Here is a 230217-nt window from a genome sequence, read left to right on the forward strand (position 1 = left end):
CATGAACCGTAAAACCCGCATTCAACCGATCGAAGCCGAGCCGGAAGTCGACGAAAACGGCTACGATCGCCCGAGCAAATCCCAGCTCAAGCGCGACATGCACGCGCTGCAGGAACTGGGCGAGGCGCTGATCGCGCTGCCGAAAGACGCGCTCAAGCGCATGCCCATGCCTGAGAAGCTGAACGACGCCGTGCGCGAAGCGCGTCGTATCACCGATCACGAAGGCAAGCGCCGTCAGGTGCAATACGTCGGGCGCGTCATGCGCACGCTGCTCGAAGACGAAGTCGCCGCGCTGCGCACCGCGCTCGACACGCATCGCGGCGTGAACAAGGCGGAGACCGCGCGCCTGCATTGGATCGAACGCTCGCGCGACAAGCTGCTCGCAAGCGACGCCGCGCTGACCGATTTCATCCGCGAGCATCCGGGCGTGGACGCGCAGGAAGGCCGCACGCTGATCCGCAATACGCGCAAGGAGCGCGAGCTGCAAAAGCCGCCGCGCTATTACCGCGAATTGTTCCAGTGGATCAAGAACGCAGCGGGCGTGAAACAGGAAGACGAGAGCGACAGCGACGAGGAAAACCGTGACGACGACGAAGCGTAATCATCCGGACGAGTTGCTCGTCGGACTGGTTTCGATCAGCGATCGCGCCTCGCAAGGCGTGTACGAGGACAAAGGCGTGCCGTCGCTCGAAGCATGGCTCGGAGAAGCGCTGAGCTCACCCTGGCGCGCGCAAACGCGGCTGATTCACGACGATGCCGCCACCATCTCGGCCACGCTCATCGAACTGGTCGACACACACGGTTGCGATCTCGTGCTGACCACGGGCGGCACCGGTCCCTCGCGCCGCGACGTGACGCCGGAAGCGACGCTCGCCGTCGCCACCAAGCCGATGCCAGGCTTTGGCGAACAGATGCGCCAAATTAGCCTGAACTTCGTGCCGACCGCCATTCTCTCACGTCAGGTTGCCGTGATTCGTGAGACGGAGGATCACGCCGCGCTCATCATCAATTTGCCGGGACAGCCGAAGTCGATCAGGGAAACGCTCGAAGGCCTGAAGGACGCCGACGGCAAGACGCGCGTGCCGGGCATCTTCGCGGCAGTGCCGTATTGCATCGATCTGATCGGCGGGCCTTACATCGAAACGAAGCCGGAAGCGGTTGCCGCGTTCCGGCCCAAAAGCGCCATTCGAAAGTCAGGCGCTTCCAAACCTCAAGCCTGAGCCGACGATGCCGACGCCGCGGGAATCAGGAAGTGCTCGCGGTAGTACTTGAGTTCGTCGATGGACTCGTGGATATCGGCGAGCGCCGTGTGCATCGCGCGCTTCTGAAAGCCCTTGTAGATGGCTGGCTGCCAGCGGCGGCACAGTTCCTTGAGCGTGCTCACGTCCAGATTGCGATAGTGAAAGAACGTCTCCAGTTCCGGCATCCAGCGCGCCATGAAGCGGCGGTCCTGGCAAATGGAATTGCCGCACATCGGCGACTTGCCGGGCGGCACGTACTGACCGAGGAATTCACGAGTCTGACGGGTGGCTTCCGCTTCATCCACCGTCGATGCCTTCACGCGTTCCGTCAGCCCCGAGCGGCCATGCGTATTGCGATTCCACTCGTCCATGCGGCCAAGTGCTTCTTCCGACTGATGGATCGCAAACACCGGCCCCTCCACCAGCTTGTCGAGCGTCGAATTCGTCACGACCACCGCGATCTCGATGATGCGATCATTGTCGGGATCGAGCCCGGTCATCTCCATGTCGAGCCACACGAGATTCATGTCGCTGCGCGCGAGGACGGGTTCGGGTTGGTCGAGAGAATCGGTCATGGAAAGTACCTGGAAGAGGTTCGAGTAACGCTGATGTTAGTGTCTTGAGGCGCATGAAGCCCAGTTGCCGCGCGGGCTTTTCGGCAACCACGCGTTGTGGCAACGCGAGCACGGCCTAGAACCTATAATTCTCGCATAGTTCAATCGGAAGCCCTGCATGGCCAACCTCACACTCGCTTTTTCGACGATCTTCGTCGTCGCCCTCGTTGCGATGGTTTCAACGAAGCTCTGGCTGGCCTCGCGCCAGATTCGCTACGTCGCGGCGCATCGCAACGGCGTGCCGCCGCAGTTCACCGGCACGATCCCGTTGACGGCGCACCAGCGCGCGGCGGACTACACCGTCGAGCGCACGCGCCTCACGATGATCGAAGTCGTCACCAGCGCCATCGTGCTGGTCGCGCTGACCTTGCTCGGTGGCTTGCAGGCACTCGATATCGCCATTACGGAGTCGCTCGGGCGCGGCTATCTCGGACAGATCGCGCTGGTCGCGGCGGTCATCGCAATTACGAGTCTCATCGACCTGCCGTTCGACTATATCCGCCATTTCGTGATCGAGGAAAAGTTCGGCTTCAATCGTATGTCGAAGAAACTGTTTTTTCTCGATCTCGTGAAGGGCACGGTGCTGGGCGCGATCATCGGTGCGCCGCTTCTGCTGCTCGTGCTCTGGATGATGGATCGCGCCGGCAGCTACTGGTGGCTCTACACGTGGATCGTCTGGGTTGCGTTCCAGTTGCTCGCGATGATCATCTATCCCACTTTCATCGCGCCGCTTTTCAACAAGTTCGAGCCGCTCAAGGATGAGGCGCTGCGGGCTCGTATTGAGAATCTGATGTCGCGCACCGGCTTTGCGGCAAAGGGCTTGTTCGTCATGGACGGCAGCCGCCGTTCCGCGCACGGCAACGCGTATTTCACGGGCTTCGGCGCGGCGAAGCGCATCGTCTTCTTCGATACCCTGCTTGCGCGCCTTTCCGGCAGCGAGATCGAAGCCGTGCTCGCGCACGAACTCGGCCACTTCAAGCGCCGTCACGTGCTCAAGCTGTTGGTCGTGATGTTCGCCATCAGCCTCGCCATGCTCGCGCTCCTCGGCTGGCTCGTGCAGACCGTGTGGTTCTACGAAGGCCTCGGCGTGCATCCGTCGCTCGTCGGCGGCAACAACGGACTTGCGCTCGTCCTGTTCATGCTCGTGCTGCCGGTGTTCATGTTCTTCATCACGCCGCTCGGCAGCCTGAGCTCGCGCAAACACGAATTCGAAGCCGATGCCTTCGCGGCCAGCCAGACCGATCCGAAGGATCTCGTCAACGCGCTCGTCAAACTGTACGAAGACAACGCGTCCACGCTCACGCCCGATCCGCTCTACACCGCGTTTTATTACTCGCATCCGCCCGCTTCGCAGCGCATCGACCGCTTGATGCAACACACCGCATGACGGCGCGTGGCGTGTCATCGGGCCGCGGCGCGCGTCAGGGCGGCGCGGCTTCCGCGGAGGCCCGACTGGAAGGCACCGTGATCGCCGCGCATGGCCGGCACTATCTCGTCGCGCCGCACGACGGCGGCGCGAAGCTGCAATGCTTCCCGCGCGGCAAAAAGAGCGAAGTCGCCGTCGGCGATCGCGTGATCTACGAGCAGTCTTCGGCGGATCAGGGCGTGATCGTCGAAATTGGCGAGCGGCGCAACCTGCTTTACCGGTCCGATCAGTTCAAGTCGAAGCTCTTCGCGGCGAACCTCGATCAACTGCTGATCGTGCTCGCCACCGAGCCGCATTTCAGCGAAGACCTGCTCGGGCGCGCGCTGATCGCCGCCGAGGCGCACGGGCTCGAAGCGCTCATCGTGCTCAACAAGATCGACGTGGAAAGCGCGTTGCCCCTGGCGCGCGAGCGACTTGCGCCCTATCGCGCGCTGGGCTACACGGTGATCGAACTGTCCGCGAAGATGGCACCCGGCGAAGTGCATCCGCAACTGGATGAGCGCCTGAAAGATCGCTCGACGATCTTGCTCGGCCAGTCGGGCATGGGCAAATCGACGCTCGTGAATCTGCTCATCCCCGACGCCGACGCCGCCACGCGCGAGATTTCGTCGGCGCTCAACAGCGGCCGGCATACCACCACCTTCACGCGTCTCTACGAATTGCCAGGCGGCGGCTCGCTCATCGATTCACCTGGCTTTCAGGAGTTCGGCCTGCATCACTTGTCCGAAGGTCAACTGGAACGCGCCTTCGCTGACTTCCGGCCGTATCTAGGGCATTGCCGCTTCTACAACTGCCATCATCTGCAGGAGCCGGGCTGCGCTGTACTCGAAGCGGTCGAAGCCGGCAAAATTCGGCCGGCGCGGCATGCGCTTTATGCGCAGCTCGTCCACGAAGCAAGCCAGATCGTTCGATGAAACGGCTCACGCGCGCACCGAACCTCATCACGGCGCAACACTGGATGAACGTGCTCGCGACCGCAGGCGTGCCTTGCGAGCTACACAATCGGTATTTGAATGGCGCGCTGGGTGACATTCCGGCGGATCAATGTGCGCCGGAAATCTGGATCGTCGATGAACGCGACGAAGCGCTGGCCACTCGCCTTCTGGAGCGTGCAAAGCGCGGACCGGAAGCGAATGCCCGGCCCTGGCGATGCCGTCAGTGCGGCGAATGGCTCGAAGCGCAGTTCACCGTGTGCTGGCAGTGCCAGACGGACCGCGATCCGCTGGACGATTGACGCCTTGCTATGCCAGCCAGACGGCAATGGTCAGCATGAGCAGGATCAACATCCACAAGATCACCGCGCGCCACACCAAGCCAACCGCCGATTGGAGCGTGCGTGGCGTGCAGTCGTCGCCGACGGGCAGCGGGCTTGCATCGCCCACGGCGAGCGCCTCGACGCTCAGCGGTTCGGCGAGCGGTCCTGCGAGACGCGCGCCCAACGCGCCGCTGCCGGCCGCGAGCAACACGCCTTCGTTCGGGTCCGGCCACTGACGCGCGTGATTGCGCCACGCGTAGATCGCATCCTCGAAATTGCCGACGATTGCGAAGCCGAGCGCGGTGAGCCGCGTAGGAATCCAGTCGATCACGAAAAACGCACGCTGCGCGAACGATGAGAACGCTGCGGTCCGCTCGGGATTCGGCTCCGTCCACGCACGCGCCAGATACTCGGCGATCCGATAAAACACCGCGCCAGCCGGCCCGATGGGAATCAGAAACCAGAAGAACACGCCGAACACATGCCGATGCGACGCGATTACCGCGTGCACGAGCGTGTGGCGCACGATCTCGCTTACCGGCATGTCGACGGTATCGAGACCGGTCCACTCCGTGAGCACCTCGCGGGCGCGCGGCACGTCGTCGTTATTGAGCGCGAGATGGATATCGGTGAAATAGTGGCTGAACTGACGAAAGCCGAGCGTGAAGTACACGATCACCACGTTCCAGAAAAACGCCAGAACGAAGTTGATCCGATACAACACGTAATAGATGAGCCCGACCACGAGCGTCCACGGCAACACCACCACCAGCCACGCAACGATGCCGTGCTTTTCCTTGCCCGCGTCGAAGCCATGGGCGGTGCTTTCCGCATGATACTGAAGCAACGCCGAGATCGGATTGTGCGGCGATAACGCACGCACCTGCTCGAGGATAAGAGCCAGCAATACAGAGAAAAAAGTCATGCGGTGCGCCGAAACGGTCGGAGTAGTTCGAGTTTCGCGTAACGATAGCACAGCGTTCGATGCGTTCAGACGCGCTGACCAATCGCAAGGTCGCGTAACGTCGCACGTTGACGCGTCAGGCGGCGAGGAAGCGGTAGAAATTGCGCAACATGCCAGCCGTTGCACCCCAGATGAAATACGGAGCCGTCTTTTCATCGGGTTTGTAAGGCATGGCAAAAAAACGACGCTCGCCACCTTCCCATTGGAAAACGCGCACTTCGTGGTTTGCCGAGTCCATCAGAAACGCGAGCGGCACTTCGAAGATATCGGCGACTTCGCTCGTATCGGCTTTGAGCGCGAACGGCGGATAGACCAATGCAACGACAGGCGTCACGCGAAATCCGGTGCCTGTCAGATAGTCCGGCAGCGCGCCGACCACTTCGCAATGCTCCGCGCCCAGGCCGACTTCCTCGCGTGCTTCGCGTAGCGCGGTGGCGGCGGCATCGGCGTCCTCGGGTTCCTGACGGCCGCCGGGAAAGCTGATTTGTCCCGCGTGGTCGGAAAGATGGTCGGCCCGCTGAGTCAGGAGCACGGTCAGACCGCCTTCACGCACGACGAGCGGCACGAGAACAGAAGCCACGCGCGGATCGCCGCCGATGGCCTTGATGCGCTGTTCGGGCGCTTCCTGCGTCCATTCGAGCGTCTGTGCGAAACGCGCTCGCAGTCCTTCGGGCGTAAGGCGCGCGGGTGGTATGGCGGGAAGCGCGGCGCCCGTCGAGAGGACGGGCATTCGTTCAGGTTCGAGAATGCGGGGAGTCGAAGTCTTGCCGGTGGACACGGGTCGAAAGCCAGGATGTCGAAGATTCAATTTGAACACACCAAAGAAAAAAGCACCCGCGAGGGTGCTTTTTCAGTACGGCGCCTGGACGCTGAGTCTTTACTCTGCAGCGGCTGCGGCGGTACGGTCCTTCGTGAACAGCTTTTCCTTGATACGTGCCGACTTGCCCGAGCGCTCGCGCAGGTAGTACAGCTTCGCACGACGGACGTCGCCGCGACGCTTCACGACGATGCTCGCCAGCAGCGGCGAGTAGGTCTGGAACGTACGCTCAACGCCTTCGCCCGAGGAAATCTTGCGGACGATGAAGTTCGAGTTCAGGCCACGATTACGCTTGGCGATCACGACGCCTTCGTAAGCCTGCACGCGCTTGCGCGTACCTTCGACGACGTTCACGTTGACGATGACCGTGTCGCCCGGACCGAAGTCGGGGATCGATTTTTCGCCCAAAACGCGCGCGATCTCTTCGTTCTCGAGTTGCTCAATCAGATTCATTACTGACTCCTTGTGCCATCTTGCCGGAGTTGTGTGCCTAGATTTCGCTTGCGCGATTTCGTTGATAAGGCCCCGGTAGAGGATGGGTTCACTTCTGGCGCCGAGGTTGAATTCAGCGCCCCCATTTACCCCGCTCGTTGGCTCGAAGTCTATTCGGACTTCGACGCCGTCTTCGCGAGATCTGCGAGCCATGCCTCGTCGGCACGGCTCAACATCCTGCTTTTGCGCGCCCGGTGAATCAGATCGGGCCGCTTCGTGAATGTGTTGCGTAATGCTTCGCGCCTGCGCCAGGCGTCGATTTCCTTGTGATGGCCGCCGAGCAGCACATCGGGAACGCGCGCGCCTTCGTATTCTTCCGGACGCGTGTAATGCGGACAATCCAGAAGTACGTCGACGAAACTGTCCTGCACCGCCGATTGCGCGTCATTCAGCACGCCGGGCAACTGGCGCACGACGGCGTCCATCAACGCCATGGCGGGCAATTCGCCGCCTGACAGCACGAAGTCGCCGAGGCTTATTTCTTCGTCTACTTCACGATCGATCAGACGCTGGTCGATTGCTTCGTAACGACCGCACAACAGCACGAGGCCCGGCTCGGCGGCCATGCGCATCACGCGTTCGTGATCGAGCTTGGCGCCTTGCGGCGACATCATCACGACGCGCGTCGTCGCGATGCTTTGCTCGCGCTGCGCGGCTTTCGCTGCCGCGATCGCGTCTTCTAGCGGACGTGCCAGCATGACCATGCCGGGGCCGCCGCCGTACGGGCGATCGTCGACGGTGCGGTAATTGTCCGTGGTGAAGTCGCGCGGATTCCACGTACGCAAACCGAACCGCTCCTGCTTCACCGCCCGGCTGGTAATGCCCCACTCGGTCAGCGCGCGGAACATTTCGGGAAAGAGCGTTACGACATCGAACTGCATCGCTCTCTCCGTAACTTGCCGATGACGAGCACCGGGTTAATAGTCGGCGTCCCAGTCGACGATGATGCGTTTCGCCGCCCGATTTACCGTCTTCACATACACACCGACGAACGGAATGAGCCGCTCTTCGGTGACGGACTTGCCATCCTTGTCGTTACTCGGATACTCGATCCGCAGAATGGAATGCGCGCCGTTGTCGATCATGTCGGCGACACGGCCAAGCGCCACGCCCGCTTCGTTTTCGACATCGAGGCCGATCAGATCGACCCAGTAGAACTCGTCTTCGTCGTCGAGCTTCGGGAAGTCGCTGCGAGCGATGTAGACCGCGTGACCCTTCAGCAACAATGCGGCGTCGCGATCGTCACAGCCTGACAGGCGCGCGACGATGGTATCCGCGTGCACTTTAGACTGAACACAACGCGCGGACTTGAACTCGCGGCCTTTGACGAGCCACCAGTTCTTCGCGCCAAGCAGCGCGTCGCCGCCCAGCTTGCTGTTGGCGTGCGGAACGATCTTGATCCAGCCCTTCAGACCGTAGGCATCGGCGATAAAACCGATTTCCACCGCGTCTTCCGGAAGACCATCTACCGACTCGACCGCCGCCGATGCTTCCTGCGACCTGCCTTCGCCCGAAGCGTCCGCCGTCACGCGACGCGCGCCGGGTTTCCGGACGAACGCGCCAAACGTGCTGGCATTTTCTTCTTGCTTCGGCTTCGGCCGACTGACATTGCCAGCGACGTTGCCGGATTCGGAATCACGCGCGGGCATCAGCAGACCTTGAAGCGGAATACCTTGAACGACTGAACTTCAGTCGACAAACTAACCAGCACTTAAGCAGCCGGTTGAGCTTGCTGAGCTTGCTTGACCAGACGCTCGACGGTCGGCGACAGTTGCGCGCCAACGCCTTGCCAGTAGGTCAGACGATCTTGAGCGATTCGCAGCGATTCGCCCTTGGTCGCGACCGGGTTGTAGAAACCAACGCGCTCGATGAAGCGGCCGTCACGGCGGCTACGCGAATCGGTTGCGACGATGTTGTAAAACGGGCGCTTCTTCGAGCCGCCACGAGCCAAGCGGATGATGACCATGCTGAAATCCTTGAAAACCGGGGTTCGGAACTACCAGAACACGCGATTATAGCGGAAACCGACGCTCCAACAAACACTTAACGTGATTATTGCGCGCAGTTCGGGTTTGGAACGCTTAAAACGGCGCGCCACAAGGACAAAAGCCCCGCAGCGGCCAGTGCGGCATTGTGCCAGTGTGTGACCGCCGAAGCGAGCAGCGTAAGATGTCGGATTCTCGCCTGGCGCAATCAGAGCAATCCGCGATAAGACGGCGCGCGCGCCACTATTTTCACCACCGATACCACCGCTTTCGCTGATGACTTCTTCGTCCGTCGCTACCGAGACCGGCCCGAAACCGGCCGGCAACCAGAATTGCCCGTATTTCCGCTCGAAGACGCTCACGGCGGCGCTCGCGTTTTTCTTTGGCAGTATTGGACTGCACCGTTTCTATCTGTATGGAATGCGCGACAAATGGGGCTGGGCGCATATCGTCGGCATCGTGTTGGGCGCGGTGGGTTATCTGTTGCTCGCGGCGACGGAGCGGACTTCGATTCTGGGCTGGGTGCTGGCGTTTCCCGGCGCGGTATCGCTGCTGGCGGCGTTTCTTTCCGCGATCGTCTATGGTCTTCGACCCGACGCCAAGTGGGACGCGCAATTCAACGCGCATACCAACCGGCAAAGCGATTCGGGCTGGACGGTCATCTTCATCGTCATTTTTTCATTGCTGTTCGGCGCGTTCTTGCTGATGACCGGCCTCGCGCTGACGTTCCAGACTTATTTCGAAAGCCAGGTGGAAGCTGCGAAGACACTGTCGCAGTAGGCGATAGACGACGAGTGCAGGCGTTAGAACAAGTCGAGCTGGCCTTTGTCTGGCACCGGTTTGACGAACGCGGGTGGCTTGAAGTCCGACATGTCGAGAATGCCGCGCTGCCGGGCGTTCAATCCCAGACGCTTGGTTGCTTGTTGAAAGCGCTGCTTCAGCATGTCCGCCCATAATCCTTCGCCCTTCATGCGTTTGGCAAAGTCCGCGTCGTAGTCCTTGCCGCCGCGCATGTCGCGTACGCGGCTCATCACGCGGTCGGCGCGATCGGGAAAATGCGCCGCGAGCCAATCCTTGAAAAGCGGCGCCACTTCCCATGGCAGGCGCAACACGATGTAGCTGGCGGTCTTCGCGCCCGCTTCCGCACACGCTTCGAGCACCCGCTCCAGATCCGGCTCCGTGACGAACGGAATAACCGGCGCGATACTCACGCCCACCGGAATGCCCGCCTCGGCGAGCGTGCGGATCGTGCGCAGACGCCGCGCGGGGGTGGCCGCGCGCGGTTCGAGCGTGCGGGCGATGTCTGCATCGAGCGTAGTCACGGTGATGGCCGCCATGACCTGCCCGCGCTCCGCCATGGGCGCCAGCAAATCGATATCGCGTTCGATCAGCGACGACTTCGTGATCGCCGCGAACGGATGACCGCAATCGTGCAGCACCTGAATGACGCTGCGCGTGATCTTGAGATCGCGCTCGACGGGCTGATAGGCGTCCGTATTCACGCCGAGCGCAATGGATTCCGGCTCGTACTTCGGCTTTCCGATCTCGCGCCTGAGAAGTTCGGCGGCGTTGACCTTGGCGTAAATGCGGCTTTCGAAATCGAGTCCCGGCGACAGGCCAAGATAACTATGCGTCGGACGCGCGAAGCAGTAGATACAGCCGTGTTCGCACCCGCGATACGGATTGAGCGACACGCTAAACGGTATGTCGGGCGAATTGTTGTGCGTCAGAATGCTCTTTGCGCGTTCTTCGAACACCTGTGTGCGAAGCGGCGGCGCGCCCTCGTCGTCACCGTCCGTTTCGTGTAGCCAGCCGTCGTCCACGCGTTCGCGCGCGTCTTTCTCGTAGCGTCCCTGCATGTTCGTCACCGCGCCGCGCCCTTTCAGCGGCGCGGGCGGCGCGACAGGAAATTCACGGTCGGGTGTCGGCATTACGATGAGCGCAGCAGAAAATGTACTGTACAAATATACAGTATCGACACGTCATCGCAAGCAGAAAATCACACGTCCACCGGGATCATCAGCGTTTCCTTGATTTCCTCCATTACCACATAACTTTTCGACTGCACCGCGCCCGGCAGTTGCAGAAGGATGTCGCCAAGAAGCTTGCGGTAGTCGGCCATTTCGCCGATCCGCGCCTTGATCAGATAGTCGAAATCGCCGGAAACGAGGTGGCATTCGAGCACTTCCGGAATGCGCTGCACCTCGCGGCGAAACTGCTCGAACATATTGCCGCTCTTGTGATCCAGCGTGATCTCGACGAACACTAGCAGCGCCGCGCCGAGTTGAGCCGGATTAACACGCGCGTAATAGCCCGTGATCACGGCGTCCCGTTCCATGCGCTTCACCCTTTCGATACAAGGCGTGACGGACAGCCCGACGCGCTCCGCAAGGTCCTTCATCGCGATGCGGCCATCCGCTTGAAGAATGTTCAGGATCTTGTGATCGAGCTTATCGAGCGCGCGCACCGGATTTCGCTGTGTTCTCATGCGTTTTTTCCTGAAAATCCGCCAAATACATTAACTAAAACTATATCGACATCAATAGTATAGGCGATAACACTACACAAACTTCCGTCCGCGGCTCAGTTCCACTTCTTGCGCGCAAACGGGCAGTTTCATCGAATCCTGATGGAGAACTCATGCGTATCGTTATTCTCGGAAGCGGCGTCGTCGGCGTAACCAGTGCTTACTATCTGGCGCGGGCGGGTCACGAAGTCACGGTCATCGACCGCGAAGCCGGCCCCGCGCTCGAAACGAGTTTCGCCAACGCCGGGCAAATTTCGCCGGGCTACGCGTCGCCGTGGGCCGCGCCGGGCGTGCCGCTCAAGGCCGTCAAATGGATGTTCGAGAAGCACGCGCCGCTTGCCATCCGTCTCGATGGCACGATGACTCAGCTTCAATGGATGTGGCAAATGCTGCGTAACTGCACGCAAGATCGCTACATGGTCAACAAGGGCCGCATGGTGCGCCTCGCCGAATACAGCCGCGATTGCCTGCAAGCCTTGCGCGCGGATACAGACATTCACTACGAAGGCCGCACCGGCGGCACGCTGCAACTCTTCCGCACGCAGGCGCAACTGGACGGCGCGGCGAAGGACATCGCGGTGTTGAAAGACGCGAACGTTCCGTTCGAATTGCTCTCATTGGCCGAACTCGCGAAGGCAGAACCGGCGCTGGCAGCGGTATCGCACAAACTGACGGGCGGCTTGCGCCTGCCGAACGACGAAACCGGCGATTGCCAGATGTTCACCACGCGCCTCGCCGCCATGGCCGAAGCGTTGGGCGTCAAGTTCCGCTACAACACGCCAATCGACGCACTTGCCATGAGCCAGGGCCGGATTGCCGGCGTGCAATGCGGCAAGGAACTGGTGACAGGTGACTCCTACGTCGTCGCGCTCGGTTCATATTCGCCTAAGTTGCTCGGCGATCTCGTCAAGATTCCGGTTTATCCGCTCAAGGGTTATTCGCTCACCGCGCCCATTGTCGATGCGGCCCGCGCGCCTGTTTCGACCGTGCTCGACGAGACGTACAAGATCGCGATCACGCGTTTCGACGACCGCATTCGCGTGGGCGGCATGGCGGAGATCGTCGGCTACGACAAGTCGTTGAAGCAGGCGCGCCGCGAGACGCTGGAAATGTGCGTGAACGACCTGTTCCCCGGCGGTGGCGATACGGCCAGCGCCAAGTTCTGGACTGGCCTGCGCCCGATGACGCCGGACGGCACGCCGATCGTTGGCCGCACGCCGGTGCCGAATCTGTATCTGAATACCGGACACGGCACGCTCGGCTGGACGATGTCGTGCGGCTCCGGCCAGTTGCTCGCCGACCTGATGTCCGGCAAGCAACCCGCGATTCGGGCCGACGATTTGTCGGTGCATCGTTATATGGGCGAAGTCGGTGTGAAGACGCGTCCCGCTTATGCTTGAGAAGGCGATCACGCACGAAGAAAACCCCACGTTGCGAACGACGTGGGGTTTTTTCATGCGCGGGCGTCGGCTCGCGTTCGATGAGCTTCGGCGCTCACATCAAAACTGATCCTCGCTCAACGCGAGCACGCCTTCGCTCCCATTCGCGCTGACAATCGATGCCTCGATGCCCGGCGCCTGCGACAGAATGTGTTCCGCGTAAAACTGAGCCGTCGCGATTTTCGCCGAATAAAAGCGCTCGTCCTCGCCGCGCTTTTTTTGCGCGGTGAGCATCGCGCGCGCCATCTGCCAGCCGCACAGCACGATTCCCGCGAGCCGCAAATACGGCACGCTGCCCGCGAACACCGCGTTCGGATCGCTCCTGAACTTCGCGACGATAAACTCGACCGAGCGCGCGAGCGACAAGCTCCCCGCGCTCAAGTGCCGATGCATCGACATGAACGCCTGGCCCTCCGTATCCGCAAGAGCAGCGATGGTCTGATCGATCTGCGCGAGCAACGCCTGCGCCGTCGCGCCGCCGTCGCGCACTGTCTTGCGGCCGATCAGGTCGTTGGCCTGAATGGCCGTCGTGCCTTCGTAAATCGGCAGAATGCGTGCATCGCGATAATGCTGCGCGGCGCCCGTTTCCTCGATGAATCCCATGCCGCCATGCACCTGCACGCCGAGGCTCGCCACGTCCACCGACATCTCCGTGCTGAATCCCTTGATGATCGGCACGAGATATTCGTAGATCGACTGATGGCTCTTGCGCGTTTTTTCATCGGGATGACCATGCGCGAGATCGCGGTGCGACGCGGCGACATACGCCAGCGCGCGGGCGCCTTCGGTATAAGCGCGCATGGTGAAGAGCATGCGGCGCACGTCGGGATGATGAATGATGGTCACTGGCTCTTTCGATGAGCCATCGACCGGACGGCTTTGCACGCGGTCCTTCGCATACGCGACCGCCTGCTGATACGCCCGCTCCGCAACCGCGATGCCCTGCATGCCAACGGCAAAACGCGCGGCGTTCATCATGATGAACATGTATTCGAGCCCGCGATTCTCTTCGCCGATCAGATGCCCGACCGCGCCGCCGTGATCGCCGAATTGCAGCACGGCCGTGGGACTCGCCTTGATGCCGAGCTTGTGCTCGATCGACACGCAATGCACGTCGTTGCGCGCGCCGGTCGAGCCGTCCTCGTTGACGAGGAACTTCGGCACGATGAATAGCGAGATGCCCTTCACGCCTTCGGGCGCGTCAGGCGTGCGCGCCAATACGAGATGGACGATGTTCTTCGCCATGTCGTGCTCGCCGTAGGTGATGAAAATCTTCGTGCCGAACAGCTTGAAGGAACCGTCGCCCTGCGGCTCGGCGCGCGTGCGTACCAGCGCGAGATCGGAGCCGGCTTGCGGCTCGGTGAGGTTCATCGTGCCGGTCCATTCTCCGGAAATGAACTTCGGCAGATAGCGGGCTTTTTGTGCGTCGTTGCCTGCGGTGAGCAGCGCTTCGATTGCGCCATCGGTCAGCAAGGGACACAGCGCGAACGAAAGGCTCGCGGAGTTGAGCATCTCGATGCACGGCGTGGCGATGAGCTTCGGCAGGTTCTGTCCGCCGAACTCCTCGGGATGCACGACGCCTTGCCAGCCGCCCTCGCCGAATTGACAGAACGCTTCCTTGAAACCGGGCGTGGTCGTGACTTCGCCATTTGCCCACGCGCTCGGATTGCGGTCGCCTTCGACGTTGAGCGGCGCGACGACCTCGCCGCAAAAGCGCGCGGCTTCATCGACGACGGCTTGCGCGGTATCGAAGCTGCCGTCTTCGTGACCTGGCAACGCGGCGATGCCGTCGATACCGGCCAGTTCCTTGATGACGAACAGCATGTCCTTGACGGGGGCGTGATAGCTCATCGTTCTTGTCTCCTCATTCATCCGATACAAAAAGGGCGCAACGAATGTCGCGCCCTTTCGGTTCTAAGTCGGCGAGCGACGCGTGCTCAGCCGATTTCCTTCACCAGTTCCGGCACGAGCGAAAAGAGGTCGCCGACGACGCCGTAATCCGCGACGCTGAAAATAGGCGCTTCCGGATCTTTGTTGATGGCGACGATGACCTTGCTGTCCTTCATCCCGGCCAGATGCTGAATGGCGCCCGAAATACCAACGGCCACGTACAACTGCGGCGCGACGATCTTGCCCGTCTGACCCACTTGATAGTCGTTCGGCACATAACCGGCATCGACCGCCGCGCGCGATGCGCCCATTGCCGCGCCAAGCTTGTCGGCCAACGGTTCGAGCACCTTCGTGTAGTTCTCGCCGCTGCCGAGACCACGTCCACCCGACACGATGATCGAAGCCGAAGTCAGTTCCGGCCGATCCAGCTTCGTGACTTCGCGGCTGACGAATGACGAGATGCCAGCGTCGGCTGCCGCTTCGATCTTCTCGATCGATGCACTGCCGCCTTCCGCCGCCACCGGATCGAAGCCCGTTGCACGCACCGTGATGACCTTGATCGGATCGCTCGATTGCACCGTCGCGATAGCGTTGCCCGCGTAGATTGGACGCTCGAAGGTATCGGCGCTGTCGACGGCGGTGATGTCGCTGATCTGTGCGACGTCCAGATGCGCCGCGATACGCGGCGCGATGTTCTGCCATAGGCGGTCGCGGGCGCAAGGATGTGCGAATAGTCCTTTGCGATATTCAGCACCGTGCCCTCGACGTTCTCGGCCAGACCTTCGGCGAGTTGAGGCGCATCCGCAAGCAGCACTTTAGATACGCCTGCGATCTTGGCTGCCGCATCGGCCGCGCCCTGCGCGTTCGCACCCGCGACCAGCACATGGATATCGCCACCGATTTTTGCCGCCGCCGCTACCGTGTTCAACGTCGCGGCCTTGATGGACGCGTTGTCGTGTTCCGCAATTACCAGAATCGTCATCAGATCACCTTCGCTTCGTTCTGCAACTTCCCGACCAGCGTCTTGACATCGGGCACCACCACACCCGCCGAACGCTTAGGCGGCTCGACGACCTTCAGCGTCTTCAGTCGCGGCGCGACATCCACGCCGAGGTCGGCCGGCTTCACGACCGTCAGCGGCTTCTTCTTTGCCTTCATGATGTTGGGCAGCGTCACATAACGCGGCTCGTTCAGGCGCAGGTCGGTGGTGATGACAGCGGGCAGCTTCAACGACAGCGTTTCCGCGCCGCCGTCGACTTCGCGCGACACGGTGGCTTTGCCGTCAGCCACGACGACCTTCGATGCAAACGTCGCTTGCGGCAAGCCTGCCAGCGCGGCGAGCATCTGGCCGGTCTGATTCGAGTCGTCGTCGATTGCTTGTTTGCCGAGGATGACGAGTTCGGGCTTTTCTTGATCGACCAACGCCTTGAGCAGTTTGGCGACGGCAAGCGGCTGCAACTCATCCGCGGACTCGACGAGAATGGCGCGATCCGCGCCGATTGCAAGCGCCGTGCGCAGCGTTTCCTGGCATTGCGTGACGCCGCACGACACGGCGATCACTTCGGTTGCCACGCCCGCTTCCTTCAAACGCACCGCCTCTTCCACGGCGATCTCGTCGAACGGGTTCATGGACATCTTCACGTTGGCGATATCGACACCCGTGTTGTCCGACTTCACCCGGACCTTCACGTTGTAGTCGACCACGCGCTTGACTGGCACCAGAATTTTCATCCACACGCTCCAAAAGGGTCTCTCCGCGCTGGCGGAGGAAGCTTGTTCTTCCGATTCCTTGCGGATTCGGCGATCGATTGAGTCAACCCAGCCTCACATTATACGAGCGCTGCGTGTGCGCTTCCCCCGCCGAAACGGGTGGGCGAGGCGACGCACGATCGGCATACGCCGAATAATATCGAACGACCGTTCTATTAACTATCCCAAAAAACCCGCAGTCCGCTTTTCGCTGGATTACCAGGCGGCAATCACCGCGCCCGAGTATTTGCCGGCGATGAACTGCTTCACTTCCGGCGAGTGATACGCGGCCACCAGCTTCGCGACCCAAGGCTTGTCCTTGTCCACCGCGCGAATGGCGATGATGTTGGCGTACGGACCATGCGGATCTTCGATCGCGATGGCATCCGCGTTCGGCTTGAGACCCGCTTCCATCGCGAAGTTCGTGTTGATCGCGGCGGCGTCCACGTCGGCGAGCGAGCGCGGAATCTGCGCGGCATCGAGTTCGACGATCTTCAGCTTCTTCGGATTTTCGATGATATCGATAGGCGTCGCCTTCAATCCGGCATCGGCGCGTAGCTTGAGCAAGCCTTGCTTTTGCAGCAGCAGCAATGCGCGGCCGCCGTTGGTAGGATCGTTCGGAACCGCAACGCGCGCGCCGTTCTGCAACTCGCCAAGCGACTTGATCTTCTTCGAGTAGATGCCCATGGGGAACGTCACCGTGTCGGCGACCTTGATGAGCTTGTAGCCGCGATCCTTCACCTGTGCATCGAGATACGGCAAGTGCTGATAGCTGTTCGCGTCGAGGTCGCCCGCGGACAACGCGGCGTTCGGCTGCACATAGTCCGAGAACTCGATGACCGTGATCTTCAGGCCGTTCTTCGCCGCGACCTGCTTCACGACATCCATGATCTGCGCGTGCGGCCCGCCCGTCACACCGACCTTGATCGCGTCTTCGGCATGCGCGACGCCGCTGACCAGCATGACCGCGGACAACGCGGCGGCGAACTTCAGAATGAATCGACGTTGCATGAACTGACCTTTCGTTATGAGGTTGATGCGAACTTCACTTGTGACTGAGACGGCGCACGAGCCAGTCGCCGAACGACTGCACGAGCTGCACGAACACGATGAGGATGATGACCACCGTGAGCATCACTTCGGGCAAGAAGCGCTGATAACCGTAGCGGATGCCGAGGTCGCCCAGCCCGCCGCCGCCGATTGCACCGGCCATCGCCGAATAACCGACAAGCGAAACAAACGTGATGGTCAGCCCCGCCACCACGCCCGGCAACGATTCCGGCAGCAGCACCTTGAAGACGATCTGCCGCGTGGTCGCGCCCATGGCCTGAGCGGCTTCGATGAGCCCGCGATCCACCTCGCGCAACGCGGTTTCGACGAGCCGCGCGATGAACGGCGCGGCCGCGATGGTCAGCGGCACGACAGCCGCCGCCGTACCGATGGACGAGCCCACGACGAGCCGCGTAAAGGGAATGACCGCGACGAGCAGAATGATGAACGGCGTCGAGCGCACGGCATTGACGATGCCGCCGAGCACTCGATTCACGGCGAGATTGGGCAGCACGCCGTCGCGATCCGTCAGATACAGGAGCACGCCGAGCGGAAGCCCAAGCGCCGCGCCGATCAGCCCGGAGATGCCGACCATGATCAGCGTCTCCCAGAACGACTGCACGAACATGTCGAACATTTCACTCAACATGGGAAAGCTCCTCCACCACGACGCCTTGCGAGCGCAAATAAGTAATCGCCTCGGCGACCTTCACCGGCTGACCGCCCGCGAGCACCGCGAGCGAGCCGAACGCCTGGCCCTGAATCTCGTCGATCTGGCCATGCAGGATATTGAAGTCGAGCTCATAGCGGCGGATGGTCTCGGAGAGAATGGGCTGATCGACGCCCGAGCCCGTGAACGCGAGCCGCAGCAAATGGCCGCTGCCAGTCTTGAGACGTTCGGCCACGCGCACCTTGAGCGCGGGCGGCAACTCGTGCGCGATGACATCGCCGATCAGCGCGCGCGTGACTTCGTGATGCGGTTGCATGAAGACATCGACCACCTTGCCCTCTTCGACCACGCGCCCGGCATCGAGCACGGCGACGCGATCGCACACTTGCTTGATGACGTCCATCTGATGCGTGATGAGCACGATCGTGAGCCCGAGCTCGCGATTGATTTTGCGCAGCAGGTCGAGAATGGAACGCGTGGTTTCGGGATCGAGCGCGGAGGTGGCTTCATCGGAAAGCAGCACTTTCGGCTTGCTCGCGAGCGCGCGCGCGATGCCCACGCGCTGCTTCTGCCCGCCGCTGATCTGCGCGGGATATTTGTCCTTCTGCGTGGTGAGGCCGACGAGTTCGAGCAGCGGCAACACCACGGCCTCGATCTCCGCGCGCTTGTTGCCCGCGAGTTCGAGCGGCAGCGCGACGTTGTCGAACACCGTGCGCGACGACAGCAGGTTGAAATGCTGAAAGATCATGCCGATGTCACGGCGCGCGGCGCGCAAGTCGTGCTTGCCGAGCGTCATGAGATCGCGGCCATCGACCACGACGCTGCCTTCGCTCGGTCGCGTCAGCAGGTTGATGGTGCGCACCAGCGTGCTCTTACCCGCGCCGCTGCGCCCGATGATGCCGAACACTTCGCCGGCGGGAATCGTCAGATTGACGTTGTGTAGCGCTTCGACCCAGCCTCGTGGGCTCGCGAAACGCTGTGAGAGATTGCGGATTTCGATCATTCGACCAGGACGTGATTCATGCGTGGTCCGGAAAATACAAACGGCGGGAGGCTTTCGCGGGCACTGTAGCGCCCGCGCAGCCAGCCGCCGCTCGTTCTAACTTCGTTGCTGTTCAGCCGCAGGATTTTACCGGAGCATCAACATTCTGTTTAATAATGAATTTCGATGATTTAATTACTGAATCGAATTTGCTTGATGCCTGGCCGCAGCCGATCACTTCGAAGCTCACCGCATGCCAACCAACGTCTACTCCACCAGCACCGTCACCACACGCCAGGGCGTCGAACTCTTCCTGCACCGCTGGCAGCCGAAGCCCCCACTGGAGCCGACAGCGCGCATCGCGCTCGTGCATGGCCTTGCCGAACACGCCGGCCGATACGACGCGCTGGCGCTAGCGCTCAACGCGGCGGGCATCGAACTGTTCGCAATCGATCTGCGGGGTCACGGCAAGTCGTCGGGCGAGCGTGCGTGGGTGCGCGTCTTCACCGACTATCTGCTCGATGCCGAAGTGCTTCTCGAAGCCTGCGCCACGACACCGCCCGCCGACACGCCGCTCTTTCTGATGGGCCACAGCATGGGCGGCGCGATTGCCGCGCTCCATGCCGCCGAACGCGAGAGCGAGAAGAAGTTGGCTGGATTGATTTTGTCGAGCCCGGCATTGCGCATTGGCAGCGGCACGCCGCGTTGGAAGACGACGCTCAACCGCATCGTCGGCACGCTGATGCCGCGCTGGCCCGCGTTCTCGATCGATCCCGCGCTGCTCTCGCGCGCGCCCGGCGTCGTCGAGGCGAACCGGCGCGATCCGCTCGTGCATCACGGTCCGGTTCCTGCTCGCACGGGCGCGCAGATTCTCGCGGCGATGGAGCGCATCGCGGCAAAGCGCGATCTCATCAAGTTGCCGCTTCTGGTGTTTCATGGCACGGCGGATGTCATCTGCGATCCGGCCGGCAGCCGTGAATTCGAAGCCAACGCGGGCTCGACCGACAGCACGCTCGAAATGGTCGACGGCAGCTATCACGAGACGCTCAACGACCTGGACCGCGATCGCGTGATTCGCGCGCTCATCGACTGGACGCTCGTGCGCGCCGACTATGCGCGCACGCATCCGTGACAGGCTAGATTTCGGCCAGCGCTCGCAGATGCGCGACGACGCTGCGCCCGAGCGCCGAGAGGTTGTAGCCGCCTTCGAGACAACTGACGATGCGCCCTTGTGCATGACGCTCGGCCACCGCGCGAATCTTTTCGGTGATCCACGCGTAATCGTCCTCGACGAGTCCCATGTTGCCGAGATCGTCTTCGCGGTGGGCATCGAAGCCCGCCGAGACGAACAGCATCTGCGGCTTGAATTCCTCAAGGCGCGGCAGCCACATCAGGTCGACCACTTCGCGTACTGCCATGCCCTTGGTGCGCGCGGGCAGCGGCACGTTGACCATGTTCGACGCGTGATTGTCCGCGCCCGTGAACGGATAGAACGGATGCTGGAAGAAGCTGCACATCATGACGCGCGAGTCGCCCGTGAACGCAGCTTCGGTGCCGTTGCCGTGATGCACGTCGAAATCGATCACGGCGACGCGCTGCAGACCGTGCACTTCGAGCGCGTGCCGCGCCGCAATGGCCACGTTATTGAAGAGACAAAAGCCCATCGCGCGCGCGGGCTCGGCATGATGACCCGGCGGACGCACGCTGCAAAACGCGTTTTCGTATCGGCCTCCGATGACGGCATCGGTCGCCGCGATCGCCGCGCCCGCCGCACGCAAGGCCGCGCGATACGACTGCGGACACATCGACGTATCCGGGTCGAGTTCGCTTCTGCCATGCTCGGGTGTGCGGCTCTTGATGTAATCGATATGCGACTGCGTGTGCACGCGCGCTAGGTCGGCTTCCCCGGCGAGCGGTGCTTCCTCGCGCTCGACGAGCATGTCGATGCGGCTTGCGATCAGTTGATCTTCAATCGCCTGCAAACGCGCCGGGCATTCGGGATGCCACTCGCCGTTGTCATGCTTGAGGCAGTCGGGGTGGGAGTAAAAGCCGGTGGCCATGATGTCTCGCAGTGCCGTCGGGGTCGGCTCTCGTCTCGTGTTTTTTCGTCATACGCGTATCCCGCACCGCGCATTTGACGTTAAGTTACCACACCGTTCGAAACGGCCGCCTTCTCGCTCTCCACGGCAGTCCGGGCTCCATGCGTCGGTTATACTGCCCCGAGCCGAAGGCAGCCTTGCATGCGTGCACGGCATGTCGCCGGCCGCTGCGTTCCGTTGAGAAACGTTGCGGATCGTTGCACCGTTCAGCAGGCGTCTGACCGTTCGAACATCCGGCTACGCCCCTTATCGCACAACCACGCAGACTATGACTTTTCAGTTCGCCCCGTTCGTCTCTCCTGTCTCGCTCAAGCGCGCCCTTCTCGCCTCGTTCGTTTGCGCGATCGCCACGTTTGGCGGCAACAGCGCGTGGGCGCAGTCGCAGCAACCGCAAACCGCAACGCCGCAAGGACAGGATTTCGAGGAAGAGATCGTTCCGCAGCGCTACGCGAATAACCCGAATGTCGATGCGTTCATCAACGACATGGTCGCGCGCTACGATTTCGACTCCGCCGCGCTGCACGACCTCTTCAATCACGTCAGTTATTCGGCGACGGCAGTCAAGCTAGTGCTGCCTTCGCCCACGCCGTCCGCCAAGAACTGGCGCGCGTATCAGGCGCGCTTCATCGAGCCGGTGCGCATCAACGCAGGCGTGAAATTCTGGCGCGCGAATCAGGCGACGCTGCAGCGCGCCTCCGAGCAGTTCGGAGTGCCGCCGGAAGTGATCGTCGGGATCATCGGCGTGGAGACGATCTACGGCAAATACATGGGCAACTTCCGCGCGCTCGACGCGCTGACCACGCTCACGTTCGACTACCCCAATGTGCCGAATCGCGTGGACCGTCAGGCGACCTTCCGCAAGAATCTCGAAGACCTGCTGGTCTGGACGCGCGACGCGCAAATCGACCCGACCACCGTGCTCGGCTCGTACACGGGCGCGATCGGCATTCCGCAGTTTCTGCCAAGCAGCATCGTGCAATACGCGGTGGATTACGACGGCAACAGCCGTATCGATCTGCGCACGAGTCCGGCGGATGCCATCGGCAGTGTCGCGAATTATCTGAAGCAGAACGGTTGGGAACCCGGGCGACCGGTGGTGTGGAAAATCGCGGGCGATGTCGGCAGTCAGGGTATCGCGGAAGCGGCCGCGAACGGTCAGCCGGAGCCGCGCTGGTCGCTCGCGCAACTGACGAAAGCGGGCATGATAATCGACCAGCCGGGCCTTAATGTCGATGCCGAAGCCGGCACGCCGCTTACGGTCGTCGATTTGCCCACACCGGGCCGCGCCACCGAATACACGCTCGGGCTCAGGAACTTCTATGCATTGACGCGCTATAACCGCAGCTTCTTTTATGCGCTCGCGGTGTATCAGCTTGGCGAGGCCGTGAAGGCGCGCATGGCAACAGGCGCGCAGTAAGGGCTTCTTTGGCACCAAGCAAAAACCCCGGCGCGCCGGGGTTTTTTCATTGCGGCCGCGGAAGGACTCACGCGGGAAACACGCCTGTAGACAAATAGCGGTCGCCGCGATCGCACACCACGAACACGATGGTCGCGTTCTCGACCTGACGCGCCACGCGCAGCGCGACTTCGCACGCGCCGCCCGACGAAATGCCCGCGAAGATGCCTTCGACCGATGCCAGCCGGCGCGCCATCGCTTCCGACGCTGCCTGACTCACGTTCTCGACGCGATCCACGCGGCTACGATCGAAAATTTTCGGCAGATACGCTTCCGGCCATTTGCGAATGCCCGGAATGCGCGAGCCTTCCTCCGGCTGCGCACCGACGATCTCGATCTGCTCGTTCTTCTCTTTTAGAAACTGCGACACGCCCATGATCGTGCCCGTGGTGCCCATCGACGAGACGAAGTGCGTAATGCGTCCTTCCGTCTGCTTCCACAGTTCCGGCCCGGTGGTTTCGTAGTGCGCGAGCGGATTGTCCGGATTGGCGAATTGATCGAGGATGATGCCGCGGCCATCGCGCTGCATCTGGTCGGCCAAATCGCGTGCGTATTCCATGCCGCCCGTGACCGGCGTGAGGATGATCTGCGCGCCATACGCGCCCATGCTCTGCCGGCGCTCGATGGACAAGTCCTCCGGCATGATCAGCACCATCTTGTAGCCGCGCACTGCCGCAGCCATGGCAAGCGCGATACCGGTGTTGCCGCTCGTCGATTCGATCAGCGTGTCGCCCGGCTTGATGCGGCCGCGTTCCTCAGCTTTCTTGATCATCGACAGTGCCGGACGGTCTTTCACCGATCCCGCCGGGTTATTGCCTTCCAGCTTGCCGAGAACGACGTTGTTGCGGCTGCGGATTTCATCGTCCACGACGCGGACGAGTTGCACGAGCGGCGTGTTGCCGATCGTGTCTTCGATAGTCATGTAAGCCATAAGCGGACCGGATTCATATCCCGCCGAAAAGGTCACACCGCGTGCGATCTTCGTGGGGATTTGGTATGGGAATCCGTCGATTGTAGCCCAGCGGTCCTTTCCATGTTCTTCACCCCTCTTGCACGGATGGAATGCCGGGCGCATCGGCGTTCATGCAAAAACCCCGCGACGAGACAGACCGCGGGGAGCCCAAACCATCCGAGGCTGAAGGAGCTTTTTTGATGCGAGGAAAGAGCCGCCGGCTATTTCTTGACGACCACGGGCTTCGCCGCCGTCGATGCCGAGACCGGCGTCGCGTTCACGGAATTGGGCGCTGCCGCTTTCGGTGCCGCGCCGATGCTCAGTCCTTCGGCCTCCAGGCGCGATACGGTCTTGCCGCCCATGCCCTTCACGCGCGAGCCGAGATCGGACGCGTCCTTGAAGGGGCCGTGCGCCTGACGTTCATCGAGGATGGCTTTCGCCTTGGCCGGGCCGATGCCCTTGATGCCGCGCAGGGCGTCGGCGTTGGCGGTGTTGACATCGACCGCCGCGAGCGCGGAACCGATGGAAAAGGTGAGCGCGAGCGCGACGATCGTTGAGAATGCTTGCTTAAACATGACTGAGTCTCCAGAAGAACCGGCCGGCGAACAGTGCCGACCGCGAGACCCAGTGTAGAGAGACTTCGATTGCCTTTATAGCTGGCCGAATAGCCAACGCACGTAGCGATCGACACCCTCTTGCACCGTCAGAAACGGCGCGTCGTAACCGGCCGCGCGCAGATGCGACTGGTCCGCCTGCGTGAAGCATTGATACTTGCCGCGCAGCGCATCCGGGAACGGCACGTATTCGATCAAGCCGCGCTGCACGAGCTCCGCCAGCGAGAGCGCGGCCTCGCCATTCAGTGCGCGCAACGAGTTGACGACCGTCGAGGCGATGTCGTTGAACGGCTGCGCGCGGCCCGTGCCGAGATTGAAGATGCCCGACTTCTCCGGATGATCGAGAAAGTACAGATTCACCTTGACCACGTCTTCGACGGAGACGAAATCGCGCGTCTGCTCGCCTGCGGCATAACCGTTGTATTCGCCGAAGAGCTTGACCTTGCCTTCCGAGCGGAACTGATTGAAATTGTGGAACGCCACGGACGCCATGCGCCCCTTATGCGTTTCGCGCTGACCGTAGACGTTGAAGTAGCGAAAGCCGACGATCTGGCTGCCCGCCTTCGGCAACACCTGACGCACGATCTGGTCGAACAGCAGCTTCGAATAACCGTAGACGTTGAGCGGCTTTTCGTATTCGCGCTCTTCGACGAAGCGGCTCGAACCGCCATACGTCGCAGCCGAGGACGCGTAGAGAAACTGCGCGCCCTGTGCGAGACAGATATCCATCACGTCGCGGCTGTAACGGAAGTTGTTCTCCATCATGTAGCGGCCGTCGGTTTCCATCGTGTCCGAACAGGCGCCTTCATGGAACACCGCGCGCACCTGACCGAAGTCGCCGCGCCTGAAGCGCTCGACGAATTCGGTCTTGTCGAGGTAATCGTCTATCTCGCAATCGACGAGATTCTTGAACTTGTCGGCACGCGTGAGGTTGTCCACTGCGATCACGCGATGCTCGCCGCGCTCGTTGAGCGCCTTGACGATATTGCTGCCGATGAAGCCAGCCGCTCCGGTAACGATGATGGTCATGATGGCGTTGCCCGAGTTGCCCGAAGAGTCAGGCGAAGAGTTCGTTGTAATCGACGGTCGCGGTGCCGAGCTTGCCAACCACGATACCCGCCGCGCGGTTCGCATAAGCCACGGAATCGACGAGCGGCACACCCGCGCCGAGCATGGTCGCGACGGTCGCGATGACGGTGTCGCCCGCGCCCGAGACATCATACACTTCGCGTGCTTCGGCCGAAGTGTGCAGCACCTGGTTCTCGGTGAAGAGTGTCATGCCCTCTTCCGAACGCGTGAGCAAGAGCGCGCTCAGGTCGAGTTCCGCGCGCAGCTTGCTCACGCGCTCGTGCAAATCTTCTTCCGACTTCCACTGCCCGATCACCTCGCGCAACTCCGCGCGATTCGGCGTGATGAGTGTCGCGCCGCGATAGCGGTCCCAGTCGTCGCCTTTTGGGTCGACCAGCACCGGCTTGCCTGCTTGCCGCGCTTCGCTGATCATCTGCGTGACGTGCGTGAGCCCGCCCTTCGCATAGTCCGACATGAGGATGACGTCGTGCTGCGGCAGCAGTTCCGCGAAGCGCGCGAGGCACGCGGCCAGCACTTCGTGATTCGGCGTGTTTTCGAAATCGACACGCAGCAGTTGCTGCTGCCGCGACAGCACGCGCAGCTTGATGGTCGTCAGCAGTTCGGGATCGCGTTCGAGATGGCCCGCGACCCGGCTCTCGCCCAGCAATTCGACGATGCGCTCGCCCGGTTCGTCATGCCCGACCACACACAAGAGGCCAGCCTGCGCGCCGAGCGCCGCCGCATTGCGCGCGACGTTGGCTGCGCCGCCCAAGCGGTCTTCCTTGCGCTGCACGTGCACGACAGGCACGGGCGCTTCCGGCGAGATGCGATTCACGTCGCCGAACCAGTAGCGGTCGAGCATCACGTCGCCCACTACGAGCACGCGCGCCGCAGAAATGCGCGCGCGCGGCACCACCGGAATGTCGGCGGAATCAGCTGCGCTTGCCGTTACTGTCGAGAGCGACATGAGGACGTCCTATTGCGTAGTAATCGATGCCCATCTCGGACATCGCTTCCGGTTCATACAGATTGCGGCCGTCGAAGATCACCGGCATTTTCAACGCGCTCTTCAGATGCGCGAAGTCCGGGCTCTTGAACTCCTTCCATTCGGTCACGATGACGAGCGCATCCGCATCCGTCAGCGCTTCCTGCTGCGAGCGCACGAAGTGCAGACGCTTGATGTCGTCGGGCCGCTCGGCCAGATCGAGCGCGAGTACGCGTTCGGCTTCCTGCAATGCGACGGGATCGTAAGCGCGCACGGTCGCGCCGCGCGCGAGCAGCGCCTCGACAATGCGCCGGCTCGACGCCTCGCGCATGTCGTCGGTATTGGGCTTGAACGCGAGCCCCCACACGGCGAACGTGCGCCCGCGCAGATCCTCGCCCATGCGCCTGACGATCTTGTTGACGAGCACTTCCTTTTGCGCGTCGTTGACTTCCTCGACCGCTTCGAGAATGCGCAGCCGATGGCCGTTTTCACGCGCGGTCTGAACGAGCGCCTGCACATCCTTCGGGAAACACGAGCCGCCGTAGCCGCAGCCCGCATACAAAAAGTGATAGCCGATGCGCGGGTCCGAACCGATCCCGCGTCGCACCGCTTCGATATCCGCGCCGACCATGTCCGCGAGATTCGACAGGTCGTTCATGAAAGAGATGCGCGTGGCCAGCATGGCGTTGGCCGCGTACTTGGTGAACTCGGCGGAATGCACGTCCATGTAAAGCGTGCGCTCGTGATTTCGGTTGAACGGCGCGTAGAGCCGCTTCATCTTCTCGCGCGCGAGCTTGCCGTTCTCGTCGTCGTCGATCCCGATCACGATGCGATCCGGCCGCATGAAGTCGTCCACGGCGGCGCCTTCCTTGAGGAACTCCGGATTCGACACGACCGAGAAGCCGTGTTCGTCCGAACCTTCCAGTCCGCGCGCCTTTAGTTCGGTTTCGACCACGTTGCTGACCTGCAGCGCCGTGCCGACTGGCACCGTGGATTTATCGACGATCACCTTGAAGCCGTTCGAATAGCGGCCGATATTGCGCGCCGCCGCGAGCACGTATTGCAAGTCGGCGGAACCATCCTCGTCGGGCGGCGTGCCGACCGCGATGAACTGGATCTCGCCATGCTCGACGCTTGCCTGCACGTCGGTGGAGAACTGAATACGACCCGCCGCGCGCGTGCGCCGGAGCATTTCCTGCAAGCCCGGCTCGTGGATCGGCACGCCGCCGTTGTTGAGAATATCGATCTTGCGCGGATCGACATCCACGCAAAACACGTCATTGCCGATTTCGGCGAGACACGCGCCGGTAACCAGACCGACGTAACCCGTGCCGACGATGGTGATTTTCATACGCTTTTAACTGATTCCTGAAATGCCGGTGGCGGAGACGACGCCTCGCGCTCTCGAGCGCGTCCGCCCTCAGGCGGAACTGGTGATCGGCTCCACGCGGCGCGGCGCGTAGGTTTCCCAGCCGCTGCAGCCGGGGCATTGCCAATAGAATAGACGCGCGCGGAAGCCGCAGGTCTGACATGTATAGCGCGGCAGATTCTTCGTGCGCTGTTTGACGAGCGTGCGCATGAGTTCGAGCTCGCCGCGGCGCGGCTCCTCGGCGGTCGCTTCCTGCGCTTCGAGCAGACGCGTCATGCCCGCGAGGTTCGGCGCGCTTTCCATTTGCTTCCTCGCAAGCGCGTGCGCCGCGTCGAGTCCGCGCAACTCCTGAACATGCTTGTACGCGACATCGAGCAAATCGTTCGATGGATAACGGCTCGCGTAATCGATCAACAAATCGACGCCCTCTTCCTTGCGGCCAAGCGTGCTGTACGCCTTCATCAGCTTTTCGGCGACGAGCGGCAGATACGCTTCGTTCTGCGCCTCCACGCGCTTCCAGCTTTCGATGGCCGTTTCGACATTGCCGGCGGCGGCTTCTACATCGCCCGAGAGAATGGTCGCGCGCACGTTATCCGGATTCGACGCCAGCGCGAGCTTCAACTCGTCGCGCGCGCCTTCCGGATTCTTGCGCTGCAAAGCCTCCTGCGCAAGCTCGCAGTGGAAATGCGCGATCTCCATATGCAGCGACGGCGCGCCCATCTTTTCGATGCGCTCGGCGGTCGCGATCGACTTCGGCCAATCTTTTTCTATTTCGTAGATGGTCAGAAGCGCACGTTGCGCGCCAAGCGAGTATTCGCCGGCTTCGAGCGAGCGGAAAGTTTCCTCGGCGCGATCGAGCAGCCCAGCCTTCAGAAAGTCCTGACCGAGTTCATAGAGCGCGTGATCGCGCTCGGCCACGGGAAGATCGGCACGGCTCAAGAGGTTCTGATGCACGCGGATCGCGCGATCGGTTTCGCCGCGCCGCCGAAACAGGTTGCCGAGCGCAAAGTGCAGTTCGATGGTTTCGGGATCGAGCTTGGCCACCTCGATGAACGCGTCGATCGCCTTGTCGTGTTGCTCGTTGAGCAGGAAATTCAGGCCGCGAAAATACGAGCGCGGCAGGTTCGCATTTTCGGATAGCAGCGTTTTCAGGTCATAGCGGGACGCCATCCAGCCGAGAGCGAAGGCAACGGGAATGACGAGCAGCCACCAGAAGTCTAGATCCATGCGCTTTTGTCGAAGAGTCGGTTAGGTGTCTGCTTTTTAACAACCCTCACGGCGCTCGCCGGGACAGTTGCGAATGATTTCTTTAGATGAGTGGCGGCATGGGCGGCTCTTCCTTCACCACCGGCGTCTCGCGTGCGACACGCAACTCGCGCTTGAGGCGCCCGTTTTCCATGCGCAAACGCAGCATCTTCGGCACAGCCGAAACCAGTCCCGCCAGCAAGCCCACGAGGAAGAATGCAAGGCCGATCAGGATCAACGGCGCTTGCCATTGAAATCCTCCGGGCGCGTTCAGCGTGACGGGGTCGCGATTCGCGAGCGCCAGCACGAGCAGAAGCACGAATACCAGGACACGGATCAGCCAGACGATGAATTTCATGTACGGTTTTCCAGGAGCGGTCGCGCGTGTCAGTGGTTGGCATGATGCCAAGCCCGCGCGGATGATAACCAGGTCAAAGTGACCGGTATTGTAATGGATGCCTTCGCGCGCCAGCACCTGCGGCGCGCCGACCCTCAATTGGAACGCATCGGGCGCGAAAGGGCTATCACCAATCGTTGAAATTGATCAGCAGGCGATGGTCGAGCAAATGCCGCACCCGTAACGTGCCGCTTTAAGGCCGCGCAAGTTCGGCCGGCAATAAAAAAAGCACCCCGCAGGGTGCTTTTCTGGTCGATTGCCTCGTGGCCGGACGCCGCGAACCTGAGATCAAGTTGATCACGGGGACGATGGGCGCCGATCAGAGATCGTCCGCATCGTCGTCATTCGACTCTTTCAGCGGCTCACCCGCACGACCATCCACGCGTTCACGCAACTCCTTGCCCGGCTTGAAGTGCGGCACGAATTTCTCCGGTACCAGCACTTTCTCACCCGACTTTGGATTGCGCCCGACGCGCGACGGACGGCGATTGAGCCCGAAGCTGCCGAAGCCGCGAATCTCGATACGATGGCCGTTGGCCAAAGCCTCCGACATCGCATCGAGCATCGTCTTCACCGCGAAATCCGCATCCTTGAGGACAAGTTGCGGAAATCGCGACGCCAACTGGGCGACCAATTCCGATTTGGTCATACTGCAGCAGTACCGTTAAGGCTTAGCTGTTCTGGCCGTCAAGCTTGGCCTTGAGCAGCGCGCCGAGGTTGGTCGTGCCGGTGGCGGCGGCGTTCGAGTCCGAAGTCTGCAGACCACGAATGGCTTCCTGCTGTTCGGCCGAATCCTTCGCCTTGATCGACAGGTTGATGCCACGCGACTTGCGATCGATGTTGATGATCATCGCGTTGACCTTGTCGCCTTCCTTCAGCACGTTGCGAGCATCTTCCACGCGATCTTGCGCGATTTCCGAAGCACGCAAATAACCTTCGACGTCCGCCGTCAGGGTGATAACCGCACCCTTCGCGTCCACCGACTTCACCGTACCGTCGACGATAGCGCCCTTGTCGTTGATCGCGACGAAGTTGTTGAACGGATCGCCTTCGAGCTGCTTGATGCCGAGCGAAATACGTTCCTTGTCCACGTCGATGCCCAGAACCACGGCTTCGACTTCGTCGCCCTTCTTGTACTTGCGCACGGCTTCTTCGCCGGTTTCGCTCCACGACAAGTCGGAGAGGTGAACCAGGCCGTCGATGCCGCCCGGCAGACCGATGAACACGCCGAAGTCGGTGATCGACTTGATGGCGCCGCTGATCTTGTCGCCCTTCTTGAAGTTGCGGCTGAAGTCATCCCACGGATTCGGCTTGCATTGCTTCATGCCGAGCGAGATACGGCGGCGGTCTTCGTCGATTTCCAGAACCATGACTTCGACTTCGTCGCCCAGCTGCACGACCTTCGACGGTGCAACGTTCTTGTTCGTCCAGTCCATTTCCGACACGTGAACCAGGCCTTCGATGCCCGATTCCACTTCGACGAATGCGCCGTAGTCGGTGATGTTGGTGACCTTGCCGAACAGGCGCGTGCCCGACGGGTAACGGCGCGAGATGCCTTCCCACGGATCGTCGCCCAGTTGCTTGATGCCGAGCGAAACGCGGTTCTTCTCTTGGTCGAACTTGAGGATCTTGGCGGTGACTTCCTGGCCAACCGACAGAACTTCGCTCGGGTGACGCACACGACGCCATGCGATGTCGGTGATGTGCAGCAGGCCGTCGATACCGCCGAGGTCAACGAACGCGCCGTAGTCGGTGATGTTCTTGACCACGCCTTCCACGATCGCGCCTTCCTTCAGCGTTTCGAGCAGCTTTGCGCGCTCTTCGCCTTGCGTCGCTTCGATGACAGCGCGGCGCGACAGCACGACGTTGTTACGCTTGCGGTCGAGCTTAATGACGCGGAATTCGAGCGTCTTGCCTTCGTACGGCGTCGTGTCCTTGACCGGACGCGTGTCGACCAGCGAACCCGGCAGGAATGCGCGGATGCCGTTGACCATCACGGTCATGCCGCCCTTGACCTTGCCCGTGATCGTGCCGGTCACGAGTTCGTTGTTGTCGAGGGCCTTTTCCAGCGACAGCCACGAAGCCAGACGCTTCGCCTTGTCGCGCGACAGGATGGTGTCGCCATAGCCGTTTTCCAGCGCGTCGATTGCGACGGAAACGAAGTCGCCCGCCTGCACTTCAACCTCGCCCGCGTCGTTCAGGAATTCTTCGAGCGGAATGTAGGCTTCGGACTTGAGACCAGCGTTCACGACCACGAAGTTGTGGTCGACGCGCACGACTTCGGCAGAAATCACTTCGCCGGCGCGCATGTCCTGCTTGGTCAGCGACTCTTCGAACAGAGCCGCGAAAGATTCGGTATTCGGGGTAGAGGTTTGCAGGTCGGACATAAAAATCGATATTTGCACGGCTTTTGCGCGATGGCCTTTGAAGTTTCCGAAGAGCCGGAATATGGCCGGGTAAATGCGCGAGGCGATGCGGGGTTAAGGGGTTGAAACACGCTCCGCCACATGGAAGAGCACCTTGCGTCTACAGCTGACTACTGTTCTTCACAACTCGCTAAAAACGAACCGCTATACACGAACCGCTATACACGAACCGCGCTGTACCAACCGATGATTTGTTCCACCGTCTGATCGACCGACAAACCGGAGGTGTCCAGCGTCTTCGCGTCCGCCGCGGCTTTGAGCGGTGCGGTGGCCCGGTTGGAGTCCCGGGCGTCGCGCTCACGCAAATCTCGCAGCAAGTCATCCATATTAGCAGAAAAACCTTTTTGCATCAATTGCTTATGCCGGCGCGCCGCGCGTGCTTCGACGCTTGCGGTCAGAAACACTTTCAACGTGGCATCGGGAAAGATGACGGTGCCCATGTCGCGGCCATCGGCGACCAAGCCCGGACGCTTGCGGAACGCGCGCTGCCGCGCGACGAGCGCCTGCCGCACTTGCGGATGCACGGCGATCGCCGACGCGCGGTTGCCGACTTCCTCGGCGCGAATCTCGCTCGATACATCCACGCCGTCGAGCTGCGCGCAGCCCTCGCGGAAGGTGATGTGAAGCGCACCGATGAGCTTTGCGAGCGCGGCTGCGTCGTCCGTGTCGATGTCGTAGCTCAGGCTTGCCAACGCCGTCAGCCGATAAAGCGCGCCGCTGTCGAGCAGGTGGAAGCCGAGCGTGGCCGCGACGAGCGCCGCGACCGTGCCCTTGCCCGAAGCGGTCGGCCCGTCGATGGTGATTACTGGTGTAGGGTCGAATGGACGGGTCGGTTTCATTGCTCTCGGCCTTTCTGGCCCGTTATTACTGCTTTCGTTGAAGTCGAAATGGTCGCGTTTCATGTTGCGGCGTTCGTTGGCGTTTGAGTCTTGGGCGTCTCTTTCAGGCGTGGGCGAGCGTCGCGAAGCGATCGAAATAATCGGGGAACGTCTTGTTCACGCACTTCGGATCGTTGATGCGAACCGGCACGCCGCCCAGACTCACGAGCGAAAAACACATGGCCATGCGGTGATCGTCGTAAGTATCGATCGCGGCGTTCGGCGTGAGTTCGGCGGGTGGCGTGACGACCAGATAATCCGCGCCCTCTTCCACCGTCGCGCCGACCTTGCGCAACTCGGTTGCCATCGCGGCGATGCGGTCCGTTTCCTTCACGCGCCAGCTAGCGATATTGCGCAGCGTGGTCGTGCCGTTGGCAAAGAGCGCGGCGACGGCAATGGTCATCGCCGCGTCGGGAATCAGGTTGAAGTCCATGTCGATGGGCGCGAGTTTGCCGTCGTCGGACTCGACGCCGCGCACTTCGATCCAGTCTTCGCCCATCATCACGTTCGCGCCCATGCGATTGAGCGCGTCGGCGAAACCGACATCGCCCTGGATGCTCGCCCGGCCCACGCCTTCCACGCGCACCGGACCGCCGCCGATCGCGCCCGCCGCCAGGAAATACGACGCGGACGATGCATCGCCTTCAACCATGATCGCGCCTGGCGACCGGTAGCCCGCGCCGGCCGGCACGGTAAAGCGCGCCCAGCCGTCGCGCTCGACCTGCACGCCGAAACGCTCCATCAGCCGGATGGTGATGTCGATGTACGGCTTCGAAATCAGCTCGCCTTCGACTTCGATGGTCACCGGCGCGTCACGCCCCTCGATCACCGGAAGGCTCATCAGAAGCGCGGTCAGAAACTGACTCGATACATCGCCGCGTACGCGGATGGGTTTGTCGATGGCGATTTTCGCCGCATGAATCTTGAGCGGCGGGAAGCCGTCGTTGAGCTCGTAGTCGATTTTCGCGCCGATCTGACGCAAGCCATCGACCAGATCGCCGATTGGCCGTTCGTGCATGCGCGGCACGCCATGCACGCGATATTCGCCGCCGTTGACCGCGAGCGCCGCCGTGAGCGGCCGCACCGCCGTGCCCGCGTTGCCGAGAAACAGCTCCGCCTTCTTCGACGGAAACGCGCCGCCCGTGCCGTTCACGATGACGCGTTCGCCGTCGTTTAGAAGCGTAACGCCGAGCGTTTGCAGCGCGGCGAGCATCACGCGTGTGTCGTCGGAATCGAGCAGATTCGTGATCTGCGTTTCGCCGCTCGCGAGCGCGGCGAGCAAAAGCACGCGGTTCGAGATGCTCTTCGAGCCGGGCAGCCGCACCGTGCCGGACGCGCGGGAGAAGGGTCCGAGATCGAGATGTTCCATGGTCTTTCCTTATTTCGCGGCGGGATCGCCGGACGTCTTGATGCTGCCGCGTTCCTGCCATTCTTTTCTGGCGACACGCGAACGCGCGAACGCCGCTTCGAGCGCCGCGCCGTCCGACGCATCGATGGCCGCGCGAAACCGTGCGAGCACGGCGGCGTAATCGTCGAGTTCGGCGAGCAGCGCGGCGCGATTCGCCACGCAGATGTCGCGCCACATTTCCGGACTCGATGCCGCGATGCGCGTGAAATCGCGAAATCCGCCCGCGGCGAACGAAAATTTAAGCTCGGCGTCGGGCGCTTCCAAAATCTGCTCGACGAGCGCGAACGAGAGCACGTGCGGCAGATGGCTCACCGACGCGAACACGCGATCATGCTGCGTCTCGCTCATGCGATGCACCGCCGCGCCGGTCGCGCGCCACATCGCGGCGATGCGGTCGACATCGGCCGGCGCGTTTTCGGCGAGCGGACAAAGCACGACGTTGCGATCCACGTAAAGGTCGGGCAAGGCGGCATCGACGCCGCTCGATTCGCGCCCGGCGATCGGATGCCCGGGCACGAACTGCGCGAGCTTTACGCCGAGCGCCGCGCGCGCCGCCGCGACGACGTCGCTCTTGGTGCTGCCTGCGTCCGTGACGATGGTCCGCGCTTCGAGCAAGGGCGCGATGCGCGCGAGCAGCGGTTCGGTCTGCGCGACGGGCGCCGCGATCAAGACGAGATCCGCGCCGTGCAACGCGCGTGCGAGCGCCGCGTCGTCGTCGAGCGCGACGGCTTCGTCGATCACGCCGAGTTCGAGCGCGCGTTCGACCGAGCGCAGCGAGCGTCCGACGCCGACCACGCGGCCTTCGATTCCCGCGCGCTCGCGCAACGCGCGCGCAAGCGATCCGCCGATCAGGCCGACGCCGAAAATAACCAGTTTATTGAAAGAGAATGCGTCCACGGAACATCGATAAGTGCGCGCCGTTCGACGCTGGAAAAATCGGCCGCTGCCCGAATCGAGCGGCGGCCCGCGAAAACTCGGGTCAACGCGCGCGCGGATAGGACCCGAGAATCTTCAGAAACGCGGCCTTGCGCCCGAGTTCATCGAGCGCGGCGGCGACGAACGCATCGTCGCGATGCCCTTCGATATCGATATAGAAGTAATACTCCCACGTGCCGGCGCGCGCGGGCCGCGATTCGAAGCGCGTCATGGAAACGCCGTGCTTTGCGAGCGGCTCCAGGAGCTTGAACATTGCGCCCGATTCATTGGTCACCGTCACGATGAGCGACGTTTGATCGTGACCGCTCGGCCCCGTCGGTTCGCGACCGATGATCACGAAGCGCGTGCGGTTGTGCGGGTCGTCCTGAATCTGCGAATAAACGACGCCCAAGCCGTAATGCGTGGCCGCGCGGTCGCCAGCGATGGCCGCGACGGCCGGGTCGCCCACCGCGATACGCGCCGCTTCCGCGTTGCTCGACACCGCCTGCCGTTCGAGCTGCGGCGCGTTCGCGGTCAGCCAGTGCTGGCACTGCGCGAGCGCTTGCGGATGCGCATAGACGCGCTTCACGCCTTCGAGCGTGCCAGACGCGGTCAAAAGATTGTGGTGAATCGGCAGCGCGAGTTCACCGCCAATCAAGAGCGACGTTTCCAGCAGCAAGTCCAGCGTGCGCGACACCGCGCCTTCCGCCGAATTCTCGACCGGCACGACGCCATATTGCGCGGCGCCCGCTTCGACCGAGCGAAACACTTCGTCGATGGACGGACACGCGAGGCCCTCGATCGAATGACCGAAGTATTCGAACATCGCCTGTTCGCTATACGTGCCGACCGGGCCCAGGAACGCTGAACGGATAGTCTGTTCGAGCGCGCGGCTCGCGGCCATGATCTCGCGCCAGATCGCGGCGATGTGCGCGTCGGCGAGCGGGCCGTCGCTCATTTCCTGCAGACGCGCGATGACTTGCAGTTCGCGCTCCGGCCGAAACACGGGCGCGTTGAAATGCTTCTTCACTTCGCCGACTTCGAGCGCGACGGAAGCGCGCTGATTCAAAAGCGCGATGAGTTGCGCGTCGAGCGCGTCGATGCGTTCACGCAGCGGTTTGAGTCTTGAATTGAGATCGTCGTCCATGCGGTGCTTGGGGCAGATGCAGTTAAAGGAGCGATGAGGCTTACGCGCTGGTCCGCTCGAATTCCTTCATGTACTCGACGAGCGCTTTCACGCCCTCGACCGGCACCGCGTTGTAGATCGATGCCCGCATGCCGCCGACGGACTTGTGGCCCTTCAGTTGCAACAGACCGCGCGCCTTGGCGCCGGTCAGGAAATCGGTATTGCGCGATTCGTCGGCGAGGAAGAACGGCACGTTCATGCGCGAGCGCGCGTTCCGGTCGACCTTGTTGACGTAGAAATCGCTGGAATCGATGGTGTCGTAAAGCAGCATCGCCTTTTCGAGATTGCGCGCTTCCATGGCTTCCAGGCCGCCCTGTTTCTTCAGCCACTTGAAGACGAGGCCAGCGACGTAGATCGCGTAAGTGGGCGGCGTGTTGTACATCGAATTGTTCTCCGCGACGATCTTCCACTCGAACGCGGACGGGCAGATAGACAGCGCGCGGTCGAGCAGATCCTCGCGCACGATCACGACCGTGACGCCCGCCATGCCGATGTTCTTCTGCGCGCCGCCGAAGAGCACGCCGTACTTGGCGACGTCCATAGGACGCGAAAGAATGTGCGACGACGCGTCCGCCACGAGCGGAACGTCGCCGAGATCGGGAATTTCGAAGGCCTCGACGCCGTCAATGGTTTCGTTCGTGCACAGATGCACGTAAGCGGGATCGTCCGAAAGCTGCCACTCGCTCAACGCAGGCACGCGCGTGAAGCCCTGCTCGGTCTTGCCAGTCGCCGCGAGATGCGGCGTGCAGTACTTCTGCGCTTCCTTGAGCGACTTGGTCGACCATGAACCGGTGACGACGAAATCGGCGGTCTTCTTCGTGCCGAGCATGTTCATCGGCACGATGGCGTTTTCGCCAATGCCACCGCCCTGCAGAAACAATATGCGATGCGACGCCGGCACCTTCAGCAATTCCCGCAGATCGGTCAGCGCCGCTTCATGGATCGACGTGAACTCCGCGCCGCGGTGACTCATCTCCATCACGCTCATGCCGCTGCCTTGCCAATCGAGCATTTCATCGGCGGCTTGCTTCAACACTTCTTCTGGCAAGGCGGCCGGGCCGGCGGAGAAATTGAACACGCGCATCTGGAGATCCCGATTTGTCTCGTTCGACAGACGCGGAGCCTGAAACGATGAGCCGAAAAGCTCGTTGTCCGCGCCTAAAAAAGAAATGGCTGCTTGCGCTTACGCGCAAACAGCCATTATCGCACTGTCCTGAAAACCCGCCAATGCGCGAGCCTTCCGGACTATGCCACCGTGCTTACTTGCCCGGCTTGACGCTTGCCACTTCCTGGTCGGCTTGCGTGCGCGTTGCCTTGATGGCTTGCGGCATGTACTTCTGCATCAAACCATTGACCACGTCGCGACCAACCTGGTCTTGAACCTGAATGAACTTGCGGCCCGTCGTGCTCTTGTAGAACGAGGTCAGGTCCTTGATTTCATCGGTCGTGTAGTACTTCGCGTATGCGTCGTACTGAGCTTTCATCGCGTCTTGACGGAAGCTGTCAGTTGCGAACACCTGCCCTGCCGAGTCAACCAGCTTCGGCACTGCGTTCTTTTGCAGCGTCGGAACGGCAGCTTGCTTCTGCTTGTCGTTCAGCGACTTGTTTTCCGACAGCGCGTCCGACAGGATTGCCGGGACGAGTTGCTTCGACTGCATTTGCGCGCTGTTGCCGATCGCGCCGACCAGCTTCTGCGCGTCGATCGCGTCGAGCAGGTCCTTGATCGCGGCTTGCTTGGCCGGATCAACCGGGGCTGCTGCGGCCGGTGCCGGAGCTGCCGCCTGGTTCGGCGCCTGGTTCTGAAGCGACTGAGCCATCGCGAAAGTCGGCACGAAAGCGGCCAGCAACATCCACTGCTTGAAACGTCCTTGCATCATTACTCCCTGTAAAAAATATCCAGTTCTGCACCGGCGACGAGCCTTCAGATTTTCGACGCTGGCTTCGCACATAACGAAGCACAGCGCCGACAAAAGGCCCGAGTCGCGCAGCTTAACCAATTCAGGCTTTCAAAAGCGAATACGAGAAGCTTGCGTCACAAAAAATATCAGGCGTCTTCGCCGTTTTCATCATTTTCTGAGTCGCCCGGCGCGGCGGCGGAGCCGTTCGTGCCGGTGTCGCCTTCGTCGAGTGCTTCAGCTTCTGCTTCCACTTCGGCTTCCGCCTCCGCGATATGCTGCAGTCCCGACAACTTGGTGCCCTCGTCAAGGCTGATGAGTGTAACACCTTGAGTTGCACGCCCCATTTCGCGGATTTCGGACACGCGCGTGCGGATGAGCACGCCCGATGTCGTGATCAGCATGATCTCGCTTTCAGGCTCGACGAGCGTCGCGGCGACCACGCGGCCGTTGCGCTCGGAAGTCTGGATCGCGATCATGCCCTTCGTGCCGCGGCCATGGCGTGTGTATTCGTTGATCGGCGTGCGCTTGCCGTAACCGTTTTCCGTCGCGGTGAGCACCGACTGGATTTCGTCGCCGGCCACGAGCATGGCGATGACCTGCTGACCGTCTTCCAGTTGCATGCCACGCACGCCGCGCGCTTCGCGGCCCATGGCGCGCACGTCGTTCTCGTCGAAACGTACCGCCTTGCCTGAATCGGAGAACAGCATGACGTCATGCGCGCCGTCGGTAATGGCCGCGCCGATGAGAAAGTCGCCGTCATCCAGACCGACCGCGATGATGCCCTTCTTGAGCGGACGGCTGAACGCTTCGAGCGGCGTCTTCTTGACGGTGCCGAGCGAAGTGGCCATGAAGACGAACTTGTCGGCCGAGAAGTCCTTAATCGGCAGCACGACGTTGATCTTCTCGCCTTCCTGCAGCGGGAACATGTTGACGATTGGCCGGCCGCGCGAGTTGCGCGAGCCTTGCGGCACTTCGTAGACCTTGATCCAGTACACGCGACCGCGGTTCGAGAAGCACAGCATGTGATCGTGCGTGTTCGCGATGAAAAGCGTGTCGATCCAGTCGTCTTCCTTCATTTGCGTGGCCTGCTTGCCGCGCCCGCCACGCTTTTGCGCGCGGTACTCGGAAAGCGGCTGCGACTTCACGTAGCCGGTATGCGACATGGTCACGACCATTTCCTGCGGCGTGATCAGGTCTTCGGTGTTCAGCTCGGTTGCATTCAACTCGATACGCGAACGACGCTCGTCACCGAACTCGGCGCGTACCTGGCCCAGTTCTTCGACGATGATCTGACGGATACGCTCCGGCCGCGCGAGGATGTCGAGCAAGTCGGCGATCTGCGCCATCACGTCGCGATATTCGGCGACGATCTTGTCTTGTTCGAGACCCGTCAGGCGTTGCAGGCGCATCTGCAGAATTTCCTGCGCCTGAACGTCCGACAGCTTGTAAAGCCCATCTTCCTGCAGCCCGTAAGCCGGATTCAGTCCTTCCGGACGATACGCAATACGCCCGCCCGTCGCCTCGGTCTCCGTGCGCGTGAGCATTTCGCGCACGAGCGACGAATCCCACGGACGGTTCATCAACTCTTGCTTCGCCACAGGCGGAGTCGGCGCGGCCTTGATGATCGCGATGAATTCGTCGATATTCGCGAGCGCCACCGCGAGGCCTTCGAGCACGTGTCCGCGATCGCGCGCCTTGCGCAGTTCGTAGACCGTGCGCCGCGTGAGCACTTCCCGCCGATGCGACAGGAAGCATTCCAGCATTTCCTTCAGGTTCAGCAGCTTGGGCTGGCCGTCGACGAGCGCGACCAGATTCATGCCGAAAGTGTCCTGAAGCTGCGTCTGCTTATACAGATTGTTCAGAATGACTTCCGGCACTTCTCCGCGCTTGAGTTCGATCACGACACGCATGCCGCTCTTGTCGGACTCGTCGCGAATGTCGGAGATGCCCTCGATCTTTTTCTCGTTGACGAGTTCGGCGATGCGCTCGAGCAGCGTGCGCTTGTTCACCTGATACGGAATCTCGTCGACGATGATGGCCATGCGCTGGCCGCGGTCGATCTCTTCGAAGTGCGTGGTCGCACGCATGACGACGCGACCGCGCCCCGTGCGATAACCGTCGCGCACGCCCGCGACGCCGTAGATGATGCCGGCCGTCGGGAAGTCCGGCGCCGGCACGATCTCGATGAGTTCGTCGACCGTCGCCTCAGGCGTGTTGAGCAGATGCAGACAGGCGTCGACGATTTCGCGCAAATTGTGCGGCGGAATGTTCGTTGCCATGCCGACCGCGATACCGGCTGAGCCGTTGATCAGCAGATTCGGGATGCGCGCCGGAAGTACGAGCGGTTCGCTTTCGCTGCCGTCGTAGTTCGGGCCAAAGTCGACGGTTTCCTTGTCGATGTCGGCCAGCAGTTCGTGACCGATCTTCGCCATGCGGATTTCGGTGTAACGCATGGCGGCGGCGTTGTCGCCGTCGACCGAACCGAAGTTGCCCTGGCCGTCCACCAGCATGTAGCGCAGCGAAAACGGCTGAGCCATGCGAACGATCGTCTCGTACACCGATGCGTCGCCGTGCGGATGGTACTTACCAATCACGTCGCCGACGATACGCGCCGACTTTTTATACGCGCGATTCCAGTCGTTGTTCAGCTCGTGCATGGAATAAAGCGCGCGACGGTGTACGGGCTTCAGTCCATCGCGGACATCGGGAAGCGCTCGCCCGACGATCACGCTCATCGCGTAATCGAGATATGAGCGGCGCATTTCCTCCTCTAGGGAGATTGGCAGAGTCTCTTTGGCGAATTGATCCATTATCCGTGTCTTGAACTGTGCAGCAGCGACACAGCAGCGCGATCCGACGATTCGAAAACATTACCTCGAGTTTCGCCCTCGCCCGCCGGCCGCGCGACCCGCGCCGGCCAGGCGCGTAAGCCATACGCTGCGGCGCTGCGAACGCAGCGCATCCAAAGATTCTAACATGCGCGACATCCGCGTCCGGAGGCTCGGCGTATACATAGTGTATGGGACGCTCAACCGCCGTTCCCGATCTTGAGGAATGAGGGATAGATGCACTTGTTCCAATTACTTACAAAAACCAGGGAACGTTTCACTGATTTCGTCACTTAGGCGGGCTATGATGCCGCCTCGTCGTTTTGCTAAAGCAGTACAAACCCGACGATAAAGATACGCAGATATTGGCTCGCGGGCACATAAAGTGCGCACGTTTCGCGCCTTCCGCGGCCAAGACCGGCTCCTGTCCCTTTCTTGTTGCGCATGCACCACATAAGGTTGCGGGCGCAGAGGGTGCGGGGATATTTTTATCGTTGCAAGGGAACGATATGGCAAAATGCCAACGCACAAAGTTAGACACTGCTCGAAGTCTACACAGCCGCGTTTTGTTCCGTAGGGAATGTTATACTCCGAGCAATGTATGACTTGTCTTTGTCTACAGGCTCGCAGTAAACCTGCGGTAATCTCAATTTCGAGAGGAGAAATATGAATAAACTTTCAAAGCTCGCGTTCATTGCAGCTACCGCAGTTATGGCTGCATCGGCCTCGGCGCAATCGGTGCCGGCCTCGCGACAAGCCGTGAACGACAACTGGGTGAACGGCACGGGCGAGTATGTGTGGATGAACGGCACGAACGAACTCTGCTGGCGCGACGCATTCTGGACCCCGGCCACGGCCAACGCAAAGTGCGATGGCGCTCTGGTCGCAGTCGCGCCGACGCCGCCCGCACCGGTCGCTCCGCCGCCCCCGGTTATCCAAAGCCAGAAGGTCACCTATCAAGCTGACGCTCTGTTCGACTTCGACAAGGCAGTTTTGAAGCCGGCTGGCAAGACCGCGCTTGACGATCTCGCATCGAAGATCGGCGCGCTGAACCTGGAAGTCGTGGTCGCTACCGGCTACACCGACCGCATTGGTTCGGACAAGTACAACGACCGTCTGTCGCTGCGCCGTGCGCAAGCTGTCAAGGCTTACCTGGTCAGCAAGGGCATCGAAGCCAACCGTATCTATACGGAAGGCAAGGGCAAGCGCAACCCGGTCACCACGGGCTGCAACCAGAAGAACCGCAAGCAACTCATCGCCTGCCTCGCACCGGATCGTCGCGTGGAAGTCGAAGTTGTCGGCACGACGCGTCAGCCGCAGTAATTGCGCTGATTGCCGCAGGATCGAACCCCCGCTTCGGCGGGGGTTTTTTTATGTCTGCGATTTTCGTGAATCTCCGCGAGATGCCCGCATCGAATAAAGCGCAATAACCGTGGCCCCGGCGCAGGCGGCCTCGAAGGCTATGGCACGGAACGAGCGAGTTGTCGGCGACGCGTCACTTCAGCTTTTTGCCGCCCTTTTCCCGCGCCTATATACTCGATCCTTAACGATTCACGACTTAGAAGGGCAATTGAGAATATGACCAACGTCGATCCCCACGAACTGCAGAAATTTAGCGAGCTTGCGCATCGCTGGTGGGACCCGAACGCCGAGTTCAAACCGCTTCACGAATTGAACCCGGTGCGGCTCGACTGGATCGATGCGCACGCGCATCTGATGAGCAAGCAAGTGCTCGACATCGGCTGCGGCGGCGGCATTTTGTCGGAATCGATGGCGGCGCGTGGCGCGAAGGTCAAGGGCATCGACTTGTCGTCGAGTGCGCTTGGCGTCGCGGATCTGCATAGTCTGGAAAGCGGCGTGGAGGTGGCGTACGAGGAGATCGCAGCCGAAGCGCTGGCCGCGCGCGAACCCGCTTCCTACGACGTCGTGACCTGCATGGAAATGCTCGAGCACGTGCCGAATCCGGCGGGCACCGTTGCCGCGTGCGCCGCGCTGGTCAAGCCAGGCGGCTGGGTCTTCTTCTCTACGCTGAATCGCAACGCGAAGGCGTATATGTTCGCCGTGATCGGCGCGGAGTACATCGCGCGCATGTTGCCGCGCGGCACGCATGACTATGCGCGCTTCATCAAGCCGTCCGAACTCGCCACCTTCGCGCGCACGGCGTCGCTCTTGCCGGTCGACATCAAGGGCATCACCTACCGTCCGTTCTCGCGCCACTTCGGGCTGTCTACTGACACGAGCATCAACTACATGATGGCCTGCCGCCGGGAAGCCTGACGCCATGACCCAAGAAGACCAGAACGGTGTTGTCCAGACGACGCCCCTGCCCGATGATCCCACCCCGCTGCCCCAGCGCGCCGCCGAGGGCGATTCGCTCGGGCTTTGCCAGGCCGTACTGTTCGATCTCGACGGCACCATCGCCGATACCGCGCCCGATCTCGTCGCGGCCGTCAACAAGATGCGGCACGATCGCGGACTCGAAATGCGCCCGCTCGAAACTCTGCGGCCTTACGCCTCGGCGGGTGCGCGCGGGTTGTTGGGCGGCGCGTTCGAGATCAGCCCCGAGCATCCCGATTTCGCGGCGATGCGCGATGAGTTCCTCGCCAACTACGAAGCGGATTTGTGTATCGAAACGACGCTGTTTCCCGGCATCACCGAGTTGCTCGACCAGCTCGATGCACGCGGCGTGCGCTGGGGCATCGTGACGAATAAGGTGACGCGCTTCGCCGAACCGCTCGTCGCCCTGCTCGGACTGGATAAGCGGGCCGGTTGTCTCGTTTGTGGCGATACGACGGCGCATTCGAAGCCGCATCCCGCGCCGCTGCTGCACGCGGCCGAATTACTGGATGTGGCGCCGGAGCGAATCGTCTATGTCGGCGACGACTTGCGCGACGTTCAGGCAGGCTTTGCAGCCGGCATGATCACCGTGGCGGCGGCCTATGGCTATTGCGGCGACGACATTCCGCCGCACCGCTGGCACGCGACTCACGTAGTGGACACGCCAGAAGAACTGCAGCAATTGCTGCGCGATATCGCTTGAAAGTGGCCGCGGTTCGCCTCACATGGCTTTTCATGGGATAATCCCCGTTCTGCTTGGGGGCGACCTGGTTTCGACAGGGGTTGCGAAGCGGTCAGGGCATACCGAGGACCCGTCACCTCGTTAATCAATGGGAAAAACGTAACTGCAAACGACGAAACGTTCGCACTGGCAGCCTAAGGGCCGCCGTCCTCTCACTAACTTACTGACGGGTTAGGGTAGCAATACCACGAGAGGTCATATACGTCAGTTAAGCTTTGTCGGCGTCACGACGCCAAAGTCGAAAATTCAGTGAATCGCTGTAGCGAAGCGTGTTCGTCCGCGTTGCTACGGTTAAATCAAAAGATAGAACTAAGTATGTAGAACTGTTCGTAGAGTGCTTCTGGACGCGGGTTCGATTCCCGCCGCCTCCACCACCCCATTTGAAACCCGCGCATGCGAAAGCACCGCGGGTTTTTTCTTGCCACGGCTCGCCAACCCGCGCGAATAAGCGCATCCGCGAAACCCGTAGGCAAAAAAAAGCCCCGCGCGGGGCGGGGCAAACATCCTTGAGAGACGTAGCTCTGGCAGAGACAACCTCGGCTACGGACGAGAGAATAGTCGGCGGCCAGTACTGTTCGTATCAGAGCGGTCCTAAAACGCTGCTTTACAGCAGTTATCTTGATGCACGTAAGCCCGGCGCAAGGCGATGCCTTTCTGTGTCGCAAGATTGGACGCGTCAGCCCCATTCATGTTCGCTCGGCCACTGACCGATTTCTCGTTCGCACGGCAATCTTCTGCTTTATTCTGTCGACGATCGGCGCGTCGATAAGCGCTTACGGGGAAAGCATGCGCAGAAGCATAGCGAGACGGTGGATCGGCAATCTGATTCTTTCTTTGATGTGGGCGCTATGCGGCGCCCTCCTTCCGGCTGGCGCTCGCGCGGCCCCGCCCGTCGCCGATTGCCACGCGGGCACACTCATCACGGTAGTCGCCCACCTGGACGACGATCTCCTCTTCGTGAATCCTGGCATCAGCGACAAGCTCGACGCCGGCTGGTGCGTGACGACGGTTCACCTGATCGGCGGCGCAAACGGTGCGAAGTTCGATTACGTCGTGCTTCGCGAGACCGGCACGAAGCTCGCCTACGCACGCATGGCAGGCGTGCCGGACAAATGGCAAGAATCGACAGTGATGATTGCGGGGAAGCCCGTGCATCAGCTCGTGCTTACGCAACAGCCGCGCGTGAAGCTGCTCGAATTGCGGTTGCCTGGCGGCGGGGTGCGCGGCGGCAAGGTGCCGCTCGGTTTGCTGTGGGATCGCGGGCAGACGCTCAATACCTATCCGCTGCAAGCGGACGGCACCGGTTCGACCACTTACGACCGCGCCGCCCTTTCCGCGACGCTGCGCCCGATCCTCTCGCAAGCTACGGAAATCTACACGCTCAATCCGGATACGGTCGCCTTCATGGAGCATCCGGATCACATTCTCGCGGCGCGCATCACGCGTGTGGTTGCGCAGAGCCTGAAGCGCGATGTGCCGATCGGCTATCACGTCACCTATCCGACGGGCGGCTTGCCGAAGAATCTCGACGCCGCGCAAACGCTGCGAAAGCGCGATGTCGTCGGCAGCTATTTCGCGATCGATGGCAACGACGCCGGTCACGTCTTCGGCGAGTACATGTGGGACGGCAACTGGGTCGCGCGCCGCTACTGGAGCATGGCCCATGCGAACGACGCCGGTCCGGAGTTCCAGCTGCGCCCGTTCCAGCTCGTCAACGAATACTCGAGCCGCTGCCTGACATCGGCCGGTGCGGGTAAGGCACCGACGCTCGCCGCATGCACAGGCGCCGCGACGCAAAACTGGTTCTGGCAACAGTTGCCCGCCGCGCCGGGCGCTAAAAACGATGCGCTCTTCGTGAGCGCGGCGACGCGCGGGTGTATCGCGGAACGGGAAAACGGGCTTGTCGAGGAAAGCTGCAAGCCGGAAAGCGCGGCGCAGCACTGGACGCCGTGGGACTTCGGCTTCGTGTACACGCCGCTCGATCACTGTCTTGGCGAGAAAAACGACTCACTGACGGCAAGCCGCTGTTCGATGCTGACGGCGCAGTATCGATGGTCGCCGTCATCGCAAACGGTGTGGACGGACACGCGGCAGGAAGGCGCCCTCTTCGGCGACGTTCGTGGCGAAGGCCGCGACAGCACCGTGTATGTGCAGCGGCGCAAGGACGGGCCCGGCTTCAACGTCTGGGTGGCGGAGATGTCGCGCTTCGACCGGGCGTCGCCGTGGTTTCTGAACGCCGTGCCGTTCGACCCGCAAGCCACCGCGCCGACCTGCAATGCCGATGCGCTTTGCTTCGACAGCGCGCGCTTTCTGTTGGGCGATTTCGATGGCGACGGCCGCGCCGATCTGATGGCGATCACGCCGCGCAACGGCGGCACCGCGTTCTGGCTTTTAAAAAGCGCCGGCACGCATTTCGAGGCGCCCCGTTTGTGGTTTCAGACGAGCGCGGCATGGACGCCCGAAATCGCGCAGCAATACGTGGCAGGCGATTTCAACGGCGACGGCCGCGCCGACGTGATGATCGCGCAGAAAAGCAAGGACGCGGGGCTCGACCTCTGGGTGCTGACGTCGGACGGCGCGACGGCGAACGGGCCTGCGCTGTGGTTAAAGGCGAGCCAGTTGAGTCAGAGCGCGCGTTTCATGCCGGCTCGCGTCGCGCAATCGAAGCACGTGGGGCTTCTCGCGATCGAGAATATCGACTGCGCGCTCGCGCTCTCGCAATTCGCGAGTGACGGAAGCGCCTTCGCGCCGAGCTATCGCACGAACGTCTATGCGCAGTTGCGCGCGCCGTTCGCCAAGGTCGTGGCGGGCGATATCGATGGCGACGGCATCGACGATCTGGCCGTGCTCGAACCGCGTGGGGACAGCGCGAGCACGCGCGTCTTCACGATGAAAGGCGGCAAGGCGTTCGGCCCGGCCATCGAGACGACGACGCTCGCCGATACGTCCTACGCGGATTCAATGCCCGCAATCGCGCGCGTCACCGAACACGACGATCACGCCACGCTGGTGCTGTTCAAGCGCGCGAACGCGTTGCTCGGCGAGTTCTATTACACGGGCGGCGCGCCGAGTCTCTACGGCTACGAATTCGATACGGCGTTCAAGCTCGGGCCGGTGAAAATTTGGGGCGAATTGCCAGGGCTGTTCTCCGAGTCGCTGTGGCTCAAGACGCTGGCTTACTGGGGGCAGTGAAAGCGCGTTCGCCGTCACCAAATCAAACGCGCCGACCGGGCAACCGATGCGGCGCGTACTTGTTCAAACAAGCCGACGCTCAACTTAGGCCCACGCGCAAGTTCAGAACGTCCCGCGCGATCGCCAGATACTTGTCCGCCGTGCTCTGCAGGGTCAGGCCGTTGAGCGGGCGCGTCGCGCGCGGCTGATTGAGCGCATCGAGCAAGGCGTGGCCGTAGGCGTCGCTGTCGGCGGTATCGAGTAATTGCACGCCGGGAAAACCACCCGCGAAGGCGAACGATGCAATCGCGCTCGCGACCACCGGAATGCCCGACGCCAGCGCCTCCAGAAAGCCGATGCTATGCGCCTCGAAGCTCGAAGGCATCGCAAACACGCTCGACGCCTTCAGAATCTGCGCCACGTTCATCTGCGGCCCTTCGATCTTCACGCGATCGCCAAGTCCGAGCTTCGCGACCAGATCGACGACCGCCTTGTGATAGTCGAGATTTTCGATGACGCCGCACAGCAGCAGTCGCGCATCCGGCTCGGCGCGCGCGACGCGCGCGAACGCTTCGACCGTCTGCAACTGATTCTTCTCGGGAATGTAGCGGCCCACCTGCACGATCTGCTTGGCGGCCACGGGAATGGACGGTTGCGCGTCGTCGGCGAAACGGGAGACATCGACGCCGTTGGGCACGACGATCATCGAAGGATGCAGCCCGATTTCCTGCACGTAGTTGTCGATATTCTTCTGCGACACGCCAATCACCGCCTTCGCCCGGCTCGACAGCAATCGCTCGGCGCGCAAAAGCGCCCGGTTCGCGAAGTCGTTCGCGCCGGAGTGCATGACCCAGACGATCGGCACCCGCGTCGGCAAGGCGCGAACGTAGAGCGCGGGAATGGTGGCGTGCGCGAAGATGATGTCGGGCTTGAACTGACGGATCGCGCGATGCAAGAACAGCAAGCGTCCGAGCTTGCCAGGGTTTTTCGTCGGGAAAAGGCAGATCACGCCGTGCGAACCGAGTTCCGCGCTGATGTGTTTGAAGTCGTCGTGTTCCGGCATCAGCGATGCGATGCAGACGTCGTGGCCCGATCGCTGATGCCCGATCGCGACGCCTTTGGCAAGCACTTCGGCCCCGGATAGTCGGGGCGCCAGTATGACCTGGAGAATACGCATTTTGCAGTCCCTCGGCTGATCCGAAGTGCGCTCAGTGGCCACACGCTTTGCCCAAAGTATCGTGGTCCCCGTCGCCGCCCGCCGGTTCGCATCATCCGGCGGCCAGCGCACTTCCTGTTTTTTGTGTTTTATGACTAATGAGCCATGCCCACGCAAAACAGCACACGGGAGCACGCCGTCATAAGGTACTCCGGAGGTCATACCAAACGCCCGCCATCACATAGCGTTTTTCAGTCGATGCGTAAGACGTTGAAAGTGCATGTGTGACTGCGCGCACACGTCCTGCCGCGTCGCGTCAGTGCAAAGCGGTTTTGGCACGAAGTAAGAGGAAGATTTTGCTGCAACCGCACACGCTGTTCGGCATTCGGCAATGCGGTCGCAAAAGTGAAACGGCGATCAGTTGGTGCCGTCCTTCGGGCACTTCAGATTGCAGCCGTCCGGGTCGCCGAGGTCACCGCGACGGCGCATGGGCGAGCTGCCCTTTTGATACTTATCGGTTGGCGCGGAAGCCGCAAACTGCATTTGCGGATGTTCGTTGAGGCGGAACTGGTCTTGCAGCACGCCGCCCGGCACGCCAGGCGAATTCTGGGCAAACGCAACGGGAATCAGATAGAACGCACCGGCGACGAGCGCAGCGGTGGTGGAAGCGAGCAACGTAAGTTTCATGGCGGAATTTCGCGCGGGACAGCCGCGTCTGGAACAGGGTTGAGTCGACAGCAAAGCGTTAGGTTAACCCAATTCACCGCCGCCAGCAGTTTCTTCCAGGTTGGCGTCTTCTTACCGTTCGTTTCTCCCGCGCGCGTCGGCGAGTGTCTCAGCCGCGCAAACCTTCTTCGATATCGACGAGCGAGCCGCAACGCGCCGGGTCGTAACCTTCCAGATGCGCCACGCTGTCGTTGAACGCGTCGCTGCGTAACACGCGCAATACGGTGGCAAGCCGCGCCTCGTTGAGCCGCGCGCGTTCGCATGCGAAGAAGTAGTCCTCGTCGATGATCGGAATGAAGTCGAGCGCGAAGTGCTGCGCGGCGGGCTGCACGCCAAAGCCCAAGTCGGCCATGCCGCTCGCGACGAACGCGGCGATGGCCGAATGCGTGAGTTCGGTGGTCGCGTAACCGTTGATCTGATCGGGATCGACACCGACGCCGCGCAAGGACAAATCGAGCAGCATGCGCGTGCCCGAGCCCGGCTGACGATTCACGAAGCGCACGTCGCTGCGCGCGAGATCGCGCAGTCCCGTCACGCGCTTTGGGTTGCCCTTCGGCACGAAGAGGCCCTGCGTGCGCCGCGTGAGCCGAATGAGTTGATGCTTGCCCGCATCGAGATAAGGACGATAGCTCTCCGCACACGTCGCGCGAAACGGGCCGATCGGCAGATGAAAGCCCGCCAGTTCGCACTCGCCGCGAGCCAGCGCACTCACGGCTTCGTAACTTTCGCGGTATTTGATGTCCACCGGCACGCGCTGTTCGCCGAGCGCGTGCACGAGCGTCGCGACCGCGTAGCCGTGCGATGCATGAATACGCACTTGCGCGAGACCACTGGCGAGTTTGCGATTGAGTTCATTGGCGACATCGCTTGCGACGGACTGCAGCGGCGTTTCGAGCCGGTCGCCGCAAACGCGCTGCGCACGCAACACGGACTCGCCAAGTTCCGACAATACCGACCCGCGTCCGCGCGATTTTCGGATCAGCGCGCCGCCCAGCCGCGCCTCGATTTCGCGCAACAAACCCCACGCATGCCGATAGGACAAACCCTTAGCGCTCGCGGCATTCGCGATGCTGCCAGTTTGAGAGACGAGCTTCAAAAGCGGCACAACCGCGCTCAGGCTGGTCTCCCGGCCATCGGCCTCGCGAAGGATGAGTTCGGCGCGGCATTCGACATCGACCATATGCATTGCCCCTTCCTATTGCCAAGATATATCACGACGCCTATTGTTCTTTTACCTGCTCGGTGCTTACGATTATATGATCGAAATATGCACTAATAAAACATATACCGAGCGTTGGAGGAGCCCCATGACACACACGCAGCCGTTGTCCGCCGCTGCCGCTGAAGACCTCGTGCGCCGCCATGCCGTGCACGACGCCACCTTGATGACCATCCTGCATGCCATCCAGGACGAAACCGGCTTCGTGCCGGAAGAAGTCGTCGCGCCGCTGGCGCGCGTCCTGTCGCTGTCGCGTGCGGAGGTTCACGGCACGATCACGTACTACCATCACTTTCGAAGCGCGCCGCCCGCGCGCGTGACCGTGCAGTTGTGCCGCGCGGAAGCGTGCCGCAGCATGGGCACCGAAGCGCTGAAGGATCACATCGAAGGGCATACCGGATGCCGTTTCGACAGCGGTCATGCCGAAGGCACCGAGCTCGAATCGGTGTATTGCCTCGGCCAATGCGCGCTGTCGCCGTCGATGATGATCAACGGCGAGATTCACGCGCGCGTCACGCCGCAGAAGTTCGATCGTCTTTACAAGGCAGCGAGCGAACAAAGCCAGAAGACAGAGGTGGCGGCATGACGCGCATCTACGTTCCCTGCGATTCCGCCGCGCTGGCATTGGGCGCGGACGGCATTGCGAAGGCCATCGAAAGCGAAGCGGACAAGCGCGGCATCGACGTGCAGATCGTGCGCAACGGTTCGCGCGGCCTCTTCTATCTCGAACCGCTCGTCGAAGTGGAAACGCCGCAAGGGCGCATCGGCTATTCGAATGTCGAAGAAGACGATATCGCCGCCCTCTTCGATGCCTCTTTTCACGAAGGCGGCGTCCACGCGAAGAACGTCGGCCTGGTCGACGACATTCCGTACCTCAAGAAGCAGCAGCGGCTGACGTTCGCGCGCATCGGTATCACGGACCCGCTTTCCGTCGACGATTACACCGCGCTCGGCGGACTCGCGGGCCTTCGCCAAGTGCTCGACATGAACGGCGACGCGGTGTGCGAAGCGCTCGTCGATTCCGGCCTGCGCGGACGCGGCGGCGCGGCATTCCCCGCCGGCATCAAATGGAAGACCGTGCGCGGCGCGTATGCGGACCAGAAGTACATCGTCTGCAATGCGGATGAAGGCGACTCCGGCACCTTCTCCGACCGCCTCGTCATGGAGAGCGATCCGTTCATGCTGATCGAAGGCATGATCATCGCGGGCGTGGCGACGGGCGCGACCAAGGGCTACATCTACGTGCGCAGCGAGTATCCGCATGCCATCGCCACCCTGAATCGGGCGATCGAGCGCGCGCGCGATGCCGGCTGGCTAGGCGCGAGCGTGCTCGGCACCTCGCATGCGTTCGACCTGTACGTGGCGAAAGGCGCGGGCGCGTATGTCTGCGGCGAGGAAACGGCGTTGCTCGAATCGCTCGAAGGCAAGCGCGGCATCGTGCGCGCGAAGCCGCCGGTGCCCGCGCTCGTCGGTTTGTACGGCAGGCCGACTGTCATCAACAACGTCATCACGCTCGCCACCGTGCCGATCATCTTTGCGAAAGGCGCTGCGTTCTATCGCGACTTCGGCATGGGACGCTCGCGCGGCACGCTACCCTTCCAGCTCGCGGGCAACGTCAAGCAAGGCGGACTCGTCGAACTCGCGTTCGGTGTGAGCCTGCGCGAACTGATACATGAATACGGCGGCGGCACGGCGAGCGGCCGTCCGGCGCGCGCGGTGCAGGTGGGCGGTCCGCTCGGCACGTATCTGCCGGAAAGCCAGTGGGATATTCCGCTCGACTACGAGGAATACGCGAAGGTCGGCGCAGTGGTCGGCCACGGCGGTCTCGTGATCCACGACGACACTTCGAACCTCGCCGAACTGGCGCAATACGCGATGCACTTCTGCGCGCTCGAATCGTGCGGCAAGTGCACGCCGTGCCGCATCGGCTCGACGCGCGGCGAAGAGGTCATCGGCAAGATTCGCGACGGCGATACGTCGGTGAAACAGATCACGCTGCTGCGCGAACTGTGCGACACCATGGTCGCCGGCTCGCTCTGCGCAATGGGCGGCATGACGCCGTTCCCGGTGCTGTCCGCGCTCGATCACTTTCCCGAAGATTTCGGGCTGCCCCGCACGCCCGCCCGAAAAGCGGCCTAAAGCAAGGGAGACAAGAACATGTCCAACACCATCAACGGCTGCGGCTCGGGCAATTGCGCATGCAAGAGCGCGGCCTCGGTTCAGCGCCGCGACCCGTTCGACGAAACCGATTACGGCACGCCGCTGCGTCACGCGGATATCGACGTGACGCTGGAAATCGATGGCCAGGCGGTCACGGTGCCGGCGGGAACGTCGGTGATGCGCGCGTCCATCGAAGCGGGCATCAACGTGCCCAAGCTCTGCGCCACGGATTCGCTCGAACCGTGGGGTTCGTGCCGCCTGTGTCTCGTCGAGATCGAGGGCAAGCGCGGCTATCCGGCTTCGTGCACGACGCCCGTGGAAGCGGGCATGAAGGTCCGCACGCAGACCGACCGGCTGCAGTCGCTGCGCCGCAACGTGATGGAACTCTACATTTCCGATCACCCGCTCGATTGCCTCACCTGTCCCGCCAACGGCGATTGCGAACTGCAGGACATGGCGGGCGTGGTCGGCTTGCGCGAAGTGCGTTATGGCTACGAAGGCGCGAACCATCTGAAGGACAAGAAGGACGAATCGAATCCGTACTTCACTTACGATCCGTCGAAGTGCATTGTCTGCAATCGCTGCGTGCGCGCGTGCGAGGAAACGCAAGGGACGTTCGCGCTGACCATCGCCGGGCGCGGTTTCGAATCGCGCGTGGCGGCAAGCGAAAACGTGCCGTTCATGGAGTCGGAGTGCGTGTCGTGCGGCGCGTGCGTCGCCGCGTGCCCGACCGCGACCTTGCAGGAAAGGACCGTCATCATGCTCGGTCAGGCGGAGCATTCGGCCATCACGACGTGTGCGTATTGCGGCGTCGGCTGCTCGCTCAAGGCCGAGATGAAAGGCAACACCGTCGTGCGCATGACGCCGAACAAGAACGGCCAGGCCAACGAAGGCCACGCGTGCGTGAAGGGCCGCTTCGCGTGGGGTTACGCCACGCACAAGGATCGCATCAAGAAGCCGATGATCCGCGCGAAGATCACCGACCCGTGGCGCGAAGTGTCGTGGGACGAAGCGATCAACTACGCGGCAAGCGAATTCCGCCGCATTCAGGACAAGTACGGGCGCGATTCCATCGGCGGTATCACCTCGTCGCGCTGTACCAACGAGGAAACCTATCTCGTGCAGAAGCTCGTGCGCGCGGCGTTCGGCAACAACAACGTCGATACCTGCGCGCGCGTCTGCCATTCGCCGACCGGCTACGGCCTCAAGTCCACGCTCGGCGAATCGGCGGGTACGCAGACGTTCGCGTCGGTCGAGAAATCCGATGTCATCGTCGTGATCGGCGCGAATCCCACGGACGGCCATCCGGTCTTCGGCTCGCGGCTGAAGCGGCGCGTGCGTGAAGGCGCGCAACTGATCGTGATCGACCCGCGCCGCATCGATATCGTCGATACGCCGCACGTGAAGGCGTCGCATCATCTGCAATTGCGGCCGGGCACCAACGTCGCGATGGTCAACTCGCTCGCGCATACCATCGTGACCGAAGGACTGGTCGATGAACCCTTCGTCGCCGCACGCTGCGAAACGCGCGCGTTTCAGCAATGGCGCGATTTCGTCTCGCTCGAAGAGAACTCGCCCGAAGCGATGGAAGCCGTCACGGGCGTGCCCGCGAAGCTCGTGCGCGAAGCCGCGCGCGCCTACGCGAACTGCGGCAACGGCGCGATCTACTACGGTCTCGGCGTGACCGAACACGCGCAAGGCTCGACCACGGTCATGGGCATCGCCAACTTGGCGATGGTCACGGGCAACGTGGGCCGCGAAGGCGTCGGCGTGAATCCGTTGCGCGGACAGAACAACGTGCAGGGTTCGTGCGACATGGGCTCGTTCCCGCACGAGTTGCCGGGCTATCGGCATATCAGCGATGCCGCGACGCGCGCCCTCTTCGAGGAAGCCTGGGACGTGAAGCTGCAGCCGGAACCGGGTCTGCGCATTCCGAACATGTTCGATGCCGCCGCGCACGGCACCTTCATGGGCCTTTATTGTCAGGGCGAGGATATCGTCCAGTCGGACCCGAACACGCAGCACGTCGCCGACGCGCTCTCGGCGATGGAATGCATCGTCGTGCAGGACATCTTCCTGAACGAAACCGCGAAGTACGCGCACGTTCTGCTGCCAGGCTCGACCTTCCTCGAAAAGGACGGCACCTTCACCAACGCCGAACGCCGCATCTCGCGCGTGCGCAAGGTCATGCCGCCGTTGCCCGGCCTGGGCGACTGGGAAGTGACCATCAAACTCGCGCGCGCACTTGGCTACGAGATGAACTACACGCATCCGTCCGAGATCATGGACGAGATCGCGCGACTCACGCCCACGTTTCACGGCGTGTCCTACGAGAAGCTCGACGAGCTCGGCAGCATTCAGTGGCCGTGCAACGAGCGTGCGCCGGAAGGCACGCCGACCATGCATATCGACGAATTCGTGCGCGGCAAGGGACGCTTCGTCATCACCAAGTTCGTGGCGACGCCGGAGAAGGTCACGCGCAAATATCCATTGCTGCTGACGACCGGGCGCATTCTGTCGCAGTACAACGTCGGCGCGCAGACGCGTCGCACCGAAAACTCGCAGTGGCACGACGAGGACCGTCTGGAGATTCATCCGGTCGATGCGGAAGATCGCGGCATCAAGACGGGCGACTGGGTTGGTATCGAATCGCGTGCGGGACAAACCGTGCTGCGCGCGAAGATCACCGAGCGCATGCAGCCGGGCGTCGTCTACACGACCTTCCACTTCCCGGAATCCGGCGCGAACGTGATCACCACGGACTCGTCGGACTGGGCCACCAACTGTCCTGAATACAAGGTCACGGCGGTGCAGGTCATGCCGGTGGAACAACCGTCGCAATGGCAAAAGGAATATTCGCGCTTCAACACGCAGCAGCTCGAACTGCTCAACATGCGCGATGTCGCGGCGACTACGGGGAAATGACGCATGGACGTGGATAACCTGATCGACATGGCGAACCGCATCGGCGAGTTTTTCGATTCGATGCCGGATCGCCCCGAGGCCGTCGATGGCGTGGCGGATCACATACGCCGCTTCTGGGAACCGCGCATGCGGCTCGCGATTCTTGCCGCACTCGACAATCCGGAGGCGAGCGCGTCGATGCTGCCAATTTTGCGCGAGGCATTGACCGCGCATAAGGACGATCTTCAGCCGAAAGTGGCGGCTTAACCTAAGCGATGGTGCCGTGCCGACGCCCTGCCCGCTTTCACGAGCGGCAGGGCGTTTTTCGTTTTACTCGCGATACTCGTGCGCGGGCGGCTCGTTGTTATCCGCGCCCTGTGCGCTGAACCACGTCTCGCAGTGGCGCAGCAACGAGTGGACGTCCGAAGGCGCCCGCCCGCGCGCCGCGATATAACCATCCGGCCGCACGAGATAGAACGCGGGACGCGTGCGCCCGTAATTGTCGGTGAGCGAAGTCGCACCTTCGCCTTGCGTATCGGTGATACGCCATACGCGCACGGCATTCGGCATGAGCGCTTCGATGGAGCGCACGAGGCCGTCGAGGTCGGGATCGCGCATCGCGTGCGCCACGGTGATGGTCGCCGGCGCCAGCGCGATGTCGTCCTCGCCCGACGGGTTCAGCAGCAGGAACAGCGAGAAGCAGCCCGGATCATGCAGGTCGTAGAGACAGCCGACGCCGGGCAAGCGGCCGAGCGGGCCATCGACGACATGCACGCGTGCATCGGGCGCGCGTTCGCCGGCGCGCGGACCGCCATCGAGCAGACGCTCCAGCGTGAGCGGGCTCTTGCGATAGTTGATCGAAAGCTCGCTCACCGTGCGCCGCATGGCATCGCGCAACGGGCCGATAGCGGCGAGCATCGGCATGACGTGATCGCGCATGAGCTTCATCGGGCCGTGTTCCGCGCCCGCCATCTGCAACAGCATGTTCGACTGACGCAGCACGTCGCGCTCGATCGGATGCCGTTCCGCGTGATAGCTGTCGAGCAGGCGTTCGGGCGCGCCGCCCGCGAGCATGCGCGCGAGTTTCCAGCCGAGATTGAACGCTTCCTGAATGCCCGTGTTCATGCCTTGCGCGCCTGCGGGGCTATGAACGTGAGCGGCGTCGCCCGCAAGGAAAATGCGCTCCACGCGCAGACGATCCACCATGCGGCTATTGACATGAAAGTACGCCGACCACGTGAGATTCGACAGCGTGACGCGATGATGCACGCGCCGCTCGACGATCGCGCGACATTCCTCGATAGTGGGCCCTGCCTTCTCCTTGTCGTCGACGGGCGCGGGCAAGTCGGCGATGAGACGCGCGCGGCCATCGCTCATCGGAAAGAGCGCGGCGAGGCCTTCGCCCGACGCGAAGATATGGAGTTCGTCGTCGGGCCAGTCGGAATCGGCTTGCAGGTCGGCGAGCAGGAAGGTCTGGTCGAACGTCTTGCCGTCGAAGCCGATTTCCAGCCGATGCCGCACGAAGCTATGCGCGCCATCGGCGGCGATCATGTAGGACGGGCGCAGGATCTCATCGCGGCCATTGGCGTGTCGCAAGGTGGCTTGCACGCCCGCCGCGCCCTGATTGAAATCGACGAGTTCGACGCCGCGCTCGATCGTCACGCCCTGGCTTTCGAGATGCCCGGCAAGCAGGCGTTCGGTTTCGGATTGGTCGAGAAACAGCAGATAGGGATAGCGCGTCTGCAACGGATCGAAGTCGAGCCGCGCGAGGCGCTGACCGTTCGAATAGAGGTTCGCCACCCGCGAGCGATGCCCGAGTTCGAGAAACGGCTCGACGACGCGATGCTGTTCCAGCAGTTCGAGCGTGCGCGCCTGAATGCCGATGGCGCGTGAATACGGCGAGCGCTCGTGCGCGCGGTCGATGAGCCGCACGGGAATATGCGCGCGCGAAAGGCTCATGGCGGCGGCGAGTCCCGTAGGACCGGCACCGACGATCAGAACGGGCGCGACATCCAGCTTGTCGTTCGGATTCAGCTTTGGCGCAAACATGCGGTCCTCCCTGAAACGTCACGTTGTCGAGTGTACGCCGTGGCCGCGCCTCGGTGGACCTGGGCGCCGACCTCGGCGCACACGCGCGGCCGTGCCTTCAATGCGCGTGCGCGCGTTCCTGCTGCAGTACGCACTCGTGGCAGCTCATGCCGAGTTCCACTTGCAAGGTCGAATGATGCATCGAGTAGTCGCTTCGCAAGGTGGTCACGACGCCCTGCACGAAGGCATCGCCGGGATGGCCTTGCGGCATCACGAGATGCACGGTGAGCGCGTTCTCCGTGGTGGACAGCGCCCACACGTGCAGGTCGTGCACGTTACGCACGCCGGGCAAGCGCGTCAGATAGCCTTCGATACGCGCCAGATCCACGCTCGGCGGCACGGCTGCCATGGCAAGGCGCATCGCGTCGCGCCCGAGGCCCCACGTGCCGTAGACGATCACCGCGACCACGACGATGCTCATCACCGGATCGAGCCAGCTCATGCCTGTGAAGAGGATGACGAGGCCGCTCACGGCGACGGCGGCGGAGATCGCGGCATCGGCGGCCATGTGCAGGAAGGCGCCGCGCACGTTGAGGTCCTCCTTGCTGCCGCGCATGAAGAGCCACGCCGAGAAGCCGTTGACGACCATGCCGAGCGTCGCGACGATGAACACGTCGAGTCCCGCGACGGGCGCCGGATTCAACAGACGCTGGACGGCTTCGAGCACGATCGCGCCGCACGCGAAAAGCAAAAGCGCGGCATTGGCAAGCGAGGCGAGAATCGACGAACTTCCGAGGCCGAAGGTATAGCGCGCGCTCGGCCGGCGCGTGCCGAGCCATACCGCGCCCCACGCAAGCAAGAGACCGAGCACGTCGGAGAGATTGTGACCGGCGTCGGCGAGCAGCGCGGTGGAATGCGCGAGAAAGCCGTAGACGGCCTGCACGATCACGATCAGCACGTTCAGGCCGACTGCCAGCGCGAACGTGCGCCCTTGTCCGGCCTGCGGCGCGTGATGGTGATGATGTCCGCCCGCGCCGTGGTCGTGACCTTTGTGGTCGTGACCTTTGTGGTCGTGACCGGCGTGGTCGTCGCCGGCATGCTCATGACCTTTGTGGTCGTGACCGGCGTGGTCGTCGCCGGCATGCTCGTGACCGGCGTGGTCATGTCCCGCGTGAACGTGGTCTTCGTGGTCGTGCTGCGTTTGCTTGTTCATCGTGGTGCCCGTGATTCGTTCGATCAGTCGATATCCGTCGCGTCCTGCGGCTGCGGCTCGGCAATGTGTTCCAGCAATTCGCCGAGCATCCCGCTGATATGGCGATCCGCCGCCACGTAAAAAACCTGCTTGCCCTGCCGCTCGGCCCGCACGATCCGCGCCGCGCGCAGGAGCCGCAAGTGATGGCTCACGAGCGAACCCGACAACCCGAGCCCCTCCGCGATCGCGCCCACCGCGCGCCTTTCAGCGACACACGCGAGCACGATGCGCAAGCGCGTCGGGTCGCCAAGCAAGCGAAACAGGTCGGCAAGCGGTACGACGCGGTCATCCGAAGTGATGCCGCCAGCAGGATTCAGTGGAGTCGAAGCCACGACTTGATCGTCAACATATGAATAGGTGTTCACATGTTAAGGACCATCGACGCGACATGTCAACCGTACAGGCGGAAATCGCTCGGGCCAGTGTGGGAAAATACGTGTGTTTTGCACAAACTTCCCGTCATGGACACCGTATTTGCCCGCGGCTTCGCGGCCCATCGTGACGGCCGCCTGACCGAGGCGGAGCGCGACTATCAGGCCGCGCTCGCCGCCGAACCCCTTCACGTCGACGCGCTCCACTACCTCGGCGTGCTGCGCCATCAACAAGGCCAGCACGAGGAAGCGGCTTCTCTCGTGCGCCGCGCGGTAGACCTGCGTCCGACCGATGCCGGTCTGCAACTCAACCTGGGCAACGCGCTCAAGGCGCTCGGCCGTATCGACGACGCCATCGAGCGTTTTCGTAACGCGCTCACGCTCGAACCGGGCTTTCCACTCGCGCAGTACAACCTCGGCAACGCGTACACGGCGGTCGGCCGCCATGAAGACGCCGCCGATGCCTTCGAGAAAGCGCTGCGTCTGCAGCCACGAGACGCCGCCGCGTGGAACAACTTCGGCAACGCGCTGGCGTCGCTTGATCGTCATGCGGATGCCGCGCGCGCGTTTCGCCGCGCGCTCGATTTACGGCCGCGCCACGCGGGCGCGCACAACAATCTCGGCATGGCGCTCAACGCACTCGGCGACTCGGTCGGCGCGGTCGCGCATTTTCGCGCGGCCATCGACGCGGAGCCGAATTATGTCGCCGCGCATTTCAACCTGGGCAATCTGCTCGACAAGACCGGGCACCCCGAAGAAGCGCTTCCCGCGCTGCACAAGACGCTCAGCTTGCAGCCGCGCTTTGCCCCGGCGCACTTCGGACTTGGCCACGTGCTTGCCAAGCTCAATCGCCACCACGAAGCGGTCGTGAGCTATGAGCGCGCGGTCGGGCTGGACCCGAAGTACGGCGTGGCGTGGCTGTGTCTCGGTAATTCGCAGCTCGCGCTCGCATCGCCCGCCGCGGCGATCCGCGCATTCGATCAGGCGTTGCGGCTCGACCCGCACATGCCCGCCGCGCATCTGAACCGTGGTCTCGCGCTACTCGCGCTCGGCGATTACGAGCGCGGCCTGCCCGCTTACGAATGGCGGCTCAAGACGCCGGGCGCCGACGACGCCCCGCCGCTGCCGCGCTGGAACGGCGAGCCGCTGCCGCAGCAGACCCTGCTCGTGCGCTCCGAACAAGGCTTCGGCGACACCCTGCAATTCGTGCGCCTCGTGGCGTTTGCGGCTAAGCGCGTCGGCAAGCTCGTGCTCGAAGTACAAGCGTCGCTGGTGCCGCTGATCGCGCCGGCGGCACACGCGGCGCGCATCGAGCTCGTCGGCAGGACGGAAGGCGTGCGCATCGTCGCCGATGCATTCTGTCCGCTCCTCAGCCTGCCGCTCGCGCTCGGCATGACGACGCCCGAGGCGATCCCGGCGCGCACGCCCTATCTCGTGATTCCGGCCGACTATCGCCGGAAGTGGCGCGGGTCGATCGGCGGGCAGGCGAAGCGCAAGATCGGCATCGCGTGGTCGGGACGGCTGCAGCCGGGCGAAACGCGCTCCATGCCGGTCGAAGCGCTCGCGCCGCTGTTGGCGCTCGAAGGCATCGACTGGGTCGTGCTGCAGCCGTTTCTCACCGAACACGAGCGCGACACATTGCAAAAGCATCCGAACGCGAAGTCGGCGCATCGCTTCGAGGGCAAGCTGGAAAATTTCGCGGATACCGCCGCCATCGTCGACCGACTCGACGCCGTGGTGTCGATCGATACCTCGATCGCGCATCTGGCCGGCGCACTCGGCAAACCGGTCATCGTCATGCTGCCGTTCGCGGCCGACTGGCGCTGGGGTATCAGCGGCGCGACATGCGTGTGGTATCCGCGCGCGCGGCTCGTGCGGCAGCACGTGCCCGGCGACTGGCACGGCGTGGTCGAAAAGGTCGTGGCGGCACTGCGCGAGTGATGCCCGCAGGTTTCGTCGATGCAAAAAAAATCCCTCGCCGCGACGAGGGATTTTTATTTCAGCCAGCTACGGACGTCAGGCTGTCTTGTACTGATTGCGTGCTTCCGGCGAGCGATACAGCACGAGCGTGGCGATCAGACCGCAGATGGCCGCGAGACCCATCCACAAGCCCGGCGCGGCCTTGTTGCCGGTCGAGTGAATCAGATAGGTCGAGATGGCAGGCGTAAAGCCGCCGATGGTCGTCGCGAGACTGTAGGCCATCGAGAAGCCGGTGGTGCGCACGTCGACCGGCATGACTTCCGTGAGCGCCACGACCATCGCGCCGTTGTAGCTACCGTAGAGGAACGACAACCACAGTTCGACGATCAGGAGCCGCCCGAACGATGGATCGGCGACGAGCCATTGCACGGCCGGATACGACGTGAGAATGGTCAGAATGGTGAAGAACAGCAACACCGGACGACGCCCGATGCGGTCCGACAACGCGCCCATGACGGGGAGCCAGACGAGGTTGGAGAGCCCGACGCATACGGTGACGACGAGTGCATCGATGGAAGACAGCTTCAGCACTTCCTTGCCGAAGGTCGGCGTGTAGGCGGTGATCATGTAAAACGACACGGTCGTCATGATGACCATGCCCATGCCCGCGAGCACGATCGGCCAGCTTGTTGCGATCGAGCGCGCGATCTCGGCCATGCCGGGACGATGCTTGCGCGCCAGGAACTCGTCCGTCTCACGCAGCGAACGGCGGATGATGAAGAGGAACGGCACGATCAGGCAGCCGATCAAAAACGGCACGCGCCAGCCCCACGCGGTCATCTGGTCGGCCGGCAGCAACTGGTTCATGACCACGCCGATGAGCGCGGCGAACACGACGGCCACTTGCTGGCTGCCCGACTGCCATGAACAATAGAAGCCCTTGTTGCCCTTGGTCGCGATCTCGGACAAATACACCGACACGCCGCCGAGCTCGACGCCCGCCGAGAAGCCCTGCAGAAGCCGCCCGAGAAGCACGATGATCGGTGCGATCGCGCCGATGGTGGCGTAGCCCGGCACGAGCGCGACGCAAGCGGTGCCAATAGCCATCAGCATCAGCGTGAGGATGAGGCCCTTGCGCCGCCCGTGATGGTCGATGTACGCGCCGAGTACGATCGCCCCGACCGGACGCATGAGGAAGCCTGCGCCGAATACGGAAAGCGCGAGCATCAGCGAGGCGAACTCGTTGCCGCTCGGGAAGTAGGTTTTGGCGATGGCGGAGGCGTAATAGCCGTAAACCATGAAGTCGTACATTTCAAGGAAGTTGCCGCTGACGACGCGGAAAACCGTCTTGAACTTCGATTCATTGGCGGGTGCAACGTGAGTCGTGGACATGGACTTTCTCGAATCAGGCTGAACGACGCATCGCGGTTCGCGAACCGCTTCTGGCCGGTGGCGAAGGGTTTTCGCTTGATTAGGGTTTACCCGTAATTCTTTTGTAAATTCACGAGTGCCTCAATCTTAACGCCTGCGGACGTTTCTCTGCACGCAACTTCGGTCAACATCACTCAAAAGAAGATTAACAATAGCTTACATATGCCTATCTCCAAGCCTACAAATTCAGCTATTGTTTTCAGGACCGCAACGCCGGCCGACACCGCTCTGATCGTGTCGATGCACACGCGCAGTTGGGTGGCCACCTATCGCGGCATCGTGCCGGATGTCTATCTCGATCGGGACATTCACGCAGAGCGCGCCGCGCACTGGCAAACCCGTATGCGGGAAATCGAGGCCGGCGCGGGTCGCGTGCTGATCGCCGAACATGCGGGTGAGCCGGTGGGTTTCGTATGTCTCGTCGAACCGGACGACACGGGCAGCGTGCTCGTCGACAATCTGCATGCGCTGCCGGGGCACAAAGGGCTTGGCGCCGGGACCGCGATGCTCGCCGAAGCCGCACGCTGGGCGCGCACACGTGGCGCGCGCGAACTGCATCTTTACGTGCTGGAAGACAACGCGGCGGCTATCGGCTTTTACGAGTCGCGCGGATGGAGGCTCACTTCGCGTCAAGCCGACAACATGGCGGGCCTCGATTTGTTCTCGTTGCGCTACACGCTCTCTCTGAATTAAATGCGGCTCACAAGCAATGCTTCCGACATAAAAGCTGCCATCTGTCAATAAGCATTCCTTTTAAGATCGAATCATTAGGATAAGTCTGGTCGTTTAGTTCAGTGCTGTTTCGTATGATCGCGAGTCAATCTAGCTGACCTCGGGCCGATGCCCGCACGTCCCAATCGTGCGCGCATCGGCGCATCCACCTGGAACACTCATGAACGAGCCTCTGATCGTCGTGGAAGGCAATCTACGCCTGCCAACGGTGCGCCCGCTCGCTGATCCATCGCTGAAATTCGGCCGCGAGTGGTCGCCCGCGCGCGCTCGGCCGAGTACGTCGCGCTCCGAGATTCCGCTCTACGGCGCACGGTTCAATACCAAGTACTCGCGCATGTCCGACTCGTCGGACTCGTTGCATGCGCGTTCTCCGTATCAAGCGACGAGTATCTGGGGAAAGCTCGCCAAGGGCGCCACGCGTCCTTCTACGTCGCGTATGAAAGAGCCTGCCGCACAGGTCGATGCGGCTGCGGAAAGAAAGCCCATGCGTATCGATCTGCGCACTCCGTCGCCGTTACGCAAGCGGCCTTACCGCATCGGCAGCTTTGAAAAATCCGCTATTGCCATCGCGGTTTCGGCGTTGTTCGTCTGGGTGCTGTTCGCGCATGAACAGTGGCTGGAACGAAGCGGGTCGAAGCCCGCGGTTGATGACGCAGAACAGATGCAGATTGGACAAGCGGTGTCGCGCGACAGAGCGGCGGATGCGACGCGCGTGCCCACGGTAAGTCAACCGGGGGACCCGCGCCCGGTCGACCCAACGCAGCCTGTCGCGGCGCGCGTTCTCATGGCAAGTCGGCCCGCGCATGCGCGTGAGTTAGAACCAGCGCCGGCTTCCGTACATGCCGAAGCGTCCCACGCACGAACTCCTCGATACGTGAACGCGGGCGCACATCGCGCGAAGCGGGCAGCCACGAAACCGGTTATTCGATACGCGGCATCGACACATCGCGGCGCGAGCACGAAGCCCAAGCAACTCACTGCGGCGCCGCGCGCCACTGAGCCGCTGAACGTCGCCGCCCTCTACTCCATGCTCCAGCATTCGCCCACGCTCGACAGCAATGTCGCTTCACGTCCCGACAATGCATCGGCCAATCAGGCCCGGTGATGAATCGCTTAACTTTATCGGCATGAAGCCAACATGATGCACTTACGTTTCATTCGTCACGCAGTACTTGTCCTCGCTTTGTTCCTCTCCGGATTGCTAGCTTTTTTCGCCGATGCATCGGCTGCCACGAGCCCGGCTCCGGCTCCAAAAGCCGATCGAACAAACAGCGCACCGGCGCTATCGCCTGAAGACCTCTCCGATCTTCAGAGCGATGGCGCGTCGCCCTCCGCGAGCAATCTCGCCGAACTGCAGGACATGGTGCAGGCGGGCCGACTGACCGAGCTGCGCGTCACGCGCAATGGCAGCTACGGCGCGAGGCTCTATTTTCTGCCGCAAGAGATGCTCTATTACGTGGCGTTGTCGCAGGACTCGCATTCGTGGCGCGTCGTGAAGACGCAGGAGGAGAATCGCGCCGAATCGGTCTACGCGCAGTTCGCGCGCAAGACACATGATCTTGCCGATGGCGAGATTCGCCGTCTGCAGTTGCAGGCGCAAAAAGCGCTGCTCGACCGCGTGATCGCCGTGTCGGCGAATCGCGCGAACCGGTTATCCGCCGATCTCGCGCTCGCGCAGCAGCAGGACACGCAGGTGTCGGAACGTCAGCAACAATTGCAGGCGGAATCGGCTGCGCTGCAGAGCGACAAGCTCGAATCGGAACGCAAGCTGCGCGCATTGCAGATGCAGGTCGATCAGTTGCAGCGTGCGAGCGAAGCCGGGCTGGCTCCGGTGGGTTCGGCGCGGTGACTTTCTGATTCGGTGAGTTTGCGCGCGTGAGCGGATTTCACGGTCGCGGTACATCATTCCGACATGCATTCTCGGTTTCGCTTAGAACCAAAGCCGGCTCGTCGACGACTATCACCCAAATCCGCGCTTCAACCCCAATCATGCAAAACAAAAAGGCCCGCTCATTACGAAGCGGGCCTCGATGCCAACGCACGTCCAAACCAACGCCCTAGAACCGCGTCTCCCGCGCCACGCGCAAAAACGTATCGAGCAGCGGCGTGCAATCGAGCAATTCCGATCCGCCCGCGCGATGAAACTCCGGGTGCCACTGCACGCCCACCACGAACGGCGCCTTGCGATACCGCACTGCTTCGATAATCCCATCCTGCGCCGAGACCGCCTCGACGTTGAGATCCCGCCCAAGGGACTTCACCGCTTGATGGTGAATCGAGTTGACGATTGCATCGCGCTGATTCGGAAACATGTTGGCGAGCGTCGAGCCATCGGGAAAGCGCAGCGAGTGCCGATGCTGATCGTAGTGCTCGTTCACGTGGATGCCCGCAGTCGGCACTTCGGTGGCGATATCGCCGTAGAGCGTGCCGCCGAATGCCACGTTGATGAGCTGACAGCCGCGACACACGCCGAGCACCGGCTTGCCTGACTCGATGAATTCGTGCAGCAGTTCCAGCTCATACATGTCGCGCACGCGATCGCCCGGCCATTCGGGGCGCGTCACGACCTCCTCGTAAGATTGCGGCGACACGTCCGCGCCACCCTGAAGCAGCAGCCCGTCGAGATTCTTCGCATAGTCGCGCAGGCGGATATTGCTCGGATGCAGCATGCCTTGCGTGCCGACCGTCGGAATCATGAACACGAGCACATCGCGCGACATGACCCAATGCGCGATGGATTCCTCCAGATATTGCAGCGTCTTGCCACGCAAACCCTTAGCGCCCGGCTCCGGATGAAAAATGCGCGCCGACACGCCGATCCTCAACGTGCGTTGCGTGATGCGCTGCCCTGCCCGGTCGAAGATTTGTCGCGCACGCGCGGCGATCACGCGCCCGAACACGGACCACGCCGAATCCGATTGCTTGAGATACGCAGGCGGCGCTTGCGTCGCGCTCGCTGTCTGCTGACCGGGCGGCGGCAAGGGCGGCGGATTGAGCGTGCCGAAATCCGGCGCGGCGGTGAACTCGGGCGGCAGAACGCTGGCCTTCACCGGTTCGGGTTCGGGTTCGGCTTCCGTGCCCGCGATGATGCTTTCGATATCGCTGCCCGCTTGCGCCTCGGTCGCGGCTTCGAGACTCTCGGCCAAGTTCGCTTTTGCATCGAGAGGCTTCGCGCGCACGACTGGTTCCGGCGCGACCTTGGCGTTTGCTTCGAGTGCCTCGGCCCGTCGCGCCGCTGCCTTATCGACGGGCTCAACGGTCGAAGCGCTCGAAGGCGCATCCGTCGATGCCCGCTCGGTCGCGCTCGGGTCCGAACCCGGCGTGGTTGACGTTTGAGGTGCTTGAGGTGCCTGAGGTGCTTGCGGTGCGCCATCTCGCGCCACGCCCGCCGCCGATGCATCCGCCCCACTTCGGCGGGCGTCGGGCGCCGCGCCGTTTGCGATGGAGCCTGAGTCGTTCGAGGTTTTGTTTTCGCTCATTCCGTTGTCCGGCGCGCGAACGCCAGGGAAAGAATCAACACGTTTCGATTATCCGCCTCTCGAACAGACGGGGCAAACCAGCACACATTTGCTCACATTATCGCGGCAATCGTAATGAATGGATGATTCCTTCAGTGATCGCGCGGCTCCTCGAAGGTTTCGCGCAACGCGATCTGCATGGTCGCGTGAATCTTTACGCACCAGCGCCAGAGTACCGTCAAGAGCAACGCCGCGCAGACGAGCACGGCCACCATCAATCCGAAAGGCGGCAAGATGCCGCCCGAAAGCGCGGCCACGAGCAGAAAGACGCCGAACATGGCGACGATGGGAATCAGCCCCGAGATGGCCGAACGAATCGCGCTCGTGAAGCGTCCGGCCTTCGCGGGTTGCACGCTGACTTCGGCGAGCAGAAGCGCAAGCGAATCCAGCTTGCGATACACCGCCACCAGAAACGGCAGCGCGATCAACAAGGCCGCGCTCCACAACACGACGCGCTGCGCATTGTCCGATTCGAGCCAGCGCGCGAGGTAGCCGGAAACGAACGGTGCCGAATACGACGCGCCAAGAAAAATCGCAGCCACGAGCGCCAGGTTCACCGCGATCTGCAGAACGATGCGCCGGGTCATCGAAAAGAGCGTCGGGCCACCAGTCGCGGGCGTGAGACTCGCGAGCCACTGCGAGTAGAGGCCGAAGGTGTTGGCGAGCGGCGCGGGCATCGCGCGAGCGAGACGCATGGTGATGGGATCGGCGGCGCGAATCAGATACGGCGTGAAGAGCGTGGTGAGCGCGGAGACGGCGACCGCGATCGGATAGAGAAACGCGCTCGTCACCTTGAGCGACAACCCGAGCGACGCGATGATGAACGAGAACTCGCCGATCTGCGCGACGCTCATGCCGACGCGCATCGCCGTGCGCCCGTCCTTACCGGCGAGAAAAGTGCCGAGTCCGCACGATACGATCTTGCCGAACACGACCGCCACGGTGATGACCGCGATCGGCCACGCGTAATCGACGAGCACGGACGGATTCAGCAGCAAGCCGATGGTCACGAAGAAGATGGCCGAAAACATGTCGCGTACCGGCGCGATGAGATGCTCGATGCGCGCGAGATTCTTCGACTCCGCCATGATCGCGCCGATCAGAAAGGCGCCGAGCGCGATGCTGTAATCGAGCTTCACGACCAGCAGACAAAAGCCGAAGCAGAAGCCGAGCACGGTGACGAGCAGCATCTCGTCGCTTTTCGCGCGTGCCACGTAATCCAGCGCGCGCGGCACGATGAGAATGCCGACCACGAGCGACACGGTCATGAAAAGCAGCAACTTGCCGAGCGTGATGGCCGCGACGCCCGCCGTGACGGAACCTGTCTGCGCGATGCCGGAAAGCAGCACGAGCATTGCGATGGCGAGAATGTCCTCGACAATCAAGATGCCGAACACGAGTTGCGCGAACGGCTCGCCTTTCATCTTGAGCTCGGACAGCGCCTTCACGATGATCGTCGTCGACGAAATCGCCAGCACCGCGCCGAGAAAGAGCGAATCCATCGAATTCCAGCCGAACCAGCGGCCTATCTCGTAGCCGATCCAGATCATCAGCACGATCTCGGACAGCGCCGCGACGAACGCCGTCGCACCCACCTTGAAGAGTTTGCGCAGACTGAATTCGAGGCCGAGCGAGAACATCAGGAAGACCACGCCTAGTTCGCCGAGCGTCTGGATGGTGGCTTCGTCGTGAATCAGCTGAAACGGCGGCGTGTATGGCCCGATGATGACGCCCGCAACGATATAACCGAGCACGACCGGCTGACGCATGCGATGAAACAACACCGTCACGACGCCCGCGATGGCCATGATTACCGCGAGATCCTGAATGAAGCCGATCGCGTGATGCATCCAAAAAATCCTTACAAATTGGTAAACGGGATTCGATGTTACCGCACGGCAACGAAATCGCGCCGAGTTCGGCACTGAGTCAAGCGGATTGGAGATCAAGCAGGAGTTAAGCGGACGAGCGACGCGCATCGTGCTGGTGCATGCGATGCGGAAAAGACAAACCCGCGTGAGAAACGCGGGCTCGATGGAACAGGGAAAACCTCGAAGCGCTCAGACCGCCGCTTCGTTTTCCTCGCCGGTACGAATGCGAATGACGCGCTCGACTTCGGCCACGAAGATTTTTCCGTCGCCGATCTTGCCGGTGCGCGCCGCACCGATGATCGCGTCGATGACCTGATCGGTTTGATCGTTGGCGACGACTACTTCGATCTTCACCTTCGGCAGAAAATCGACGACGTACTCTGCACCACGATAGAGCTCGGTATGTCCTTTCTGACGGCCGAAGCCTTTGACTTCAGTAACCGTCAGCCCGGTCAGGCCTACTTCGGCGAGCGCCTCACGGACTTCATCGAGCTTGAACGGTTTGATGATGGCGGTGATACGTTTCATGGCGTGCCTCGCTTGAGTTCAAGAATCTTCGGAATGGGTCGTGTCCGCGAAGGACAGATGCTTTTGATTCTAGCAGGCTGCCGGTTATCGATTCAGCGCTTATGCGGCTGTTTTTCAGGCGTTTTTGGTGCATTTAACGCGAAAGGCTGCGTCGTGGCCGATACGTCGGCGATATCGCAGTCCGCATTGCAGGCGCGCCGGTTGATTTTATGATGTGGATCGACCCGACGGCGCTGCGGAACGCGAGCAACGTCGAACGAAAACCAAGGAGGAGGCACAGCATGACCCGAACTCGAATCGCCGTGGCCGGAGCCGGATATATCGGACAGGCGCATATCGGCGTCCTGGAAAACAGCGCGACGTGCATGCTGTCGGCCATTGTCGATCCGTCGCCGGCTGCGCGCGCCATCGCGGAACGGGCGGACGTGCCGATCTACGCGACGCTCGACGAGCTCTTCGCACAGGACAAACCGGACGGCCTGGTGCTCGCAACGCCGAATCAGCTGCATGTGCCGCAAGCACTGCAATGCCTCGACGCGCGCGTACCGATGCTGCTCGAAAAGCCGATTGCGCCGACCGTCGCCGAAGCCGAAGCGCTCGTGCGCTCAGCGGATGAAGCGGGCGTGCCTATTCTCATCGGCCATCATCGCGCGCATAGTCCGATCATGGCGAAGGCCCGTGAGGTGATCGTATCCGGCGTGCTGGGGCGCCTTGTCGCCGTGACCGGCAGCGCGATGTTTCTGAAGCCCGATCATTACTTCACGGATGCGCCCTGGCGTCGCGAGCCTGGCGGCGGCCCGATCCTGCTCAACATGATCCACGAGGTTCACAACCTGCGCATGCTTTGCGGCGAGATCGTCGCGGTGCAGGCGTTTCTATCGCATGCGGCGCGCGGCTTTGCCGTCGAGGATACGGTCGCGATCAATCTGCGCTTCGAAAGCGGCGCGCTCGGCACGTTCCTGCTTTCGGATTCGGCGGCGAGCGCGCGCAGTTGGGAGCAGACCTCCGAAGAGAACAAGGCTTACGCGAGTTACGCCGACGAGGATTGCTATCTCGTCGCGGGAACCAACGGCAGCCTCGCCATTCCGACCATGCGTCTGAAAACCTATCCGCGCGATGAAGACCGTTCGTGGTGGAAGCCGTTCGAAGCGGGTGTCGTCGGCATGGTGCGGGACGACCCCATCAAGCATCAGATGGAGCACTTCGGCGCGGTTGCGCGCGGCGAGGCGGCGCCGCTGGTATCGGCCCGCGACGGGCTCAGGAACCTGCGCGTGACAGAAGCTATCGTAGCCGCGGCGAAGTCGGGCGCGGTGATCGAGTTGCCACGGGATTGAAGGTTTCGAAGGCGTCGTGTGCATTCATCGCGCATACGACGCCCTTTCTGCGTGCAACGAACGTCACGACGCGTCCGGAATATTTTCCAGGTCATCGAGCCAGACCGTAGCTTCCGAATCGCTCGGCGCGCGCCAGTCTCCACGCGGCGAGAGCGAACCGCCCGTTCCCACCTTCGGCGCATTCGGAATACACGACCGCTTGAACTGACTCAGCTTGAAGAAGCGATACAGGAAGATGCGCAGGTTCTTCTTGATCTGCGTGAGGTCGTATTCGTGATGAACGAGGTCGACATCGGCAGGCCACGCGCCCGCGTCCTTGTCGCCCCACGCCGTCGATGAAAGAAATGCCACCTTCGACGGCCGGAAACCGAAGCGCAGGATGTAGTAAAGGTTGAAGTCCTGAAGCTCGTACGGCCCGATCACGCTCTCGGTTTTCTGTTCGAGCGCGCCTTTCACCTTGCCCGGAATGAGTTCGGGGCTGATCTCGGTAGCGAGAATATCGTTGAGCACATCGGCGCCGTCGTTGCCGATCTGCGCCGTCTCGGCCACCCATCGCACGAGATGCGTGATGAGCGTCTTCGGCACGCTGGCGTTCACGCCGTAGTGCGACATGTGATCGCCGACGCCGTAGGTGCACCAGCCGAGCGCCAGTTCGCTCAAGTCGCCCGTGCCGATCACAATGCCATTGCTGTAGTTCGCGAGCCTGAACAGATGGTTCGTGCGCTCGCCCGCCTGCACGTTCTCGAAGGTGATGTCGTACTGTTCCTCGCCCGTCGAATACGGATGACCGAGGTCCTTCAGCATCTGGATGCAGCTCGGCCGGATATCCACTTCGGATGCCGAACAACCAACCACGTCCATCAGCCGGCGCGCCTGGGTGAGCGTGCGCTCGCTGGTCGCAAAACCGGGCATGGTCACGCCGAGAATGTTGGTGCGCGGCAGGCCGAGCCGGTCCAAGGCCTTGGCGCAGACGAGCAAGGCATGAGTCGAATCGAGCCCGCCGGAGACGCCGATCACGACCTTCGAAATATTGCTCGAAGCGAGCCGTTGCACCAGCGCCTGAACCTGAATGTTGTAGACCTCCATGCAGCGCTCGTCGCGTCTGCTTGCGTCGATCGGCACGTAAGGGAAGCGCGGCACCGCACGTTGCAAGGGCAACACGGACGCCGCGGGCACGGCCACTTCACATCGCACGATACGGAACTTGCGCGCCTCTTCCTGATGTCTGCGCGCCGACTGAGCGAAGGTCGTCTGATGCATGCGTTCGCGCGACAACCGCTCGACATCGACATCGCCGAAAATGACGTGCGATGCGTCGCTGAAGCGCTCCGACTCGGCGAGCTGCTCGCCGTTCTCGTAGATGAGCGCCTGCCCGTCCCACGCGAGATCCGTGGTGGATTCGCCCTTGCCCGCCGACGAATAGAGATACGCCGCGATGCATCGCGCCGATTGCTGCCCGACCAGTTGATGCCGGTACGACGATTTCCCGACGACGATATTCGATGCCGACAGATTGATGAGCACCGTCGCACCCGCGAGCGCGGCGAACGACGATGGCGGAATGGGCACCCAGACGTCCTCGCAGATTTCCACGTGGAAGCGGAAATACGGAATCGACGGAATATCGAACAGCAGCGATGAACCGAAGGGAACCTCCGCGCCGAGCAGATGGATCTCGTCGACCAACGCGCAGTCGGCGGCACTGAACTGGCGCGCTTCGTAAAACTCCGCGTAATTCGGCAGGAAGCTCTTGGGAACCACGCCCTGCACGCGCCCGGACGACACCACGGCCGCGCAGTTGTACAACGCGTGATCGACGCGCAACGGTAAGCCAACCACCATGACGATATCGAGCGAGCGGGACTCTTCCACCAGCGCGGCCAGCGCGCGCTCGCACGCGACGAGCAACGCGTCCTGATGGAACAGGTCTTCGCACGAATAAGCGGACAACCCCAGCTCGGGAAATGCGACCAGCACGGCGCCGTTTTGCGCGGCCTGCCGGGCGAGCGCGATGGTCTCTCCGACATTGAACGATGGATCAGCCACCTTGCATTCCGGCACCGCGACGGCAACCCGCGCGAAACCATGGCTGTAGAGGTTCAGGAATTCGGTTTTCATTGTTTGCGTATCCTTTGGATACTCGTCATCATGCCGCACGCTTCAATCCGTCGCTATCTTCCTGAATGGCGTATGCGCTTCGAGTTCCTCGATATGCTGCGTCATCGCGGCGGTTTCTTCATCGAGAAACTCGCCGATCGCATGAGCAAAGCGCTGGTCGGCGATCCAGTGCGCGGACCATGTCGGCGTGGGCAACATGCCGCGCGACATCTTGTGCACGCCCTGCGCGCCGCCTTCGAAGCGCGCCAGCCCGTGCTCGATGCAATACGCGATGCCCTGCATGTAGCAGGTTTCGAAATGCAGCCCCGAAACGAACTCGCGCGTGCCCCAGTAGCGGCCATACATGGTGTCGCCGCCGATCATATTGAGCGCGCAAGCGAGCCGCTCGCCGTCCGCTTCGGCGATGACGAGCAGCATGTTGTCGGGCGCATCGGCATGAATTTGACCGAAGAACTCGCGCGTCAGATACGGCGCGTTCCAGTGCTCTTTGTACGTGTTCTCGTAGCAGCCATAGAAGAAATCGAGCGCGCTTTTGTCGATCTGACGGCCGCGCAGCCACTTGTAAGTCACGCCCGCTTCGGTCACGCGGCGGCGATCCTGCTTCACCTTCTTGCGCTTGTCGTGGCTCATGGTGGCGAGAAACGCGTCGAAGTTCTCGTAGCCCGCGCCCGGCAGATTCTCCCAATGAAACTGCACGCCTTCTCTCAACATGTAGCCCGCGTCCTTCAGCGCCTCGATGTCTTGTGCGTGCGGAAACAGCACGTGCAGCGACGAGATGTCGAGTTGCCGCGTGAGCTCGATCGCACCGCGCGCGAGCAGCACGCGATCCGCGTGTTCGGCCGCGATGAGACGCGGACCCGTCACCGGCGAGAACGGCACGGCCGAGAGCGCCTTGGGGTAATAGCGCACGCCGTGGCGTTCGAAGGCATCGGCCCAGGCGTGGTCGAAGACATATTCGCCGCGCGAGTGCGACTTGAGATAAAGCGGCATGGCGCCGGCGAAGACGCCGTTGCGTTTCAGAATGAGGTGATGCGCCCGCCAGCCGGTGCGCTTGACCGCGCAATGCGTGTCCTGCAACGCCGACAGGAAGCCGTGACTGACGAAGGGATTCGCGCCCGCGAGGCGGTTCCACTCCTCGGGCGAAATGTCCTCTAGCGTGTCGACTACCTGGATTTCGACTTCGCGATTCAACGGAAGACCTCGAATGATGAGTTTTGCCCTTGCGGGCATGAACGGCTATTCTCGCGCAAGTTTTAATTCGTCGTTTAGTCGGGCGTGGCCGCTCTCGAAGGTTGCGCCGATTCGGCGATAATCCCGGCCATGCCCTGGTTCCTCTATCTCATCGAATGCGCCGATGGCAGCCTGTACACGGGCATCGCCACGGATGTGGAAGCGCGCTTCGTCGCGCATGCCGCCGGCAAGGGCGCGCGCTATACCCGCGCGCGCAAGCCGCTGCGCGTCGTGGCGTCGTTCGAACTGCAGGGAAGATCGGAGGCGTTGCGCGCCGAATATTGGGTGAAGCAGCTCACCGCGCGGCAAAAGCGCGCGTTGATCGCGGGCGAGCGCACGCTCGATTCCGTGCTGCCGCCGCCCGCTGTCGCCGTCGTGGATGACAACCTGGACGAAGCCCACGACGCGCCCGCAAATTAGAAACGGCCGCGCATCGAGCGCGGCCGTGCGGACCACTCGCATCGCGTCTACGCAACGCGACGCGCGAAAGCCAGGCTTACTTCTTGAAGTTAGCCGCGCCTTCCGAGATTTCCTTGTGCGCGGCTTCGATGCCGTCCCAGCCCTCGACCTTCACCCACTTGCCCTTCTCCAGCGCCTTGTATTGCTCGAAGAAATGCTTGATTTGATCTTTGAGGTACTCGGGCACATCGTCGATCGACTTGAGATTTGCCGTCATCGGGCAGATCTTGTCGTGTGCAACGGCGATCAGCTTCGCATCGACGCCGGATTCGTCGGTCATCTTCAGCATGCCGAGCGCGCGCGAGCGGACCACCGAGCCTGCGAGCAGCGGGAAGGGCGTGATGACCAGCACGTCGACCGGGTCGCCGTCGCCCGACAGCGTCTGCGGGATGAAGCCGTAATTGGCCGGATAGCGCATGCCGGTGCCGATGAAGCGGTCGACGACGAGCAGGCCCATGTCCTTGTCCGCTTCGTATTTCACCGGATCGCTCTGCGCGGGAATCTCGATGATGACGTTGAAGTCCTGCGGAAGATCCTTGCCGGAAGGTACGTTGTTGAAGCTCATGAGCGCTCTCTGATGAAGTTGAGTTCGGAAATCTGTCAGCGCCGCGCGCGCGAGGCATTCTTTTCGGCGCGGTGGCCGCGTTTCGGCGCATTCGCGCGGTCGCGCGAGGCGGCGTGGATGCAGCGAAGTGCAACCCGGGCATTATAGCCAAACGCGCCTGCGCGCCCTTTCGCTTGCCTTGGCGGGATGATCGCCGGACGTTGCACGCCACACGTTCATCCGTGTTTTCCCCGATCCGAAACCCTCGCCTCGGCTTGCCGCCTGGCAGCTAGAATCCTTACGCGTCTGTAATCATCGAACGAACCCGAAAGCGCAAGAGAAAGAGGAGACGACATGGCCCGCACCGCCGATTCAGTGCAAAGCCCCGCCACGGGCACGCCTTCCGCATTCGAGGAGGCAACCTACAAGAAGGTCGCATGGCGGCTCTCGCCGCTTCTGCTCATTTGTTATGTGGTCGCGTATCTCGACCGCGTGAACGTCGGCTTCGCCAAGCTGCAGATGGCCGCCGATTTGAACCTCTCCGATGCCGTCTATGGCTTCGGCGCGGGGATTTTCTTTTTCGGCTATTTCATCTTCGAGATACCGAGCAACGTGATTCTTCATCGCGTCGGCGCGCGCGTGTGGATCGCGCGGATCATGATCTCGTGGGGCGTCATTTCCGCGCTCACCATGTTCATCACCACGCCGACCATGTTCTACGTCATGCGCTTTCTGCTGGGCGTGGCCGAAGCGGGCTTCTTTCCCGGCATCATTCTTTATTTGACGTACTGGTTTCCGGCGCAACGGCGCGGGCGCATGACGACGCTGTTCATGACGGCGATCGCGTTGTCGGGGTTGATCGGCGGGCCGGTGTCGGGCTGGATCATGAAGCGTTTCGATGGCACGAACGACTGGCATGGCTGGCAGTGGCTGCTATTGCTGGAAGGCATTCCGTCGATCGTCGTCGGACTCGTCGTGTTCTTCAAACTCGACGACCGCATCTCGAAAGCGAAGTGGCTCACGGCCGACGAGCGAGCGTTGCTCGAACGCAATATCGCCGCCGATAACGTCGAGAAAGAGGACATGCCCATCGGCAAGATTCTGTCGAGCCCGAAGGTCTGGCTGATGAGCCTGATCTACTTTTCCTTCGTGATGGGTCTTTATGGCGTGAGCTTCTGGCTGCCGACGATCATCAAGGCCACCGGCGTCTCCGATGCGCTCACGGTCGGCCTCCTCTCCGCGATTCCCTACGGCGCGGCGGTGATCGGCATGCTGCTGGTCGCGCGCAGCGCGGACAAGCGCGGCGAGCGGCGCTGGCATATCGCCATTCCGGCGTTCATCGGCGCATTGGGGTTGGTGCTCTCAGTCGTGTGGTCGGCGAACACGCCGCTTGCCATGCTCGGACTCACGCTTGCGACCATGGGCATTCTCACGACCTTGCCGTTGTTCTGGAGTCTGCCGACTGCGTTCCTCGCGGGCACGGGCGCGGCCGCCGGCATCGCGATGATCAATTCGCTCGGCAATCTCGCGGGCTTTCTGAGCCCGTATCTCGTGGGATGGCTCAAGCAAGCCACGGCATCGAACGCAAGCGGCATGTATATGCTGGCCGGCTGTCTGATCGTGGGCGCGCTGCTCGTGCTGAGCGTGCCTGCGCGAATGGTCAATCGGTGAATCGAAGGAGAGCCGCCGTGGAAACGAGGCGGCCCTCCTATAATGGCGCAGGCGGTACGTCGCCGCGATGATGCATCGCACTCCCGCGCTTTATAAGCTCCTATGCAGGAGTCTTGCCGGGCGTGTCGAGGAACTCGATCGACTCGATAATCTTCAACGCCTCCGGTATTACTCCGGTCTTGCTAAAGCGGGCTACCGCCACGACGGGTGCACCGCCGCACAGGGCCACTGCTGCGCGAAGCAAACAGAACCCTAATGAGACACTTCGATTTTGCGGATCACCGACGATCATGCGCTGAAGCACTACTAAACCGGAACTCCCAACAGCCTTTACCGAAAGCCACTGCACAGCCGGAACCAACACCTTCTTGTCGCGTGCAGACACCCCCGATAAATCCGTGAACCAACGTCCTTTCTGTACGTCATATCGAGCCAAGGTGTAGTCGCGAATTGAGCCCGCATCGGACGAACTTAGACAAACGAAGGTAATTGCAAGACTCCCGATACCGGTTTTTTTGTACGGCAAGTCGTCTACCGCATAGCTGTTGCCGGATATCCATCCTCCGTAAGGATCTTTGAATCCAATGGAACAATGATGGTTACCGCTGCTAACAAGTAATTCCTTTCGCTCGTTTGGTTCAGACTTTGCGGATGAAGCGCTGTGCAGCCCGAGAGCAATGAAACAGACGGCCAAGCCTTTTGCGATTAACTGGCAAGCTTTTGAGCCACATAGCAGACATAATTTTTTATTCATCTTTGGCCTCTTCGCAGAATATCGTAATCTGGCGCGTCTGCCGCCTGACCCGGCGCGATCGGGAATTTCACTTCGGATAAGACTGCGAGAGCCACGTTGTAAGCCATACAGCGCGCCTCAAATCCGTTAAGACGTATCGAATAGAGACTATCGATTGCCCCTGGCAAGTTCACCGATGCCGATGCTTTCCAAAAACTAGCGCTGCGGTAGTAACTATGCGCACGTCGATTTGCGGTAAGCCCTACTCGCTCCAGTACATGCGGCTCATCGGCATACCTGGCCATCCGCAGCTTCACCCAGTAAAAGCCTGCGCTCAACGCGGCATCCGACTGATCCGGAAGCGAGACGTTTGCCCGCCACTTATGCATGTCAGGTGTAAGAGCAGTCTCAGTGGCTTGCCAAACATCGTTGCTCCGTGAACGATCTGCCGCTTGCTGCGCAGTTAGAAGTTGTACACGTACAGCTGACGGGATTTGTGATGCTCGCCCGTGAAAATCCCAATAGTCGAGGTAGTTGCTTGCCCATGTCAGCTGTAGGAAGCCGCGCCCAAACCAAGGGTAATATCTTTGAGTTGTAGGAGAGCCCTCTTCCAGCAGTTGCAACCATTGAGATTCTTGAATAGCGTTGCCAAAAAAACTTGCCATACGTAACGGCGTGTTGATGCCGTAGGTGCACATCATGCGATTTAAAACGACTCGCTGGTTCTTGAAGATATTTCCGCTAGTGAAAGTGCCTGGGACTAGCTCCCACAATGTTTGCCCGCCGTGCTTACGGACCGTAAAAGATGGTACTAGCTGCTTGAACTCTTTTTCACTCAACCACGCACACTTCCTAAAGTGTCGAATAAACGCCGTCGGATGAAAAAACCAAAGCTTATTCGCCTCGCCTAGCGGCGTCTGCTTTATAAACTGAAACTGCTTGACGAAGCTGAGGAAGTTTTCGTAGCCACGCGGATCGGTTTCCTTGCGCTTACCAAAGAATCCATTCGGTTCATTCAGCGCACGGAAGCGTTCCTCATTGTTGCTCGTATCCCATTCGCTTTTGGCGTGACAAATATAGCCCTTGAGCTTGACTCGCACTTCCGCCTCGCCACGCACAAAAGCCGCCAGTCGCTGGTCATGGTCGAACTCCGTTGGCGTTTGGTCATGTAACGCTAGGCGTGTATCGGTCACACCCGCAATCGTGCAAAGCTCGTCATAGCCACAAAACCCCTCTTGATTGAACGGCGTATTGCCGTCCTCGATCTTCTGCCAGCCCATGAAGAAAGGGAAGTCTGCATCCGACAGCTTTTGAATGCTGGTCAAATTCACGTCGATATAGCCCGTCGTACCTTGAGCAAACGGTACCTCGACCCAAGTAGCTCGATTGCCGGCGGGCAAGGTCGGTGTATCCGTGCTCAGAATGCGGCCGAACGGAGCAACTCATAGCCTTCGCTTGGGCACGCTTCGTATAGCGTGGTTGCGCGCTCGTAAAGGTCATATTCATACTCCGCGAACTTATCCTGCACAGGTTCCGGAGTCAGCGAAACAAGCTTTCGATCGCCCTTGTCAATCCACGCACGCATGAAACGCTCGCCCCGGCTAAAGTACGTCTCGACGTAAAGCGTGCTGTTGGCATCCAAAGCGCCTGCGTTCAGTGCGGGGAAAAGCAGCTTGGGTGTGCGACCTTTCGTCTTCAGGTTTCCTTGGCCCGGCGGCGTGCTCATGAACGTGGAGCCCTTTGGAATAACAAAGTATGTGTGCCCCCAATAGTCCTTCGACGCTGGCGTGTTTGGCTGTGCATCACCCAACGCAACCTTATGCCCCACCTGATCGAACCACGCGGTGAAATCCGCCTCGGTCATGAAGATCTCAAAGTGCAGATGCTTCTCACCCTGACTTTGGCCGACAAAACCCAGGCGATCCTTCCGATAAACCTTCTTTCCACCGCCCGCTTGCACGCCTTCTGTCTCCCTGAGCAGCCAAGCGGCGAGCGCACCGGGGGAACTCTCAGGCATCGGATTATTTGGCTGCGATGCAAGCGCATTGGTGCTAATGACGTCAAGCAAGTGCATGTAAAGCGAATAGAAGGTGATGGTGCGGCCTTCGCCTGTTTCGGTCACGTGTTTGAGCAGCACGAAGCCGATGTTGCTGTTGAGCGCAAGGCTGCCGTCGGAATTTGTTTGGCCATCCGAGACGGCCTTCAAAGCGACGCGATAAGCAACGACTTCTCCATCTGCGATCGCCCGCACCGGTTCGAGTTGACCATCGCCCGCGAAAGGCACCAGATGCATGCCGCAATGCCAGCGTCGATCGAATGCGATTGGGAAAACACCACTATGCGATAACTCGAAGTCATCGACCTTATCCATCATTGGATCGGTCTTCCATTTTTCTATGGGCGTGATCAGGCCTTCGGCGGGAAGTAAAGGGGGGCTAATGATCATTGGTGGACTCGGCAAGGCTACCTGCTGATTACGGTAGTGCCGGATTGTTGCGGAAAACCGGAACGAAACGCAGGGCGGAATCGCTTTTCCGCGGACATTTCAGATAATCCTCAAACTGCTTAGGACAGAGTCGCTCCTTGTATAAAGCACCCGCGCACCACGACGACGCACACCTTGCCACCATGCACCAAAAGCAACCGTGCTAGACGCCTCCGCCACGCTGTAATTCCTTCCCGAAAACTCCGCAAACCCATAGCCATCGGTCAAAAGCCCCCGATTGGCATAGCACTTGCAGAACCCCTTTGCTGGTAGCGGGCGTCGACGCTCACACCACGTCAAGCAAATACACATCGGCAAGGGGAACACACAAATGAAACGACGCAGTCTGCTGAAGTTCGGCTCCATGTCGGGCGCGCTCGCCCTCGCGGGTCAGCTTCCGATCACCAAGGCGCAAGCCGCCGATACGGGTCCGATCAAAGTCGGCATCCTGCATTCGCTGTCGGGCACCATGGCCATCTCCGAGACGTCGCTCAAAGACACGGCGCTCATGACCATTGCCGATATCAACAAGAGCGGCGGTGTGAACGGTCGCCAGCTCGAACCGGTGGTCGTGGACCCGGCGTCCAACTGGCCGCTCTTCGCCGAAAAAGCCCGTCAGCTTCTGACGCAGGACAAGGTCGCCGTCGTGTTCGGCTGCTGGACGTCCGTGTCGCGCAAGTCGGTGCTGCCGGTCTTCGAGGAACTCAACGGCCTGCTCTTCTACCCCGTGCAGTACGAAGGCGAAGAGATGTCGCGCAACGTGTTCTACACGGGCGCGGCGCCGAACCAGCAAGCAATTCCCGCCGTCGAATATCTGATGGGCGCGGAAGGCGGCAGTGCCAAGCGCTTCTTCCTGCTCGGCACGGACTATGTGTATCCGCGCACGACCAACAAGATCCTGCGCGCCTTCCTTCATTCGAAAGGAGTCAAGGATGAGGACATTCAAGAGGTCTACACACCGTTCGGACATAGCGACTATCAAACCATCGTCGCGAACATCAAGACCTTTTCCCAAGGGGGAAAGACAACTGTCGTCTCTACGATCAACGGCGACTCGAACGTACCGTTCTACAAGGAACTCGGCAATCAAGGCCTGAAGGCGACGGACGTGCCCGTGGTCGCGTTCTCGGTCGGTGAAGAAGAACTGCGCGGTATCGATACGAAGCCGCTCGTCGGCCACCTCGCGGCATGGAACTACTTCATGTCGGTGAAGAACCCGAACAACACGAAGTTCGAGAAGGAGTTCTTCGCGTACGCCAAGGCGCAGAATCTGCCGGGCGGCGACAAGCGCGTGACCAACGATCCGATGGAAGCGACCTTCGTCGGCATCCACATGTGGAAGCAGGCGGTCGAGAAAGCGAAGAGCGCCGATGTGGACAAGGTGCGCGTCGCGATGATCGGTCAGAGCTTCGCCGCGCCCTCGGGCTTCACCTTGACGATGGATGGCAACCACCATCTGCACAAGCCCGTGATGATCGGCGAAATTCGCGGCGACGGTCAGTTCAACGTCGTGTGGAAGACGAAGACCGCCATCCGCGCGCAGCCGTGGAGCCCGTATATCGCCGGCAATCAGGGAAAGCCGGACGTGGTCAGCTCGATTCCCTCGTTCCTGCGCCGCGCGCGCACGCGCACGGCCTGACGTATCGAGTCGAGGAAAGGGCCGCGCGTGTCATCGCGCGCGGCCAGTCACCATCAGAAAGGCCACCATGACCGGTTCGTTCGCCCGCCTCTTCCCGCGTATGCTGCTTGCGCTTTTCATCGCGCTCGCGCCGTTCTCCGCGCATGCGCTCACCAGCGACGATCTCGCGCCGCTCGCCGCCGACGACTTCGAGGCGAAGTCCGCGGCCATCGACAAGCTGATCGCCAACGCGGATGCGCCTTCGGTCGCCGTGCTCTCCGCGCTCGCGGACGGCTCGCTCGTCGCCACCGACAATGGCCACGTTTATCTGCAGACCGACGACGGCAACAAGGACCCGCTTACCGGCAAGGTCGTCGAAGCGCCCGACGCGCAGGCGATCACGCTCAACAACATCCTGCGCACGAAAGTGAACGGCGCATTGTCGGGCTTGCAGCTCGCTTCGCCGGATATCGCCAAGCGTCGCGATGCAGTGGCCGCGCTCCTGAAGAATCCCGATCCGTCGATGAAGCCGCTGATCGACCGCGCGCGCGCCGGCGAAACCGATCCCGAGCTCAAGAAGCGTCTCGACACGCTCTGGGCGATGACCGCCCTGCACGACGCCGACGTTGCCAAGCGACTGGACGCGGTCAAGCTCGTCGCCGCGCGGCACGATCTCGACATGTACGAATTGCTGCGTCCGCTCGTCGCGAAGAAAGCGGACGGCACCTTCAACGAACCCGACGACCGCGTGCGGGCCGCGGCGCAAGCGGGCATCGAAGACCTCGATTCGATTCAGCATCGCGGCGAAATCTTCGGCACGCTGTTCGCGGGCCTTTCGCTCGGCAGCGTGCTGTTGCTCGCGGCGCTCGGTCTTGCCATCACGTACGGTCTGATCGGCGTCATCAACATGGCGCACGGCGAGTTTTTGATGATCGGCGCCTACGCGACTTATGTCGTGCAGAACCTCGTGCAGCATTACGCGCCTGCCGCGTTCAACTGGTATCCGCTCTTTGCCGTACCCGCGTCGTTTGCCGCGGCGGCGCTCGTCGGCATCGTGCTGGAGCGCCTCGTATTGAAGCATCTCTATGGACGTCCGCTCGAAACGCTGCTGACGACCTTCGGTATCAGCCTCATCCTCATTCAGGCGACGCGCACGCTCTTCGGTGCGCAGAACGTGCAGGTGACCAATCCTTCGTGGATGAGCGGCGGGATTGCCGTCATGCCGAATCTGATCCTGCCGTATAACCGGCTCACCATTCTCGCCTTCTCGCTCGCCGTCGTGGCGATTGCATGGGGCGTGCTCACGCGCACGCGGCTCGGGCTTTTCGTGCGCGCGGTCACGCAGAACCGCCGCATGGCAGCGTGCGTCGGCGTGAAGACTTCGCGTGTCGATTCGTATGCGTTCGCGTTCGGCGCGGGCATCGCGGGACTCGGCGGCTGCGCGCTTTCGCAGATCGGCAACGTGGGACCGGATCTCGGGCAGAGCTACATCATCGATTCCTTCATGGCCGTGGTGCTCGGCGGCGTCGGTCAGCTTGCAGGCACGGTGATCGGCGGCTTCGGACTCGGTCTCGTCAACAAGGCGATCGAGCCGTTCTGGGGCGCGGTGCTCGCGAAGATCGCGGTGCTCGTGCTGATCGTGCTGTTCATTCAGAAGCGTCCTCAAGGCATGTTCGCCCTGAAGGGCCGCAGCGCGGAGGCCTGATCCCATGACTGCCTCGACCAATCTCTCAGCCAATCTCGACGTCGCGCCGCAACCCGACGAGAACGCCGCCCGCGCGGGCTTCGCGCTCGGCCTGCCGCCGGGCGCCGCGCTCTTGCCGCGCAACGGCTGGATCGCGCTGATCGCGCTCATCATCGCGATGGGCATCGTCGTGCCGGTCTCCGCGCTCGTGCTGCCGGAAACGAGCACGTTCCATCTGTCCGCGTATGCGATGACGCTCATCGGCAAGCTGATGTGCTATGCCATCGGCGCGCTCGCGCTCGATCTCGTGTGGGGCTACTGCGGCATTCTGAGCCTGGGTCACGCGCTGTTCTTCGCGCTCGGCGGCTACGCAATGGGCATGTACCTGATGCGCTCGATCGGTCGCGAAGGCACGTATCAGAGCGACCTGCCCGACTTCATGGTGTTTCTCGACTGGCACAAGCTGCCGTGGTTTTGGGAAGGCACGGAGCATCTCTGGTATGCGCTTTTGCTCGTCGTCCTCGTGCCAGGCGTGCTCGCGTGGGTGTTCGGCTTCTTCACGTTCCGTTCGCGCGTGAAGGGCGTGTATCTGTCGATCATCACGCAAGCCATGACCTTCGCCGCGATGCTGCTTTTCTATCGCAATGAAACGGGCTTCGGCGGCAATAACGGCTTCACCGACTTCAAGCGCATCGCGGGCTTTCCGATCACGCATCCGGGCACACGCACCGGCCTCTTTCTCATCACGTTCGCGGTGCTGGTGCTCGCGTTTCTCGCGGCGCGCTGGATCGTCACCTCGAAGCTCGGACGCGTGGTGACCGGCGTGCGCGACGGCGAGACGCGGCTCATGTTCCTGGGCTACAGCCCGCTCGCATACAAGCTCTTCATCTGGACCGTGTCGGCGGTGCTGTGCGGCATTGCCGGCGCGCTCTATGTGCCGCAAGTCGGCATCATCAATCCGAGCGAGATGTCGCCCGCCAACTCCATTGAAATGGCGATCTGGGTTGCGGTAGGCGGACGCGGAACGCTCATCGGCCCGATCATCGGCGCGTTCGCCGTGAATGGCGCGAAGAGCTTCTTCACCGCTTATTTCGCGGAATACTGGCTGTTCTTTCTCGGCCTCATCTTCACGCTCGTGCCGCTGCTTCTGCCGAACGGCATCATGGGACTCATCGACATGGCGCGCCGCAAGAAGGCTCACGCAGGAGACGCCGCAGAATGACCGCACATAACGCACTGATCGTCGATCTGCCGCCGTTGCCGCAATCGGAGGAATCGAACGAACGCAACATGAACGGCATCACCGGGCTCGGCCATGTGCTCGCGCCCGGCGAGATCGACGTATCGCACGGCACCATTCTCTACCTCGAAGACGTGACCAAGAGCTTCGACGGTTTTCGGGCGCTCAACAAACTGACCTTGTCGATCGACGTGGGCGAACTGCGCTGCGTCATCGGCCCGAACGGCGCGGGCAAGACCACGATGATGGATGTCGTCACCGGCAAGACGCGTCCCGATACGGGCAAGGTCTTTCTCGGACAGACACTCGACCTCACGCGCATGTCGGAGCCGGTGATCGCGCGTACTGGAATCGGGCGGAAGTTTCAGAAGCCCACGGTGTTCGAAAATCATCCCGTGTGGGAGAACCTCGAACTCGCGATGAAAACGGACAAGCGCTGGTTCGCGTCGCTGCGTTCGCGGCTCGACCGCGCGGCGCAGGCACGTATCGAAGAGACGCTGGAGCTGATTCGCCTTCATCATCAGGCCACGCGGCTCGCGGGCGAGTTGTCGCACGGGCAAAAGCAGCGGCTCGAGATCGGCATGTTGCTGATGCAGCAGCCTGCCCTCTTGCTGCTCGACGAACCCGCTGCCGGCATGACCGATCACGAGACCATGGAACTTGCCGAGCTGCTCAACAAACTGCGCGGCTCCTGTTCGATGATGGTCGTCGAACACGACATGGAGTTCGTCGCCGCGCTCGCGGGCGCCGATGGCAAGGTCACGGTCATGGCCGAAGGCAGCGTGCTCGCCGAGGGCACGCTGGAAGACGTTCAGCGCGATGAAGCGGTGATCGAGTCCTACCTCGGACGCTGATCTCACCGCCCGCACAGATCACCAGAGCGAAGCCCAAGGCACCCATGCTAGAAGTCGAATCCCTGAATCAGTACTACGGCGGCAGCCACATTCTTCGCGATGTGAAGATGACCGTCCCCGATGGCAAGCTGACGGTGCTGCTCGGCCGCAACGGCGTCGGCAAGACGACGCTCCTTCGCTGTTTGATGGGCGTCGTGCCGACGCGCAGCGGCATCATCACCTGGCGCGACAAGAAGATTTCGTCGATGCCCACGCATGCGCGCGTGACGAACGGCCTTGCCTATGTTCCGCAAGGCCGGGACATCTTCGGCCGCCTCACCGTGGAAGAGAACCTGCTGGTCGGCGCGGCGAGCCGCAAGTCGCCATCGAAGATTCCCGATCACATCTATCAGCTCTTTCCGGTGCTGAAGGACATGAAAAACCGGCGCGGCGGCGACCTTTCGGGCGGTCAACAACAGCAACTGGCTATTGGCCGCGCGCTGATGAGCGAACCGCAGCTGCTGATTCTCGACGAACCGACCGAAGGCATTCAGCCGTCCATCATTCGCGACATCGGCAGGACGCTGCGCCAACTCGTCGATGAAATGGGCATGACGGTCTTGCTCGTCGAACAGTACTACGACTTCGCGCGCGAACTCGCCGACCGCTACTGGGTGATGAGCCGCGGCGAGATCATCGCGGGCGGCGCGGGCTCCGAGATGGATGAACAAGGTGTGCGAGAGTTGATCGCCGTCTGACTTTTCGGCTTAACATGGCGGCTCACCTCGTCTGCTCAGTTCACTAGTCACTGCTCGCTCATGCATCATGAATCGCACGCGGCGCTTGCTGCCGCGCAAATCGACGCCGATCCAAACGTCTGGCGCGGCCGGCTCGAACTCGGTTTCGAGCAGAAGCATGGGCGCACGGTCTTTTCGCATCGCAAACACGAAGGGCCGCTCAGGCTGCAACGTCCGCTCTATCCGGAATACGGCATCTGCCACGCGGTGATCGTGCATCCGCCGGGCGGCGTCGCGGGCGGCGACAGGCTCTCCATCGACGTGAAGCTCGGCGAAGACACGCATGCCGTCGTCACGACGCCCGGTTCGACCAAGTGGTACAAGGCCAACGGCAAGCTCGCGACGCAGCGTATAGATATCGCGCTCGCCGCGCGTGCGAAGCTCGACTGGCTGCCGCAGAACAACATCGTGTTCGAATCGTCGAACGTGAAGCTCGACTTCAGTCTGACGCTCGGCGAAGGCGCGAGCGCCATCGGCTGGGACGCAATGCTGCTTGGCCGCGCGGCGGCGGGCGAGCGCTGGACGCATGGACATATCGAAGCGGTATCGCGCATTGCGCATGCCGATGACAAGCCGCTCTGGTTCGAACGCAGCCTGCTCGATGCGACCGATGCTCTTTGCGATGCGGCGCAAGGACTCGCGCGCTTTCCCGCTTACGGCACGCTATGGGCGATAGGCGCGGCTTGCGACGATGCGCTCGCCGAAGCCCTCACCGCCGAACTGCCCTTCGACGATACGTTGCGCGCGGCTGCATCGTGCATTACGCCCGGCGTGTTGGTCGTGCGCGCCATCAGCCACTCGATGGAGCCGCTGCAACGCGCGATGACCGAATGCTGGTTGCGGCTGCGGCCTCTCGTGCATGGCGTGAAGGCGCAGCCGTTGCGGCTCTGGACGACGTGAGGACGCAAGCGGCCGCTTCGTTGAAACACTGGCTTAGCGCACTCGACGCCGGGCTCTTACGAACAGCACGACGGCAAACAGCGCGGCGAGAATCAATACGCCAAGCCCGATACGCGCAGCGCTCGCCATGGGCGAGACCGGACCACCGGCACGCAACGTCGCCACATCCTGCGCCGTCACCTGCACATTCTGGCGCCCGAACTGCTGCATCAGATAGCTCGATAACGTGGCGATCTGCGTATCGGACAGCCGGTCTGCAAAGGCGGGCATGTCGACGCTATCAGACGCGCGGTTTGCGGACTCCGGATGCGACACGCCCTGCAGAATCGACATCACGACATTGTTCGGCTGGCCGTTGCGAAAGACCGAGTTACGCGACAACGGCGGCAGCGCGCCATCGGCCGTACCTTGACCGCTCGCCTGATGGCAACTCGCGCAATTCGAATCGTAGAGTTGCGGGCCGTTCAACCGTTCGGGGTCGGCGGGCCACGGCGTCTGACGCACAGCATCCGGATCTTCGATAAGGCCGGACGCCACGTCGAGCGCGAGCGTATCGCCGTCGTCGTGGACGGCGGGAACCGTCTTCAGGTACGTGGCGATCGCTCCGAGGTCCGCATCGGTCAGATACTGCAGGCTGTGATTCACGGCCTCCGCCATCGGGCCGGCTGCCTGCGCCTTGCCCCGCACGACGCCCGTTTTCAGGTACGCGACGATATCCTGCTCGCTCCATCCGCCGATACCGCTCGTCGTGTCGGACGTGATATTGGGCGCGTACCACGCGCCGACCGCACCGCCCGCCAAGCCACGCGAGGTCTGCTCCGCCATCAGCAGATTGCGTGGCGTGTGACAGACGCTGCAATGCGCAAGGCCTTCGACGAGATAAGCGCCGCGATTCCACTCCACGCTCTTTTGCGGGTCGGGCTTAAAGCGATCCTTGTCGACGAAGAGCAGATTCCACGGAATGAGCGATGCCCGAATGCTGAACGGGAACGGCAGATCGGTGTGCGGCACGGCGCTATCCACAGCGGGCACGGCCTTCATGAAGTACGTGTAAAGCGCGTGTACGTCGGGATCGGTGAGCTTCGCAAACGAGGTGTACGGCATCGCCGGATAAAGCTGTGCGCCGTCGGCACGCTTGCCGGCGCGCAGGGCATCGGCGAACTGCGCCTCGGTGTAGGAACCGATACCGTGCGTCTTCGATGCCGTGATGTTGGTCGACCAGATGGTGCCCATGGGAGAGGCAATCGCCAGTCCGCCCGCGAACGGCTTGCCGCCGGTCGCCGTGTGACAGGCCACGCAATCGCCCGCGCGCGCGAGATACTCGCCACGCTGAATCAACGCGGATTCATCGACGGCAGCTTCCGCGTGAGCGCTCGCCGGCATCCACCCGATGGCAAGCGAGGCGACAGCCACGCCAGCCGCCATTGCACGCTTGATGAAACTTCCGATGACGAACGCATGGCGTTCGACTGCGCTTGTTCGCGACATGATGTGTTCGTGCTTCATCGCGCTTCCTTCACGATGTGATCGACAGTGCGCAGCGCGAGCGCGGCACCCGTGAGCGTCGAGTTGACGGTGGCGGCAGTCGGCATGACGCCGGTACTCGCGAGGAAGAGGTTTTCGTGATCGTGCGTGCGGCCCCAGGCATCGCACACGGAATCGGCCGGGTCCGCGCCCATCGAGAGCGTGCCGGTGATGTGCTGATTGTTGCTGTAGACGCCATCGGGACTGTGACGCAGGTTGGTGCCGCCCATGAGGTCGGCGACCTTCAGGTAGAAGGCTTTCGACGCCTGCATGCCCTTCTCGACGTAATCGCTCATGCGATATTCGACCGCCGGACGCGGCAGCCCGAGCGCGTCTTTCTGGTCGCTGAGATAGATCCTGTTGCGCCGGTCGGGCAAGATTTCGAGCACGTTCTTCAGGCTGACCTGATGCGCCGCGCGCTCGCGCAATTGCTTCTCGAGTTCCGGACCATAGATACCCTTGCCGATCAGGTCCTGCGTAATGGACAACACCTGCGACGAATTGCTGATGTCGACGCGAAACGCCGCGTGTTCACTGCGGAACGCGCCATCGCGCATCGACTGGATCGACGACGGGCTCATCGGCCCGCGACCGGCCCAGACCTCGTCTTGCGCGTCGAAGGTCAACGAGTTGCTCGGATGATCCATCAGGTTCTGGCCCAAGGTGCCCGAACTGTTCGCGAGACCATTCTTGAACTTGTCGCTTGCCGACATCAGCAAGAGGCGCGGACTTTCAACGCCGTTCGCCGCCAGAATGAAGGTCTTCGCCGTCACTCGAACCGATGCCTTCTCGGGCGTGTAGTAATGCACGGCGACGATCTTGCCGCTGGCATCGTGCTCGATCTTGTAGACCACCGCGTTCGGCAGCAGCTTCACGCCCGAGGCTTCGGCGGCATCGGCTGCAAGGCCACCGTGGTATTGCGCATCGATCGGGCAAATCGGCATGCAATTGTTGTTGCCGCAGCAGGCTGGCCGGCCATCGTATGTGCGGCTGTTGCGTGCAGTCGTGTTCGTGATGACCGCGATGCCCGCCGGTGCAAGCCGCTCGCGAAAGCGCTGCTCCAGATACGATTCGGTCACGGGTTGCATCGGGAACGGCTTGCTGCGCGGCGAACCGTTGTCGGGTGCGCCGGAGACGCCCATCTTCACTTCCGCTTCGAAATAGAACGGCTCCAGGTCTTCATAGGCAATCGGCCAGTCGCGGCCCACGCCATACAGCGTCTTCAGACGCATGTCGTTGGGCAGGACGCGCCAAGCCTGCGCCGCCCAGTGCCACGTCGTGCCGCCCACGGCGCGGATATATTCCGGCTCGTACGGATACGGACCGTTCTGCACGATGTAGTTGTTCTTGGTCGGCTTGTAGACCGGATGCGGCGACCACGACGAAAACGGATACGGCGACATGAAGTCGTTCTTGCGAGGCGAGTTGCGAAAGCCCGCCACGATCTGTTCGCGCGTGATGCGTGGACCCGACTCGAGGATCAAGACGGATGCGCCGTGCTGCGCCATTTTTTGCGCGGCAAGCGAACCGATGATCCCCGAACCGATCACGACGACATCGGCGCTGTTCGGCACGTTGGTTTGAGAGGACATGTTCGAGGCAATGAAAAGTGCCGGCGCGCGTGCGCTGCGGGCCGGGGCATGGATGGGAAACGTTTGGAGTGTGTTTGGCGCCGGAAAACCGGCAGTGCGGGTTCTGCTGGCTACACGCGCGCGGCAGCGGGAGCCACGAGCGGCGGCAGGCTCACCGTGCGGGGATCGACTCGCCAAGCGCCATAACCGCCGTAGGCATAACTCGGCGGACGCAGGCGGTCTTCGACGACGCGGTTCATCAGGCTGGTCGTGTAGGTGATGGCGCGCGCACGTTCGCCATCGCCGACCACGCCGACATACCAGGCCGTCACGATACGACGCGGCAAGGAGGCATAAGAAGCCTTGGCCGCATCCAGGTCCGCTTGCAGATGCAGCGGGTCGGGCTTGTTTGCCGTGAGATACGCCGCCAGTTGCTGGCACGCGGCGCCGAAGCCGGCATCGTCGTCGAGCAGCGCTTGCAGGAGTCGCGATGTCTGCGTCGGGTCGAGCGAGCGCTCGCCGATCAGATAGCGCGAGACATCGGCGAACGCACGAGTGGTCGCGGCGTCCGCACCCGAGCTTGCGCCCGCGGCAAAGACAGGACGCATGAACGTGACCGCGGGAACCAGGGTCAATGAAGCGACGACACCACCGACGATCAACCTGCGCAACGGGTTTGGCGTATCGGGAAAGAGCGAGGCGGAAGTGTGCGGGAAGGATACGACGCTAGAGTCGTGCAGCGACTCCAGGCGTTTTTTATCGGCAGACATAGAGGTCAAACATGAGGCTTCGTTGAGCGGACACATGGCCGGCATTCGGCCTGTGGCGATACATTGAACGAGGCGCTTTGCGGCCATGACAGGCGAAGCTTCAAGCGCGGGTCGGCACGTTCGACGGGTGGCTCATTTTGCCAGACAGGTACTTACGATTAGTGCATCGAGGCGTCGGCACGACGTAAATTCACATTTTCAGCAAGCGGACACGTCCGAGTTTACGATCCAGCCGCACGAGTCATTTCGCGCGACTTTCACCGGGATGGCATGGCAGTGGAAACGAATCCGCATGTCGTTCAATAAGACAGTGCCGCCGCCCGAACTTTGCGCACCAAGAACAGGCACCCGCGCGCCCCGCGATTGTGCAAGCGCATACGGCCGCCGCGCCGGATCCTCCTGCCCACAAGCCGTGGGCCGCAATGGCATGACTTTCGCTTGAGACAACCTTCAGAAGCCGCGCTCTCCAACGCGGTCGATTCAAGAACGAAGGATCTTCGATGCACATCAAGCTTGCTCTCGCCCGCCGCCGCACGGCGCTCGCCGCGCTTCTCGCCGCCCCGCTCCTCGCACTGACACCGCTCGCCGCTCTTGCCGATGCGCTCGACAACATCGAGAAGAGCGGCACGCTGCGCGTTGCGGTGCCCGAGGACTATCCACCTTTCGGTTTCGTGGGCGCCGACATGAAGCCGCAAGGCTACGACGTCGATACCGCCGCGCTGCTCGCCAAGGCGTTGAACGTGAAGCTCGAACTCGTGCCGGTGAACAGCGCGAACCGCATCCCTTACCTCACCACCAACAAGGTTGATCTCGTGATCTCGTCGCTCGGCAAGACGCCGGAGCGCGAGAAGGTCCTCGATTTTTCCGCGCCTTATGCGCCGTACTACCAGGGCGTGTTCGGCCCCGCCGACATCAAGGTGACCGGTCCCGCCGATCTCACCGGCAAGACCGTCGGCGCCACGCGCGGCGCGCTGGAAGAAATCGCGCTCTCGCAGATGGCGCCCAACGCCACCATCAAGCGCTTCGAGGACAACAACGCCACCATCTCCGCATTCCTCTCGGGTCAGGTGCAGTTGATCGCCGCGGGCAACATCGTGGCTGCCGCGATCATCGCGAAGAATCCGCCGCGCCGTCCGGAACCGAAGTTCGTCATCAAGGACTCGCCGTGCTTCGTCGGCCTGAACAAGAACGAGCCGAAGCTGCTCGCGAAGGTCAACGACGCCATCGCGCAGGCGAAGAAGGACGGCACGCTCGGCGCGATGTCGAAGAAATGGTTCGGCCAGCCGCTGCCCGCAAGCCTCTGATCGAGGACTGCCCAAGCGATGGCCTATGAACTCCAATTCGGCGATCTCACGAACTATGCGGGCATGTTCGCGAGCGGCGCGGCGACGACGCTTGCGCTCACGGCCGTCTCGACGGTGCTCGGCGTAACCGTCGGCGTGCTCGGCGCGGCCGGTCGCAACAGCACGCGTGCGTGGTTGCGCGCATCCGTCGGCGGCTATGTCGAAGCCATCCGCAACACGCCGTTCATCGTGCAACTGTTCTTCGTGTTCTTCGGCTTGCCGGCGCTCGGCATCCACTTGAGCGAATACGTCGCCGCGATTCTCGCGATGACCCTCAATCTCGGCGCGTACAGCATCGAGATCATTCGGTCGGGGATTGCCGCCGTGCCGAAGGGTCATCACGAAGCGGCCGCTTCGCTTGCCATGTCGCGCGGCGAGATCTTTCGTCACGTCGTGCTGCCGCAAGCGATCGCCAAGGTGTTCCCGGCGCTCACGAGTCAGATCGTCATAACCATGCTCGGCTCGGCGGTGGTGTCGCAAATCTCCGTGCCGGATTTGACCTACGCGGCGAGCTATATCCAGTCGCGCAACTTCCGCGCGTTCGAGACGTGCTTCCTGATCACGGCGGCTTATCTCGCGCTCGCGCTGATACTGCGCGCGGCGTTGAACGCGGCAGGCAAGCGCTTTTTCGTCAACAGCCGGAGTCCCGCGCGATGATCGAATTCACTTTCGCTCAGATCGTCGAGAACCTGTTGCTGGCCGCGCGCTGGACTATCGTGCTGTCGATCGTCTCGTTCGTGCTCGGCGGTGTCGTCGGCTTCGCGCTGCTCGTGATGCGCGTGTCGAAGTCGGAGTTTTTGCGCACTATCGTGAAGGGCTACATCCAGATTTTTCAAGGCACGCCCTTGCTGATGCAGCTTTTTCTCGTGTTCTTCGGCTTGCCGCTGATTGGTGTGGAAGTCTCGCCGTGGCTCGCGGCGACCGTGGGTCTCACGTTCTTCACGAGCGCCTATCTCGCGGAGATCTGGCGCGGCGCGGTGGAAGCCGTGCCGAAAGGTCAGTGGGAAGCGTCGTCCAGCCTGGCGATGAACTACTTCGAGCAACTGCGTCATGTGATCCTGCCGCAGGCGCTGCGTATCGCCATTGGACCGACGGTCGGCTTCGCGGTGCAGGCGGTGAAGGATACGGCGCTCGTTTCGATCATCGGCTTCACCGAACTCACGAAAGCCGGCACGATGATTTCGAACGCAACGTTCCGGCCGTTTCTCGTGTACGGCCTCGTTGCGATCATCTACTTCGTGCTTTGCTATCCGCTCACGCGCTATGCGCGGACGCTCGAAAGGAAATGGAATGCCGCTCGTTGAAACCCGCAATCTGCAAAAACAGTTCGGCTCGAATCAGGTTCTGAAGGGCATCGACTTTTCGGTCGAGCAAGGGCAAGTGGTGGCCATCATCGGGCGAAGCGGCTCGGGCAAGAGCACGCTCTTGCGGACCTTGAACGGACTGGAAAGTATCGACGAAGGTTCGATCGAGATCGATGGCGAACATATCGATGCGCGCCGCGCCGACCTCCGCGCGTTGCGTCTGAAAGTCGGCATGGTGTTTCAGCAGTACAACCTCTTTCCGCATCTGACGGCGGGACAAAACGTGATGCTCGCGCAGACGGTCGTCAAAAAGATCCACAAGGCGAAGGCGCGCGCCACGGCCCATAGCGTGCTCGAACGCGTGGGACTCGGCGACAAGTTCGACGCCTATCCCGAGCAGCTCTCCGGAGGACAACAGCAGCGCGTGGCCATTGCACGCGCGCTTGCCATGAAGCCGACCGTGCTGCTGTGCGACGAAATCACCTCGGCGCTTGACCCCGAACTCGTCGGCGAAGTGCTGGCGGTCGTCGAAAGCCTGGCTCGCGACGGGATGACGCTCATTATGGTCACGCATGAGATGCGCTTCGCGCGCAAGGTTTCCGACAAGGTCGTCTTCATGCATCAGGGGCGAGTCTGGGAATCGGGCGCGCCCGAAGAGATTTTCGAGCGACCTTCGACGGTGGAGCTGCAAAGGTTCATTCAGTGAGGCTCGTTTGCCGCGATGCATGGGCTCGATTCCCCATTCCACCCTTGAACCAGTGCTAGCATAGATCACCCGCCCCCAAGCGAAGTCAACGTCCCTGACCGATGAAACTCACCCCTCGCGAAAAAGACAAACTGCTGATTTTCACCGCGGCGCTCTTAGCCGAACGCCGCCGCGCTCGCGGCCTCAAGCTGAACTATCCGGAAGCCATCGCCTTCATTTCGGCGGCGCTCATGGAAGCGGCGCGCGACGGTCAGACCGTCGCCGAGGTCATGCATTACGGCACCACGCTGCTGAGCCGTGACGACGTCATGGAAGGCGTGCCCGAAATGATCCCCGACATCCAGATCGAAGCCACCTTTCCCGATGGCACGAAGCTGGTCACGGTCCACCATCCGATCCCTTAAGCACATGATTCCCGGCGAATACTTTATCGACGACGGCGAGCACGAACTCAACGTGGGCCGCGAAACCGTTACGGTCACCGTCGCGAATCACGGCGACCGCCCCGTGCAGGTCGGCTCGCACTATCACTTCTACGAAGTCAACACGGCACTCAAGTTCGAACGGGCGAAGGCGCGCGGCTTTCGTCTCAACATCGCGGCCGGCACCGCCGTGCGCTTCGAACCGGGACAGGAGCGCACCGTCGAACTCGTCGCGCTCGCGGGCGATCGCCATGTCTATGGCTTCAATGGCCTCGTGATGGGCCCTCTCTGACCAGGATACCTACGATATGACGTTACGCATCGGCCGCCGCGCTTACGCGGAAATGTTCGGCCCGACCACCGGCGACCGTGTGCGCCTCGCCGACACCGACCTCATCGTCGAAGTCGAACGCGACTTCACCACGTACGGCGAGGAAGTGAAGTTCGGCGGCGGCAAGGTCATTCGCGACGGCATGGGCCAGTCGCAGCGCCCATCCGCCGAAGTGGTCGATACCGTCGTCACCAACGCGCTGATCCTCGATCACTGGGGCATCGTGAAAGCCGACATCGGCATCAAGGGCGGACGCGTCTTCGCTATCGGCAAGGCGGGCAATCCCGACATTCAGCCGAACGTGAACATCGCGATCGGCGCGGCCACCGAAGTCATTGCGGGCGAAGGCATGATCGTGACCGCGGGCGGCATCGACTCGCATATCCACTTCATCAGCCCGCAGCAGATCGACGAAGCGCTCGCAAGCGGCGTGACCACCATGCTTGGTGGCGGCACCGGTCCCGCGACCGGCACCAACGCCACGACCTGCACGCCGGGCCCGTGGCATCTCGAACGCATGCTGCAAGCCGCCGATGGCTGGCCGGTCAATCTGGGCTTTCTCGGCAAGGGCAACACGAGCTTGGCGGAACCGCTCGTCGAACAGATCAAGGCGGGCGCGATCGGCCTCAAGCTGCACGAAGACTGGGGCACGACTCCCGCGGCTATCGACAACTGCCTCTCCGTCGCCGACGACACCGACACGCAAGTTGCCATCCACACGGACACGCTGAACGAAGCCGGCTTCGTCGAAACCACCGTCGCCGCGTTCAAGGGCCGCACGATTCATACGTATCACACCGAAGGCGCGGGCGGCGGTCACGCACCCGACATCATCAAGGTGTGCGGCGAGTCCAACGTGCTGCCCTCTTCCACCAATCCCACGCGCCCTTACACCATCAACACGCTCGACGAGCATCTCGACATGCTGATGGTGTGCCATCACCTCGACCCGTCGATTGCGGAAGACATTGCATTCGCCGAATCGCGCATTCGCCGCGAGACCATTGCCGCCGAGGATATCCTCCACGATCTGGGCGCGCTTTCCATGCTTTCGTCGGATTCGCAGGCTATGGGCCGTGTCGGCGAAGTGATCATTCGCACCTGGCAGACGGCGCACAAGATGAAGGTGCAACGCGGCGCGCTGCCCGAGGACACCGGACGCAACGACAACTTCCGCGCGAAGCGTTATGTCGCGAAGTACACGATCAACCCGGCGATCACACATGGCATCGCGCATGAAGTGGGCTCCATCGAGCCGGGCAAATGGGCCGACCTCGTCTTCTGGGAACCGGCGTTCTTCGGCGTGAAGCCCGCGATGATCGTCAAGGGCGGGATGATCGCGGTGGCGCAGATGGGCGATCCGAACGCATCGATTCCTACGCCGCAGCCGGTGCATTATCGCGAGATGTTCGCCACGCGCGGCGGCGCGCTCGGCAAGACGTCGCTGACGTTCGTCTCGCAGATGGCGGCGGAAGCGCGCATTGCGGATCGCTACGGTTTGAAGAAGCAGGTCGTCGCCGTGAAAAACTGCCGCAATGTCACGAAGGCCGACATGATTCACAATGCATGGCAACCGTCCATCAGCGTCGATCCGCAGACCTATCAGGTGATCGCCGACGGACAACTGCTCACTTGCGACCCCGCCACCGTTCTGCCGATGGCGCAACGCTACTTCCTGTTCTGACGCACGCCATGCGCACTATCGATAAACGCCTTACCGCCAAGCTCGCACCTGTACTCGTCAAACGCGCGCCCACGCTCACGCTCGCCTTCGATGCGCGCTGCAAGAGCCGCCTTGCCGCCACGCTGGACCACGGCGAGGAAGTCGCGCTCGTGATGCCGCGCGGCACCGTGCTCGCGGACGGCGACATGCTCGTCGCGGACGATGGCGGTTTCGTGCGCGTGGTGGCCGCGCCGGAGGACGTGCTGATCGTGCGGGCGCCGAGCGTGCGTCTCTTGACACGCGCGGCTTATCACCTTGGCAACCGGCATACGCCGGTCGAAGTCGGCGCGGAGTATTTGAAGCTCGAAGCCGATCCGGTGCTCGAAGACATGCTCAGGCGTCTCGGTTGTATCGTCGGGCATGAGTCGCAGCCGTTTCAGCCTGAGACCGGCGCTTATGGCGGCGGGCACAAGCACGGCCACGATGAAACCTTCGGCGAGGACTATGCGCTCGCGCAGAAGGTTTATAGCGAGCATCACGGGCATTCGCACGACCATGACCACGAACACGAACACGAACACGAACACGAACACGAGCACGAGCACGAGCACGAGCACGAGCACGAGCACGCTCACGAGCACGAGCACGCTCACGATGCCCATGATCACGATCACTCCCAATGCGGCCACGATCACTCGCATGATCATGGCCACGACCACAAGCACAAGCACGATCACTGATGCAAACCGCTGAGCTCACCGCGCTGCTGCATCTGGCGTCGCCTGCGCTGCCTATCGGCGCGTTCAGCTATTCGCAAGGACTCGAAGCGGCCATCGAACACGGTTTCATCCACGATGCCGACAGTGCCCGCGACTGGATTGCAAGCGGGCTCGTCAACGTGCTCGCACGCGGCGAACTGCCGTTTCTCGCGCATCAATTGCAACGCTGGCACGCGCACGACGAAGCCGCCTTGACCGCGGCGAACGACGAATACATCGCGAGCCGCGAGTCGTCGGAGTTGCGCCGCGAGACCGAGCAAATGGGCTGGTCGCTTGCGCAATTGTGCGCGTCGCTCGAATGGGGCGATGCCGCGCGCCGCGCCACGCTTGCCGCATTCAAGCCGATTGCGCAACCGACGGCGTTCGCCTTTGCCGCCTTTGCGCACGATGCCGCGCCCGACGCGATGCTCGCCGCCTACGCGTTCTGTTGGGTCGAGAATCAGGCGGCCGCGGCGCTCAAGGCCGTGCCGCTCGGGCAACTTGCGGGGCAGCGCATCATCGTGGCGTTACGCGCGCCGATAGACGACGCCGTGCGCCGCGCGCTGGCGACATCGCCGAACCAGGTCAATACTTTCGCGCCGCAACTCGGCATTTTGTCGGCGCGGCACGAGTCGCAATATTCGCGGCTTTTCCGCTCCTGATCGTAAAAACCGAAGCACTTCAAACAACGCCCATGAACGCCCCTGCTTATTCTTCCGCCGCCCGTCGAACCAAGAAGCTGCCGCCGTTGCGCGTCGGCGTGGGCGGGCCGGTCGGCTCCGGCAAGACCACGCTGCTCGAAATGCTCTGCAAGGCGATGCGCGAGAAATACGATCTCGTCGCCATCACCAATGACATCTACACGAAGGAAGATCAGCGCCTCCTGACCGTTGCGGGCGCGCTGCCCGCCGAGCGCATCATGGGCGTGGAGACGGGCGGTTGCCCACACACGGCCATTCGCGAGGATGCGTCGATCAACCTCGAAGCCGTCGATCGCATGGTGTCGCGCTTTCCTGATGCGGACATCGTCTTCATCGAATCGGGCGGCGACAATCTCGCGGCGACCTTCAGCCCCGAGCTGTCGGACCTGACCATCTATGTGATCGATGTCGCGGGCGGCGAAAAGATCCCGCGTAAAGGCGGACCGGGCATCACGAAGTCGGATCTGCTCGTCATCAATAAAACGGATCTCGCGCCTTATGTCGGCGCGAATCTCGACGTGATGGCGAGCGACGCGAAGAAGATGCGCGGTGAACGTCCGTTCGTGATGTGCAACCTCAAGGCGCTCGATGGCGTGGATACGGTGATCGGCTTCATCGAGAAGAAGGGCTTGCTGGTTTAGGCGCTTCGAGCGCCGTCAATGACGGTGCCGATGATGAATATCCGGAAAATGTGCATGCGTGTGCGTGATCGGCAGATGCCGATGCTCATGCACATGCGGCTCGACGCCATCCCATTCGAAATCGTGTTCATGCCGATGATGCTCGTCATGTCGATGCCGGTGCGTATGCGCGAGCGGCTCGTGCGTGTGGGCATGTTCGTGACGTTCCCGCAGATGCAGCCATACGCCGAGCGTCATTAGCGCGGCGGCGCACCAGAAGAGCATCGAGGGCGATTCCGGCCATAGAAGCAGCGAGAGCGCGACGCCGAAAACCGGCGCAACCGAAAAATACGCGCCGGTGCGCGCCGTGCCCAGATTGCGCAGCGCGACCACGAAGAGAACGAGGCTCACACCGTATCCGGCAAATCCCGTAAGCATGGCCATGAGCATATGCGACGCATCGGGAAGCCGCGCGCCGAGCATGCAGGCGATGCCGAGATTGACCGTCCCCGCGACGAGCCCTTTCAAGCACGCGATGACGAGGGCATCGTTCGTCGATACCTTGCGCGTCAGATTGTTGTCGATGGCCCAGCAAAAGCACGCGCCCGCGACCAACAGTGCACCGGACGTCATGCCGCCCGCGCCCGGCTGCCACGAAAGCACCGCGCCTCCGGCGACGATCGCGACCATGCCGAGGAACACCTGAAGGTCGACGTTTTCCCGAAAGACGACCCACGCGATGACGGCGGTGAACACGCCTTCGAGATTCAACAGCAGCGAACTGGTCGCGGCAGGCGTGGCGGCGAGTCCCAGCATGAGCAGCGCGGGGCCCGCGACGCCGCCGGCCGCGATGGCGCCTAAGAGCCACGGTGTTTCGTTTCGCGGGATTCGGATGTCGCCACGCTCGACGCGTGTGGCGGAAAGCGTCTGCCGCACGACCAACACGATGGCAAGCCCGATGCCGCTGCCGAGATAGAACAATCCGGCAACCATGAAGGGTGCAAGCGTGCCCAGGAGCGCCTTGGCTATGGGTGTGGTCGCGCCGAATAACGCGGCGGCGAGCAAGGCGGTGAAGGCGGCGTTCGGGCGAGTGGTCATCGATTTCTTGGTCCGGCTACATGTTTCCAAACCGCCCGTATCCGCCGCCCGCGATCCTCGAACAGATACCACCCGACGAGCGCCAGCACACCGGAAGTCAGCCCCGTCATCAAAGGTTCGAGAAACGGAACACCGTAGTGATTCGCATGCGAATATGCGTCGCCGATCATGGTGAGAACACCAACGACGAGCGCATTGCCATATCGATTCAAAAACAGCCTGCGCGCCGGCGTGAACGTGATCAGCACAGCGAGAATGCCCGTGGCGAGCCCTGTCTTGAAAGCCAGCGTCCAGTGCGCGAGGCTCATGACGTTCATCCAGCTTCCCGGCATGCAGGTCATGCACGCGCTCGTCGGTTGCCAGAAGCGTTTCACGAACACGATGATGCGCCGCTTCCATTCGCTCGCCATGACGTGCCTTCTTCGTCCGATGATGATCTTCAACGACGCGCGGCCAGTAACTCCGCCGCATTTTCCGGCGGCTTTCTGCATCGCCACACCCCGTGCGGTAGCATACCGGCTTCCTCGATCCTCACGTTCGCCTGCGCCGAAATTGCGAGCGTGATACATGATGCCCACTGCTGCTTTGTCCGAACAACCGTCCACGAACCCTTTTCCAGGCCAAACCGGAATCGATTCCACGCCCGTTCCCGTCCTTTTCCACATCGTGGACTTCGGCGATGGCGGTATCGAGTCCTCGCTGATTCAATGGCTGCGCGTCTTCGACCGCACGCGCTTCGCCGTCACGTTGTCCGTCATGCACCCGTCGCCCGCGTTCGAAAACCGCTTTCGCACGCTGGTGCCGCCGGACGTGAAGATCGAAATCCTCGCGGAAAAGCCGTGGCTCAACACCTTTCAGGCGCGGCGCTACGCGAAGCGCCTGGGCAAGCTCGGGCGCATCGGCCGCGATGTCTTCAATACGCTCGTCGTGCGGCCCTATGTGAAGCGTCGTGTAGAAACGCTCGCGCGCCAGCATGCGCTGATCGTCGATTACGACATGTCGCTGCGCCGGCTTGCGGGTCAGTTCGACATAGCGTGGCTCGGCGTGAATCATTTCAGCTTCGACGCGAGGCTTGCCAGCCGTCCGCGCCCACAACGCCGGCTTGCCGAGCAGTTCGCGCGCTACGACGGCGTCGCGGCGCTCAACGATCACATGGCGGCGGAAGCGCGCGCCATGTTCGGCAGCGGGCTGAAGCGGATCTTCGTGTTGCCGAACGCCATCGATATCGAGCGCATCCGGCAGAACGGACAGATCAGCGAAGCAGCGCCGTGCGACGCGCCGTATATCGTCTCCGTCGCGCGGCTCGACGAAATTCAAAAGGACCATCGCACGCTGTTGCGCGCTTATGCCGAACTCGTGCGCGACGGGCAGATCATCGAACATCTCGTGATCGTCGGCGACGGCGCGTTTCGCCGCGAACTCGAAGGTCTCGCCAACGAACTGGGGATCGCGGCGCGCGTGCATTTCATGGGGTATCGAAACAATCCGCATGCGCTCGTCGCCCGCGCGCGCCTGCAGGTGCTGAGTTCGCGCTACGAAGGCATGCCGATGGTGCTGCTCGAAGCGCTCGCGCTCGGTAAACCAGTGGTCGCGAGCGACTGTCCGACCGGCCCGCGCGAGATTCTCGGCGATGGGCGCTTCGGTCTGCTGGTTCCGGTGGAATCCGTGGATGAAATGGCCAATGCGCTGCGCCGCGTCTTGACCGACGACACGTTATGCGCCGACATGCAGGCGCGCGCGCTGGAACGCGCGGAGGAATACGGCATCGCGGCGAGCAACGAACGCTTCGCGCGATGCGTTGCGGCCTTGCTGGCGCGCTGAGTCGTCGCCGTTGGCTTAACGCTCCGCGTCACTCTCCTCGTCCAGCAACGCACCCAGAATAGAGACCGTGCGCTCCGTCGCCCCGCGATGCCGCGCCGCGAACGCCGCGGCCGCCGCGCTCATCGCGAGACGCTGCGGCTTGTCGGTGAACAACTCGCGCAGGCCGCGCGCGAGTTCCTGCGGGTCTTGCACGCGCAACGCCGCGCCCGCCGCGATGGCATCGTTGGTCGCCTGCGTGAAGTTGAAGGTATGCGGTCCGATCAGCACCGGCACGCCCGCCGCGCACGCCTCGATCAGATTCTGCCCGCCAAGCGGCAACAAACTCCCGCCGATAAACGCCAGATCCGACGCCGCGTAGTACGCGCCGAGTTCGCCCATGGAATCGCCGAGCAGAACCTGCACATTCGATGGCAACGGCTCCGGCACGTCCGCGCCCGATCCCGCCGCCACGGCCTTCGGCGCCCACACCGAACGGCGCGCGCTCTTCATGCCGGCGGCCGCGATCATCGCCGATACTTCATCGAACCGTTGCGGATGGCGCGGCACGAGAATCAGCAACGCATCGGGCACGTTCAGCGCGGCGAACGCGCGCAGCACCAAAGTTTCCTCGCCTTCGCGCGTGCTTGCCGCCACCCACACCGGCCGATTGCCGATGGCTGCGCGCCAGGCCTGTCCGCGTGCGACGAGTTCAGGCGGCGCGCTCATGTCGAACTTCAGGTTGCCGAGCACCGCGACATTGCGCGCGCCAAGCGCGATGAGCCGCTCGGCATCCGAAGGCGTCTGCGCCAGCACGCGAGAAAAGCCGCCGAACACTTCGCGCACCGCGCGCCCGAAACGCGCCGCGCGCTTGAACGAACGCTCCGACATGCGCGCGTTCGTCAGCACGAGCGGCACGTCCGCGTGCTTGCATTCGTCGATGAGCGTCGGCCACACTTCCGTCTCCATCACGATGCCGAGCGACGGCCGCCAAGCACGCAGAAAACGCCGCACGAAACGCGGCGAGTCGTAGGGAAGATAAGCGCGCATGACGCGATCGCCATAAAGCTGCTCGCCGGTCGCGCGGCCGCTTGGCGTCATGTGCGTAATGAGCAGCCGCGCTTCGGGATGCGTCTTGAGCAACGCTTCGATGAGCGGTTGCGCCGCGCGCGTCTCGCCCACGGACACCGCATGCACCCAGACGAGCGGCGTGAGATCGTCGGCGCGGCGCGCGGGACCGCGACCGAAGCGCTCGGCAATATGCTCGCGATAACCGCGCTCCTTGCGTGAACGAATCAATAGACGCAGCACGGCAAGCGGCGCGACGAGCCACCACGCCGCGCGATACACGAGCCTCATCAGCACCGCCGAGGCAGGCGGCGCGCCGGCTCCGATAGCTGCGCCGTTCAAACGAGCGCCCTGCCCTTGAGACGTTCGAGAATGCCGAGCGGCGCGCGCTCAGGCCGCGCCATCGACTTGACGGGCAGAAAGAACGTCTGCTCCATCATGAACTGGCCGGACATCACCGCGTGCGACGTCTGGTCGGAGAAACAGACCCATACCGAGCCGGGCGGAAACGGCATCGTCACTTGCGGCGAAACCTTTTGATAATCGAGATCGGCTTTCATCGCGTCGTGCAGATGCAGCATCAGGTGGTCGTATTCGCTGCGCTTCGACTTCGTGATGTGCAGCAGCTTCATGAGCCACGCCGCGCCCGGCGTCTGCGCCTTGATGTTCGGCAGGAAGCGCTTCGCCATGTCCTCGAACGGCTCGCCCACGCGCCACACACGCGGCGCGCCTTGCGGGTTCACGTTGGTGAAGACGCGCAGAATGCGTTCGCCGTAATTCGGCCGCGACGGAAAGGCATCGACGTGAAGACGGCTGTCGTCCTTGCGCCAGGATGTCTCGCGCGTTTCCACCTGATGCAGCCGCAAGCTGGTTGGCGCGACGCGCAACTTGCCGTCGTATTCGGGGAAGAGGCCATCCACCAGGGAGCGCGCGTTCGTCTGATAGCGCGCGATGAGCGAGCGCACCGCCGACTGCATCACGTTGTCGCCGAGCACGCCAGCAAGCGCGCCGCCGTTGGGCGCGAGGCTGATGTTCTTGCGCTTCGGGTCTGCTATGCGCGGGTCGAGCAGCGCCTGTTCGCCGCCCGCAATCTCGAAGCGCAGATTGGGAAAATAGAGGACCTTGCCGTTTTCGACGCCGGCGAGCAGCGTTTCGCGCGGTACGGAAAGATTTTTGCCGTGCCAATCGCACGAAGCGACTTCGATGATTTGAGATTCCGTCATGTGCCTTCGACCTTGAGTTGCTTGGCGCCTGGAAACGTAATGCGCGACGGGCACGCTATCACGGCACGCTACAAGAGACCGAAGCCCGCGAGCGCTGCCTTGACTTCGGACAACGTGGGATGCCGGCTCGCGTCGCCAAGATTGACGACCTTCGGCGACCAGTAGCCGCCGGTGCGCCAGGCGGTCGAGAAATTGTACAACTCGACGGTCGGACGCTTCAGCGCCGCCGCGATATGAACCAGCCCGGTATCGACGCCAACGGTCGCGGCCGCGCCATCGATCAGCCCGACGACCGCGGGCAGCGAGAGTTTCGGCGGCACGATGGCAGCCGCGCCGAATTCCTTCGCGAGTTTCTCGCTCGTCGCGCGTTCGGCTTCGTTGCCCCACGGCAGCACGATCGATGCACCGCGCGTGACGAGCGCCTGTCCGAGCTCGATCCACGCGGCTTCGGGCCATTGTTTGTCGGCGCGCGAGGTGGCGTGCACGAACACGACATAAGGCACCGGCAGATTCAGCCCGAGCTCGGAAATGGCGAGCGTTGCACGGCGCGTATCGATGCCGAAGTCGATATCGTCGGTGGGCTGCGGGCGCGGCAGATCGAGCGCGGCGGCCACGAGCTGGCGCGTGCGTTCGACCACATGCGTGCGCGGCTCGATCGGCACGCGGCGGTCGTAGAAAAAGCGCACGGGCCATTCGAAGCCCGCGCCTTCCGTGCGATTCGCCAGGCCGACGAGCGGCCCGCGCGCCCAGCTCGCGACCCACGCGGTCTTGATGAGCCCTTGACAGTCGATCACGAGATCGTATTTCTCGGCGGCGAGCTGGCGCTTGAACCTGCCGATCTCGCGCCAGTTCGCGGGCGACGCGAAACTCTTGCGCCAGCGCCGCAGCGAAAACGGGATCGCGCGATGCACGCCATCGACGAGTTCGACGAGACTCGCGAAACTTTCCTCGACGAGCCAGTCGATCCGCGCATCGGGATAACGGCGGCGAATGTCGGCGACAACCGGCATGTTGTGAACGACGTCGCCAAGCGACGACACGCGAACGATCAGGATCTTTTGCACGCTGATTGGGACAGGCGCGGATTCGCGTTCGGGCGATTCTCGCGGTGAATTGGAGATGGGGAAACGGGATTTTAGCGCGGGTTGTGCGCGCGGCGGCGCTCGCTGTCTCCTGAAGCGATTTAAGGGTGCAAAAAAGCCGGTAACACGACGATCACCGGGCAAGCCGTACCGGATATCCGATCGCAAAGGAAGTTGCGATGGGAACGCGTTACGAACAGGACGTGGTGGCGTGGGCGCGGGAACAAGCCGAGCTGCTACGGGCTGGTAAGTTCTCGGCCATCGATGTGGAACCTATCGCGGAGGAAATCGAGGACGTCGGCAAGAGCGAACAAGGCGAGCTTTCCAGCCGTATGGCCGTGCTGCTTGCGCATCTCCTCAAGTGGCAATACCAACCGGGACGTCGTGGCTCGAGTTGGCAGCGTACGATCAAGGAACAGCGCCGCGCCGTCGGCGTCGGCGTCGCGCTGCAAAAGACGCCGAGTCTGAACACTTCGTTGCGCGACTCGGGCTGGCTCACCGGAACGTGGGCCGATGCCGTTTCGAAAGCCGCCTAAGAACAAGGACTAGATGCGTTCCCGGAAGAACTGCCCTGGTCGACCGAGCAAATTATTTCGGCAGAGTTTTATCCCCAATGAAAAACGGCGCGGTTTGCCCAACCGCGCCGCTTCCCAACCATCTAGACCCACTCCGTCCAAATCAGAACGGCAGCTTCGCGTCCGGCTTCTCCGCCAGGATCACGCGGCGGAAATCTTCCTGAATGCGCTTCAACGCCTCTTCGGTGTCCGCCTCGAAACGCATCACCACGACCGGCGTCGTGTTCGACGAACGCGCGAGACCGAAACCATCCGGATATTCGACACGCAATCCGTCGATGGTCAGCACATCGTCCGCGCCTTCGAACTTCGCCGACTTCTGCAAGCGTCCGATCAGTTCGAAGTTTTCGCCTTCTTCCAGCTTGATCTGCAGTTCAGGCGTCGACAGCGAGTTCGGCAGGTCGTTGAGCAGCTTGCTCGGGTCGTCCACGCGCGAAAGGATTTCGAGGAGTCGCGCGCCCGTGTAAAGGCCATCGTCGAAGCCGTACCAGCGGTCCTTGAAGAACACGTGACCGCTCATTTCGCCCGCAAGCGGCGCGCCGGTTTCGCGCAGCTTCGCCTTCACGAGCGAGTGGCCCGTCTTCCACATGACCGGCTCGCCGCCCTGCTCGCGCACCCATTTTGCGAGATTGCGCGTGCACTTCACGTCATAAATGATCTGGCCGCCCTTGTTGCGCGACAGCACTTCCTGCGCAAACAACATCAGCTGGCGATCCGGATAGATCATCTGGCCGTCCTTCGTCACCACGCCGAGACGGTCGCCGTCGCCATCGAATGCGAAGCCGATCTCGGCATCCGTTTCCTTTAGCGCCTTCATGACGTCCTGCAGATTCTCGGCATGCGCCGGGTCCGGGTGATGGTTCGGGAAGTTGCCGTCGATGTCCGTAAAGAGTTCGACCAGCTCGCAACCGAGCGCCTTGAACAGACGTGGCGCAAGACCGCCCGCGACGCCGTTGCCTGCATCGATGACGATCTTCATGCCGCGCACCGGCTTCACATCGGACAGGATTCGGTCGAGATAGATCTGCTGGACGTCGAACTCGGTGTAGCTGCCTTCGCCCGTTTCGAAGTCGTCGTTGACGATCCGCTGATACAGGCTCTGAATCTGCTCGCCGTAGATGGCCGCGCCGCGCAGCACCATCTTGAAGCCGTTGTAGTCGGGCGGATTGTGGCTGCCCGTCACGACGATGCACGAATCCACGCGCCGCTCGCCCTCGGGCAAGGGCAGCGGCACGCTCGCGGCGAAGTAGCCGACGGGCGTCGGCACCATGCCGATATCGATGACATCGACGCCCGCCGCGCGCAGGCCGTCCGCGAGCGCGCCGACGAGTTCCGGGCCGGACAGACGGCCATCGCGCGCAACGACGACGGAATCGCCGCCCTGCTTGCGGATCTCGCTGCCGAACGCCTGGCCGATATTCTTCGCCACGTCCTTGTCGACCGTCTTGCCGACGATGCCGCGGATGTCGTAGGCCTTGAAAATGGATTGGGATACCTGGGTCATAAGATGGCTACCTCTTCTCGTTTGATTGATGGATTCTCGGCGATGCAGCCATGAGGGCGTGCAGGTCGAAACGTGATCGATGTAAAACGCGCCGGCATGCAAGCGCATGCCAGATGACGGTTCGAATTCTGCCTGCAAGTGTGCTTGCGCATCGCGACCGCGGCTTCGAGGATCGAGCTTCGGTTCGCACTTATAATCGCTGTCTTTCAGCGCTTTCCACGTTTTCATGCTGCGCGTCGCGGTAAAGCCTCGCGCGCTCATTCTAATCCAATGCCTAATCGCTCTTTCGCCTCGATGCCCGGGAATGAGGCGCCTTCGCGCGCCACCACACAAAACTATTTTCCGTTGCGGCGAACGTTTGTCACGAAGCTGGCGAAAATCGCTAAAGCGTCGGACCGTCAGGTTTTGCTAGCACACGGCATGCCCGACCACACCTCGGTACGCGCGGCATGAAGGCGTTGACGCGCTCGGGCAATCCGGACGTCGCGCGGGCGCTTGCCAACATCGTCTGGCTCGGGCTCGAAAGGCTGACGCAAATTGCGGTCGCCATCGTCATTTCGGGGCTGCTCGCGCGCTATCTCGGCCCGGACGCGTTCGGCAAATGGCAGTACGCGAATACGCTCTTGCTCGTCATCGCGCCGATCACGTGGGTCTGCGGCGCGGAAATCCTGGTGCCGACCATCGTGAAGGAACCGCCCGCGCGCACGGGCGTCGTGCTCGGCAGCGCCTTCGTGCTGCGCATCGCGGTCTCGGCGATTGCGCTCGTCGTGACCTGGACATGGATCGCGGCGGGCTTCACCGACCCGCTCGTGGGCGCCATGCTCGCCGGTCTTGCGCTCACCATGTTGTTTCGCGAGCCGTTCATCGGCGTGATCAACGCGTGGCTGCAGAGCATCACCTACAGCAAGCCGCAATTGATCGCGAGCATGTTCACGGCCATCGTCAAGGCGGCGCTCGTCTATGCCTTCGTGCGCATGGCGATGAGCGCGGCGAGTTTCGGCTGGCTCTGGGCGCTGGAAGCGGCGGCAATAGGCGGCGTGCTTCTCGTGTATTACATGCGGCGGCACGGCGGCAGGCTCGGCTGGCACTTCGACCGCGCGCTCTTCAGGCACTTCGCGAGCGCGGGTACGGTGTTCTGGATCGGCCTCATCTGCATGTATCTGTTCCTGAAACTCGACCGGCTGATGCTCGCGCATCGCGTATCGTTCGCGGAACTCGGGCTTTATTCCGCCGCGCAGCAATTGAACGAAAACTGGATCGCGCTTGCGCTGATGCTGGCGCAGACCATCGCGCCGGCGTTCGTTTATCGCGTGACGGACACCGCGCAACTGAAGCGCAATCTGTGGCGCCTCTTCGCGCTGACCGCCGTTTTGATGGTCGCCGGTGCCGCCGTGCTCGACGCCCTCGCGGGCTTCATCATCACGCGAGTCTTCGGGCCGAACTATGCGGGCGCCACGGAAATTTTCCGCTGGGCGGTGTGGCTTTCGGTGCCGGCGGGCATCGAGGCGATCGGCAATCTCGTGGTCCTGAAATATCAGGCGAAGTACGTGCTGCTCGCGAAATGGCTGCTCGCGCTCGGTGTCGCGTTCGCGGTGAATGCGTTCGCCATTCCGCGCTTCGAAGGCTACGGCGCGTTGATCGGACTGGCTGCGGGTTATCTGGCGGCGGCGTCGGTGAATTTCTATTACATACGCTTGCGCCTGTCAGCATGAACGCTCTCTCCAATGTCGCCGTCCTCATTCCCGCGTACAACGGTCAGGCCGACCTGGAACGCACGCTCGCCTCGTTCGATGAAACGTCGCCCGTGCAAGTGCTGATCGTCGATGACGGCAGCACGCCGCCCATCGTCGCGCCGGTCATCGACGGCATGCGGATCGCGATTCTGCGACTGCCGGAAAACGGCGGGATCGAGCGCGCGTTGCAGGCCGGCATCGAAGCGCTTGCCGCGCGCGGTTTGCGCTACGCGGCGCGTATCGACAGCGGCGATCTCGCGACGCCCGGGCGGCTCGCGATGCAGCGTGCGTATCTCGAGGCGCATCCGCGTGTAGCCGCTCTCGGCATGTGGACGCACGTGGTAGCCATCGGCGGCGCGCCGCTCTTCGATCTCACGCCGCCGACCGAACCGGACACGATCCGCCGCATGATGCTCGCGCGCTCGTGCTTCGCGCATCCCTCGCTGATGCTGCGTGTCGAGGCGGTGCGCGAGGTCGGCAACTATCGCGCGGACTATCGCGCGGCGGAAGATCTGGATCTGCTGCTGCGTCTGCTTGCACGCTACGACGGCGCGAATCTGCCGGCGTTCGGTCTTTACTACGAGTTGAACGAGAACGGCATCAGCGCCACGAAACGCCGCACGCAGACGCTGTCAACGCTGCGCCTGCAATGGCGTTACTTGCGGGCGGGCAACGTGTTCGACTGGGCGGGCATCGGCAAGAGCATTGCGCATCTGCTGCTGCCGTATCGCGCGCTCAAGGCGTTGAAGGCGAAACTGCTGCGGCCTTCCACGCCCACGAGATAGTTGCACCCTGAACTTATTGTCGAATTGCTTTCGATTGATTTTGCGCCACGGTTGGCCGTGCACAAGCGCAAGCGCGCGGCGTGTTCCGCCTTGCACGGCGAACCGTAAAAAAACGACTTCCGGATGACGAAACCACCGCAGCGCCTTCGCATCGCCCTCGTGTGCAACACGGCATGGGCCATTTATACCTACCGGCGCGGCGTGCTGCGCATGCTGACGGACAACGGAGCCGAAGTGACGATCATCGCGCCGCGCGACCGCACGTTCGAGCCGCTGGAGGCAATGGGCTGCCGCTGCGTCGAATTGCCGGTGGCGTCCAAAGGCACGGACCCGCGTCAGGACCTGAAGACGCTCGTCGCGCTGTATCGCGAATATCGCGCGACGCGTCCGCATCTCGTTTTCCACTACACGATCAAGCCGAATATCTACGGCTCGCTTGCGGCCATGCTGGCGCGCGTGCCGTCGATTGCGGTGACGACGGGACTCGGCTACGTGTTCATCCAGAAAAGCCGCACGGCGCAGATCGCCAAGCGGCTTTATCGCTTTGCGTTCCGTTTTCCGCGCGAAATCTGGTTTCTGAATCAGGACGATCTCGCCGCCTTCAACGATGAAAAACTGCTTGTGCACCCGGATCGCGCGCGCCGTCTGCATGGCGAAGGCGTCGATCTCGACGAGTTCGCCTTCGAGCCGTTGCCCGAACGCGAAGACTTCGTGTTCATCCTGATCGGGCGGCTCTTGTGGGACAAGGGCGTGGCCGAATACGTGGAAGCGGCGCGACGGCTCAAGCGCCGCTATCCGCATGCGCGTTTCCAGTTGCTGGGGCCCGTTGGCGTCGATAATCCCAGCGCGATCGGCCGCACGGACGTAGAAGCGTGGGAGCGTGAGAATATCGTCGAATATCTGGGCGAAGCGAACGACGTTCGGCCGCTCGTCGCGGCGGCGGATTGCGTCGTGCTGCCTTCGTATCGCGAAGGCGTGCCGCGCACCTTGATGGAAGCCTCCGCGATGGGCCGTCCGATCGTCGCGACCGACGTGCCCGGCTGCCGCGAAGTGGTCGCGCACGGCGAAAACGGCCTGCTTTGCGAAGTCAAGAGCGCGGATAGCCTCACCGCGCAACTCGAAAGCATGCTGACGCTGCCACGTAGCGAGCGCGAAGCAATGGCGCAACGCGGCCGCGAGAAAGTCACCCGCGAATTCGACGAAAAAAATGTCGTCGAACGATACAAGGGCACAATACACGCCATAACCGGCATTTCACTCTGAATTTCGATTTCTGGGGAGCACACGATGAATGGCAACGGGGCGCATGAGAACGCGGCGCAGGACACGGCACAAACCACCTCGCGAGGCACGATTCTGGTGACAGGCGGCGCGGGCTTCATCGGCTCGCATACCTGCGTCGAACTGCTCGGCGCGGGCTACGGCGTGGTGGTCATCGACAATCTCGTCAACAGCCGCGCGGAGTCGCTCAAGCGCGTGGAGCGCATTGCGGGCAAGCCGGTGGCGTTTTATCAGGAAGACGCGCGCGATGAAGCCGCGCTTCGCCGAATTTTCGATGCGCACGAGATCACCGGCGCGATCCACTTCGCCGCGTTGAAGGCGGTGGGCGAATCGGTTGCGAAGCCGATCGAGTACTACAGCAACAACATCGGCAGCCTGCTTGCCGTGCTCAACGTGATGCGCGAGCGCAACGTGCGCAACTTCGTGTTCAGTTCGTCGGCAACGGTGTACGGCGTGCCGCAGAGCGTGCCGATCGACGAGAGTTTTCCGCTCTCCGCGACCAATCCGTACGGGCAATCGAAGCTCATCGCCGAGCAAATTTTGCGCGATCTCGAAGTGTCCGATCCGTCATGGCGTATCGCGACGCTGCGCTATTTCAACCCGGTCGGCGCGCATGAAAGCGGGCTCATCGGCGAAGATCCGGCGGGCGTGCCGAACAATCTGATGCCTTACGTGGCGCAAGTGGCGGTCGGCAAGCTGGAACGCCTGCGCGTGTTCGGCAGCGACTACGAGACGCCCGACGGCACCGGCGTGCGCGATTACATTCACGTGGTCGATCTGGCGCGCGGGCATATTGCCGCAATCGATGCGCTGAAGTCGCTCGACCGAAGTTTCGTCGTCAATCTCGGCACGGGACAAGGCTATAGCGTGCTGGATGTGGTCAAGGCATTCGAAACGGCGTCGGGCAAGCCCGTGCCTTACGAACTCGTGCCGCGCCGTCCGGGCGATGTCGCCGCTTGCTACGCCGACCCGGCCGCGGCGCTCGCGCTGATCGGCTGGCGCGCGGAACATGGCATCGAGCGCATGTGCGCGGATCACTGGCGCTGGCAGTCGCAAAATCCGCGAGGCTTTGCCTGAGGCGTCGCGGCGCCTTGCTTCACTCGTATCAACCGGTCCTATTTCATGCTTAGTTTCGCGCTTGCTTTTCTGGTGTCGCTGCTGGTGACGTTGTTGATCGTGCGGTTCGCGCACCTGCATGAAGGCGTGCTCGGCGACACCGATCTTGCCGGCGTGCAGAAGTTTCATGCGCGACCGGTGCCACGCATCGGCGGCGTCGGCATTTTGTGCGGACTGACGGTATCGGCCGTGCAATTGCGATGGAGTTACCCGCTCGTTTCGGGCGGGATACTCGGCATCATCGCGTGCGGCATGCCGGCGTTTCTCTCCGGCCTGATCGAAGACATGACCAAGCGCGTGACGCCGCTCATCCGGCTTGTCTGCACCATGGCGGCGGCCGGGCTCGCGTATGCGGTTCTGAATATCGCGGTGACGCGCATCAGCGTGCCGCCGCTCGACTTTCTGCTTTCCTACGCGGTCATTTCCTGCGCGGTCACGGTGATCGCGGTCGCGGCGCTCGCCAACGCGGTGAATATCATCGACGGCTTCAACGGCCTCGCTTCGATGGTCACGTTCATGATGTTCGCCTCGCTCGCCTACGTGGCGTTTCAGGTGCACGATCCGGTCGTGCTGTCGGGCTCGCTCATCATGATGGGCGCGGTGATGGGCTTCTTCATCTGGAATTTTCCGGCGGGACTGATCTTTCTCGGCGATGGCGGCGCGTACTTCGTCGGTTTCATGCTCGGCGAACTGTCCATCCTGCTCGTGATGCGCAACCGCGATGTCTCCGCATGGTATCCCGTGCTGCTTTTCATGTACCCGATCTTCGAGACGTGTTTCTCGATCTACCGCAAGAAGTTCATTCGCGGCATGTCGCCGGGCATTCCGGATGGCGTGCATCTGCATATGCTGGTTTACAAGCGGCTGATGCGCTGGGCGGTCGGCGTGCAGAATGCGCGTGAACTCACGCGACGCAATTCGCTGACTTCGCCCTATCTCTGGCTGCTATGCCTGATTGCGGTGATTCCCGCGACGTTGTTCTGGCGGCACACGCTGCATTTGTTCTGTTTCGTGATGGTGTTTGCGGCGACTTACGTGTGGCTGTACATCAGCATCGTGCGATTCAAGGTTCCGCGATGGATGGTGTTTCGACGGCCGCACGTGGTGCGCAAATGAATCATGTTTTCTAAACCGCCCGTGTCTTATACGGGCGGTTTGGTTTCAGGCGGGGGATTTGGGGCTGCGACCCAGATACTCCTTTAGAGCATCGCCGATTTCGCTGATGACCGTTTGCCAGATGGTGATGCTGTTCTTGTTGTCGTCTTTGTCTCCGAGTTGCCGGAATACCAGGCGGACGATGGGCAGCATGGACACGGCGACCAATGAAGCCAGCACCACAAGCGGCGCCAGCAACAACTCGACATGCGATGAATAGTTTCGGGCTGAAGAACCGAAAATGCGCCAGCCGAACGTGATAATCCACGCGGCTAGCATGACGAGAAGAACTGCGATCAATCCGGCCATACCGATGAATGTGTAATGCCTGAACCTTCGATATTGCCGTCGGTCGGCAACCTGCTCTCTCAGTAAATACGGATGCACTATCGTTGTCACTGATAGCTCCTCAGCGTCGGTATCCAGATAGACCCGTTCGTCTCGCACTTTCGCCGACCCAGCTTCTGCGTTCATGAAACCCATCCCATTTGCCCCAACTTGATCGTCATTGCGCCTTGGCCGACATGAAACTGTTCGCTCAATTTTTTTATGCTCGTGATATTCCTTTTTTCGATAAGAATGTCGACCGCAAAACCCGGGATGAGCAGCTCCAGCGCGAAAGTATTGGCTTGTAACTCGACCAATCTTCGCGGCACTTCCACGAACTGCTTCGCCGTATCGACGAAGGAATTGCCATGTCTGAGAGCGAAGTGCCCAAGTTCATGCGCAATTGAAAATCGCTGCCGCCGTTTCCCCTCGCGCGAATTGATGTAGATATGCGGTTTGCCGTCCACTCTCTCGAAGCGCCCGAAAACCTCGCCCATATCAGGATCGAAGTTGACCGTTACGCCTGCCGCCCGCGCGATGGCCTCCGGATCGACCGGCAACCGACCATCCCAGTACTTCGAATACAGATACTCCGCCGTTCTTATCGGCATAATTCCTGCCCTCCATCAACAAAATAACCCTCGCGTCAATTACTTCGTCATCCTTCGCGATTCTGTCGTTCGGAGTCTATCATCCACGATACATCTATCCTGCGCACCTCATCCGAATGGCCAACGCGTAACGCGTGACTCGCCCGCAAGAACGAGTCACGCAAAGCCTGTTTAACTCTCGATGAAAGCCAGCAAGTCCGCGTTCACCTTATCCGCCTCGACCGTGCACATGCCGTGCGCGCCGCCCGGATACACCTTCAACGTCGCATTCTTCACGATCTTCGACGCCTTCTCCGCCGCCGCGCCGATGGGCACGATCTGGTCGTCGTCGCCATGCAGAAAGAGCGTGGGCACGTCGAACTTTTCGAGGTCGGCCGTGTAGTCCACTTCCGAGAACTGCTTGATGCACTCGTAATGCCCCTTGATGCCGCCGCGCATGCCCTGCAGCCAGAACAGGTCGCGCACGCCCTGCGAAATCTTCGCGCCTTCGCGGTTGTAGCCGTAGAACGGCATCGTCAGATCCTGATAGAACTGCGAGCGATCCGCAGCCACACCCTGGCGTATGCCGTCGAAAACGTCGATCGGCAAGCCGTCCGGATTTGCCTCGGTCTTGAGCATGAGCGGCGGCACCGCGCCGATCAGCACGGCCTTGGCCACGCGCTTCGTGCCATGCCGGCCGATGTAATGCGCGACCTCGCCGCCTCCCGTCGAGTGGCCGACGAGCGTGGCGCCCGTGATATCGAGCGTGTCGAGCAGCGCGGCGAGATCGTCGGCATAGGTGTCCATGTCGTTGCCTTCCGACGGTTGATCCGAACGACCGTGTCCGCGACGGTCGTGCGCGATCACGCGGTATCCCTTGCCCGCGAGGAAGAGCATTTGAGCGTCCCAGGCATCGGCGTCGAGCGGCCAGCCGTGCGAGAACACCACCGGCTTGCCGCTGCCCCAGTCCTTGTAATAGATGGAGGTGCCGTCTTTCGTCTTGATCGTGCTCATCGTATGGAACTCCTCGAAAATCCAACAATTGGGAGAAGCGCGGTTTCCGCGCTGCAGCCTGCGCCAATGGCGATGCCTATCACGCACGCGCGCGATGTCTGCAGTGAAGTGTGAAGCGATTGTGTGACCGGCGGACGTGATGCGAACGGCAAAGCGCCGCATCCGAAGCGCGTGCTTGCCGAAGCCTGGAAGGGATCGAGGCGATGGCGGTCCGGACAGCGACCGTGGCGCAAGCCCTCAATTGATACGCGAAAAATTATGAGTGCGCCAGTGTTGAATCGACGGGAGTGGATATGAACCGGCTTTCCGCGATCGCGCGCGCCCACAAGCCGCGCGTGATCGAAGACGCGGCGCAGGCGTTCGGTTCGAGCTGAAACGGCAAGCGGTCGCGTCTTCCGGATTCGGGAGGGAAGTACAGCGGCGCAATGGCCGCTTGCACGCAGCAGATGTGAAAAAACCTCGGCGGCGCCAGGTCGAACACCACGCCGGCGCAATGCTCGACGAACGCCCGCCGCGTCAAGCCATCAACATGAAACCTCAAGCCGGCGCGGCACCACGCGGCAGCGCCTGCGTGACCTGACGCGCCACCGCGAGATATCGCGCGGCGGTATCGGCGAGCGTGAGCCCACCAAGCGGACGATGCGAGCGAGGCTCGGTCAGCGCGCGCACGAGCGCGTCCGCATAAGCGTCGATATCGTCGGGATCGCAGAGATGCACGCCCGGAAAATCCGCCGCGAAGCTGAACGGCCGAATGGTGCTCGCCACCACCGGCACGCCGGACGCGAGCGCCTCCAGAAACGCGATGCTATGCCCTTCCGAACGCGACGGCATGGCGAACACGTTCGACGAGAACAGCAGTTCCGCGACATCCGAACGCGGACCTTGCAGACTCACGCGATCCGACAATCCGAGCTTGGCGATGAGATCGCCGACCGCCGCGTGATACGCCGGATCTTCGATCACGCCGCACAACAAGAGCCGCGCGGACGGCACTTTCTCGACGACGCGCTGAAACGCATGCACCGTGGAAAGCTGGTTCTTCACCGACGTATAGCGGCCGATCTGCACGATCTGCGCTTCCTTCGTCACGCTGCCGGCCGGGCGCTTGCCGAAGCGCGCCATGTCGACGCCATTCGGAATCAGCGTCATCGAAGGATGACGGCCCACCGCGTCCACATAATCGTCGATATTGGTCGGCGACACCGCGATCACCGCGCGCGCCCGCCGCGACAACAAACGCTCGACGCGCCTGAAGGCTTCGCTCTCGAAGTCGTTGGTGGCCGAGTGCATCACATAGACGATCGGCACGTTGAGCGGCAGCATGCGCGCGTAGAACGCGGGAATGGTCGCGTGCGCGAAGAGCACGTCGGCGCGCGCGTCCTTGATCGTGCGATACAGATTCCACAGCTTGCCGAAGCGCCCGTACATGCGCTCCGGGAACAGACACTCCACGCCATTCGCGACGAGCTCCGCCTTGAGCGCCGTGAAATCGTCGTGCGCCGGCACGAGTGAGGCCACCGCCACCGACTCGCCGCCCTTCTGCTGATGAATCGCCAGATCTTTCGCGAGCACTTCGGCGCCGGACAGACGCGGTGCAAGTACGAGGTGAACTATGCGCATTCAAGCCTCCCTGACGATACGAAACAGCATCCATGACGCCGCGGCGCCGAGACCGAGCGTCATGGCCCAGGCGATACCCGTCACGCCCCACAGGTGCGTCGCGATGGGCACGGTCACGCACAGCACGATGGCCTGCACGATCGACGCGTGCGTCGCCACCTTGGGCATGCCGACCGCGCGCAGCCACGACACCAGCACCGCGATGATCGCGCCGATCGCCATGTTGATCACGAAAATACGGAAGAGCGGCACGGCCGAAAGCCATGCCGGTCCGAGCACGAGATTGAAGAGCGGCTCGGCGGCCAAACGCAGCACGATCACGAGCACCGTGAGCCCGACGCCCGCGATCAGCAGATAACGCGTGAAGAGCTTGCGCGCGCCTTGCGTATCGCGCCGGTGATGCTCGGAGAATGTCGGAAACAGATACTGCGACATGGCGATGGCGGCATCGGCGAGGAGCATCTGCGCGAGCTTCGACGACATCTGATACGCGCCCAGTTGCATCGGCCCGAGCAGCTTGGCGACGACCACCTTGTCGAACTGATTGAGCAGCAGATTGACCACGCTGCCCGCCCAGATCCAGCGGCTGAAACCCACGTAATGCGAGATGCCCGCAACCGAGAAACGCAGCGGCGGACGCGGCGACATGCTGCTCCAGGTGAGCGTGGTCTTGAGTATCTCGCCGGCGACGAGGCCGATCAGCACCGAGTAGGCGCCCGCGCCCGAGAGCGCGCAGATGAGGCCGACGGCGCAATCCGTGAAACTCGCGGAACACTCGACGCCCGCGAGCTTCTGGAAGCCGCGCTGCCGCGTCACGATGAAATACGCGGGCGATGCCACGCCGCGCACGATCGGCAACACGGCTGCAAGCAGGATCAACCCGATCGAGCCGCTCATATGAAACTGGCTGCTCATGAACGGCGCGAGCACCGCGAGCAAGAGACCGATGAGCACGCCGCGCATCGCGAGCGTGGACCACACCGCGCCGAGTTCGTTGTGCGTGGGCGCATCGCGGCCTTGCACGACGGCTTGCGCGAGCCCGGTATCGGACAAGGATTCGGCGATAGCCACCGCGAGCAGCGCGATGCTGACCGCGCCGATTGCCTCGGGTCCGAGAATCCGGCCGATGGCGAGAAACTTGACGGCGACGAAGCCGCGCACGACCACTTGCTGCAGAAGCACCCAGAATGCGGCGTCCTGCTGGAAACGCCCGCGCGCCGGTATGAAAGGTAGCCGGACAGATCTCACTCGAATTCCCCGCGCTGCTGTTATTTCGTTGGCGTGGCGTTCGCGCTTGAGGCCTGGCGCGCTCGACCACCTTGCGCGTCGCGCAACGCTCCCATTCCGGACGACGGGTGCGCGCGTGACGCCGCTTCTTCTTCAGGCGACTGTGCCAAAAGTATCGTGGCAGCGGTTGCGGCGGACGACAACGCGTAGTCGAAATCGGCCCGAAATGGGTGTCAATGCGGGTTGACGAATTTCAAAGCGTGTCCCCGCACACAGGGCGTACGCGGAAAAACGCTGAAATTTGGCCGTTGCGTACGCAGTGGCGATGCTAACGTCGGTTTCGTCGGCGTTATGGCGTGGCGCGAGCCATCTCGCGCTCAATGTGCGTTCACATCTGCCGGATGCAACGGTGAAATCAATGGCGAAAGATCAAGTCCTCATCATCGAGCCCAATTTCAGCGGGCATCGCTGGCGTTATGCCGAATGGGCCGCGAACGCTTACATGGAAGCGGGGTATCGCTGCATCATCGTGACCGAGCCGGGCAACGCGGCGCATCCGCTCGTGAAGAAGATTCAGGAGCAAGGCGGCGATGCGCTCGAAGTCATGATGGTCGCGCCGCCCGTGCGTCATGGGCGCGGCCTGCACTCGGTCAGCTACGTGCGCGCGCATCAGGACTTCAAGCATTTCTTCGATACCGCGAGCCGTGGGCGTTCCATCGCGCTCGTCGTGGTCCCTTACGTCGATTACTTCCTGCTCGCTTTGCCGTTCCTGCGCTCGCCGTTCGGAAAAACGCCGTGGGTCGGCATCACGATGCGTTCGAATTTTCATCATCATCTCGTGGGTGTGCGCGCGCCGCGCCGGCCGCTCGTGAATGCGGTGAAGGGAAGACTCTTTGCGCGCGCCATTCGCGTGGGCGGCATGAAGACGCTGCTGACCATCGACCCGACCTTGCCGGACTGGTGGAAGCGCGACGTATCCGCCGTGCGCGACACGACCTCGATCGAATATCTCGCCGATCCGTTCCCCGACGCACGCGCCGCCGAGCCTTCAGCGGCTCGCCAGCGCCTCGGCTTGTCCGATGGCCTGCATGTGCTCGTCTACGGTGCGATCAACGAACGCAAGGGCCTTTTCGAACTGATCGAAGCGCTCGCGCAACGCCCGAGTGCGCAGTCGCCGACGCTCGTCATTGCCGGCGCTCAGGACGAAGACGTGCGCGCTCGGCTCGCAACGGCAATCGCAAAGTTGAAGGCGCCCGTGCCCGTGGTGTTCGACCGCTTCATTCCCGCCGAGATGGAGCTGGATCTCTTCTCGGCCTGCGATGCCGTCTGGCTCGGATACAAAGGGCACTACGGCATGAGCGGTGTGCTCGTGCAGGCGTTCCGCTTCGGCAAGCCGGTGATTGCCACGGCGGATGGCTTGATCGGATGGTTCTGCCGCACGGGGGAGCTTGGGCCTGTGGTCGACGAGCTTTCGCCCGCTGCGATCAATCAGGCGCTCGACGATGTGCTCGCACGACGCGTGGCGCCGTTCGCATCGGGGCATCTGCTGGAGCGCAATACGCTTCTGCAATTCAAGGAGACGTTGCGGCAGGCGGTTTGATGGCGTTTTGCGGTGCATCAACGAGAGAAGCCGCCTTTCCTCACGAAAGGCGGCTTCTTTTTTCTTGCTCCCGTAAGCCAATCAAGCCTGCGGCTCAACCGCCGAAACCGGCACCTCCGCCTTCCGCTTCGCCGGAAAGAGCGCGTCCCGAATCTTCAAGAACGGAAACTCGACAGCGCGCGTGGTCACGTATCCTACGACGATGGCAATAGCGAACTGCGCGCCCATGATCGCGAACCAAGCGGGAATGGCCGGCACATGCAGCGCCGCGGCCCGGCGAATGAGCATGTCGCCCGGAGCCAGCGCCAGCGAATGCCAAAGATAGATGCCGTACGAATACACCCCGATCCATCCGATCACGCGATAAATCACGCTCTGCCTGGTCGACTTCGAATATTCGAGCGTCAGCACGATGAGCGCGCAGAATCCGATCGCCTGGATCGTATAGCCGATGCTCTGATCGAGCGCCACGTTGCGCGTTCCGAAGACGAGCCACAACACGACGCCGACGACCATCGCGATCAGCAAGCGCTTTTGCGCCGCAATCGAACGATAGATATTCGGCTTGAGCCAACGAACGGTCGCGAGCATCACGCCGAACAGCAAGCTGTCGATGCGGTACTGCGTATAGAAGAAGGTCTCCTCGAGATGCCCGTTATAAACCGCGATACTTCGTGCAACCAACACCACCACGCAGATCGATCCCAGTACGGCAAGAATCGTCTTGAAATCCGCACGCCACCGCGCCAGCACGATCAGAAGCAACGGCAGGAACAGATAGAAATGCTCTTCGACGGCAAGACTCCAGGTCTGTGCAATCGACGAACCAAAGAAGTTCTGCATGTGCGTGAGATTCTGCACGAGGAAGGTATCGGTCGGATGCCGTCCCGCCACCACATGAAACAGAATCAGCGCGTAATAAGCAGGCCAGATCTTGAAGATCCGACGCACGATGAAGCGCCCCGCATCGATACGTTCCTCTTGCGCGTATTGCCTGAGCAGCAATCCGCCGACGAGATAGCCGCTCAGCGTGAAGAACAAATTCACGCCTTCGTGCCCGAAGCTCTTGAGCGGATACTCGATCGCCGCGATAAACGCGCTACCCGTGGGATACGAATGGAAGTGATATCCCATCACCGCGATGATCGCGAGACCCCGGATGAAGTCGAGCTCGATCGAGCGACTCGCTCCCTGAATGCGCGGCACGCCGAACAGGCTCATGTCTTCCCCCTTCTGCGAAGGTCTTTCTGTTGTAGTTGACGCCGCATTTGACTGTCCCGTCGACGGCGCGCGCACGCACGCTCGTGCACGAAGAACGAGCATCGCGGCTGTCCAATAATCGGTCCAGACTATCGTTGCGATCCGCCAGAATCGCGCAGTTAGCCGACATCGGCGAATCTCGTATGCGCGCTCGGCAACAATGTCTTTAAGCGCTCACGGCGAGCGTGGTGCGGCGCACATGGGCGTCCGTCGTTTCGCGCCTAACGCTAGTCGCAAAACGCCGCCGCGACGGCATGCTCGAAAACCCGCTGATATATTCGACCCACAAATACGGGGCTCCCGGAACCGTCGCATCCATCAACAGCATCACGAAACGAAACGCGACTCAGGCTTTCCGGGTATGCAGCGGCAGACGCCGCGAGGATATGAAGCTCGAAGAGCTTTGCGATCTAAAGAGAACGCCATGCGCAACAAGTTCGCCGTCGTCTGGATCTGGCTCTTCCTGCTGCCGCTCGCTTTCGACTTCAAGGCCGCCGAGACAGCCAGCAAGGCCATCCAGATTCTGCTCACCGTGCCTTCCATCGGCGCCGCCATCGCGCTTATGCTGATCGGACCGCGCTTTGCTTATCGCTCGCGGCTGCGCACGGTCATCACGTCGCTCTTCATGCTCACCATGGTCGGCAGTATCGCCACGCAGGTGTTGCAGGGCAACGACTCCGGCAACTACATGCGCGTGATTCTGCCGTTCCTCCTGATGCTGCTCGGCTATTTCGTCGCATGCCGTCCGTGGGACTCTCAGCGTCTCGAACAGATCGAACGCGCAATGTACTGGTCGATGATCGCCTCGCTCGTCTTCAGCTTCGCCTACGGCATGGCAACCGGCGGCGGCCTCGACAGCGTGCGCTTTCGCATCGTCTCCGTGACGTTCCTCTGCTTGCAAGGACTGTTGCTGCATGAGTTCGTCATTGCGCGGCGCGTCACCAAGTTCACCGCGCTGCTGTTTCTCGGCACCGTCGTGATCGAACTGCTCAGCGTGACGCGCAGTCTGCTCGTCGGCACCATCCTTCTGTTCATTTATGCGACCTGGCTTGCCGCGCCGTCCATCCGCCATCTCTTCACGGCCGGCTTGCGCGCGGTCATGATCGCGGCGCTTCTCGGCGCGATGGTGGCCGCGTCTGCCGCGTTCTTCCCGAGTGTTGCCGAGCACTGGGCGCAGCGCATGTCGTTCTCGAAAGACACGGAGTCCGGCCGCGATCCGACCACCATCACGCGTCTTGCCGAGATGAAGGATCAATACGATCAGACGATGGCCTCGCCGCTCTCCGTCGCGGTCGGTCTCGGTTACGGTCACGACTATCGCTATTCGCCGACGTATCTGCCGGACCTCGCCGGTCAGATGACCAAGAAGGATTTCTACGCGATCAAGGAATGGGCGGCCGGCCACAACTTCTGGGTCTATCAGTTCTTCGCGGGCGGCATCATGTTTGGTATTGCGTTGCCGATCGCGTTGCTGTGGGCGCTCTATCGCGGCTCCATGGCGTATCGCGCGTGGAAGCATCGCGCGCCGGATGTGATGTATCTGCCGGTGCTCGGACGCGCGTTGCTCGTGGTCGCCTCGCTGCCCGCGACGTCGGTGGGCGGCAATCCACTCGGCAACCGTTTCTCGGGCATCGTGTTCGGCGTCGCGCTCGGTCTGCTGGTCGCCGCCTATGCGCGCATCGCTCATGCATTGCGCACGCGTGCGGCTGAGACCGCGGCGCCGCGGCCATCGTTCAGAAGTCCCTTCGGTCCCGTGCATCCCGACATGCAGCCGTTTTTCGAGCCCACGCCCGATGCCTTGCCGACGCACGCATCGCACGCACCGGGCCTCACGCATGGTCATCATGACGACGGCCGGCGCGAGTCGCCGCCGGGCGCGAGCACCTTCGCGCCGTCCGCCTGACACGAGCCAGTTCATACGCCATGAAGATTCTGCATCTGCTTTCCACTGTCGATCCACGCGCGGGCGGTCCCATCGAAGGCGTGCTGCAAAGCGGCATCAGCATGCAGACGATGGGCCATGAGATCGAAGTGGTCTCACTCGACGCACCCGATGCACCGTGGCTCGCGAGTTTTCCCCTGCGTCTTCATGCGTTGGGGCCGGCGCGCGGCTTCTACGGACTCACGCCGAAGCTCGTGCCGTGGCTCAAGGAACACGCAACGCGCTTCGATGCCGTGATCGTCAACGGTCTCTGGCAGTATCACGGCTACGGCACGTGGAAGGCTCTGCGCGACAGCAGCGTGCCCTATTACGTGTTTCAGCACGGCATGCTCGATCCGTGGTTCAAGCGCACGTATCCGCTCAAGCATCTGAAGAAAAGCCTCTATTGGCCGTGGGCCGAATATCGCGTCCTGCGCGATGCGCGCCGCGTGCTGTTCACGACGCAGGAAGAGCGACTGCTTGCACGCGAGTCGTTCAAACTGTATCGCGCGAATGAGGAAGTGGTCGCGTTCGGCACGCGTCCGCCGCCCGCCGATTCCACCGCGTTGCGCGAAGCGTTCCTGGCGAAGTTTCCGCAACTCGCGGGCAAGCGCACCATTCTGTTTCTCGGCCGTATTCACGAGAAAAAAGGCTGCGACTTGCTGCTGAAGGCGTTCGCCAACGTGCGCGATATCGACACGAACGCGCATCTCGTGATGGCCGGTCCCGACGACGGCGAGTTCGCCGCCAATCTGCGTACGCTCGCCAAGGAACTTGGCATCGAGACTCGCATGACGTGGACCGGCATGCTAAGTGGTGACTTGAAGTGGGGCGCGTTTCGCACGAGCGATGTCTTCGCGCTGCCTTCGCATCAGGAGAACTTCGGCATTGCGGTTGCGGAGGCGCTGGGTTCGCGCTTGCCGGTGCTGATCTCCGACAAGGTCAACATCTGGCGCGAAGTGAAGGAAGACGGCGCGGGAATCGTGACGACCGATACCGTCGAGGGCGCCGCCGATGCGTTATCGACCTGGCTGCGCATGGATACCGCCAAGGTCGAAGCCATGCGCGAGCAAGCGTTCAAGACCTTCATGCAACGCTTTCATGTCGACGCCATGTCGAAGGATCTCGTCCGCGTGCTGCGCGAAACGGCGGGGCCGCGCGGCGGCAGGACCGATGCCTTGCGTTTGAAGCGGCAAGCCGGTTGATACGTGCTTATTTCGCGACCAGATTGGCCTTCAGGTAATCGACGAAGCCGTTCTGCGTGGCGATGATCTTTTCCGCGCAGCCGTTGTAGTCCGAGCCCACGGTGCGCTCTTCGCCGTACATGTCGCGGCATTGCGCATATAGCACGATGGTTGCGCCACTGCCCTTCGCCGTGCGCGTCGCCGAATAGACCGGCTTGCCTGAGCCTGAAGGCATGTCGGTGTCGATCGCGACATCGTCCGCGCGCAACAGACGTTCCTTCGAACTTTTTTCCACATACGTCTTCGTCAGCTTCCAGGCCGCGTCGCATTGCGCGGCGTCGTTGCATTCGACGGTCGCGTTGCGCTGCGCCTCTTCGAGCGATTGCTCGGTGCGCGTGAAGCGGCCAGCCTTCTGCGCCTCGGTTTCGGAGAACGAGCAGGCTACGAGCAAGAGCTGGGCAAGTGTCAGGGCGATAAGCAGTTTCACGAGCGATATACCTAAAAAAGCCGGGTGTGGACGGCGATTATAGCGATGCCCGCTCGCACGCATCAAAACGAAACGCCGCCGGTCCTCGACGACCGGCGGCGTTTTGCGCTTCAGGTGCTGCTGCCCTGCCTCACGCCTTGCTCAGATCGCCCGGCATATGCATGGCCGATGCGGCCATCGGCATTTCCTCGGTGACGATACCCTTGAGCGGCGTGCCGGACGAAGAGACGAGCGTCGCTGCCGGCGTGCTTTCATCGTTCTTCAGCATGCGGCCAAGATGGCTACCGAGACGCAGGGTCATCGCGGCGATCGTGATCGTCGGGAAGTTTGCGCCAACCGTCGGGAACACCGAGCTGCCCGCCACATACAGGTTGCTCATGCCGTGAATCTTCAAGTTGCGATCGACCACGCCTTCCTTCTCCGAGTCGTGCATGCGCGTCGTGCCCATGTGATGCCATGTGCCTTCGAGCTGCGCGGGCCACGGCTTGCCTTCGAGCGGCTCGTCGAGCTCCACGTCGGCCACGCCGCCGCGCTTCAGTTCCTCGGCAAGAAGCGTCACCGTGCGATCGAAGGTGCGCTTCACGAGCTCGGTCACTTGCCAGTCCACCGACACGCGATTCATTCCGAGCGCGTCTTTCTGCGCCGAGAGCGTCACGCGGCTGTCGCGATTCGGCTCCGCTTCCACGATCGTCTGAATCTTCACTTCGGTGATGAGCGATCGCGGTTGCAACAGACGCGCAAGACCGAAGCACGCGGTATCGACGGGATGCGCCATCATGGTCATGAGGTCGCCCGCCATGCTGTAGCCCGGCTGATCCTTCTTGAGCATGGCCTGTTTCGCGCGGATCAACGCCTCGGAACCCTCGGTGTTCTCACCACGAAACACCGAATAGAACCACGAGCGCGCGTTCAGGAGCTTCTCGCGTTCCAGCACGGACTGCGTGAGCGCGAATTGCGAAGAGATGAACGTACCGTGCGCCGAGACCGCCTTGTTCTGATAGTGATACTTGATGTCGTAGAGCTTGTTGCGCGCCCATTCCTTCTTGAAGTTCACCTTCGCCGACATGATGCGCGGATGGTCCATGAAGTAACGGCCCACCAGATCGTTGCCGTTGCCGAGGCCCGCCTTCTGCACCTTGTTCGACGACAACAACAGACGCGCGTTTTCGATACCGCCTGTCGCGAGCACGAAGACCTTCGCGCGAATCGCAAAGCGCCGGCCGCTGATGGTGCCGATATCGATCTTCGTGACGGTGCGTGCGTCGGTGTCGGTGTCGATGTTCATCGCGTTCGCGTACAGCATCACGCGCACGTTCTTCGCATCGAGCAGATGCTTGCGATACACCTTGCCGAAGCGCACCGGCGGGCTGAACTGCGAGATCGTGTCGCGCACCTTGCCCGTCGGGAATGGATGACGCTTGACATCCGAACGATGAATCGCCGCTTCCCAGTAGGCCGGATCGAAATTATTCTCGCCGAGCTGCAGCAGTTGATGCGTGCGCGCATAGTAAGGGCGCAACTCGTCCAGGCTGAAAGGCCAGCCGCTGTCTTTCACCCAGTCGCGCTTTTCGAAATCCCACGGATCGAGCGGACGGCACCAGCCGCCCCAGCAATTGCTGCTGCCGCCGAGAAAGCGGCTGCGGCAACCGTCGGCGAACTCGTACGGCACGCCGACGTTCTCGCCGCGATACAGATCGCGCGTTTCGTCGTCCGCTTTGTACCCGCCGCTTTCCAGGAGGCACGCGTCGATGCCCTGCCTTTCGAGTTCGAGCGCCAGCGTGATGCCGGCCACCCCCGCCCCGACGATGCAGACCGTGGTATCGATTACCGCGCCTTGCTCTACGCTTCGGCTGTCAATGAACATGCCCCGTGCTCCTTCTTACTCGTGCTTAAGCGGTGTGCCATGTTGCCGGCAATGCACCGCGCCCCTGACCCGTTGTCCAAACGCCGCATCCGGTTGCGAGGCGTCGCTCGTCTTGGCGACGCATCTTCTTGCCGGATTCGAACGATCCCGACGGCGCCCTGTACGCCATATACGCGCTATTCGCGCTTGTTCGCGTGTGCTGCCGCAGGGCTCCGCATGAGCTTGCAAGTCTCCTTCGCTGTCGGTTCACGAAAGCCCGCCGTGATACGCGGCATCGATTGCCCGCATCACGCCGCGCGCGCTTTGTCTCCGTGCCTCAGATGTCTTGTGCTTTCAAAAACGACCGGGCCGCGTCGATCACGAAGCGCGCGACCGCGATAAAACTCATGCAGGGAAGCGTTTTTTGATGAAGCGCACTGGGTTGCCGCCATACACGCCTTCCGCATCGAGCGAACGATGTACGACGGAAAGCGGTGTGACGACTGCCGAGCGCCCGATGGTCACGCCCATCTGCACCACGCATTTCGAAGTGATCCAGACGCCGTCTTCGATCACGATCGGTGCGACCTGCAAGTCCATGTTGCCGCCCACGTCGTGCGAGCCGGTAGTGAGAAACGCGCCCTGCGAGATGCAGACGTTGGAGCCGATGCGAATCGTGGTCTGGTTGTAGATCCAGGCATCGACGCCGAACCAGCAGTTGTCGCCGACCTCGAGATTCCACGGCGCCTTCACGCGAATGGGATGCGGCATGCGGCAGTTGCTGCCGATACGCGCGCCGAATGCGCGCAGAAGCGCCACGCGCACAAACGAGACCGGAATGAGCTTGTTATTGATGAAGCATGCTTCGATGAAGAACCACACGAGCTCGGTCAGTAAGCCGCGCTTCGCAACGAAGTTGCCGGGACCCGCGAGCGACAGGTCGATGACCTTGCCCGACGCCGCCGCGCGCCGTGTGGCAGTCTCGCCAGCGTTGCCATTTCTGGCCGCGCCGATGCCACGCTCTTCGATCGCTCTGTCCATTAGGAACCCCCGCCCCAGTCACTCCGCTTCACTACTCGCCCAGCTGCCCGCATACTGCCGATTCATTGCTGTGCAGCGCTTGTCGCACGGTGCCTGTCATCGAGCGCGCTTTTGTTTTCTGGCGACTCGTGTTTGGCCTTGTCCTTAGGTACGCTTCAAGGCGTACTCGTCTTACCTTTTCTGGTACGCATGATCGCTCGAGATGCCTTGCATGCCGCCCGCCCGTTGCCAGGGAAAGCATGCCTATGCAGCGCGGCTCAGGCGCATACGGTAGGTTGATTATCGGCGAAGGGTGCACGAGCCCGCGTGCGCTAATACACGAATGGCCGCATCTGCAGGGCTTTTGGCGGTAGTGATCGGTTCCGCGCCATATCCTGTTTTCATGTCCGATTTATTCGTTGCATGCGTTGTATCCGGGTTCACCGAATCGATGCAGGAAGCGCACCGAATGAGGTCTTGCGACCAGACAATCACCTGCCGACTTGCGGAAACTTCGCACTACCGTTTTGGAGATTTCGATGAAAAACGCGCTACGTGTAGTGCTTTTACCGCTCATCGCCGCGACCGCGTTCGCCGCGGCGCCCTTTGCGCATGCAGGCAATTTCGCCGATGCCGCCATGAGCAACGGTCAGGCCGCGGGCGGCGCGGGTGAGATGGACTTGCTCGGAAGTCCATCGACGTATTCGGACCCGTATGGCGCGCCGACCAACGGCAAAGGTGGTAAGCGCGGACCCATCACGAACGGGCAGACCACCGAGGGCATCTCGCCCACCGACAAGTTGCTGGCCCAGCAGAACGGCTATGTCGGCAATCCCGGTGCCGGTGCGCAGTTGCGGGCAACGGGTCGAAGAAACGATGCAGCCACCGCCAAGGCCATGTTGATGCCGCAGGGCGCGGCGGCCACGCTCTATCCCACGCCGGCGGGACTCAAGCCTCCGGCCAATGCCGCGCGCGCCAGAGACATCTACAAGTCGCCCTACTAAAAACACAAGGGTTCGTCTTCGATGAAAGACGAACCCTTGCAAGTCACGTGAAAGAGCCAGCGCGATGCTCTGCTATTCGATCTTCTCGACTACAGGCGCACGCTCGATAAACATATCCGTATCCGCCGGCCGCGCAGCCGCTTCCTTGATCCGCACCGGCGCCGCATGCGGAACCGGCTTGCCGATGAGCGATATCAAGCGGTCTTCGAGGCGTGCAAACACGGAAGCCGGCGACAGACGTTCTTGTGCAAAGAGCCGTCCTTGCTCGCCATGCGAAGCCCGCAACTCCGGGTCGCCGATCAGCATTTCTATCGCATCGGTCAGGTCCTTCGCGCTCTCCGGCTTGATCACGACGCCACGTCCATTGACGGCTTCGTAGAGTTCCGTGCCGCCATGCGCCATGGCAATCACGGCGCGTGAACTGGCGAACATGCCGGTGAGCTTCGAAGGCATCACCAGATCGGCGACATCGCCGCGTTGCGGAAGCACGTGGACATCGGCGAGATTGAGCAGTTCGTTCAGACGCTCAACCGGCTGAAGGCACATGAAGCGCGTGTTCTTGAGACCCGCGCAACGCTTCTGCAATTCCGCCTTGGTCGCGCCGTTACCGCAAAATACGAAGACGATGTCATCGCGCGATGCGAGTGCGGCGGCGGCATCGGCCAAAACTTCGAGGCCTTGCTTCGCGCCCATGTTGCCCGAATAGAGCACGACGCCCGTATGTTCTCCGATCCCGAGTTCACGACGAAACTCGCTCGGACGATCGAGCGGAAAGATGGCGCCGGTATCGACCCAGTTGGGCAAATGGAACACGCGCGTCAGCTCCACGCCCTTCTTCACCGCGCGATCGACCATCTTGTCGGAAATCGACGAGACCACGTCGAAGTGCTTCATCAGCCAGCGTTCGAAGCCGAGCGCCATGCGGCTGGCGCGCGCGTTCTTGAGCAGGCCGAGATCGAAGGCGGCATCGACCTCGAAATCCTGAATATGCAGCCATGAACGCGCGCCGGTCAGACGTGCCAACGCAAGTGCGCCAGGCGCGTTGGCGAGGCTCGGTGCAATGCTCATCACGATATGCGGACGCCACGTCACGTGCGCCGCGAGCGCGGGCATGGACGCCAGCGCGAACGACGCAAGATGCAACATGCGCTTTGCGCCGCTCGGCTTCTTGGGCACCCATATCGGCGCGCGCCATACACGCACGCCCTTGCGTGACTCGATACGATGAAGCCAGCTTCGATACCCCTCGCCGACCTTCCACTCCGGGTAGTATGGCGGCGCGCAGACGACGCGCACTTCGTGGCCGCCCGCGGCCAGTGCTTCTGCCATCTCTGCCGTGTATTTGCCGGTTCCCGTCAGCTCGGGCGCGTAATTCAGCCCGTAGATCAGTATTCTCATTTGGTCCCTCGCCCGACTAACGCGCCTTTCGCTCCGAACGGCTTTCGCGTCCGGCAAGGCGCCAGCCACCAGGCGCGCAGGACCGCGCGTCTGGCAGCATCTCTTCACTACCTGTGTGCGTCTTCCTCCATCTACCGTCCCGCTTTGGCCACCCGCTTAGTTGGTCAGCAAGAGCGCGCAGCCTCGCGCGATATTGGCAGCCGCCGTGGGCGGATCGAAGCGCTGAATCACGTCGGTGCAACGGCTCGCCGTGCCCGCCGTATCGGCGAACGCTTCCAGCGACTTGAGCATCGTGCGATGCAAGGCCGCCACATCGCCCGCAGGGAAGGAGTAACCCGATACCCCTTCCACCACGAGTTCCGGCACGCAGCCGCAGCTTTCGCTGACGATGACCGGACAACCATGACTCAATGCTTCGTTCGTGACGAGACCCCACGGTTCACGCCGGCTTGGCAACACCATGCACGTCGCGCTGAAATACTCGCGCGACAGAGGCGCGTCTTGCAGGCTGCCGAGAAACTTCACGGATTCCTCGAGACCAGCCTCTTTCACTTGCTGCTTCAACGCGTCGCCGAGCGGGCCCGTACCCACGATACGCAGCTGGGCATCCGGCACGCTCTTCTTGAGCGTACTGAACGCTTCGACCAGCGTATCGATGCCCTTCTCGGCGGACAGACGTCCGACATAGAGGAACACCGGCTTGTTGCCTTGCCGATGTAGAAGCCGGTCATCACCCACCGTCTTCGGTGAAAACGAACGCGGCAGCGCGGCAGCCTGACAAGGGATGAAAATGTTCTCCTGCTTCGCACCGAGCGACATCAGATACTCGCGGCTGCGCGTACCGAAAGCGAAGTAACCATCGCACAGCGCGAAGAACACGCGCTTCGGAATGGAGGTCAACATGCGGCGCGGATTGTCACGTGCAGTCGAATCGCAGAACACGGCGCGGCGCTTTCCGGTGAGGATGCACGCGGCCATCATCGCCCAATATTCCGGACGGTGATACCCCGGCAAAACCACGAGATCGGACTTCGCCTTGAGCACTTCCCAAGTGAGACGCATGGTCATGCGCCAGGTCGGCACGTCTTCATAGCAGCCGCTGTATAGCTTTCTCATCGGGTAGCGGTGGAACGAATAGTCGACATCGGAAAAGCCGATGCGATCGTGCTCCGTGTCCGCGATCTGCACCATCGAATAACGAATAGAGCCGGACCCCGAGATGTTATGCAACGCGGACAAAACTTCGCCTTTATGCCGCGACCACACGACGTTATGAAAAATGGTCACTGATGCTGACATTTCTTTTGCGTCCTTTGGAAAGGATTCGATATGTTCGCGGCTGGCTATGCGGCGACCGGCGTTTGCATCGATTCGTCACGCGAGAGGAAGTCCCCGTACGTCGCGCGGATGCCTTCTTCCAGTGCGATCGACGCCTTCCATCCCATGCCTTCGAGCTTTGAAACATCGAGCAGCTTGCGCGGCGTGCCGTCGGGCTTGCTGGCATCGAACTCGAGTTGACCGTCGAAGCCGACCACTCGACAAATCGTATGCGCGAGTTCGCGGATGGTCAGGTCTTCACCTGTCCCGACGTTGAATACGCCTTCGCTGATGTCGCTTTCCATGAGGAAGGTCGCGGCATCCGCGAGATCGTCGACATGCAGGAACTCGCGACGCGGCGTGCCCGATCCCCAGACCGGCAATGTCGCATCCCCTCGTTGCTTCGCTTCGTGCGCCTTGCGAATCAGCGCGGGCAGCACGTGACTGCTCTTCAGGTCGTAGTTGTCGTTCGGGCCGTAGAGATTCGTCGGCATGACCGAGACGAACTTCGTGCCGTACTGACGGTTGTACGCCTCGCACATCTTGAGGCCCGCGATCTTCGCAATCGCATAGGCTTCGTTGGTCGGCTCAAGCGCCGATTGCAGGAGATATTCTTCCTTGATCGGCTGCGGGCAGGCCTTCGGGTAGATGCACGACGAACCGAAGAACACGAGCTTGCTCACGTTCCAGCGGCAGGCCGCGTGAATCACGTTGGTCTGGATCGCTAGGTTCTCGTAGATGAACGAGGCGGGCATCGTCGAATTCGCGAGGATGCCCCCTACGCGCGCCGCCGCGAGAAACACCACGTCGATATGCTCTTCCTCGAAGAACAGGTTCACCGCGCCCTGGTCGGTGAGATCGAGATGCGCCTTCGTGCGCGTCACGATGTTGCGGTAGCCGGCCTTATTGAGCCGGCGCACCAGCGCCGAGCCCACCATGCCGCGATGTCCCGCCACGAAAATGCGTGCGTGCTTGTCCATGCGCTTTACTCGTGATGTTCCAGGGCCTTGAAACCGGCGAGCGTGACGAGTGCGTCGCGTCGGGCAATCTGATAGTCCGCGCGCACCATCTCCTTGACGAGCGTCTGGAAGGTGGTCTGCGGACGCCAGCCGAGCTTGGCATGCGCCTTCGACGGATCGCCGAGCAGCGTTTCCACTTCGGTCGGACGGAAGTAGCGCGGATCGACACGCACGATCACCTGCCCCGGCTTCAGCTTCGTCTCGCGGCCTTCCACTCGATCGACGATACCCACTTCATCCACGCCCTCGCCTTCGAAGCGCACGTGCACGCCGAGTTCGGCCGCTGCCTGTTGCACGAATTCACGCACGCTGTATTGCACGCCCGTTGCAATCACGAAGTCTTCCGGCTGCTCTTGCTGCAGCATCATCCATTGCATCTCGACGTAGTCGCGCGCATGGCCCCAGTCGCGCAGCGCGGACATGTTGCCGAGGTACAGATCGTCCTGCATGCCGACCGCGATACGCGCGATGGCACGCGTGATCTTGCGCGTGACGAAAGTCTCGCCGCGCACCGGCGATTCGTGGTTGAACAGAATGCCGTTGCATGCATACATGCCATACGCTTCGCGGTAGTTCACCGTGATCCAGTAGGCGTAGAGCTTCGCGACCGCATAGGGGCTGCGCGGATAGAACGGCGTGGTTTCGCGCTGGGGAATTTCCTGCACGAGACCATAGAGTTCGGAGGTCGATGCCTGATAGAAACGCGTCTTCTTTTCGAGGCCGAGAATGCGGATGGCTTCGAGAATACGCAGCGCCCCGAGACCGTCGGCGTTGGCCGTGTATTCCGGTTCCTCGAACGACACCGCAACGTGGCTTTGTGCCGCGAGGTTATAGATTTCGTCGGGCATTACGCGCTGGATGATGCGCACGAGGCTCGTCGAATCCGTAAGGTCGCCGTGATGCAGAAACAGACGCTGGTCCGGATCGTGCGGATCACGATACAGGTGATCGATTCGGTCAGTGTTGAAGAGCGAACTACGGCGCTTGATGCCGTGCACCTCATAGCCTTTTTCGAGCAGCAATTCGGCCAGGTACGACCCGTCTTGCCCCGTGATGCCCGTGATCAAAGCGACTTTGCGGTCCATGCTTAACCTCTCGTATGCGGTCTGAGTGTTGGCGCGCCCATGCACATGGTGCGCGCCGGTCATTGTTCTTACAGGCGGCGTCCGGTTTTTATTCTGCGATGCTTTCGTAGCCGTAATAGCCAGCGTAGGTGCTGCCCATCAACATCTTCGATTGCGGTACATCCGTGAGCAGTACGCCCTTCATGTTCACGCCGCCGTGATGCAGGCGCTTCATCGTTTCCCCGATTTCCTGCACCTGATTCTTGCCATGCCGCACGACGAGAAGACTCGTGCCCGCATGCTTGCCGATCACCGTTGCGTCGGTCACCGCCAGCACCGGCGGGGTATCGACGATCACGAGGTCATACAGTTGCTTCAAATGCTCGAGCACTTCGCCCAGGCGATCGCTTGCCAGCAGTTCCGACGGATGCGAAGGCAGCGAGCCCTTGGTGATCAGGTCCACGCCCGGCAGGACATCGTGCAGGATCGCGCTCGTCACGTCCGCGCCCATCAGCACATCCGACAGACCCGGCGAATGACGCACGCCGAAATGCGAGTGAATGTCGCCACGGCGCATGTCGCCGTCGATCAGAAGCACGCGCTTTCTCGTCGATGCAACCAGCGTCGCCAGATTCACCGAAAGGAACGACTTGCCCGCTTCAGGACGCGAACCGGTGAGCATCACCACGTTGTTGCGCGCATCGGCCAGTTGCAGGTTGAGCGACGTGCGCAGGCCGCGAATGCCTTCGACAGCGGCATCTTCCGGCGCTTGCGCGGCAAGCACGTGCAGTCCTTCGCGGCGCATGCCCACCTTGCGTTGCAGACGCAGTTGCTGGGTGCTGCGCGGCACGATGGCGAACACACGCACGCCGAGTTGCTTTTCGATCTCTTCCGGACGTTCGACACCGCCGTACAGGGACTTGCGCACGAAGGCGATCAGAATGCCGAGCACGAGGCCGATACCGGCTGCGATCAGGATCACGATCACGCGCTTCGGACGGACAGGATCATCCGGCGCTTGCGCATAGTCGACCACGCGCACGTTGCCGATCTGCCCGGCCTTCGCAATGCGCAGTTGCTGCGCGCTGTTCAAGAGGTTCGTGTAGAGCTCGGTGTTGACACGCACGTCACGCAGATAACGCAGCGCGGTCTGCTCGGTATCCGGCAGCGTCGAGACGTTCTTGCCGAGACGCGTTTGCGCGCCGGTGAGCGATGCGATCTGCGCATCGAGCGCCTGCACCGACGGATGGTTGGCCGTAAAGCGCAGCGACAGTTCGGCGCGTTGCTGTTGCAGGTCCGTGAGCTTGGTCTTGTTATCGACGATCTGTTGCAGCAGCAGGCGGCTTTCCTCGGAAAGGTCGACCGTGCCTTGCTTGTTGCGGAACGTGTTGTACTTCTGCTCGGCTTCGTCCAGTTGCTTCTTCAGAATGGGCAACTGCTGATCGAGGAACGACAGCGTGTTCTCGGCTTCGGCGGAACGCTTGTTGGCGTCCTGCGCGACGTAGCGATTAGCGATGTTGTTGACGATCTGCGCGATTTCTTTCGGGTTGCCGCCTTCGAGGCTCAAACCGATGATGCCCGATTGCAGCGCCGTTTCCGCCACCGTCAGACGCTTCTGCAGATTGTCGATGGTCGTGAGCGTCGAGAAGCGTTGCAGTTCGAACTGCACGCCTGCCGGGCTTTCGAGCTTGTCCACCTTGAGCTTGACCGGACCGAACGCGGTCACGCCCGCGGCTTCCTGGCCGACCTTGCCCGTGAGAATGGAAACGCCGTCCGGGTCGTTCAGCACGTAGGTGCCGTTTTCTCCGGCGACCAGCGTGAACTTCTTTTCGTAGAGTTCCTTCGGCGTGTCGAAGAGCGGCACGTCGATCTGTTCATTGCCCCACGCAAAGCGCGAGAGGTAGCCCGAGGGAATGGGCATGTTGAACATGTTGAACACGCTGCCAACCACACCGCCCACGAAGGGCATGGTGTGCGGAAGCGCGCTGATGTCGAGGTGCAAACGGCGCACCGTGTCGTCGACGACGAGGCGCGAGCGCAGCAGTTCGATCTGCGCGGCCGTGGTCGACTTCGCGTCGAACATCTGCGAGACGGCCTGCAATGCGTTGGGGTTCGCTTGAGCGTTGCCCGCGTTATTCGACTCTTCCACCTGGATCAGCGCGTCGGCCTTGTAGGTCGGCGGCGCAATGAAAGCGTACGCGGCACCCAGTGCGACCACCGCGAGCATCACGGTCATCACGAGCTTCCAGTTGCCCAGTACAGCGGCCAGGTAGTCGGATAATCGCAACTCGTCGCCGGTCGAGACGTCCGAGTATCGTGTATCAAAGTTCATGGCCATGGTCTCGCTCGCTCTTTCTTTAAGTCGCACAAGGTGGACCGGCGCGCCCCTGCGCACCGGTCTTGAGGCTTACTTTGTAATCACGGCCGCGGTCAGGCCTGCATTGATCGCCGGCAGCAACAGGTTAAGCACGCGGCTGAAACGGACGAGTCCGTTGTTATCCACGTAGACGACATCCTTCGGTTGCAATTCGAAACTGTTCGCAAGCAGCATGGACACAGGCGAACGCGCGTCCAGCTTGTAGACTTCAGGCGTATCGGTCTGGCCATTGCGGATCACGTACAGCTCCTTCGGATCCGAAGTCTCGGCGTTGAAGCTGCCGGCTTGCGAGATCGCGTCGGACAAGGTCAGCTTGCCGTTGCGCATCGGGATCACGGTGGCGGGCTTGGTCACTTCGCCCATCACGTAAACGCCGTTCTCGTCGCGCGAATCGATACGCAGCGCATCGCCCGGCTTGAGCATGATGTCCGACGGGCTGCGGCCCTTCGAGGTCATGCTGGCCATGTTGATGTGATACGTGACGCCATCGCGGATCAGCGTGACGCGGCTCTGGTCCGCCGTCGTCGCGAAACCGCCCGCGCGTCCGATCGCTTCGGTCAACGTCATCGGAATGTCGTTGATCTGTTGCGAGCCGGGCGTACGCACGTCGCCGTCGATATACACCTGCGAAGCGCGGAACGAAGCCACGCGCACCGTCACCTGCGGCTTCACGAAAACCTTCGACAACTCCGAGTACAGCTCGCGCTGCACTTGCGATTCCGTCTTGCCCGCGACGTGCAGCGTGCGGTTCACATACGGGAACTGCAAGTTGCCGTCGGCGTCGACGATAAAGCCGGGAGCGGCATCCGCGATACGCGTCTGCTGGGCCGGCTGGCCGAGCGCGGCCACGAGCTCCGGGTGATCCCATACCGTGATCTGCAGCACGTCGCCCACGCCGAGCTTGTACGGCGTCGCCTTGCCATAGAGGCTCGCGTTCGGATCGTCGGTGGCCGACGGTTGCGCGGCCTTCAACTTGCGCACGAGCGAGAGATCGATCGGCGTGATCGGAATGTTGACCGTGGTTGCCGGGTCGCCCTGGTCCGTCGAAGTCTCGACGAGAGCCGCGGGCTTCTCCATCTTCATACCCGGTGCGAGACCGCAGCCTGCCATCACGACGCAAAGCGTGGCCGCCGCCGCAAGGCTGCTGAGCCGGAAGCCCGACGACTTCGACATTTGGATATTGGCGGCCATGGAGATGCTGCCTGGTTGTTGTTGGTTGTGCATGTAGGTCGTCCCCTGCATCAGTAAGCGTTGGTGTGGCGTAGTCCCTTGAAGATCGTAGCGGCGATGATTCTCATATCGAGTCCGAACGACCAATTACCGAGGTAGTACAAGTCATGAGCGACGCGTCCTTCCATTTTTTCGATGCGGTCGGTTTCCCCGCGAAAGCCGTTGACCTGAGCCCAGCCGGTGATGCCCGGCTTGATCCGGTAACGATGGATGTACCCCGACACGACCTTTTGATAAAGGTCGTCATGTTCGAGTGCGTGCGGACGCGGGCCCACGACCGACATGTCGCCGCGCAGAACGTTGAAGAACTGCGGCAGCTCATCGAGGCTGGTACGGCGCAGGAACGCTCCGACACGAGTCACGCGCGGATCATTGCGCGTGGCCTGGCGAAGCACTCCGGCCTGTTCCGTGTGCATGCGCATCGAACGGAACTTGTAGATGTTGAAGACGCGGCCATCCGCGCCTTTACGGCGTTGCGTGAAGAGCACCGGACCGCGCGAAGACAGCTTCACGGCGATGGCGCAGGCAATCAGCAAGGGAGCGACGGCGATGATCGCGGCAAGCGCGAAGGCGCGGTCGAAGAGTTCTTTCTGCAAAAGCGCGCTGGGCGACAACGGCGACGCGACGAGATTGATGGCGGGTTCGCCGAGCAGATCCGTCACACCGCTTTCGAAGAGCGCGAGGCTGCGCACGTCGGGAATGAAACGCACGTTGACGAGGTCGTTGCGGAACTCGTTCACGAAACGAAGGATGGTGCGTTCTTCCGAGAGCGGCAAGGCGAGCCAGACTTCATGCACGTTCTGGGTACGCACGTAGTCGACGAACGCGTCGAAGTCTTCGTACACCGGAACGCGCGTGTTGAGACGGCCCTGACCGGGCGTTGCGTTGAACGCGGCGCTGGCGCGAAAGCCGGCGTCGGTCGTGCGGTCGATCTTTCTAACGATGGAATCGCAATGCTTGCCGCAACCGACGATCGCCACCTGGTGCAGGTTGAGACCGGCGTTGCGTACATTGGCGAGGACCGCATGGGTGAGCAGACGGCCGGCGATCAGAAGCGCGCCGGACATCGCGGTCCAGTAGGCGAACCAGAGGCGCGAGACGTAGTCGAGGCGATGCAGCGAGAACATAAGCGCAAGTGCGCAGCCCTGCACGACGAGCCAGCCCAGTGAGACCTGGCACGCGAGCATGAGCTTGCTACGGCCGCGCCACGATTCGTAGACGCCGAAGCCGGGAAACAGCGCGAGCGAGAAGGCCGCCGCAAAGGCGACGAACGCCACCGAATAAGCGTGTGCCTCTATGTACTCGAACCGGATCTGCGACGCCACAGCGGCGCCGCCGACGATCATGACCACGTCAAAAAGACGCGCCAGCAATCCTTGTAAATCGCGCATGTCATTCCCCCGAACGCAATCGCTTGTTGCCTGACACCACCTGCCTCTTTTGTCCTCCCTTCGCGTAACGGTCTTTATGTCGTTGGTTACCGCTGCAAAGAAGACTGCCTTGTTCGTATGCGCCGTCGATCAGCTGCGGCCATACGTATCGTCGAAGCGCACGATGTCGTCTTCGCCGAGATAACTGCCGGACTGCACTTCGATCATTTCGAGCGGTACCTTGCCCGGGTTTTCCAGACGGTGACGCACGCCGAGCGGAATGAAGGTCGATTCGTTTTCCGAGAGCAGGAACTGCTCTTCGCCACGCGTGACGAGCGCAGTGCCGCTCACGACGATCCAGTGCTCCGCGCGATGGTGATGCATCTGCAACGAGAGCTGTGCGCCCGGCGTCACGACGATGCGCTTCACCTGGAACCGCTCGCCATGTTCGATGGAGTCGTAGAAGCCCCACGGACGGCGCACCTTGCGATGGGTGTCGGCTTCCGGCGCATGCTGCTCGCGGATACGCGCGACGAGACCCTTGATGTCCTGCACGCGGGAACGGTCGGCCACGAGCACGGCGTCATCCGTTTCCACGACGATGATGTTGGTCGTGCCGACGCAGGCCACGAGACGGCCGCCCTCGGAGCGCGCATAGCTCGAGGTCGCGCCTTCGAACACCACGCGGCCGCTTGCCACGTTGCCCGAGTCGTCCTTGTCCATCGCGTCCCACACGGCGTCCCACGAACCGAGGTCCGACCAGCCCGCGACGAGCGGCACCACCACGCCTTCGCACGGCGCGCTCGGCGTCCCGATGTGTTCCATGACCGCGTAGTCGATCGAATCGGACGGCGCGCGGCCGAATTGCGCGGCCTGCGGACGGATGAACTTGCCGTCGTCCTTGCCTTCCGAAATCGCGGCGCAGCAGGCCGAGTGCATGTCGATGTTGAGCTTCTCGAGCGCGGCGAGCCAGACGCTGGCGCGCACGACGAAGATGCCGCTGTTCCACCAGTACGTGCCCGCGGCGACGTATTGCGCGGCGAGTTCGGCGGCGGGCTTTTCGACGAAGCGGTCGATCTGATGCGCGCCGTCTTCGAGCGCCTGACCGATACGGATATAACCGAAGCCCGTATCCGGGCGCGTCGGCGGAATACCGAGCGTGGCGATCACGCCGCGCTCAGCGTGTTCGGCGGCAATCGCGATTGCGCGATGCAGCGCCGGCAAGTCGGCGATGGAGTGATCGGCGGGCATCGCCACCATGATCGCGTCCTGACCGCCCTTCACGGCTTGCAGCGCGGCGAGCGTGAGCGCGGGCGCCGTATCGCGGCGTGCCGGTTCGACGATGATGCGTGCGTTCACGCCGCTTTCGCGGGTCTGCTCTTCCGTCGTGAAGCGATGCTCTTCACCGCACACGATGATCGGATCGGCTTCGACCTTGAAGTTGCCGGAGAAGCCCTTGAGGCGTCCGACCGTGGCTTGCAAAAGCGAATCGCGGCCAACGATGCCGATCAGTTGCTTCGGGAATTGCTCGCGGGACATCGGCCACAGGCGCGTGCCCGAGCCGCCGGCGAGAATGACGGGCACCAGGCGCCGGCATGCCTCGGCCGTCGTGGCCGAAGACGCTTCTGCGTTCGCTGCGTTCACCGTCACTTCGCTTTCCGTGCGTGCATCATTGCTCATATCAGGACTCCTGCCTGCAAGTTCGAACGCGCAGCATCTGCCGCCCGAGAATGATTGAGTCCCGGACCAATCTGGTCCGGCCAAATGTTCGACGCTAAACGCCATCCTTGTCCGCTACCCCACAGAAGGCGGGGTCTGTCGAACCGGCGTCCAGTCCGAGTGGATCAACCGTTAGCTTCGCGCCGGCTCTGCATCCGATACTCGGTCGGAGAGATCAGAAGGCGCTTGCGAAAAATCTTGGCGAGCCGGTCGCCGTTGCCCATGCCGCTTCTGCGCGCGATCTTGTCCACCGGCAGTTCCGAGTCGGTGAGTAGCGCGCAGGTCACGGCGAGGCGTGCCTGCAACAGATAATCGGAAGGCGTGATGCCCATCTCGATCTTGAAGCGGCGCAGGAAGTTGCGCTCGCTCATCGCGGCGACCTGAGCCGCATCGACGACGGAGATCGGCCGCTCGCAGTTGTCCTGGAGCCAGCGCGCCGCCGCGCGAATCTTGTCGCCCGCGGATGCCGCGCCGCTGTCGCCCAGAATGGACACGAGCTTGGCGGCGGACCCCGGCATCAGGCGTTCGGCCACGTTGCGCGAGATGTCCAGCCCAAGGTCGCGCTTGACGAGCAGGAGCGCGCCCTTCATCGATTCGTAGCGGTCGCCGCCATCGGCGGACGGTTCGTCGCGCACGAGGTGGATCATGCTGTTGCCGTAGCGCGCCTGCGGGTCGTTGAGACCCGGATGCACGCTGCCGATACCCGCGGCTTCCAGCACCTTGCGGCCTTCGGAGATCGCCTTGACGACGGTGGTCTTCGAATTCACGCGGCGCACCCATTCGATGATGCGGTCGTCGCGGGCCGCTTCATCCGCGCCGCGACCGCCGGCCACGAAGAGCGCATCGAAACCGCCGTAGTGACGAGCATCGAGACCGTCGGTCCAGACGCGCACCGACGACGAGCACGCGACGTTGCCGCCCTCCACCGAGAGAAAGCGCACGTCGTACTTGCAGTCGGCCTTCGCTTTCACCGACGACAGTTCGTTCGCCATGTGAAAAACTTCCGCGACGATTCCCGCGCCGAGGAGCGAAAATCCGTCGAACAGCAAAATCGCGATGCGTTTCACCTCGGTCTGAGACGGTCTCGTCGCGGGCGGCATCCAACCCATCACTGCGGGTTCGAGAGTGGCGTAAGGCATGGTCATCCTCTGCTGCTTTTTTGTTCCAGGAGTACGGCTTGCGTTCTCGGCCATTGCATTGCATCAAGGACTTTCCCGAACTGCGCCGGGTTGTCGTGACCGATGGGAACGAGAGGTTGGCGGAATCGATCCGTTGGTGTGAATAATAAGCAGACAAAGTTTTTTGTGGTGCGGATTTTCGCTCTTAAACCACAAAATCTGTTCGGTTGTGAGGGTGACCGCACATTGATATCTATCCCCAAATTCTTTTAGCGCAATCGTCCAAAGACTGATGAAACAAATACCGCGATTCATCATACAAACTTTATGCAAAGCGCCGGCTTGAAAAGAATTCGCGTATCGTAGAAACCGCTTTAGAAACTCCCGCCAAGCCCTAGCGTACGGCCCTGTGCGGCTCACAGACGATTGCGCCCTCGTCGGGGAAGCGTCGAAACTGATTCATCCGTGCAACATCGCATGCTTGGCGACTGTTCAGACGTTTCATCGAAATCGGAAATTTTTGGTTAATCCTCGATCCGGCGCCTATTCTCCAATTGATTAATTAGCTGTCTCGAATTAGATAAGTTTTGGAACGCTAATAATATTCCCTGGATTATATGAGCGCGCCAATCTGGATTATCAAAAACGCTTTGGACGCGGGAATCAAAAGCCGAATTTAATTAACTTTTGAAAGATTTCCTAAGACCTATCCTGCTGCATTGCAAGGCCGCGTTTCGCCGCAAACCACCGTGCACGTTAGACGTGCGCAGCGTGCTTATCCGCCAATGATTAGTCGTTTGCGGCGGTTTCTGTTCTGAGCCCCTATTTTGAATGACCGATTGAAAGAATCTGTAATCTGCAATGCTTGATTCACGATTAATGGGCGTAATCGCGTATTTGACTGATCAGCGAATTCTTCGCACCGGGTCCCGCGTCGGCGGTCAACTTTTCCGCGCCCGCCGGGACCTTCGTTACGATTTGGAACGCCTTGGGTGTTTCACTCCTGATAAGCGCGCGGTCGTGCTCGAAGATCGGTCTTTTCGACACGATGAAGCTGCTATCGCACGCCGGTGGCCTGTATTCATCGGACGAAGCAGGCTTGCACGTGCGCGCGCGCACGCAGCGGATAAAGAAGTGGACGGCATCATCGCTTCTGAGCGGCACCGCGCGCGCGCAAGAAACGTTTCAGTTTCGTAGCATCGGCGGCGCTTGGCGTCACGGCTTGCTCCTCATCTCTCCCATACGGCCAAGGTCACGCGAACGATGAACGGATTACTCGCACCCCGCTTCACCGCCCTTCGCGTTGGCTGCCTCGCGTTTGCGCTCGCCTTCCTTGCGTCGATGACCGGCTGCGACGACGCCGCGTCCGAGGAAGCGGCGCCTGCCGCCAGCGCGGTGATCATCGACGGCGCCGCGTGGATTCCCTGCGCCGCCGAATACGGCGTCTGCACATTCGAAGGCGCCACGCGCGTGTTGTACGGCACGCCCGTGCAACACGCGATCAAGACCTTCACGGGCAGCGCACGCTGCGACAACAGCGCCTTCGACGACCCCGCTCCCGGCGTCGAAAAACATTGCTGGTATGCGAGCACGACCAAGACGGCAGCGCCCCGCGCGCAGTCCGCCGCGGCCGAACAACAAACCGCTCTTGCCGATACCCCGCCGCTTCGCTGCAGCGCGCCGACACCGCCCGTATCGGCGTCAGTGAGCGGCGATATGCTCGAAGCGGACACGCCCGGCAGCGACGGCACGCGCATGTTCGCGCTGAAGACGCCGGTGCGCGTGGCCATCACCACGCGCGCCAAGGGCGCCGATACCGTCACATGGCAGATCCGCGACGCATGGAACACGGTCAAGGCGAGCGGCCAGTTTGCCGTCGATGCGCGCCCCGCGACTACTACGATCGTCTGCACGTCGGAGGCGGCGGGTTACTTCGCGGTGAGCGCATCGCTCAAGTCGGGTAAGAGCGCGTTGCCAACGCGCGGCACGCGGCCCACCGGCATCGCCACCTTCGGTGTGCTGCCGGTGGTGGCTCCGGTGCTGCCGCCCGTGGCGTTCGAGCATCCGGATCAGCATCGCTTCGGCGGACAAGGCGCGGCATATCTCAAGCCGGGTCAAAGCTGCTGTTCCGGCGACGGTTATCGTCCGCTCTATCCCGAGCTAGGTCTCACCTGGGTCAACGACAACCGCAACTGGTACATGACCGAGGAAAAAGGCCCGAACACGTTCAACGCGGCAGCGGACAACCTCGCGCCCTACTTCAAGCCGGGCGATCTGCTGCGCCTCATCCAGCTCGATGGCATTCCCGCATGGGCGAGCCCCACGCACGAGCGCACGCACAGCTACGCGCCTTCCTCGCTCGATGCATACAGCGCCTACATGAAACGTGTCGGCGTGGAATCGAACGCGGTGAGAAAGCGCTGGTTCCCGCAGCAAGCGCACAACTACTACCAGGTCACTTGGGAACCGGACTACGAAGGCGGTCTGCCCTGGCGCGACACGGACGCCAATCTCGTCGCGATGTACAAGGCCACCGCCGAGGCCATTCACGCGGGCGACCCCAACGCCGTCGTAATGGGCCTGACGCTGTCGAATCTGGCCTCGAACACGACGTGGCTCAAGCGTCTGGCGCCGCTTGGCATCGGCAAGTATCTGGATGGCGTGAGCGCGCATGGTTATTACGACGTGGGCACGTCGCCGTCGCACCCGCCGGAACGTTTCGATGCCGACGCTTCCACCGCATCGAAAGCGATGCCCGCCGCGATGCGCGAACTGCGCCGCACGATGACCGAAGTCGTGAAGCCGGGCGCAAAGCTCTTCGTCACCGAGACAGGTATCAGCTACGACCTGAATACGAAGTACGGCCCGGCGACGCCGAACTGGAACGTGCTCTATGCACAAGGCGCGGTGACGGCGCGCGCGCATCTGATATTGCTTGGCGAAGGCGCGGACGTGAGCTTCGTGTTCTATTCCGCCGATCCGCCCGAGGTGGGCTATGGCGTGTTCTTCGATCTCGTGAATGCGCAAGGCGGCTACGGGCAGACGCAGATCAGCCCGAAGCCCGCCGTGATGGCCGTGGCCGCCATGACGCGTCTGATCGACGGCACGACCACGCTCGGCTATGTAAACGGCACGCCCAAAGGCGTCTATGCCTACGCGTTCCAGCGGCTGAATGGCGGCAAGGTGGTCACCGCACTCTGGACCCATAGCAATGCGGTATGGCCGGGACCGAAGGGCTTCGATGCGTCGCATGGAGCGAACTACAGCCTCATCGTCGATGCGCCCGCGAAGTCCGGCACGGTGACGGTATTCGACATGATGGGCAATGCATCGGCCATGAAGTACAGCGACGGGCGCCTGCCGCTCGTGCTGACCGAGGCGCCCATATACGTCGTCTCCGATAACGCCGATGCCATGCGCGCCAACGTCACGAAGCCCGCCGGATACACGGGTCAATGAGCCCTTGGCGAGCGGAAAAACCCGTGGCACACGTGGACGATCTTTCGGCGCTTTTCGCCAGTGTCGTGCATGCCTGTCGCGAGAATTCGCGCGCTACACTGAACGCGCGCCGTGCATATCGCGCGAGCAGCATCCATAACGATTAAAAGCAAAGACCAATGGAGCAGCAATGCTGAACGTGGACGATTTCATGACGGTGGTCCGGCTCACGCCGCTCATTTCGATCGACCTGATCGTGACCGACGGCAACCGCCGGGTTCTGGTCGGTCATCGCCGCAATCGACCCGCACAGGGCACGTGGTTCGTGCCGGGCGGGCGCGTGGACAAGGACGAATCGCTCGATGCCGCGTTCAAGCGCGTCGTCAGTAACGAACTGGGCGTGGCGAGCGTCGAGCGTTCGTCGTCGCGCTTTTATGGCGTGTTCGAGCATCGCTACGACGATAACTTCGCCGGCGAGCCCGGCTTCGGCACGCACTACATCGTGCTTGCCTACGCGATGAACCTGAGCGGCACGGTGCCCATCGGCCGCTTCGATCAGCACAGCGATTATCGATGGCTGCTGCCCGATGAACTGCTCGCACGCGAAGACGTGCACGAGAACACGAAGGCTTACTTCCGCTAAGCCGTGCAGCAATAAAAACGGCGCGCATCGCTGCGCGCCGTTCTCATCGAACCGAAACAGATGATGCTTCAGGCGATGACCGTGGAGTCTTCGCTCGTGTCGTCGACATCCACATCGGTGCGGACTTCTTCTGCTTGCGCCGCTTCCAGCTTGCCGAAATGCGCGTTCAGGTAGGCGGCGAACTCATCGCGCACTTCCGGATGACGCAGGGCGAATTCGACCGTCGCCTTCAGATAGCCGAGCTTGCTGCCGCAGTCGAAACGCTTGCCGTGATAGCGATACGCGAGCACCTGTTCCTGTTCGAGCAACGCGGCAATGGCGTCCGTCAGTTGAATCTCGCCGCCTGCGCCCGGCTTCTGCTGACGCAGGAAGTCGAACACGCGCGGCATCAGCACATAGCGGCCGACCACGCCGAAGTTCGAAGGCGCGAGCGCCGGTTCCGGCTTTTCGACCACGCGCGAGAGCTTGAAGAGACCGTCGTCCCAGGGCTTGCCCTCGATCACGCCATACGAGCGCGAATCCTTGCGGTCGATCTCCTCGACGCCGATCACCGACGAATGATAGTGGTCGAACACATCGACCATTTGCGAGAGCACGGGCGGCTTGCCGTCGAGCAGGTCGTCCGCGAGCACGACCGCGAACGGTTCGCCGCCGACGAGCTTTTCCGCGCACAACACGGCGTGACCGAGACCGAGCGCTTCGGCCTGACGCACGTACATACAGGTGACATGGCTCGGCAAGATGCCGCGCACGAGTTCGAGCAGCTTGTCCTTGCCGCGCGCTTCGAGTTCGGCTTCGACTTCATAGGACTTGTCGAAGTGGTCTTCGATTGCGCGCTTGCTGCGCCCGGTCACGAAGATCATCTCCGTGATGCCAGCGGCCATCGCTTCTTCGACCGCGTACTGAATCAGCGGCTTGTCCACGACGGGCAGCATTTCCTTCGGACTCGCCTTCGTTGCGGGCAGGAAGCGCGTGCCGAGACCGGCTACTGGGAATACCGCCTTGCGTACCTTGAGCATCGGCTCACCTCGGTTGTCGGTTGCACGAGGCGTTGCGACGCGTCTTGGAGCGTTCGCGGCCGCCTCTTGTTGTGGGATATGTAGTGGAATCAATCGCCCGATTTCATCAGACGACATGAGTGATGCCAGCTTATCGTCCGAATATCGAAATCATCTGCCAACAGTTCGCCATTATCCGACGATGGCGACGGCGTTTGCTGCCTGCCGCGTATAGTGCCACGCATATAGCTTGGTTTTCCCTCTGCTTTTCGCTCCACCAGGGAGATTACGACACAGGGGATGAACAGGAGAAAGTCGATGGTATATGCCAACGGTATGGGCCGGCTGCAGGTCGTGCGCTCGCCCGAAACCGACGCGCCGCCCGCCGATGTGGCCAGCATGGCGAAGCGAATCGGCATTCTGATCTTCGAGGACTTCTCGCTCGTCGAAGTCAGTTCTATTTCCGAAGTCTTTTCGCTTGCCAACCAGGTTCGCCTGCCTGCTCATGCGGGCTCGAACGCTGCGGCGCCGAACTATTCGCTGATGTTCGTGTCCAGTGAAGGCGGGAGCGTGGCGAGCAGCTGTTCCATGCGCATCTGGAGCGAAAGCCTCGAAAACCGCTGGATGAACGAGTGCGATGCCCTTTTCATCGCGGGCGGCGAAGGCGCGCGGCACGCGCGGCACGACGTCATGTTGCGCAAACGCCTTGGGCGTATCGCACCGAAGATCCCGTTCATCAAGGCTATCGGCGAAGGCGCGCACATTCTGGCGGCGGCGAATCTCACGCTGCAGAACCGTTCGCTCGATTTCGGCGATGAACCCGCGCAGGACGCGTTGTCGTCGGCCTTGTCGCCTGCGTTGTCGAACGCACTTTTCATCGCGGAACAAACGCTTACGCTGGACGATCCTAAAGGCCCGATCGCGGCGGCGTTGTCCATCGTCAAGCGCGATCACGGCGCGGCGGTAGCGCGCGAAGTGTCGGAGCGCACGCTGCCGGGCGCGTGGCACAAGCTTGCAACCGTGCTGGAAGACACCGACAGCGGCGGCGTGCGCCAGAAGATCGACGCAGCCGCGCGCTGGATGCGCGAGAACTACGTGAAGCCGATTTCGATCACCGATGCGGCGCGCGTCGCGGCCATGAGCGAACGCAACTTCCTGCGCCGCTTCAAGGCGCAAATCGGGCTCACGCCTTCTGAATATCTCTTGCGCGCGCGACTGGACGCGAGTTGCATGCTTCTTGCGGGAACGGACTTACCGGTGGACAAGATTGCGCGCCGATGCGGCGCGGGCAGTGGCGACGGCCTCGCGAAGATCTTTCGCAAGCGGCTGTCGATCTCGCCGACGGAATACCGCATGGCGGGACGGCGCAAGCAAGCGGCCGACACGACATAGACTTTATGGCGACATAAGCTTAAACAGCGCATGGACCGATGCGCGCCAGGACGGGGTAACGAAAAAAGCATGGAAACGAAAATACTCTGGATTTTTTCCAATCTCGGCGACGCGGCGCTTCTTTTGCCGCTCGCACTCGTTTGCGCACTGTGGTTGCGCTCGGTGGACATGCGGCTCGCCATTCGCTGGGCCGTGCTGCTGACGGCCGGCATGGGGTTGGTCGGCCTTTCGAAGATTCTCTATGCAGGCTGCGGCCTCGAAGTGCCGGCCATCGAATTTCGTATGATCAGCGGGCACACCATGCTCGCGGCATCGATCTATACGGTCGCCGCAGGCTTGCTCGCGGGCGGGCTCGGAAGAGCGTGGTATCTGCTGGGCGCGGCAGCGGGACTCGTGCTCGCGGCGCTGATCGGCGCAAGTCGTATTCTGCAGGACGCGCACACGCCCGCCGAAGTCGTGGCTGGCTGGCTGCTCGGCGGCCTCATCGCCTTCCTGTTGTTGCGTCATGTGTTTGCCGTGCCGCGCAAGATGCCGCGCGCGCTCGTGGCGGGCCTCGGGCTGCTCGCCGTCTCTTCGATCGCTTACGGTCATCACGCGCCGTTCCAGCGGATGATCGAACACTACTCCTGGTGGCTGTGCCGCGGACTCGGACTGTCGTGATCGTGCGCGCCGGCCACGGTTGCTGCGCGGCTGGCGGGTTCCAAAGTATGATCCCCGCTTGATCAACAGTTCGACCGCCGTGCATGCCTGCATCTTTTGCGCGCGCGGCCGTGATTGCAGACGAGTATGGATCGCTTTCTCGCCATGAAGGTCTTTGCGCGCGTCGTCGAGTCGGGCAGCTTCTCCAAGGCCGCCGATGCGCTGCGCCTACCGCCCGCGAGCGTATCGCGCACGCTGCAAGCGCTCGAAGCGCACCTCGGCGCACGCCTCATCAATCGCACCACACGCAGCATCAGCATCACCGAAGACGGCGAGGCTTACTACGATCGCTGCGTGCGCGTGCTGGGCGAGATCGACGACATGGAAGCGTCGCTCTCGCATTCGAAGCTCAGTCCCAAGGGCAACGTCAAGGTCAGCCTGCCGCAGGTCATGGCGAAGAGCACCATCATTCCCGCCTTGCCGGAATTCTTCGCGGCTTATCCGGATATTGGCGTCGAATTGCTTTTGACGGACCGCTCGGTCGATCTCGTCGAGGAAGCCGTGGATTGCGTGGTGCGCGTGGGCGCGGTCGGCGACGTCGGCCTCGTGGCCAAGCGCATCGGCGCGTATTCGCAGATCACGTGCGCATCGCCCGGCTATCTCGAGAAGTACGGCACGCCGCGCACGCTCGACGATCTCGAACAGCATCTCGCGGTCGGCTACGTGCTCAACAAGTCGGGGCGCGTGCGCAACTGGGAATTCGTCGTCGATAACGAAACGCGCACCATCGCGATGAAGCACAAGATCGCGGTGAACGACGGCGATTCGTACATTGCGTGCGGCGTCTCGGGCCTCGGACTCATCCAGAGTTCGAGCTACACGCTCGACCCTTATGTGAAAAGCGGCGCGCTCGTGGAAGTGCTGAACGAGTATCCGTCGTATGCGCGCGTGGTGTCGGTGCTGTATGCGGCGAACCGGCATCAGCCGCGGCGCGTGCGCGTGTTCATCGACTGGGTGGCGGAGCTCTATGGACGCCTGCCCGCATTTCAGGCGAGCGGCAAAACGGTCTCGCCGTCATGACGATCGGCATGGTGCGCCAGTCGTAGGCGCCATACACACGTTCGAGCGCGCGAAGGTCCTGCGCTCGGGCACTCGCGTGAATCCCTTGCAGCTCGCTCAGTTCGAACTCCACTGCATGACAGTTGGCGTAGTCGCGCGAGCGTAACGCTGCACCGATGGTCGTGAAGAAAGCCGTCGTCGGCACGTCGAAGCCCGCTGCGATATGCAGCGCGGCGGTATCGGGCGTCGCCAGATAACAGGCGTGTCCGATCCACGCGATGAATTCCGCCGTATCCCTGGAATGCGCCGCGATGTCGCGATAGTGCGGGTGATCGATCGCGCCGAAGCCATACACGGGCAAGCCGAATTCGTCCCACAGACGCGCGACGATGCGCCCACGCGCCGCCTGCGGCACGCTGCGCACTGGCGTGCTCGCGTTGGGACAGAACAGCACATACGCCGCGTCGGCTGCGTGACGCGCGGGCAAGGGCAAGGCCAGATCACGCAGCCAGCGATTGCGCTTGTCTTCCGGCGCTACGCTTAGCGGGTCCACGCCTAACGCGCGGATGAAGAAATCGATCATCGGCATCGAGGCGAAGCTCGGCCAGAAGAGATGATTGCCGAGGTCGATCTTCGGTTCATCGGCGGGCAGGCTTGCGAGCGGCACCGGCAGATCGATCACATCGCCCCCGACGAGCGGCGCGGCCAGTTCATACAAGCGCTTCACGTAGCCTGGCGCATGAGCCGGCCGATAAATCGTAAACGTGAGATGCGGCCAGTGTCGCTTGATCGCGAAGAGCGCGGACAGGCCGATGATCGAATCGCCCAGCGTCACACCGAACGCGTTGATGAGATGAACGCGGCGCGCGGCTGCATAGTTCGCCGTGAAGGGCGTGGAGACGGCGCAGAGAATGTCGCGCCGCGCGTCATGTAATGACGTGAAGCCGGAGGCATCGCTACCGGTGGCTTCGAGATCGTAGGACGCGACGATCTCGCCGTGCCTCGATAACAACGAACCCGCATGGGTCAGCGCATGGACTTCGTCGAAAGTCGTCATGCGCTGTTGGCTCCGTCAGAGCGACGCGCCGCGCTCGTTGGCCACTTTCGCCACTTTCGCCACTTTCGCAACCGGCACGCTCTGCAGCGTGGGGTTGGTCACCGTCTGATACTCCGGCACCCAGCGACGCAGATCGCGCCGCACTTCGTCATCCGCGAGCACGCGATGCTGCATGAGCCACGGCAACAACTCGTCGATGAAGTTTTCTGGCACACCTCGCGCCTGCGCGATCCGCAGTTTGGGATGCGGCGTGCGCGTGGTGGTTTCGTCGTCGGCGAGTAGTTCCTCGTAAAGCTTCTCGCCCGGCCGCAAGCCGGTGAACACGATGCGAATCTGTTCTTCGCTGTAACCGTAGAGCCGGATCAGATCGCGCGCCAGATCGACGATCTTCACGGGCTGACCCATATCCAGAATAAAAATCTCGCCGCCACGTCCCATGCTCGACGCCTGCAACACGAGTTGCGCGGCTTCGGGAATGGTCATGAAGAAGCGCGTGATTTCCGGATGCGTCACCGTGACCGGGCCGCCCTTCGCAATCTGCTGCTGGAACTTGGGGATCACGCTGCCCGCGCTGCCGAGCACATTGCCGAAGCGCACCGTCTCGAACTGCGTGTGCGGCGCGGCCTGCTGCAAGGCCTGACACGCCATCTCGGCGAGCCGCTTGCTGGCGCCCATCACGTTGGTCGGGTTGACGGCCTTGTCGGTGGAAATCAAAACGAAGTGGCGCACGTCATGGCGAATCGCCGCGCGCGCGACGCGCAGCGTGCCGAGCACGTTATTGCGCACGGCTTGCCAGGCGTTCTGCTCTTCCATCAGCGGCACGTGCTTGTAGGCGGCCGCATGAAACACGATATGCGGCGCAAAGCGCGCCATGGTCTGATCGAGCAGCAGCGAATCCTTGGCGTCGCCGACGACCGGAATCACCGAGCAATCCGTGAATTTCTCGTGCAACTCCTCGATCAGGCGATACATCGCGTATTCGCTCAGATCGTAGGCGACGAGTTGCGCCGGCGAGAAACGCAGAATCTGCCGGCAGAGTTCCGAGCCGATGGAACCGCCCGCGCCCGTTACCATCACCACACGACCGTGCAGCAACTGTTCGACGTGCGGCATGTCGATTTTGACGGGCTCGCGGCCGAGCAAATCCTCGAGATCGATCTGCCGCACGCGCGACAGGAAACCGCCCTCGCCTTGCGTCAATTGACTGAGCGCGGGCAGCACCATGACCTTCACGCCCGCGCGCACGCATAGCGTGGCGACGCGGCGCTGCTCTTCCGCCGATGCCGAGGGAATCGCGATGATGGCGTAATCGGTCTTGTATTGCTCCGCGACCTGCTGCAAATCGCCGAAACTGCCGAGCACCTTGTGGCCGAGCACTTCGCGGCCTTGCTTCGAGCGGTCGTCATCGAGCAGGCCGACCAGACGCCATTCGCTCGAACGCGCAAGTTCACGCGCCAGCATGGCGCCGGCAGTGCCTGCGCCGAGCACGATCACAGGCTTGCCCTGCCCGACGAGCCCGCCATAGAGATAGAACTCCTTGGTCGCACGATAGAGCGCGCGCGCGCCGCCCATTGCGAGAAACAGCAACAGCGGCTCGACGATCAGCACCGAGCGAGGAATGACCGGCGTTGGTTGCGCCATGACCGCGCCGATCATGACGACGAGCGCGCCGACGGCGACCGACTTCGAGATGCGCATCAGATCGGGCAGACTCGCGAACACCCACATGCCGCGATAGAGGCCGAAGACGCGGAACATGACGCCGTAGACAGGCAGCACCCAGATGAGCGCCATGAATGCGCCGTGTTGAAACTCGGGCGGCACGGCGCCGTTGAAGCGGATCATGTAGGCGACGAGCCATGTCGCGGCAACCGCGCACAGATCGAACGCGAAGGCTCCGGCGGAAAGCCAAGGAGCTTTGTATCGAATCATCCGCGTGTACCTCTAGGTTGTCCGGAGTGAAGCGCTTGATGACGGCGCCAGCAAACATCGACGACTGAGCCTGCCGCCACGACAACGACCACCCATACTGCGACCGCCAGCCACTGGCTCGCGGGAGACCACGCGAGCGCCGAGATGGCGAGCACGACGCCCGCGAGCATCAGCAAATACCACGCAAACGCCGTCCGCGCGTGGCCGGCGCCGGCTTGAACCATGCGTTGATAGTAATGCTCCCGGTGTGCCTGCCAAAACCTTTCTCCGCGCGCGAGACGCTTGAGCAGCGTCACCGACGCGTCGCCGATGAACGGCGAAAACACCAGCGCCGGAAACCAAACGGGCCACGTGCCCTTGAGCCAGCCCCAATATCCGAGTGCTCCAGCCAAGAATCCTAAGGGAATCGACCCCGAATCTCCCAGAAAAATCCTAGCCGGATGAAAATTGAATAGCAAGAAGCCTGCTGCGGCGCCGGCGAGCGCCGCGCTCGCAACGCCTAGATCGATCTGCGGCACGGGCCCGGAGAGCGCCGCGACGGCGTAACCGCCGAAACCGAATAGCGCCATGCCGCCTGCGAGGCCGTCGGAGCCGTCCATGAAGTTGTAGAGATTGACGAGCCAGACCATGAGGAAGCCGACGGCAACCAGCGCCCACCAAGGCACCGGCGCGGGATTCAGCGCGATGAGCAGTGCAACGGCGGCCACGTGTGCGCCGAAGCGCACGCGGGCAGGCAAGCCGCGACGATCGTCGATTTGCGATACCGCCGCGAGCACCACGGTCAAGAGCGCGGCAAGCCACAGCGTGGGCGTAGCGACCAGCATGGCGATGACGGCAACAGGAACGATTCCCCATCCGCCGATACGCGGCGTCGGACGGCTATGAAGCGAACGTTCGTTCGGAATATCGGTGGCGAGACGCCAGGCCAAGCCCGTGCGAAGCAAGGCTGAGAGGATCGCGGCGCATGCTGCGAGCGACCCCGCTGCGACTAAAGCAGCGGCAATCCATGGAGAACTGACGACAAAGGGTGACAGCGGCTGGGTCATTTCCCGGAAGTTGCAAGGTGAGGTTCTTTCGACTGTGACAAATCATGCCCTCTTCGACGCGGCGCGCGTGTTACCGGGGCTTATCCGTTGTTACCGGACGTTAACTCGACATAATTAGCTCGGAATTATGTTTTCCGCAGACGATACGCGCGATACCAGTCCGCCGTTGCGGCGAGGCCTTCGTCGAGCGTGTACGGCGGGCGCCAGCCTAGCACATCGCGGATGTGAGTCGAGTCGATCTGGAGGCTGCCGGTCAGGCGAGCGACTTGAGGAGATTTGCCGGTAAGTTTGCCTGCCAGTTTCAAGGCGCCGACCGGCACGGAGACCAGCCGCGCGGGCTTATGCAGATGATGCCCTAGACGCCGGGCGAGGTCTGCGACACCGGGATCTTCGCCATCCGTGATATGGAATAGCTGATTCGCGGCGCGCGGATGCATGGCGCAGGTGACGAGCGCATCGGCGAGATTCATCACGTAGCAAAGGCTTCTGCGTGCTTCCACCGCGCCGATGGGCAACGGCATGCCCTTGGCGATCGCGTCCATCAGACTCAGGAAATTGGCGCGCACATCGGGGCCATAGACCAGCGGCGGACGCGCGATCACGATTTCCAGCCCGGTGCGCGCGCCGAACTCCTTCAGCCTGATCTCCGCTTCGAGCTTGGAGACGCCGTATGGATCGGGTGGATGCGGCGTATCGGTTTCCTTTAGCGGACGGCCATCGTCCAGTTCGGCGAGCGCCTTGATGCTGCTCACGAAGACGAAGCGCCGCGCGCCTGCGCGATGTGCCGCGTCGGCGACGCTGAGGGTGCCATCGACGTTGATTGCGCGAAAGGCGGCGAGCGGGTCGGTGGCCGCGTCGCTCATGACGTGGACGCGCGCGGCGAGATGAATCACCGACGCGCACTTTTCGAAGGATGCGGGCGTGATTGCATCGAGCGAGCCGATGTGCACGGGCGTGACGCCCGGCTCGACCGCTGCACCCTCGCGCACGATGCCTACAGGCTCTTTGCCCGCATCGAGCAGCAAGCGCGACACGGCCCGCCCGACGAACCCGTTTGCTCCGGTCACGCCGATGCGCTCGCTCATAGCCATTTCCAGCCGAAGCGGTTGAAGAACCTGCACGCCGATGTGACGAAGAGCTTGATGTGTTTGAAGCCCTTGCGCGCCGCGTCGCCGCCATGATGCAGCACGCGTACCGAGGGCACGTAGGCCACGCGGGCAATTTCGTGGGTACGCAGGCTCAGGTCGTAGTCTTCGAAATAGAGGAAATAGCGCGGGTCGAAGCCGCCGAGTTTTTTGAGAACCTCGGTGCGGAATAGCATGAAGCAGCCGCTGACGATGGGCGGGTCCCAAAGGATGTTTTCGTCGTTGATGACGTCGCGCATTTCGTAACGGGCCAGGCGCTTTTCAAAGGGCGCGCGAAGGCGTGCTGGGAGAAAGCCGCGCACGAAAAGATCGAGGACGGTTGGGAAGCGGCGGCAAAGGAATTGTTGATGGCCGGTGTCGTCGATGATCATCGGAGAGACGAGACCCGCCTCCGGGTGAGCTTCCAGGAACGCGAGCGCGCGTACGAGCGCTTCGGGGTCCAGCTCGATGTCGGGGTTCAGTATCAGGTGGTAGCGGCTCGTTGCGCGCTCGATCGCGAGGTTGTGGCCGCGACCGTAGCCGACGTTCCCCTGGCCTTCGATGATGGTTGTCGACAGGTCGACGTGGCGGATGAGGTCGGCGAGGTCGATGCCTTCGTCGGTTCCGTTGTTGATGAGGTATAGGGGCGCGGACGTGCCACTCGTGACGGACAAGCGATGCAGTGCGGTATCGAGCGTGCGCAGCGTACGTTCGAGAAGTTCGCGGTGCGGTCGGTAGACGACGACGGATGCGGTGATCAAATCGGCCGAGCTTGCGTTATCGGAGTGGAAGTTCAACTGCGTCCTTGGTGACAGAACTTTATATTCATGGCGGCCTGCCGGCTGTCGGAAGACGACATTTTCGCCGAAATGCGCTGAAAGCAGGAAGTGTTTCGAGAGACGGCCGGTATCCGCAACACTGTACGTGTGAGACACGAATGCCGGAAACGTCCACTCTTTCCGGCCAAGGTTTGCTCGCTTCTTTCAAATGGCGTCTCGAACGCCAGTTCCGCGTCAGGGCGACCGCGAGCTTCGTTCGCAAGAACCGGATCACATCCATCGATGTCGAAAAAGTACGCCGCGCCATATGTTCACGCTTACCGCTAAGCCATGGGCTCCGCTTGAAAGCCCTTTCCCCGACCGCGAGGCCAGGCGACCAATGCCCGGATGAAGAGGATGAACGCCGCAGAACCTGCGCGATCGACGACGCCTTCCGATGTCGCCGCCGAGGATGTTAGGATCGGGCGCTTGTTTATCTGTTGGGCCCGCACATGTCTTTGTTCTCGCCCTTGACTTCCGCCAAGGAAAGATCGAGCACCTTGCGATGTCTAATCGTATTGATTCTGGCGCCAGTCGTCCTCAAGGCGCCGCTGATCTTCGGAGCGCTCATCGCCGATCCGACGCTGATCTATGCGGCGTTGCAAACGATGCTGCATCCGGGCCCATTAAAAGGTTATCCGCCTTACCCGACGATCGATCCGAATATCGGCTACACGAGCCATGCACTCGGACGACTCGGTACGATGGAACTGTTGAGTGGCAAGCTTCCTTGGTGGAACCATTTCGAAGGCGTCGGCGCGCCGCTTGCGGGAGAGATGCAAGGCGCCGTTTTTTTCCCTCTGACATGGTTACTCGTCTTCCGCGACGGCCAGTTATACGCGCATTTGCTGCTGCAGATAATTGCAGGCCTCTCAACGTGGGCACTGCTGCGCCGCTTGGGATCTTCGCGGCTGGCCGCAACCGCCGCATCAATCGCGTTCGAGTTCAACGGCACATTCGCCTGGCTTGGCAACGCCGTGATCAATCCCATCCCGTTCCTTCCGCTCACCCTGTTCGGCATTGAAGTTTTGCGAAGCCGGGTCGCGAAAACGCGCTCTGGGGGATGGGCAGCGCTCTCCATTGGGCTTGCGGCATCGCTGTATGCAGGATTTCCCGAGGTTGCCTATCTTGATGGGCTGCTGATCTTGGTATGGACCTTGGTTCGAACTGCGTCGCTTCCCGATAGCCGTCGCGTTACGTTTCTTGTGCGAGTTTGCATTGGCGGCATGGCAGCTTTAGCGATCGCGGCGCCCGTGCTCGTGCCGTTTTTCGACTATCTTCCACTCGCCCATACCGGCGGACACGACGCTGGAGATGGATTCGCTTCGGCTCACATCAAGCCGGCGTTCACGCTCGGGCTCCTCTCGCCCTATGCGTTCGGCAATATTTTCTCCGACAAGGCATTCGTTGAATTCTGGGGCAATGTGGGAGGATATGGCGGATACGCGCTGTTCATGCTTGCCATGATTGGCGTCAAGGGCACGACGCATCGCGGCTTGAGATTTGCGCTTGCCGCCTGGGCAGCGATATGCCTAGCCATGACCTACGGCGTACCAGGGTTCAATCTGCTCGTTCACGTAGTTCCGGGACTGAAACTCGCCGCATTCTACCGATACCTGCCGCCATCTTGGGAGTTCTGCCTAGGCGTTCTTGCAGCCTTTGCGCTCGACGACATCAGGCGTGAAGCACTTGTCTCCCGGACACGTGCTGCATCCATTTTCATGGCGGTCCTGTGTGCAGCATTCGTTGTACTCATGCTGCATGACGGGTTGATGCCGGACGGACGCGTGTCGCATATTGCGTGGATCGTCACGCTTCTCTTGTTCGGCTTGACGACGCAATGCGCGTGGTTCACTACAGCCGCAGAGCGGCGCGCACGAATGCTAGCCGGTATGCTGATTTTCGAGGCGTTCCTCTATTTTCTAGTACCCGTGCTTAGCAATCCGTCTCGCGGTCGCTTTGACCTCGAAGGCGTGCATTTCCTCCAGGCAAATCTTGGGCTGCGCCGATTCACAACCCTCGGTCCGGTCCAGCCCAACTACGGCTCCTTCTTCCAAATCGCGCAGGTCAATCATAACGACCTGCCAATCCCAAAAGCCTGGACAGATTACGTAACGGCACATCTGGATCCTAACGCGCCCCCCATTTTATTCACCGGCGTCAGCCGCGCGGATTTGAATGGGCCCTCGGCGCCGGAGAGTCTGGTGGCACACTTAGACGCTTATCGCCGAATTGGGACCCGCTATGTCGTTGCACCGCCGAATGCCCTCGATTCGCCCGCGTTTGCCTCGTTGCAGCGGTACATTGCAACACCGTCAGGCCCACGCCTCACGCCGGTTTTTGAAAGCGCCGGCATGCAAATCTTTGAGATCGCCGATCCGGCACCGTTCGTTGCCGCACCGGGATGCTCCCTTATGGTCGAAAGCCGCGACAGCATGCAAGCCACTTGCGATAGACCCTCGCTACTCACCCGCCTCGAACTAGACATGACCGGCTGGGCGGTGACGGTCAACGACCAGCCAACAGCGATCGAACGTACCAGCGAAATTTTTCAAAGCGTCAGACTGGCTAAAGGCCACTCGATCGTCAGGTTTTCTTTCAAGCCACCGTTCATCGAATGGGCGTATGTCGCGTTTGTCATCGGGTGGCTGCTTGTCGGGACAAGTTTCTTTCGACGTTTCGGAGCGCGTTCCGAGCCGCGTGAGGTCTCGCACGGCTCACAACGCTAAAATACCAATGCAAAGAACTCTTCAATGCTCCCGTTACCTTTTGGCAGTCGACTTGCAATAACCTGGATATTCGATTCCCATGCGTCATCTTGCAACGCTTCGCCTCGCGGTCGTGGTCCCATGTTTTAACGAAGCAGCGACCATTGCCAAGGTTGTCAATGATTTCCGCACGAGCCTGCCCGAAGCGAGGATAGTCGCATTCGACAACAACTCAACCGACGGCACGGCAGCGGCGGCAAGGAAAGCGGGCGCCGAGGTCATTAGCGTCCCGCTGCAGGGCAAAGGCAACGTGGTGCGTCGCATGTTCGCGGACATCGAAGCCGACATCTACGTCATGGTCGATGGCGACGCCACCTATGACGCATCAGCCGCGCCTGGGCTCGTTGATGCTCTGATCGAGAACCGACTCGATATGGTGGTCGGGTCGCGTCTGAGCAACGAGCAGACGGCTTATCGCCTGGGGCATCGCCTGGGCAATGTGCTTTTGACGAAATGTGCCGCGAAAATCTTCGGCAGGACCTTTAAGGACATGCTATCGGGTTACCGCATTTTCTCGCGCCGATTCGCAAAATCATTCCCCGGACATTCCTCGGGCTTCGAGATTGAAACCGAACTGGCCGTGCATGCCTTGGGCATGCGCATGCCAGTGGCGGAAATAGAGACGAATTACTATTCGCGGCCCGAAGGATCAGTCAGTAAGCTGAACACCTATCGCGATGGGTTCCGCATTCTGCTCATGATTTTTAGGCTGTTCAAGTCGGAGCGACCCTTTGCCTTTTTTGCGGCCGGATTTGTCGTCTGCTTTCTCCTCTCGGTCGGCTTAGCGCTTCCGGTATTCGAGACTTTTGTCGAAACGGGACTCGTCCCGCGGCTGCCGACGGTAGTCTTGAGTAGCGGTCTGATGCTAACAGGCGCAATTCTGCTCATCTGTGGCATCGTTCTCGATACTGTCACGCAAGGTCGCAATGAACTCAAGCGGGTAGCGTATCTCGCCGTCCCTGCGTTGGATTCAAGGCGCGACTGATATGCCGCGACAGTTCCTAAGGTTCGCCGTAGCAGGCGGCATTGGCTTTTTTGTGGATTCTGGAGTGCTTTATCTAGCGCTCGCACTTGGAGCTGGACCCCGTGTTGGTCGCATCATTTCGTTTCTGTGTGCCGCATTTGTGACCTGGCAGATCAATCGGCGAACGACTTTCGAGCGTGTCGAAGGCAAATCGGCTTTGCGCGAATGGTTCGATTACTTGCTGGCCATGTCGTTTGGCGGCGTGCTCAACTACGCGAGTTACATGCTCACGCTGCACGTCTTGCCGCCGCAAGCATTTGCGCCGCTTGCCGCAGTTGCGGTCGGATCGATCGTCGGCATGTCCGTCAATTTCGCGACAGCCAAATTGTGGGTCTATCGCAAGACCAAGTTCTGAACCCTTCATTACGATGATTGACCTACGTTTATTGTCCTGGATGATTGCCTTGCCCGGCCGAGCGACTTACCAAGCGAGATAAATGGACGCTCCAAGCCAGCGTACGTCAGACTTGCCATCGTGCACAAGATGAGTGCGCACAAGAACAACGCAAGCCAGTAGTGAACCGAGCTTTGTGTTGCCCAAGCCCTGAACGGTTCATGCCAAAACAACAAAGTCATCGGAAGTCCCTGCAGCAAATAGATGCCGTAACTGATATGACCCAGCCGCTCGGCTGATTTGAGCCGCAGCAGGCCAGCAAACGAAGCGCCATTAGCAATACAGAAGAAGGCAATGCCGACGAGTGCTATCTGCACAACGCCGGCGTGTGTTCGCGCGAAACTGAACAAGAGCGCGATAGCAGCAACAGCGATCAGAGAAAGAAGTCTGTCGGACCGCTGAGGCACCAGGCCTTCAAACTGCAGCGTCGCAGTCGCGATACCGCAAAAGAAAGCGGCGGGGAGGCACCAGAGCTCGGATTGCGTCGTGAGCATCAGCGCGAATGAAGCCGCCAGTCCTATAAGGGCGAACGTCAAACGCAAGCCTGCTTTGACAAACAATGCCATGACGATGAGGGAGAAATAGAACCACCACTCGTATTTGATGCTCCACGTAACGCCCATGAGGATGAACACCGTCCAAGGAAATGCATTGACGGGAGGCATGTCGTCACTCAATCCGAAAGCAAGCCAACGCGACATGTGTTCGATGAGCGCAAGCGGCGCTTCGTGAAGGTGCCAGCCCGTGCGCCAGAAAACGATCGCAATCATCGCGATCACGGCAAACGTGTAGAGCGGCACGATGCGGAAAAATCGACCGACATACAGTCCGCGCCAATTGGGTTGACCCGACGTCTTTAACAACCGCCCCCAGAAGAGATAGGCTGTGATCATGAAAAAGAACATGACTGCTACACCGCCTAACGGGCGGTAGAACAGGACGTCCGGCGCGACCCATCCGCCACCCGTGACATAGCTATGATTGATGATCCCGTGATAAAGCATGACAGAGATCGCGAGAAAGCCGCGCAACCCGTCAATGGTCGCTACACGGCGACCGCTCGTCTTCGTACCATCCACAAACTTGAAAATCGGCAATGAGAAAATCAGGCACAACGCTGTCAGTACGACCACAAAGGGAAGCAAGCTATAGAGAGACATCGGTTTGACTTTGGGCGATGTGAGACATACGGTAACCATGAAAACCGCCTCTCCGACCGCTGGAGGCTTAAAATGCATAAGCCTGAACAGCCCCGGAAGGCTCCGCTAGCGCGTCGAATAGCTGTGAGTCCACACTTTCGAGCATTCGGATGGTAACAAACTCGCACGACTTTCTTTTTTTTCTGCGTAAAGCTTCAGTGCGCAAATCATTCTTACCGTTCTGCCAATGCCCAAGAAACCACACGAGCCGACAGGCTCATCGCACCCGGAATGTTTGCCGGTCTCGCCGCACGAACGACGTGCCCGTTCTCGTCACTCAGGTGCAATCATTTGGTTCACCGGACTTTCGGGAGCCGGAAAATCGACCCTTTCGACGCATCTGGAACGGCGCTTGTTCGATGACGGCTACCAAGTTGTCGTCCTTGACGGCGATGACTTGCGGACCGATTTAAATGTTGACTTGGGATTTTCGAAAGAAGACCGATCCGAGAACGTACGGCGAGTAGGCGCCGTGGCGCGGTTCCTTGCCGAACGAGGTGCGGTTGTCATAGCGTCATTGATTTCGCCCTTCGAAGAGGATCGCGCCCGTGCGCGCGAAGCCACGCGCACGCCGTTTCGGCTCGTCTATATTTGCGCCAGTCTTGAGCTTTGCCGTCAGCGCGATCCCAAGGGGTATTATGCCGACGTCAACGCTGGCCGCGTAGCGCAGTTCACCGGTGTTAGCTCACCGTACGAGGTACCTGTCGCCCCCGATTTAATACTGGAGACGGGCCAACTGTCAGTTGCTGCCTGTGTCGATGAACTCATGCGACTGGTCACCGACACAGCACCTCTTATGCAACAGACACCGTCTGCTCCGTGATCATTTTTGGATAACAAACGATGTTTATACTCTTTGGCTCCCCTCGCTCCGGCACTACGCTTCTGAAGGAAAGCCTCAATCTCCATCCAGAGATTATTATTCCGTTTCAGACGACGTTTATTAGCGCGGTCGCCCACATCATGGGCTCCATGAGCGACTGGAGCAAATCGCGCGCGTTGGTGGCGCAGTTCATCACATCGACAGACGACTTTGCCTCCACACTCGCTCCGCATATCAGTGCAGAAGAAGTCTACTCGGCTTTGAACAGCGCGGCACCTACCGTCGCCGGTGTGCTCAATGCCATCTATTCAAAAATTGCAGAGAATAATGGAAAGAGCGTAGCGGGCGACAAGACACCGGACGACCTGCTCTCCATTCGCAAGTTAGAGGAAGTCGGTCTTCTCGGCTCCGACATTAAATTTCTTCATATCGTCCGCGACGTGCGGGGAATCATCTCCTCACTGCACAACGTGAGTTGGTCGCCGCCAGGCATCGAGGAATATTTCCCTCGCCTATGGAACTACACAAACCTGCATCTTCATCGCGCGATGGCGAGCAAGCCCAATTACCTTTTGGTGCGCTATGAAGATCTTGTGGCCAATCCGCGTGAAGCACTAACGCGCTGCACCGAACTGCTCGGCTTGCCCTTTGACGAACGGATGCTCGATCATGCCTCACGCGCTCCCGTCTTGCGACACGATCAAAGTCATCAGAACTTGTCGCTGCCTTTTCAGCCAGAGCGCGCCAATTCGTGGGAGAAGACGCTCAGCCCAGAGATCGTGCGGCACTGCCGCGACACGTCCGGTGAAGCAATGCGGGTTTTCGGCTATCTCTAACTGTCAACGCTGCACCATGGGCGAAAGCCGGCTGAATCAACCTTCGCGTCTTCGCCCATAGTGGTCTTCGAACCGGACGATATCGTCTTCGCCGAGGTAAGTTCCCGATTGAACTTCGATCATCGCGAGCGGAATTTTCCCCGGATTTTTTAAGCGATGGACTTGGCCTAGCGGGATATGAGTGGACTGATTCTCGGACAGTAAAAATGTCTCATCGCCACGCGTGACGAGCGCGGTGCCGCTCACTACGATCCAATGTTCTGCCCGATGGTGATGCATCTGCAATGACAATTCCGCGCCAGGATTGACGACAATACGCTTGACCTGAAATCGTGGGTCCGCATCGATTGAATCGTAGTAACCCCACGGGCGATGGACCTTGCGATGATGTGCGGCCTCTCGGCCATCATTCGCTTTAATACGCGCGACGATGTGCTTAACCCGCTGTACTTCGGAAGTCTTTGCAACCAGAATGGCGTCCGGCGTCTCAACAACAATCAGATTGTCTGTTCCCACGCACGCTATCAGTCGTCCTTCAGAATGCGCGAATGTATTGACTGCGCCTTCGAACAAGGCGCGGCCGCGGGCAACGTTGCCTTCATCGTCTTTTGGTGAAAGCGCCCAGACCGCGTCCCATGAACCTACATCGGACCAACCGGCATTCAAAGGCACTACTACGCCACGCGCCGGAGAGACTGGACCATTCAGATGCTCCATAACGGCGAAATCGATGGAGTCCGACGGGCTGCTCAGAAATGCATCGGCGTCAAGGCGCAAGAAGTCCTTGTCTTGGTGTGCTGCGTCCACTGATTTACAAGCCGCTTCTGCAATCCTAGGGGCGAACTGTGCGATCAATTTAAGCCATACCGATGCGCGTACGACGAAAATGCCGCTGTTCCAAAGATACTCGCCTGATCCGACGTAACGTTCAGCGGTTTCTAGATCCGGCTTCTCGAAGAACGCCTCCAGCCAGTAACAGCCGCTCTTGCCAACCTCAGTCGACGCCTTGATATAACCGTAGCCCGTATCGGGCCGCGTGGGGACGATACCGAATGTGACGACATTTCCGCCCTCAGCTTGCGACACTGCAACCGACACGGCTTCACAGAACGCCGACAAATCCGGTATGACATGATCCGCAGGCATCACAAGCATGATAGCGTCACCCCCGTCCTTGGTCAGTGAGCGAGCTGCGCTGGTCAGTGCCGGCGCTGTATTTCTGCCAGCTGGCTCAAGCATAATCCGGCTCCGCCGACCTGTGCGACGCAGTTGCTCGGCCGTTGTAAAGCGATGTTCCTCTCCGCAGACGACAACAAGCTCGCGCGCCATTGGATGAACAGATTCAAGCGCGTCCAGACGACGCGCTGTTGCCTGAAGGAGAGAATCGTCGCTAAACAGTCCGATTAACTGCTTCGGAAAGTGCTCGCGCGAGAGAGGCCAAAGGCGCGTGCCCGAACCGCCAGCCAAGATGACCGAGGTTATCGGCAGGCCGTTGTTGATACTTTCGGTATCGCCTTTAGAGGAAGTAGTGTGTGTCATCGCTATTATCCGTCGATACTCGAAGCCTAGACCGTTACCGCCGCGCGGAATGCAGTGGCGTTTCGTGCATTGGCGGCATATTCATAGAAGGCTCCACGAGTCGGGAACGCTGGCAAGATTGTCTGGAAAAAGGCCAAGAGTTCCGTGAACTGTTTGTTCCGCAAGAAGGTCAAGAACGCGCCCAAATCGTGTTCATTCAAGCCTGCCGAAAACAGTCGCGGCCCTGAGTCAAACAAGGCTTGCGCCGTAACAGCGGCGATTTCGACTCGTACTTTGGCGAGATCTTCTTTGATGGTGTTGCGCTCGTGAACTCGATAGACGATATGTTCCTGCTCGAGATCGAGATGAACAGAGCTGTGAGCAAAGGCGTACATCAGAAAGTCAAGATCGTGACAGTAGCGCAAAGGTTGAAAGCCGCCTGCCACGGTCCATAGCGACCTTGCGAACACCATGTTTGATGTTGTCGTAACGAAGTTCTCATTCATCAGCGCAAGCTGAGGCAGCTGCGTGTTGGCCAGAAACTGGCGGGCACGCGCAAGCCAGTCTATCGTGACGCCTGTCTTCAGGGACACACCGTCGTCATCCATAATGCCCACTGCGCCTGCGATCAGGCCCACACCAGGACTTTCGTTTATTACGCTTCGACAACGTGCAAGCTTGGTCGCGGCAAATGCATCGTCCGAATTAAGTACAGCGACATATTCACCACGGCTAATGCTAATTGCTCGATTCAACGTATTATGTGCGCCCGCGTTTTCCTGCTTATAAACGCGCGCGCAAGCCATTTTCGCTAGCGTGTGCTGAGCGATCTCAAACCCGTTGTCCGAAGAGCCATCGTCGATCAGAATGACCTCATCCGCTGGCGATGACTGAGAGATAACGCTTTCGAGAGCGGCTTCGATGTAACGTGCGTGATTGTATAGCGGCACCACAACCGAAATGGTTGGTGTCGTAGGGTTTGCGTTGACGCGTCGTGACTTGAAGATTGCCATGTTCCTTATTCGCAAAAAGACCGCCGGACGATAAGAACTATCTATTGAATGTCCGTATCAAAGAAGGGGAAATAGCGGGACTTATAGCGTAAATCCCGTGAGCGCTCTTTTACAAATCGCGCCGGGTTTCCCGCGACAATGGTGTAAGGCTCGACGTCACGCGTCACGACGGCTCCAGCGCCCACAACTGCACCCTCGCCAACTCTCACTCCCGGACATATGATCGCGCGGGCACCGATCCATGCATGATCCTCGATGACGACCGGCTTACAAAGGCATACGAAGTCTGGGTTTTGTGGATCATGCGTGAGAGTTTGGATCAACGTGTAGTGCGAAACGTTGACGTTATTGCCGATGGTCAGAGGCACGCGACCATCGAGGTATGTATAGCGGTTGATGACCGTGTTGTTGCCAATCGAGATATGGTAGCCCGTGACGAAGCATCCCATTGCAATGCTTGAGTTCGCCCCTAGCCGAACCTGGCAGAAGCGGCGCAAGAAGCTGTGGCGGATACCATATGGCATGTAGTTCATAAATAGATGATTGCCGAGGTAAAAGCACACTGCTGGCTTGAAACGCCACCGGATGAAGCGATAAAACGCTTTCAGGGCACCGGTCATAATTCATTTGCCTTTTCGGTCAGCCGTGCGCCCCATGCGCACCACATCTTCGATGATTTGCTCGTACTGTCGGACAATTGCCGAGAAGTTGAAGCGTTCGTAGATCTTTGCTCGTCCGGCGGCCCCCTTCGATTGCCATGTCTCCCGATTGCTTGCCATTTCGTTCATGGCCTGCGCTAGCTTTGAAGCGACGCCATATTCACGCGGACTATAGGCAAGTTCGTCGAGCAGCACAGAGTTGAGTTCGGTCGTGTCACCATACTCGTTTGGAATCAAAATGCCGATGTCATTGCCTTCTATGACTTCCGCCGACGCGCCGGTATTCGTCAAAATCATGGGTTTCCCATAAAACATAGCCTCGTTCATGGCGATGCTCCAACCTTCAATGAATGACGGAAGCAGGAAGGCGTCAGCGACGCGATGCACGTCTTCAACGTCGGAAAAATAGCCTGGCATGAGCATGTGCTTTTCAAGGCCATGCTCTACCAAGTAAAGCTTTAGCGCTTCAACGTGCGGCGGGTACACTACGTTCCCGACACATAGAATCTTGATGTCGTCGCGCTGCTTCAATAGATGTTTCATCGCGTCGGCCATCACGTAATGGCCTTTGTGCAAATTGTAAGACGCAATGTTGGCGAAAACGTAATCTGTTTCGGCCAACCCTAGTTCAGCGCGCGTAAGTTTGACGGGCTTTTGCTCACGTGCCTCATGCTCGGAAATGATGAGGCCGTTAGGCACGGTGATTACTTTGCTCGCCGTCACGCCTAGATTCTGCACCGCATAACAGGTTGCGTTCTGCGACACAGACACGTAACGATCGACGAATCGGTCATTCTCAGCAAATGATCGCGCTTGCTCGGTCGAGAAGAATGCATACACGTTATGGATAAACGTGATGTTTGGTATCTGGCGTTCGGCGAAAAGTGAATAGCCAACGTTGGAAAAATGCGACATCGAGACGTCGATGTAAAAATCATTCAACGTCTTCCGATATACATCGATTGCATTATTAGCCGGTAGACCGATTACACGCAGTCCTGCCTCCCTGGCAACGCTTCCCAAGTGGCCGACCTTCCCGGGTGTGACGATGGTGACATCGAAACGCGCCCGATCAAATGCCAGCGCCGAGTCAAGCACGACCTTTTCCAGGCCGCCCTTGTCGAACGACGCCAGTTCGATCAACACATTCAGCTTGCCGTTGTTCGGACGAACTGTCGATTTCCGAAAAAACGATAATAAGGATTGCAACATATCTGTGTATTTAATGGCGGGACCGTGCTCTAAGCTAGCACGTTAAACGCGTTAGCGCGCAGCGCACGCGGAGCCTCATCGAAATCCAAGGAATCGAGAAGTTCCCCGATCTTCGCCGCGACGCTTTCAACCGAATACTCGGACATCGCAACCGCAAAGCCGGCGTCCGCCAACCGGTTCCACAGGGCTTCATCCTCGTGAAGTCGAATAATTGCATCGGCAATCTCGTCGGCGCTTTCGCCCTCGAGGACATGTTCGCCGTCAACCAGCCCCATTCCCTCACTCGCGACCTTACTCAGGACACACGGCAAGCCATGCAAGAGGCTCGAAACGACCTTGCCCTTGATGCCCGCGCCAAAACGCAACGGCGCAACCGACAGGCGCGCACGATCGAGGACACCATCGAGGTTTTCGACGAAACCGACGATCTTCACATGCGATGCCGCGTCATCGAGCGCCTGAACTTCGGGCGTCACGTTGCTCCCGACGATATCGAGCTTCATGCCAGGCATACGCGCGATGACCTTCGGCCAGATTTCCTTAACAAGGAACGTCACCGCATCGACGTTAGGCCGATGCGCAAAACCACCGACGAACACAACACCTGAGCGTTGAGCGAAAGTCTTCGTCGAACGAGTAGGAAGGCGCGGAATCGGAATACGATGCACATTAGCCGAAGGCAATGTGCGCTTTACGATGTCATATTCGAGTCGGCTAACGACGATCGTTGCGTCCGACCGACTAATGGCACTGATCTCCTCTCGTCGCAACGAAAGTGCGAAATCGAGTGCTTCTGCGGAACGTTCATGGATAGCCGCACGTTCCTCGCGCAAATAGTGCAAATCCACAGTCCCGAAAATCACCTTCGCATGCGGAGCACCCGTCTTGAGCGGTTCGATCACATGCCGCGCTACGATGACGCGTTGCACAAGCACGGCTTCCGCCTGCGCAGCCTCGGTCATTACTAGACGGTTAAGCGATTCCAGTCCTCGCGCGTACTGCACGCGCACGCCCCAGCGCCGCAAAGCATCCGAATAACTTTCAACTGGATTCTCTTCGAACGCTGCAATGAAGCTAACCTCAAAGCCGAACTCCTGAAAGATACGCATGTACCAAAACACATCGGCAGAGCCTGAATCGCGATCTGGCTTCGGAACGAAAGCATCGATCAGAACAATCTTGGGTCGTCTTGCTAGTGACAGTTGACCGCCGTGGGCACCAGCTGATGCGAAGGTGGTTTCGAAACGCTCACGCAGCGCCCAGCGTTGATAAGCGTCGGCCCACTTGTCAACAGATTCCGCAGGATTAGCCGGATTGGCCGACAACGTTTTAAGCGCGACAAAGCGTGCAAACGGATGACAGTAAATGTGTTCGCTAAGCTCCGCGATGCGCAATGCTATGCTCGCGAGGCCTGCGGCGAACGGCATTTCAGCACCGAAATCGTGGGCGATCTGTTGCCACACTGGCGTCCTGATCGCGATGAAACCTGATCCTGCGCAAGACACGCGCATGACGGCGTTAATTTGCGGCGCGTCGGTAGACAGCCCTACCCCATTCGGCGACAAGCGGGCGTCCGCCTCGATCGACGAACCCGCACTTTCCACTACGCCATGCTCGTCGATAATGAGCGCAGCGAACGCAGCGGCATCGCGAAAGCGAGCAAAACCTTGCACGATCGCTTCAAGCCAACCTGCTTCGGCAGCGAGGCGGTCGGACAACAAGACCACATAGTCCCCCTCCGGTGTACCGATGACGTCACGCAGAGCTGCAAGCGAAGTATCGGCTTCTGCACTTTGTCGACTTTCCACGCCAAAATGAGCAGCTTGCTCGAACACCTCAGCGCCGACGACAAGCACACGAATCGAAATCTCGGAGCTGTGCTCGCGCAGCCCGGCGAGGCAGCGATGCAACGCCTCTTCGCTCTCTTGACGAACGACCACAATCGTTACACGGGGATTTGCCTGACGCGCAAACGGCCGCAACGAGGGCCATGTCCCGCTTTGCGTTGCATCTTGAATTGGTGCAACCGAGGCTAGCGTGTCAGTCGTCTCATTAGACCTTACGACCGGTGCGGGTGACGGCACAGTCGCATTTGGAGCCATCCGCGACGCTTGTTGTGCGGCATTGCGGCGCATTGCGTGCAGGCGCCGCATCGCAAAACGAAGCGGCTTCGTGACGAACCACGACGTCGAATTGTATATTGCCGTGATCTGTGCCTTGAGCGCTTCGTTCTCATTGCGCAGGACGGCTTCGATTTGAATGTATGCCCGGCTTTCTCGAAACCCGTGCTGCATGTCCTCGAGAACTACCCGGGACTGCCTGATTTGTTCGCCCATCATGCCAAGGGCGGCCATAATGTCACGGTCACGTGCCAGCATGGCGTGGCTCTTCTGCTGCGTTGCGAGCTCTTCGTTCACACGAATGATTTCACGATTCAACCGGACGGTTTCTTTGGTCAGCTTTCCTATTTCAGAGTCGCGTTTGACGATCTCTTCATTCAGCCGCACCGTCTCGACTGTCAGATCCCCCAGCTTCGAATCGCGCTCGGCCCCCGCTTCATTAAGCCGGACGATTTCGCCCGTAAGTGAGCCAAGTTTAACGTCGCGGTCAATCACGGCTTTCGTCAGTCGGACGGTTTCGGCGGTGAGTCGGCCGATCTCATCCCCACGTGCAAGGGTTTCGGTTGTGAGGCGTGTGATTTCTACCGCCTGGGCACCGATCTGCTGGTTGCGTGCATCGTCGTAGCGGGCAAACGAGAGGCTGCCCTCCAAGACATTATCGTCAGGAGTCGGCAGCGGACCGTCGGAGGCCAACGCGATGAAGTACACGGGATCGACAATACCGCTCGTCGCGCGAAATTCGTTCGGTGACACTTCTGACCAGTAGGTCACGTCCTTCGCGCCGGAACGACCCTCCAAGAAAAGCAGCGAGCCGGCGGTCGGCTTCTGTTCGTAAAGGACGAAGTTTTTAAAACCGCTCGTGAGCCATTCGACGAACTCGTTGCGGTCCAGCTCGCGCACGTGAAATTCGTTTGGCGGCGCCCCGGGAGGCGAGTAGACCGGTCGATTTGGCGTAGAGATAATCATCAGGCCGTTGGGGCGCAGAACGCGTCGCGCCTCGGCCATGAAAGCCTCATGTTCGGTGAAGTGCTCGAGTGTTTCGAACGAATTCAATATGTCTACCGACGCGTCCGGCAAGGGAATGGCCGTAGCACTGCCGTGCTCAAAGCGAAGATTCCTCTGTGCGTCGTAACGGCTGCGCGCATTCCGGACCGCCTGCTCATCGATATCTACTCCAACGACCTGCTTCGCCGATTGGGCCAGGACGGCCGAGCCATAGCCCTCGCCGGAAGCAATGTCGAGCACATCCTTGCCTTCGCACAGCGGCGCCGAGAACAGGTATCTGTGGAAATGCTCGTACTGTATAGGGCCACCTACCCCAGGAAGATAACGCTCGCCAGTGAACTCATGGCCGTTCCCTGCACTTTTGAATTTGAATGTGCGTGTCGTGCTTGTCATATGTGATGATCTTCCTACTCGGCCAACCATGAAAAAAGTCTGGACCCGGCAACAACGGTCAATGCATGTGCGAGAAAGATCGCGCGCCGTCAAACACCGGCGACTTCGATCTTCGACATCACCACGCCGACAAGCTCATGCTTGACACGCGAGGCATGTACCTTGATCGGCACAGCGTCGTGAATCCAATGCAACTGAACATGGTTGTATTGTGTGCCCTCTGCGATCGCGACGTTAATCGTATAGTCGCCGACGGGCAGCACCGGCATGAAAAAGGAAAACTCCGCGCGCAACAAGTCGTTCTCATCAACGGCGACAGGCCGTTCGGCGAACGTCTTGAACGTGTTCGCGCCAAAAAGATCCTGCCCACGGTCGTTTTTCAGGTAGAAACCTACGATGGGCGACGTCAACGCTTCTCCACATATCGTGGAAACTTGCAACGTGACGGCCTCTCCGCCCACTATCCAGTCGAGTCTGCGGCGCGCGGAATCCAGAAAAACGACGTCGACAATTCTCGCGTCCCCCGAGCCGAATGATTGCGAATGCGGGTCGAACGGCAGGACTTGCATGTCATTGCGCAACGACGAACCGTTGATGAGTTCTCGTCGCATATCGTACTGAGACCCGCGCCGCGGGCCCAATGCGAATGTCTGCTCGCCACCGGCTTGTGACCCGCTGCTGTTGCCGTAGTAGGCATCGAGATAAGCAGAACACACTTCGTCGGGATCGCCAACAGCCACAACTTTTCCGTGATCTAGCCAGACCGCTTTCGAGCAAAGCTTGCGGATCGAAGATGTGTCGTGACTTACGAACAGAATGGTGCCCTGCTTCCTGAATTCATGGAGGAAGCGAAAACACTTCTGATTGAAGAACGCGTCGCCAACCGCAAGTGCTTCGTCGATAACCAGGATGTCTGCATCGACGTGGGCGATCACAGCGAACGCCAAACGTACAAACATGCCACTCGAGTACGTCTTGACCGGCTGATCAATGAACTCGCCTATCTCCGCAAATTCGACGATACGCTCATAGCGCTCGTCAATCTGTTGACGCGATAGACCATATAACTGCGCGTTCAGATAAACGTTCTCGCGGCCCGTGAATTCAACGTCGAAACCGGAGCCAAGTTCGAGCAGCGCCGCGACCTTGCCCTCGACGCTAATCGAGCCCGTCGTTGGAGCGAGCGTGCCGCAAACGATCTGCAGCAACGTGCTCTTGCCCGAGCCGTTGCGCCCGATAATTCCAACCGTCTCGCCTCTCGCAACAGAAAAACTCACATCATTCAACGCGGTGAACGTCTGCCCAAGCATCGAATCATTCATCAGGTGCATGCCTGCCACGCGCCTAGAGGAAAGTCGCGCCGCAACACTCAGCACGCTGCGCTTGAGTCGATCCGATGGTCGTGCGTAAATCGCGAAAGCCTTGCTGATGCCTGCGGCATCAATCGCTTTGCGCTGATACTCTGACGATTGCTCTCCCAACCTGCCCCCAAGCTACATCAAGCCGGCATACGGACCCTATGGTGATCCGGATGAGCAGCATTATCCATAAAGTCGCGATTTTACAGCATTCTTTGTTCTGGCCACGCACACTACCTCAACCAGTTCGATGACAGTTGGGCCCGATTCTCAATGCCGACCTAAGACTGGAAGACAGACTACGGCAACGTAGGAGCGTCAATTTTCAGGGACTTGCATGTTTTACACTTGGACACATTGATCAGGGAGCGCTCTGCTTGGAGCGATATCGCATATGCGATAATTCACGGCGACGGCTCGGCTTTTTGCGTAAGTGGCCCGCTACGCTAGAACGTCAAACGCCGTGGCGCTGCGCAGGCTTTGCGCCCGTATCCTGCTTACTTTGGCGTTTGCCACCTCCCCGTTAAACGACTACCTTTGTCTATGCACAGCTTCAGCGTTTCGCCGCGATACCTCGCTGCGTCCTTAGTCAAGAATTGGCGACTTATGTTCGACCTTGGCCGCCGCGACGCCGTAGGGCGCTATAAGGGGTCGGCGCTTGGAATACTCTGGTCGTTGCTCACGCCATTGCTGATGCTCTGTATCTATACCTTTGTCTTCAGCGAAGTGTTCAAGTCACGCTGGGGTGGGAGCGGGGCCCAAACTGCAAGCAAGAGCGAGTTTGCAGTCGTTCTGTTTGCCGGCATGATCATGTTCAATCTTTTTTCTGAGTGCGTGACCCGCGCACCGTCGCTAATTCTTTCAAACTCAAATTTCGTCAAGAAGATCATCTTCCCGCTCGAGATTCTTCCGTGCGTTACCCTCCTGTCCGCCATGTTTCATATGTGCGTGAGCGTGTTCATTCTTTTGATTGCCGAATGGATTATCATCGGGTCAGTGCCTGCGACAGCATTCATGCTACCAATTGTCCTTTTGCCGCTTTGCGTACTCATCCTCGGCCTTAGCTGGGCGCTTGCGGCAACCGGCGTTTATTTGCGTGACATTGGGCAGACCATCGGCATTCTGGTCACCGCACTTATGTTTCTGTCGCCGGTATTTTTTCCAGTGTCATCGCTTCCAGAGCAGTTCCGCTCGCTCGTTTATATGAATCCGATGACCTACCCTATCGAACAAAGCCGCGACGTCCTCGTCTGGGGTGTGTCGATAGACTGGGCGCGCTGGGGCGCTTACTCCTGCATCGCGGTAGTCATCGCCTGGCTCGGATTTGCGTGGTTTCAAAAGACACGCAAAGGATTCGCGGATGTCATCTGAGGTTGTCATCCGCGGCGTAGGACTCAGCAAGGGATTCGCTTCTTATGAGCGGCCGACCGACCGACTAAAGCAAGGTCTCCTCGGAGTAGCGAGCAGGGCCATGCCATTGTCCGCTGCCCGTCGCGCACTGGCCACTCGTGCGCGTCAATGCGTTCGTACATTCTGGGCGCTCAAAGGCATTGAATTTGAAGTCGCGCGTGGGGAAACGGTAGGTATTATTGGCCGCAACGGGTCTGGAAAAAGCACTCTTTTACAGATCATATGCGGAACGCTCGCCCCGACAAGTGGCCAGATCGAGACCCATGGGCGCATAGCGGCTCTGCTCGAACTAGGGTCCGGATTTGACGTAGAGTACACTGGCCGAGAGAACATCTTCATAAACGGGCAGCTTCATGGTCTGAGCCATGAGCAGATTGAATCGCGCCTTGCTGACATCATCGCCTTTGCCGACATCGGCGAATTTATCGATCAGCCTGTCAAGACCTACTCGAGTGGCATGTTCGTACGTCTTGCCTTTTCCGTGATCGCTCACGTTGATGCTGACATACTTGTCATTGACGAAGCACTGTCGGTAGGCGACGCCTTTTTTACGCAGAAATGCATGCGCTTTTTGCGGCGCTTTCAGCAAACGGGCACGGTGTTGTTCGTCAGTCACGATTCCTCCGCAGTACGTGGCCTTTGCGACCGAGTGATCTGGCTAGACCGCGGCGTCGTTCGCGAATCCGGCGATGCAAAACGTGTGTGCACGAATTATTTCGAGGCGTTCTACAGGCAAGCACGCCGTGAACGTCAAGGACAGTCAGTCGAAGACAAGAGCGAGGTCATGGATCGCAAGGCAAATCGACTTGCCAAATTGCGAAAAGAGAGCGAAACCTTCGATCAGCGCGAGCGTTTCCGTGGCACAGGCACTCTGGTCGCGCCGCATCTTGACGATGTGGCAATCGATACCCAGCATTTGCCTGTAGAGCGTCAACAGCGCGTCATCCGCTCGGTGGTCTTGGCAGGGGAAGACGGTAACGCATTGAGCTGGATAGCCGGCGGAGAGCGTGTGTCGTTGGAAATTAATTTTGATAATTTTGTTGGGAAGGAAATGCCCGTTGTCGGCTTCGTCTTTAAAGACCGGCTCGGTCAGCCGCTTTTTGGCGATAGCAATTTTTTCGCCAGCGATTCACTGAAGCTTCCTATCGGCGACAAGGGTATCGCACGCTTTATGTTCGAAATGCCCACGCTTTTGCCGGGCGAGTATGCAATCTCGGTGTATGCGGCGCGACGCATTGCCTCGGAGGCCGAGCTCATAGATTGCATCCATGACGTCCTAATCGTCAAATCGGAATCCACCGCTGTGGCAACAGGTATCGTCGGCATTCGCATGTCCCAGATAAACCTGTTCGTCGAAAGCGAACTCGAGAAGACGTAGTCGACACTTCATGGGGCGTTTATGCAGCGCTTCGCCATATCCCCACTGTTCTTCCGTGTTGAATAAATGACAATCGGCCAAGATAACCAAGAAATACCGCCAATTATTAACGCGAAGACATTAGTCAGCACGGAAGATTCTAGTCTGCAGCAAGCGCATCAACGCATCGTTGAATTGGAAGGGAGCCTTGCAAACGCCCTCGCCGAGCTTGATCATCAGACGTCGGTCGAAAACGAACGTATGAAGCTCGAGATTCAACTGCATGCGTTACGGAATTCGGCATCTTGGCGTATTACCGCACCGCTGCGACAGGCCGATAACTTGCGGAAAGCCGCAAGGTTACTTTTCGACACCGTGTCTCGACAGGCGCAGGCAAGAGGCGGTTTTCTCGCTGCTGCGCGTTACTATTTTGACATGGGGCGGCGCGAGGGCGTCGAAGGTATTAAGGCGCGTTTCCGCCGTGTCCAGACGGGCGCCGGTTTCAGTGACTGCGTCCCGACCGATGATGCTTACCACGAGTGGATCGAACGATACGACACCCTCGGTCCCGCGCAAGTTGCGCAAGCTATGGCGTTGCTTGATACGCTGATTAAGAAGCCACTGATATCAGTCATCGTACCGACCTATAACAGCGCGCCGGACGATCTCGAGGCAATGATCGAATCTGTCCGGAAGCAAATTTATCCGCATTGGGAACTTTGTGTCGCAGACGATGCTTCGACGGACTCTAGCGTTCGCGAAGTCCTGCAAGCGTGGCAAGCGAAAGACAAGAGAATCAAAGTAGTTTATCGGGAAGAGAACGGTCATATATCGGAGGCGAGCAACTCCGCGCTAACCGTCGCCACCGGCGAATACATAGCGCTGCTCGATCATGACGACATTCTGCCGGCTCATGCGCTCCTCCTGGTCGCGCGTTATATAGGCATGCATCCTGCGGGACGGCTCTTTTACAGCGACGAGGACAAGCTCGACCCATCTGGAAAGCGCACAGCTCCCTATTTCAAGCCAGATTGGAATCCGGTCCTCGCCCTGACGCAAAATCTGTTCTCACATCTTGGAGTTTACGAACGCACGCTCGTGGAAGAAGCAGGCGGCTTTCGAAAAGGCTTCGAGGGCAGCCAGGATTACGACTTGGCGCTTAGATGCATCTCAATAGCTGGAGCGGAATGTATCGTGCATATTCCGCACGTACTTTACCATTGGCGGATCACATCAAAGAGCACTTCGGGCGGTCAAAACAGAAAGCCTTATGCCCTGAACGCGGCGGTTCGAGCAGTGAACGAATTCCTACAGCATTCTCGGATCATGGCAGTCGTCGAACCCATCTTCGGCGATTCCGGCCTGCTGAGGGTTCGCTATGCGACTCCAAGGCCGAGTCCCAAAGTTTCGATCATCATTCCCACTCGCGATGGCGTCGCGTTGCTGCGCCAGTGTGTCGACAGTGTTCTGCAGAAGACGCTCTATAAGAACTTCGAGATCATTATTGTAGATAACGGCAGCGTCCAGGCGGAGACGCTTGCCTATTTCGCGCAGATTAATGGCGACGATCGAATTCGAATAGTTCGAGACGACTCTCCGTTTAACTTCTCAGCGCTCAACAACAAAGCAGCGAGGCTGGCTGAAGGCGAGTTTCTCTGTTTGCTCAACAACGATATAGAAGTCATTTCGCCTGATTGGCTCAACGAATTAGTGTCGATCGCTGTGCAGCCGGGTACTGGTGCCGTGGGTGCTGCACTCTGGTACCCAAACAATACTCTGCAACACGGAGGCGTCCTGATTGGTCTGGGTGGTATAGCAGGGCATATGCACCATTCGCTCCAGCGTGGCAGCCTTGGCTATTTCAATCGAGCTATTGCCCTGCAAAATCTGGCCGCCGTAACGGCCGCGTGCCTGATGGTTCGGCGCGAGATTTATCAACAGGTAGGCGGCCTGGACGAAAAACTCGCCGTTGCCTTTAATGACGTCGACTTCTGCTTGCGTGTTCAAACAGCGGGTTATCGCAATGTCTGGACTCCGTTCGCTGATCTGTACCATCACGAATCAGCGACTCGCGGATCGGATATGAGTCCCGAAAAGTACCAACGTTTTCTTTCGGAAATTCGCTTAATGGAGGACAGGTGGGCTGGCAAATTCGATCGAGATCCTGCTTACAATCCTAACCTATCACTCAGCGTACAGGTACACCCTTTCACGCTCGCGAACCCGCCCAGAATAGGGATGCTGGATTGATCCGTCCGCTTGGGACTGGCTACAAGTTTTGACAGTGGCACACTACTCTTGATACGGCCCAAGACGACCGCGCAAGCCATCGCAGATACCTCTTAATGCCATTCGAAGATGCTGTCCTCGCTGCTTTGGAAAAAAGCAGTAGATTAGCAGCCGGACCGGCAGTTTCACGATTTCGGTTGACTTCCATGTGCCGGGCATATTAGCTCGCCCTATGAGCGCAATAACATTTCTAAACTGGTAGTAATGCCGAATGGGAGAATGCATTGGATAGGTTCGGCCAAGAACTCGCACAGGCGCGCCCCCGAGTTCGTGGTTCATATGCACCCAAGGTACGCCGAGCACCTGATAACCTAGCCTTTTTGCACGCGCGCACCACTCTAGATCTACAAAGTCGATAAACAATGCGTTTTCCATCGGACCTATGGACGTCCAGAATTTCAGATTGAGGCACGATCCCGAAGAGATAAGAAAGTCCACGTCTATCGGAACGTTGCCTTGCGGTGAGATGCGAGCTAACCGCCACCATCTGAAACGTACAAATGGAGTAACACCGCCCAATCGTGCGTCGTCGTAGGCGGGACCTGCAAGAGCAACGCGCTGCTGCATTCGGTTGGCATTGTCAAGAACCGCAGGAAGGTCGTGAAGGAGAACGTCTGGTGGTTCGCTATCTTGATCAAAGACAATGGCGTAGTCGAAGCCAGCTGGAAGAAGCACTTCGACGCCCTGATTGATGGCTGCAGCAATACCGAGATTAACGCCATTCGGTCGATAAGTAATTGCGGCCGATAGTCCGATCTGCGACTTGTCCCGTATGGACGCGGAGTTATCGACAACCACGCAAAATAGCCGCTCAGAAAGACGGTTGGCTCGCCTGATGCACGCCTCGTCAGGCTCATAAAAAACGATGACTGCGGCGGTACGCGAAGCCAATGAAATGCCGCTCAACGTTCGGCCATGCAAAGTTGCAGCGCGTCCTTCCAGTCGGGCGAACGCAATCTAAAAGCCAGATTTAACTTGTCATTGGACAAGCGCGAGCTGGATGGACGCTTCGCAGGCGTCGGATAACTTGCAGTTGGAATCGCATGCAGCAGTGGTCGCTTCCGAGTATCTATAAGCTCGAAGATGGCCGCCGCAAAGTCGTGCCATGAAGTCGATCCGTGCGCCGAAAGATGATAGATTCCCGAATTTTGCTTCCACCATTGACCCTCCGCGGTCACCGACTGCGCCAGCACATTCGCCGTCAGCGCCGCGATAGTCTTGGACCAAGTCGGCGCACCAATCTGATCCGCCACCACGCTCAACTCATCCCGCTCTGCGCCGAGCTTTAACATCGTTAGCAAAAAATTTTTGCCACGCGTGCCATACACCCAACTCGTGCGGAAAATCAGATGGTCACAACCCGAAGCCACAATGGCCTGCTCACCAGCCAACTTGCTCCTGCCGTAGACATTTTGCGGATTCACCGCATCGTCTTCAACATAAGCGCCGTCTTTCGTACCGTCGAAGACGTAGTCCGTCGAGTAATGAACAAGCGCCGCGCCAAGGCGCTTTGCTTCTTCCGCAAGCACGCCGGGCGCCTCGCCGTTAATGCGCATCGCAGCGCCGACGTCGGACTCGGCTTTGTCGACCGCCGTGTAGGCCGCTGGATTCACGATCAACGACGGCTTTACATCGCGCACGACGCGACGGACTTGGCCGAGGTCGCTGAGATCGAGGCCCGCGCGGGCCAGCGCGACCACCTTACCCAGCCCCTGAAGGCTGCGCGCCAACTCAAAACCAACCTGACCGTTCACACCGGTCAAAAGAATCGTCCGTTGATCGGCGCTCACGCAAACACCTCGGCTTCGCTCAAACCCTTCCCCGCCGCGTCCTTCGCCGCCAACAACGGCTCAAAGTCAATCGGCCACTCAATACCAATCTCCGGATCATTCCAGACGATGCTTCTCTCGTGCGCCTGATACCAATAATCCGTAGTCTTATAAAGAAATTGGGCCGTCTCCGACAACACGACAAAGCCATGCGCAAACCCCGGCGGCACCCACAACTGCCGATGGTTTTCTTCCGACAGATTTACGCCCACCCACTTGCCGAAGTTCGGCGAACTCTTGCGGATGTCCACCGCGACATCGAACACTTCGCCTTCTACCACGCGCACGAGTTTGCCTTGCGGGTGCTGAATCTGATAATGCAAGCCGCGCAGCACGCCCTTTGCCGAACGCGAATGATTGTCCTGCACGAACTCGACGCCCGCTTCTACCTGTTCCGCAAACTCACGGCCATTGAAACTTTCGTAGAAGAAGCCACGTGCATCGCCGAATACCTTCGGTTCGATGATCTTGACTTCGGGCAGCGCCGTAGCAGTTACTTGGATGGCCATGCGACTTGGTCCTTCGGAAGATTGAGCAGATATTGACCGTAGCCGTTCTTCGCAAGCGGCTTCGCGAGCGCGAGAAGTTGCTCTTCGCCAATCCATTCCTTGCGATATGCGATCTCTTCAGGACAAGCCACCACGAGTCCCTGCCGCTTTTGCAGCGTCGCGATGAACGTCGCGGCTTCGATCAGCGAATCGTGCGTGCCCGTGTCGAGCCACGCATAACCACGTCCCATGATCTCGACATCGAGTTTTTTGTCCGCGAGATAACGTGAATTTACGTCTGTGATTTCGTACTCGCCACGCGGCGACGGCTTGATGTCGGCTGCAATATCGCACACCTTGTTGTCGTAGAAATAAAGACCCGTCACCGCGTAGTTCGAACGCGGCTTCGCGGGCTTTTCCTCGATCGACAGCGCGCGGAACTTCTGGTCGAACTCAACCACGCCATAACGCTCGGGATCATGCACGTGATAGGCAAACACAGTCGCGCCCTCGGTGCGCGCGTCCGCACTTTCCAGCTGCTTCGCGAGATCGTGACCGTAGAATATGTTGTCGCCGAGAATAAGCGCGGACGGATCGTTGCCAACAAAATCACGGCCGATGACGAACGCCTGCGCGAGGCCATCCGGCGACGGTTGCACCGCGTACTGGATATTCATGCCCCACTGGCTGCCGTCGCCGAGCATCGACTCGAAACGCGGCGTATCTTGCGGCGTCGAGATCACGAGCACGTCACGAATGCCTGCGATCATGAGCGTGGACAGCGGATAGTAGATCATCGGCTTGTCGTACACGGGCAGGAGCTGCTTCGACACCGCATGCGTAATCGGATAAAGCCGCGTGCCGGAGCCGCCGGCGAGAATAATGCCCTTGCGCGCCATTGTCAGTTCCTCACGCGCGCTGCGCGTAGTTCGTCTCGACCCACTTCCGATACTCACCGGAAGCCACTTCGTCAGCCCACGCCTGATTGTCCAGATACCACTGAACCGTCTTCTCGAGCCCCGTTTCGAACGTCTCCGCAGGCTTCCAGCCGAGCTCGCGCTCGAGCTTGCGCGCGTCGATAGCATAGCGGCGGTCATGGCCCGGACGATCCTTCACATACGTGATCTGATCGCGATACGAACCGCTCGTCTTAGGCTTCAACTTGTCGAGCAAATCGCACAGCGTATGCACGACTTCGAGGTTCTTTTTCTCGTTCCAGCCGCCGACGTTATACGTCTCGCCAAGCGCACCGCGCGCCAGCACTTCGCGAATAGCCGAACAATGGTCGCCCACGTAGAGCCAGTCGCGCACGTTCTGACCATCGCCATAAACGGGCAGCGGCTTGCCGCCGAGCGCATTCGCGATCATCAGTGGGATCAGCTTTTCCGGGAACTGGTACGGGCCGTAGTTGTTCGAGCAGTTGGTCGTGACAACCGGCAAGCCGTATGTGTGGTGGTATGCGCGCACCAGATGATCCGAACCGGCCTTCGTAGCCGAGTACGGGCTGTTCGGTGCGTACGGCGTGGTCTCGGAGAACTGTGGATCAGTTGCGGACAGCGAGCCGAACACTTCGTCGGTCGAAACATGCAGGAAGCGGAAGGCTTGCTTCTCTGCTTCAGGCAGCGCGCTCCAATACTGGCGCGTGGCTTCGAGCAGAACGAACGTACCGACCACATTGGTCTGAACAAAATCTGCCGGGCCGTGGATGGAGCGGTCTACGTGACTCTCGGCGGCAAAGTGCAAAATGGCGCGGGGCTTGTGCTTCGCGAGCAGTTCGTCCATGGCCGCGCGGTCGCAAATGTCGGCACGCGCAAACACATGACGGGCGTCGCCCTTGAGCGACTGAAGCGTTCCGAGGTTCCCCGCATACGTCAGCTTATCGACGTTCAAAACGGGTTCGTCAGAGCCATTTAGCCAATCCAACACAAAGTTGGCGCCGATAAAACCAGCACCGCCCGTCACGAGAATCATAGAAGCCCTCTTCACCGCTCACAGTTTTGCTCGACTGAAAGCGCGCTCGAATTATGGAAAAAATTGCGCATTTCGCGCGATGTGCGCCTTCTAGCGAAAACATTGACCGATTGTCACCAATCTTGATTCGCCGGATGCCCCACTTTGGTAAGCCGTCAATTATAAGGCCACCAAGTGCAAAAACTACACGGCTAACAACTTGATACAGCTAGCGATTATCGATTACAAGCGAATCCCGCCGCGTTGTCACGCGCGTAGTAGAAGGTTCGCGGAATGCTTAATGAAGCGGCAGCCAAGTCGTTATCGCGTGTTTCATAATGCTCGCTATCCGACGCCGCGCGTCCACCGTCTCACTTTTTTCCATCGATGACCGACGTCACCAACGCCACCGTAATTCACGCTAGCTCCGCCCCGCTCGTCTTCGGCGACCTGCAAGGTTGCTGCGATCCCTACCATCGACTGCTGAAAAAAGCCGCGCCCGATGCCGATACGCCTCTCTGGTTCGCAGGCGACCTCATCAATCGCGGACCGAAGTCGCTGGAAACGCTGCGCGAGATCATCGCGCTCGGTTCGCGCGCCACCGTCGTCCTCGGCAATCACGATCTGAATCTGCTGTCGGTCGCGGCCGGCCTGCGCAAGCCGAAGAAAGGCGACACGCTCGACGACATCCTCAACGCACCCGACGTGGCTGACCTGATCGAATGGGTACGCCACAAGCCCGTTGCGCACTTCGAGGACGGCGCGCTCATGGTTCACGCTGGCGTCCTGCCGCAATGGGACGCGACGATGACGCTCGAACTCGCGCATGAACTCGAAAAAGCGTTGCGCGCGCCCGACTGGAAAGCGACGCTCGCCACGCTGTATGGCAACGAGCCGCATCGATGGGATGAGTCGCTCACCGGCGCCGACCGCCTGCGCGTGACTTATAACGCGCTGACACGCATCCGTTTCTGCACCGCCGACGGCGCGATGGAATTCGCCAACAATGGCGGGCCGGATGCCGCGCCGCCCGGCTATCTGCCGTGGTTCGACGTGCCCGGCCGCAAGACGCAGGACGTGACGGTGGTGTTCGGACACTGGGCCGCGCTCGGTCTGATGGTCCGCAACGACGTGCTGTGTCTCGATTCAGGCTGCGTCTGGGGCAACAAGCTCTCAGCGGTGCGGCTGACCAAAGACCCGGCTCAGCGCGTAATCACGCAGGTGAGTTGCGCGATGAAGCCGAAACAGCGTTGAGCGATTCAGGGAGCGGCATGGGATCAGCCGCCGTTGCCGCGCCGCCACGCATGGTTTCGAGCGCGGCGAGAATCGCGGCTTGGGCTTCGCTCGCAAGCAGACGGCGGTCAGCGCCCGGCGCGAGCGGATTGCACACATAGAGATGCGCCGTGAGCGGCGTCGCGTTCAGAAGCGCGTCGAGGGAATCGCTCAGCGTCATGTCGCCGATATACGCCGGCGCGAGCGACTGCTTGCCGTGCGCATCCTCGTACATGATGCACACCGGCTGCACAGGACACGATGCCGATACCGCCGCCTGGAACATGTTCGCGTGGAACGGCAGGAGCGCCTGACCATCGCTGGTGGTGCCTTCGGGGAACACGCACATCATCTCGCCCGCGAGCAGGCGGTTCGAGAGTTCATGCATGATGCGCTTCGCGTCGCTACGCTTCTCGCGCTGCACGAACACCGTGCCCAACTGATGCGCGAGCCATCCAACAACCGGCCAGTTGCGAATCTCCGCCTTCGAGACGAACGGCGTCGGCCGCCATGCATTGATGACGTAAATGTCCATCCACGAAACGTGATTGCCGACCACCAGCACACCGCGATCGAGCCGCGCTTCGTCGTTGTGCACGACGAGTTTCATGCCGGACAGACGCAGCATCTCAAGCGACCACGCGCGATTCATCGCGCTCCGCTCATCCACCGATGCGCGCGGAAAACGCCGCGCGACGACCCACATGCCATACAGCAGATGGACCAGAAGCCGCAGCTTGCGTAATGCCTGGTTCATGCGCGACTCGTACGCTTAACGGCTTTCGTAAGCCAGATGACCGCCGACGATCGTCGCGCGCACACGCGCCGGCAACTCGTAGCCGAGGAACGGCGAGTTGTGGCCCTGGCTCTTGAGCTTCTTCGGATCGACGCGCCACTCGGCGGCGGCATCGAACACGCACAGGTCGGCGAGTGCGCCCACGGTAATGCGTCCGGCCGGCAGCTTCAGCACGTCGGCGGGCGCGGACGTGATGCGCGCCAGCGCCTTCGCGAGCGGCAAGTTGGCTTCGTGCGCCCACTTCACCGTCAGCGAGAGCAGCAGTTCGAGGCCGGTCGCGCCCGGCGTGGCTTCGGCGAAAGGCAGGAGCTTTTCGTCGTCGTCGAGCGGCGTGTGATCGGAACAGATTGCGTCGATGGTGCCGTCCGCGAGACCCGCGCGTATTGCTTCGCGGTCGCGTTGCTGACGCAGCGGCGGATCGAGGCGGAACTGGGAATCGAAGTAGCCGATATCCACGTCCGTCAGATGCACGTGGTTGATCGTGACATCGCACGAGACCGCGATGCCTTCGGCCTTCGCCGCGCGCACGAGCGCGACGCCCGCCGCCGACGACAGATGCGACAGATGCACGCGCGCGCCCGTCACGCGCATGAGTTCGAAGATGGTATGCAGCGCGATGGTCTCCGCCGACACCGGCACGCCCGACAGCCCCAGCCGCGACGCCACCGCGCCGCTTGCCGCCACGCCGCCCTTCGCCATGAACGCGTCTTGCGGACGCAGCCACACGGTATAGCCGTAAGTGGTCGCGTATTGCAACGCGCGCAGCATTGTGCGCGTATCGACGATAGGGTTATCCGCCTGCGAAAAGCCGATGCAACCCGCCTCGGTCAACTCGACCATCTCGGTAATCGCCTCGCCCTTCAAGCCGACAGTAAGCGCGCCCAGCGGATAGACATGCGCCTGATGCAGCTTCTGCGCGCGAAACTTGAGCATTTCGACGAGGCCGGGTTCGTCGAGCGTGGGATCGGTGTCGGGCGGACAGACGAGGCTCGTCACGCCGCCCGCCATTGCCGCGGCCATTTCGGATTCGAGCGTTGCCTTGTGTTCGAAGCCCGGTTCGCGCAGACGCGCCGCGAGATCGACGAAACCCGGCGCGATATGCAACCCGTTGGCCGCGATGACCTTGGCCGCGTGAAAGTCGGCCGGCGCGTCGCCAATCGAAACGATGCGGCCCGCCGCGATGAACACGTCCTTGCGCGCTTCCGTGCCCGCAACCGGGTCGATGATCGTGCCGCCTTGAATCTGGATCTTCATGTCGCGTTCTTAGTCACTGTTGCCGGCCACGATGCCCATGACCGCCATGCGCACGGCGATGCCGAAGGTCACCTGATTGAGAATCACCGACTGCGGGCCGTCGGCCACTTGCGAGTCGATTTCCACGCCGCGATTCATCGGCCCCGGATGCATCACGATGGCATCGGGCGCGGCGAGCGCCAAACGCTCGGGCGTCAATCCCCAGCTCTTGAAATACTCCTGCGCGGAAGGCAAGAGCGCGCCGCTCATGCGCTCGTTCTGCAGGCGCAGCATGATGATGACGTCGACGCCCTTCAAGCCTTCGTCGAGGTTGTGGTAGACGTGCACGCCCATCTGGTCGAGATTGCCGGGCAAAAGCGTGCGCGGCCCGATGGCCCGCACTTCCGGCACGCCGAGGGTGGTCAGCGCGTGAATGTCCGAACGCGCGACACGCGAATGCAGAATGTCGCCGACGATCGCCACGCGCAGCTTGGTGAAGTCGCGCTTGTAGTGGCGAATGGTGTACATGTCGAGCAGGCCTTGCGTCGGATGCGCGTGACGGCCATCGCCCGCATTGATCACGTGCACGTGCGGCGCGCAATGCTCGGCGATCAGATACGGTGCGCCACTCGACGCATGACGCACGACGAACATGTCGGCATGCATGGCGGAGAGATTGTTGATGGTGTCGAGCAGGGATTCGCCCTTGCTCGTCGACGACGCGTTGATGTTCAGGTTCAGCACGTCCGCCGACAAGCGCTTGGCCGCGATCTCGAAGGTCGTGCGTGTGCGCGTCGAGTTCTCGAAGAAGAGGTTGAACACCGACTTGCCGCGCAAAAGCGGCACCTTCTTCACTTCGCGATCCGTGACGCTCACGAACTGCTCGGCGGTATCGAGAATATGCGTGACGACGGCGCGCGGCAGTCCTTCGATGGTCAGCAAGTGCTTCAGCTCGCCATTCTTCGTGAGCTGCGGATTGCCGCGTAGAAAGCCGTAGCGGAATTTGTCGGCGGCAGCGGGCGCGCCTGCATCGGCGGAACCCTGAGTGGCGGTGTTCATGATGATCCCGGTGTTGCCTTGAATGGGTTACTGAGCGCGCGATTCAGTGGTGAAGTCGAAGCCGCCGTCCGCGCGTCGCGCGAGCACGAGGCCTTCGTTCGCGGGTACGTCCACCGTGCCGCCGACGAAGCGCGCCGCAATGGGCAACTCGCGTCCGCCGCGATCGGCGAGCACGGCGAGATCGACCGAAGCGGGACGCCCGTAATCGTAGAGTTCGTTGATGGCCGCGCGCACCGTGCGTCCCGTGGACAGCACGTCGTCGATCAGCACGATACGGCGGCCGTCGACCGCGAACGGCAACGAAGTCGGGCTCGCCTGGCTATGCAGGCCCTTCTTCGCGTAGTCGTCGCGATGCAGCGCCACGTTCACCACGCCGAAGTGCGGCGCGTTGAACTCCTTGGCGAGACGCTCGGCAAGCCACACGCCGCCGCTATAGATGCCGACGAGCGCGACACCCTCTTCTTCGGCGAGCGCGTTTTCATACGCGGCATGAATCGATTCGACGAGCGCGCGATACAGCGCTTCGGCGTCAATGGAACTCATGATCGTCGGGAAGTCCGTCGAGGTATTGTTGAAGAATGACGCGGGCGGCTTCCGCGTCGATGTCGTCGAAACGGCCGCGCGCGTTCGGACGCACGCCGCGCGCACGAAGGTCGGCTTTGGCATCGACGGAACTGTAACGCTCGTCGACCCATTGCACGGGCACGTTGAAACGCCCGTTCACCTGATTGCCGAAGCGCTTGGCCTGCGCGCTCATTTCGTGCGGCGTGCCGTCCGGATGCAGCGGCATGCCGACGACCACCGTTTGCGGCTTCCACTCCTCGAGCAGTTTGCCGACTCCATCGAAACGATAGTCGCGGTTGCGGTTTTCGAGCACGGCGAGCGCGCGTGCCTGCTTCGTCAATGTATTGCCAACGGCGACACCAATACGCTTCTCGCCGTAATCGAATGCCAGCAGCGTGGCTGCCCCGCTCATGCGTGCCCTGCTTCGCCGGAAAGCATGGAACGCGATACGCCGAGCAGCGAGAGCGCCGCTTCGAGGCGATCTTCGGCGGGCACGTCGAAGATGATGCGCGAGTCCGCTTCCACCGTGAGCCAGCCGTTCTTGGAGATTTCTTCTTCAAGCTGACCGGCGCCCCAGCCTGCGTGGCCGAGCGTGAGCAAGAAGCGCTCTGGGCCCTTGCCGCTAGCGACTGCTTCGAGTACATCTTTCGAAGTGGTCATGGCGAGGCCGCCGGGTACACTCATGGACGAGCTATACGGTTCGCCGTCGCGTTCTTCGTGCAGCACGAAGCCGCGCTCGGTCTGAACGGGACCGCCGAAGTACACGGGCAAGTGAACGAGAGGTTCGATCTCGAGTTTGAGATCGATACGATTGAACAGCGACTGGAGGTCGATATCGGTCGGCCTGTTGATGACGAGACCCAGCGCACCGCGATCGGTGTGATCGCAAAGGTAGACCACGGTTCCTGAAAACGTCGGATCGGCCATGGACGGCATGGCGATCAGGAACTGATTCGTCAAATTGATGCGATCGGAAGTCTTGGACATAATTCAGGATTTTAACAAAGGCGCTGACAGATGGCCGACTTTGATGTGGGTCTGGTGTGGATTCGGCGGGACCTGCGCGCAGCCGACAATGCTGCACTCTATCACGCGCTTACAAGGTGCCGTCGGGTGCTGTGCGCGTTCGTTTTCGACCGCGACATCCTTTCGCCGCTTGCGCGAAACGACCGGCGCGTGCCGTTCATTCATGCGAGCGTGGTGGAACTGGATCGCACGTTGCGCGACGCTGGCGGGACGCTGATGGTTCGACATGGCGTGCCTTTGCATGAGATACCCGAGCTTGCGGTCGAATGCGGCGCGAACGCGGTGTTTGCAAATCGCGATTACGAACCGAGTGCGAAGGCGCGTGACGAGGCAGTGGCGCAGAAGCTGGCGAGCAAGGACATCGCGTTTTTCACGTTCAAGGATCAGTCGATCTTCGATCATGACGATGTGCTCACAGGCAGCAGCAAACCCTATACCGTCTTCACGCCCTACAAGCGCAAGTGGCTCGCGACACTCACGCCGAACGCGCTCAAGCCGTACGCATCCGAAGATCATTTGAACGTGCTCGCGAAGCTGCCGGGTAACGTCAGGCACGCCATTCCCTCGCTTGACGCGCTCGGCTTCGGCGCGGAGCACGCGCCCGCCTTTCCCGCTGGCACGAGCGGCGCGTATGAGCTCTTCGATGACTTCATCGACCGCATGGCCGACTACGATCACGCCCGCGATTTCCCCGCGCTGAAGGGCCCGAGCTATCTCGGCGTTCATCTGCGACACGGCACGGTTTCGATTCGCGCACTCGCTCGCACCGCGCACGATGCGCAGCGCCACGGCAACAAGGGCGCGGAAACCTGGTTGTCGGAGCTAATCTGGCGAGACTTCTATTTCTCCGTGCTGCACCATTTTTCGCATGTCGGCGTACCGGGCGATCATCGTGCATTCAAGCCGGAATACGACCGCATCCAGTGGGAGACAGGCGATGCCGCCGACGCGAACTTCGCCGCATGGTGCGCGGGACAAACAGGTTATCCGCTCGTCGATGCCGCAATGCGGCAAATCAACCAGTCAGGCTATATGCATAACCGCCTGCGCATGGTCGTGGCGAGTTTTCTGACCAAGGACCTCGGCCTTGACTGGCGGCGCGGCGAAGCCTATTTCGAAGCGCTGCTGAACGATTTCGAACTGTCGTCGAATAACGGCGGATGGCAGTGGGCATCATCGAGCGGCTGCGATGCCCAGCCGTATTTCCGCATCTTCAATCCGACGACGCAGTCGAAGAAATTCGACGCGGCGGGCAAGTTCATCCGCCATTACGTGCCGGAAATCGCGGGCTTGTCGGACCGGGACATTCACGCGCCGTGGCTCGCCAAGCCCGACGCACTCTCGAAGGCGGGGATTTCGCTTGGCGCGGACTATCCGCAGCCGGTAGTCGATCACGACGCCGCGCGCAAACGCACGCTCGCGCGATACGACGTGGTGCGCGGACCCGCGAAACGCGCCGACGATTCACGCAGCAGCAGCGCGGACGCCGCCGACGAACCGCACGCCGAAGCTAGCGATTGACCGCGGCGGGCCGCTCGATCATGGCGGTGAGCGCGGCAATCGACGCGCGGCCTTCCGACGGTGCAATGCCGGCCGCAGCCTGGTGCAGCATGGAGCGCAGCATCTGGGCCGCGCGTTCGGGAACGGTGGCATCGAGTTCGCGCGCGACGCCATCCGCCGATTCATGCGCGCCCTGATGCGCGACCCGCCGCCATGCGAGACCGAGTGTATCGGCGAGCAATGCGACATGGCCCAAGCCGAGCGCGCAAGCCGCCGCGCCCAGTCGGTGCGACGCGTTCGCCGAGTGCAGCGCCGCGTCCGCGTCCACCGTGCCTGTTTCGCTTGCTTGCGAACCGCGCTCGACCAGTCCCTCGATGGAGGCTTCCGCGCTCTGCAGAAAGTCTTCGTAAGCCGTGGCGTTCACGCGCAGCGCACCCAGATCGCGCGATGAACCGTCGCGGGCGTTTTCCTCGATCGCCTGCGCCGCGCCCTGCTCCCACGCGGCCTCTGACGCGGGATTCGCCGCCACATGCCACGCCACCGTCAGACCGTAGTCCCGCAAGACGTCGACCCGTTCCGCGTCTTCCGGCATCGCGCCGTAGAGCGCGAAGTCGCGCCAGAGGAGCGCAAGCGTCGCGCGTACGAGCGAGCGCGGCGCATAGGTCGACGCGTGCGCCTGATCCGCCAACACGAGATTGAAGCGCGCGTAAAGGCGCTTGGCGTCGGCGTTTGCGGCGAAATCGGCGTCGCCGCGACGCTCCGCGCGCTCGCGCAGCGCCCAAATAGTGTTGAGCGCGAGCCGCCAGAAGTCGTAAGGATCGGGGCCGCCGAGTTCGCCCAGGCACTCGTCGAGGCGCGCGAAGGCATCGGCGGATTCCTGCTCGGGCCCGCGCAAGAGCTTGAGCAGGGCCTGTTCGTAGTGCGCCCGAACGCGCGCAAGCCGCTCGGGCGCGATGCCGCGCAACGTCGCGGGCGCGATGGCGCGGCCCGCGAGCGCGAGGTCATCGTAGGAAACCGGCGCGACGCGCGTATGCATGGCGAGCAACGCATGCAGCCCGCGATAGTGATCGAACAACACGGTCGAGCACGACAACTCGCGCAGATTGTGGCGCTCCACCGCCGCGCCGAAGTCCGCGAGCGCAGCCGCGATGCGCGCACGCGTCGGCTCCGATTCCTCGCCGAGCGGCGCGACGAGCGCGAGCGCTTCCGCGAAACGCTGCGCAGGCAGCCAACCCGCCGAATGCAGCGCGGAGATCGCGCGCTTCAACGCGGGCGCGGTTTCGCCCTGACGCTGGAACGCGTGATGGGCGTCGGTCAGCGCCATTTCGGCGAGCCGCACCGAGCCGCCGCGCGGATTGGGCAGAGCTTCGAACGTAACTGGAAGATCGGGACGAGATGTCATATCTGGCGCTCACAAACCGGTTCGCAGGCGCCGTGAGTCGAACATGGGCGCGCGCGGTGAAATAGCATCATCGATGAAAGCGTCGGTACTTGACCGCGCTCACGATTTTCTCGACCGACGGACCGCTTACTGCCTGCGCCCGTCTTGCCGAACCACGGACCAGCCTCAAGCGTATGCCTTCAGGCGCCGGTTCGCATTGGCATCGGCACGCGTCGCCGCCCATGCAGCTTGCAGCGGCCAAACATGCGACGGACGCGCGCATCGATTTCGATGCACGACGCAACACCGGCAGCGCTGCCGGACAAAAACAGCAACGAAAGCAGCGAACGAAAGCAGCGAACGAAAGCAGCGAACAAAAAAGCGGTCCGCAAAAAACGCGCGCCGCATGACGGGAGTCATGCGGCGCGGTAGAGCGTGCGGATCAGATCTGGACCATCTCAAAATCTTCCTTGCGGGCTCCGCATTCGGGACAAGTCCAGTTGATGGGAACGTCCTCCCAGCGCGTACCCGGCGCGATGCCCTCTTCGGGCAATCCCGCCTCCTCGTCATAGATCCAGCCGCAGATCAGGCACATCCAGCTTCTATATTCCATACTTATGCCGCGTCGAAATGGTCGATTGAAATTAGGACATGATGGTACCGTGTTGGCGTGTCAATGCCTAGCGAGATGCCCGTTCACGCGTGGCCAAGCCTTTGACCGCCGTACTGGCTCTCTCAAGCGCCGCCGTACCGGAAAAAAGTGCGCAAAGACTGTAGCCTGACGGCGTTAGGCCGCATAATCGAAACATTGAACCATAGTCGAACCACGGTCGAATCATGACCGAGCTGGCCGCCGCCAGTGCACTTCGAGGCGCGGGCGTTCGCGGCCCTTCCGTTCCATTCGTGCAATCAAGAAAACAATGTCCGCTTTTGCCATGACCGGCGACTCCCCACCGATCGTTCTCACCTTCGGCCTGACGGACCCCACAGGCGGTTCGGGGCTTCAAGCCGACGTGCTGACGCTCGCAAGCATGGGCTGCCACGGCGTGACGGTGCTGACGGGCTACGCGGTGCGCGACTCCGCGAGCTGCGACGAAGTTACCGGCATCGACCCCGACGTCGTCGCCACGCAGGCGCGCATGTTGCTAGAGGACATGCCGATCGCCGCGTTTAAGATCGGCGCGGCAACGCGCGCGGAAGTGGTTTCCGCTATCGCCGAAGTGGTGTCCGACTACGACGACGTACCGCTGATCCTCGCGCCGGACTTCACACTCGACGATGAACACGTTTTGTCCGCCGACGAGCTGCGTGAGTCGCTTGCCGACCTGCTCGTGCCGCAAACGACCATGTTGATCGCCGATCACGCCACGTTGTTGCAGCTCGCGCAACCCGACAGCGACGCCGAGGCGCCAACGCTGGATGCCGCGATCTCGCATATCCTGGCGCAAGGTTGCGAATATGTGCTCGCAATGGAAACCGGCACGCATCGGCATGTGAATACGCTGTATAGCGAAGAAGGCCAGGTGCGGCAAGATACGTGGGATCGCGGTGTGCATCGCATCATGGGGCTGACGGATACGCTTGGCGCCGCGGTCGCGGCCTTGCTTGCCAACGGACAGGAACCCGCCGAGGCCGCACGCGAGGCTCAAGAGTATGTGTTCCAGGCGGCGCGCGCCGCGTTCCGTCCGGGCATGGGCGCCTATTTGCCGGACCGGTTTTTCTGGGCGCGCTCGAACGATGCAGACGAAGAAGGCGAGACGTCGTCCCTTCCCGACGAGTCGGCGGGACTGCCTGGGGAAGTACGCCATTAGCCCAAAACACTGACCAATCGAGTCGCCGGGAGAACGCATGCCGTACCGACTGCCTCATCTGCACAAGCCCGGCCCGCAAGGCGCGATCCGTATCGGCTGCGCGGGTTGGGGTTTGTCGAGCGCCGTGTCGTCGAGCTTTCCGCATGAAGGCACGCATCTCGAACGCTACGCACACGTGCTGACTTGCGTCGAGATAAATTCGAGTTTCTACAAACCGCATCGCGAATCGACTTACGCGAACTGGGCGCAGAGCGTGCCCGAGTCGTTTCGCTTCTCGGTGAAATTGCCCAAGTCCATTACGCACGACGCGCGGCTCGTCGGCACCGAAGCGCTCCTCGACGAATTCTTGCAAAGCGCGGGGCAACTCGGCGACAAGCTCGGTTGCTGGCTCGTGCAACTGCCGCCCAGTCTGCCCTTCGATCAGGCCACGGCCGAAGCCTTCATCAAGGCGTTGCGCGAGCGCACGAAGTTGCCGATTGCAATCGAGGCGCGGCATCCGTCCTGGTTCACCACCCACACGGCCGCGCTCCTGAAGGCGCATCACATGGCTTATGTCGATGCGGACCCGATCCCCGACGAGTGCGAGATCAAGCATCGCGCGGACACTTCGCTCGTGTATGTGCGGCTGCATGGCTCGCCCGAGCTCTACAAGTCTTCCTACAACTACACCTATCTCGACGACCTCGCGCGCACGCTGCACACGCGCGCGAAGAAAACGCCCGAGGTCTGGTGCATCTTCGACAACACCGCCGAAGGCAATGCGCAACCCAACGCGCTGCATATGATCGAGCGCCTGCGCACCCACCATCGTTAAACCGATTCGTTCACGAGGAGCATTCCCGATGCATCGATCAGCAAGACGAATTGCACGCCTTTTACAAGCCACGATGTTCGCCTCGCTGATTTACATCGCCCTGCCCGCAAACGCGCAGCAAAGCACGGCGCCGCCCGTCACACCGACTGGCGACGGCACCTTCCTGCTGACCATCTTCCTCAAGCACGATCAAAGCAAACCGCTTCCGAAGATCAACGAGCAGTTGAAGGAGCAAGGCTTCTTCAAGACGTTTCCGCCGCCGGGAATCGAAGTGGTGTCGTGGTACGTAATGATGGGCGTCGGTCAGGTCGTGACCTTGCGCGTGCCTGCCGATCGCCTGCGCGAAGTGAATCGCGCGATCGAAACCACCGCGTGGGGCGGCTATACGACGGAGTTTTATCCAACCTACGACTACAAGGCCGCCGCGCAGAACTTGCGCGATCAGATGAACAAGTAACGGTCCGCGTTTGCCACGGACGAAAAAAACCCGCATTGCTGCGGGTTTTTCTTTGCGGCGTGAGCTTCTTTCGAAACCCACGCCCTGAGGATGAAGCAAGTAACCGGTCGAAACCGAATTACATGTCCATGCCCATGCCGCCCATGCCGCCGGGCATGCCACCAGGCATGGCCGAGTCTTCCTTCGGCAGTTCCGCGACGGCTGCGTCGGTCGTCAGCAGCAGGCCTGCCACCGATGCCGCGTTTTGCAATGCCGTGCGCGTCACCTTGGTCGGGTCGACGACACCGGCTTCCACCAGGTCACCGTACTCGCCCGTTGCCGCGTTGTAGCCGTAGTTGCCCGTGCCCGCAGCAACAGCCGCCACCACGACGGAAGCTTCTTCGCCGCCGTTCGTGACGATCTGGCGCAGCGGCTCTTCCATCGCACGCAGAACGATGCGGATGCCCGCGTCCTGGTCCGAGTTCAGGCCCTTCACGCCTTCGACAGCCTTGCGAGCGCGGATCAGCGCGACGCCGCCGCCGGCCACGATGCCTTCTTCCACAGCCGCACGAGTTGCGTGCAGTGCGTCTTCGACACGTGCCTTCTTTTCCTTCATTTCGACTTCGGTCGCAGCGCCGACCTTGATCACTGCCACGCCGCCAGCCAACTTGGCCACGCGCTCTTGCAGCTTTTCACGGTCGTAATCCGACGTTGCTTCCTCGATCTGCGTGCGCACTTGCTTCACGCGCGCTTCGATGCTTGCTGCTTCGCCAGCGCCGTCGATGATCGTCGTGTTTTCCTTGCCCACTTCGATGCGCTTTGCTTGACCCAGTTCAGCCAGCGTAGCCTTTTCGAGCGTCAGGCCGGTTTCTTCCGCGATCACTTGACCACCGGTCAGGATAGCGATGTCTTCCAGCATGGCCTTGCGACGGTCGCCAAAGCCCGGAGCCTTGACGGCAACGGTCTTCAGAATGCCGCGGATGTTGTTCACGACCAGCGTAGCCAGCGCTTCGCCTTCGACGTCTTCAGCGATGATCAGCAGCGGACGGCCAGCCTTCGCGACTTGTTCCAGCACCGGCAGCAGATCGCGGATGTTCGAAACCTTCTTGTCGTGCAGCAGCACGAACGGGTTTTCGAGCAGGGCGACTTGCTTGTCCGGGTTGTTGATGAAGTACGGCGACAGGTAGCCGCGGTCGAACTGCATGCCTTCCACGACGTCCAGCTCGTCTTCCAGCGACTTGCCGTCTTCAACCGTGATCACGCCTTCCTTACCGACCTTGTCCATTGCTTCAGCGATACGGTCGCCGATGGACGTGTCGCTGTTCGCCGAAATCGCGCCAACTTGAGCGATTTCCTTGTTCGTCGTGCAGGGCTTGCTGATCTTGCGCAGTTCTTCGATAGCTGCAGCAACTGCCTTGTCGATACCGCGCTTCAGGTCCATCGGGTTCATGCCCGATGCAACGTACTTCATGCCTTCGCGAACGATGGATTGCGCCAGAACCGTAGCGGTCGTGGTGCCGTCACCGGCGTTGTCGCTGGTCCGGGAAGCCACTTCCTTGACCATTTGCGCGCCCATGTTCTGGAGCTTGTCCTTCAGTTCGATTTCCTTCGCGACCGAGACACCGTCCTTGGTGACCGTCGGGCCGCCGAAGCTGCGCTCGAGCACGACATTGCGGCCCTTCGGACCCAGCGTGACCTTGACCGCGTTGGCCAGAATGTTCACGCCTTCGACCATCTTGGCGCGTGCGGTATCGCCAAAAGTGACTTCTTTAGCTGCCATATTCAAACTCCTTGAGTCGATTCAGTTTGGAGGCTTCGGGCGGCAGGCTCCAATGGAGCGGCTCTGCGGCGAAGCCGAAGTGCAGGAAGGTGCTTACTTGACCAGAACGGCCATGATGTCTTCTTCGCGCATCACGAGCAGTTCTTGCCCGTCGACCTTGACGGTCTGGCCGGCGTACTTGCCGAACAACACGCGGTCGCCCACCTTCACGTCGAGGGCGTTCTGCACACCCTTGTCATCGCGCTTACCCGGGCCGACGGCCAGGATTTCGCCTTGATCCGGCTTTTCGGCTGCAGCTTCGGGGATGATGAGGCCCGAGGCAGTCTTGGTTTCCTGATCCAGACGTTTAACGATGACGCGATCGTGCAAAGGACGAAGATTCATACACACTCCTCTCTTGATTGAGACTGAAAACGCGGGGGAAACCCGCCCGGTGAGCGAAGCTGCCCGAGCGGCAATTTGTTAGCACTCTCGTGCAGTGAGTGCTAATTATATGGACCGAGTTTGACAATTTCAAGGACGGGGACAGACGGGCATTCCCTATTTCGCGTACTTTTGTCTGGACACGGGGAAATTTATGGATTTCGTAAGGTCGATTGGCTGGATTAATGTCAATCCGTCAATTCTGATTTCGCTTAATTAGGGTTTCTACTAGGGTCGGCGAGGCCTAGACTGCATTTCAACGACGAAGCAGTGAAGAGACAAACTCTCTACCCGCAACGTTCCCGAGATCAGTACATAGGAGGTTCATCATGTTCAAGTCGATCATCCCCGCAATCGCCGTTGCTGCCGTCCTTGCAGTCCCCGCTTTCGCCCAGGCGCAAGAAAACGCGCCGGTGACGCGGGCTGAAGTGAAGGCTCAACTGGTTCAACTGGAACGCGCAGGCTACAACCCGGCCAGCGATCAAACCCAATACCCCGCCAACATTCAGGCCGCGCAAGCACGCCTGAACGCGCAACAAGGCACGGCTGCTTCGTCGTTTGGCGGTGTCGGCGAAGGCGCTGCCGCTTCGGGTGCTGCCCGCCGCGCGGCTATCGACCCGAATCCGGTCGACTTCAATCGCCCGTAATCGTCGATTCGCGTAACGAAGCCCGGCACGCACGCCGGGCTTTTGCTTTTTGCGCATCCCGAAGGAAAAGTTTCTGTAAGCCACGGATTCGACGATGTTTTTGGACTACGTTTTTTTCTCGCGCAGTCGGAGGGAACTACAATTTGTGTTTGTTGCATCACAAATTTCGTCTTCGTTGCCTCTCATGCCTATGTCGTCGTCGCTGCGCCTTGCCTTTCTCTCCCTCGGAATTCTCGCCCTTGCCGCCTGTGGCGGACGCGCGGCGACCACGCCGAGCTATCAGCAGGAACTCTTCGACTCCGGTGCGAGCCCGTTCGCGCGCAACTTCGACGCCACCGTGAACGAAACCTGCGAGGCGGCCCGCCGCGCGCTGCTTTCGCAAGGCTTTCTCACGACGATGGCGCAAGCCGATACCGTCGACGCCACCAAGAACTTCCAGCCGTCCACCGAAACGCACGTGGTCGTCTCATTCCATGTGGTCTGCACGCCCGGCGAAAACACGACCAATACGAGCATCGCTTATGTGAACGCGGTGCAGGACGGCTATGCGCTCAAGAAAAGCGATACCTCCGCAAGCGTGGGCTTGAGCGTCTTGGGCTCGCTTTCGCTGCCGATCCGTTCGAACAGCGATGCAATGGTCAAGATCTCCAGCGAAACCGTGCCCGCCGGCAAGTTCTATGACCGATTCTTCGGGCTGATGGGGCACTATCTGAGCACGGTGCCGCGCAGTTCGCCCATCGCATCGGATGAGGTCAAGAGCAAGCCGCTCGCACCGTCGCTGATCGTGAGTTCACCGGATCTCACGCCAACGCCGATCGTCGTACAGGCGCCCGCCGCGGCGGCGACGGCCATCCAGTCATCCGACGCGAAACACGCTGCGTCCGAAGGCGTCGCGGCATCGGCGCCGGTTCAGTGAGATCGAGCGCGCGCGTCGTTCCGGGAAACGCTTCGTCGATGCAAGCATCAAGCACGCGGGCAACGGCGGCTGCAGTTGCGTGATCAGCTCACCACAAACCTCATTCAGCACCCGTCGCCGTTCGCAAATGTACCCGCGTAGCCTGTGACGCCTCGCTCATCGCGCAGCTAGCCCGCCCGAACGCATCGATGCGGCGCGCTCATCACGCGCCGCCTAAAGCTGAAGCTCCGCCTGCCGCCGACAGCGACGCCAATCCGCACGCCACTCCCATCACCCCTCAATTCGGCACATTCACCACGCCGCCATTCACCGAAATCGCATTCGCGCCGGGGCTCGCCGCGATCGCCGGGAGATTCGCCACCGTCAATTGAGGCGCCGCACCCGGCGTGCCGCCGCGCGCCACCGTATGCACGACTTGCGACGGCGGCAACGGCGCGTTGTTCTTCAGGTGAGCCCACATCAAATTGAGCGCCTGAAGGTTGTAGTAGTGCACGGGCACGAAGCGCGTATCGAAACCAGCCACGCTCAGGAACGCATCGAAGTGCTGACCGTTCGTGATTTCGTACAGTGAGAGCTGGCTATTGTTGCCTTCCACCACCTTGTTCGCGCCGAGATACGGCCGCGAGGCATGGTTGATCGGCACGAGCGCATCCGACCTTCCCTGCACGATGATCGCCGGCTTGCCACGCAGATTCGCGTTGACGCGAATCGCGTTCACGCTCGCCGTCATCGTCGGATTGCCGTTCGCCCAGAGCGCGCGCAGGCAGGCCGCGCCCGCGAAGCTCGCATCGGGCGTCGCAAGCCGATGATCCGCCGCGCCCGACGTCCCCGCGTTATAGACGAGGTTGATGCCGTTGGTCGGCGGCACGCCATTGCCGTTGCCGAAGACCGTGGGCATCGGCGAAACGAGCGGGTTCACGCCCGCCGCGCCGGTCAGCGCGTTGGTCGTGCCGAAGCTGAAGTTGCACAGGTTGTCGGCGACGCTCGCCAGCATGTAGGCATCGGCGTAAGTCACGGCGACGGCAGGCACGGCCTGCGAGTCCCACATCGGCGCATGTAACGTGTCGGAGTCGGCTTCGTAGCCCGCCTGATGCAGCTTCGCGAGCGCGTCGTTGGCTTGCGAGAGCGTATCGCCGCCGGCAATCGCGCCGCTCGCCGCGAGCGTGGTGCAGCGTGCGGTGCGAATCGCCACGGTGGTCGCGAGCGGCAGTGCCGTCAGATACGGCGCGCCGACCGCCGCCGTCGCTAGCGCCGCGCATGGCTGAAGCAGGTTCGCGTAGGTCATGTAATCGGCAAGCGGACGCCCGAACGAACCGACGGCCTGGCCGCCTTCGCGCACCGCAACCTGCGCCGGCAGATTCATGTTGATCTGCGGTTCGCCGACGACGACCGCGCTTATCCAGCCATCGGTGTCCTGTTCGGCGGCTGCAAGCGCCGCGCCGCCGCCATTGCTCACCGATGCCGCGATCGTCGTAATGCTGCCTTTCGAGTAGCGCGCGGAATGCGTCGAGCCGTTGACCACGCCATAGGTATCGTTGAGCGCCCAGTACGCGAACTGAATCGCCTGTAACGTATTCTTGCCCCAGTCCTTTTCGGGATTCTGCTGCGAGTGCGCGTGTTTGAAAGCGTAGCGATTCGGATACGCCGAGTTGTAAGCCGAAAGCGCCGATTGGCTCAGGTTCGCCTTGAAGATCGCCGAATTGCCCGCAAAGGTCGCATTGGAAAGCGTGCCATCGATCAGCGTGACGAGGTTCGTCGACAACTCGTGCGCGCCGTTGCCGCTGCCTTTATCCGTGTACGCAACCGCGCAGCCGCGCTTCAAACCCCACTCGCCCGCTGCCGAAATCGCGCCATATACGCCGCGCGATCCCGACGATGTCGCCGTCACGATGCAAGGCTGATCCGGATTGAAACTCGTCGGAATCTGCACGAGCAGGCTGACGTTCTTCGTGCCCGAACCGTCGTCCGAGAAGGCCAGATACTCCTTGCCCGCGATCTTGCCTTCGCCGAGCGTGTCGCCGCCGTTCAGATCGACATTCGGCCCCCAGAAGCGCCCGTAGCCGCCGTTCGCCGACATATCGACGAGCGCACGATAGTTCGAATAGATAGCCAGGCGCCGCAGTTCCGCCGCTGTCGGCGCGGCCGCATTGGCGATTGAAGGCGGCGTCGCCGACGCAAGTCCTGTCTTGCCGAGTCCGGCGGTCAGCAGGTCGTCGGTATTGCCGTCGTAAGTCTGCGTCTTCACCGTTCCCGAGACGAAACTCGGCAAGGTGTTGGACGGGAACTGCGGGCCGTCGTCATCGCCGCCGTGACAGGCGACGAGCGTGGTCGTCGCAAATGCCGCCAGCACGGCGAGCGTCGCCGCGCGTGACAACCCGTGGACTCGTGCGAATCTTTTCATTGTGTGTCTCCGCCATCCGGTCGCTTGTTGTTGATCGACTTCTGCACCGTGCCGCATGCACGGCCTTGCAGACAACAAGTATTACGCGCAAACAGCCATCGCGTAATTGCTGAACTTCCCTTAGAGCAAAGAGAGGTCAGAGGATGTCAGAACGACAACGGGCCCCGGCGTGATGCCGGAGCCCGTCGAGTGACCCGCATGAAGCGCCGCCGATGACAGCGCTAAACCGCGCCGCGAAAAACGGCGCAACGGCGTGCTTAGCCTCCGCCGTTCTGAACGCCGAGCGAAATCTTGTTGGAAACCGACTTCACGCCCGGAACGCCCTTGGCCACTTCTTCTGCCTGGGCGATCTGGCCGCCTTCCGGCACGGTGCCCGAGAGCACGACAGCGCCGGAGCGCGCGCGTACGAATACGTTGGACACGTCGAAGCCTTGCGCCTTCGACAACGCACGGCGCACGTCGTAGCCGAGCTTGCGGTCGGTCTTCTTGGTCGCCGATTTCTGAGCCTTGGTCGGCGCGGCCGACGTGGCGTCCGCATCGCTCGCTTGAGCATAAGCGCTCGACGCCACGGCCACGCACACCACCACGCCCAGCGCCTTCAACAGATCGACAGCTTTCATGATTTCTCCTTTTGTTTCGCTTATTGACTTCGCACAGTTACTACTTCACTCGTTGGCACATCAAAACAAACCGAACCGCTTTCGTGCAACAGTCCGGCGGCGGCCCCGAAGGACACGCCGCAGCCTCGAATGTGCCTTCCACCGAGAATGGCTCGATGACAAGACGCTCGATGCGGCCTGATGCTGCAATGCGGTGCTGCGAGAGACTGGCGAAATTAACAAACTGACTACGGCCGGTTACTTGGGGCAAGTGCCCGTCGGCTCGAATATGTGGCCTGCCGTATGGCGGATGCGGAACAGGAAACCGTCGCGCGACACTCCGAAGAGCATGGCGTTCGCCCGATTTACCCACATGCCGGGAAACTGTCCGCGCATGAGCGGGCTACGACGCGCATGGTTCCCGCCAACTGGCGGCGAACGTCAATTTAGCCCAGCGCGGCCTTAAGCGCAAAACATTTAACGTTGCAAGGAACTGGATGCGGCGTGGCGCAACATCGGCGGCACGAGTGCTGCGGCATGCACACACGCGTGTCACACTCGTGGTTTGCACGGCCGCCGAGCCAACGACTCGCACGCGTGGCATGGCGCAACTCGACGGCATCTTGAATGCGGATGGCTTCAGGTAAGCTCGCGGAAACCTCGAAACTTCCATGCTTATTCAAGTTTGCCGCCGCGATGATTCAACCTCCAGGACACCAACCCGAAGACCCTGCTCATAAAGCCACGGGACGCAAGCCGCAGAGGATCGTCGCGCGCTTCGTCGCGATCTCCTGGCGCGATCTCGCGCTGACCTTCGGTCCGATTCTGCTCGTCAGTATCGCGGCGCTCTATCTTGCCGTGCGGCTGATCCAGCCCGCGCCGCCAAGCACGCTGACGATAGCGGCAGGCCCCAAGGGCAGCTCGTTCTGGAACAGCGCGCAGAAGTACAAGGCAATCCTCGCGCGCAACCGCGTCACGCTCAACGTGCTGGAAACGCAAGGCTCGCTCGACAACCTCACGCGTCTCGAAGATCCAAAATCCGACGTGGATGTCGGTTTCGTGCAAGGCGGCATGACGCCGGACGCGGCGAGCGATCAGCACGCAAATCTGGAATCGCTCGGCAGCGTGTCGTATGTGCCGCTCGCCGTGTTTTATCGTGGCGCGACCGTCACGCGCTTGTCCGAACTGAAGGGCAAGCGGCTCGCCATCGGCGCGGAAGGCAGCGGCACGCGCGCGCTTGCGCTCACGCTTCTGAAGGCGAATGGCATCGAGCCGGGCGGCGATACCGAACTGTTGCCGCTCGCCGGCGACAAGGCCGCGGCCGCGCTCGAAGACGGCACGATCGACGCCGTGTTCCTGACGGGCGATTCCGCGCAACCGCCGACGATGGCCAAGCTCCTGCGCACATCTGGCATCCGTTTCATGGACTTCACTCAAGCCGATGCCTACGCGCGCCGCTTCCCCTATCTCACCGAAATCGAACTGCCGATGGGTGCATTCGATTTCGCCCGCAATCTGCCGCCGCGCGCCGTTCACACCATTGCGCCGACGGCCGAACTGGTGGCGCGCGACAGTCTGCATCCCGCGCTCTCGGATCTTTTGATCGAAGCGGCGCGCGAAGTGCACAGCCGCGCCAACCTGCTGCAGCGCGCAAACGAGTTTCCCGCGCCGCTCGTCCACGAATTTCGCATCAGCGACAACGCCGAGCGCTATTACAAGTCGGGCAAGAGCTTTATCTACCGGACGCTGCCGTTCTGGATGGCGAGTCTCGCGGATCGCGTGCTGGTCGTGCTGGTGCCGTTGATCGTCGTGCTCATTCCGGGCTTGCGGCTGGTGCCGGGGCTTTATCGCTGGCGCGTGAAATCTCGTATCTACAAGTGGTATGGCGCGCTCATTGCAATCGAACGGGAAGCGATCAGCGGCCCGGACACCGCGCAGCGCGACGCCCTGATCGACCGGATCGACGCGATCGAATCGGCGGTCAATCGCATGAAAATGCCGCTTGCCTTCGCCGATCAGTTCTACGTGCTGCGAGAACATATCGGCTTCGTGCGCGAACGGCTCGCGCATGCGCCCGTCGCCGAAACGGAGCCGCGCCGTGAACCGGCGCAGGCAGACAGCGAGCCGAGCAGCACGTAATATCGCCAGGTAGGATCGAAAGATGCGAGCGGAATAAAGGCGCGGGTCCACGTACCACCCTGCGCGATGCGGTCGGACAATGAATAAGCCCGAAAAGCCGGGCGCGGCAGGATCAAGGGAGAAATCTAGATGAGCGCAGCACATGCCAACGGCCCTGGCCAGCCGTACTTTTTCTTCGATTTCATATCGCCGTTCTCGTATCTGCTGCTGGAGCAACACGAAAAGTGGCCCGACATGCCGTTCGAGTTCGTGCCGGTGCAGTTGTTGAAGCTGCTCGACCGCTGGGGACAGCCGCACGCCGCGACCATTCCGTCGAAGCGCGTGTTTACGTATCGGCATGCGCTCTTTCGCGCCGAGCAGCTTGGCATTCCGTTCAAGATGCCACCCGCGCATCCTTTCGATCCGCTCAAGGCGCTGCGGCTCGCGGTAATCGCAAAGGGCGATCTCGTCTGCGTGCGCGAAATCTTCCGCTATATCTGGCGCGAAGGACGCGATCCGTCGACGCCAGAAGGCTTTCGCGGCTTGTGCGAGCGGGTCGGCATGCCCGAAGCGGAAACGCGCGTCGAAGACGAAGACATCAAGGCGAAGCTGCGCGAGAACACCGACCGCGCCGTCGCGATGGGCGTCTTTGGCGTGCCGACGTTCGTCGTCAACGACCAGCTCTTCTGGGGCGAAGACACCTTGCCGATGGTGCTTTACGTCGCGCGCTCGCCGAACTGGCTCGATGGCGCCGAAGTGAAACGCATCAGCGCGCTGCCGGTCGCGCCGCGAGACGCGGACTTCAGCTGACGCTTCGCGGCTCGGCGGCTGATGCCACGCATAGCGCGTGCGCTATGGCGTTAAAAAGCGGAAAGCGTTTAACCTCGGGTTAGCTGCGTGACTATTTTGTGAACGGTGATGCATCGGGGCGCGCAAACGCACGCTCCGGCATTCCGCGTTCGTTGCGATCAGCCGCCGTGTCCGTCTTCAAACCGCAGCTTCGCCCATGAACGATCCCGCCGACTCACTCGATATCTGGCTCATCCGCGTCTTGCGCACGCTGCTTCTGGAGCGCAGCGTGACGCAGACCGCGCAGCGGCTGAACCAGACGCAGCCGGCCATCAGCACCGCGCTGCGGCGGCTCCGCGAGATCCTCAACGACCCTATTCTCGTGCGCGGCAAGCAGGGCATGGTGCCGACCGAGTACGGCGAATCGCTGCTTGCGCCGGCGCAGCGCGCTTTGCGCGAAGTCGAATTCGTCGCGACACCGCACGGCGAATTCGATCCCGCGAGTTCGCGTCGCACTTTTCGCCTTGCCGCGCCGGATTATCTGAACGATTTCTTCATGCCGACGCTCGTCGCCGCCTTCCGCGATGCAGCGCCCAACGCGCGGCTCGAAATCGAATCGCTCAATCCGATGCGCGATCACGAACGCGCGCTCGACGAAGGCGAGATCGACGTGATGATGGCCAACTGGACCAAGCCCGAGCCGCGCTTCGAAAAGCAGGACCTTTTCGCCGACGTATTCGTCTGCCTGATGCGCGCGAACCATCCGCTCGCGCGCGAGCCGCTCACAGTCGAGCGCTACGCACTCGCCGCGCATCTCGCGCCGACGCCTTATAGCGGAGCGAAGCGGCATCCGATCGATATCGGCCTGGCGCGCGCGGGCGTGAAGCGGCGCATCGTCGCGACCATTCCGTACTTCGGACTCGTGCCGCAAGTGCTGCTGCAATCCGATCTGATCTTTACCGCACCGCGCCGTTTCGCGCAGCATTACGCGTCCATGCTGCCGCTTGCGGTGCTCGATTCGCCGGTGCCGTTTCCGCGCATCAAGTGCTATCAGCTCTCGCTGCCGCAACCCGATCAGCCGACAGACGTCGCATGGCTGCGCGAAATGATCGCGAGCGTCTCCGAGACGCTTACCGGGCGCAAGAAAAATGCAAGCATCGAAGAACTGCTGAGCCTCGCCGCCAAGTAGTGACGGCGCGGGCGCATCTCCGCTACCATCGGCGAAACAAGAACTATTCTTTCGCGCATGGACGCCCTCGATCGACTCATTCAGCTTGCGCGCCTTTCCGGTGCGCTCGATCTCCGCTGCCTGCTTGCCGGGCCGCTCGAACTCGACCACGCGCCGGGTGCGCCAGGTGAGGCGCTCTATCACGTCGTGCTGGAAGGTGCGTGCACGGTAGAGCGCAAGGGGCATGCAAGCGTCGCGTTGAACGCGGGCGATATCTTCATGCTGCCGCGCGCCGATGCACACGTGGTGAGCGTCGGTCCCGTCGATGCGAGCGAGAAAATCGGCGCCATGACTTCGCGCGATAACGGCGCCATCACGGTGCGGACCAATGTGGACGGTCGGGAAGCGGCGCTGGATTTGTTGTGCGGACGCTTTCTGTATGCGCCGCGCGCCCTTCTCATCGACGTGTTGCCCGACTTCGTGCACGTGTCGTTCACAAATGCATCGGCGCCCTATCTCGGGCCGCTCGTCGCGGCGATGCGGCGCGAGGCGGAGGAAGCGCAGCCCGGAGCGCCGTCGATCGTCACGGCGCTCTCCACCGCGCTTTTCACGATGGTGCTGCGTGCATGGCTCACCGAGCAGCCGTCGCTCGCGGGCGTGCTGGGCTTGCTGGCGAACCGGCGTCTGGGCGCGGCGGTGATCGCCATGCTCGAACGGCCTGCCGATCCGTGGACGCTCGAAATGCTGGCGAAGGAAGCGGCGATGTCGCGCGCCACCTTCATGCGCGCGTTCTCGGCGCATTCGGACAGCTCGCCGCTCGCGTTGCTGAGCCACGTTCGCATGCAGCTTGCGAGCACCATGCTCATGCACACGAGGAAAAGCGTCGCGGATGTCGCCGCGGACGTCGGCTATCAGTCCGAGGCGGCTTTCTCGAAGCGATTCAAGGAGTTGTACGGCGTGGCGCCCGGTCGTTTCCGGCAGACGAACGGCCTGAGCTGAATCCGCGTTTTCAGGCGGCCAACCGCGCCGCCTTGAGCGCCGGCAAACCGAGCCGCGCCGTCATTTCCCTCACGCGCAGCAACTGCGCCGCCACCGCCAGCGCGATCGAACCCGGCGCTTTATCGACGATTCCCTCGACGCCGATCGGACACGTGATTTCCGGCAGACGCTCCGCCGAAAGCCCGCGCTCCATCAGGCGCCGCTCGAACTTCACGCGCTTGGTCTTCGAGCCGATCAGGCCGAAGTACGCAAAGTCCTCGCGGCGCATGATCCGCTGCGTCAACGAAAAATCGAGCGAGTGATCGTGCGTCATCACGATGAAATACGCGCCCGCCGGCGCTTCATCGACGATGGCGTCGGGCAGATCCGTGGCTTCGACCTGCACGTTCGCGGGGACCTCGTCGGGGAAAAGTTCGTCGCGTGCGTCGACCCATTGGACGACGCACGGCAGCGTGCCGAGCACTTTCACGAGCGCGTGGCCGACGTGACCCGCGCCGAACAGAACGATATGCATCATGTCCGTGCGCTCCTCACCGCGTTCACTGCCTTAAGAATCTCTTCGGCGGTCGCGGGCGCGTTCAGCGGCGGATTCACCTTGTGATCGCCCACGGCGGATACAGCGTCGCGAATCGCGAAGAACACCGAAAACGGCAGCAGCAACGGCGGCTCGCCCACCGCCTTCGAGCGATGAATGCTGTCTTCCGCGTTGCGGTTCTTGAAGAGCGACACGCGAAAATCAGGCGGCATGTCGTTGATCGTCGGAATCTTGTAGGTGGACGGCGCGTGCGTCATCAGCTTGCCGTTCTGATTCCACCAGAGTTCCTCGGTCGTGAGCCAGCCCATGCCCTGCACGAACGCGCCTTCGACCTGGCCAATATCGAGCGCCGGATTCAGCGATGCGCCCACGTCGTGCAAGGCATCCGCGCGCAGCACGCGCATTTCGCCCGTGAGCGTGTCGATCACCACTTCCGCGACCGCCGCGCCATACGAGTAGTAGAAGAACGGACGGCCCTGCATGGTCGCCTGATCCCAGTAGAGCTTGGGCGTGGCGTAAAAGCCGTCGGACCACAACTGCACGCGCGCGAGGTAGGCCTTCTGCACGATCTCGCCGAACGGAATGACATCTTCCCCGACGATCACGCGGTCGTTCGCAAAGCGCACTTGCGACGCTTCCACTTTGCCGCCGCCGAACTTTTCCGCCGCGAATTTCGCAAGCCGCTCGCGCAGTTGACGCGCGGCGTCCTGCGCGGCCTTGCCGTTCAGATCGGTGCCGGTGGAAGCCGCCGTCGCCGATGTATTCGCCACCTTGCTGGTGTCGGTCGCCGTCACGCGCACGCGGCCGAAATCCACGCCGAGCTCATGCGCGACCACCTGCGCGACCTTCGTGTTCAAACCCTGGCCCATCTCGGTGCCGCCGTGGTTCACGAGCATCGAGCCATCGGTATAGATATGAACCAGTGCGCCGGCCTGATTGAAGTGCGTCACGTTGAACGCGATGCCGAACTTCACCGGCGTCAGCGCCAGCCCTTTCTTCAGGATCTCGTTGTTCGCATTGAACTCGCGCACGGCTTCGCGGCGACGCCGATACTCGCTCGACTCGGCCAGTTCACCAATCAACTCCTGCAGCACGTTGTCTTCGACGGTTTGTCCGTAAGGCGTCTTGTTGTTTTCCGTTTTGCCGTACAGATTGTCGAAGCGCACATCCAGCGAATCGCGACCGACCGACCGTGCGATGTTGTCCATAATGTACTCGATGGCGAACGCGCCCTGCGGCCCGCCGAAGCCGCGAAACGCGGTGTTCGACTGCGTGTTGGTCTTGCCGCAATAGCCTTCGATCTTCACATCCGCGAGCCAGTACGCATTGTCGAAGTGGCAGACCGCGCGCGTCATCACCGGGCCGGAAAGGTCCGCCGAGAAACCGCAACGCGATGTCATGTCGAGCGCGACGCCGTCGATCACGCCGCGATCGTCGTAGCCGACTTCGAAGTCGTACTGGAAGTCATGGCGCTTGCCGGTGATCATCATGTCGTCGTCGCGGTCCGGACGCAGCTTCACCGGGCACAAGAGCTTCCACGCGGCAAGCGAAGCGCAGCACGCGAAAATGCCCGACTGCGATTCCTTGCCGCCAAAGCCGCCGCCCATGCGCCGGCATTCGACCAGCACGTTGTGCGAATGCACGCCGAGCACGTGCGCCACCAGATGCTGCATTTCGGTCGGATGCTGCGTCGAGCAGTACACGTGCATGCCGTCGTCGTCCTTCGGCACGGCATACGCGATCTGTCCTTCGAGATAGAACTGTTCCTGACCGCCGAGCTTCATCGCGCCGCGTTCGTGATGCGCGGCTTTTTGCAGACGGCTCGCTGCATCGCCGCGCGAGAGCTTGAGCGGATTCAGCACGTAGGATTCGGCTTTGCGCGCGTCTTCGGCGGTCAGCACGGCCGGCAATTCCTCGTATTCGATGTTCGCGCGACGCGCCGCGAGCCTCGCCGTATCATGCGACGTCGCGACGACGATGAACATCGGCTGCCCGACGTATTGCACGATACCCGGCGCGAGCACCGGATCGTCGTGGATGATCGGGCCGCAGTCGTTCACGCCCGGGATGTCCTCGGCGGTGAAGACGGCCACGACACCGGGAGTGGCGCGCACGGCGTCGAAGTTCATCGACACGATCTTCGCGTGCGCCTTCGGACTCATGCCGAGCGCGGCGTGCAGCGTGCCCGCGACGACGGGAATGTCGTCCGTATAGCTCGCGCGCCCGCTCACATGCAGATGCGCCGACTCGTGCGGACGCGAAACGTGGACCTGCTTGAAATCGTCGGCTTCGTTGGCGAGCGACTGTGCTTCGGCGAGAAAGGCTTCGGCTTGTTGGTTCATGTTCTTATCGGCTCCTTACTTCACTTCGACGAGTTCGATTGCACGCACATCCAGCTTCGACTTGGGCATCGGATTGTGCGGACGCGTCTCCAGCCAGAATCGATACAGCACGCTCTTCGCGGTATCCAGCCGATAGTCGCTGCTCGCGCGCATGTCGGTGAGCGGCGCGTAGTCCTTGCCAAGCGCGAGCATCGCGGCCTGCGCGGTGGCTTCGTGCCAGTGCGCGTCGGCGAGCACGCTTTCGGCGTGCGTGGCGCGCTTGGGTGTCGCGGCCATGCCGCCGAAGACGAGACGCGGCTCGCGGATCGTGTCGCCATCCGCGATAAACGAGAACGCGGCGTACACGGCGGAAATGTCCGAGTCGAAGCGCTTCGAGAGCTTATAGGCGCGAAATTGCAGCTTCGCGCGCTGGCCGCCGCGCGTCGGCACGCGGATGGCGGCGACGAACTCGTTCTCCGCCATGTCCTTCTTTTGATATGCGATGTAGAGATCTTCGAGCGGCATCTCGCGCGGGCCATCGACGCTCATCAACACGACGCGTGCGTTCAACGCGATGAGACCGGGCATCGAATCGCCGATGGGCGAGCCGTTGGCGACATTGCCGCCGAGCGTGCCCGCATTGCGGATGGGCAGCGAGGCGAAGCGCTGACGCGTCTCTTCGAGTTCGGGATACGTCTTCACGAGTTCGGCATACGCGCGCTCGACCGACACGCCCGCGCCGATCTCGATCCACTCCTCGGTCGTCTCGACATGCTTGAGCGCCTCGATCTGTCCGATATAGACAATGTCGCCGAGATCGCGCAACTGCTTCGTCACCCACAAGCCGACGTCCGTGCTGCCCGCGAGAATGCGCGCTGTAGGCTTTTCGGCTCTGAGTTGCGCGAGCGCGTCGACGGTGCGCGGTGCGTCGAACTGGCGGCCCGCGTGCTCGTAGTGGAAAGTGTCGTCACGCGCGATGCCGTCGAGCGAACGCGCCAGCGCCTCGACGTTCAACGGCGCGAGCGGCGCGTGATCGAACATCTGCTCGGCAGCCTCGATGATCGGCCGATACCCCGTGCAGCGGCACAGATTGCCGGTCAGCGCGTTGCTGATCTCCTGGCGCGACGGCCGCGTCTTGTCGCAAGCCTGCGCACAGCCTTGCGTTGCATGACCATGCTTTTCGTAGAGCGCGAACATCGACATGGCAAAGCCGGGCGTGCAAAAACCGCACTGCGAACCGTGACAATCGACGAGCGCCTGCTGCACCGGATGCAGCGAACCGTCCGGCTGGCGCAGGTCTTCGACAGTGAAGAGCGCGCGGCCGTCGAGCGTCGGCAGAAACTGCACGCACGCGTTGACCGCCTTGAACGCGACGCCGCCCGCGCCGTCCGGTTCACCGATGACGACCGTGCACGCGCCGCAATCCCCTTCGGCGCAACCTTCCTTGGTGCCGGTGCAGCGCGCGTCTTCGCGCAGGTATTGCAGGACGGTGCGCGTGGTCGACGCGCCGCTTACTTCGCGGATCGCATTGCGATGGTAAAAGCGGATCGGCTGGGTCATGAAATTCTGTCTCGCGGGGCTTCGATGATTCTTTTTGCTGGTTGCGCGGAGTGCGCAGCCGGTGGCTTCGGATGGTTCCGGCGCTTTCTCGGATTACTCCTAGCGCTTCGATGATTCGAAAGCTATCACCGCCAAAATCCGGAACCCATAGGCGACATTGCATGTACGACATACTCCCATCGCGATAAGTCGCGAAACCCTTATGCAGCGCGGCTTCCCGACATGCCGCCCGACCGTTCGGACAGGCAATTTGGACCACGTGGTTACAAAACTGGCGCGACGTCGGGTCGCAAGCTATGTGACAATCACGCTTTCGCATCGAAATCAACCCCGTAGTAACCCGCGCCTTTCTATGTCCACCCAACCCGCCACCGCGCCGCAAGGCGACTTCGCCGTCACGCTTCGAATCGTGTCGGTCGTCGTGTACACGTTCCTTTGCTATCTGACCATCGGCATCCCGCTGGCGGTCTTGCCGGGCTTCGTGCACACGGATCTGGGCTACGGCTCGGTGATGGCGGGCGCCGCGATCAGCGTTCAGTACTTCGCCACCTTGTTGTCGCGGCCGCTCGCCGGTCGTTCAGCCGATACCGCCGGCCCCAAGCAAACCGTGCTCTACGGTCTCGTGGCCTGCGCGATCAGCGGCGCAATGCTCCTGACCTCCGCGCTCGCGACGCAGTGGCATGCGGTGAGTCTCGTGCTGCTGGTGATCGCGCGGCTCGTGCTCGGAGTCGGCGAAAGTCTCGTCGGCACGGGATCGATCACGTGGGGAATCGGCCGCGTGGGCGTCTCGCACAACGCGAAAGTGATTTCGTGGAACGGTATTGCGACATATGGCGCGCTGGCCATCGGCGCGCCGCTCGGCGTGGCGATCGACAATTCGCTGGGCTTTTCCGCGCTTGCGCTCATCGTGATCGCGCTGGGCGGCCTCGGTTACTGGCTCGCGAAGCGCATGGAAAGCGTGCCGGTGGTGCATGGCGAGCGCATGTCGTACCGCAGCGTGTTCTTCCGCGTGCTGCCGCACGGGATTGGGCTTGCGCTGGGTTCGGCGGGCTTCGGTTCCATTGCGACTTTCATCACCCTCTTCTATGCCGCGCACAACTGGCCGCACGCGGCGCTCTCGCTCACGGTGTTCGGCACGACGTTCGTCGGCGCGAGGCTTTTGTTCGCCAACACGATCAAGGTGTATGGCGGCTTCCGTGTGGCGATCGTCTCGTTCTGTTTCGAATGCGCGGGCTTGCTGATGCTATGGCTCGCAGCCGAGCCGACCTTCGCGCTGGCAGGCGCTGCGTTGACCGGCTTCGGCTTCGCGCTCGTGTTTCCGGCGCTGGGCGTCGAGGCGGTGGGGCTCGTGCCGCCGGCTTCGCGCGGCGCGGCGTTGTCGGCCTACTCGGTGTTTCTGGACTTGTCGCTGGGATTGACCGGGCCTTTGGCGGGTTATGTCGCTGGCGAGTTTGGATACGGGTCGGTGTTCTTGTTTGCCGCGCTGGCTGCGGCGTTGGCGGTGGGCTTGTCGGTGGCGCTTTATATGCGTGGCGGGCGCGGTCTGGGTGGGCCCGCGACGGCGTGAGTTGATCAGGCGCCGGCTTTCGAGCCATGCAATTGCAGGCCGAGCGCTTTGACTACTTTGAGGATGGTTGCGAAGCTGGGGTTGCCGTCTTCCGATAGCGCTTTGTAAAGCCCTTCGCGGCTGATGCCTGTATCGCGCGCCAACTGCGCCATGCCGCGCGCTCGCGCAATCACGCCTAGCGCGTGTGCAATAAACGCGGAATCGTCGCCGCCTTCTTGAAGACATGCATCGAAATACTCAGCAAGGTCCTCCTCGGTCTTAAGGTGCTCGACCGAGTCCCAGGGACGAGTTTTGATCTTGGTTGGGGTCATTGATTACTCCATGTCAAGGTGAGGCAGCATGGCGTGTGCGGACTTGATGTCTCTGTCTTGAGTCGACTTATCGCCCCCACATAGCAGGATCACCAGCACGTCTCCACGATGAACGTAATAAACACGATAGCCTGGTCCATGATCGATCCGCATTTCAATCACCGGTGAGCCGGCCGAGTTTGTGTCGCCTGGATTGCCCGACGCGAGTCGGTCGATACGAGCTTGAATTCGGCGTTTTGCGATGCGGTCCTTCAATGCAACGAACCAGTCGTCAAAAAGCTCCGTGGTCCGAATGTTAAGCCTGGAAGTCATCGTAATCCATGGTTCACAAACCGTCAACCACAGTTGACAGGTCAGTCTATCTAATAGGAAATTCACGGCAAAAATTTGCCTCTGTCTATTTTTCGCAGGGACACTCTAAAAGTCGCCACCCGCGTCAGGGAGTAAGTCTCGAATCGATCGCCGCTAGAGGCCAGCCGCCGAGCCATCGCGCCGCTCATCAAAAACCCCCGAACGATCCGCACACCTTTGCCTTAAAATCACCGCTCGGCCCACAAGCGTCCGCTTTATGAACCAGACCTCGGAAGACCGCTGGCGTGACCTGCGCCCGGACCCGGACAGCGACACTCCGCTCTATCTGCAACTCGCACGCAAGCTCGCCAACGCCATCCACGACAATCGCTGGAACGCAGGCGAAGCCCTGCCCTCCGAGCGTGTGCTGTCCGAAGCGCTGGGCGTCTCGCGGATCACATCGAGGAAAGCCATCGCGTTGCTCGTCGAACAAGGGCTGATTCGCCGTGAACAAGGCGCGGGCAGCTTCATCACGCCGCGCTACGAAGACCCGCTCTCGCGTCTGTCGAGCTTCTCGGAGATGCTACGCCGCCGAGGTTTTACGCCGAGCTCGCAATGGCTCTCGCGCAAGATCGAGCCCGCCAATCGCGACGAAGTCATTCAACTCGGCCTCTCGCCCGCCGCCGCCGTCACGCGCCTGAAGCGCCTGCGTCTCGCCGACGACATCGTCATGGCGGTCGAAAACTCCACGTTTCCCGCCTCGCTCATTCCCGATCCGCTGGTCATCGGCGACTCGCTCTACAGTTATCTCGACACGCGCGGCCTCTCGATCGTGCGCGCGCTGCAGCACTTTCGCGCGGTGAACGCGAGCGCGGAGATCGCGCAGCAGATGGGCATCGCGCCGCACGACGCGCTTTTGCTCATCACGCGCGTAGGCTATACCGCCGATCAACGCGCGATCGAACTCACCGATACCTACTGCCGCAACGACTACTACGACTTCGTCGCCGAGTTGCGCAAGTGACTCACGCGCCGACGCGCCCATGACCGACATCGCCGCCACGACGCCTTCGGAACGCTCACTCACCGTCATGCTGTGGCTCGTCGCCACGGGCTTCTTCATGCAGACGCTCGACTCGACCATCGTCAACACGGCCTTGCCCGCGATGGCGAAAAGTCTCGGCGAAGCGCCGCTGCGCATGCAAGGCGTCGTGATCGGCTATTCGCTCACGATGGCGATGATGATCCCCGTGTCCGGCTGGCTCGCCGACAAGCTCGGCACGAAGCGCGTGTTCTTCAGCGCGATTCTCGTGTTCACCATCGGCTCGCTCTTGTGCGCGAACGCGCAGTCGCTGACGGCGCTGGTCGCGTTCCGCGTCGTGCAAGGCATCGGCGGCGCGATGCTGTTGCCTGTCGGACGTCTGGCCGTGTTGCGCGTGTTTCCCGCCGAACGCTATTTGTCGGCGCTCGCGTTCGTCGCGATTCCGGGGCTTATCGGGCCACTCATCGGGCCAACGCTCGGCGGCTGGCTCGTGCAGATCGCGTCGTGGCACTGGATTTTCCTCATCAACGTGCCGGTGGGTGTGGTGGGCTGCATCGCGACCAAGATGTTTTTGCCCGATAGCCGCAATCCCGCCACCGCGCCCTTCGATCTTGCCGGCTATCTGCTGCTCGCAGTCGGCATGGTCGCGCTGACGATCTCGCTCGATGGCCTGGCCGATCTCGGTCTGCCGCATGCCATCGTCATCGTGTTGCTGGTGTTGAGCCTCGGATGCTTCGTCGCCTATGGTTTGCATGCGACGCGCGCCGCGCAACCCATCTTCTCGCTCGATCTGTTCAAGATCCACACGTTCAGCGTCGGCCTGCTCGGCAATCTCTTCGCGCGCATCGGCAGCGGCGCGATGCCTTATCTGATCCCGCTGCTCTTGCAGGTGAGCCTCGGCTACACGCCGTTTCAGGCGGGCATGATGATGCTGCCGGTCGCCGCGGCCGGCATGCTGTGCAAACGGCTCGTGACGCGGCTGATCGAAAAGCATGGTTATCGGCGCGTGCTGGTCGTGAACACCGTGCTCGTCGGGCTGATGATGGCGAGCTTCGGACTCACGAGCGAACATCAGCCGCTTTGGCTGCGTCTCGTGCAACTGGCGATCTTCGGCGGCGTCAACTCGATGCAGTTCACCGCCATGAACACGCTCACGCTGAAAGACCTCGGCACCGGCGGCGCGAGCAGCGGCAATAGCCTGTTTTCGCTCGTGCAGATGCTGTCGATGAGCCTTGGCGTGACCATCGCCGGCGCGATCCTCGCCACCTTCACCGGCATCCTCACGCGCGTGACGGAAACCAATTCGCTGCCCGCGTTCCACGCAACCTTCCTTTGCGTGGGCATCATCACGGCGGCAACGGCGTGGATTTTCGGGCAGCTTGCGCCGGAAGTACGCTCGACGAAGCGAAAGACAGATCCTTCCGAAGCGAACTAAAGCCGGGTTTCGTCGGCTCGGCCGAAAATTTTCGCCGCGCCATCCGATTGTGCGTTTCGCACCGACAGAGTGCGGACAGCACCGCTACACGACCTTCAAGCGGCATGCCGCCGCATCGTGCATTACCGTCCGGCCGTGCGCCGAGCCAATGTACACACAAAAGCGCGCCGATTAATCGCGCTCCCCGCTTGCACATTGAATTCGCACGCTTTTTGCTCGAACGTGATGTGCCCGATCTTGTAAACTGTCTCATTAAGTAAATTGCCCGGCCCTCGACACCATGAGCATGGTTGACATCGATCCACCCCGCTTCCAGTCGCCGCGTCCCGTCGCGGGCGATGACGGCTCGCGTCGCACCGTGCTGTACGGCGAGTACACCGTGTTCAGCGTGTTTCAGCCGGTGTTCTCGGTGTCGCATCGGCGTGCGATCGGCTATCACGCGTCCTTGCGTGCACGGGACGAGACACATCGTCATGTACCGTCACACGAAGTGTTCACCCAGGCGGCACGGCGCGGCGATCTTCTGGAACTGGGACGATTGGCCGAGTCCCTTCATCTGGGCAACTTCAACGCGTTCGACAGCCACGACGAATGGCTCTTTCTGAGCCTCCACCCCGCCGCGCTGATGGACACGAGCTACGGCGACGCGCTCCTCGCGGCGTTGAAGGACATCGGCTTGCCGCCGCAGCGCGTGGTGCTGGAAGTGCCCGAACAGGCGGGCGGCGAGACGACGCGCTTCACCGAAATCATCGACTCCATGCGCAAGTCGGGGTTTCTGATCGCGCTGGATGGCTTCGGCGTGAAGCATTCGAATATCGATCGCGTGTGGCAGTTGCGGCCTGACATCGTGACGCTCGACCGCTGCATTCTCCAGCAGGCGACCGAGCATTCGCATATCGAGCGCGTGTTGCCCCGGCTTGTATCGCTGCTGCATGAATCCGGGCAACTCGTGTTGATGGGCGGCCTCGCGACCGAGCGCGACGCGCTGATCGCGCTCGAATGCAATGTCGATTTCGTGCAGGGCGCGTACTTCGCGCAGCCGAGCGTCGATGCCGTGCATCCGCAAGTCGCCGCGGGCGTGATGGATGCGTTGTCGGCTGCGTCGCGCGAACGCGTGGGCGCGCGCGACCGGGCGCAAGCCGCGCGTCTCGAACCCTACGTGAGCGGCCTCGAACGCGCGGCAGTCAAGCTCATGGAAGGCGAAACGCTGGCCGCCGCGACGAGCGAGCTGCTGCAACTGGTCGATACGGCGCGCTGTTTTCTGCTCGATCAGGAAGGCCGGCAGATCGGCGATAACGTCGTGCCGGTCGTGCGTACATCGCAGCGCGCGAAGCGTTTCAGTCCGCTGCTGCATTCGGAAGGCGCGAGCTGGGAGCGTCGGCCGTATTTCATCGAGGCGTTGCGCGCGCCAGGACGCGTGCAGTTGACCGCGCCGTATCTGTCCATCAACGAGGCGCATCTTTGCGTGACGGCATCCATCGCCGCGCAGACGCCGTATGGCTTGCAGGTGCTATGCGTCGATATCAACTGGGAAGCGGTGCCGCGGCGGCGCTGAATCGCGGGATTACGACCGGCGCTCGGCGTCGGGCTTGACGATATCGAACCCTGCAAGCGCGAGCACGCCGGACAGCACGATCAACGCCGTGGAATGGCGTCCGAAATATAAAAGCGCCGCAGCGGACCATGCGGCGAGACAGAGGGCGAGAAAGCGCTTCATCGTGATATCACGCGTGAGGGCCGACCCAAGCGATGCGGCACGGCCGATCAAAGCGACATTCTAGATTTCCCGGCGGCAAGACGCAGAAACCGCCGACGCGCGAACGTTCCTCGCCATGCAAAAAGCCCTCCGCAGAGGGCTTTTCGTTCGATCCGACATCGCGAACGACGATGCGGGATCGGCGCAAACCGTAAGCCTTAAGCCCCGAAATTCTTCGAAGCGAAGTCCCAATTCACGATGTTCCAATACGCTTCGATGAACTTCGGACGCGCATTGCGGTAATCGATGTAATAAGCATGTTCCCATACGTCGATGGTCACGAGCGGCTTGGCATCCGTCGTGAGCGGCGTGGCGGCGTTGCTGGTGGAGACGATATCGAGCAAGCCGTCCGTCTTCTTTACAAGCCACGTCCAGCCCGAACCGAACGTGCCGGTCGCGACCTTGGCGAACTCTTCCTTGAACTTGTCGAACGAGCCGTACTTGGCGTTGATCGCGTCAGCCAGCGCGCCCGTCGGTGCGCCGCCGCCGTTCGGCGACAGGCTGTTCCAGAAGAACGTGTGATTCCAGACTTGCGCCGAGTTGTTGAACACGCCGCCCGACGACTTCTTCACGATCTCTTCGAGCGGAAGGTTCTCGAATTCGGTGCCCGGAATCAGCTTGTTGAGGTTCGTCACATAGGTCTGGTGATGCTTGCCATAGTGATACTCGAGCGTTTCTTCCGACATGTGCGGAGCAAGCGCGTTCTTGTCGAACGGCAACGGCGGGAGGGTATGTTCCATGATTGCAGCTTCCTTTTCTATGTGATTTGTAGGGACTGTGGGGAGTGAAGCGCTGGAGCAATGGATTGTAGGCGACTTGGGATAACCCCGCAAACCGCCTGCCTTTATGAGCAAGATTGCTTTCCAAAGCTTGAATGCAGCGTTAAAAGTGCTCCTGCGGCACTGCGCGGCTTCGTCAAAAAAACGGTGTCGAGGCCGTCAGAATTCGTCGGACAAACGCGGCTGGACATCGGCGAGAAGGACATCGGCGGAGCCTTCCGCGAGATGCACGGTCATCGGACGCTTCGGTTTGAGTGCGTCCGGCGCGCGCAGCGCACGGCCGGTTTGGGTATCGATCAGGGCGGCGTAACCGCGCTCGAACGTGCGCTGCGGACTCAGCACCTGCAAGCGCGCCGCAAGCTCGGACACGCGCGCGTTCGCACGCTCATGATGACGCTCGCGCGCACGCTGCATGCGCTCGGCCAAACGGCCGAGATGCTCGATCTGCGTCGCGACATCCGGCCTTCTGCGTTGCCACCGATACTGCACCAGCGCGAAATGCGCGCGTGCATCGCGAACCGGGCGGGCGCCCGCCGTGGCGAGCCGGCTCGCCAGTTGCCGCAGATGCACGTGTTGCCTTGCCAGACGCTCGGCGGGACTCACGAGGCGGCGCGCGAGCCAGTCGAGTTCTTGGGCGCGACGCTCCATCGTCCGGCCAAAACTTCGTGCGAGCGCCGCGTGACGCTGATCCAATTCCTGCAGCAACACCACGCGCTGCGGACTGACGAGTTCGGCAGCGGCGGTCGGCGTCGGCGCGCGCATGTCGGCGGCGAAATCGGCGATCGTGAAGTCGGTCTCATGGCCGACGCCGCTCACCACCGGCACGCTGCTCGCCGCGATCGCGCGCGCGAGCACTTCCTCGTTGAACGCCCATAAATCTTCGATGGACCCGCCGCCCCGGCACACGATCAGCACATCGACTTCGCGCCGCGCGCTCGCCGCTTCGACCATCGCCGCGAGCTTCGCGCCGACGCCCGTTCCTTGCACCGGCGCGGGATAAACGACGACCGGCACGTGTGGCGCGCGGCGCGCGAGTGTCGTCAACACGTCGCGCAACGCCGCCGCCTGCAGCGACGTCACGATGCCTATGCCACGCGGAAGCGTCGGCAGCGCGCGCTTGCGTTCCGCCGCGAACAAGCCTTCGCTTTCGAGCTGCGCCTTCAGCCGCAGAAATGCCTCGAAAAGCCGCCCCTGCCCCGTGCGCCGCACCGCTTCCACGTTGAGTTGCAGTTCGCCGCGCGGCTCGTACATGGTGACGAGCGCGCGCACCTCGATCTTGTCGCCTTCGCGCGGCGTGAATTCGGCGTATTGCGCGCGGCCGCGAAACATCACGCAGCGCATCTGCGCGCCCGCATCCTTGATCGAGAAGTACCAGTGTCCGCTCGCGGCGCGCGTGAAGTTCGAGACTTCGCCCGATACCCACACGAGCGGAAACGACCGTTCGAGCATCGTGTTGATCGCACGATTGAGCACGGAAACGGGGATGACGGCATCGCTGCCTTGCGGCATCAAAGAATCGGGAGTCATGGGCGAGAAAGCGAAAGATCGGGCCGGAAGAACCATCTGACTGATGGACAAGATCCGCCGGATAAGGTACGCCAGTGTAGCAAGTGTCCACACAGAAAGACTTACCGCTTGCTGATCGCAAGCACCCCGGCAGGCCTTTGAGTACGTTGCAACTCGTTGATTTAACGCGCTTATATTTGTCTTATGTCTGCATTATCCGAAGCAACTCTTTCCTGACGCGGATTCGCTGCACTTCGGCCGCGAGTTTTTCACAGAGTTATCCACAGGCGCGCGCCCTCGGCCGTTTGGCTAACCGGCTGGCGTCGAGGCCGTCCGCGCGATAGAGTCCGGGGTTCGAGCACCGGCCTGACCCTGCGTAGCAAACATCGCCGGCCATGCATTCCGTTCAACGCTGACCGTATAGAAGGAGTTGCCGTTGCGCGCCAAGCTTCACCCGTTGACCGGCTCAAACGCCATCGTCGCGAAGGCGGACCATGTCTGACTTCAAACCGCCCATCGAAAACTTTTTCGCACGCGAATGGCGCAAGCGCGGTCCCGTTGCGTGGGCGCTCACGCCCTTCGCCTGCATCTTCGGCGCGATTGCCGCGACGCGCCGGGCGTTCTTCGAACTCGGCTGGATCAAGCGCGTCGATGTCGGCGTGCCGGTGGTCGTCGTCGGCAACGTGACGGTTGGTGGCACGGGCAAGACGCCGACGGTCATCGCGCTCGTCGAGGCTCTGCGCGCGGCAGGGCATCAGCCGGGCGTCGTTTCGCGCGGATACGGCGCGAAGATCGCGAAGCCGACGAGCGTCGCGCCGACCTCGGCCGCCGCGCAAGTCGGCGACGAGCCGCTGCTGATCGCGCGCCGCACTCACGCGCCGGTCTTCGTATGCCCGGATCGCGTAGCGGCGGCGCGTGCGCTGGTCGAGGCGCATCCCGAAGTCGATGTCATCGTGTCCGACGACGGCCTGCAGCACTATCGGCTCGCGCGCGTGTTCGAGCTCGTCGTATTCGACGACCGCCTCGGCGGCAACGGCTTCCTGCTGCCCGCCGGCCCGTTGCGCGAACCGATGTCGCGCCATCGCGACGCGACGCTCATCAACAGCCCCTACGACCGCACCTTGCCGCCGTGGCCCAACACCTTCGCGCTCGAACTCGAATCAGGCGATGCCTGGCTGCTCGACGATCCATCGGTGCGCCGTCCGCTCGCGCAGTTCGCAGGCGAGAAAGTGGTCGCCGCCGCGGGCATCGGTTCGCCCGAGCGTTTCTTCGCGACCTTGCGCGCCGCCGGCATCACGCCTGGCACGCGCGCGTTCCCCGATCACTATTCGTATCGCGAGAATCCTTTCGAGGACGTGAAAGCCGACGCCATCCTGATCACCGAGAAGGATGCAGTAAAATTTGGGGCCTGGCGTGATGCGCGCATCTGGGTCGTTCCCGTGCAAGCCGTGCTCAGGCCTCGCCTCATCGCTCTAGTTGTGGAGAAACTCCGTGGACGCACGTCTGCTTGAAATCCTCGTCTGCCCGATCTGCAAGGGTCCGCTCACCTATGACCGCGCGGCGCAGGAACTCGTCTGCAGCGCGGACAAGCTTGCTTATCCCATTCGCGACGGCATTCCCGTGATGCTCGTCGACGAAGCGCGTCAAACGGTGGAAGGCACGCCGGTCGAGCCGTTGAAGCCGGTTGGCGGCGCGTAAGGTCCGATCATGTCCGTGCCGTTCATCGCCGTCGTTCCGGCGCGTCTTGCTTCCACACGGCTGCCGAACAAACCACTCGCCGATATCGGCGGTAAGCCGATGGTCGTGCGCGTCGCCGAACGCGCGCGCGAGTCCGGCGCGAGCCAGGTGATCGTCGCAACCGACTCCGACCGCGTGGTCGAGGCTTCGCGCGATCACGGCATCGAAGTGATGCTCACGCGCTCGGATCACCCCACCGGCACCGACCGTCTCGCCGAAGTGGCGACGCGTCTGAACTGGCCCGACGACGCCATCGTCGTGAACGTTCAGGGCGACGAGCCGCTCATCGACCCGCAACTCGTGCGCGATGTCGCCGCGCATCTCGCGGCGCATCCCGAATGCGCAATCGCCACGGCCGCGCATCCCATTCACGATCCCGCCGACGTGTTCAATCCGAATGTCGTGAAAGTCGTGCTCGATGCGAAGAGCGTCGCGCTCTACTTCTCGCGTGCGCCCATTCCCTGGACGCGCGACGCGTGGCAATCGCACTGGCCGGACGTCGCCGCGCTTTCGGCGCTGCCCGCGGTGCCCGAAAACGTGCTGCGGCATATTGGCCTGTACGCGTATCGCGCGAAGTTTCTGCGCGAGTTTCCAAACCTCGCGCAAGCGCCCATCGAAGCCGCCGAGGCGCTCGAACAACTGCGCGCGTTGTGGCATGGCGAGCGCATCGCGGTGCGCGTCACGCATGAAACACCTGCACCGGGCGTCGATACACCCGCCGATCTCGCGCGCGTCCAGGCGCTCTTTTCCAGCGCCGGCTGAAAGCTCGCACAACCCGTGTATACCCCCGCCAAACGCTTGCGCGGCGGGAATCACAGCGATTTCTATCGCCGTTATTACGGCCGCGTTCGTAATGAGCCGTGGCATAATCAAGCGATTGCGCGAGCCTTCCGGTCAGCGCCACGCTCAACGTTGCGCCGCTGTCCGCGGGTGCCGCGCCGACTTTCGAATCGGCTGCGCGCTCTGTCGTCGACGCCGCGCGAGCCTGGCCACCGGATGCAGATTCAGACTCGCCGCGCGGTTTCTAGACGATTCGGAGATATCACCATGCGTTTGATCCTGTTGGGCGCACCCGGCGCGGGCAAGGGCACCCAGGCAAACTTCATCAAGGAAAAGTTCGGCATTCCGCAGATCTCGACCGGCGACATGTTGCGCGCGGCCGTGAAGGCGGGCTCGCCGCTCGGCGTCGAGGCCAAGGGCTATATGGACGCGGGCGAGCTCGTGCCGGACACGCTCATCATCAATCTCGTAAAGGAGCGGCTGCTCGCGGACGACTGCAAGAACGGCTATCTGTTCGACGGTTTCCCGCGCACCATTCCGCAAGCGGAAGCCATGAAGAACGCGGCTGTCGTAATCGACTACGTGCTGGAAATCGACGTGCCGTTCGACGAGATCATCACGCGTATGAGCGGGCGTCGCGTCCACGCGGCGTCGGGCCGCACGTATCACGTCAAGTTCAATCCGCCGAAGAACGACATGACGGACGACGTCACCGGCGAGCCGCTGATCCAGCGCGACGACGACAAGGAAGAAACCGTGAAGAAGCGGCTCGACGTGTATGAAGCGCAGACCAAGCCGCTCATCGCGTACTACAACGACTGGGCGAAGCGCGGTGAAACGAACGGGCTGAAGGCGCCGGAATATCGCAAGATTTCCGGGCTCGGCGCGGTCGATGAAATCCGCACGCGCGTGTTCGATGCTTTGAAGTAACTTGCCCGCGTCACGGAAAACCCGCTCTTCGCCGAGCGGGTTTTTTTACGCCTTCAAACTTTCTCGCCAAGCTAAAACGGCGAGCCATAAAATCGAACGGCCTCACGAGGGCCGCGAATGCAGCACTTCCTCATATCAAGGAGAAGAGACATGGAGATACAAGGCAACGTTTTTCTGATCACCGGCGGCGCGTCCGGCCTGGGTGAGGCCACCGCGCGGCTCGTCGCCGGGCTAGGCGGAACGGTCGTCATCGCGGACATGAACGAAGCGGCGGGCGCCGCGCTGGCGAAGGAGTTGTCCGGCGAGTTCGTCAAATGCGATGTCAGTCAGGAGGGCGACGGCCACCGCGCCATCGAAGCCGCCACTCAACGCGGCACTCTGCGTGGACTAGTGAATTGCGCGGGCATCGCGCCGGCATCGAAGACGGTGGGCCGCGACGGGCCGCATCCGCTCGATCTGTTCAGCAAGGTCATCGCGGTTAATCTCATCGGCACGTTCAACATGATTCGGCTCGCGGCCGAGGTCATGTCGAAGAACGCGCCCAACGAAACGGGCGAACGCGGGGTGATCGTGAATACGGCGTCGGTCGCGGCGTTCGACGGGCAAATGGGCCAGGCGGCCTATGCCGCGTCCAAGAGCGGCGTGGCCGGCATGACGTTGCCCATCGCGCGCGATTTGTCGAGAAACGGTATCCGCGTGATGACCATCGCGCCTGGTCTCTTCGAAACGCCGATGCTGCTCGGCATGCCGCAAGACGTACAGGACGCGCTCGGCGCCATGGTTCCGTTCCCGCCGCGTCTTGGCAAGCCGAACGAATACGCGCTGCTCGTCAAACAGATCTTCGATAACCCGATGCTCAACGGCGAAGTCATCCGTCTCGACGGCGCAATTCGCATGCAGCCGAAGTAAGCAAAAAAACGGCGGATCGCTCCGCCGTTCTTAGTCGCCGTCGTGCTGCGTGCGCTGCCTCAGTTCATGCAGCTCGGTTTCGACGACGGTTGCATCTTCCGCATCGGGACGATCTTCCAGATAACGCTGCAGATCTTCGAGCGCCGGACGCAGATAATCGAGCCGCGCGTAGGCAAAACCACGGTCGCGCACTTCCTCGATACTTCCCGGCAACACGATGACGAGCCGCTGCTGCACGGCGAGCAAGCGCTGCCAGCGCTCCGTCTGCAAGTAGATGCTTTTCAGATTGCGCAGCATGCGCGCGACGATCTCGCGGCGTGTCGCAGGCTGCAACAACACGCGCAACGCGCTGCCAATGGATTCGCCCACGCGCTGCACGTACGGCTCCAGCATTTCGACCATCTGCGCTTCGGAAAGCGTCTGGCCGGTGGTCGGATCGAGCATGAGATCGTGATCGGGCGTCGAGACACGCAGCAGGAAATGCCCGGGAAACGACACGCCGCGCACGGGCAGACCGAGCTGATCGGCCATTTCCAGATAGATCACCGCAAGCGAAATCGGAATGCCGCGACGCCGTCGCAACACCACGTTCAGATGGCTGTTGTCCGGGTCGTAGTAATCGTTGAGGTTGCTTGAGAAACCCAGCTCGCGGAAGAAATAACGATTGAGCGCCTCGACCTTTTGCTTCATGTCCGCGTCGTCGGGCATGCGGCGGCGCGCCCGCACGACGAGTTCGTCGATCTCCGCGAGCACCGCTTGCATGTCGAGATCGGGATACGCGTCCTGCGCAAGCGACAAAGCCGCTTCCGTGAGCGGAAGACTCTCGTCGTCCGCCACGAGCGAAGTGAAGTAATCGAGGATACGCGTTGTCGTCATCAAAGCGTTCGTCTCTTGAAATAGGCGTATTTGAAGCCCATCGCCGCCAGAATACCGAAATATAACGCGGCGAACACGACAAGGCTCGCACCCAGCAACGCGATCCGCGTGAACGGCGTTGCGCGCATGGCGATCCAGTCGAAGTTGCCAGCGACCCAGTGCATGGTTCCAGCCAGCACGAGGCATGCCCCGATCATCTGCACGAAGAATAGCAGCCAGCCCGGCGACGGCTTATAGATCTGCCGGCGCCGCAAGCCGATGAACAACAGCAGTGCGTTCGCGAGTGCGCCGAGGCCGATAGAGAGCGTAAGACCCGCGTGCGAGAAGATCGGCACGAAGATGTAGTTGCTCACCTGCGTCATGATGAGCACGCCAATGGCGATCTTCACCGGCGTCTTGATGTCCTGCTTCGCGTAGAAACCCGGCGCCAGGATCTTGATGAGGATCAGCCCGATCAGCCCAATGCCATACGCCGACAGCGCGCGGCCGACCATCACGACGGAATGGCTGTCGAACTTGCCGTAGTGAAAGAGCGTCGCGGTGAGCGGTTCGGCGAAGAAGAACAATGCGACCGCGCTCGGCGCCGCGAGCAGAAAGGTGATGCGCAAACCCCAGTCGAGCAGCGCGGAATACTCGTCGTTGTTGGCATCGACGTGGGCTTTCGAGAGACTCGGCAGCAGGATCGTGCCGAGCGCCGCGCCGAGGAGCGCGGTGGGAAACTCCATCAGCCGGTCGGCGTAGTTGATCCATGACACCGCGCCCTGCCCGATATTCGACGCGATATTCGTGTTGATGATGAGGCTCAGTTGTCCGACCGACACCGCGAACGTGGCGGGCACCATCTTCAGCAGCACGCGCTTCACGCCCGGATGCCGCAGGGCCTGCAAGAAGTTGAGCCCGATGCGCGGCGCCATGTCGATCTTCCGCAGCCCCGGAAACTGCACGAGGAACTGCAACGCGCCACCCGCGATCACCGCGTAGGCCAGCGCGTACACCGGCACTTTCAGATGCGGCGCGACGAACACCGCCGCGAAAATGAACGACACGTTCAGGAGCACCGGCGCGAACGCGGGCAACGAGAACTGCTTGTACGTATTGAGCACGCCCGAGGCGAGCGTCGTCAGCGAGATAAAGATGATGTATGGGAACATGATCCGCGTCATCTCAACGGCAAGGACGTACGCCTGACCATCGTGCTTCAGGCCGGACGCGACCGCGAAGACGACCCAGCTCGCGCCGGCCATGCCGACGAGCGACAGCACGACGAGGCCCCAGGTGAGCACGGTGGACATGGCATCGACGAGCGCCTTGGTCGGATCGTGACCCTGGCTGTTCTTGAACTCGGCGAGGATAGGAACGAACGCCTGCGCGAACGCGCCTTCCGCGGACAGACGCCGCAGCAGGTTCGGTATGCGGAACGCGACATAGAACGCGTCGGTGTATAGACTGGCGCCGAAGGCACGGGCGATCAGCGTTTCGCGGATCAGGCCGGTCACGCGCGACAAAAGCGTGAAGCCGCTGACCGTCAGGAGGGCTCGGAATAGATTCATGGGGCGCTTATTATACGGGGCGTGCGCGATGCGCTTCGGATCGCGGCGGCCGCATCGGCGTTCGCGCACGTCACTTTGACCCATTGCATCGAATTTGCGGCGCAATGGCGTCAGAGCGAGGCTTTTCTTGTCACATCTCGTATTTGCTTGCTATAATCGCGTGTTTTGAAGCTCGGCTTTCGCGCACTGCTACAATCCACGCAGTCGTGACGCACTTACAGTTCGCACAGTTCGACGCTTCATGTCATTTCTTGCCTAACAGACAAGGGAGGCAAGGGAGACACGTGGAAATGGCATAGAGTCGACAGCAAGATTCACGCTGTCAGGCCAAGTTTCAAGGCTCTCGGGCAATCGTTCCCGGGAATTCCGATCATAGGCAGTGCGTTAAGAATCGCCCTCTCGTGCTCATTTCGGGCGCTCCTGGCAAGACGCCGGAGTCATCGAGACAAGGGTAACGCGCTCCAGACAAGTAACAGCAGAAACAGGATAAGGAACCGTCATGGCAAATACCGCACAAGCTCGCAAGCGCGCCCGTCAGGGTGCCAAAGCCAACTCGCACAACTCGGCGCTGCGCTCGAAGTTCCGCACGGCCATCAAGGCAGTTCGCAAGGCGATCGACGCCGGCGACCAAGCCAAGGCAGCCGAATTGTTCAAGTCGTCGGTCAAGACGATCGACATCATCGCGGACAAGAAGATCGTCCACAAGAACAAGGCTGCTCGTCATAAGAGCCGCCTGGCCGCAGCCATCAAGGGCTTGCAGGCCCCCGCTGCCCAGTAATTCCGGCTTGCTTCCGGTAAACGCGCGCATGCAATGCATTGCCGCAGTTGACTGGAAGCAGCTTCCTGTTTCCGCTGCGCAGTAAAGAAAAAGCCCGCAAACGCGGGCTTTTTTTCGTCGGTCCACAAGCGCTGATTAACGCTTCTGCTGCGTCTGCGTGCCGTGATGCGGCGGCAGCTCGCATGCCTCGGTCACGACCAGATCGTTGTCCTTCGCGAAGTTCAGCACGAAGTCGAAAGCCATTGGCTCGATGTCGCGCAGGCGCGAGTCGAGAATGACGACCTTGATGTCCCCGATGATGGTCGGCCGCACATAGATGGAATATTGCAGGCGCGCGTTCGGCCCTTTCTTCCCCGGCCCAAAAGCCGACATCACTCCGCACAGGCGCTCGGACCAGTCGCTTGGCCGAAACGTGCGCCCGCTCTTGGTGATGCCTTGTATGAAGTACTCGGTAGGGGATGATTCAGCCATGTAGCATTACCTTTTGACAGCCGGTGATGCACACCGGCGAACGCGCCGACCGGACGCGGAAACCACGAGCCCTGCATTGGCAGGCACTAGCGGCTCTGAACGCGGCAGTCACAGAAAATTCCCGACTTGGCCACGCCCGCACCCTGAAGACGGACTCGACTGCACTGTTGAATCCAGACACGCAAGGGGTAACACGAGCGGCTCTTGCGAGCCTTCGTACACATACGCGTGAAACGGTGCTGAATGTTGCAGAGCGGTTGAAACGAGCGAGCGCAATTATACAGCAGCGACCCTTCTTCCGCAGCGCACCAATGCTTGCAAGCGCCCTGCAAGGCCGTCCAGAAGCCTTCTGGAGAAAGCGATCGGCTCCTCGGTAGCCTCGTCAAACATCGCAAAATCCTTTAAGCTCGAACGCGATACCACTCCCGACGGCGGCGCCGTCCGGTCTTTTCGATGCCGCTTCGCGCATCGGCGGGCACCGGGTCGAAGCCGCCGCTTGCGTTTCATGACCGCCAAAAAAATTCGCCATTATCTTCAGTTCAAGGATTTTTCACTCGACGACTACGAGTACGTGCTCGAACGCGCGCGCATTCTGAAGCGCAAATTCAAGAACTACGAGACTTTTCATCCGCTGCACGACCGCACGCTCGCGATGATCTTCGAGAAAAATTCGACGCGCACGCGCCTTTCCTTCGAGGCGGGCATCTTCCAGCTAGGCGGCCACGCGGTGTTCCTCAATACGCGCGACACGCAGCTCGGGCGCGGCGAGCCGGTCGAGGACGCGGCGCAAGTCATCTCGCGCATGGTGGACATCATCATGATCCGCACGTTCGGGCAGGAGATCATCGAGCGCTTCGCGGAAAATTCGCGCGTGCCGGTCATCAACGGGCTGACCAACGAGTATCACCCGTGTCAGGTGCTCGCGGACATTTTCACGTACTACGAACAACGCGGGCCGATTCACGGCAAGACGGTCGCGTGGGTCGGCGACGCGAACAACATGCTCTACACGTGGATAGAAGCCGCGCAGATTCTGGGCTTCAAATTGCGCCTCTCGACGCCGCCCGGCTACACGCTCGATCACGCGCTGGTTTCTGAAGACAGCAAGCCGTTCTACGAAGCATTCGAAGACCCGAACGAAGCGTGCGCGGGCGCCGATCTCGTCACCACCGATGTCTGGACCAGCATGGGCTTCGAAGCGGAAAACGAAGCGCGCAAGGCGGCCTTCGCGGACTGGTGCGTCGATAGCGAGATGATGTCCCGCGCCAACCCGGATGCGCTCTTCATGCACTGCTTGCCGGCGCATCGCGGTGAGGAAGTGAGCGCCGAAGTGATCGACGGCCCGCAAAGCGTCGTGTGGGACGAAGCGGAAAACCGTCTGCATGTGCAGAAAGCGTTGATGGAGTTTTTGCTGCTGGGCAAGCTCAATCACTGAGTTGCTGTCGGGAAGGGCGGGGTTCGAATCGAAGTGCCGCCCTTCTTCGCGGCGTTGGTCAGGGTCCGGTCACGCGCGCGTGGCTGACTTCATCGTGGTCAACGCGACCGCATGCCGCCAACGTCGGCCCTCGACGCACGAACCCGACGCTCATCGGTTTCACAAGCAAACCGGCTCCATCTCCAGTTCGACATCGAAGCGCGCGAGCACGTCGCGCTTGATCGCTTCGGCGAGTTCGAGCACTTGCGCGCCGGTCGCATCACCACGATTCACGAGCACGAGCGCCTGCCGGTCATGCACCGCCGCGCCACCGACGCCACGCCCCTTCCACCCGCACTGGTCGATCAGCCAACCCGCGGCCAGCTTCACCGCTCCGTCCGGCTGACGATACGACACGACGCCGGGTTCGCGCACGCGCAATGCATCGAACGCTTCCGCGCTCACCACCGGATTTTTGAAAAAGCTGCCCGCGTTGCCGAGCACGGTCCAGTCCGGCAATTTGGCGCGGCGCACGGCGACGACGGCATCGAAGATGGCTCGTGCATCGTGGCTGGATGCGCCTTCCAGCGCCCTCGCGACATCCGCGTAGTCTGCGCGCGGCTGCCACGCTTTCGGCAGCCGGAACACCACCGACGTGATCAGAAAGCGCCCGCGCCCTTCCCGCTTGAAGAAACTGTCGCGATAACCGAACGCGCATTCATTCCGGTCGAAACGGGCGTGCGCGCCAGTCGCGAGTTCCACCGCGTGCAGCCGTTCGAAGCGCTCGCCCATTTCCAGGCCATACGCGCCGATGTTCTGGATAGGCGCCGCGCCGACCGTTCCGGGAATGAGCGCGAGGTTTTCAAGGCCCGGCATGCCTTGCGCAAGCGTCCACGCGACGAACTCGTGCCAGCTCTCGCCCGCGCCCGCTTCGACGAGCCAGGCGTCGTCATCTTCGTGGATCACGCGCTTGCCACGAATGCCGACGATCAGCGCGACGCCATCGAATTCGCGCGTCAGCACGACATTGCTGCCGCCGCCGAGCACGAACTGCTGCATGTTGGCGATGCGCGCATCGGCGGCGAGCGAGATCGCGGCATCGACGCTATCGACGTGCATGGCGTGACGCGCTCGCACGTCGAAGCCGAACGTGTTGTGCGCTCGCAGCGAATAGTCGTCGAGCAACGGTGGCGGCGTGAAGGAAGCGTGGGACATGACAGGGAAAAACCGCGTGGCGAACCGGGAGAATCGGCGCAACCTTGGGGAACCGCAGGCGCGTCGGTAGAATGACGTCAGGTCTGTGATTATAGCGATTGCGCGAGCCGCGCCCGCTGCGCGCTCGCCTCATTGAAGGGGAAAACAAGATGCCATCGTTTGACGTCGTCAGCGAAGCAAACATGATCGAAGTGAAGAACGCGATCGAACAATCGAACAAGGAAATCTCGACGCGTTTCGACTTCAAGGGTTCGGATTCACGCGTCGAACAGAAGGAGCGCGACCTCACGCTCTACGCCGACGACGATTTCAAGCTCGGCCAGGTCAAGGACGTGCTGGTCGGCAAGCTGGCCAAGCGCGGCGTCGACGTGCGTTTTCTCGACTACGGCAAGCAGGAAAAGATCGGCGGCGACAAGCTCAAGCAGGTCGTGACCATCAAGAAAGGCGTGTCGGGCGATCTGGCGAAGAAGGTCGTGAAAATCGTGAAGGACAGCAAGATCAAGGTGCAGGCGAGCATTCAGGGCGACGCGGTGCGCATACAAGGCACGAAGCGCGACGACCTGCAAAGCACCATCGCGCTGCTCAAAAAGGAAGTCACGGACACGCCGCTCGACTTCAACAACTTCCGCGACTGAGTTTTCACCTTTAGCAAGCGGGCCAACGGCGCAGGGCAGGACTTTCCCGCAGCGCCATGCAGCGCACGTAAAAACGCCGTTCCGCATGCCTGTGGAACGGCGTTTTGTTTGGTAGGCCGAGCGTTGCGCCGGTCCGCGCTCAGTCCGCTTCGCTCGCCGCCTGCGCCGCTTTCTTCTTGTCGCCGATACGGCTCTCCTGCCCCGCCAGCAACTTCGAAATATTGGCCCGATGCCGCCAGATGAGCAGCGCGCTCATCGCCAGCACGGCGAGCGAGATGCGGCTCGGCCCGAACAGGAACACCTGAAAAAACGGTGCGAAGACCGCTGCGACGAGCGCCGCGAGCGACGAATAGCGAAAGAAGAACGCGATGATCAGCCAGGTCAGCAAGGTAGCCGCCCCGAGCGCCGGATGAATGGCGAGCAGCACGCCGGCCGCCGTCGCGACGCCCTTGCCGCCCTGAAACTTGAAGAAGATCGGGTACAGATGCCCGAGAAAAACCGCGATGGCCGACAGCGCGATCGCGCTCGCGAGCCCGGCCGGATCGAGCCCCCAGCCCGCGCCGAAGTGCACGACGACCCACACGGGCAGCCAGCCTTTGAACGCATCGCCGATCAACGTGAGGATGGCCGCTTTCTTGTTGCCGGTGCGCAGCACGTTGGTCGCGCCGGGATTGCCCGAGCCGTACGAACGGGGATCGGCGAGGCCCATCGACTTGCTGACGACGACGGCGAATGAAATCGAGCCGATCAGATAGGACACGACGGCGACGATCAGAGGAATCATGTTGGCTCTTTCTTTGACGTGGCGAATGCGGTCAGCATTCTAATCGACGCTCGCGCACTGCACGGGCTTCGCGTTGAGCAAGCCGGTGAGCACCGCCGGATCGAGACTGACGAGATAGCCGCGCCGGCCGCCGTTCAGATAGATGATGTCGAGTTCGAGAATGCTCGATTCGACAAACACCGGCATTGCCTTCTTTGTGCCGAACGGCGACGTGCCGCCCACGAGATAGCCCGAATGCCGGTTCGCCACTTCGGGCTTGCATGGCTCGATGCGCTTCGCGCCCGTCTGCCGCGCGAGGTTCTTGGTCGACACCGTGCGGTCGCCATGCATGAGCACGATGAGCGGCTTCGCGTTCTCGTCTTCCATCACAAGTGTCTTGACGACGCGATGCTCGTCCACGCCGAGTTGCCGCGCGGACTCCTCCGTGCCGCCGTGCTCGACATAATCGTAGGGATGCTCGCCGAACTCGACCTTGTTACGGCGCAGAAACTGCGTCGCCGGGGTTTCGGAGACATGTTTGGTTTTCGACATGGAGGCATTGTAGCGGCGCGGCTTCATGCTCACCATCGGCTGAACGGCCAATGCAGCGGCACGATCGTTCTGGCGAACAAGTCAACCGCGCGGATGATGCTCCCGATGCAGCTTTTGCAAGCGCTCGCGCGCGACGTGCGTATAAATCTGCGTGGTCGAGATATCGGAGTGACCTAGCAGAAGCTGCACGACGCGCAAATCCGCGCCGTGATTGAGCAGATGCGTCGCGAACGCGTGACGCAGCGTGTGCGGCGAGAGCGGCGCCTGCACGCCGCCGTTCAGCGCATGACGCTTGATGATGTTCCAGAACTGCTGCCGCGTCATGCCCTCGCCGCGCGAGGTGACGAAGAGCGCATCCGCGGCGCGCGCGCCTAGCAACGCGGGACGCGATTCACGCAGATAACGCATCAGCCACTCATGCGCTTGTTCGCCGAAGGGCACGAGGCGTTCCTTCGAGCCCTTGCCCATCACGCGCACCACGCCTTCGTTCAGGCCGACGGCCACCGTCTTCAAGGTGACGAGTTCGGTGACGCGCAGGCCGCTCGCATACATCAGTTCGAGCATGGTGCGGTCGCGCAGACCGAGCGGCGTTTCGATGTCCGGCG

206 protein-coding genes, 1 other RNA gene and 3 pseudogenes (1 of these 210 only partly in view) are annotated in these 230217 nt (G+C 61.4%); 90 read left to right on the plus strand and 120 right to left on the minus strand.

What is annotated here, in order from left to right:
* Position 1: 1 nt before the first annotated feature.
* Both yjgA and mog read left to right on the plus strand, forming a co-directional pair.
* Entirely contained in the window at positions 2–601 is a 600-nt protein-coding gene (yjgA, locus tag LDZ28_RS09810) for a ribosome biogenesis factor YjgA (RefSeq protein ID WP_244825872.1), read from the plus strand.
* Positions 582–1220, plus strand: a complete 639-nt coding sequence (gene mog, locus LDZ28_RS09815; protein ID WP_244825874.1) for a molybdopterin adenylyltransferase — start codon at positions 582–584, stop codon at positions 1218–1220. The genes yjgA and mog overlap by 20 nt, the downstream gene beginning before the upstream one ends.
* Here the strand turns inward: mog and orn are convergent.
* Positions 1211–1816, minus strand: coding sequence for an oligoribonuclease (orn, locus tag LDZ28_RS09820; RefSeq protein WP_244825876.1), 606 nt, complete (start codon positions 1814–1816; stop codon positions 1211–1213). The genes mog and orn overlap by 10 nt on opposite strands.
* A gap of 157 nt (positions 1817–1973) precedes the next feature.
* On the opposite strand from orn, the gene LDZ28_RS09825 reads away from it, so the two are divergent.
* Genes LDZ28_RS09825 through LDZ28_RS09835 form a run of 3 tightly spaced genes read left to right on the plus strand, consistent with a single transcriptional unit; the run spans position 1974 to position 4515 of the window.
* A complete protein-coding gene (locus tag LDZ28_RS09825; RefSeq protein ID WP_244825878.1) occupies positions 1974–3242 on the plus strand; it encodes a M48 family metallopeptidase in 1269 nt (422 codons plus the stop codon).
* 11 nt (positions 3243–3253) lie between these two features.
* On the plus strand, positions 3254–4195 hold the full coding sequence (gene rsgA, locus LDZ28_RS09830; RefSeq protein WP_244825880.1) for a ribosome small subunit-dependent GTPase A: 942 nt from the start codon (positions 3254–3256) through the stop codon (positions 4193–4195).
* Positions 4192–4515, plus strand: coding sequence for a DUF2007 domain-containing protein (locus LDZ28_RS09835; protein WP_244825881.1), 324 nt, complete (start codon positions 4192–4194; stop codon positions 4513–4515). The genes rsgA and LDZ28_RS09835 overlap by 4 nt, the downstream gene beginning before the upstream one ends.
* A 7-nt stretch (positions 4516–4522) precedes the next feature.
* On the opposite strand, the gene LDZ28_RS09840 is transcribed toward LDZ28_RS09835, so the two are convergent.
* The 6 genes from LDZ28_RS09840 to rpsP form a co-directional block, all read right to left on the minus strand.
* Positions 4523–5461 carry a CobD/CbiB family protein gene (locus LDZ28_RS09840; RefSeq protein ID WP_244825882.1) on the minus strand — a complete coding sequence of 313 codons (939 nt, stop codon included), beginning with the start codon at positions 5459–5461 and terminating at the stop codon, positions 4523–4525.
* A gap of 115 nt (positions 5462–5576) precedes the next feature.
* A complete protein-coding gene (locus LDZ28_RS09845; protein ID WP_244825884.1) occupies positions 5577–6230 on the minus strand; it encodes a CoA pyrophosphatase in 654 nt (217 codons plus the stop codon).
* A 147-nt stretch (positions 6231–6377) separates the two neighbouring features.
* Positions 6378–6770 carry a 50S ribosomal protein L19 gene (gene rplS, locus LDZ28_RS09850; protein WP_244825886.1) on the minus strand — a complete coding sequence of 131 codons (393 nt, stop codon included), beginning with the start codon at positions 6768–6770 and terminating at the stop codon, positions 6378–6380.
* Between the two features lie 149 nt (positions 6771–6919).
* Positions 6920–7690, minus strand: a complete 771-nt coding sequence (gene trmD, locus LDZ28_RS09855) for a tRNA (guanosine(37)-N1)-methyltransferase TrmD (RefSeq protein ID WP_244825887.1) — start codon at positions 7688–7690, stop codon at positions 6920–6922.
* Between the two features lie 36 nt (positions 7691–7726).
* On the minus strand, positions 7727–8458 hold the full coding sequence (rimM, locus tag LDZ28_RS09860; protein WP_244825888.1) for a ribosome maturation factor RimM: 732 nt from the start codon (positions 8456–8458) through the stop codon (positions 7727–7729).
* 62 nt (positions 8459–8520) lie between these two features.
* Positions 8521–8775 (minus strand): 30S ribosomal protein S16, encoded by a 255-nt coding sequence (rpsP, locus tag LDZ28_RS09865; protein WP_008342343.1) that lies wholly within the window; start codon positions 8773–8775, stop codon positions 8521–8523.
* 295 nt (positions 8776–9070) lie between these two features.
* On the opposite strand from rpsP, the gene LDZ28_RS09870 reads away from it, so the two are divergent.
* Positions 9071–9574 carry a TM2 domain-containing protein gene (locus LDZ28_RS09870; protein ID WP_244825889.1) on the plus strand — a complete coding sequence of 168 codons (504 nt, stop codon included), beginning with the start codon at positions 9071–9073 and terminating at the stop codon, positions 9572–9574.
* A 23-nt stretch (positions 9575–9597) separates the two neighbouring features.
* Here the strand turns inward: LDZ28_RS09870 and LDZ28_RS09875 are convergent, their stop codons facing one another.
* Positions 9598–10725: a PA0069 family radical SAM protein gene (locus LDZ28_RS09875; protein ID WP_244825890.1), complete on the minus strand. Its 1128-nt coding sequence runs from the start codon at positions 10723–10725 to the stop codon at positions 9598–9600.
* A 68-nt stretch (positions 10726–10793) separates the two neighbouring features.
* Positions 10794–11282: an Lrp/AsnC ligand binding domain-containing protein gene (locus LDZ28_RS09880; RefSeq protein ID WP_244825891.1), complete on the minus strand. Its 489-nt coding sequence runs from the start codon at positions 11280–11282 to the stop codon at positions 10794–10796.
* Between the two features lie 152 nt (positions 11283–11434).
* On the opposite strand from LDZ28_RS09880, the gene LDZ28_RS09885 reads away from it, so the two are divergent.
* Positions 11435–12721, plus strand: coding sequence for a D-amino acid dehydrogenase (locus LDZ28_RS09885; RefSeq protein WP_244825893.1), 1287 nt, complete (start codon positions 11435–11437; stop codon positions 12719–12721).
* Positions 12722–12820: 99 nt separating this feature from the next.
* On the opposite strand, the gene LDZ28_RS09890 is transcribed toward LDZ28_RS09885, so the two are convergent.
* The 6 genes and pseudogenes from LDZ28_RS09890 to LDZ28_RS09915 all read right to left on the minus strand — a co-directional run bounded on the left by LDZ28_RS09890 (position 12821) and on the right by LDZ28_RS09915 (position 19122).
* The gene (locus LDZ28_RS09890) at positions 12821–14611 is read right to left on the minus strand and encodes an acyl-CoA dehydrogenase (RefSeq protein ID WP_244825894.1); all 1791 of its coding nucleotides are present in this window, start codon (positions 14609–14611) and stop codon (positions 12821–12823) included.
* Between the two features lie 86 nt (positions 14612–14697).
* Positions 14698–15632 (minus strand): annotated as a pseudogene (locus tag LDZ28_RS09895) (electron transfer flavoprotein subunit alpha/FixB family protein).
* Entirely contained in the window at positions 15632–16381 is a 750-nt protein-coding gene (locus LDZ28_RS09900; RefSeq protein WP_244825896.1) for an electron transfer flavoprotein subunit beta/FixA family protein, read from the minus strand. Before LDZ28_RS09900 ends, LDZ28_RS09895 begins: the two are co-directional and overlap by 1 nt.
* Positions 16382–16615: 234 nt before the next feature.
* Positions 16616–17410, minus strand: coding sequence for a MetQ/NlpA family ABC transporter substrate-binding protein (locus tag LDZ28_RS09905; RefSeq protein ID WP_244825898.1), 795 nt, complete (start codon positions 17408–17410; stop codon positions 16616–16618).
* 34 nt (positions 17411–17444) lie between these two features.
* Entirely contained in the window at positions 17445–18098 is a 654-nt protein-coding gene (locus LDZ28_RS09910) for a methionine ABC transporter permease (protein ID WP_244825900.1), read from the minus strand.
* Positions 18088–19122, minus strand: a complete 1035-nt coding sequence (locus tag LDZ28_RS09915) for a methionine ABC transporter ATP-binding protein (RefSeq protein ID WP_244825901.1) — start codon at positions 19120–19122, stop codon at positions 18088–18090. Before LDZ28_RS09915 ends, LDZ28_RS09910 begins: the two co-directional genes overlap by 11 nt.
* A gap of 232 nt (positions 19123–19354) precedes the next feature.
* Between LDZ28_RS09915 and LDZ28_RS09920 the strand changes: the two genes are divergently transcribed.
* Entirely contained in the window at positions 19355–20233 is an 879-nt protein-coding gene (locus tag LDZ28_RS09920; RefSeq protein WP_244825903.1) for an alpha/beta hydrolase, read from the plus strand.
* Between the two features lie 4 nt (positions 20234–20237).
* On the opposite strand, the gene LDZ28_RS09925 is transcribed toward LDZ28_RS09920, so the two are convergent.
* On the minus strand, positions 20238–21161 hold the full coding sequence (locus LDZ28_RS09925; RefSeq protein ID WP_244825904.1) for a histone deacetylase family protein: 924 nt from the start codon (positions 21159–21161) through the stop codon (positions 20238–20240).
* A 307-nt stretch (positions 21162–21468) separates the two neighbouring features.
* Between LDZ28_RS09925 and mltB the strand changes: the two genes are divergently transcribed.
* Positions 21469–22617 carry a lytic murein transglycosylase B gene (mltB, locus tag LDZ28_RS09930; RefSeq protein WP_244825905.1) on the plus strand — a complete coding sequence of 383 codons (1149 nt, stop codon included), beginning with the start codon at positions 21469–21471 and terminating at the stop codon, positions 22615–22617.
* 67 nt (positions 22618–22684) lie between these two features.
* Here the strand turns inward: mltB and cysM are convergent, their stop codons facing one another.
* From cysM to gyrA, 16 genes are all read right to left on the minus strand, one after another.
* Positions 22685–23587 carry a cysteine synthase CysM gene (cysM, locus tag LDZ28_RS09935; protein ID WP_244825906.1) on the minus strand — a complete coding sequence of 301 codons (903 nt, stop codon included), beginning with the start codon at positions 23585–23587 and terminating at the stop codon, positions 22685–22687.
* Between the two features lie 242 nt (positions 23588–23829).
* Complete coding sequence (locus LDZ28_RS09940; protein WP_244825907.1) at positions 23830–24183, minus strand: helix-hairpin-helix domain-containing protein; 354 nt, start codon at positions 24181–24183, stop codon at positions 23830–23832.
* Between the two features lie 75 nt (positions 24184–24258).
* Positions 24259–25251 (minus strand): ADP-glyceromanno-heptose 6-epimerase, encoded by a 993-nt coding sequence (gene rfaD, locus LDZ28_RS09945; protein WP_244825908.1) that lies wholly within the window; start codon positions 25249–25251, stop codon positions 24259–24261.
* Positions 25252–25279: 28 nt separating this feature from the next.
* Positions 25280–26257 (minus strand): D-glycero-beta-D-manno-heptose-7-phosphate kinase, encoded by a 978-nt coding sequence (rfaE1, locus tag LDZ28_RS09950; RefSeq protein WP_244825909.1) that lies wholly within the window; start codon positions 26255–26257, stop codon positions 25280–25282.
* Complete coding sequence (locus LDZ28_RS09955; protein ID WP_244825910.1) at positions 26223–27626, minus strand: UDP-glucose/GDP-mannose dehydrogenase family protein; 1404 nt, start codon at positions 27624–27626, stop codon at positions 26223–26225. The genes rfaE1 and LDZ28_RS09955 overlap by 35 nt, the downstream gene beginning before the upstream one ends.
* A 69-nt stretch (positions 27627–27695) precedes the next feature.
* Positions 27696–28871, minus strand: coding sequence for a lipopolysaccharide assembly protein LapB (gene lapB / locus LDZ28_RS09960; protein WP_244825912.1), 1176 nt, complete (start codon positions 28869–28871; stop codon positions 27696–27698).
* 82 nt (positions 28872–28953) lie between these two features.
* Entirely contained in the window at positions 28954–29247 is a 294-nt protein-coding gene (locus LDZ28_RS09965) for a lipopolysaccharide assembly LapA domain-containing protein (protein WP_244825914.1), read from the minus strand.
* A 358-nt stretch (positions 29248–29605) separates the two neighbouring features.
* On the minus strand, positions 29606–29935 hold the full coding sequence (locus LDZ28_RS09970; RefSeq protein WP_244825916.1) for an integration host factor subunit beta: 330 nt from the start codon (positions 29933–29935) through the stop codon (positions 29606–29608).
* A gap of 22 nt (positions 29936–29957) precedes the next feature.
* The gene (gene rpsA / locus LDZ28_RS09975; protein ID WP_244825917.1) at positions 29958–31691 is read right to left on the minus strand and encodes a 30S ribosomal protein S1; all 1734 of its coding nucleotides are present in this window, start codon (positions 31689–31691) and stop codon (positions 29958–29960) included.
* A 179-nt stretch (positions 31692–31870) separates the two neighbouring features.
* A complete protein-coding gene (gene cmk / locus LDZ28_RS09980) occupies positions 31871–32551 on the minus strand; it encodes a (d)CMP kinase (RefSeq protein WP_244825918.1) in 681 nt (226 codons plus the stop codon).
* A gap of 103 nt (positions 32552–32654) precedes the next feature.
* Positions 32655–33959: a 3-phosphoshikimate 1-carboxyvinyltransferase gene (gene aroA, locus LDZ28_RS09985; RefSeq protein ID WP_244825920.1), complete on the minus strand. Its 1305-nt coding sequence runs from the start codon at positions 33957–33959 to the stop codon at positions 32655–32657.
* 9 nt (positions 33960–33968) lie between these two features.
* The gene (locus LDZ28_RS09990; protein WP_244825922.1) at positions 33969–34895 is read right to left on the minus strand and encodes a prephenate dehydrogenase/arogenate dehydrogenase family protein; all 927 of its coding nucleotides are present in this window, start codon (positions 34893–34895) and stop codon (positions 33969–33971) included.
* A gap of 82 nt (positions 34896–34977) precedes the next feature.
* Positions 34978–36060, minus strand: a complete 1083-nt coding sequence (pheA, locus tag LDZ28_RS09995) for a prephenate dehydratase (protein ID WP_244825924.1) — start codon at positions 36058–36060, stop codon at positions 34978–34980.
* Positions 36061–36100: 40 nt separating this feature from the next.
* Positions 36101–37183: a 3-phosphoserine/phosphohydroxythreonine transaminase gene (gene serC / locus LDZ28_RS10000; protein WP_244825925.1), complete on the minus strand. Its 1083-nt coding sequence runs from the start codon at positions 37181–37183 to the stop codon at positions 36101–36103.
* 175 nt (positions 37184–37358) lie between these two features.
* Positions 37359–37973: a DUF2059 domain-containing protein gene (locus LDZ28_RS10005; RefSeq protein WP_244828095.1), complete on the minus strand. Its 615-nt coding sequence runs from the start codon at positions 37971–37973 to the stop codon at positions 37359–37361.
* Positions 37974–38143: 170 nt separating this feature from the next.
* Positions 38144–40807, minus strand: coding sequence for a DNA gyrase subunit A (gyrA, locus tag LDZ28_RS10010; protein WP_244825926.1), 2664 nt, complete (start codon positions 40805–40807; stop codon positions 38144–38146).
* Between the two features lie 684 nt (positions 40808–41491).
* Here gyrA and ompA point away from each other — a divergent pair.
* The 5 genes from ompA to LDZ28_RS10035 all read left to right on the plus strand — a co-directional run bounded on the left by ompA (position 41492) and on the right by LDZ28_RS10035 (position 47096).
* Positions 41492–42148: an outer membrane protein OmpA gene (gene ompA / locus LDZ28_RS10015; RefSeq protein ID WP_244825927.1), complete on the plus strand. Its 657-nt coding sequence runs from the start codon at positions 41492–41494 to the stop codon at positions 42146–42148.
* 255 nt (positions 42149–42403) lie between these two features.
* On the plus strand, positions 42404–43102 hold the full coding sequence (ubiG, locus tag LDZ28_RS10020) for a bifunctional 2-polyprenyl-6-hydroxyphenol methylase/3-demethylubiquinol 3-O-methyltransferase UbiG (RefSeq protein ID WP_244825928.1): 699 nt from the start codon (positions 42404–42406) through the stop codon (positions 43100–43102).
* 4 nt (positions 43103–43106) lie between these two features.
* Positions 43107–43865, plus strand: coding sequence for a phosphoglycolate phosphatase (gene gph, locus LDZ28_RS10025; RefSeq protein ID WP_244825929.1), 759 nt, complete (start codon positions 43107–43109; stop codon positions 43863–43865).
* Between the two features lie 55 nt (positions 43866–43920).
* Positions 43921–44278: a transfer-messenger RNA gene (gene ssrA / locus LDZ28_RS10030) on the plus strand.
* A 412-nt stretch (positions 44279–44690) separates the two neighbouring features.
* The gene (locus LDZ28_RS10035) at positions 44691–47096 is read left to right on the plus strand and encodes a VCBS repeat-containing protein (protein ID WP_244825930.1); all 2406 of its coding nucleotides are present in this window, start codon (positions 44691–44693) and stop codon (positions 47094–47096) included.
* 79 nt (positions 47097–47175) lie between these two features.
* Here the strand turns inward: LDZ28_RS10035 and LDZ28_RS10040 are convergent, their stop codons facing one another.
* The 3 genes from LDZ28_RS10040 to LDZ28_RS10050 form a co-directional block, all read right to left on the minus strand.
* Positions 47176–48252, minus strand: a complete 1077-nt coding sequence (locus tag LDZ28_RS10040; RefSeq protein WP_244825931.1) for a glycosyltransferase family 4 protein — start codon at positions 48250–48252, stop codon at positions 47176–47178.
* Positions 48253–48648: 396 nt separating this feature from the next.
* Positions 48649–48918, minus strand: a complete 270-nt coding sequence (locus tag LDZ28_RS10045) for a hypothetical protein (protein WP_244825932.1) — start codon at positions 48916–48918, stop codon at positions 48649–48651.
* 148 nt (positions 48919–49066) lie between these two features.
* Positions 49067–50137 (minus strand): substrate-binding domain-containing protein, encoded by a 1071-nt coding sequence (locus tag LDZ28_RS10050; RefSeq protein WP_244828096.1) that lies wholly within the window; start codon positions 50135–50137, stop codon positions 49067–49069.
* A gap of 127 nt (positions 50138–50264) precedes the next feature.
* Between LDZ28_RS10050 and LDZ28_RS10055 the strand changes: the two genes are divergently transcribed.
* The 4 genes from LDZ28_RS10055 to LDZ28_RS10070 are packed head-to-tail and all read left to right on the plus strand — an operon-like array spanning position 50265 to position 55507.
* A complete protein-coding gene (locus LDZ28_RS10055) occupies positions 50265–50762 on the plus strand; it encodes an NAD(P)H-dependent oxidoreductase subunit E (protein WP_244825934.1) in 498 nt (165 codons plus the stop codon).
* Positions 50759–52315, plus strand: coding sequence for an NADH-quinone oxidoreductase subunit NuoF (locus LDZ28_RS10060; protein WP_244825936.1), 1557 nt, complete (start codon positions 50759–50761; stop codon positions 52313–52315). The genes LDZ28_RS10055 and LDZ28_RS10060 overlap by 4 nt, the downstream gene beginning before the upstream one ends.
* Before the next feature lie 18 nt (positions 52316–52333).
* Positions 52334–55261 (plus strand): formate dehydrogenase subunit alpha, encoded by a 2928-nt coding sequence (fdhF, locus tag LDZ28_RS10065; protein WP_244825938.1) that lies wholly within the window; start codon positions 52334–52336, stop codon positions 55259–55261.
* A 3-nt stretch (positions 55262–55264) separates the two neighbouring features.
* On the plus strand, positions 55265–55507 hold the full coding sequence (locus LDZ28_RS10070; protein ID WP_244825940.1) for a formate dehydrogenase subunit delta: 243 nt from the start codon (positions 55265–55267) through the stop codon (positions 55505–55507).
* A gap of 63 nt (positions 55508–55570) precedes the next feature.
* Here LDZ28_RS10070 and LDZ28_RS10075 read toward each other — a convergent pair whose 3' ends face one another.
* The 3 genes from LDZ28_RS10075 to LDZ28_RS10085 form a co-directional block, all read right to left on the minus strand.
* Positions 55571–57289: an FAD-dependent monooxygenase gene (locus LDZ28_RS10075; RefSeq protein ID WP_244825942.1), complete on the minus strand. Its 1719-nt coding sequence runs from the start codon at positions 57287–57289 to the stop codon at positions 55571–55573.
* Between the two features lie 97 nt (positions 57290–57386).
* The gene (locus tag LDZ28_RS10080) at positions 57387–58481 is read right to left on the minus strand and encodes a cation diffusion facilitator family transporter (RefSeq protein WP_244825943.1); all 1095 of its coding nucleotides are present in this window, start codon (positions 58479–58481) and stop codon (positions 57387–57389) included.
* Between the two features lie 23 nt (positions 58482–58504).
* Complete coding sequence (locus tag LDZ28_RS10085) at positions 58505–58852, minus strand: helix-turn-helix transcriptional regulator (RefSeq protein WP_244825944.1); 348 nt, start codon at positions 58850–58852, stop codon at positions 58505–58507.
* A gap of 129 nt (positions 58853–58981) precedes the next feature.
* Here LDZ28_RS10085 and LDZ28_RS10090 point away from each other — a divergent pair, with 129 nt between their 5' ends.
* Positions 58982–60832 carry a tetratricopeptide repeat protein gene (locus LDZ28_RS10090; protein WP_244825946.1) on the plus strand — a complete coding sequence of 617 codons (1851 nt, stop codon included), beginning with the start codon at positions 58982–58984 and terminating at the stop codon, positions 60830–60832.
* 75 nt (positions 60833–60907) lie between these two features.
* Here LDZ28_RS10090 and LDZ28_RS10095 read toward each other — a convergent pair whose 3' ends face one another.
* Positions 60908–62203, minus strand: a complete 1296-nt coding sequence (locus tag LDZ28_RS10095; RefSeq protein WP_244825947.1) for an MFS transporter — start codon at positions 62201–62203, stop codon at positions 60908–60910.
* A 279-nt stretch (positions 62204–62482) separates the two neighbouring features.
* Between LDZ28_RS10095 and LDZ28_RS10100 the strand changes: the two genes are divergently transcribed.
* The 3 genes from LDZ28_RS10100 to LDZ28_RS10110 all read left to right on the plus strand — a co-directional run bounded on the left by LDZ28_RS10100 (position 62483) and on the right by LDZ28_RS10110 (position 64823).
* Positions 62483–62935: a GNAT family N-acetyltransferase gene (locus tag LDZ28_RS10100; protein ID WP_244828097.1), complete on the plus strand. Its 453-nt coding sequence runs from the start codon at positions 62483–62485 to the stop codon at positions 62933–62935.
* Positions 62936–63134: 199 nt separating this feature from the next.
* Entirely contained in the window at positions 63135–64079 is a 945-nt protein-coding gene (locus LDZ28_RS10105; RefSeq protein WP_244825949.1) for a hypothetical protein, read from the plus strand.
* Positions 64080–64112: 33 nt separating this feature from the next.
* Positions 64113–64823, plus strand: coding sequence for a DUF2968 domain-containing protein (locus LDZ28_RS10110; protein ID WP_244825951.1), 711 nt, complete (start codon positions 64113–64115; stop codon positions 64821–64823).
* A gap of 208 nt (positions 64824–65031) precedes the next feature.
* Here LDZ28_RS10110 and LDZ28_RS10115 read toward each other — a convergent pair whose 3' ends face one another.
* The 3 genes from LDZ28_RS10115 to glnK form a co-directional block, all read right to left on the minus strand.
* On the minus strand, positions 65032–66453 hold the full coding sequence (locus LDZ28_RS10115; protein WP_244825953.1) for a gamma-glutamyl-gamma-aminobutyrate hydrolase family protein: 1422 nt from the start codon (positions 66451–66453) through the stop codon (positions 65032–65034).
* 131 nt (positions 66454–66584) lie between these two features.
* Complete coding sequence (locus LDZ28_RS10120; RefSeq protein WP_244825955.1) at positions 66585–68342, minus strand: cation:proton antiporter; 1758 nt, start codon at positions 68340–68342, stop codon at positions 66585–66587.
* A 210-nt stretch (positions 68343–68552) separates the two neighbouring features.
* Complete coding sequence (gene glnK, locus LDZ28_RS10125; RefSeq protein WP_086969848.1) at positions 68553–68891, minus strand: P-II family nitrogen regulator; 339 nt, start codon at positions 68889–68891, stop codon at positions 68553–68555.
* Between the two features lie 281 nt (positions 68892–69172).
* On the opposite strand from glnK, the gene LDZ28_RS10130 reads away from it, so the two are divergent.
* Positions 69173–70225 carry a Gfo/Idh/MocA family protein gene (locus tag LDZ28_RS10130; protein ID WP_244825956.1) on the plus strand — a complete coding sequence of 351 codons (1053 nt, stop codon included), beginning with the start codon at positions 69173–69175 and terminating at the stop codon, positions 70223–70225.
* 63 nt (positions 70226–70288) lie between these two features.
* Here the strand turns inward: LDZ28_RS10130 and LDZ28_RS10135 are convergent, their stop codons facing one another.
* Positions 70289–72343: an NAD(+) synthase gene (locus tag LDZ28_RS10135; RefSeq protein ID WP_244825958.1), complete on the minus strand. Its 2055-nt coding sequence runs from the start codon at positions 72341–72343 to the stop codon at positions 70289–70291.
* A gap of 42 nt (positions 72344–72385) precedes the next feature.
* On the minus strand, positions 72386–73534 hold the full coding sequence (locus LDZ28_RS10140) for a GNAT family N-acetyltransferase (protein WP_244825960.1): 1149 nt from the start codon (positions 73532–73534) through the stop codon (positions 72386–72388).
* 129 nt (positions 73535–73663) lie between these two features.
* Between LDZ28_RS10140 and LDZ28_RS10145 the strand changes: the two genes are divergently transcribed.
* On the plus strand, positions 73664–73993 hold the full coding sequence (locus tag LDZ28_RS10145) for a GIY-YIG nuclease family protein (protein ID WP_244825961.1): 330 nt from the start codon (positions 73664–73666) through the stop codon (positions 73991–73993).
* Positions 73994–74069: 76 nt separating this feature from the next.
* Here LDZ28_RS10145 and ppa read toward each other — a convergent pair whose 3' ends face one another.
* Complete coding sequence (ppa, locus tag LDZ28_RS10150; RefSeq protein ID WP_244825962.1) at positions 74070–74597, minus strand: inorganic diphosphatase; 528 nt, start codon at positions 74595–74597, stop codon at positions 74070–74072.
* Between the two features lie 333 nt (positions 74598–74930).
* On the opposite strand from ppa, the gene LDZ28_RS10155 reads away from it, so the two are divergent.
* A complete protein-coding gene (locus LDZ28_RS10155; RefSeq protein WP_244825964.1) occupies positions 74931–76247 on the plus strand; it encodes an MFS transporter in 1317 nt (438 codons plus the stop codon).
* A gap of 100 nt (positions 76248–76347) precedes the next feature.
* On the opposite strand, the gene LDZ28_RS10160 is transcribed toward LDZ28_RS10155, so the two are convergent.
* From LDZ28_RS10160 to LDZ28_RS10170, 3 genes are read right to left on the minus strand one after another with little or no spacing between them, the layout of a single operon-like run.
* Complete coding sequence (locus tag LDZ28_RS10160; RefSeq protein ID WP_244825966.1) at positions 76348–77001, minus strand: hypothetical protein; 654 nt, start codon at positions 76999–77001, stop codon at positions 76348–76350.
* On the minus strand, positions 76998–78380 hold the full coding sequence (locus tag LDZ28_RS10165) for a hypothetical protein (RefSeq protein ID WP_244825968.1): 1383 nt from the start codon (positions 78378–78380) through the stop codon (positions 76998–77000). Before LDZ28_RS10165 ends, LDZ28_RS10160 begins: the two co-directional genes overlap by 4 nt.
* 17 nt (positions 78381–78397) lie before the next feature.
* Positions 78398–79426: a M23 family peptidase gene (locus tag LDZ28_RS10170; protein ID WP_244825970.1), complete on the minus strand. Its 1029-nt coding sequence runs from the start codon at positions 79424–79426 to the stop codon at positions 78398–78400.
* A 370-nt stretch (positions 79427–79796) separates the two neighbouring features.
* Between LDZ28_RS10170 and urtA the strand changes: the two genes are divergently transcribed.
* The 6 genes from urtA to LDZ28_RS10200 all read left to right on the plus strand — a co-directional run bounded on the left by urtA (position 79797) and on the right by LDZ28_RS10200 (position 86537).
* A complete protein-coding gene (gene urtA, locus LDZ28_RS10175; protein WP_244825971.1) occupies positions 79797–81104 on the plus strand; it encodes an urea ABC transporter substrate-binding protein in 1308 nt (435 codons plus the stop codon).
* A gap of 67 nt (positions 81105–81171) precedes the next feature.
* A complete protein-coding gene (urtB, locus tag LDZ28_RS10180; protein ID WP_244825973.1) occupies positions 81172–82788 on the plus strand; it encodes an urea ABC transporter permease subunit UrtB in 1617 nt (538 codons plus the stop codon).
* Positions 82789–82792: 4 nt separating this feature from the next.
* Positions 82793–83989, plus strand: coding sequence for an urea ABC transporter permease subunit UrtC (gene urtC / locus LDZ28_RS10185; RefSeq protein ID WP_244825975.1), 1197 nt, complete (start codon positions 82793–82795; stop codon positions 83987–83989).
* Between the two features lie 68 nt (positions 83990–84057).
* Positions 84058–84861, plus strand: a complete 804-nt coding sequence (urtD, locus tag LDZ28_RS10190) for an urea ABC transporter ATP-binding protein UrtD (protein WP_244828098.1) — start codon at positions 84058–84060, stop codon at positions 84859–84861.
* Positions 84862–84905: 44 nt separating this feature from the next.
* The gene (urtE, locus tag LDZ28_RS10195; RefSeq protein WP_244825977.1) at positions 84906–85598 is read left to right on the plus strand and encodes an urea ABC transporter ATP-binding subunit UrtE; all 693 of its coding nucleotides are present in this window, start codon (positions 84906–84908) and stop codon (positions 85596–85598) included.
* 60 nt (positions 85599–85658) lie between these two features.
* Positions 85659–86537 (plus strand): urease accessory protein UreD, encoded by an 879-nt coding sequence (locus LDZ28_RS10200; RefSeq protein ID WP_244825979.1) that lies wholly within the window; start codon positions 85659–85661, stop codon positions 86535–86537.
* 33 nt (positions 86538–86570) lie between these two features.
* On the opposite strand, the gene LDZ28_RS10205 is transcribed toward LDZ28_RS10200, so the two are convergent.
* The 3 genes from LDZ28_RS10205 to LDZ28_RS10215 form a co-directional block, all read right to left on the minus strand.
* Positions 86571–88025 (minus strand): cytochrome c, encoded by a 1455-nt coding sequence (locus LDZ28_RS10205; RefSeq protein ID WP_244825981.1) that lies wholly within the window; start codon positions 88023–88025, stop codon positions 86571–86573.
* Between the two features lie 14 nt (positions 88026–88039).
* Complete coding sequence (locus LDZ28_RS10210; RefSeq protein WP_244825983.1) at positions 88040–89653, minus strand: GMC family oxidoreductase; 1614 nt, start codon at positions 89651–89653, stop codon at positions 88040–88042.
* A 110-nt stretch (positions 89654–89763) separates the two neighbouring features.
* Positions 89764–90267: a sorbitol dehydrogenase family protein gene (locus LDZ28_RS10215; RefSeq protein ID WP_244825984.1), complete on the minus strand. Its 504-nt coding sequence runs from the start codon at positions 90265–90267 to the stop codon at positions 89764–89766.
* Positions 90268–90902: 635 nt separating this feature from the next.
* On the opposite strand from LDZ28_RS10215, the gene LDZ28_RS10220 reads away from it, so the two are divergent.
* The 10 genes from LDZ28_RS10220 (at position 90903) to ureG (ending at position 98271) form a co-directional block, all read left to right on the plus strand.
* Positions 90903–91706, plus strand: coding sequence for a transporter substrate-binding domain-containing protein (locus LDZ28_RS10220; RefSeq protein WP_244825986.1), 804 nt, complete (start codon positions 90903–90905; stop codon positions 91704–91706).
* An 18-nt stretch (positions 91707–91724) separates the two neighbouring features.
* Complete coding sequence (locus tag LDZ28_RS10225; protein WP_244825988.1) at positions 91725–92402, plus strand: amino acid ABC transporter permease; 678 nt, start codon at positions 91725–91727, stop codon at positions 92400–92402.
* A complete protein-coding gene (locus LDZ28_RS10230; protein ID WP_244825990.1) occupies positions 92399–93049 on the plus strand; it encodes an amino acid ABC transporter permease in 651 nt (216 codons plus the stop codon). Before LDZ28_RS10225 ends, LDZ28_RS10230 begins: the two co-directional genes overlap by 4 nt.
* Positions 93036–93755 carry an amino acid ABC transporter ATP-binding protein gene (locus tag LDZ28_RS10235; protein WP_244825991.1) on the plus strand — a complete coding sequence of 240 codons (720 nt, stop codon included), beginning with the start codon at positions 93036–93038 and terminating at the stop codon, positions 93753–93755. The genes LDZ28_RS10230 and LDZ28_RS10235 overlap by 14 nt, the downstream gene beginning before the upstream one ends.
* Before the next feature lie 101 nt (positions 93756–93856).
* Positions 93857–94159, plus strand: coding sequence for an urease subunit gamma (ureA, locus tag LDZ28_RS10240; RefSeq protein WP_244825992.1), 303 nt, complete (start codon positions 93857–93859; stop codon positions 94157–94159).
* A 4-nt stretch (positions 94160–94163) separates the two neighbouring features.
* The gene (locus tag LDZ28_RS10245) at positions 94164–94469 is read left to right on the plus strand and encodes an urease subunit beta (RefSeq protein WP_244825994.1); all 306 of its coding nucleotides are present in this window, start codon (positions 94164–94166) and stop codon (positions 94467–94469) included.
* Between the two features lie 16 nt (positions 94470–94485).
* Positions 94486–96192, plus strand: a complete 1707-nt coding sequence (gene ureC / locus LDZ28_RS10250; RefSeq protein ID WP_244825996.1) for an urease subunit alpha — start codon at positions 94486–94488, stop codon at positions 96190–96192.
* A gap of 8 nt (positions 96193–96200) precedes the next feature.
* Complete coding sequence (gene ureE, locus LDZ28_RS10255; protein WP_244825998.1) at positions 96201–96911, plus strand: urease accessory protein UreE; 711 nt, start codon at positions 96201–96203, stop codon at positions 96909–96911.
* The gene (locus LDZ28_RS10260) at positions 96911–97591 is read left to right on the plus strand and encodes an urease accessory protein UreF (protein WP_244826000.1); all 681 of its coding nucleotides are present in this window, start codon (positions 96911–96913) and stop codon (positions 97589–97591) included. The genes ureE and LDZ28_RS10260 overlap by 1 nt, the downstream gene beginning before the upstream one ends.
* Positions 97592–97623: 32 nt before the next feature.
* Positions 97624–98271 carry an urease accessory protein UreG gene (gene ureG, locus LDZ28_RS10265; protein ID WP_244826002.1) on the plus strand — a complete coding sequence of 216 codons (648 nt, stop codon included), beginning with the start codon at positions 97624–97626 and terminating at the stop codon, positions 98269–98271.
* A 15-nt stretch (positions 98272–98286) separates the two neighbouring features.
* On the opposite strand, the gene LDZ28_RS10270 is transcribed toward ureG, so the two are convergent.
* Positions 98287–99348 carry a DMT family transporter gene (locus tag LDZ28_RS10270; protein WP_244826004.1) on the minus strand — a complete coding sequence of 354 codons (1062 nt, stop codon included), beginning with the start codon at positions 99346–99348 and terminating at the stop codon, positions 98287–98289.
* A complete protein-coding gene (locus LDZ28_RS10275) occupies positions 99345–99758 on the minus strand; it encodes a hypothetical protein (protein WP_244826006.1) in 414 nt (137 codons plus the stop codon). The genes LDZ28_RS10270 and LDZ28_RS10275 overlap by 4 nt, the downstream gene beginning before the upstream one ends.
* A gap of 160 nt (positions 99759–99918) precedes the next feature.
* Here LDZ28_RS10275 and LDZ28_RS10280 point away from each other — a divergent pair, with 160 nt between their 5' ends.
* The gene (locus tag LDZ28_RS10280; RefSeq protein WP_370652136.1) at positions 99919–101169 is read left to right on the plus strand and encodes a glycosyltransferase; all 1251 of its coding nucleotides are present in this window, start codon (positions 99919–99921) and stop codon (positions 101167–101169) included.
* 15 nt (positions 101170–101184) lie between these two features.
* Here LDZ28_RS10280 and waaA read toward each other — a convergent pair whose 3' ends face one another.
* The 3 genes from waaA to waaC form a co-directional block, all read right to left on the minus strand.
* Entirely contained in the window at positions 101185–102507 is a 1323-nt protein-coding gene (gene waaA, locus LDZ28_RS10285; protein ID WP_244828099.1) for a lipid IV(A) 3-deoxy-D-manno-octulosonic acid transferase, read from the minus strand.
* Positions 102508–102551: 44 nt separating this feature from the next.
* Entirely contained in the window at positions 102552–103436 is an 885-nt protein-coding gene (locus LDZ28_RS10290) for a Kdo hydroxylase family protein (protein WP_244826009.1), read from the minus strand.
* A 68-nt stretch (positions 103437–103504) separates the two neighbouring features.
* On the minus strand, positions 103505–104500 hold the full coding sequence (gene waaC, locus LDZ28_RS10295; protein WP_244826011.1) for a lipopolysaccharide heptosyltransferase I: 996 nt from the start codon (positions 104498–104500) through the stop codon (positions 103505–103507).
* A 197-nt stretch (positions 104501–104697) separates the two neighbouring features.
* On the opposite strand from waaC, the pseudogene LDZ28_RS10300 reads away from it, so the two are divergent.
* A pseudogene (locus LDZ28_RS10300) lies at positions 104698–105135 on the plus strand (DUF29 domain-containing protein).
* A 61-nt stretch (positions 105136–105196) separates the two neighbouring features.
* Here the strand turns inward: LDZ28_RS10300 and LDZ28_RS10305 are convergent.
* Positions 105197–106597 (minus strand): phosphomannomutase/phosphoglucomutase, encoded by a 1401-nt coding sequence (locus tag LDZ28_RS10305; protein ID WP_244826013.1) that lies wholly within the window; start codon positions 106595–106597, stop codon positions 105197–105199.
* 449 nt (positions 106598–107046) lie between these two features.
* Between LDZ28_RS10305 and LDZ28_RS10310 the strand changes: the two genes are divergently transcribed.
* The 5 genes from LDZ28_RS10310 to LDZ28_RS10330 all read left to right on the plus strand — a co-directional run bounded on the left by LDZ28_RS10310 (position 107047) and on the right by LDZ28_RS10330 (position 112628).
* Positions 107047–108309: an oligosaccharide flippase family protein gene (locus LDZ28_RS10310; RefSeq protein ID WP_244826014.1), complete on the plus strand. Its 1263-nt coding sequence runs from the start codon at positions 107047–107049 to the stop codon at positions 108307–108309.
* Positions 108306–109115, plus strand: a complete 810-nt coding sequence (locus LDZ28_RS10315) for a glycosyltransferase (RefSeq protein ID WP_244826015.1) — start codon at positions 108306–108308, stop codon at positions 109113–109115. The genes LDZ28_RS10310 and LDZ28_RS10315 overlap by 4 nt, the downstream gene beginning before the upstream one ends.
* Before the next feature lie 123 nt (positions 109116–109238).
* The gene (locus tag LDZ28_RS10320; protein ID WP_244826016.1) at positions 109239–110378 is read left to right on the plus strand and encodes a glycosyltransferase family 4 protein; all 1140 of its coding nucleotides are present in this window, start codon (positions 109239–109241) and stop codon (positions 110376–110378) included.
* Positions 110379–110402: 24 nt separating this feature from the next.
* Positions 110403–111473: a UDP-glucose 4-epimerase GalE gene (galE, locus tag LDZ28_RS10325; RefSeq protein WP_244826017.1), complete on the plus strand. Its 1071-nt coding sequence runs from the start codon at positions 110403–110405 to the stop codon at positions 111471–111473.
* A gap of 45 nt (positions 111474–111518) precedes the next feature.
* Positions 111519–112628, plus strand: a complete 1110-nt coding sequence (locus tag LDZ28_RS10330) for a glycosyltransferase (protein WP_244826018.1) — start codon at positions 111519–111521, stop codon at positions 112626–112628.
* A 45-nt stretch (positions 112629–112673) separates the two neighbouring features.
* Here LDZ28_RS10330 and LDZ28_RS10335 read toward each other — a convergent pair whose 3' ends face one another.
* The 3 genes from LDZ28_RS10335 to LDZ28_RS10345 all read right to left on the minus strand — a co-directional run bounded on the left by LDZ28_RS10335 (position 112674) and on the right by LDZ28_RS10345 (position 114598).
* On the minus strand, positions 112674–113141 hold the full coding sequence (locus LDZ28_RS10335; protein WP_244826019.1) for a hypothetical protein: 468 nt from the start codon (positions 113139–113141) through the stop codon (positions 112674–112676).
* Positions 113138–113605, minus strand: coding sequence for an ImmA/IrrE family metallo-endopeptidase (locus LDZ28_RS10340; protein ID WP_244826021.1), 468 nt, complete (start codon positions 113603–113605; stop codon positions 113138–113140). Before LDZ28_RS10340 ends, LDZ28_RS10335 begins: the two co-directional genes overlap by 4 nt.
* A 171-nt stretch (positions 113606–113776) precedes the next feature.
* Entirely contained in the window at positions 113777–114598 is an 822-nt protein-coding gene (locus tag LDZ28_RS10345) for an alpha/beta fold hydrolase (RefSeq protein WP_244826023.1), read from the minus strand.
* Between the two features lie 287 nt (positions 114599–114885).
* On the opposite strand from LDZ28_RS10345, the pseudogene LDZ28_RS10350 reads away from it, so the two are divergent.
* Positions 114886–114969 (plus strand): annotated as a pseudogene (locus LDZ28_RS10350) (DegT/DnrJ/EryC1/StrS family aminotransferase); the annotation flags it as partial.
* Positions 114970–115135: 166 nt separating this feature from the next.
* Here LDZ28_RS10350 and LDZ28_RS10355 read toward each other — a convergent pair.
* On the minus strand, positions 115136–116218 hold the full coding sequence (locus LDZ28_RS10355) for a glycosyltransferase family 4 protein (RefSeq protein WP_244826025.1): 1083 nt from the start codon (positions 116216–116218) through the stop codon (positions 115136–115138).
* Positions 116219–117466 (minus strand): oligosaccharide flippase family protein, encoded by a 1248-nt coding sequence (locus LDZ28_RS10360; protein ID WP_244826027.1) that lies wholly within the window; start codon positions 117464–117466, stop codon positions 116219–116221. It lies immediately after the preceding gene.
* A 397-nt stretch (positions 117467–117863) separates the two neighbouring features.
* Here LDZ28_RS10360 and LDZ28_RS10365 point away from each other — a divergent pair, with 397 nt between their 5' ends.
* The gene (locus LDZ28_RS10365; RefSeq protein WP_244826029.1) at positions 117864–119045 is read left to right on the plus strand and encodes a glycosyltransferase; all 1182 of its coding nucleotides are present in this window, start codon (positions 117864–117866) and stop codon (positions 119043–119045) included.
* Between the two features lie 81 nt (positions 119046–119126).
* On the opposite strand, the gene LDZ28_RS10370 is transcribed toward LDZ28_RS10365, so the two are convergent.
* A complete protein-coding gene (locus tag LDZ28_RS10370) occupies positions 119127–120266 on the minus strand; it encodes an acyltransferase (protein WP_244826030.1) in 1140 nt (379 codons plus the stop codon).
* Positions 120267–120729: 463 nt separating this feature from the next.
* Between LDZ28_RS10370 and LDZ28_RS10375 the strand changes: the two genes are divergently transcribed.
* Together LDZ28_RS10375 and LDZ28_RS10380 are read left to right on the plus strand one after the other, a co-directional pair.
* On the plus strand, positions 120730–122208 hold the full coding sequence (locus LDZ28_RS10375) for a hypothetical protein (protein WP_244826031.1): 1479 nt from the start codon (positions 120730–120732) through the stop codon (positions 122206–122208).
* A gap of 20 nt (positions 122209–122228) precedes the next feature.
* Positions 122229–123431: a glycosyltransferase gene (locus LDZ28_RS10380; protein WP_244826033.1), complete on the plus strand. Its 1203-nt coding sequence runs from the start codon at positions 122229–122231 to the stop codon at positions 123429–123431.
* 7 nt (positions 123432–123438) lie between these two features.
* Here the strand turns inward: LDZ28_RS10380 and LDZ28_RS10385 are convergent, their stop codons facing one another.
* The 3 genes from LDZ28_RS10385 to LDZ28_RS10395 all read right to left on the minus strand — a co-directional run bounded on the left by LDZ28_RS10385 (position 123439) and on the right by LDZ28_RS10395 (position 126781).
* A complete protein-coding gene (locus tag LDZ28_RS10385; RefSeq protein WP_244826034.1) occupies positions 123439–123897 on the minus strand; it encodes a hypothetical protein in 459 nt (152 codons plus the stop codon).
* A gap of 130 nt (positions 123898–124027) precedes the next feature.
* Entirely contained in the window at positions 124028–125761 is a 1734-nt protein-coding gene (locus LDZ28_RS10390) for an FAD-dependent oxidoreductase (protein WP_244826035.1), read from the minus strand.
* A 384-nt stretch (positions 125762–126145) separates the two neighbouring features.
* The gene (locus LDZ28_RS10395) at positions 126146–126781 is read right to left on the minus strand and encodes a DapH/DapD/GlmU-related protein (RefSeq protein ID WP_244826036.1); all 636 of its coding nucleotides are present in this window, start codon (positions 126779–126781) and stop codon (positions 126146–126148) included.
* 518 nt (positions 126782–127299) lie between these two features.
* Between LDZ28_RS10395 and LDZ28_RS10400 the strand changes: the two genes are divergently transcribed.
* Positions 127300–127764: a hypothetical protein gene (locus tag LDZ28_RS10400; protein ID WP_244826037.1), complete on the plus strand. Its 465-nt coding sequence runs from the start codon at positions 127300–127302 to the stop codon at positions 127762–127764.
* Between the two features lie 72 nt (positions 127765–127836).
* Here LDZ28_RS10400 and LDZ28_RS10405 read toward each other — a convergent pair whose 3' ends face one another.
* From LDZ28_RS10405 to LDZ28_RS10445, 9 genes are all read right to left on the minus strand, one after another.
* Positions 127837–129162, minus strand: coding sequence for a glycosyltransferase WbuB (locus LDZ28_RS10405; RefSeq protein ID WP_244826038.1), 1326 nt, complete (start codon positions 129160–129162; stop codon positions 127837–127839).
* 156 nt (positions 129163–129318) lie between these two features.
* A complete protein-coding gene (locus LDZ28_RS10410) occupies positions 129319–130461 on the minus strand; it encodes a glycosyltransferase family 4 protein (protein WP_244826039.1) in 1143 nt (380 codons plus the stop codon).
* 44 nt (positions 130462–130505) lie between these two features.
* The gene (locus LDZ28_RS10415) at positions 130506–131459 is read right to left on the minus strand and encodes a GDP-L-fucose synthase (RefSeq protein WP_244826040.1); all 954 of its coding nucleotides are present in this window, start codon (positions 131457–131459) and stop codon (positions 130506–130508) included.
* 5 nt (positions 131460–131464) lie between these two features.
* The gene (gene gmd, locus LDZ28_RS10420) at positions 131465–132583 is read right to left on the minus strand and encodes a GDP-mannose 4,6-dehydratase (protein ID WP_244826041.1); all 1119 of its coding nucleotides are present in this window, start codon (positions 132581–132583) and stop codon (positions 131465–131467) included.
* A gap of 88 nt (positions 132584–132671) precedes the next feature.
* Positions 132672–134900 (minus strand): polysaccharide biosynthesis tyrosine autokinase, encoded by a 2229-nt coding sequence (locus LDZ28_RS10425; RefSeq protein WP_244826043.1) that lies wholly within the window; start codon positions 134898–134900, stop codon positions 132672–132674.
* Between the two features lie 69 nt (positions 134901–134969).
* Positions 134970–136130, minus strand: coding sequence for a polysaccharide biosynthesis/export family protein (locus LDZ28_RS10430; protein WP_244826045.1), 1161 nt, complete (start codon positions 136128–136130; stop codon positions 134970–134972).
* Positions 136131–136180: 50 nt separating this feature from the next.
* Positions 136181–137560: an undecaprenyl-phosphate glucose phosphotransferase gene (locus LDZ28_RS10435; protein WP_244826047.1), complete on the minus strand. Its 1380-nt coding sequence runs from the start codon at positions 137558–137560 to the stop codon at positions 136181–136183.
* A 129-nt stretch (positions 137561–137689) separates the two neighbouring features.
* Positions 137690–139219, minus strand: coding sequence for a mannose-1-phosphate guanylyltransferase/mannose-6-phosphate isomerase (locus LDZ28_RS10440; RefSeq protein ID WP_244826048.1), 1530 nt, complete (start codon positions 139217–139219; stop codon positions 137690–137692).
* A 164-nt stretch (positions 139220–139383) separates the two neighbouring features.
* Positions 139384–140397 (minus strand): GlxA family transcriptional regulator, encoded by a 1014-nt coding sequence (locus LDZ28_RS10445; protein ID WP_244826049.1) that lies wholly within the window; start codon positions 140395–140397, stop codon positions 139384–139386.
* 1242 nt (positions 140398–141639) lie between these two features.
* Here LDZ28_RS10445 and LDZ28_RS10450 point away from each other — a divergent pair.
* Together LDZ28_RS10450 and LDZ28_RS10455 are read left to right on the plus strand one after the other, a co-directional pair.
* Positions 141640–143835 carry a hypothetical protein gene (locus tag LDZ28_RS10450; RefSeq protein WP_244826051.1) on the plus strand — a complete coding sequence of 732 codons (2196 nt, stop codon included), beginning with the start codon at positions 141640–141642 and terminating at the stop codon, positions 143833–143835.
* A gap of 169 nt (positions 143836–144004) precedes the next feature.
* On the plus strand, positions 144005–144457 hold the full coding sequence (locus LDZ28_RS10455) for a GDP-mannose mannosyl hydrolase (RefSeq protein WP_244826052.1): 453 nt from the start codon (positions 144005–144007) through the stop codon (positions 144455–144457).
* A 68-nt stretch (positions 144458–144525) separates the two neighbouring features.
* On the opposite strand, the gene galU is transcribed toward LDZ28_RS10455, so the two are convergent.
* Positions 144526–145476 carry a UTP--glucose-1-phosphate uridylyltransferase GalU gene (galU, locus tag LDZ28_RS10460; protein WP_244826053.1) on the minus strand — a complete coding sequence of 317 codons (951 nt, stop codon included), beginning with the start codon at positions 145474–145476 and terminating at the stop codon, positions 144526–144528.
* 297 nt (positions 145477–145773) lie between these two features.
* On the opposite strand from galU, the gene LDZ28_RS10465 reads away from it, so the two are divergent.
* From LDZ28_RS10465 to LDZ28_RS10475, 3 genes are all read left to right on the plus strand, one after another.
* Positions 145774–146847 carry a GlxA family transcriptional regulator gene (locus tag LDZ28_RS10465; RefSeq protein ID WP_244826055.1) on the plus strand — a complete coding sequence of 358 codons (1074 nt, stop codon included), beginning with the start codon at positions 145774–145776 and terminating at the stop codon, positions 146845–146847.
* Positions 146848–146916: 69 nt separating this feature from the next.
* Entirely contained in the window at positions 146917–147507 is a 591-nt protein-coding gene (locus LDZ28_RS10470; protein WP_244826057.1) for a phosphatase PAP2 family protein, read from the plus strand.
* 126 nt (positions 147508–147633) lie between these two features.
* Entirely contained in the window at positions 147634–148566 is a 933-nt protein-coding gene (locus LDZ28_RS10475; RefSeq protein WP_244826059.1) for a LysR family transcriptional regulator, read from the plus strand.
* Here LDZ28_RS10475 and LDZ28_RS10480 read toward each other — a convergent pair.
* The 5 genes from LDZ28_RS10480 to LDZ28_RS10500 form a co-directional block, all read right to left on the minus strand.
* Positions 148490–149602: a glycosyltransferase family 9 protein gene (locus tag LDZ28_RS10480; protein ID WP_244826061.1), complete on the minus strand. Its 1113-nt coding sequence runs from the start codon at positions 149600–149602 to the stop codon at positions 148490–148492. The genes LDZ28_RS10475 and LDZ28_RS10480 overlap by 77 nt on opposite strands.
* A 15-nt stretch (positions 149603–149617) precedes the next feature.
* Positions 149618–151534: a nucleoside-diphosphate sugar epimerase/dehydratase gene (locus LDZ28_RS10485; protein ID WP_244826062.1), complete on the minus strand. Its 1917-nt coding sequence runs from the start codon at positions 151532–151534 to the stop codon at positions 149618–149620.
* Positions 151531–152580, minus strand: coding sequence for a glycosyltransferase family 4 protein (locus LDZ28_RS10490; protein WP_244826063.1), 1050 nt, complete (start codon positions 152578–152580; stop codon positions 151531–151533). The genes LDZ28_RS10485 and LDZ28_RS10490 overlap by 4 nt, the downstream gene beginning before the upstream one ends.
* Before the next feature lie 125 nt (positions 152581–152705).
* Positions 152706–153665, minus strand: a complete 960-nt coding sequence (locus LDZ28_RS10495; RefSeq protein WP_244826064.1) for an SDR family oxidoreductase — start codon at positions 153663–153665, stop codon at positions 152706–152708.
* Positions 153662–154501 (minus strand): glycosyltransferase family 2 protein, encoded by an 840-nt coding sequence (locus LDZ28_RS10500; protein ID WP_244826065.1) that lies wholly within the window; start codon positions 154499–154501, stop codon positions 153662–153664. The genes LDZ28_RS10495 and LDZ28_RS10500 overlap by 4 nt, the downstream gene beginning before the upstream one ends.
* 473 nt (positions 154502–154974) lie before the next feature.
* On the opposite strand from LDZ28_RS10500, the gene LDZ28_RS10505 reads away from it, so the two are divergent.
* From LDZ28_RS10505 to LDZ28_RS10515, 3 genes are all read left to right on the plus strand, one after another.
* Entirely contained in the window at positions 154975–157251 is a 2277-nt protein-coding gene (locus tag LDZ28_RS10505) for a YfhO family protein (protein WP_244826066.1), read from the plus strand.
* 79 nt (positions 157252–157330) lie between these two features.
* Positions 157331–158275 (plus strand): glycosyltransferase family 2 protein, encoded by a 945-nt coding sequence (locus tag LDZ28_RS10510; RefSeq protein WP_244826067.1) that lies wholly within the window; start codon positions 157331–157333, stop codon positions 158273–158275.
* Between the two features lies 1 nt (position 158276).
* Positions 158277–158669, plus strand: a complete 393-nt coding sequence (locus LDZ28_RS10515; RefSeq protein ID WP_244826068.1) for a GtrA family protein — start codon at positions 158277–158279, stop codon at positions 158667–158669.
* 8 nt (positions 158670–158677) lie between these two features.
* Here LDZ28_RS10515 and LDZ28_RS10520 read toward each other — a convergent pair whose 3' ends face one another.
* Positions 158678–159868: an acyltransferase gene (locus tag LDZ28_RS10520; protein ID WP_244826070.1), complete on the minus strand. Its 1191-nt coding sequence runs from the start codon at positions 159866–159868 to the stop codon at positions 158678–158680.
* A gap of 226 nt (positions 159869–160094) precedes the next feature.
* On the opposite strand from LDZ28_RS10520, the gene cysC reads away from it, so the two are divergent.
* A complete protein-coding gene (cysC, locus tag LDZ28_RS10525; RefSeq protein WP_244826072.1) occupies positions 160095–160730 on the plus strand; it encodes an adenylyl-sulfate kinase in 636 nt (211 codons plus the stop codon).
* A gap of 20 nt (positions 160731–160750) precedes the next feature.
* Complete coding sequence (locus LDZ28_RS10530) at positions 160751–161566, plus strand: sulfotransferase (protein WP_244826074.1); 816 nt, start codon at positions 160751–160753, stop codon at positions 161564–161566.
* Positions 161567–161602: 36 nt separating this feature from the next.
* On the opposite strand, the gene LDZ28_RS10535 is transcribed toward LDZ28_RS10530, so the two are convergent.
* The 6 genes from LDZ28_RS10535 to LDZ28_RS10560 all read right to left on the minus strand — a co-directional run bounded on the left by LDZ28_RS10535 (position 161603) and on the right by LDZ28_RS10560 (position 170967).
* A complete protein-coding gene (locus LDZ28_RS10535; RefSeq protein WP_244826075.1) occupies positions 161603–163105 on the minus strand; it encodes a mannose-1-phosphate guanylyltransferase/mannose-6-phosphate isomerase in 1503 nt (500 codons plus the stop codon).
* 26 nt (positions 163106–163131) lie between these two features.
* A complete protein-coding gene (locus LDZ28_RS10540; RefSeq protein ID WP_244826076.1) occupies positions 163132–164097 on the minus strand; it encodes a glycosyltransferase family A protein in 966 nt (321 codons plus the stop codon).
* Positions 164098–164138: 41 nt separating this feature from the next.
* Positions 164139–164717: a DapH/DapD/GlmU-related protein gene (locus LDZ28_RS10545; protein ID WP_244826078.1), complete on the minus strand. Its 579-nt coding sequence runs from the start codon at positions 164715–164717 to the stop codon at positions 164139–164141.
* A gap of 3 nt (positions 164718–164720) precedes the next feature.
* Positions 164721–165902: a glycosyltransferase family 4 protein gene (locus LDZ28_RS10550; RefSeq protein WP_244826080.1), complete on the minus strand. Its 1182-nt coding sequence runs from the start codon at positions 165900–165902 to the stop codon at positions 164721–164723.
* 95 nt (positions 165903–165997) lie between these two features.
* Positions 165998–169486, minus strand: a complete 3489-nt coding sequence (locus LDZ28_RS10555) for a methyltransferase domain-containing protein (RefSeq protein WP_244826082.1) — start codon at positions 169484–169486, stop codon at positions 165998–166000.
* A gap of 89 nt (positions 169487–169575) precedes the next feature.
* On the minus strand, positions 169576–170967 hold the full coding sequence (locus tag LDZ28_RS10560) for an ABC transporter ATP-binding protein (protein WP_244826083.1): 1392 nt from the start codon (positions 170965–170967) through the stop codon (positions 169576–169578).
* Positions 170968–171387: 420 nt separating this feature from the next.
* On the opposite strand from LDZ28_RS10560, the gene LDZ28_RS10565 reads away from it, so the two are divergent.
* The 3 genes from LDZ28_RS10565 to LDZ28_RS10575 all read left to right on the plus strand — a co-directional run bounded on the left by LDZ28_RS10565 (position 171388) and on the right by LDZ28_RS10575 (position 175861).
* Positions 171388–172215: an ABC transporter permease gene (locus LDZ28_RS10565; protein ID WP_244826085.1), complete on the plus strand. Its 828-nt coding sequence runs from the start codon at positions 171388–171390 to the stop codon at positions 172213–172215.
* A 100-nt stretch (positions 172216–172315) separates the two neighbouring features.
* Positions 172316–173632: an ABC transporter ATP-binding protein gene (locus tag LDZ28_RS10570; protein ID WP_370652026.1), complete on the plus strand. Its 1317-nt coding sequence runs from the start codon at positions 172316–172318 to the stop codon at positions 173630–173632.
* Positions 173633–173698: 66 nt separating this feature from the next.
* The gene (locus LDZ28_RS10575; RefSeq protein ID WP_244826089.1) at positions 173699–175861 is read left to right on the plus strand and encodes a glycosyltransferase; all 2163 of its coding nucleotides are present in this window, start codon (positions 173699–173701) and stop codon (positions 175859–175861) included.
* A gap of 42 nt (positions 175862–175903) precedes the next feature.
* Here the strand turns inward: LDZ28_RS10575 and LDZ28_RS10580 are convergent, their stop codons facing one another.
* From LDZ28_RS10580 to rfbB, 5 genes are read right to left on the minus strand one after another with little or no spacing between them, the layout of a single operon-like run.
* Positions 175904–176821, minus strand: coding sequence for a glycosyltransferase family 2 protein (locus LDZ28_RS10580; protein WP_370652027.1), 918 nt, complete (start codon positions 176819–176821; stop codon positions 175904–175906).
* Positions 176803–177690 (minus strand): dTDP-4-dehydrorhamnose reductase, encoded by an 888-nt coding sequence (gene rfbD / locus LDZ28_RS10585; RefSeq protein ID WP_244826092.1) that lies wholly within the window; start codon positions 177688–177690, stop codon positions 176803–176805. The genes LDZ28_RS10580 and rfbD overlap by 19 nt, the downstream gene beginning before the upstream one ends.
* Positions 177687–178238 carry a dTDP-4-dehydrorhamnose 3,5-epimerase gene (rfbC, locus tag LDZ28_RS10590; RefSeq protein ID WP_244826094.1) on the minus strand — a complete coding sequence of 184 codons (552 nt, stop codon included), beginning with the start codon at positions 178236–178238 and terminating at the stop codon, positions 177687–177689. The genes rfbD and rfbC overlap by 4 nt, the downstream gene beginning before the upstream one ends.
* Positions 178223–179116: a glucose-1-phosphate thymidylyltransferase RfbA gene (gene rfbA, locus LDZ28_RS10595; protein WP_244826095.1), complete on the minus strand. Its 894-nt coding sequence runs from the start codon at positions 179114–179116 to the stop codon at positions 178223–178225. Before rfbA ends, rfbC begins: the two co-directional genes overlap by 16 nt.
* 10 nt (positions 179117–179126) lie before the next feature.
* Positions 179127–180188: a dTDP-glucose 4,6-dehydratase gene (rfbB, locus tag LDZ28_RS10600; RefSeq protein WP_244826097.1), complete on the minus strand. Its 1062-nt coding sequence runs from the start codon at positions 180186–180188 to the stop codon at positions 179127–179129.
* Positions 180189–180554: 366 nt separating this feature from the next.
* Between rfbB and LDZ28_RS10605 the strand changes: the two genes are divergently transcribed.
* Complete coding sequence (locus LDZ28_RS10605) at positions 180555–181421, plus strand: symmetrical bis(5'-nucleosyl)-tetraphosphatase (protein WP_244826099.1); 867 nt, start codon at positions 180555–180557, stop codon at positions 181419–181421.
* Here LDZ28_RS10605 and LDZ28_RS10610 read toward each other — a convergent pair.
* Genes LDZ28_RS10610 through LDZ28_RS10635 form a run of 6 tightly spaced genes read right to left on the minus strand, consistent with a single transcriptional unit; the run spans position 181381 to position 186078 of the window.
* Positions 181381–182196 carry a 1-acyl-sn-glycerol-3-phosphate acyltransferase gene (locus tag LDZ28_RS10610; protein ID WP_244826100.1) on the minus strand — a complete coding sequence of 272 codons (816 nt, stop codon included), beginning with the start codon at positions 182194–182196 and terminating at the stop codon, positions 181381–181383. The genes LDZ28_RS10605 and LDZ28_RS10610 overlap by 41 nt on opposite strands.
* A 15-nt stretch (positions 182197–182211) precedes the next feature.
* Positions 182212–183489 carry a dihydroorotase gene (locus LDZ28_RS10615; protein WP_244826102.1) on the minus strand — a complete coding sequence of 426 codons (1278 nt, stop codon included), beginning with the start codon at positions 183487–183489 and terminating at the stop codon, positions 182212–182214.
* A 9-nt stretch (positions 183490–183498) separates the two neighbouring features.
* Positions 183499–184527 (minus strand): aspartate carbamoyltransferase catalytic subunit, encoded by a 1029-nt coding sequence (locus tag LDZ28_RS10620; protein WP_244826104.1) that lies wholly within the window; start codon positions 184525–184527, stop codon positions 183499–183501.
* Between the two features lie 27 nt (positions 184528–184554).
* Positions 184555–185070, minus strand: a complete 516-nt coding sequence (pyrR, locus tag LDZ28_RS10625) for a bifunctional pyr operon transcriptional regulator/uracil phosphoribosyltransferase PyrR (protein ID WP_244826106.1) — start codon at positions 185068–185070, stop codon at positions 184555–184557.
* Positions 185057–185503 carry a Holliday junction resolvase RuvX gene (gene ruvX / locus LDZ28_RS10630; RefSeq protein ID WP_244826108.1) on the minus strand — a complete coding sequence of 149 codons (447 nt, stop codon included), beginning with the start codon at positions 185501–185503 and terminating at the stop codon, positions 185057–185059. The genes pyrR and ruvX overlap by 14 nt, the downstream gene beginning before the upstream one ends.
* Complete coding sequence (locus LDZ28_RS10635) at positions 185500–186078, minus strand: YqgE/AlgH family protein (protein ID WP_244826109.1); 579 nt, start codon at positions 186076–186078, stop codon at positions 185500–185502. The genes ruvX and LDZ28_RS10635 overlap by 4 nt, the downstream gene beginning before the upstream one ends.
* A gap of 30 nt (positions 186079–186108) precedes the next feature.
* Here LDZ28_RS10635 and LDZ28_RS10640 point away from each other — a divergent pair, with 30 nt between their 5' ends.
* Positions 186109–187638: a deoxyribodipyrimidine photo-lyase gene (locus LDZ28_RS10640; protein ID WP_244826111.1), complete on the plus strand. Its 1530-nt coding sequence runs from the start codon at positions 186109–186111 to the stop codon at positions 187636–187638.
* On the opposite strand, the gene LDZ28_RS10645 is transcribed toward LDZ28_RS10640, so the two are convergent.
* A complete protein-coding gene (locus tag LDZ28_RS10645) occupies positions 187628–189019 on the minus strand; it encodes a hypothetical protein (protein WP_244826113.1) in 1392 nt (463 codons plus the stop codon). The two genes, LDZ28_RS10640 and LDZ28_RS10645, sit on opposite strands and share 11 nt — an antisense overlap.
* Positions 189020–189240: 221 nt before the next feature.
* On the opposite strand from LDZ28_RS10645, the gene LDZ28_RS10650 reads away from it, so the two are divergent.
* Positions 189241–189408, plus strand: coding sequence for a hypothetical protein (locus LDZ28_RS10650; protein ID WP_244826114.1), 168 nt, complete (start codon positions 189241–189243; stop codon positions 189406–189408).
* A 32-nt stretch (positions 189409–189440) separates the two neighbouring features.
* Here LDZ28_RS10650 and LDZ28_RS10655 read toward each other — a convergent pair whose 3' ends face one another.
* Complete coding sequence (locus LDZ28_RS10655; RefSeq protein WP_025527884.1) at positions 189441–189611, minus strand: rubredoxin; 171 nt, start codon at positions 189609–189611, stop codon at positions 189441–189443.
* 322 nt (positions 189612–189933) lie between these two features.
* Here LDZ28_RS10655 and LDZ28_RS10660 point away from each other — a divergent pair, with 322 nt between their 5' ends.
* Genes LDZ28_RS10660 through LDZ28_RS10670 form a run of 3 tightly spaced genes read left to right on the plus strand, consistent with a single transcriptional unit; the run spans position 189934 to position 192080 of the window.
* The gene (locus LDZ28_RS10660; protein ID WP_244828100.1) at positions 189934–190809 is read left to right on the plus strand and encodes a hydroxymethylpyrimidine/phosphomethylpyrimidine kinase; all 876 of its coding nucleotides are present in this window, start codon (positions 189934–189936) and stop codon (positions 190807–190809) included.
* 37 nt (positions 190810–190846) lie between these two features.
* The gene (locus LDZ28_RS10665) at positions 190847–191623 is read left to right on the plus strand and encodes a DUF72 domain-containing protein (protein ID WP_244826116.1); all 777 of its coding nucleotides are present in this window, start codon (positions 190847–190849) and stop codon (positions 191621–191623) included.
* A 28-nt stretch (positions 191624–191651) separates the two neighbouring features.
* A complete protein-coding gene (locus LDZ28_RS10670) occupies positions 191652–192080 on the plus strand; it encodes a hypothetical protein (protein WP_370652028.1) in 429 nt (142 codons plus the stop codon).
* A 118-nt stretch (positions 192081–192198) separates the two neighbouring features.
* On the opposite strand, the gene groL is transcribed toward LDZ28_RS10670, so the two are convergent.
* Positions 192199–193839, minus strand: coding sequence for a chaperonin GroEL (groL, locus tag LDZ28_RS10675; RefSeq protein ID WP_244826118.1), 1641 nt, complete (start codon positions 193837–193839; stop codon positions 192199–192201).
* Between the two features lie 93 nt (positions 193840–193932).
* The gene (locus tag LDZ28_RS10680; protein ID WP_244826120.1) at positions 193933–194223 is read right to left on the minus strand and encodes a co-chaperone GroES; all 291 of its coding nucleotides are present in this window, start codon (positions 194221–194223) and stop codon (positions 193933–193935) included.
* Positions 194224–194591: 368 nt separating this feature from the next.
* On the opposite strand from LDZ28_RS10680, the gene LDZ28_RS10685 reads away from it, so the two are divergent.
* Both LDZ28_RS10685 and LDZ28_RS10690 read left to right on the plus strand, forming a co-directional pair.
* Positions 194592–194909 carry a DUF4148 domain-containing protein gene (locus LDZ28_RS10685; RefSeq protein ID WP_244826121.1) on the plus strand — a complete coding sequence of 106 codons (318 nt, stop codon included), beginning with the start codon at positions 194592–194594 and terminating at the stop codon, positions 194907–194909.
* 184 nt (positions 194910–195093) lie between these two features.
* Entirely contained in the window at positions 195094–195825 is a 732-nt protein-coding gene (locus tag LDZ28_RS10690) for a DUF2242 domain-containing protein (protein WP_244826122.1), read from the plus strand.
* Positions 195826–196102: 277 nt separating this feature from the next.
* On the opposite strand, the gene LDZ28_RS10695 is transcribed toward LDZ28_RS10690, so the two are convergent.
* Both LDZ28_RS10695 and LDZ28_RS10700 read right to left on the minus strand, forming a co-directional pair.
* A complete protein-coding gene (locus LDZ28_RS10695) occupies positions 196103–198226 on the minus strand; it encodes a D-(-)-3-hydroxybutyrate oligomer hydrolase (RefSeq protein WP_244826124.1) in 2124 nt (707 codons plus the stop codon).
* A gap of 257 nt (positions 198227–198483) precedes the next feature.
* Positions 198484–198846 carry a BON domain-containing protein gene (locus tag LDZ28_RS10700; protein WP_244826125.1) on the minus strand — a complete coding sequence of 121 codons (363 nt, stop codon included), beginning with the start codon at positions 198844–198846 and terminating at the stop codon, positions 198484–198486.
* Positions 198847–199521: 675 nt separating this feature from the next.
* Between LDZ28_RS10700 and LDZ28_RS10705 the strand changes: the two genes are divergently transcribed.
* The 4 genes from LDZ28_RS10705 (at position 199522) to LDZ28_RS10720 (ending at position 203899) form a co-directional block, all read left to right on the plus strand.
* The gene (locus tag LDZ28_RS10705; protein ID WP_244826127.1) at positions 199522–200964 is read left to right on the plus strand and encodes a TAXI family TRAP transporter solute-binding subunit; all 1443 of its coding nucleotides are present in this window, start codon (positions 199522–199524) and stop codon (positions 200962–200964) included.
* Positions 200965–201093: 129 nt separating this feature from the next.
* The gene (locus tag LDZ28_RS10710) at positions 201094–201753 is read left to right on the plus strand and encodes a 2-hydroxychromene-2-carboxylate isomerase (protein WP_244826128.1); all 660 of its coding nucleotides are present in this window, start codon (positions 201094–201096) and stop codon (positions 201751–201753) included.
* A gap of 196 nt (positions 201754–201949) precedes the next feature.
* Positions 201950–202921: a LysR family transcriptional regulator gene (locus LDZ28_RS10715; RefSeq protein WP_244826130.1), complete on the plus strand. Its 972-nt coding sequence runs from the start codon at positions 201950–201952 to the stop codon at positions 202919–202921.
* 57 nt (positions 202922–202978) lie between these two features.
* Positions 202979–203899 carry an AraC family transcriptional regulator gene (locus LDZ28_RS10720; protein ID WP_244826132.1) on the plus strand — a complete coding sequence of 307 codons (921 nt, stop codon included), beginning with the start codon at positions 202979–202981 and terminating at the stop codon, positions 203897–203899.
* A 10-nt stretch (positions 203900–203909) separates the two neighbouring features.
* On the opposite strand, the gene xdhC is transcribed toward LDZ28_RS10720, so the two are convergent.
* Genes xdhC through xdhA form a run of 3 tightly spaced genes read right to left on the minus strand, consistent with a single transcriptional unit; the run spans position 203910 to position 208315 of the window.
* The gene (gene xdhC / locus LDZ28_RS10725; RefSeq protein WP_244826133.1) at positions 203910–204416 is read right to left on the minus strand and encodes a xanthine dehydrogenase accessory protein XdhC; all 507 of its coding nucleotides are present in this window, start codon (positions 204414–204416) and stop codon (positions 203910–203912) included.
* Positions 204413–206776, minus strand: a complete 2364-nt coding sequence (gene xdhB, locus LDZ28_RS10730) for a xanthine dehydrogenase molybdopterin binding subunit (protein WP_244826134.1) — start codon at positions 206774–206776, stop codon at positions 204413–204415. Before xdhB ends, xdhC begins: the two co-directional genes overlap by 4 nt.
* Before the next feature lie 15 nt (positions 206777–206791).
* Positions 206792–208315 (minus strand): xanthine dehydrogenase small subunit, encoded by a 1524-nt coding sequence (gene xdhA / locus LDZ28_RS10735; protein WP_244826136.1) that lies wholly within the window; start codon positions 208313–208315, stop codon positions 206792–206794.
* 352 nt (positions 208316–208667) lie between these two features.
* Here xdhA and LDZ28_RS10740 point away from each other — a divergent pair, with 352 nt between their 5' ends.
* On the plus strand, positions 208668–209882 hold the full coding sequence (locus tag LDZ28_RS10740) for an MFS transporter (RefSeq protein WP_244826137.1): 1215 nt from the start codon (positions 208668–208670) through the stop codon (positions 209880–209882).
* A gap of 5 nt (positions 209883–209887) precedes the next feature.
* Here the strand turns inward: LDZ28_RS10740 and LDZ28_RS10745 are convergent, their stop codons facing one another.
* Both LDZ28_RS10745 and LDZ28_RS10750 read right to left on the minus strand, forming a co-directional pair.
* Positions 209888–210193: an addiction module antidote protein gene (locus LDZ28_RS10745; RefSeq protein ID WP_244826139.1), complete on the minus strand. Its 306-nt coding sequence runs from the start codon at positions 210191–210193 to the stop codon at positions 209888–209890.
* Between the two features lie 3 nt (positions 210194–210196).
* Positions 210197–210505, minus strand: coding sequence for a type II toxin-antitoxin system RelE/ParE family toxin (locus LDZ28_RS10750; RefSeq protein ID WP_244826140.1), 309 nt, complete (start codon positions 210503–210505; stop codon positions 210197–210199).
* A 256-nt stretch (positions 210506–210761) separates the two neighbouring features.
* Between LDZ28_RS10750 and LDZ28_RS10755 the strand changes: the two genes are divergently transcribed.
* The 3 genes from LDZ28_RS10755 (at position 210762) to LDZ28_RS10765 (ending at position 214516) form a co-directional block, all read left to right on the plus strand.
* The gene (locus LDZ28_RS10755; RefSeq protein ID WP_244826142.1) at positions 210762–211508 is read left to right on the plus strand and encodes a GntR family transcriptional regulator; all 747 of its coding nucleotides are present in this window, start codon (positions 210762–210764) and stop codon (positions 211506–211508) included.
* Between the two features lie 19 nt (positions 211509–211527).
* Positions 211528–212961: a multidrug transporter subunit MdtD gene (gene mdtD / locus LDZ28_RS10760; RefSeq protein ID WP_244826143.1), complete on the plus strand. Its 1434-nt coding sequence runs from the start codon at positions 211528–211530 to the stop codon at positions 212959–212961.
* Positions 212962–213241: 280 nt separating this feature from the next.
* Positions 213242–214516 carry an EAL domain-containing protein gene (locus LDZ28_RS10765; RefSeq protein WP_244826144.1) on the plus strand — a complete coding sequence of 425 codons (1275 nt, stop codon included), beginning with the start codon at positions 213242–213244 and terminating at the stop codon, positions 214514–214516.
* 9 nt (positions 214517–214525) lie between these two features.
* On the opposite strand, the gene LDZ28_RS10770 is transcribed toward LDZ28_RS10765, so the two are convergent.
* From LDZ28_RS10770 to xseA, 3 genes are all read right to left on the minus strand, one after another.
* Complete coding sequence (locus LDZ28_RS10770) at positions 214526–214678, minus strand: hypothetical protein (RefSeq protein ID WP_244826145.1); 153 nt, start codon at positions 214676–214678, stop codon at positions 214526–214528.
* Between the two features lie 197 nt (positions 214679–214875).
* The gene (locus LDZ28_RS10775) at positions 214876–215457 is read right to left on the minus strand and encodes a superoxide dismutase (protein ID WP_244826146.1); all 582 of its coding nucleotides are present in this window, start codon (positions 215455–215457) and stop codon (positions 214876–214878) included.
* Positions 215458–215655: 198 nt separating this feature from the next.
* Positions 215656–217023, minus strand: a complete 1368-nt coding sequence (gene xseA / locus LDZ28_RS10780) for an exodeoxyribonuclease VII large subunit (protein ID WP_244826147.1) — start codon at positions 217021–217023, stop codon at positions 215656–215658.
* Between the two features lie 473 nt (positions 217024–217496).
* On the opposite strand from xseA, the gene lpxK reads away from it, so the two are divergent.
* From lpxK to LDZ28_RS10805, 5 genes are all read left to right on the plus strand, one after another.
* Entirely contained in the window at positions 217497–218513 is a 1017-nt protein-coding gene (gene lpxK, locus LDZ28_RS10785) for a tetraacyldisaccharide 4'-kinase (RefSeq protein WP_244826148.1), read from the plus strand.
* A complete protein-coding gene (locus LDZ28_RS10790) occupies positions 218494–218700 on the plus strand; it encodes a Trm112 family protein (protein ID WP_244826149.1) in 207 nt (68 codons plus the stop codon). Before lpxK ends, LDZ28_RS10790 begins: the two co-directional genes overlap by 20 nt.
* Positions 218701–218709: 9 nt before the next feature.
* Positions 218710–219501, plus strand: coding sequence for a 3-deoxy-manno-octulosonate cytidylyltransferase (gene kdsB, locus LDZ28_RS10795; RefSeq protein WP_244826150.1), 792 nt, complete (start codon positions 218710–218712; stop codon positions 219499–219501).
* A 285-nt stretch (positions 219502–219786) separates the two neighbouring features.
* A complete protein-coding gene (gene adk / locus LDZ28_RS10800) occupies positions 219787–220449 on the plus strand; it encodes an adenylate kinase (protein ID WP_244826151.1) in 663 nt (220 codons plus the stop codon).
* Positions 220450–220599: 150 nt separating this feature from the next.
* Positions 220600–221358: a 3-hydroxyacyl-CoA dehydrogenase gene (locus LDZ28_RS10805; protein ID WP_244826152.1), complete on the plus strand. Its 759-nt coding sequence runs from the start codon at positions 220600–220602 to the stop codon at positions 221356–221358.
* Positions 221359–221388: 30 nt separating this feature from the next.
* On the opposite strand, the gene LDZ28_RS10810 is transcribed toward LDZ28_RS10805, so the two are convergent.
* Together LDZ28_RS10810 and murJ are read right to left on the minus strand one after the other, a co-directional pair.
* Positions 221389–222234, minus strand: a complete 846-nt coding sequence (locus LDZ28_RS10810) for a SirB1 family protein (RefSeq protein ID WP_244826153.1) — start codon at positions 222232–222234, stop codon at positions 221389–221391.
* Positions 222234–223784, minus strand: coding sequence for a murein biosynthesis integral membrane protein MurJ (gene murJ, locus LDZ28_RS10815; RefSeq protein ID WP_309844240.1), 1551 nt, complete (start codon positions 223782–223784; stop codon positions 222234–222236). The genes LDZ28_RS10810 and murJ overlap by 1 nt, the downstream gene beginning before the upstream one ends.
* Positions 223785–224283: 499 nt before the next feature.
* On the opposite strand from murJ, the gene rpsT reads away from it, so the two are divergent.
* Positions 224284–224562: a 30S ribosomal protein S20 gene (rpsT, locus tag LDZ28_RS10820; RefSeq protein ID WP_244826155.1), complete on the plus strand. Its 279-nt coding sequence runs from the start codon at positions 224284–224286 to the stop codon at positions 224560–224562.
* Between the two features lie 135 nt (positions 224563–224697).
* Here the strand turns inward: rpsT and LDZ28_RS10825 are convergent, their stop codons facing one another.
* The gene (locus LDZ28_RS10825) at positions 224698–225033 is read right to left on the minus strand and encodes a DUF3579 domain-containing protein (protein ID WP_244826156.1); all 336 of its coding nucleotides are present in this window, start codon (positions 225031–225033) and stop codon (positions 224698–224700) included.
* A 505-nt stretch (positions 225034–225538) separates the two neighbouring features.
* On the opposite strand from LDZ28_RS10825, the gene argF reads away from it, so the two are divergent.
* Positions 225539–226468 carry an ornithine carbamoyltransferase gene (gene argF, locus LDZ28_RS10830; protein ID WP_244826157.1) on the plus strand — a complete coding sequence of 310 codons (930 nt, stop codon included), beginning with the start codon at positions 225539–225541 and terminating at the stop codon, positions 226466–226468.
* 159 nt (positions 226469–226627) lie between these two features.
* Here argF and murB read toward each other — a convergent pair whose 3' ends face one another.
* A complete protein-coding gene (murB, locus tag LDZ28_RS10835) occupies positions 226628–227662 on the minus strand; it encodes a UDP-N-acetylmuramate dehydrogenase (RefSeq protein WP_244826158.1) in 1035 nt (344 codons plus the stop codon).
* 149 nt (positions 227663–227811) lie between these two features.
* Between murB and LDZ28_RS10840 the strand changes: the two genes are divergently transcribed.
* Positions 227812–228297: a YajQ family cyclic di-GMP-binding protein gene (locus LDZ28_RS10840; RefSeq protein ID WP_244826159.1), complete on the plus strand. Its 486-nt coding sequence runs from the start codon at positions 227812–227814 to the stop codon at positions 228295–228297.
* A gap of 139 nt (positions 228298–228436) precedes the next feature.
* Here LDZ28_RS10840 and plsY read toward each other — a convergent pair whose 3' ends face one another.
* From plsY to xerD, 3 genes are all read right to left on the minus strand, one after another.
* Positions 228437–229081, minus strand: a complete 645-nt coding sequence (plsY, locus tag LDZ28_RS10845; protein WP_244826160.1) for a glycerol-3-phosphate 1-O-acyltransferase PlsY — start codon at positions 229079–229081, stop codon at positions 228437–228439.
* Between the two features lie 39 nt (positions 229082–229120).
* The gene (gene ybaK / locus LDZ28_RS10850; RefSeq protein WP_244826161.1) at positions 229121–229612 is read right to left on the minus strand and encodes a Cys-tRNA(Pro) deacylase; all 492 of its coding nucleotides are present in this window, start codon (positions 229610–229612) and stop codon (positions 229121–229123) included.
* 81 nt (positions 229613–229693) lie between these two features.
* Positions 229694–230217 carry the 3' portion of a site-specific tyrosine recombinase XerD gene (gene xerD / locus LDZ28_RS10855; RefSeq protein WP_244826162.1) on the minus strand. Its footprint extends 403 nt past the window's final position, so the window shows 524 of its 927 coding nt (coding positions 404–927); its start codon lies off the right edge, out of view; it ends in the stop codon at positions 229694–229696.

The organism is Caballeronia sp. TF1N1 (assembly GCF_022878925.1).
GTDB lineage: Bacteria > Pseudomonadota > Gammaproteobacteria > Burkholderiales > Burkholderiaceae > Caballeronia.

Coding starts and splice junctions, on each gene's coding strand:
- LDZ28_RS10160 (WP_244825966.1), bottom strand. CDS start 77,001: ATGAATAAAAAATTATGTCTGCTATGTGGCTCAAAAGCTTGCCAGTTA.
- LDZ28_RS10435 (WP_244826047.1), bottom strand. CDS start 137,560: ATGCGCGATTTACAAGGATTGCTGGCGCGTCTTTTTGACGTGGTCATG.
- LDZ28_RS10825 (WP_244826156.1), bottom strand. CDS start 225,033: ATGGCTGAATCATCCCCTACCGAGTACTTCATACAAGGCATCACCAAG.
- LDZ28_RS10645 (WP_244826113.1), bottom strand. CDS start 189,019: ATGACATCTCGTCCCGATCTTCCAGTTACGTTCGAAGCTCTGCCCAAT.
- ubiG (WP_244825928.1), top strand. CDS start 42,404: ATGACCAACGTCGATCCCCACGAACTGCAGAAATTTAGCGAGCTTGCG.
- ppa (WP_244825962.1), bottom strand. CDS start 74,597: ATGAGCTTCAACAACGTACCTTCCGGCAAGGATCTTCCGCAGGACTTC.
- adk (WP_244826151.1), top strand. CDS start 219,787: ATGCGTTTGATCCTGTTGGGCGCACCCGGCGCGGGCAAGGGCACCCAG.
- lpxK (WP_244826148.1), top strand. CDS start 217,497: ATGTCTGACTTCAAACCGCCCATCGAAAACTTTTTCGCACGCGAATGG.
- LDZ28_RS10390 (WP_244826035.1), bottom strand. CDS start 125,761: ATGTTCATTGACAGCCGAAGCGTAGAGCAAGGCGCGGTAATCGATACC.
- LDZ28_RS10685 (WP_244826121.1), top strand. CDS start 194,592: ATGTTCAAGTCGATCATCCCCGCAATCGCCGTTGCTGCCGTCCTTGCA.
- LDZ28_RS10765 (WP_244826144.1), top strand. CDS start 213,242: ATGAGCATGGTTGACATCGATCCACCCCGCTTCCAGTCGCCGCGTCCC.
- LDZ28_RS10535 (WP_244826075.1), bottom strand. CDS start 163,105: ATGACACACACTACTTCCTCTAAAGGCGATACCGAAAGTATCAACAAC.
- xdhB (WP_244826134.1), bottom strand. CDS start 206,776: ATGAACCAACAAGCCGAAGCCTTTCTCGCCGAAGCACAGTCGCTCGCC.
- LDZ28_RS10290 (WP_244826009.1), bottom strand. CDS start 103,436: ATGACGGAATCTCAAATCATCGAAGTCGCTTCGTGCGATTGGCACGGC.
- gmd (WP_244826041.1), bottom strand. CDS start 132,583: ATGGACCGCAAAGTCGCTTTGATCACGGGCATCACGGGGCAAGACGGG.
- LDZ28_RS10135 (WP_244825958.1), bottom strand. CDS start 72,343: ATGAAAACCGAATTCCTGAACCTCTACAGCCATGGTTTCGCGCGGGTT.
- LDZ28_RS09905 (WP_244825898.1), bottom strand. CDS start 17,410: ATGCAACGTCGATTCATTCTGAAGTTCGCCGCCGCGTTGTCCGCGGTC.
- LDZ28_RS10640 (WP_244826111.1), top strand. CDS start 186,109: ATGGCCGACTTTGATGTGGGTCTGGTGTGGATTCGGCGGGACCTGCGC.
- LDZ28_RS10430 (WP_244826045.1), bottom strand. CDS start 136,130: ATGGCCGCCAATATCCAAATGTCGAAGTCGTCGGGCTTCCGGCTCAGC.
- LDZ28_RS10260 (WP_244826000.1), top strand. CDS start 96,911: ATGCAAACCGCTGAGCTCACCGCGCTGCTGCATCTGGCGTCGCCTGCG.
- ruvX (WP_244826108.1), bottom strand. CDS start 185,503: ATGAGCGGGGCAGCCACGCTGCTGGCATTCGATTACGGCGAGAAGCGT.
- LDZ28_RS10050 (WP_244828096.1), bottom strand. CDS start 50,137: ATGGTCGATGTCGAATGCCGCGCCGAACTCATCCTTCGCGAGGCCGAT.
- LDZ28_RS09845 (WP_244825884.1), bottom strand. CDS start 6,230: ATGCCCGTCCTCTCGACGGGCGCCGCGCTTCCCGCCATACCACCCGCG.
- LDZ28_RS09915 (WP_244825901.1), bottom strand. CDS start 19,122: ATGATCGAAATCCGCAATCTCTCACAGCGTTTCGCGAGCCCACGAGGC.
- urtE (WP_244825977.1), top strand. CDS start 84,906: ATGCTAGAAGTCGAATCCCTGAATCAGTACTACGGCGGCAGCCACATT.
- LDZ28_RS10655 (WP_025527884.1), bottom strand. CDS start 189,611: ATGGAATATAGAAGCTGGATGTGCCTGATCTGCGGCTGGATCTATGAC.
- LDZ28_RS10740 (WP_244826137.1), top strand. CDS start 208,668: ATGTCCACCCAACCCGCCACCGCGCCGCAAGGCGACTTCGCCGTCACG.
- LDZ28_RS10670 (WP_370652028.1), top strand. CDS start 191,652: ATGCATCGATCAGCAAGACGAATTGCACGCCTTTTACAAGCCACGATG.
- murB (WP_244826158.1), bottom strand. CDS start 227,662: ATGTCCCACGCTTCCTTCACGCCGCCACCGTTGCTCGACGACTATTCG.
- LDZ28_RS10130 (WP_244825956.1), top strand. CDS start 69,173: ATGACCCGAACTCGAATCGCCGTGGCCGGAGCCGGATATATCGGACAG.
- LDZ28_RS10805 (WP_244826152.1), top strand. CDS start 220,600: ATGGAGATACAAGGCAACGTTTTTCTGATCACCGGCGGCGCGTCCGGC.
- LDZ28_RS10245 (WP_244825994.1), top strand. CDS start 94,164: ATGATTCCCGGCGAATACTTTATCGACGACGGCGAGCACGAACTCAAC.
- LDZ28_RS10060 (WP_244825936.1), top strand. CDS start 50,759: ATGACGCGCATCTACGTTCCCTGCGATTCCGCCGCGCTGGCATTGGGC.
- ureA (WP_244825992.1), top strand. CDS start 93,857: ATGAAACTCACCCCTCGCGAAAAAGACAAACTGCTGATTTTCACCGCG.
- LDZ28_RS10680 (WP_244826120.1), bottom strand. CDS start 194,223: ATGAATCTTCGTCCTTTGCACGATCGCGTCATCGTTAAACGTCTGGAT.
- xdhA (WP_244826136.1), bottom strand. CDS start 208,315: ATGACCCAGCCGATCCGCTTTTACCATCGCAATGCGATCCGCGAAGTA.
- galU (WP_244826053.1), bottom strand. CDS start 145,476: ATGCTCAAGGTACGCAAGGCGGTATTCCCAGTAGCCGGTCTCGGCACG.
- LDZ28_RS09970 (WP_244825916.1), bottom strand. CDS start 29,935: ATGACCAAATCGGAATTGGTCGCCCAGTTGGCGTCGCGATTTCCGCAA.
- LDZ28_RS10275 (WP_244826006.1), bottom strand. CDS start 99,758: ATGGCGAGCGAATGGAAGCGGCGCATCATCGTGTTCGTGAAACGCTTC.
- LDZ28_RS10035 (WP_244825930.1), top strand. CDS start 44,691: ATGCGCAGAAGCATAGCGAGACGGTGGATCGGCAATCTGATTCTTTCT.
- yjgA (WP_244825872.1), top strand. CDS start 2: ATGAACCGTAAAACCCGCATTCAACCGATCGAAGCCGAGCCGGAAGTC.
- glnK (WP_086969848.1), bottom strand. CDS start 68,891: ATGAAACGTATCACCGCCATCATCAAACCGTTCAAGCTCGATGAAGTC.
- LDZ28_RS10610 (WP_244826100.1), bottom strand. CDS start 182,196: ATGAACCAGGCATTACGCAAGCTGCGGCTTCTGGTCCATCTGCTGTAT.
- cysC (WP_244826072.1), top strand. CDS start 160,095: ATGCCCAAGAAACCACACGAGCCGACAGGCTCATCGCACCCGGAATGT.
- lapB (WP_244825912.1), bottom strand. CDS start 28,871: ATGGATCTAGACTTCTGGTGGCTGCTCGTCATTCCCGTTGCCTTCGCT.
- LDZ28_RS10320 (WP_244826016.1), top strand. CDS start 109,239: ATGACGAAACCACCGCAGCGCCTTCGCATCGCCCTCGTGTGCAACACG.
- LDZ28_RS09955 (WP_244825910.1), bottom strand. CDS start 27,626: ATGAAAATCACCATCGTCGGCACGGGTTACGTCGGTCTGGTTACCGGC.
- LDZ28_RS10650 (WP_244826114.1), top strand. CDS start 189,241: ATGCAGCTTGCAGCGGCCAAACATGCGACGGACGCGCGCATCGATTTC.
- LDZ28_RS09925 (WP_244825904.1), bottom strand. CDS start 21,161: ATGGCCACCGGCTTTTACTCCCACCCCGACTGCCTCAAGCATGACAAC.
- galE (WP_244826017.1), top strand. CDS start 110,403: ATGAATGGCAACGGGGCGCATGAGAACGCGGCGCAGGACACGGCACAA.
- urtC (WP_244825975.1), top strand. CDS start 82,793: ATGACTGCCTCGACCAATCTCTCAGCCAATCTCGACGTCGCGCCGCAA.
- LDZ28_RS10700 (WP_244826125.1), bottom strand. CDS start 198,846: ATGAAAGCTGTCGATCTGTTGAAGGCGCTGGGCGTGGTGGTGTGCGTG.
- groL (WP_244826118.1), bottom strand. CDS start 193,839: ATGGCAGCTAAAGAAGTCACTTTTGGCGATACCGCACGCGCCAAGATG.
- LDZ28_RS10075 (WP_244825942.1), bottom strand. CDS start 57,289: ATGTTTGCGCCAAAGCTGAATCCGAACGACAAGCTGGATGTCGCGCCC.
- LDZ28_RS10570 (WP_370652026.1), top strand. CDS start 172,316: ATGCCATTGTCCGCTGCCCGTCGCGCACTGGCCACTCGTGCGCGTCAA.
- LDZ28_RS10465 (WP_244826055.1), top strand. CDS start 145,774: ATGGTATATGCCAACGGTATGGGCCGGCTGCAGGTCGTGCGCTCGCCC.
- LDZ28_RS10690 (WP_244826122.1), top strand. CDS start 195,094: ATGCCTATGTCGTCGTCGCTGCGCCTTGCCTTTCTCTCCCTCGGAATT.
- LDZ28_RS10705 (WP_244826127.1), top strand. CDS start 199,522: ATGATTCAACCTCCAGGACACCAACCCGAAGACCCTGCTCATAAAGCC.
- LDZ28_RS10425 (WP_244826043.1), bottom strand. CDS start 134,900: ATGGCCATGAACTTTGATACACGATACTCGGACGTCTCGACCGGCGAC.
- trmD (WP_244825887.1), bottom strand. CDS start 7,690: ATGCAGTTCGATGTCGTAACGCTCTTTCCCGAAATGTTCCGCGCGCTG.
- LDZ28_RS09840 (WP_244825882.1), bottom strand. CDS start 5,461: ATGACTTTTTTCTCTGTATTGCTGGCTCTTATCCTCGAGCAGGTGCGT.
- LDZ28_RS09880 (WP_244825891.1), bottom strand. CDS start 11,282: ATGAGAACACAGCGAAATCCGGTGCGCGCGCTCGATAAGCTCGATCAC.
- rimM (WP_244825888.1), bottom strand. CDS start 8,458: ATGCCCGCGCGTGATTCCGAATCCGGCAACGTCGCTGGCAATGTCAGT.
- LDZ28_RS10280 (WP_370652136.1), top strand. CDS start 99,919: ATGCCCACTGCTGCTTTGTCCGAACAACCGTCCACGAACCCTTTTCCA.
- mdtD (WP_244826143.1), top strand. CDS start 211,528: ATGACCGACATCGCCGCCACGACGCCTTCGGAACGCTCACTCACCGTC.
- ompA (WP_244825927.1), top strand. CDS start 41,492: ATGAATAAACTTTCAAAGCTCGCGTTCATTGCAGCTACCGCAGTTATG.
- LDZ28_RS10095 (WP_244825947.1), bottom strand. CDS start 62,203: ATGTCCACGACTCACGTTGCACCCGCCAATGAATCGAAGTTCAAGACG.
- LDZ28_RS10635 (WP_244826109.1), bottom strand. CDS start 186,078: ATGTCCAAGACTTCCGATCGCATCAATTTGACGAATCAGTTCCTGATC.
- LDZ28_RS10775 (WP_244826146.1), bottom strand. CDS start 215,457: ATGGAACATACCCTCCCGCCGTTGCCGTTCGACAAGAACGCGCTTGCT.
- LDZ28_RS10115 (WP_244825953.1), bottom strand. CDS start 66,453: ATGAGCGAAAACAAAACCTCGAACGACTCAGGCTCCATCGCAAACGGC.
- LDZ28_RS10475 (WP_244826059.1), top strand. CDS start 147,634: ATGGATCGCTTTCTCGCCATGAAGGTCTTTGCGCGCGTCGTCGAGTCG.
- LDZ28_RS10335 (WP_244826019.1), bottom strand. CDS start 113,141: ATGAACGCAGAAGCTGGGTCGGCGAAAGTGCGAGACGAACGGGTCTAT.
- LDZ28_RS10270 (WP_244826004.1), bottom strand. CDS start 99,348: ATGACCACTCGCCCGAACGCCGCCTTCACCGCCTTGCTCGCCGCCGCG.
- LDZ28_RS10605 (WP_244826099.1), top strand. CDS start 180,555: ATGACCGACGTCACCAACGCCACCGTAATTCACGCTAGCTCCGCCCCG.
- LDZ28_RS10305 (WP_244826013.1), bottom strand. CDS start 106,597: ATGACCCAGGTATCCCAATCCATTTTCAAGGCCTACGACATCCGCGGC.
- LDZ28_RS10480 (WP_244826061.1), bottom strand. CDS start 149,602: ATGACGACTTTCGACGAAGTCCATGCGCTGACCCATGCGGGTTCGTTG.
- murJ (WP_309844240.1), bottom strand. CDS start 223,784: ATGAATCTATTCCGAGCCCTCCTGACGGTCAGCGGCTTCACGCTTTTG.
- LDZ28_RS10555 (WP_244826082.1), bottom strand. CDS start 169,486: ATGACAAGCACGACACGCACATTCAAATTCAAAAGTGCAGGGAACGGC.
- LDZ28_RS10370 (WP_244826030.1), bottom strand. CDS start 120,266: ATGAGCCTGTTCGGCGTGCCGCGCATTCAGGGAGCGAGTCGCTCGATC.
- LDZ28_RS10120 (WP_244825955.1), bottom strand. CDS start 68,342: ATGCATCACGCGATCGGCTTCATTCAGGATCTCGCGGTAATCATGGCC.
- LDZ28_RS10715 (WP_244826130.1), top strand. CDS start 201,950: ATGAACGATCCCGCCGACTCACTCGATATCTGGCTCATCCGCGTCTTG.
- LDZ28_RS10100 (WP_244828097.1), top strand. CDS start 62,483: ATGCACACGCGCAGTTGGGTGGCCACCTATCGCGGCATCGTGCCGGAT.
- LDZ28_RS10315 (WP_244826015.1), top strand. CDS start 108,306: ATGAACGCTCTCTCCAATGTCGCCGTCCTCATTCCCGCGTACAACGGT.
- LDZ28_RS10405 (WP_244826038.1), bottom strand. CDS start 129,162: ATGAGAATACTGATCTACGGGCTGAATTACGCGCCCGAGCTGACGGGA.
- LDZ28_RS10445 (WP_244826049.1), bottom strand. CDS start 140,397: ATGCCTTACGCCACTCTCGAACCCGCAGTGATGGGTTGGATGCCGCCC.
- rfbA (WP_244826095.1), bottom strand. CDS start 179,116: ATGGCGCGCAAGGGCATTATTCTCGCCGGCGGCTCCGGCACGCGGCTT.
- LDZ28_RS10755 (WP_244826142.1), top strand. CDS start 210,762: ATGAACCAGACCTCGGAAGACCGCTGGCGTGACCTGCGCCCGGACCCG.
- LDZ28_RS10565 (WP_244826085.1), top strand. CDS start 171,388: ATGCACAGCTTCAGCGTTTCGCCGCGATACCTCGCTGCGTCCTTAGTC.
- rplS (WP_244825886.1), bottom strand. CDS start 6,770: ATGAATCTGATTGAGCAACTCGAGAACGAAGAGATCGCGCGCGTTTTG.
- pyrR (WP_244826106.1), bottom strand. CDS start 185,070: ATGAGTTCCATTGACGCCGAAGCGCTGTATCGCGCGCTCGTCGAATCG.
- gph (WP_244825929.1), top strand. CDS start 43,107: ATGACCCAAGAAGACCAGAACGGTGTTGTCCAGACGACGCCCCTGCCC.
- LDZ28_RS09885 (WP_244825893.1), top strand. CDS start 11,435: ATGCGTATCGTTATTCTCGGAAGCGGCGTCGTCGGCGTAACCAGTGCT.
- LDZ28_RS09900 (WP_244825896.1), bottom strand. CDS start 16,381: ATGAAAATTCTGGTGCCAGTCAAGCGCGTGGTCGACTACAACGTGAAG.
- LDZ28_RS10225 (WP_244825988.1), top strand. CDS start 91,725: ATGGCCTATGAACTCCAATTCGGCGATCTCACGAACTATGCGGGCATG.
- LDZ28_RS10575 (WP_244826089.1), top strand. CDS start 173,699: ATGACAATCGGCCAAGATAACCAAGAAATACCGCCAATTATTAACGCG.
- LDZ28_RS10105 (WP_244825949.1), top strand. CDS start 63,135: ATGAACGAGCCTCTGATCGTCGTGGAAGGCAATCTACGCCTGCCAACG.
- LDZ28_RS10485 (WP_244826062.1), bottom strand. CDS start 151,534: ATGATTCGATACAAAGCTCCTTGGCTTTCCGCCGGAGCCTTCGCGTTC.
- LDZ28_RS10170 (WP_244825970.1), bottom strand. CDS start 79,426: ATGATCATTAGCCCCCCTTTACTTCCCGCCGAAGGCCTGATCACGCCC.
- ureC (WP_244825996.1), top strand. CDS start 94,486: ATGACGTTACGCATCGGCCGCCGCGCTTACGCGGAAATGTTCGGCCCG.
- LDZ28_RS10770 (WP_244826145.1), bottom strand. CDS start 214,678: ATGAAGCGCTTTCTCGCCCTCTGTCTCGCCGCATGGTCCGCTGCGGCG.
- LDZ28_RS10665 (WP_244826116.1), top strand. CDS start 190,847: ATGCCGTACCGACTGCCTCATCTGCACAAGCCCGGCCCGCAAGGCGCG.
- cysM (WP_244825906.1), bottom strand. CDS start 23,587: ATGGCTTACATGACTATCGAAGACACGATCGGCAACACGCCGCTCGTG.
- LDZ28_RS09835 (WP_244825881.1), top strand. CDS start 4,192: ATGAAACGGCTCACGCGCGCACCGAACCTCATCACGGCGCAACACTGG.
- LDZ28_RS10615 (WP_244826102.1), bottom strand. CDS start 183,489: ATGAAGATCCAGATTCAAGGCGGCACGATCATCGACCCGGTTGCGGGC.
- serC (WP_244825925.1), bottom strand. CDS start 37,183: ATGCGCGTGTTCAATTTCTCCGCCGGCCCGGCCGCCTTGCCAGAAGAA.
- rfaE1 (WP_244825909.1), bottom strand. CDS start 26,257: ATGTCGCTCTCGACAGTAACGGCAAGCGCAGCTGATTCCGCCGACATT.
- urtB (WP_244825973.1), top strand. CDS start 81,172: ATGACCGGTTCGTTCGCCCGCCTCTTCCCGCGTATGCTGCTTGCGCTT.
- LDZ28_RS10530 (WP_244826074.1), top strand. CDS start 160,751: ATGTTTATACTCTTTGGCTCCCCTCGCTCCGGCACTACGCTTCTGAAG.
- pheA (WP_244825924.1), bottom strand. CDS start 36,060: ATGGACGACGATCTCAATTCAAGACTCAAACCGCTGCGTGAACGCATC.
- LDZ28_RS10080 (WP_244825943.1), bottom strand. CDS start 58,481: ATGAACAAGCAAACGCAGCACGACCACGAAGACCACGTTCACGCGGGA.
- LDZ28_RS10040 (WP_244825931.1), bottom strand. CDS start 48,252: ATGCGTATTCTCCAGGTCATACTGGCGCCCCGACTATCCGGGGCCGAA.
- LDZ28_RS10515 (WP_244826068.1), top strand. CDS start 158,277: ATGCCGCGACAGTTCCTAAGGTTCGCCGTAGCAGGCGGCATTGGCTTT.
- ureE (WP_244825998.1), top strand. CDS start 96,201: ATGCGCACTATCGATAAACGCCTTACCGCCAAGCTCGCACCTGTACTC.
- ureG (WP_244826002.1), top strand. CDS start 97,624: ATGAACGCCCCTGCTTATTCTTCCGCCGCCCGTCGAACCAAGAAGCTG.
- LDZ28_RS10695 (WP_244826124.1), bottom strand. CDS start 198,226: ATGAAAAGATTCGCACGAGTCCACGGGTTGTCACGCGCGGCGACGCTC.
- LDZ28_RS10345 (WP_244826023.1), bottom strand. CDS start 114,598: ATGAGCACGATCAAGACGAAAGACGGCACCTCCATCTATTACAAGGAC.
- orn (WP_244825876.1), bottom strand. CDS start 1,816: ATGACCGATTCTCTCGACCAACCCGAACCCGTCCTCGCGCGCAGCGAC.
- LDZ28_RS09825 (WP_244825878.1), top strand. CDS start 1,974: ATGGCCAACCTCACACTCGCTTTTTCGACGATCTTCGTCGTCGCCCTC.
- LDZ28_RS10395 (WP_244826036.1), bottom strand. CDS start 126,781: ATGGACAGAGCGATCGAAGAGCGTGGCATCGGCGCGGCCAGAAATGGC.
- LDZ28_RS10400 (WP_244826037.1), top strand. CDS start 127,300: ATGAAAAACGCGCTACGTGTAGTGCTTTTACCGCTCATCGCCGCGACC.
- LDZ28_RS09940 (WP_244825907.1), bottom strand. CDS start 24,183: ATGTTTAAGCAAGCATTCTCAACGATCGTCGCGCTCGCGCTCACCTTT.
- LDZ28_RS09870 (WP_244825889.1), top strand. CDS start 9,071: ATGACTTCTTCGTCCGTCGCTACCGAGACCGGCCCGAAACCGGCCGGC.
- LDZ28_RS10380 (WP_244826033.1), top strand. CDS start 122,229: ATGAAGATTCTGCATCTGCTTTCCACTGTCGATCCACGCGCGGGCGGT.
- LDZ28_RS10660 (WP_244828100.1), top strand. CDS start 189,934: ATGACCGGCGACTCCCCACCGATCGTTCTCACCTTCGGCCTGACGGAC.
- xseA (WP_244826147.1), bottom strand. CDS start 217,023: ATGACTCCCGATTCTTTGATGCCGCAAGGCAGCGATGCCGTCATCCCC.
- LDZ28_RS10720 (WP_244826132.1), top strand. CDS start 202,979: ATGGACGCCCTCGATCGACTCATTCAGCTTGCGCGCCTTTCCGGTGCG.
- LDZ28_RS10455 (WP_244826052.1), top strand. CDS start 144,005: ATGCTGAACGTGGACGATTTCATGACGGTGGTCCGGCTCACGCCGCTC.
- xdhC (WP_244826133.1), bottom strand. CDS start 204,416: ATGATGCATATCGTTCTGTTCGGCGCGGGTCACGTCGGCCACGCGCTC.
- aroA (WP_244825920.1), bottom strand. CDS start 33,959: ATGGAACATCTCGATCTCGGACCCTTCTCCCGCGCGTCCGGCACGGTG.
- LDZ28_RS10450 (WP_244826051.1), top strand. CDS start 141,640: ATGAACGGATTACTCGCACCCCGCTTCACCGCCCTTCGCGTTGGCTGC.
- LDZ28_RS10230 (WP_244825990.1), top strand. CDS start 92,399: ATGATCGAATTCACTTTCGCTCAGATCGTCGAGAACCTGTTGCTGGCC.
- LDZ28_RS10145 (WP_244825961.1), top strand. CDS start 73,664: ATGCCCTGGTTCCTCTATCTCATCGAATGCGCCGATGGCAGCCTGTAC.
- LDZ28_RS10365 (WP_244826029.1), top strand. CDS start 117,864: ATGGCGAAAGATCAAGTCCTCATCATCGAGCCCAATTTCAGCGGGCAT.
- LDZ28_RS10330 (WP_244826018.1), top strand. CDS start 111,519: ATGCTTAGTTTCGCGCTTGCTTTTCTGGTGTCGCTGCTGGTGACGTTG.
- LDZ28_RS10310 (WP_244826014.1), top strand. CDS start 107,047: ATGAAGGCGTTGACGCGCTCGGGCAATCCGGACGTCGCGCGGGCGCTT.
- LDZ28_RS10110 (WP_244825951.1), top strand. CDS start 64,113: ATGATGCACTTACGTTTCATTCGTCACGCAGTACTTGTCCTCGCTTTG.
- LDZ28_RS10810 (WP_244826153.1), bottom strand. CDS start 222,234: ATGACGACAACGCGTATCCTCGATTACTTCACTTCGCTCGTGGCGGAC.
- LDZ28_RS10410 (WP_244826039.1), bottom strand. CDS start 130,461: ATGTCAGCATCAGTGACCATTTTTCATAACGTCGTGTGGTCGCGGCAT.
- rpsP (WP_008342343.1), bottom strand. CDS start 8,775: ATGGTCATCATCCGCTTGGCTCGTGGCGGCTCGAAGAAGCGCCCGTTT.
- LDZ28_RS10005 (WP_244828095.1), bottom strand. CDS start 37,973: ATGCAAGGACGTTTCAAGCAGTGGATGTTGCTGGCCGCTTTCGTGCCG.
- LDZ28_RS10090 (WP_244825946.1), top strand. CDS start 58,982: ATGGACACCGTATTTGCCCGCGGCTTCGCGGCCCATCGTGACGGCCGC.
- urtD (WP_244828098.1), top strand. CDS start 84,058: ATGAACGGCATCACCGGGCTCGGCCATGTGCTCGCGCCCGGCGAGATC.
- LDZ28_RS10200 (WP_244825979.1), top strand. CDS start 85,659: ATGCATCATGAATCGCACGCGGCGCTTGCTGCCGCGCAAATCGACGCC.
- rfbB (WP_244826097.1), bottom strand. CDS start 180,188: ATGATTCTCGTGACGGGCGGTGCTGGTTTTATCGGCGCCAACTTTGTG.
- rpsT (WP_244826155.1), top strand. CDS start 224,284: ATGGCAAATACCGCACAAGCTCGCAAGCGCGCCCGTCAGGGTGCCAAA.
- LDZ28_RS10620 (WP_244826104.1), bottom strand. CDS start 184,527: ATGAACACCGCCACTCAGGGTTCCGCCGATGCAGGCGCGCCCGCTGCC.
- LDZ28_RS10355 (WP_244826025.1), bottom strand. CDS start 116,218: ATGCGCATAGTTCACCTCGTACTTGCACCGCGTCTGTCCGGCGCCGAA.
- LDZ28_RS10745 (WP_244826139.1), bottom strand. CDS start 210,193: ATGACCCCAACCAAGATCAAAACTCGTCCCTGGGACTCGGTCGAGCAC.
- LDZ28_RS10545 (WP_244826078.1), bottom strand. CDS start 164,717: ATGACCGGTGCCCTGAAAGCGTTTTATCGCTTCATCCGGTGGCGTTTC.
- LDZ28_RS10375 (WP_244826031.1), top strand. CDS start 120,730: ATGCGCAACAAGTTCGCCGTCGTCTGGATCTGGCTCTTCCTGCTGCCG.
- LDZ28_RS10510 (WP_244826067.1), top strand. CDS start 157,331: ATGCGTCATCTTGCAACGCTTCGCCTCGCGGTCGTGGTCCCATGTTTT.
- mltB (WP_244825905.1), top strand. CDS start 21,469: ATGACTTTTCAGTTCGCCCCGTTCGTCTCTCCTGTCTCGCTCAAGCGC.
- gyrA (WP_244825926.1), bottom strand. CDS start 40,807: ATGGATCAATTCGCCAAAGAGACTCTGCCAATCTCCCTAGAGGAGGAA.
- LDZ28_RS10440 (WP_244826048.1), bottom strand. CDS start 139,219: ATGAGCAATGATGCACGCACGGAAAGCGAAGTGACGGTGAACGCAGCG.
- LDZ28_RS10235 (WP_244825991.1), top strand. CDS start 93,036: ATGCCGCTCGTTGAAACCCGCAATCTGCAAAAACAGTTCGGCTCGAAT.
- LDZ28_RS10155 (WP_244825964.1), top strand. CDS start 74,931: ATGGCCCGCACCGCCGATTCAGTGCAAAGCCCCGCCACGGGCACGCCT.
- LDZ28_RS10415 (WP_244826040.1), bottom strand. CDS start 131,459: ATGGACAAGCACGCACGCATTTTCGTGGCGGGACATCGCGGCATGGTG.
- LDZ28_RS10520 (WP_244826070.1), bottom strand. CDS start 159,868: ATGTCTCTCTATAGCTTGCTTCCCTTTGTGGTCGTACTGACAGCGTTG.
- LDZ28_RS09920 (WP_244825903.1), top strand. CDS start 19,355: ATGCCAACCAACGTCTACTCCACCAGCACCGTCACCACACGCCAGGGC.
- LDZ28_RS10210 (WP_244825983.1), bottom strand. CDS start 89,653: ATGTCCTCTCAAACCAACGTGCCGAACAGCGCCGATGTCGTCGTGATC.
- argF (WP_244826157.1), top strand. CDS start 225,539: ATGACCGCCAAAAAAATTCGCCATTATCTTCAGTTCAAGGATTTTTCA.
- LDZ28_RS10070 (WP_244825940.1), top strand. CDS start 55,265: ATGGACGTGGATAACCTGATCGACATGGCGAACCGCATCGGCGAGTTT.
- urtA (WP_244825971.1), top strand. CDS start 79,797: ATGAAACGACGCAGTCTGCTGAAGTTCGGCTCCATGTCGGGCGCGCTC.
- LDZ28_RS10220 (WP_244825986.1), top strand. CDS start 90,903: ATGCACATCAAGCTTGCTCTCGCCCGCCGCCGCACGGCGCTCGCCGCG.
- LDZ28_RS10470 (WP_244826057.1), top strand. CDS start 146,917: ATGGAAACGAAAATACTCTGGATTTTTTCCAATCTCGGCGACGCGGCG.
- fdhF (WP_244825938.1), top strand. CDS start 52,334: ATGTCCAACACCATCAACGGCTGCGGCTCGGGCAATTGCGCATGCAAG.
- LDZ28_RS10490 (WP_244826063.1), bottom strand. CDS start 152,580: ATGACCCAGCCGCTGTCACCCTTTGTCGTCAGTTCTCCATGGATTGCC.
- LDZ28_RS10055 (WP_244825934.1), top strand. CDS start 50,265: ATGACACACACGCAGCCGTTGTCCGCCGCTGCCGCTGAAGACCTCGTG.
- kdsB (WP_244826150.1), top strand. CDS start 218,710: ATGTCCGTGCCGTTCATCGCCGTCGTTCCGGCGCGTCTTGCTTCCACA.
- rfbC (WP_244826094.1), bottom strand. CDS start 178,238: ATGGCCATCCAAGTAACTGCTACGGCGCTGCCCGAAGTCAAGATCATC.
- LDZ28_RS10540 (WP_244826076.1), bottom strand. CDS start 164,097: ATGGCAATCTTCAAGTCACGACGCGTCAACGCAAACCCTACGACACCA.
- LDZ28_RS10495 (WP_244826064.1), bottom strand. CDS start 153,665: ATGAGCGAGCGCATCGGCGTGACCGGAGCAAACGGGTTCGTCGGGCGG.
- LDZ28_RS10750 (WP_244826140.1), bottom strand. CDS start 210,505: ATGACTTCCAGGCTTAACATTCGGACCACGGAGCTTTTTGACGACTGG.
- LDZ28_RS09910 (WP_244825900.1), bottom strand. CDS start 18,098: ATGTTGAGTGAAATGTTCGACATGTTCGTGCAGTCGTTCTGGGAGACG.
- LDZ28_RS10340 (WP_244826021.1), bottom strand. CDS start 113,605: ATGCCGATAAGAACGGCGGAGTATCTGTATTCGAAGTACTGGGATGGT.
- LDZ28_RS10710 (WP_244826128.1), top strand. CDS start 201,094: ATGAGCGCAGCACATGCCAACGGCCCTGGCCAGCCGTACTTTTTCTTC.
- plsY (WP_244826160.1), bottom strand. CDS start 229,081: ATGATTCCTCTGATCGTCGCCGTCGTGTCCTATCTGATCGGCTCGATT.
- LDZ28_RS10045 (WP_244825932.1), bottom strand. CDS start 48,918: ATGAAACTTACGTTGCTCGCTTCCACCACCGCTGCGCTCGTCGCCGGT.
- LDZ28_RS10505 (WP_244826066.1), top strand. CDS start 154,975: ATGTCTTTGTTCTCGCCCTTGACTTCCGCCAAGGAAAGATCGAGCACC.
- ybaK (WP_244826161.1), bottom strand. CDS start 229,612: ATGTCGAAAACCAAACATGTCTCCGAAACCCCGGCGACGCAGTTTCTG.
- rfaD (WP_244825908.1), bottom strand. CDS start 25,251: ATGACCATCATCGTTACCGGAGCGGCTGGCTTCATCGGCAGCAATATC.
- LDZ28_RS09875 (WP_244825890.1), bottom strand. CDS start 10,725: ATGCCGACACCCGACCGTGAATTTCCTGTCGCGCCGCCCGCGCCGCTG.
- LDZ28_RS09965 (WP_244825914.1), bottom strand. CDS start 29,247: ATGAAATTCATCGTCTGGCTGATCCGTGTCCTGGTATTCGTGCTTCTG.
- cmk (WP_244825918.1), bottom strand. CDS start 32,551: ATGAAACCGACCCGTCCATTCGACCCTACACCAGTAATCACCATCGAC.
- LDZ28_RS10205 (WP_244825981.1), bottom strand. CDS start 88,025: ATGTCGCGAACAAGCGCAGTCGAACGCCATGCGTTCGTCATCGGAAGT.
- LDZ28_RS09890 (WP_244825894.1), bottom strand. CDS start 14,611: ATGAGCTATCACGCCCCCGTCAAGGACATGCTGTTCGTCATCAAGGAA.
- LDZ28_RS10840 (WP_244826159.1), top strand. CDS start 227,812: ATGCCATCGTTTGACGTCGTCAGCGAAGCAAACATGATCGAAGTGAAG.